Raw genomic sequence first — 170,342 nt, forward strand, 5'->3', positions numbered from 1 at the left:
TCAAATTGGTGCAACCGATTATACCGTGAATGCCAATGAGACATCAGCGACACAAGATCCCTCATTATCAGTAGAGGGTACAACCGTCTTCATACATTCAGGGGTCTTCGACAAGAAACAAACTGTCGACGTCCCCTCATCTCTCCTGTCGACAGAGCCTACCCAATTCAACATCTCCACTTCGGACGGAACAATGAACTGGACTGCCAACTACACAGCTCAAGCAGCACTCACTTCTACCACGGTCGAAGTAGGGGATAAATCGCACGTTTGGCCTGACGATTTCTCAGGATCAGGTACTCTACCCCTACCATCAGATGACTTGCCCGCCCAGGTCAATATCTCCTCACTAACGACCGGAGAACAATCAATTTCGATCCATACAGAGCCAGTAGAAGGCATTGAAACGAAAGCCGAAGCAACACTCGTCTATGACGGAAATACAAAGCAAAGCACAGATCCCGAGGTCACAATAATCAAACCAGACGGCTCATCTAACACGATGAAACTTCCAGATTCAGCCCTTGATGATGGCGAATTGATGTCCCAATTCGATACAACGATTCCACCAAATTGGCTTGGGACGAGAGAGAACGAAATCATCGTTCGAACAGCAGACGATTCAGTCGTTTCGGCGACAATCACCACAAAAGGCCTCGAGTACCAGAACAAATCACTTGATTACGGTAGCTGATAACTACTCTTCTTATTCGTCCCAAGTCCCTGAGTTTTAAGTCAAGGTCCAATTTACATATAGGGTACAGGGTGTTACGTAATACTCACCCGGGTCATCGTTCCAAGCGAGGCCCCTAGAGTAACACTCCGGAACAGACACCAGGTGCTATAGGCGTGAGCAAGACAGGAAACGAAGACCAAAACGGAGAGAGCACCACTCTCGGTCAGAAGGATGGGCTCCCCATGGTTCGGACTACATCAACCGTCGAACCGTGGCAGATGGCCTATGTCCCCCTCAAGAGCGACGTAAACGGTTCAGCTCTCCTTCGGGATGCAATCTCCGAACAGTTTGAAGAACCATCCGGATACAACAAACAAGAAATCACCAACGCGCTCGAGAAAATCCACGAACACGGCATTTCCCCAAAAGACGCTATCAAGATGAGTAGCTCGCTAACTGACCTCCTCAACAAACCTCAAACACTCTCCAATGAGTGACAAGACAATCTCGATCGGCTTCGGCAGACCGACTCGTATCGCACTGATCACCTTCATCCTCTTCGGAGGATTACTCACCGCAACGACCGGCACCGCAATGGCCCAAGACTACGACGAAGATGACCCCGGATACGCTCTCTGTACAACGCCTTTCATTGGAGAGATCTTTAACTTCCTGATCAACTTCATCGTCTACGGAGGGATCGTCCTCGGGATTATCGGCTTCGCTGGTGCAAACCTGATCAGTGCAATCCCATACGTCGGCACATTCATGGGCGAACAAGTGAAGGCGTGGCAAGGTAATGCAATCCTCAGCCTCGGAAAGCTTCTGGTCATTCCTGCAATAATCATCGCAATGCTCTCTGTCGCAGGTATTGGCCTTCCAGTCTGTGTTGATCTCGCGATCTGGACAGGATAATGCGACCATCCACCACCACACTCCTCATAGTGCTGGTTGGTGGACTCCTCCTAGCGAGTGCTCACCCGATCGCAGCCGCAGATAGCGATACCAAGAACGGGATTCCGACGAACGAGACGGATATCTATTTCTCAGAAGACCCAGACAACTACACGTCTACTGCCGATTACTACGACCTTACAGGCTCAAACCGAACTGCGATTGCGGCGCTCGCAAACGGGACAGATATCTACTTCAAACAGCCACCAGACCAAGTAGAAACTTGGAATTCGAACGATTTCGATGATCTACAGCCAGAGTTTTCAACTGATACCGACACTTCGATCCACCCAGAAGGTGCCACAACGAAGGATGGTAGCAGGTTCATTGACGACGCCCATGTCTCCCTCTACAGTATTACACCATCTACAGAGTTACACCGCACCAATGAGCAATCTAAGTACTATGTCGGACGATCTGGGACTGTAAGAGCCCTCGTCGATTACCGTATCGACCACCCGCTCGATGACGTCGATCCAGGAGACGGAAAATTAGTCGAATGGGAGTTGCTCGATGCAAGCATCGAAAAAACCTACCTGATAGAAGGCACCCAAATCCCGGACGATGGATATCGTGGCAACACGCTTGGCACGGAAAACGGAGATACCCATACACCGGAATTCAATTACACGATTCGCGGGAAGGGGAAGAAAGACACGAGCCTCACAGTCGTTTCCGAGATCGACGTTGAATTCCTGAAAACCACACAGCTCGAGAAGACCAAAATCGAGCAAGTGTGTGAGCAGGTGACGACGGAGAACGGAACTTATCTCGAATGTACAGAAGAAGAGGCGACGTATTGGGACGAAATCACCGAGACGCTTGATGAATCAGTCGTCGTTTCGCAAACCCTAGATCCGGTCAATACCCGCCAGTCGCAACAAATGGTCCAGAAAATCATTCACCCAACTGGACAGCGGGACTACGCAATCACCATCGAGGGACGACCTTGGGGGCAGGTCAATACGGGCGATAACGTTTCTGTAACCTCCCGATGGCGGTATTTCTCTCGGGGTAGTGCAGAGTGGGTATCAATAGTATCCGAAACCGACTCGGGGACAAGCGAAATCGATCTGGGGGCGACCCCTCTCCAAACGCATGGATTCCCCCATCAACACAACGATATCGGTGGGCAAACATCGATCGGTGAACCTGAAATCAAATCACTTTCAGAGACAAATATCTCCAACCCGCCTGAATTTTCGGATGCGATTAATCTGCCCGTTACGAATGAATCATACACCTATTCCCATAAATTCGCAATCCTCGATCCTGGGTCAGCCCCCGATATACAGACTAAAACAGTCGTGAACGGGGATGAAGCAATCAGCGTCGAAGGACCGACTACCCGCATACGGGAAACCAATCTGGACCTCAGAATCCTCGAGCAAAACGCTTCCCACGTTTTAGTGCAAGCCCACCTCACAGAAAACGAAACGGGCTCGCCAATTTTGCTTCAAAATCGGAAAGGGAATATCACAGTTCAGGGGCAAAGCAAGAAGACGAATTCGAGTGGATATGCAGAACTCATCGTTGGTCAAGATTCACTCATCACAGCAGAGTACGACGCCACGCCTTGGTATGAAACGGACAACCCAACCGTGTACGCGAGCTCCTCAGCCAGCGTGACACCGGCAAATACAGACCTCTACTACAACTCGGCAGGATATCTATTTAAATTAGGACTACAAGGAATTCCAATTATCCTCCTCACCACATATCTTGTTGATCACATTCCAATGGTCGATATTTGGCCGCCATGGAGGCATTTACTATGAGGGGGAAGGTTTTTTGTTTCCTTGTCGAGAATCGGAGAGTAATTCAGCTAGTTCCATCCATCAGCAGACCATGAGCCAGCAAATCACCCGTAGGTCAGTTCTCGGTAGCATCGCAGCAGTGGGTATCGCCTCGATCGCAGGGTGTTCTAGTTCCACGCCAGACGAAAACCAAACCGAATCACCCGATCAAAACAGCGCCATCAAAAATTTCTCAGCTCAAGGGATGTCCATCGAAATCGAACTTTCCAACGAAGACATCGATGCCGTTCAATTGAATCATGATGGCGAGCGAGTGAAAGGCCCAGAACCCATTCCCAATTCGACTACTGTCACGTTCGACATGGGATACGACTACGATCCCGGAGAATACACGGTGAAGGGCCTCTCTAACGAAGACGAAGTTCTCGACGACACTATCACGATTCAGCCGGATCACGAGATCGTCAACATGGGACTCGGAATGAATAACCCTGAGAAAATCAGGGATCACCCATACATTACCGACCTTGAAGACTACATCTACTTCGAGATCGAGAACCAAGGCACAGCCGCAGACAAAATCACCGGATTCAGAAGTCCAGACACGCCCCATCCTGCAACGGACAACGAAGTGAAAAAGTCGGGTCTGTTAAACCCAGACGAGAAGGAGGTTACCTATTCTCCGATCTCACTACCCGTGGGCGAAAAAACTCTGATCGTCACCGAACCAGTATTTCTCACACTTGATGACGGTAGAAAATGGTACTGCGGAGAAACGCACACCTTTGACGTCACCCTCGTCTTTGCGAATGCAGATAACCTCAACCGCACACTCTCCTTTGAGACAACAACCACTACAAGCGAGTATGACAGTGAAGACCCCCTCGAAATAACAGATAGTGCATGTGAAGCCAGCAAACTAACAACAACCGAATAACAATGGTCAGCATAGGCGAAGCCGTTGGAAATGCGATTCAAGCTGCAATTAATTGGTTCGCAACCAAATTATCTGAGGGATTCAAACCCCTTGTTGAGCCGATCATCGAGATGATTTTGAACACTCCCGTCCCCAAGCGGGAGATCGACGGAACGGTTACTCCGGCGATATTCAACGAACCAACAAACAATCTTTTCCCAGAAGTCTATAGTTCGTATTACGAAGCGATCGTTGCCGTTCTTTTCTTAGGAATGGTCGCTTTCATGGCCCACTCATTGTTCTCAATGATAGGCCTCGTAGGTGACAATACAGGCCTCAAAAGTAAATCGAACTGGTTCAAACTTCTCTTCGCTGTGCTTCTGGGGTACCCCTTCCTCATGGTGGGGTTACATGGGTTCAATATCCTCACACACCTTTTCGCCTCAGGTGAGACAATAGACACCATTTCTTCGATAGTTGGAACTGCCTTCGTTGCTGGGGTTGGTTTCTCTGCAATGGGGGGTGCGCCGATAGCAGCTATTGCAGGTGCAGTCTCAACTTTTGCCGTAGTGGCGGCCCTAGCATTCCTCGTGTTCCATTCGATGTACCTCATGTTCTTCCCGATGTTTGCCCCCTATTTCATGCTCTTCTACTATGGAGAAATCCCCGTCTTGAAAAAAGTCTCAAAGGTTGCATTCACGCTCTGGGTGATTCTTGGAGTAAGCAAACCGCTGATGGCAGGCCTTCTCTCAATAACAACCACATTTATCGATGGTGCAGGAAGTGCGATATTCTCAGGCCAAATTGCTGAAGGGCTCCTAGCCTTGCTGGTCGCACTATCTATACCATTGATACCGATAGTTGTCCCAACAGCCCTCATCTGGGGTGTGGTATCAATGGCAAGCGGCGGAGGAGCTCAAGGAGCAATGATGGGGGCCCGACTTGGGTCGAGATCACCGCCTGCAATGGCCTCTAAAGGGGGTTCAGGAGGGGGCTTTGCTACAGGCGCATTGGGAGCAGGTCCCGCAGCAACAAGTAGTGGTCCCCGGCCCGGTTCAATCGGAGTTACCCGACCCGGACATACCCTTCGGTCGGGGGCCGCAACCGTCAAAGAAGCAGCCGGAAAAGCACCGGGGGCAATTAAAAACAAAAATCCAGGTTTCACAAGTGGAGGCCGGTCCCAGATTGCAGGCCAACAAGTGAGTCTGCCAGATTTCAATATGCCCTCTCGAGAACAGATGTCCATCTCAAGTGAGGCTAAAGGAAGTCTCAAACAAACAATACCCTATGGAGAGGCCGCTACAACAGCAGCAGCGAAAGGGAAAGGAGTCGCTTCAAGCGCCACAGAACGAGCCCTCAACACGGCTCCAGACGCCAAATGGAGCTTGCAGAACCGTTCGAAGTTCCAAGACTCTCTCGATACTATCAATGAGCACGGAATTGATTCTGACACTGGGCAAGAAGCCCTCGGTAAGGTCACCGAAATCATGGAGGAGTTGCCTGAAGGTGGCAAAACAAAATTCGCCCCAGATGAGGACGAAATGCTAGCCCAAATCTCGACTGGAGGGGCGAAATCAACTATGGTCAATTGGGAAAATGATACCCAAAACACGATGACAAAAGTCATGGATGAACTAGAATCACGATCTGAAAAAATCAGCTTCAACAATTCGAAGTATAACTCGGTCAGAGAAGGAGAAAACGATCTGGGGTTGACCAATGGCGACTAACGAAATCCAAGGCGAACGGCCAGAAGGACGGCTCGTAATCGACTCACTCAAAGAACCATCCGTCATTCCTATGTTGGGATGGAGCGAGGTAGATACCTTCTTCGGGTTGGGAGCTCTCTCAATAGGAGGGATCATTGGAGTGATTCTAAACCTTCAATGGTATTTTGTCCTCGGATTAGGGCTTCTCACAGGCGGGATCGGAATGGCATTAGTCAACGCAGCACCGCCATATGGGAATGTTATTGAGTTCTTCAAAACGGTAAGCTACTACACCAAGCACCACAATAAGGTAAAGAATCAAGCCGAAGCGGCTATCGAAGCAAATGATTCCCTTATCGCACAATTTCAGACGCCCGAAACTACTCGAGAACGCACGAATATCAAACGATTCATTCCCAAATATGGCCTGATTGAACGCACAACTGGCGAATTCCAGGTTATGATGAAATATTACCCTGCGAACCAAGATTTCGTCGAACCGCAGGAACTAATCGATCTGATCAACACTATCGAGCAATGGGCCATCACCGATGGGAATTTCGACTGGGATTGGTGGGTCACAACCAAATCAGTTGAAACAGAAGAATACATCGTAAACCTACAAGCCAAACGATATGACACCTCCAACGACCGAACAGTGATCGAACAAGAACTTCTCCGATCAATGGCCACAGAGGAGGCCGAAACCATCCGACGCAGCTCCGAAGTGCCAGAATACTACTTCCTTATCGATGTCACAATCAAGGAGGCCTCAGATGACTACGTGGGCGATAAATCTACTCTCCAACGGGCAGCTGAAACGCCCGTTATTGGGACACTATTTAAGGGATTCGTTGAATCACAAGAAGAATTGACTGAGGAAGAGAAATATGATCAAATGCTCTCTGTCATCCAGCGCCGAGTCAACAAGATATCACGACTGGCGGAGAACCTTTCTGGCGCACGGATGGAAACCGTCCCAATAGAGGATTACATCAAACTCCAATTCGAGTACTGGAACGGTTACTCAACCGATCTAACCACACCCAGACAATCACCGATCGTCAAACCCGAAGAACCTCAAGGTGAAGCATAATGATGCCAGCAATCGCCTCAGAACTTCAAGAACCGATTTTCTACATACCAAGGGAGCTATGGAATTACGTCGTGAAGCCCCTCCCTTCCGTTGATGGCGCCTGTTCGACACCTGAATGTGCCGTCCCTCTCAGTGTTATTCTGATGTACGGTGCTCTACTCATCGGAATAGCTCTTCTCTTCTCAATCATCAGAGATTGGCGATCCAATGTAAAATCAAGCAGTGGTTCAGATTCGGACGATGGTGATTCTGACGGCCCAGACACATCAATACCCGAAGATTCTCTCATTCAACGGCTCCCAGGCCCAATTGCCAAACTAGCAGTCAAATTCATAGGAGGCAGTTCAACAACCGGATCCGACTCAGATTCCGAAGGGAACGATCAGACAAGCACAAAACCCGGTACAATTGAAAGCGATGAGGATCAAGAAGATCCCTTAGATACCAACGTTCCCACAGTTGAAGAACTCCACCAGCAACAAATTGCCTCGAGTGGGATCAATGACAGTTGGAGAAGCACCCAAACCGGCCAGTATCATCGGCGGGTTATGGTTGCCGATCCTGGAAAAATGGACGACGAGATAACCGTGGGAGGCCTACTGAAATTCTTCTCAGATCCCACCAATCAATTCGACATGAATGTCAGGGTCAAGCCAATTGATCCTGAGAAGGCCAAAAAAGAAGCCCAAGAGCGAACCGAAGGGCTCCAGGACTCAGCGAGTATCTTCAGCCAGGAAGGCCAAGATCAATTCATGGCGGGTGATTTCATCGAAGAAGCACAGAAAACAGCTGCGCTCGAAGAGGATTTCGACAATTCCCGCCCATTCAAAGTGGCAATTTACGTCTCAGCCAGAGCGAAATCAAAAGAAGAACTCGAGAACATCGTCGAGAATATCCGCCGACAATTCCGTCGAGACGCAAACATCGAGCTTGTTACCCTTGAGGGTGAACAGAATCGGGGAAGCGTGGCAACGTCTCCGATTGCCGACGATCCATTTTCAAACATGGAAACGTGGCACAACTTCTGGTTCGTGACCACAGCACGGGGCGTTGCGACCCTCCTCAGTTCATCAACCGAATCAACTGTCGTAGAAAGCGATGGTCAATTCTGGGGAACACACGCACTAAACGGGACGCCTATCATCAAAAACCCGTTCAACTCCCCGAAAAACTACAATATGACGGTTATCGGGGAGTCAGGGACCGGAAAGTCTCTCTACCAAAAATTCCTCGGAGCAAGCGCCGAAGTCCTCTTCGACGACACGAAGCTCATCGTCCTTGACCCACTCGGAGGGTTCACAGGACTCGCAGAAGCGTTTGACATCAATCCTATCACCGTCAGTGGTACACAGACAATTAACCCCCTCGAGATCGAAAAACCGCCAGAGGAAGTCATCAAGAGTGCCGAATGGTCCGATGACAGAGACCCCCTCGGGATGAAAATTAGCGAGGTAAAATCCTTCGCTCAAAACCTTGCAGCGGAAAACAACATCACATTGAATAGAGAACTCCCAATATTCGAGCGAATCATCCTCGAGGTCTACGAAGATGCAGGAATTACAAGAGACGTCCGAACACACGGCAAAAAATCGCCGACCTTCGAGGACGTCTTCGAAAAGATCGATGAGATTGCCGTGGACGTTGAGGACTGGATGGATGGAGTCGCCATGGGAGCAGAAACCGAAACCATCGAGCGACACCTTTCGACTCTCAAAAACGTCTTCCGACCTCTGAAACACGGCAAATATGAGAATCTCGTTGGAGAAACTGATGTCAAGATTTCCGACGAGGATATGGTCTACCTCAGTATGGAACAGCAAGACACCGGATCCGGAGGTGGTGCCGGTGTTATGGGCCAAATCTTGTTCAGCCGGATCTACGAACACGCCAAAACGACGCCAAAGAACGTCATTTTCGTGATCGACGAGGCCCGGTTCCTCTTCCGAGATAGCGACTCCCTCGAATTCCTCACTCAGCGGGTCCGCCAATCACGCCACCACAACATGTCTATTCGGTTCATTACTCAGGAGATTCAAGACTTCTTCTCCTACGACGGTGCCGAGGGGATCGTGAAGAACAGCACGTTCAAAATCATCCACAACATCCCCCGGAGTACAGCCAAGGAATATCAGGATATCCTTGGTCTCAAAGATGCTCATATCGACTTCATCGTCGACATGAACACAGGTGGGACGAACGAAGACTACTCCGAAGCACTCGTCCAAATGCCAATGGAGGGTGGGGAAATTAAATGGATTCCTGTAATGATCAGCCCCAACGAAACACAAATGGCAATCATCGACTTCGATGGCGATGAAGACACCCGAGCCGATCTACCTGGTGTCTCGGATCAAATCAGCCAATCTGCAATCGTCAGAGAACTACGAGCCCGGATGCGAACCGGAGAAACATCGCATGAGGCCGCACTTGACTCAGCCCTTGAAGATTGGCAAAAGCCAATCGTCAAATTCCTCTCGGATGAGGATATCAGCATCACCCTCGATCGGGTAGCAGAAGGGGTCGATATACAAACTGCCCTCAGAGAACAGGGGATTGAACGACTCAAATGGGTCGCAGGAGAAACAGCCGGACCCACAACAGCCAACGAGATAGAAGAGATATTCGAAGAGAACATCCCCCAAATCGAAGAAAACGTCTAACGGTCTTCGCCCAACCACTGTTTATTTGTTTTCCGGCAAGGTGCAGAGGGGTGGGGGTAAACGGTCAGGACGCCGCCGTCGTCTCGTTCTTGCGGCTCTCTGATGATAGGCCGGCTTTCCACCCATTCGCCCGGGATCGAATCCATGTTGCCACTACGAAGGTGGGTGTCAGGCCCCAGAAGGCCCAAACGATAGCCAAGGCATCAACGAACACTACTGCCGTGGACACACCTCCAAATACGAGAAGAGGGAAGGCGATCCATGCCACCGATCCATCTTCTAAATCCCGGATGGTTTCGAAGGCGATGGGGTTTTTCAGATAGTGGTTGAGGCCAGCTCCTATGTCGATCACTCCGAAGCCCAAGATGAGGTAAACCAGTACGACAGTCCCGATCATCGAGTCACCCAATTCCGGACCCATGTAGACCTGAAAGCCCCACGCGATGACGAATACACCAATCAACGATCCCCAGCCGGGAGACATGAAGTGAAGGGCAACAGCCGCGACTCCAAGGCCAAACCCGATCGCGAGGGCGGTACCCGTGGAAGCCGGTCCATAATTGACATACATATTGTAGACCAGATAGGCGGGAATCAAGTGCGAGGCCAAGATCCCCACTCCGGTCAACTGGTAGACCATGAAATCCAGGTCCTCGAACAGCTCCGGGGCCGGGCGCTTCGACCGGACATTGTCGATCAGCAATGCCGTCGCGACCAAGGCCACAATCCCGGCAATCGTGATGGAGATAAGCTGTGAAACGTTGTAAGCCACCTCGAGCAGGTAACCAACGACTGAAACAGCCCCGATAACCATCCCGATTGAGACGGCCATGCTACTCAGGATGCCGTCAGAACTCTCATCAGAATCGGCTTCTGAGGATTCCGTCTCTTCCTCTGTGGAGTGGTTGCTACTGTAGGGCTCACGAGCGGCTGCATTGCTCCGCTGACGGGTTTCTTCTTCCTCCGGGTCCGCATACCCTGTCTGATGCATCCCGTCCCCGCTCTCGCCCTCAAAATGCCTCGCATAGCCATAGATATCAATCAACGCGGCCTCCTCACTCATCCCCTCGACTTCGATATTCAGAGCGACTTCTTTGGCATTCTGAATCCGCTTGAACACATCTTCGACATACTCGGAGTCGTTCTGGTCGGGATGCGTAGCTGCCGCTTTATCGCGGTACGCAGATTTTATCTCCTCCTCGGTGGCTCCTTCCGAAACACCGAGGACCTCATACAATGCCTCGACATCGTGCCTCATCAGTCACCTAATACTAGGCCGTTTTCGGATAAAAAGTCTCGTACCGCTTCTCGATACACTCGGTCCAAATGAATGACCCCTCTTTTGATCTGGCGGTGAAGGCCACCTCGACGCCAGCTTCGACGCGACCCGAAATCCAAGCTGAATTATCTATCCAATGGGCAATGATTTTAGTAGGCTTGGCTTTCATTAATCGGTATGTGGAGCAGAGTTCAGCAGTCAGTACAATCACTATTTGGTGAAGACCCGCCTGATGAAACGTGGGGCGATCTCAATAAACCTCAGCGGGAGGATTTGCCGGATCGGTTGGTAAAACTCCGCCCTCGACGCACTAACCCCGGAGTGAAAAGAGGCCCCGATCTTGCAAAACATCTCCACGGGTACAAATCTGGCAAATGGCCGTTTTCTAATGCGAGTGACGAATCATCGTTCGAGCTCTGGTATGAAGACGGAGAACTCGAGATAATTTTTGCTCCCGGGGGCCAATCCTCGACAGATCGCTTCCAGCGTTCAATTGAAACATTATACTCACGCACAGCCACGCGGCCTTCAAATCGGGTTTGGCCTTCGATCCCGGAAAATTACTATCTCCGGGGGGCAACCACCTCTTTTGAAGAGAAATTCTTCCTTCCGATAGCTCGAGTCCAGGAACTCAAAACTGATCCCTTGGACACGATCGGAAACGCAATTGCAGTTGATGCCCTTGAGGCCACTCACGGAATTATTGACGGCTCTGAAGCCCGGTTTGTCTTTCAATTAATGTTGAAACCAGCATCGGATGTTTGGGCTAAACGTCCGCCTTTCGGGATTGACATGGAGAGCGTAGCTGAGACGTACAAGAACAAGAAGTACAAAGGAGGAGCCTCCCGCCTGTTCGGAGACAAATCGGGGAATATTGACCCGTCAGCTGACGATATCCGGATTGCGCGGGTTCTCAAAGACCAATTCGGCCAACCCGGATTCTATATTAAAATTCGGCTTGTGGCTGCGACACCTGATCCAACAGCCACCTCGAATTATTTCCGGCGTGTCGAAAACGCACTCACAGCCCTCGATAACCCCTATTCCCAACAGTCGATTTCGGCGGAAATTCAAAAGGAATCCAGGTTAGGCAAACTCATTCATAACATGATCGCACGAGATATGGGATTGAGTCTCACCGATCGTATGGGTGAGCGGAAAATGATGGCGACGACTGACGAACTGGCGTCTATTCTACACCTGCCAACTGATGGAAACATTACAGCCATTGACTGGGCTACGATGGACCAGGGTTATGGTGTCCCAGAGGATCTCCCGGGCTTCTGGGATGTCGTAGACGATACCGAGTTTGAGAGCGCAATGAAACAAGACCTACTCGAACTGACCGGAGTGAACCCATGAACTCGTTTAATGATTCAGCAAGCGAAAGTACAGAGTCAGAACCCGACCCTCACAAAGAAGAGAAAGAACTGATCAAAAGCAGACTGGGCGAGTACACAGAGCGATATGCCCTACAGAGCGAGAGTATTGAAACCAAATACGGGCGAAATCTAATCTCCGACGCTAGGACTGTCGATGGCATTGACGGCCAATACGCAAGCCCCGAATTACGGAAACGGATTGAATTTTCGCAGATCAATCGCGAACAACCCATTTGGTTAGGGATCGACACCAATTCTAAGCGAGACGTTGGGATCCCTCGCGAACGTTTCTTTCAACACACGCTCATTCTCGGGTCGACAGGATATGGAAAAACGACTCTTCTAAACAATACCCATCTTCAGCTCATCTTAAGCCAAACCGGGATGGCGATTATCGACGGCAAAGGGGACAACACGCCCCACCTGTTTCAACGGATCCCTCAGGGACGATTGGATGACGTAATCTACCTCGATATCGGCGGGTTCAAAGGCTATGCTTCTGGTTTCAATTACCTCGATACTGGCCTCTCTCCTTCCGATCCTGCCTACGATACTTTGGTCCGTTCGATTGTGACCAATCTCTTGCTCCTACTTGACGTCGATGCCGTGGTCGAAGACAGATTCGAAAACATTCTCGTCGAGGTCGTGGATACGATGATTCGTGTCGATACAGACCTGACTTTGGCCGACCTCTACACATTCCTGGATGAGATCGATTTCAGCGCAACCGGGTCTTCGGAAAATCAGGACCAGGACGTTTCGTGGCCGAGTGAGACCAACTCGGCTGACAAAGAAATCAATCTTGAGGACATTTCCGACCGTTTCATTCAGAGTATCATGGAGACAAATACCGAAATCATCGATGCACTCAATCACCTAACTACTGTCCCAGACGAACAGCTCGAGCATTTCCACAATGCCTTGGGGTCACTCCTTCGAAAGAAACCTCTTCGCCGGCTGATCAACCAACGCACTTCCGACTTGACGATATCAGATGCCGTCGACAATGGCAAGGTCATCATCTTCCGGTTAACAGGCAGTACGAAAGAACGGAAATTGCTCGGTACTGCATTTCTTCGACGGCTATGGGCAGTCCTTCGATCGCGGAGTGAAATGCGTGAAGAGGAACGGAATCCGTTTTTCGTCTCGATCGACGAAGGCCAAAACGTCGTTCGGGACAGCGTAACCGTCTCAGAAATGTTGCGAGAGGCACGAGGGTACAATGTCGGCTTTCTCTTTGCCACTCAAAATTTAGCAGGAATAGACCCCGAGACAACCACTCAACTCTACAGCAACTCAGAGTCAATTCTAACATTCAGTCAAGGCGGCACCCAAGAGGTCGAACAAGTTGCCACTCAGCTGGATGTGGACTCACAAACCCTCATAAACGAATCCAAATACCATGTGTGGCTCCGTATCGACCGACCTGACAAAGGCCAACGCACCGATCCAATCCGGGTCTATACTATGCCACCATACCCACCGCTTCGATCCCGAGAGGCGAGGGATAAAGTACTAGAAGAAAATATCAAGAAATACGGCACTCCAACCGATGAAATGAGCGCCTTCGCGGCCATCTCAGAACTTTCGATGTTCAACTGACCATGTCAACGAAGACAAAACAAATCCACGGAGATGGAAAGTACGTCGACGAATACATCAAAATCGTCCCAACAGAGGAAAACGTCACAGATTCACAAATCGCCCAGCAGATCAAGAGCTTGCGAAATTTCAAAAAAGACATCGAAGGCGGTGTCTTAGCAAAGCGGTTCGGAAAAGAAGAGCCACTAAATATCGCACTTCATGCATACAGCGAAGGAGAAGACGAACCAGTTGAGCTCTATTTCGGTGCCGAAGACGATATGGAAACACTTGATGACCGTCTTCGGGAAATATACCCTTCATCCTGGTCAGTAGAATGGGTGAAAATCGACCCACAAAAATTGATTCACCGGCCAGTTGAACTCGATTTGCAGGAATTCCAGCACCATCTTACTCATGGTAATCTCTTGATTGATGCCGAAGATTTCGCAGCCAATTCTGTAGTCGACAAAGAAAAAGACGAAGAAGGAGATGGAGCGGAAAGCGACGGCTCAAACGGACCTCTTGAAACAAATGACCCTTCTTCCAAACCTGCATCAGATGACGAAACCCAACCCGTCGAAGGAAATTACACCCCCTCACCAGAGGAAGGGGCAGCGGGAGTCCAAGCCTTCGAATCCGAAGCCGAAACTGAACTCCCTAATCTCGCCGATGATGTTGATGTAGAATCAACCATCTATCAATTGGACCCCGCCTCGAATATACCTCAAGATGGAACTCGTTCAAATCTAAACCGACCAACACTGACTGGCGATGGAACCGTCTACGCCCGTCTAGGCAAAGATGCGACGGCTTTCCAAGGGGTGCGATGGTTTGGTATTCCAGACCGCAAAAACGACTGGATGACGACCCTCGGACCAGGGGAATCCCATCTGTCAGATGTTACCGGAGAAAAAGAGACGTCAGAAGATGTCACCGTTCTAAATTCGCTCTTCAACAGAATGACGGATATGGCTGAACCTGTGATGGTTCAGATCATATTTCGGGCCAAAAAAGATTGGTCAAAATCAGCTGAAAAGCGCAAGAATTCGATTCGCAAAGGCGAAGACACGTTTGGACAAAAAATTCTCTCCGATATTGCAGTCGCAAGGGAGAAAAACTCGTCTAGTTCGCCATCGGATGAAGACTCCTCTTCAGAGGATGATTCTGTTGATTATTCAAGTCTCAATATGCAAACGGGCGATTTTGGCGAGGTATCCAAACAACAAAAACAACGGCTGGACCGGATCGATGCGAAAGAGCCGGAGAAAACCTTCTCCGTAAACATTCGAGCGATTTCAGCACGACCGATACTTGGCCCACTTTACGCGAATCGGACGGAAGAAGATCAACAGCATGAGCTCAGACAACTAAGCAACCTCCTCGACCCACTCGAAGGCCGTTTCTACAATATTGAAGGCGAACTGGTCCTCGATGACAGTGGTGCAAAAGCTACAGACGGTGGAATCGTTAGTAGCGTGAAAGGGAAAATCAGCAATCGACAAATAACCCCTCTCGACGTTTACGACCGGATTCTCGATTGGGAATTGCTATCTGAATTTGATAAGGACCCATTCCTCGAGCGCCTCAAACAGGGGAAGAAAAAACAGCCCGAGATCGTGATGAATGCAATCGAATTGTCGAGTGTGTTCATCATCCCCTCCGGAGATAAAATGTCTCGGGAAGCATACCGAATGACCCACTCGACTCAAATGGACTCTCGGCCTTTGACTCCTCCAAAACCCAAATTGCTTAATCAGTTCAAAAACGGGATGGCAATCGGACATCCGGTTGACCAACAGGGTTCACCTCAAGACAAGCCAGTTGAATTGACTGAAGATGTTCTCAACACTCACTACGCCAGATTCGCTGCATCAGGTGCAGGGAAAACCGTCGCGACGATAAACGATATTCTCTCACTTCACAGAAATATCGGTGGGCCCACGATCCTAATCGACCCGAAGGGGGGAGATATGTGTCCCTCCTATCTTCGAGCTCATTTCGCTCAGTTCGGCACGCTCCAAGACGTCCACTACTTCAAAGCACCAGAAAACATCCCGGCGATCCCATTCTTCGACATCCGCCCATTGATAGCTGGGCGAATGGACCGCGAAGACGCGATCCAGCACAAGGTCGATCACTTCCATGAAGTGATGGCGATGATCATGGGAGAAGACTACGAGCGTGCCTATGTCGGTCGGATGATTATCACCTATCTAATCAAGGCACTTTTCGACAGGAAAACCGCCGGGAATAAGGACCAAACTGACGATAACGCAAGTCCAGAGTCGGGCGGGGAAGGAGACAACGAACAAGATGCAGATGGGCAAGCAACCTCCCACTCTCCTGAAGACCCTGATAACGACGAAAAAGGGGCCTACCTTTTCGATGAAGGTCCCGGTGACGAATCTGAAGAGGATCCCGATGGCGAATATATTGACGAAGATTCTGATATGGATGATCTGTTAGACCAATCCAAACTCTACGAAGAACGTGAACGAGGGCCTGATTATTTCGGATTCAACGAACTCTACTCGGCAGCAAAAGCAATGCTTGAGAATGAAGAGATACCTTCTACTTCCACCCCTGACCAACCCGAAATGGCTCTCGAACGCCATACTGAGCAATCTGATCGGGACTTCCAGCAAACGATGAGCGCGGTGATCAACCGCCTCGACAAGATTCGAGAGAACATCCACATTTTCAAGATGTTCCAATTGATGGCTCATTGGGACGAAGAAAACGACAAATACGTCTACGAACACGAAGAGACGGGAGACGAACGACCAGTCTTAGACTTTGCTGAATTCTTCGACGAGGATGCAGTGATTCTCTTTGATATCGGCGATCTCCGAAACGAATCCCAGAGAGCGATGACTGTCACTATCGCCAGTCAACTTTGGGCTCAATTGAAAGCCAACCGAAGACGGGTCCAAGGAGAACTGAAAGAAGATTCACCACAGGTCAACCTGATCATTGAGGAAGCTAAGGACGTCATCGTTTCCGATCTATTCCGGAGTGACATCATCCCAGAAGCCCGTGAATTCGATTTATCTCTCGGTCTCATCATGCAGTACCCCGAACAGGCCAAACACGAAACGGGTGATAAAGGCCTGTATAGCGAGATTATGAATGATATTCAAGCGAAGATGTTTGGGAAAATCATGGTCGAAGACCGAGTGGCGGAGTCGATCACTCACGGTGTTCGAAATGAAACTAGCATCCGGAATAAAATACAAAGCCTTCCAAAGGGCCGGTGGATCGCAGACTTGCCTGCCCCCACATATGGGATGGAACGTCCCTCCCCCTTCTCGATTTCTGGCCTCGAGATCCCATTAGGTCATCCGAAACACGAACGTGAAATGACTAAAGCTGGCTATAATGTCTTCAAAGATCAACGGCGGAAATCCTTCGAGAAGACTCACAAAGAACTCGCCCTAGGGCCAGTCATTGATTTCGACGAGGCTGAACCAGAAGAAGGTGCACCAGGTGTATCGAGACAAACAAAAGCACGCGAGGGAGACAAATATACAAGCGATCTCAAAGCCCAAAGTAGGATTTCTGGCAAACCAAAATCGCCTGACGCAGATATCACAGAACGAAAAGACTTTGACGATACCGGGGAGCATAGCGGGGCCATAGACAACCAACTCACAGAGGATGTGCCTACCAAAGGGGCCGGAACGTCAAATACGAAAGACGAAACTCCATCGGAAAATGCGAGCGGTGCAGCAATTCCAGCCCAAGCTAATGCTAATCAACCGGCCAATCAAGGTCCAGACGTAGATGCCGAGGAAGGTGGCTCATTCGGCAAAGAAGACCGAGAAGAAGTCAATAACCTCCAAGAGGATTATGGAGGTGCTGATCAGCACGAAACAACTGACCCCAACGAAGGACCGAAAACAGGCGGTTCAGATTCCTTCACAGACGACAACTCAAGCGAACCCGAAACACAATCCCAGCCCAAGAGAGAGAAAACGAAAACCCAGCTCGGCATCCCTCGATACGGAGACACATTCAAATTCGACGACGAATCGGTCGCCGAAGAAGACATACTCAAATTCATGAACGAATTCGGAGAAGGTGATCCACACACCACCCTTTCGATGATTTCGAGATTGGAATTCAGTGCAGAGGGGTGGGTTGAACTCATCGGGGTCTACCTCGACCAAGATGATGACCGAACGATCGAGGACCTGAGTGAATTGCCAGAGGGGTATGAACTTGATACAGTTGAAGATGAACTCGATGACAAACGGCTAGGACTCGAGGATCCAGAAGTAGTCACCGCAGAAGAATTCCCGATTCAAGCAATAAATCTGGAAGGGAATGATCTGTCCGGCTCACAAGCGAAATTCCTCATTATGATTGGCCGTGCCGTCAAAGGCAATCTGGATGATTATGACCTCCTTGATTCGATGAAAGACCTCCCCGAACGGGCCGGAGGTCCCGACCTCGACGACCTTGAGGATCGAGATTTCATCCAAAGGGAAAAACTACAGAGCAAGTACTTCACTCTACTTCCGAAGGGGTGGAAGGCAATCCCTGTAGACCAACCCACAAATCCAGGTGAGGGTGATTGGGCCGAACATACCCCTCACCGTGTGATCGTAGAAACTCTCAAACGATACTACGATGAAAAAATGGATTTCGATATTGTAATGAAATACTACAGAATTGGCGATTCTGTCTTTGACTTATTTGCAGCCGAATCTCTTGATGATGATGCCAAAAATGTAATTGCGGAAATTGAAATGGACGATAATGACCACAAAGGCACCATGCAAGATTACCATAAAATGGCCGCTCGGAGTGGGGCGAAAAGTCTCTGGGTATTCAAATCCAGTTCGGAGGCGAAGAAAATCGTGAACAGGATCCTCGAGGAATTAGATGAAGAACAATTGAGCACGGAAGATACACGCTCTATCACGAATATGAATGAGGCTTTGGAAGAGCGGTCATTGCCCGGGCTGAATGAGGTAATGACTTTCCACAATCTCAAGCAGGAGGTCAAATCAACATGAATTGGAGACCCTCAAAACCCGGTGAGATGAATTCCTTCTACCAGGAGGAATTCCCAGATTACAAAGACTCAATGCCGCCATTTGTGCAGGATAGACACCCCAAAGAGTACGGGATCGAATTGGAACCCCCCCACCCGATCAAGAAAAACGAAGCATCAAAACGGTCGTTCATCCGGAGGCATACAGCCACAACTAACGGAGAGAGAAGGCAACAACTGATCAGCCCGTTTGAGGGGGTCGGCGATCAAGGGATCCACCCAATCAACTTCATACAAAACCCTGCAAAAAACGATCCAACGAACTCAGGTTATGAATTGACCGACCCCGCAGTGCTGGAAGATGGGACCGATCCAGTCGCTAAATCGGTGTATGCTTCTCTCGATAATTGGGATCGGAATCGGATCACAGCAGTTGATATCGACGCCAAAGATGTCGCCCTCAATCGTCTCCCTCTCGATGAGGACGATCAAAAAGACGACGAGACAGAACAGCAGGCCAAGCTAAGACAATCAAATGTGGTTGAAGCAAGTCCCGAGGGATTCCCATACGAATTCAAGGACATTCGGCGGGCCATACAGATGGCCTTCGAGATCAAGAACATCTTTGAGACTAATTACGAAGCTGAATCCACACTCGTCGTTTACTCTGGTCAGGGAGCCCATGTTTACCTATTAGATAACGACGACTACCACAACTATGACGAACCGAGCCGAAGGGTAATCGCAACGGACTTGATCGAAAATCATGGATACCCAATCGATAAAGCAGTCACCATCCAAGACAACAGACTCTTGCGGGTTCCGTTCACCCTTCACTCGGGGGTGAGTCGGGTAGTGACCCCGATCGAGAGCCCGGATTTCGACTTCAAAACGCAATCAAAGCCGAGGTTCCTACAATGAGCAGTAACCTGGTCGAAAACACAACAGATGCCATTCAGATCGCTGCAAGCCCAGCTGAACAGCCGGAAATGGCATTTGAACAAGTGCTGAGTAAAGCTGTAGGGCGTTTCGGAAAAACCCGCAATCCGAAAGAAAAACTCGCTCAAAAAGTCGATGAATTTGGCGTCGAAGCTCTTTACAATCACACTTCAAAATTGTCGGTGGCTGAATACAGGGACATCGTTGTGAGGGACCCTCTTCAGTTGATGATTAGAGCAGGTTTTGCTACTATTGTGATGGAGAATCACGACCGAGTTTCAGGGATTCCCAACGAGTACATCAAGCTCTCAGATTATGTTGCAAACGAATATGCGAGAAGTATTACTGGGTTAATTGACGCAGACGAATACGAAATTGATGAAGAATGGATCTACGACGTCATTGGAGATCGGCTGTATGCCAGTTCATCGCCAAAGAAGGAAACACACCCGGGAACCGTCATTTCTCGAACGGATGCAACGTTTGAGGATAAAGCCGGGAAATTTGTTGAAATACCACTTATTTCAGCCTCACCAAAAGCACTGATTTACGCCTCGGATAATTCGTGGGAAGGCAAATTCAATCAAGGGAATGGTCAGGTCGAAGGTGAACTACATTCCTTTGTGAGGAACAACAACCTCTACGTTCCATTCCGTCATCTCAAATGGAAACACTACCACACTCTTGCGGATGATTTCGAGGTATTTGTCAACTGGCTCCAGGACAAAATCACAAGTGGCGAATTGCAGCACTTGCTTGAAAACACTCCAAAAATCGATAGTGAGATAGAAGGCTTCTATAGTAGAAACAAGAAAGGGGCTGTCGTTACAGGATGGACTGAAGACGAACAATTGATTCGGGTTCTTACGACTGTATTAGAGGACTCAAACTTAGATGAAAACGCCCCACATTCAGCAAGCAAACTCCACAAACTCACAAATCATTATACCCTCGAGGATTGGCAACAGGCAATAGTCAATCAGATCACGAGCCCAAAACAGCTTGGAAAGAAGCTCACAAGCATCGCCAAAAATAGCGGCTCCTCGAACGTAACCATCCAAGAAAATGAGGAGGGTACAAGGAACGAATATATTATCGGTCAAGTCGGGCGAGACACGCGAAGATTGGCAGTGAATGAACTAGAGGATCTTTTCGAATTGCCCTGTTTCAACAACCTTGATGAGCGCCTGAAAAACAAAGGGCCTACTCGTTGGGAACTGTATTCATTGGTCCGCACCATCTCTTGGCTGCCGGAATACTATGACAATGATTTCGGAGACACTTTAGAGGATATCAAAGATCTCTTTTCGAGATGGTCATGGTATGATCCAGCTGAAACTGAATACCAAGTCCAGTATGAATTGACCGGGAGTAACAACCTTGGTTTGATGGATGCAGATGCGGAAGTGCTTCCGCTAAATTGTAACAACGAGAATTGGGAAGCCAATTATTGCATTGGGGCAGATGAGTGTCCTTACTACACAATGTATTCGGCCCTTCCATTCCATCAAGACCTCTACGATCAACTCGATGATGGCAACGACTAGGTTTTGATATCATCCTTCACAATCTCCGCGCAGTTTTTTTGGCACTATTCTAATAGAAGCCCCCTTGCAAGGTTGATGTGACGGATAAACGGGTTTAGAGAGGCTGAAAACCCCAAACCAGACTATATTCTCGTTTCCTATTGTACACTAATAGAGTGAATAAACCAATTTCTACCTATACAGCCCCTCACACAACCGTTTTCCTGCATATTGCTCGATCTATTCCACTAGTTGTATCAATTTTCCATATTTCAACCGTTTCAAGCCCTCACACAACTGTTTAGCCCAAATTAATGGGTTGAGACGTCGGTTAAAGTGGGCAAAACGCCGAATTATGGGGTTTTGGGGCGTCACACAACCGATTAGATTTCCAGAATACATCAGATGGCACCCTATCGGGCTCAATCGCCCGAATTTATAACTATCAAGCCCTCACACAACCGATTTGGAGACAAAACCCGGATTTTGATTTTTTCACAACCCCGGTTATTTGATTAGAAGCGAGTAAACGATCTATAGGCAAATCTAAGCCAGTTTTCACAACCCCAAATCCTGTTTCTACTTCCGTAAGGGGGGTGGGGAAATAGTAGTAATAGAGAAGGATGTCGGGAGAGGTGTAGAGCAGACGCCGGGACAGGGCTTGGAGGGAGATGGAAATATCAGTTAGGCTGAAATGGGTGTGGGACACCCAGGATTAGATAGAGGGTTGCCCCACCAGGGCTGGCTAAGTGATGGGGTGGGGTTCACGATGGCACAGGAACGTAGTGAGTAACGGACTCGAGCTGTGGTTTGGATATCGCGGAGACGGGAGACGCGGGGAAAGCGAGGTCGGGTAGCGCAGGGTGGCTGGAGTTTTTCTGCGCCGTGAGGAATTGAACTATGAGCAGTAGTACTGCAGGAGTCCAGTCGACCCTGGGGAGTATCGAGCGGTCGCACGGGATCACGCCGGAGGAGCGGAAGCGTCAAGTCGGGTCAGAGAGCCTGCCAGCTCGAGGTCGGATTCGCGATGAACGCGAGTTCATCCCGGAGGGTCGAGGCGCGATGCGTGGGTCGGGGTTCACGCACACGATGGAGGGCGACCGATGATGCAGGAACGAGCCCGGCGGGAGCCGGAGTTCGATGAGGCGGGGTTGGAGAAGGAGCACGAGGCGACAGTTCAGCGGTTGCCGCACATCGACGATCGGGCATCGGGCGAGGAAGGCTGGTATGGGGCGTGGGTCACGGACAGGCCGTGCCCCAGGTGCGAGGTCGGGGTAGTGGTTCGATCAAACTCGACGTCGACGCCGCCGACGATCTCGAGCAAGTCGTGTTCGGCAAATTGTGGGTGGGGAGATTCCGATCTGTAGGCCACGACGTCTTTTTTTGCCGAGTACAAGACGACCCGGTAACCGTACCGGGTCATGGTCTACCGGGTGACCGTACCGGGTCATTGAGAGTCGTTGCGCCGCCGGGGGTAGACGTCGAGGGCGCTGATACGATCTGCGAGGGTTTAAGGGGGTTGAGACCGGAGAATTAGTTGTCGCATGTCGGAGCTAATCGTCAAGGCAGCAGTCAAGGAAGCGGTCGGTGAAAAGAACGTCTCCTCGGAGTTTTACGAGGCGCTGGATGAGGAGGTAGGCGAGCTCCTCGATCGGGCGAGTGAACGAGCGGAGGCGAACGACCGGAAGACGGTGCAGCCGCGAGACCTGTAGGCAAGCCCACCGTCCAGGAAGCCGGTCGCCTCGACCCGCCGTGCCGCCGCTGCGCGACGGTGGTGTGCTTACGGCGTCAGGGCGGGCTCGAGATTGCCCGCTTCCTGAAAGACCTGATTTCAGTTTTCGAGAGAGGCGATGCCCGGAAACCTCACGACCGTGTGAGGTATGCTTGCCCTCTCCGCAGGGCCGGGCCCCTTCTCGCACGGTCCGGGACCTGATCGCCGGGTCACGATCGTCGGGCGAACCTGCCCGCTCTAGACGCCGAGCGGGTCCCTTCACCCGAGATCGACCGCGTCAGGTCTCCGGTTACCGAGCGAGAGAACTTCCCGGCGGTGGACACCCAGGTTCTAGGTCAACCGACCAACAACGTTGGGGGGCAAGTATCCCTCGGGATTCCTGCGCGGTCAGTTTGCCGATCGGCGCGACCGCCCCGCCACGCATCGCGCCGACGTTTACCTGCCCGCGCACCCCGGGTCCCTCCCGCTCTGACCACCGAGCGGGTCCCTCCCGGGGTACGGAACTGCGCGCGAGACTGCTCGCGCCTCAGCGCGAGCTTCCATCGTGCTCGGGTGCGCCATACGGGCCGGCGGCGCACCTCCTTCGACCGCGCGGGGTACGTAGTTCCCTGCTACCATTAATCTGAGTTACCCTATACGCCGCGCTCGACTGCGCTCCTCAACGACCGCTTGCGGTGCTCGCGTAGTCGTGTTCGCGCTTCGCCGTAGGGCTCGCGAACACTGCCGGGCTTGTGGGCCTGACACTATTCCACGACGGACTTGGTTGCGACGTGGAAGCCTTTTCTTGGCCCATTCGCGGGCTGCCGGGCGCGACTCCTTCGCATGCAGATTCGACCGACTCTTGCTTCGGGCAACAACGCTCTCGCGCCGGTCGGACACTTCACCGACACGGCGCTGCGAGCCGCCGACGGACGGCGACTCCATCCCCAACGCCCCGCAACGCGGGGTCGCCGTTGCGACGGTTACAGGAACTTAATCCCCCCCAACAACGCCCCTTCAACCGACCAACACCGCCCCTTCGACGGGGGTTAAGTTCCCGGCGGTCGGCCCGCCCCCGACCGCGTTTGTTGCTCCTCGCGGGCGAGCGGACTTCATCGCATGCAGAATGCGTCGTGCCGGGCGATCCGCCTGACCGCAGGCGGACGAGCCGTATATGGGTAACTCTTCGGCGAGTGAGGGGAGATCGAAGGCTGCGGGCGCTGAGACGGACCGCTTCCGATGAGCAAGCTCATCGGCCGTCTCAGCACTCCTCGCAATACGATCTCTCCCTTCCTTCGCCTCGGTCGTCTTCGACGACCAGATCATAGAATAAATTGGCCCCGTCAGGGGCGTGCGCGACTCCGTCGGCGGTTGTGGCGAGTCGCGAGCGGTCAGTTGCGGTTTTTGCCCAGCTTGGGTGAAATAACAATGTCTGGTACCAACAGCAGTCAGTTTGGCGCACAGTCGGTTGAACAGTCTCAGGCCGAACGGTTCATGGCGATGAGCGGCATGGTGGATTCGCCGTTCTCGGTCCAGTCGGAGTTGTTCGGGAACGCGGAGCAGCAGCAGGTGATCCTGGCGAGTGCAGGTGCGATGGAGAATGACGGGTTCGAAGATGTGACGCCCATGCAGGCGGCAGTGACGAACCGGCAGGGTCGGCATGCTGATCCGGATTGGAAGGTCCGGGCGCGAGAAATCCTCGAGAATCCGGAATCGGTGCCGCTCGCCACGGAGGAGCGGATTCGGGGCGAACTCGAGGAGCGTGAGCGTCATGCCGATACGCGAGCGTCGGCACAGCAGTCCCTCGAACAGCAGTTGGGGGGTCAGGATGTCGAAGCGATTCATAGGTCGAATGTGAGCGAGGCAGCAGCCGAGCGCCGGGCCGAGCGCGATTCGCGGGCTGTGCAGGCTCCGCGTGATTGGAACGATCGTGACCCATTGGCCGATATCGACGCGGAGTTCCGCGAGGTCCTGCAGGAACGCGCTCAGGATCACGCTGCGGAATTTGTCGAGGGTGCCACGGTTGGCGAGTTCATGCGGGATGTCGCGGCTCGCGTGGCATACGTGGGTGACTCCCCCCTCGACGCGCTGGAAGGCACCATCCAGGATTGGCAGGAGGATGGTCGAATGCACAAGCGGCTGGGAGACATCAACCCCTTCGGTGAGTCGGCTGATGAGGATGATGAGGAGTCGGTGGCTGCGGAGATCGGCGCGGAACTGGACGCGGGTGCCACGGTGAGCGAGGCAATCAACCGGGTCACGGACGGCGAGTGGCCGGAGATGGGGTGTCAGGGTTGGAGTGACATCGAAGGTCCGGATCTGGTCCCCCGGTTGGAGTCCCCGCGTGATGTCTCGATCTACGATGGTGATGACAACGTGAATGTGCGAGTCCAGGTGGATCAGTTGTGGGATCCTGCGGGAGACTCGCAGTTCCAGGTTGGTCTGGTGAAGCCGGTCGATGACGCGGAGGAGTCGGGGATCAAGATGAAGTTCACCATCTGGAAGCGGTCGAACGCAGATTGGGACACCCCGGATGGCGAGGAACGCCTGGTTGAGGGCGATGTGCTGCAGATCCGGGGCGCTCGGGTGAATGCGTGGTACAAGGGTGGATGGCGCACCACGCTGGCAGCAGATTCGGACACCCTGATCCGGGTTGAGGAGCGTGGCGAAGGCGGCTCGCCGGATGGAGCGTGGGACGTCGAGGTTAGCTACGAGGGTGACCCCCAGGAGGCTGTCTCGCAGGATTTCTCGGTCGCGACTGGCACCGGCCCGTCAATCGGGCTGTAATCGGGGGCCTTCGGGTCTTCGATTCGGCTTTTCTTTTTTCCGTATGCTACGTAGGGGGCGGTTCCTGACGGAACGCTCCAGTCGTGCCGGGCATACGTCCCGCTCTGGCCGATGCCGGGCGCGATCCACGCTGCCTGGGTGTCGGTTCTGTTTTATTTTCCCCCTGCGAAGGTGGAGGTCCTGGATAGTGACATTGCACCATGGCCCGAATTCCTGAGCTCGTTCGCAATCTCTCCGATCCGTTTGAAATCCGGATGGAGGAGATTCGATTCGAAGACTACTGTTCCAAGGTTGGTACCAGACCAGTAGTTGTTGACGGTCACCTCACCCACCTCCAGAGCCTCCGCTTTCGATACTCCGTTGACGTCCACGCCCCTGACAACCTGAACCCCCACGGGCGGCTCGCGATCTCGCACCCTGTGTACCCTGACGGGGTGCGGGTCGTGATCCACTCTTCTCAAGAGTACCCGGTTTCGCGGTTCGACGTTTCCCGGCTTGCGCCGTCGACGTTGCGGCCTCATGCGGCCCATCTGCCGTTTGAGACCGCGCTTGACGTTGCGGTGGAGGCCGCTACATACTATCGGTTTTACCACTCCCCCGTGTTGCCGCCGCATCCCCGCGTTCGGCGGGCTGCCCGCCGTCTTCGGTCTGTCGTGTGGGGCTGATTACTTCCAGTTATTTTTGCACCTCTTGTTCTGAATTGGAGGTTTCGATTGATGCACGACCCCACTGAGTTCGTCGATGCAGAGTCCGATCACAAACTTCCTGATGGCGCCGAGTCCACCGCTCGGCCTATCCAGCGGTAATGCGTCGTTCCGGGGCACAAGCTCTCCTTCCGTTGGTTTGTGTTCCTCGTCGAAAACTGAGAGGAATGAGCCAGAAGCGCAGCAGTCACCGCAACGCAGGCCTGTCGGGCGTGCCGACACCGAGGCTTCTGGTTTTTATTCCTCCTGAAAAACTGAAGGTGAGTAGCCCAGAGGGGGCGATCCGCCTTCGACACTTCGAAACTCCGAGGTAACCATGAAACGAAATATCTTGGTCTCGACCCACGGTATGTTCCAGAACGAAGAAAAACTCACGGACGAATTCGATGGCCTCGCGGAGGTCCTTGAATACGGTCTCGAAAAAGGCCTCGAGGAGATGATGGGCGTCGGCTCGCTCGAGGGCCGCACGATCCTCTTCGGGCGCGAGTACTCGGTCGGCGAGGCGTTCGAGGAAATCGACGGTATCGAGGAAGTCGTCAACGAGCCCATCTCCGGGAAGAAGCTCGTCAATCACGATTCCTTCGACGTCGGCGAGGATGAAATCGGTCGGGCGATCGGGCAGGCGCAGACGCTCGCCGAAAAGGCGCTCATGCACGACCCCGAGGACTACATCGAAACCGACCTCGATCAGGCCATCGCCATCGCGAAGAACACGCCCCGGCCTGACGGCGTGCTGATCCTCTCGGATGGTTCCACGCCGCAGGGTCTCACTCGCACGGTCCGAAACGCCATCGCCGAGGGCATCCCGGTCGTCGCGCTCGACATCCGCGAGACGGTCGACTGGGAGTCCCACTTCGCCGAGCAGGAGGCCGAGGAGCAGGCCGAGCCGGCTGAAGCCCCGGCAGCGTCCCGCGAGCGCCCGGCGGCTGAGGCGCACGCTGTCGCAGGCGGCGACTGAACGCAGTCGCCGTCGCAACCCCCTTTTTGCTTCCCACGCCTTATGTAACAGAATCCGGATCCCCCAGCACGATTCGTTACATAAGGCATGGCCGAGCACACACACCCGGCTCTGATTTTTCTCTCCTTTGAGCGAATTGAGGGTTTTGACCATGTGCAAACACCCGAGCTACCGGAAATGTGAATGCAGCGAACTGCCAACTGGTCCGACCGATGATGGCCCCCTGCCCGAGGGCGCGTCATCCGCAGCGGCTCCGATCGACACCGGGCGAAAGCAGGTGTTCTGAGTTATGAGCGCCCAGGAAGTAACGATCTACACGATCCTCGAGCAGTACATGAGCCTGTTCGAGGTCCAGGAAGCCGTCGATGACGTCTCCCTGCAACGCGAGGATCTTCGGACGGTGACGGCTATCCAGCTTCGGATCCGGAATACGTTCGTGGAGCCAATCGAGCTGCGTCTTCGCGAAACCAGGTCCGGGCGAGGGTACACGCTCGAGCAGCGAAGCCAAGGTGGCTGGGATCGATGGCACGGCATCGAATCCTTCGAATCGCAGACGGCTGGGGTATTCGGACTCTTCAAGCTGGCTGTCGAGAAATCCGGGTTCGATCCCGACAAACTGCCGAAAGCCGTTGGGGGACCTGAATCCGTGACCCGCTCGACTCAGGGAGGCAAGACCGCCTGACGGATGGCGCTGGAATTCTTTAGTAGACTGATGGCGCGTCACTTCGTTTTTTGGCCTCCCTGAGTCGGTGCGAGGTAATTATCGTGAGAGGTCCCAATCTATGCTCGATTTTCAGGGTTGTCTGCGGGCCACTGACTCAGGGTTTTGCCGGTAGTTCAGCACAAGTTCGCCGGTTTCCGCCGATTCGATTCTGCCAATTTCAACGATGCAAATTGAGAGGGGACTATTATGGGAGAGGGGTGCAGAAGGAGGTGTGGCGGGGGATGGCTCCCGAAGGGGGTCAGTTTGACAGCACTCACCCACACCATGGCCGCCAGACCGCCCGCCCCCGCCCGGCTCCAGGTCTCCAGAGCACCCGCTTTCCCCAAGAGCAGGCTGACATCCTACTATAGTGGGAAAGGGGCCCCAAGAGCAGGCCACCATACCACTAGAGGGAGGTGTCCCAAAAGCAGGCCACCATAGATGTCTAGAGTGGTATACAGAAGCCCCAAGAGCAGGCGGCCATCTATCCGTGTCTCCAGAGCACGCCTCATCTCCTTTTTTTTCGTCCCTGTCAGTGTGAGACATGGTCTCTCATGAACAAGCTGACGCTAGTACGGTAGAAGTCGATAGTGGGGTCATCGCTAACCTTCTCGTCCCGTTTCGAATGGTCGAGACGTTGATTCCCAACGCTCCGGAGGAGTATCTCACCGAAGCGCTCCGGTCTGCCAACGCCCGATACAAGTTGCTCACTGCGTATCACGAGGCGACGTCGATTTCTGAGTCGATGAACGATACCGAACGCGCCCTCCAGGTCCTCCGGAAAGACCCTGTCCTCTCCGAACGCATGGGGTGGCTCGAGTACACCTGGGACGATGTCGGGGATATGCTCGAGGACGATGACTGGTTCTTCGATGAAGACGACCTTTGCGAAGCTGTCGCTCTCGCACTCGAAGTCCAGAGACAGTAGTAAGCGAATCTCGGGTAGGTAGTGACACTAGTCGGCCGAAGGACGACCTCGATCGTTCGTTTTTGTCCCTCGGTGGGAGTGACGTCAGTATCTACGAAGTGATTGAAGAAGCCGAACGGACCCACGGTGTCTCGCCCACGGAAGTCGAACAAGCCCTCGAGGAGGCCTTGAAAAACGGACTCGTGTACCATCGTGGCCCGAGAACCAAAGTGAGTTCCATCGAATGACTCGCAATTCCGATGGCGTCAAAGGCGCTAACAGTCGCTCGCTCACGAACTCCGCCATTCGAGAGCCCGACCAGATTCTCTATGGAGAATCGATCCCGACCTCTGGAAAGGTCCTGATAATCGCTGGCTCCCAATCGGCAACGGACGAGCTCTCCGAGCCCGGCCTGTCGCTCCTGATCGATAGTGCAATCGAATCGCTCCCCTTCAATCCAATCGCCGTCATCTCTGGCGGAGCTGATGGCGTCGATACGTTCGGCGAGAAGTGGGCCGATAAGAACGATCTGCCTATCGCCCGGTTCGAGCCAGAATGGGACGATATCGACCATCCCGATGCAGTCGTTCGAGAAGGACAGTACGGAAAGTACGACGCCGCTGCGGGGCCCCGAAGGAACCGATGGATGGCCGAGTACGCAAAGTTCTACGCCGAGCAAGGCGCCCTTCTCGCGCTTCCGGACCTCCCCAGTAGTGGGACCGAATCGATGATCTAGATTGGTCGCGAAGTCCTCGGCGATGTTGACGTTTTTGTGGTTCCCATTGGTGGAATTGAAGAGCCAACAAAGTACGACCACCTCGATCCCGTGCTTTTCCAATTATGACAAACAGTAAAACCCAGTTCAGTAGCAGAGTTGGAAAGATCCACGAAGATGAAACAGATGTGTACATCGGACGGGGCGAGGGAGGTGATGTACACATACTAAACAGTGAAGTGGGCGAGTACGGATGGCTCGGAAACCCATATCCGCTATCGGATTACGACCGTGAAGAATCGATAGCTCGATTCACTCGGGATTTTCTTGACCGGATTGAAAGCGACAAAGAATTTCGACATGCAGTTGCAGAATTGAAAGGCGAGAATCTCGGATGTTTCTGCCAAAATTTGGTAGATGAAGGACCTGCCTGCCATGGCGAGGTGATTGCTCACGTAGCTGATTTGTTATACAAGTAATTGGCCTCCTTGATCAAAGTATGCCGATAGCGTAGCGTTGGATTAGAACATCTCTATTCGAATGTTTTGATCGTCCCCCATTCGCTAGTTCGTCGGTTGGTCTTCTTTTTCTTGGGCTTGAGGAATTGACCCATGACCGTCAGAAACGGGCAAAATTGCGTGGTTTCGACGTTCAACCAGTTCCGCAACAAGCTCCAAGTCAGCGATCGGGAAATTGCCCAAGCCCTCCCCAACGAGAAACAGCAGGAGATGTTTCATACGTACAACAACCCGCCTGAAGAGTACGGCTCAGAACCCGATCCAGTTGATTCGATTGAAGATCTCCCTGATTGGGCCGTTGTCGAATTCCTTGAGCACGTTCGTCCGATAAACGTCACCCGAACCATTCGCGAGATCCTGACTAATCGAGATCAAGGCTACACCTACGTGTGGAACCGTTTCCACGGCCAGGATTTGCATACGATCGTCGAACTGCGCGAGTGGTAAATTGATTCCATGGCCCGAAGCATCTCCCTCGGAAACCCCGATTCCAACAACGGATCCAACGGTCGCGACATTGCTGATTCGATCACAAAACAACTTCAAGAGCAGAGAAACCAAACTTCGTAATTTCTAAACATACCCCAACAGTATCTAGGATTTAATTATCAAGATATAAAATAGACCCCAAGTTATTAGTTACTAGGACGTTTCACCATATACCAATGCGCCTTGCAACACCGACAGACTTTGGGATACTTGACGCTTTAGCCGATGGGAAGCGAAATCTGGCTGCGAATCTGTCTCCGGAGATCAAAAAAGATCGATCCTATATCAACACTCGTCTTCCAGCCCTCGAAGATTATGGTCTTTTAAATAAAATAGGTCCAGCTCCGAATAGCGGTCTATACGAAATCACAGATAAAGGAAAGCGAGTCCTCGAAATACACCAAGAACACCAGCCTGATAGTGCAGCATCATTTGACTACGAAACAGAACTCGAAAATTTAACAGCAGACTAAAACGGGGTTTTTAGGCCTCATTTTGCAGGCAGAGTCCGGTTTAAACAGGTGTTCCTCAATGGTTCACAAGCCACCACTCCCAAATAATTATGAAATCCCGACTGTCGTCAACGACTGGATCTTCAATCCAGATTCGAACAAGAACGGTCACGTCTGGGAAGGGCAGCACACCGATCGGTCTGTGGGCGTGTTCTCAAAAATCGGCGCACAAGGAGTGAGTGTGCGGGTCTTAGATGACCGAGTGAGCGGATTCGCTCGAAGCATTACACCCTACGAACGAGACGCCGATCCCGACGAAGACCACGAAAACGTCATCCAGTGGGGAATCGAACGAGCTGTTCGGTGGATGGAACGCCACTCCTCAGAGTCCTGGTCGCACTCAGCTGTGAAGAAGCCGCTTTGAATCCACCACCAGGACACACCCTCGGGTACTACTTCCTCGAAGAACGCGAACACATCATCTATTATGGCCGCGAGAATGCCGAATCTGAAAGTTCGTTGAATCCACATAGAGACTACGACGAAATCGAGCCCACGATCGATAACTGGGGCTATCTGACTGTTCAAACATACCGAGGGAGCGGGAATTCGACAATCGGTCTGGCACCGTGGGTTCGAGCTCACGACCACAAAAATCACGAAGTGGTTGATCCACCCGAAGAATGCGGGCTCGATGTCGCTCTAAAGCTGGCTCGAGAATACGTGATCGAAGAAACAGGCCTCGAACCTTCGGGCCCAGTATCCGGCCAAACTGGGCTTAACTCGTGGGCCTGAATGTTTTTTCCTCCGTTTGAATGCAATAGAGGCGTCCAACAATGCAAAAATGCCCGAACTGTCAAGCTGAAACGTTAGTGACGATCGTAACTGCGGTTGAAAAAGTGAGCGTTGATGATATCGGTGGGAACAATTCCCCTTCGCTGGTAGGACACAGCCACGATTTCTTCACTCGAGCGATTTTCAATGATTCAGACCGTCCACTCGTCAAGTGCCCCGAATGTGAGACGGTCTACTCCTTCGATTACGACAAGGGACTACTCCCCAACGATATCGACGATCTTCCGGACCCCGAACAGACTATTTCTACAAGCACTCCCGCTGGGAAATAGACGGTTTGGTGGCCCAATTTTTGCCACCCATATCACCAGTGAGGTAGTAAATCAATGGACCAGTCAGCCATCACCATCGAAGATGGGTCCGTATTCGTCGATCGGTCACCAGAAGCCGATGAACAACACGCCTGTCAAACGATGTCAGGAGAGGTATTCGAAGAGGGGGGCGTCATCAATCTCCGAAACGCCTTCCCCGCCCGATTTCTCGATTGGATGCCCGAGTATCCACCCGATGACCTTCCAGAAGAGGTGTACGAAGATCTCGACGATGACTATCCACACAGCATTGACGTGACCGAATCGCACCTCGTCGTTCCCGTGCGAGTCGAAAAACGGGGGTTCAAAGACCAGAGAAGTGCCCGAGAGGCCGCTGAACGACAAAACGAAGACGAACCCGGGGGAGAGAACTACCCCTACCAGGCTGTTCTACTGTCTGATACGCGGGGTCTGTAAAATATGACTGGGAGCAAACTCACCCGGTCACAGAAGTCAGCCCTCCTCGAACGAGCGAAAACGGTCGCACGACTGTGCTTCGAGCAGTTTGAAGACTGGGGGATGGAAGCATCGATCCAAGGCGGGATCGATGACACCGCTGACGAAAGGGCCACCAATGCAGATTTCGAGGGGCCAAGGTGGGCCGCTTACGAGTTCCTCAACACCAAACGTGAGGAGATCGCCTGGGAGTTATTCGACAAACCGAGGGTCAGGAGGTGAACGATATCCATGTCAAGACCAACTTTGGACAGTACCACGGATTCCAACGAGCCTCACACTCCCAGGAATGCTTCTGAGGGTCAAGCGATTCTCAGTACCTTTGGAATCTCGAACGATTCTGAGGCGAATCTGAGCCGCTCTGAGCAATCTGATGAGATCGACGAATGGGGGCCGACCATGGACCAGCCCCTCCCCTTCAAAGAAACTGAAGCGATGGCTCTCCCCAACGGGATCGACAAGCGTCGACTCGTCGATACTGGCCTTACTCCAAGGGACTTCAACCCCGATATCGGGCGATTTGACCCCGATTGCCACCCCGCAGACGCCGTCGATCCCGACGCGATCGAAGCGGAAACCGACCTCTTCCATGAAATCATGACCGAAACCACTCCATCAACCGACGAATCAGGCGAACAGATTCCCCATCCCTCGAGTGTTCACACGGAATTTCCAGACCTTGCAGAAATTCCAGAAAACGTCCCGACCGATGCGGAGAAAGCCGAAATCGAGCTCGCACAACGCTTCATCCGGGGCGTAATCCGAGAAATCGGGCATCACGACTCCGCTCGACGTGAATTGACCGACTGGGCTTCCAGTATCACTCGAGGCGACGAGACTGCATACCCCGAACCCCGGGTCAGCGACCCCCGAAAAGCCGCTTTCAGTATCGGTGTAGCGGAATTCGCCCGCTCTCAAGTCAAAGACGCCGAGAAAGTGAGCATTCTCCTCACATGGGGCAAAAACGAATACCCGGACGTGCTTCGCGACGTCAAAAAGCAATTCAACGAGCATCTTCGTGAGAAATGCGAAGCCCAGCTCGAGGAAGAAGAAAAGCATCGTGAAGCACGTCTATTCGAGGAGAGCCCACCCGACCAAATCGGCAACTGGGAACAATTCGAGCCCGACAAGCCCGACGCCGAAGTCGCCTACCGAGGCGTGGTTGGAGACGTGACCTACATCATCGTCCTCTACGAGACCGAAGACGGCGATATCGATGGCCACGGAACCATCCAAGAATGGTGGGTCGAAGCCGATCTCGCCCGGGAAACCGACGTGAACGCCCACCTCGTTCGCGTCACTCGAGACCCGATCGATCCATGGCGTGACCTCCTCAACCACCTCCAACACCGTGATTGCGAGCCGGTCTAATCCAAATTGAAGCCGGAAGCTGGTTTTTGTCCCTTTTGTCGTTGGTGGAGGTTCTTACCATGAGTCAATCCATCAGTTCTGAGCAAACTCATCCGCACGGAACAACAATTGGAGACGGGATTCTTGCCCAAACCGGCGAATCCCTCTTTGCCATCTCCGTCGAGGGCTTCATCGAACATGCTGGGGTCCCGATCGCTGTCGTTTCGGTCGTGCCCGTGTTCGAACTTGCCGATGTCCCTGGGCGATACCATGCTCAATCCCCACCTGACCACTCTCAGTACTTCCCCATGGCCGTTGCTGAGGTCCAGCAGATGTTCCAAGATACCACTGGGCCACAAACGGTGAATCCCATCTACAAGATTCAGCGTATCGGGCACACAGAAAATCGACCACGGTACGAAATCGAACGGTGATCTGGGATGGAATTCATCTCCCGGACACCTTCTTGGGGGATCGATCTCCCCGAACTCTATTTCGACGCCGGAACTACGTTGGGTGAAAATATCGGAACATATGGGTGGGTTATTCGCGACGAAGGTGAGGTCATTCGGCGCGGATATGGAGCCATCCGCCGATCGCAAGGAAACTTGACATCACATTACGCTGAATTCGTCGGCGCTATCAAAGGCCTCCAAACAATGCTGGACCTCGGCTATGACCGAGTGCGGGTGAAAGGTGACAATATCCACGTTCTCGGTTCATTGGAGCGCCCTTCGAATTGGGACGATCCGCAAATTCAACAAGGAGCAGACCTTGCTCGGCGGTTATTCCATTCGTTCTCCTCCATCAAAGAGGTCCAGAAGATCCATCGATCCGAGAATTCCGAAGCAGACGCACTTGCTCGCGATGCGTTTGCCATCTATCAGGACTCCTCAGAAGGTGCAGAAGTCGATCCCATCCTCAATCATTCAGAGCCGACTCCCTCGAAGCGCCGACGACTACATAATCCAGTCAAATCAATCGTGTAGGCCGTTTTCCCCCGGGTTGTTTGTTTTTTCTTCCCGTCAAAAAGTTGGAGAATCGGTCATAAACCGCAGCCGATAATCAGCCATGTCAGACAACAACACATCCGATCTGGTCGAAGACGTCGTTGAACTGTTCGATGAAGACGTTTCAATCGACCCAGAAGCAGTCGAACAGGCAATCGAAAAATTCCGAGGCGAGTACAAGATCCCACAGGACGAACTCCGGCCACTCCTGGTCAGTCAGTTCCAGGACAAACACGACATCGCCGATGAAGAGCTGTTCGGCGATTCAGATCCCGACGAGTTCGACCCCATCTCACTCAGCGAGATGGAGGAAATCTACGAAACAGCCCAAGCGAACGGCCAAAACGCCTGGGTTGACGTCATCGTGAAGTTCACTCAGGCCTGGGAGCCGAACACTGATTCCATCCAGAACGTCGGACTGGTCGCCGATGGAACAGGCCAGACGAAGCTCACGGTCTGGTCGAACAAGGAATTCCCAGTCCTCGAAGAGGGCGAAACCTATCGCCTCGAAAACGTGGTGATCGAGGAATACCAGGGAGATCTGTCACTCAGTTCCACCCCGAATTCCACGATCGAAGTCGCCGAGGAATCCATCGAGGATACCAACACGTTCGAAGGGGTCATTCTCGAACTGAACGATACGAGTGGCCTCATCAAGCGGTGTCCCGAAGACGAGTGCTCTCGTGTCGTCACCGATGGGCGGTGCAGCGTGCACGGAAACGTCGAAGGCGAATTCGACCTTCGGGTGAAAGCCATCCTCGACAACGGATTCGATTCCCGGACAGTCTACCTCGACGCAGATCTCACTGAAGAAGTGACGGGAATCGACCTCGAGACTGCCGAGCAGAAAGCACAGGACGCACTCGATGTGTCCGTCGTTCGCAACGAGATGGAAGAAATGCTCGTCGGGCGATACCTCGAGGTCACAGGATCGATGTACGACAACAACATCTTCGTCGACGAAGCCGAGTTCCAGATCGGTCCACGCGAGGAAGACGTCGACGCTATCGAGCAGTTGGCCTAATCGGGTAAATTAGGCCTGGAATTGGTTTTTTACCCCCCTTCGAAAACTGAGGTTTCCCAAAATGACACAGTACCAGCGCGAACCGGCAGTCCGAGTCCTTGCATCGAGCTTCAACCAAGCCACCTACACCTTCAAAGAAGGTGACGACGAACGCTCACCAAAGTTCGCCGTCCTCCCAACTGGCGTGGTCGCGAACCGTGTCCTGTTCATGGGCACACTCACAGAGGTCGAAGACGTCGGAAACGACCAAACCTACCTTCGGGCCCGGGTGACTGACCCCACAGGCGTCGTGAACGTCTTCGCAGGGCAGTATCAGCCAGAAGCGATGGCAACACTCGAGTCCCTCGAAGCGCCCACGTTCGTGGCCGTCATCGGAAAGGTCAACACCTACGAGACAGACGACGGTTCGACCTTCGTCTCGATTCGGCCTGAAAAAGTGACCACGATCTCTCAGGCCGTTCGCGACCGATGGCAGGCTCAGGCAACGGCCCGGACCCTGCGTCGGATCGACGCGGTCGAAAACGGCGAACATCCAAATCAGGGGATCGTCGATGACTACGACATGAGCATGGACGAGCTCCGAGCGGAAGTCGACAAGGCGGTCGTCGAATTCGAAAACAGGGCTGAACAGCAGGCCGGTGCGACCGGATCAGAAACGACAGCGCACAGCTGAGGCGGCAGAGCAACTTTGGCTCCTCTTTAACTTCATGGAATATCCGCTACGGCGTGTTGAGTCAGTCGTATCGAATCCAGCCTATGTTGGCATCGGAGAGTGCCCCCAATACATCCCCCTCAATGATTGGGTTGAAGCTGCCCTGATCAGAGTCGAAGTCCACGGCCTCGAATACAGTATCGATCAAACTGTCGAACAAGTCAAGCAGACAGATGGGCTTCCAGAACCAGCTTCGACCAATCTCTACATCGAGATCGCAAGAGAACGGGGAGCAAAGTGGGCCTTCCTGTACCTGATCCACGATCTCATCGAAAGAACAGACTCGCCCGACCCCTGATCATTTCCAACTCCACACTTTTTGACGTTTTGAACGAGGCCGAAGAAGATGATCGACTCCGGTTTTTCGGCTTTCGAACAGCCAATTTAGATGACTACATCTCTGTCGAGCTTTACGTGAATGAACGAACCACCGATTTTGGTTCAGGTTCAGGCCACATGGTCTCCCGAGAATTGATCGATGACTCGGTCACAGCCGCGATCGTAGAGGCCGAAAATTCGACGGTCATCCTTAGAGAGCAAGGAGTTGATAACGGTCTCGAGATGCGAGTTGATTACGTCGATAATCGGCACAGGAGAAACTAATGGTCAATTATTTTGGCTATTATTTTTGAACACCTTGGGTAGAATGTGGTCTACCAATGAGTGAAGTTATTCCCAAAGACGTCCATACTGTAGGATCAGTCCCGGAGCTTCTCGATGCCTTCGACGCCGAGGACCTGCAAGACGAACTCGCTAAAGAAGTCGATGACATGTCGATGCTGACCGAGCCGGTCATCAAAGAGGCCCTCAAACAAGCCCCTGAAAAATACGTCTGGGATTATATCCCGCCCGAATACCCGCCTACTGAAGTGAAGATCTTCGAGCTCCCGGTTACAACGTGGTCCGATATCTCAGGGGTCACCGCCAACGAACTCCCGGATATCTGCCCAGCCTGTGAGGACTCCCACCATTTCGACGTGCTGGAAAACCGAAAAGACGGAGTTAGCTACAACGGCAAGAACGATACGTTCCACCACGACCAAACGGTCGAAGTGAGATACAGCCAAGTCGAATGCGCCGAATGCGGCACATTGCTCATCGAAGACGGCGAACTACAATTATAGACCCATGGCCGCCGCAGTGAATCCAACTCCGGATATAGACGAAGACGCCAATCCGGACAAGTGGCTTGAGTCCGGAAATCGTCAAGTGATCAAAGCTCGAATCGGTGGCCTTGAGTCACTCGAGAAAGTCCGGGCCTACGTGTCATACGAAGTGCGTCACAAAGACCGGAAAGGGATCCTCGAGCTCCTCCAAGATCAGGCCAACCAACTCAGAAACGAATAACCAATTCGCCAATGTCCAGGACCATCGCAATCGTTGGATGCGGCAACCAAAAGCGGGACCTGGATGATGGCGGACTGATCCCTCTCGCAGAACTCTACACCTCGAATTATTTTCAACTCAAAAGAGATTTTGCGGAGGAGTTCTGTGACGATTACCACATCCTTTCAGCCAAATTTGGTCTCGAAGATCCATACCGTCCGATCAGCGAGAGCTACGACAAATCGATTACCGAATTGAGTACAACGGAGCTCATCAATCTGCGCCGATCTGTCGGTGAAACCCTTGATGAATACGAGGGTTCGACACGATTTGTCGTCTTAGCCGGTCAGAAGTACATCGACGCGATTGAACCAATTCTCCAAACCCATCAAGGGACATTCGCCTTCCCTTTCGAGAATACATCAGGAATCGGTGACCAAATGGAATGGCTTTCCGACCACCTCGATAATCGCGAAGAGCACGAAGACTGTTCATTCCTTTTTGAATCACAATCAGTCCCTAGGCAAACATCCCGACAAGGATCTCTCACTGATTACTAACTCAGATCATTCTCAAATTCAACCTATTTTCAGGGCTACTTTTTTGGGTCGTGTATTTGAGATAGGACCATGTCATCTTCTCAGACGCTTCAGTCTCCTCCTCAAGAAAATGCTTGCCCTGAATGTGGCAATGAAGTCTCGTTCGACGAAAAACGAGGTGAAACTACCTGTTCGAGTTGCGGTTTAGTAGTCGAAGAAAACAAACTCGATCAAGGTCCTGAATGGCGCAGATTTCAAACAGACAACGATGAATCCCTTGTTCGGACAGGGGCTCCAAACACTGAACTGCGCCACGACAAAGGTATTGGATTCACCAAAATCTCGAAAGGGGAAACAGACGCAAACGGACACCAAATCGATTTGAAGAAGCGCCGGAAGTTTTCCAGACTACGACGCTACCATAAACAGTCACAAACCCGTAATACGAAAGAAAGGAACCTCCGAAACGGGATTACAGAAAACCTCCGAATGGGGTCTGCCCTCGGTTTAAGCGAAGACGTGAAAGAAACGGCGAGCATGATTTTCCGACGAGCAAGCCAAAAAGACATGATTGCAGGGCGGTCAGTCGAAGCTATTGCCAGTAGTGCCCTTTACGCATCAATTCGGCTGACCGGACTTCCAATACGAATTCCAGAAGTTGCACAAGTTTCACGAGTCGAAAAGCAACGGATCAAGCATGGATATAGTATATTGAACAAAGAATTGAAGCTCGGCGTCTCTCCTCGATCTCCTGAAGATTATCTCCCCAAAATCATTTCAGAACTCAATGACCCAGATATGGAACAAACCAACGGAAAGGCCAGCTATGCTGATGAATCAAAACTTGAGCTCAAGGCCCGGGAACTAATCGATATCGCCCGCAAGAAAAACCTATTCAGTGGGAAACGCCCCATCGGCATTGCAGGGGCAGCAGTCTACGCAGCTGATCAATTGCTATTGGACGATCCAGAGGCTGGTGAGAGTGTTACACTGAACCAACACGCTATCGGTGAAATAACCGACAAATCACGCGTTACAATCCGAACCCGATACCAGGAATTGATAAACGCCTACAATGAGCATGCCGAATGAATCCCATCACTCCTTCCTTGGAGTCACTCTCGTTTCAGATCATTTGAAAAACTACTGGCTATCACGGATCCGTACTGGCCGAGTTTGGTAAATGCGACCTCACTCAAACGTTCTAATATGCCGGACTGCATGACAATCCTTACACAGCGTTCGTAGATTCTCTCGGTTGTGATCCCCACCCCACTGACGGGGGATGATATGATCCGCATGAACTGAAACCCCCTCATTGGGCCCACCACGCTCACAGACTTGACACTGATAATTATCCAAACGATAGATTTTCCGACGTCTAGCCGACCAATCCGGTGGGAGATCATTCGACGCACGAAACCGCCCCATAATGGCTAACATGAACGTCATTGGGTCATACAGCCTACTCGCAAGGAAGAACCGCAACCGACGCTTTTGGACATCCTTTGACCCTGCCTGTAAGTGACGTATGAACTGAACAATCGAATCCACAAGTCGCCACGGGCGGGCCGGCAAATACCTCGATCGGCTTGCAACGAAACGCACAAACTGAACTGGAAGAACAAGAATGCCATAAAATAGCCACCAAATGGCCATAATCGGCCAAGGAATCGAAGGGCCTAATCGGTCAACCTTCGCCATCTAATTGAATCTCAGTCGTATTCGGTTATAAGGTCGGGGGTCCTGTTTTTTGCTATCGTGCAGAGGGTGGTAGTAATCCATGTCGGGTCCAGGTCCACTCAGAGTCTTAGACTTGTTCGCCGGGGCAGGCGGACTGTCCCAGGCCATCCGAGAAGTAGCGATCGAGGAAGGTCTCCTCGTTCAGCACGTCGCAATCAACCATTGGGAAGAAGCAGTCGAAACACACAGGAGAAACCACCCTTTCGCCGATCAGTACCACGCGAAAGTTGAGGAGATTCCACCAAGCAAAGTCTTCCCGAACGCAGATACGATCGATCTTCTCACGGCTGGGCCCGAGTGTACGCATTTCTCGTCAGCTCGAGGCGGGAAGCCGATCAACGAGCAGGCCAGGACCTCGCCTTGGCACGTCCTCGATTGGGTCGAAAAACTCCGCCCAGACCAATTCCTGATGGAGAACGTTCCCGAAATCCAGAGTTGGTCTAAAGTCGATGAGGACGGCAAATCCGATCGCGACGGATCCCTTTGGGATGTCTGGACCAACGCTCTCCATGCGCTGGGGTACTCGGTCGATTGGAAGGTCCTCAATGCAGCCGACTACGGGGACCCTACTTCCCGACGACGACTATTCGTCATCGGTCGCCGGAACGAACAGCCCGTCTTCCCCGATCCGACGCATAGCGAAAACGGATCCGAGCCCGGAACCGAAGAGTGGCGTCCAGCGAAGGAAGTGATCGACTGGTCGGACCCCGTCGAAAGCATCTGGTCGCGAGACATTTCGCACAAACGAGTCCATTCCCCGCCGAAAAACACCACCATGCAACGAATCGCAGAGGGGCTTCGGCGCTATGGCGACGATACGCCATCCAATTTCGCGGAGGTGCTCGACGATATCGGTCGCGACGAAATCTACGCCATGCGTGACGACCCAGTATCGATCGACGAACTTCTCGAAGCCTTAGAGGACAACGGCGGGCCCGTGAAGCTATGTACAGAGTGCTTCGCGTTCAACCTCACCGAATACGATCCCGAGGATCCGGGGCCATCCGTAGTTCCGCCAGAATCCGAGATGGGCGACATACTGACTCCCGAGGAAGAGGAAGCTCGAGAGATCAACCAGCAACTCTCGAAATTCCTGTGAGAGCCATTAGCCCAATCATTTACGGAGATGGGCGATTAAAATCCACATGCAGTCCTGTGGGATAGTGGCCAATTCCGCCGGCCTTTGGAGCCGAAGATCGCTGGTTCAAATCCAGCCAGGACTACTTACAAGTCGTGCCGGCAGAGCTGGGCCCGGTTCAGCACCTCCCTTGTAAGGAGGGATTTCCGAGTTCAAATCTCGGTGCCGGCTTTTCAATTGTTTTTGTCTCCCGTATTGGCGGTGAGGTAATAGACAAATGGAACAGTTCAGGTTTTCCCGTGAAACCCGGGAGATATTTAGACGTCTCGCCGAGGCAGCCGAAGTCATCGCCCGCGAATTGGAACGGTACAACGACCGGCAAGAAGAGTCGGACAGAGACGAGTGAATCTCATGCCTGTAATTGCCGCAATCACCCAGCATCGATACCAGTAAGCGCCCATGACCAGAGCCGATCAGCCCCTCGATCAGACCGAACCACGCTGCCCGATGTGTGGGTCTGTCGTCGAGGATCCCCACGTGGAAGGAGTGAACGCCAAAATATGCGTGCCCTGCGGCCATAATCTACACATCCATAACCCAGACGTCCTCCATGTGATCGGCGCTGAAAACACGTTCCAAATCTGGGTCTACTATCCACCCATCAACACCTGGGGTCACGATTCCTATCCCGTCTTCATCGACGCGAAATACGATGCAACGGGAAGCATCCCCCACGGAAAAAACATCGATTTTCAGGACCTATCCCGGGTCGAAAAGGATGTCGTAAAAGCAAAAGCCAACGGAGAAGATATCGGATCCCTCGAGGGTTTCTCTTCAATTGAAAACGGCGCCATCAGAGAAGACCTGGCTAATGCAGTCACACCATTCAAACGCCCGATCTCGACTCCCGATGAGTCTGCAATCGCTCACGTAGCCAGCAGAATCCCCGAACCAACCGTGTTTACTGCCGAATCCATCTATACCAAAGACGAATCCGAAATTAGGGATATCTTCAGAGAATCGACTTCCGGATCAACATCACAATCAACCCTGGTCTAACCATGAGCTCACAATCCTCGCTAGCCACCAGTTCGCCAGCGGATAAACAAGACGTCGACGACATCATGCTCGTTCGGCTGTGGCGAGTATTCAATGATCCCGTCATCTATCACGGACGGAGTGGGGGATACGAGGGATACTTGCCTGACTGGATTTACGACGCTATCATCGTTGCTCGGATCCAGCGGGCATTCGAAACACCACCCTCAGAAAAGATTACACATGCTACGTGGCCCGAACTCGCCGCCCACCTCGGAAGCGCAACAGGCGATGCCGGAGCGATCAACGGGAAGTTTGTCGCCGCGTATGGCCACAGCATCTCTCAGGCTGCAAGCGTGATCGGCGTGTCTCTCGATGGGGACGCTCTCACCGAAATTGCAGAGAAAGGAGGTCCCTCCTGGAGGCAACAGAACGTGAGTGACTTCATCGATACGCTCCGCCAAAATATCCAGAAGTCGCTCGATAAACGCTTCCTGAAAGCCGCACCAGACATCCTCGATGACGTCTCCATCCCACGATCGAGATGGAACGGTGGGTTCGTCCTCGAGAATAACACAGAAGACAAGGACACCAAACATGAAGAAAAGCCAGCCAACGAAATTATTCAATCGGCCTCCTTGGAAGTTTTTGCCTAACCCCAGCCCCTTGAAATTGGGTGTTTTTTGCTACCCATGAATGGGTGAGGCAGTTAAAACCGCCTTCGTCGATTACTCAACCATGAGCACCAGTAACAACGCCTCCGATACAAATAGCATCGTTCCATTACTGCAACGACCTGGCACCCTCTTCGAAGTCAAGGGAGCCCAATTTGTGACGACCGGTTTCAACTCAGGTGAAGAAATCGGGACTCGGCGTATAGATTCACTTAGCCGAGACTTGCTTCCCAAAGAAGGACTTGAACAAGCCTGGATCAATGGTAATTTAGAACTACTCCGAACCTACAACAAGTCCGCAGACGTCCCCGTCAACCGAATCACACTCGCCAATCTGATAGACTACATCGAGCAGGTCAGCGATGATACTAACGTCCCTCTTCCAGATGATATACAAGAAGCTCTCACCGACGCAAAGGCTAGCCTTGAAGACTGAACCCGTAACCTGAAAATAGAATTAGACAACAATGACTGACAACATTCCAAATTGGGAACCAGCGCCCGATCTAGCAAAAGGCTTCGGGGATACAGAAGAACTCTCCCGGGGATGGACCAACACCGTTACTGAGGAAGTAATCGTCCGGCAACCGCTTACCGACGACAAGCATTCTGGCCTCCCGGAAATTGGAGTCTATCACTACCTAGGTATCTCCGAAGATTACTACATAGGGACCAACAGACGCTTGCTTTTCAGAGGCGACGACATCGATACTCTCGACGAACGGGTCGAATCCATCATCAGAGAAGCTGACACGCCCAACAACCCAGACTCATTCGACACAGCAGTTGACCCTGTGAAGGTACGACGGAAACACCTGGAAACGATCGCCAATATTGAAGACTGGGCCCACGTCGTCGGAGCCGATTTCTACATTGGGGAGAAAATCGGAAACCGGAAAGAATCAAGCGGCTCCGTGGCAATTTTCGAGGGGAGTACCCGGCGTGGAGAGGGGGCATATGTCGCCCTCGCCTCGGAAAACGGCCCTCGAGGCCGACCATTCGCGTCAGTCGGGTACAAATCGGGAGGCTACTACACTACAGCCCCATCGATTAGAAGAAACGCCTGGGAAGTCGAACAGCCAGCTGTCAAATTTGACGACACCACAATCACGATCTCATCGCCGAATAGTGACCGCTCGATTACGATCGAACCGCAAACAGGCAACCCCTCTGAATGTGTCCGTGAACAGCCGACCAATCCACATTCCAAGTGAGCAGTACACCAATAGAGAACTCCCCAATCGATTCAATCGAAGAAGGTCCTGACAAAGTGATTGTCAAAAGCGAAATGAGCGGTACAGAGCACGTCTGGAAATTTAACAGAACGGGGAAGGGAGATGTGTATCCCACCTACCTCATACAGGGCGAAGAAAGCTATCGACTCCACAATGTAGGTGTACCGGGTTTTGTCAGGGAAGCTCTCGAAACAGATCGGGGAATCGAGATTGTGGATCGGTAACCAGCCCTTCTAAATCTCTCTACGATTGGTAAGTGAAGACTGATTACCACCCCGCTTGAATGGGCGATTACACCCGGATTTGCCGATTAGCCCAACGCCGATTGAGCAAGTCGATGAAACCGCTGATCGGGTGACCGTTGAGGTCACACTTTCCAATATCGAGCACGAATTGTACTTCACCAAAGTCGCAGATGGGATTGCTTTCCCTACATCTATGCTCCAAGATGGAGAATCAAACTCTCTAATGAAACAAGATATCCCCCCGTTTGTCCTTGACGTCCTCGAATCTGAATTCGGGATCGAAATTATCAGACGATAACTGCAATCGAAAATTCAAGTCCCAAAAACTTATACGAAATTATAGAGTACTTTGATCTGGGTGCTGTTGGTACCAGACACCCCAAAAATCCCCATCTCGGGGATTTAGGTCTGCCCGGTAGCGTGCCAAAGGACCTGTCCAGCATCGCCATGCCACCTCACTGTAGGCAGCCCCCATTGCCATCAGACGAACTGGGCGGACCGCACCTTTCCCAACCGTTGTGAATCAACCAGTCCCAAGTGGGGTGTGTATGGAGTTTTTCGTTCCCCTGTAAACGGTGACGCATGACGGTATATTCCAGCGTTAGTGTATCAAACTACGCCGAAGTAACCGACGAAGAAACCGCCCGCGAAATACTTCAAGCACTCCGGGAGTCGTTCCCTGACGCCTACTTCCAGACAGCATGGCACGAAGGGCACCTCAAAATCTACGCCGACAACGGAACCATCGCTCTCCCGCCAGAGCCCGAACAGTTCCTCGAAGAGCTCGCCGAGATCCTCGAAGAGCCGATGATGATCCGGTCGGTCGGGTTCGAAGGATGCCGATACAAACCGGACGCCTGGCAGGTGACGGTGTTCCCAGACGGCGAGATCACGAGGAACACCATGCCCGACGACCCAGAACAGACTCATCAAGAGGAAGAGGAAACGTTCCAGATCGAATCAATCGATGGACGCGAAGACGGCTATTACTACGGAGTTGATAGTGATAGCCTCGAAGGCGTCACCATCAACGAGCTCGAAGGAAAAGTCAAGATCCACAACTGAATCCTCACCCGTCTCAGAACCATGGTCAACACTTACAAAATCGCACTCGAAGTACCGCCATCCAAGAAACCGATCGCCATCGCAAAAGCGGCTCTCGAACTGTCCGATCGGGAGTTCGATATCCTCGATGTGTGGGTAAGGACTGAGACCAAAAGCGCCACGACCGTGATTTTCGAGGTCGATACGCTCGAAGACAAAGCTCGCTTCGAGGAAAAGGAAATGGTCCAGTCCGTCGAAGAGATGGAAAACTGACCCTCAATCAACTCATTTGAAAATGGAATACTGGACTGAAGCCGATCAAGCCGTTCCTGCCGAAGAGGTCCGAGGCGTCCCAGATAACGCCGATATATGGCGTTGCTGGATAGCCGAAAACAGCTTGAAACACATTACAGTCTACAAAGACGGAAACGATTTCTACATCACCGCTTTGGGTCGATGCCGTCGAGAACACCTAGCCGGCCTCAGCCAAGAAGAAGCAGAAGCCAAAGTGGAAAAACTCCGTAACCAGATCCACGCGAACGCTACGAATCAAGGCCAACCGGCCTGAGCAATCTTTTCGCCGCATCTGTTTTTCCTTCCCGTGAGGCGTTGAGGCATGTGTCAATCCCAGCCCCAGAACGCCCAGTTTTTCGTGATTCACAACGAAGGAGCCGCCCGTGGTATCCACGGCCCCTTCGATGACGAAGACAAAGCCGAGAATATCGCAGACAAACTCGGCCCCTATCACGTCGATTCAAGTGATGAACAGTACCCGACCTGCGAACTCTGCGACGAACCAGCCGTGATTAGGGGCTATCTCCAACTCAACACTCGGGTGCATCCGAATGTGCCCCTCTGTGCCGGCTGTTACGTGCCCCTCGACGAAATCGAAGCCAAATTCCCCTACGGGATGGATCGCGCTGATTTTGCCGAAGAACACCCGCCAGAAGTCATTACGACACCTGCCGACCACGTAATGACCCAAGGCGAAGAAGTGATCATCAAGCACGGACCTGGGGAGGAATCTCGGCTGCGAATCCCCTCGTTCTAACCCGAGTCACAACCATGGCCGAACCCACATACACCGTCAGATCGCCGTACCGCCCGTTCACTCGAAATGCATACGCCGGCCTCAAAGAGCACAACATCCTCGAAGAAGTTGAGACAGAGGATTGCATCAGCAAGGAAATCACGGTCACAGAACGGCCAGCCGACAAATTCCTCGAAAAACACGAGTTGCAAATCCAAAACGAGCCCAGCGTGATATTCGAAAACGATCAAGGCAGCAAAATCCAGATATATACCGATCCAAATCAGGTCATTGCAGAAGGCGAGAAAACTGTTCTCCACCCATGGGTAGCAGCTGATGAACTCACCGAATCCCCCGAATGGGAGCCAACAAAAGGGAATCCAGGAGAGGTCTACGACCCACCACTGCCAAACAAAGTATTAAAGAACAAATTCTTACCCGGGAGTTTTGAATTTGATTCGGTGATCGATCGGGTCCACACCACCGAAAATGGTCCTGATCCTTCTGGGCCTTGTTACGTGTGGAACCGCAGAGAAAGCAACAGTGACACGAGCAAAATCGGATTCTACCAGTCCGAAGAGTACGTCGACGACGGGTTTCCCTTCATCGTCGCCAAGCTGATCGATCCTCTCGATGACTCCCCGCCGGCCTGGAAACCAGTCGGGATCGCCGAAACAGAAGAATTCGCCATCGGCATGCTCCATCGACAAGCCGATTTCCGGACGTTCATCGAGGAAAGCCAGTCAGGTGAACTCTATCCTGAATGGCTGAACCGAACAGGTGGTACTGAATACGAACAGCCCGAAGCCCCGTGATTCGAAAACTCCCGGAAATGGGTGAGGTCGAGGGCAAGATCACACACCCACGTTCCCTTGGGGAAGGCAGGGCCGGCCCGAGAGCAAGACCAGCCATCTCTTCCCCAGTCCACGCTCCGTCGTGCTGACCGCTATCTTAACGGTCGCACGACAATTGGGTTTGAACCACCAGAATTATTTAAACGTTCGGCGTTGCGATTCGCAATAAGGCTGCATGAATATCGACTCACCTGCCACCCAAATCGAAGGGCCTGATATCGTCTCTTGCTCCGGGTGTTCAGAGCTTGTGGAATCCAGAACTCGGATCGTGAACGGTACAGGGCCGGAAAGCGCAGACGTCCTATTTGTCGGAGAAGCCCCCGGCGCCAATGAAGACGAACAAGGTGAACCATTCGTCGGGCGGAGTGGCAAAATCCTCGATGAGACTCTTGAATCAGTCGGAATGCCTCGGAATGAGGTTCGGATCACGAATATCGTTCGCTGCCGACCACCTGAAAACCGAGATCCGCACAAAGCAGAGATTAAAAATTGCCTTCCACACCTCGATAACGAAATCGATCATATCGATCCGAACGTCATCGTCCCCTTAGGTGCGATTCCTGCAAAGACGATCATCGCCGATGAGATCGACAAAATCACGGAAGCCGCTGGGATGAAATATCGAACTGAGTTTGGTCGCGACCAGACTATCGCCATCGCGAGCGTCCACCCAGCAGCAACGATTTACAACCGCGATTTGCGCCCCAAATTCGAGAAAACACTTGAGGAAGTCGCGAATTACACCGACTGACCTCAGTATCCCTTGGTTCTGTTTTTGGTTGGCGTGATTTGGGTAGACCATGACCGTACTGACCGGCGAAAAGGTAGTCGTAGAGGGCTTCAATCGATTCCGGGACATTCTCGACGTCGAGAACGAAGAAATTCTACAAGCAGTCCCAGAATCGGAACATGACGCCATCGTGGAGTCATACAACAACTTACATGGGAGTAAGTTGAGATCGGCCAAAGGCCCAATCGATAAGGTGACTGAACTCCCCGCATGGGCAATCGATGATTACGTCATCGGGGGGTTGTGCCAACCCGACAAGGTGGAGGTAGCAAAATGACGGGGATTCAAATCGACTCACTCAGCGATTTCTTCGAACAAATCACAGTTCTCACGGAAGGCTACGAGTTCGAATACCAAGGATACACCCTCCGAAAAGCCGAGACGAAAAGCCTCTCACCCGCCCACTCGACGGTGGAGGTCCTCAACACAGACGGGAATCACGTCGAAACACTGAATCTCGGAGCGTATGGCTCAGTAGAGTCGCTGAAAACGTTCCTCGACAGGGTTCTCGAGTACGATCCCGATTCGGTAGAAGACTGGTTGAACAGGTGATCCAAAATGGGAGCATTCTCTGACATCAATTGGGAAGGCGGAACCGTGTTTGGAGTCCTAGACCAGTTCTCATTCTTCCCCTACTCCGGTAGTGATGGCGACCTGTTCAGGAAAAACGGGCTTGCTGGCTGGCGAGTCTCAGTTTACGGAAACTGGATGATCAAAATCCAGAAAAAACGGCGGCCAGAAATCGGGGGTTGGGCAACAAAACGTAGGTGGGAAGTAGGACTTGACGAAGAACTGCCAAAAGAGTACATCGAAGATTTCGAATCGGTCCTCGAAACGCTCGTAGAAACCGGGGAACTCCCCAAAGACGACTGATTTTTTGTCACCCTGTAGTCGGTGGGCTAACCATGCAAGCAGAAACAACTCCACACACCAACGATATCGACGAACTCGCAGACATCGGACTAGCCAAACTCGGTCAAGGGAATCTCGATCAGGTCGAGTCCATCCTTCGGGAAATCCGAGACCTGAGCAAGCCACCGCAAAGCAAACGCACTTTCCTTCGGGTTGATGGATTCAACCCCGATGAATTCGAGCACGACGACGAAAGCGACCAAGCAGGCTATCTCGCCGACCAAGTTTTCAGCATCATGCAGGAGGACCTCGGCATGGATCCCAAAGGGGTCGTTCCGATCGTAAACCCTGAGACTGTCGTCATCGAAGTGCCGAAAAATCGGGACTGAACCAATGGCTACTTCCTCGAGGTCACCCGGGCCAACTTGGTTCGACGAGTCAAATCGGAAAACGTGTGACCACGACCGCGATCAATACCCCCCAGAACGAGTCCGGAAATACATCGGATACTCCGATTTCGGTTATTTCAGAAGCGAGTGCGGCCATCCCGAGTGTGATGAAAATTGGGACTGGTACATAGAGGGCTAACCAAATTACGGTTGGTTTGCTCTTTTTTGTACTCCCCGTGCAGAGGGTGGGGATGAATTCAGACCGTCCGCTTCATCGTTTCGATGATATCCACCTCTGGCACGGTTCTTTTGCTGCGTATATTGAAGATTCCTTGCCCGAGAATACTGTTCTCCTAACACCGTCTGGGAAGATCGCGACCCAGCTCCTCGAAGAGTTGCCTGAGGTCCAGGACTCGGTGGAGATCCATTCTGGCCCTCTTGATTCGCTCCCATTCGATGCGGATGAATTTGAGGCCTGTATTCTCTATACCGAAAAACGGGGCATTCACCAGCGCCATCAACCGTTTTACGAAGCGACTCGCGTGACCGAGAAGGGTGGAGAGATCCTATTCCGAGCATCCAATTACCTTCCTCATAGCAGGGCAGCCACGATCGAAGAAGTCCGAATCGGTGAGTGGGAAGGCCACGCCGATCCCACACTATTTGCATCATTCCAGATTACCGAATCCGGCGACCCATCAACAGGAGCGGAGAGCGTTTCACACGTTACCTTGGGCGACTTTCAAGACCAGATCAGAGCATGAAACCGAACAATCCAAACCACGATTTCCGAGCCTCTTGGCGGTGGCCTGCCGATTTCGAGGAGTGGGTGGCCAGTCAATGCGAAGGGGCGACCATCAATGTCTTCGCCGGCCTTTCGCCGATTGGGGACGTAAGATTGGACCTCCGAACACCTCAGGAGCTCAATGACGCTATGGAGGGAGCCGGCCAGTACGTTTCCAATGGTACAACGATCCGAGCAAACGGATTCGATGCACTTCCAATCTCAGAGGACACCTTCGATACTACGGTAGCTGATCCGCCCTGGAAGGATATTACTGAACAGATGCGGCGCCGTCTTTTCGATGAGCTGGTCCGGATCACGAAACCCACAGGTCGGATAATCTTCAACGCTTGGTGGATCCCGGACCATCAACTGGTCTCATTAGATGAGATCCGGGTCAGGCAAGACACCGATCGGTATAGTCAGGGGACCCCCTCGACGAGTTACGCCGGCATATACACCGTCCACAACACTCGAATCGAATCGGAGTCGGAGATTTTCTCCGTCCCTCGAGGTGAATTTGCGCCTGAGCTTTCGCCTACTCAGTACCATTACGAGGCAACGATCGAGAGTAAAGATGGGCTCCATGAGGCAGTAGATAACTACGACAATCGCCTCTTGAATCCCGATCAAGAGGGAGAGTGTCCAAAATGTGGCAATGGAGCCCTCTTGCCTGTAGGGCCAGATGTCTCCCCGCCAACCTACAGCGACAGCGAGTTATACGAGTGTCCCAACTGTCGGTTTCGAACCGAATACGGGGAAATATTCCCGGAACCAAAATCCACTCAACAGCAATTGTGTAGTTAGGCCTTCCCGGGGTTTTTGTCCACCGTGTGGAAATAAGATGAGTCAGGCAACCCTTAGTGGCGGTTCCATCGATTTCGGGGTTGACAACCCGCTTGCCTACTACACCACTCGAATCAATCGGTGGACCTTCGAGAACAAGAAAATACGCCGATACGTCGAAGACAAGCTCGAAGGACGGGTCCTTAATGCGACAGCCGGGAAGACCCATCTCAAGCACGATCAAGACGTCATCCGGAATGATATCGACCCCGAGAAGGACGCCGACGTCCACGTCGACGTTCGAGACCTCCTCGACGAATTCGAGCCCGAGTCTTTCGACACGGTCGTATACGATCCCCCATTCACGAAATCGCAAGCTGACACGACTTACAACACCGATCATCCGGGATATGGGCAAGCCGTCAAGTCTGTGTTCGACGATCTCCTACGGCCCGGCGGGCAGCTAATTCAAGTCGGATACACCTCGAATGGGATGCCACTCGATTGGGGCTATGAACGGACGCATATCGGCCTGATGAACACGTTCGGACGGCAGTACGATATTCTCATCACCGTCGATCTTAATTCTCGGACGTCTACTGACCTCCCGGTGACGCTCGAGCGAACGGTCGCGATGAACGGGTCGCCGAAAGCCGGCGGACAAAACGAGCCGTTCCCAGTCCACTATCAATTCAGTCGCGACGAAACTGAGCAACAAGACGCACTCAGGTCCTTCCTGGAAGAGTACACCCACGGATGGGTGGTCGATTTGTATGCGGATTCGCCGTCGATCGAAGCCGGCCCGCTTTTCGAAAACGACCCCAACAACCCAAGCAGTCACACGGATTTCGACCCCTTGGAGACTGCATCCGAACTCCCGTATCGATTCAACACCATCATCTTCGATCCAGGAGAGCAAACGTTTCTCGAACAAACCGAGTACGACGGTTCGACTACAGGCAAAGATACGGCCATCAAACGAGAGATCAATCAGGTCCTCACTCAGCGAGGGCGAATTATCCAAGTCGGTCGGACCAGTTCGGTCATGCCCAGCTCAGTTATGGACGACGGCTTCGATTATGCACGAATCGGTGTGGGAATTTTCAGTCACCCCGGCGCCGGCCACGATCTGATTGCGACCGTCGACGAACGCCGATCGGAACCGGATACCAATGACTCAGAACCGATTCCATCAGGGCCAACCCGATTCGAGTGTTTTCATTGTGAGGAAGAGTGGTACGTTGCCGACTATCCGGCCATGCAAACCGACTGTCCCGAATGTGGTGCCCTGCCGGGGTCGATGTGTACAGAAGAAGTAGACGGCAAGTTGATACCTGCAAACCCACGAACTCCTCGCGAGGGGTTGCATCAGGCGCGAGAAGAATTCGCTCGCTCACTCGAGAAATTGGAGTGCCCCAACCACGAAAATGGGCACGTAGTGATGGAGACCTCCCAATATCTCCCCTTCCAAATAGGGTAGCCGTTACTGTTCGAGAGTGCTGTTCTTGACGTCCGAATATTCATCAGACGTAACAAGCGATCTCACATCCTCGCGTTCCAGAAGGTCCGTCAGTTGATCCTCCGGGCCTTCGACTAAAATCAAGCCCTTATCTTGGATTTCTGAGTCCGCCACCTCGAAGTCCTCCATCTCATTGATGCCTGAAATTGCCTCCTCAGTCTGGCTTGAAATGATCTCAGCCTCCTTTTCCTCGAAAGCATCCCAGTCCTCTTCCGAAGGTTGGGTCTTGTTCCCGATCATTTCATTGTATACCTCACGAATCTCAGAATCATCGATCGAAACACCGACGCCAACTTCTGTCGTTTCGATTTGTTGCTCCTCGCTAGATCCTCCAAGGCATCCAGTTGTAGCCACAACAGCACCAGCACCAATCGCTCCGATCAACTGACGGCGTGAAAGCTCGCGAACCATAAGTGGCGGTATTGCCCCCTCTGAATTATATCTTTGCCATTTGTACCAATATCCTTCCCCGTTTTTCTTGCTGTCTGTGAAAGTGAAGCAGTCATGTCCAATTTCCCACTCGACGGTGCTGGCCATCTCTCCGAATGGTCAGAGCCCATGTTGAACGACGTTCGCGACGTTCTCTATCAGTTGAGAACTGCAACAGCCAACCCCGAAGTGGCCCAACGACTCGACTGGCTCTTCGAAGCCCTTGGAGAAGAATTGGCCACTCGTCACGGATCTCACAACCCGGAGTTGGTCGGCACACCGCCACTCGAGGTCACAATCCATCAAGACGAAATCTACATCGAAGACGCAAACGGCCTCGATGTGGTGTCCTGGACGAAAGAAGAATGGGCCATGAATCCTCAAACCACTCTGGCTATCGCGAACGCCATCCAGCTGGCGCATACCGACCCAACCCGGCTTCTGATCGAGCAGCACAATCACATGCAAGCACAGATCCAGTAATCCAACAATGGCACTACTTGAAAACGGTCTAATCGACCGAGAGATCGTCAACGCCGAATTCGATTCGGGGTCCTTGATCCTGCATTTCGAAGAGGGGAATCCGCTAATCATCAACGATCGCGGCGGCGGAGGCCTTGGGTTCGGGGTCAAATCGGATGGAGACAATCTCCCACCTTATGAAGAAGTCATGCGGATTGCTCCGGAAAAGGCTCCATTAGAAGAAGGTGAGCCCTGCCCGGAGTGTGGATACCCCTTCGACGTCGACGAATGGGAAGAATGGTACTCCGGGAAGGGGATCGAAATGGGAGAAGAGACGTGGATATACACCTGCCCGAACTGCCTTCAAGAAACCTGCGAAGTGGGGACATAAGCAATGAGCTCGACAGCAAAAACGGGGTCTAATTCTCCGACCCACTTTCACCATCGTTCCTCGAGTACGGCAAGCGAATGCCAATGCCCAATCCATCGCGAGCGAATTCATGAGCCGTTCACAGCCCCACTTGGCCTCTCTTTCGCCTCACAGGTTTCGGTCCAGGAGATCAGCCGAGAGGAGGCCCTTCAAATCTATCGCGAGCATCACTCATACAAAAACGACCTGCCCCAGATGAACATTACCCACCACGGCCTCTACTATCAGGACGAACTCCTAGGGGCGATCACGTATCGATATCCTCGATTCAGTTCTAAGAATGTGTTCTTCGACGAAGATGGCCAGATAACGACTCAATCTATCTCCAAGCGAAAGCTGGATAACCTGCCTGAGGAAGTTCGGCCAGCTGTAGCCGAGAAGTTTCCCCGGCCCAAAAACAGCAGCGTGGCGTACAAGGAGAAATTCTCCGGTGATGCGTTCGTGACTGCCTCTCGGATCTGTATCGGTGTTTCCATGCCAAATTTCGCGAGTGCCTCACTCGCCCGATCGTAAGAGAAATTTGTCGATGACTACAGAGACTGTCGTCTTCGACCCACTCCGAGAGGTCCTTCGGAAGGAGATGCTGCTGATTTTGATCGTATCGGATGAAGTTGTAGGTCACGGCTGTAATCGTACAATGTAAAGGGCTTCCCGTTAGTTAATATTTGGGAGAGGTTTCAGGTGGAGACGGGATCTAAGTGGGTTGTTGTGTCGATGTTTTTTGGACAGGCTCTACAGCGATGAATTCCCGAATCTGCAATACCTGGGAACCTTCGTCAAATCCAATTTCGAAGGGAGCATGATCAAAGCCCTTCGAGACAAGGGATGGACTCTCGCTACACTTAGCGAGCCGTCTACCCCCTCGAATCGGGAGGAACAGGAGATCAACAGCGACTTCAAGTGGGTCTTCCTCAACCCGGTCGAACGGATCCGCAAACAGTCCATGCTGAACGACTTTCAGTGATCTACAATGGGAACAACAACCGATTCCACGACTAGTAACAACGCCGCTCAAGTCACCGAGAGAACCGATCAACTCCCCCGAACAGTCGCAGGCTGGGCCCGCGTCGAGCCAGAACGTGATGAAACAATCGTCGAATATTGGAAGAGGGGGAGCAACCACGTCAACGGCCAGTACGAACAACTCAGGATACGGCGGTTCCGTGATGGGGAATTCCGGCTCATCAAAAGTTCCTTCGACCAGTTTCGGCACCTACTGAGCAGCCAAACCATCAACACCTGGGATGATTTCGATTGGCTGTGGGAAACCGCTCAAAAAGAGATGAATCGATTCCCCGCCAACGAACAATTCGATTCAAAGCCCGAACTCCCCAAGCAAGTCGGTAACTGGGAGTTGATGGACCTGTCCGGGGCCGAATCCCTCGACAAAACTCAGTGGGAATTGAACTGGGGGAGCGCCGAATTGTCGATCGAGGAAACGGAATTCGAATCCCATTACAGTCACACCAAGCGCCTCGAGAAGATTACCTACTCGGAGCCGGCCTTCAAGATAACCGTCGCGACCGACGTGCCCCGAACGATGGCATACGAAATCGGTATTCATACACTCGAGACTGTGCAACAGCCTCTTTCCGAACTACAGCAGGAACAAAATCGGCTTCAAGAAATCACAGGCATCGGGCCAAAAAAGGCCCAGCAGTTGATCCTTCTCGGGTTCACTACCCCCAACGACCTCGAGAGTTTCATCAAACACGGTTCGGAAATCAATCATCACCACGGAGACGCCGTCGACAAACTTCTCACCGAGACAGTTCGCGAAGATCTCAGGAACCTGTAGATGTGTGTTTTTGTGCCCGTGTATCAGGTGAGGCATGAAAGCAGTTGCAGTAATCGACACCGACACCGTTCCCGGAGAATCGCCTGAAACCGCAATCGAGCCGGACGAAATTCTCAAAATCAAAGAGATCAACGTCCACGAAAATTGGGAGAAGGGAGAGCCCTGTCCCGAATGCGGCAGCGAAGAAATTTCCGTAATGTCGCTCGACGAAGATCGGTATCATAGTGCCGATGGGAAATACGAATTCATACGAAAGGGCGATGCTATCGGCCCCGGCGTCTCATTCATTTGTGGAGACTGTTTGGAAACTCTCCAACACATCCCCGTCGAATCGATCCTCAACGAACTCTGAGATCGCTCCCAAGTTCCGAACTTTTCACATCACCATGAAGACCATCAAAGAAATCCTCGACAGCCTCGAAGCCGAATCGCCAGAAGAACTGGAATTGGGAGAAGGGTATACGATCAAAGCAGACGGATCCATGGACCTGACTATCGAAAAGATAGCCGAACACCGCCTGTCCGTTGCTCATTACTTCAAGCAACGGGGCGACCTTATGAGGGATCCAGAAATCGTCTTCGACGTCAGCGATGAAGACTGGACCCCCATCGAGTTCCGAACTGACCCCCACACCCACGATTACGACGAAAACGGCCTTGGAATCAATGACTTCCTCAATCTGTGGAATCGGAACCTCCGAAACCAAAGATTCGTCAAAAACGCCGAAGACGAGTCGATGGTAGAACACCTCGGGGATTCCTGATTATATATCTCTGTTTTTTGTAACCTTGTGAGGAGTGAGTTATGGAGTTAGTACTAAACCGACTGCCCGAAGAAGTCACAGACTACGTCTTCGATCAGCTGGAAGACCGGCTCACGAGCGATGGGCTTGCGGTGGCAATGCAAGACATCGAGATGTCAGTTGATTACGAAGGCCAGGAGATCACTACCGAGGCGTCCGTGATCGGACGGGTCGTGATCAACACCGCCCTCGAAAAGATCCGAGATATCGAATGGGAGATCGAACACAACGAACGAGACGACTTCACTCTCGAAGAGATGCAGCAGGCCCGAGATACGCTGCGTCTTGCTGAAAGAGGCATTCGAGATCGCGAGACCTACACGAAGATCGACGTCCGATGCCCAGTCTGTGGTTCCACAGACGTTGATCACACAGAAGAAACCATTCCAAATGGCTTCAGCAGGCACTACGTTCACCCAACCTGCGGGAACTGCAAAACCACATATACTGTCGAGATGGTGGCCATCGACGTCTCCTTCCAAGACGCCGGCCACGAAGCTCACAGTGGTGTCTCGCAGATGGGCGTAACGACGAACGAGCACGAATACGCAACCGCTGAAGAATACGCCAAGGTCCCGGAAGTCGATCTTCAAAGCCTTAACTGGCCCCTCGAATGCGACGAATGTGGAGAAGTTCTCAGAGGAAACAACCTTCTTTCGCCCGAATACGAGTCCGACCAGATATCCGAAGAAGCACTTGAAACGAAGGCCGTTTTTGAGTGCCCGAACTGCGAAAACCACCAAGTCGAGGAACCCGAACAATGAGCACAAGCGACACCGAATCGGCATTCCTAGGCTGCCCAAGCTGTGAACAAAAAGCATCGTTCACCATCGAAATAACCGGCGAACAACGAGACGTCGTATTCCAACAGACCAGCCGGGGCCGGGGCGTCCACTCAGCCGGCTCTGTCCACGTCCACGATTACGACGAAACCAAACTCCGATGCGGCGAATGTGACGAAATCGTAGCCCTAAAGGATCTTATCCCGGTCGAATGAAGTATCCAACATACAGAATTAACTGAAAACTGCAAATTCAGCATTATTTTGGACTGATTTGGTTTTTGTCCCTCTTTTCGACGGTGGCAGATCATCCATGGCAATCTCTCAAACTCCCCAACAAACTGCCCGTTTGACAGCTCCAACAATCCAAGAGGCGGTCCCATACGGAGTCGAACGGCTCTATCTCAATCATCCACGAAGCTATATCGCCGTCCCCATCGCGACGGCCCACGATCTCGATACGGCCAGCCTGATCCAGAAGCACACAGCCGGGTCAGGAAGTCAGGCCAAAACCGGCGCGGAGGTCCTCGGGCTTATCGACGGAAACGGAAACACAACTGCCCGGGGCGAACAGGTCGTGCAGACGGCTCTGGGCAATTACGAGACACTCGGGGCCGCTCTTGGCGACCTGAGTAATCTCGAAGGTTCCTCGGGCCGGTTCGTCGACAAACGGCCACAGTGGGCGGATGCGGTCCGAGAAATCGGTCTACAATACGAGCCAGCGCGATTCATCACCGAAGCAATTGCAAACAACGGCCCCACCACTCTCCCCGAGCTCGTCGTACTCGTTGGCGAACGTGCATCACAACCCTTCGCCCGCGAACTGTTCATCGATGATTCCATCGATATCCCATTTCCCCGGTTGAAAGCGACCGGCGCACTAGAGTCTCCTTCTGCCTACCGGGGAACAACCGTCTATCAACTGCATACCTGCCTCTTTCACTGTGGAGTGCTTCGCTCTCGAGGCTCCGATACATCGAACCTTCAACCCAAGGAATCGGTCTGGGAGCTAACTGACGCCGCTCAGAGCATCCTGCAATCGGGGGGTCGGCAGTGACTGACTCCGACAACCTCATGAGCCTTCTGAGCGGCCTCATCGATGGCCAATACGAGGTCCAAGATATCTACGCTCGAAACAACCGCCTGACTATCTACTCGGCCTCCTCTACTGGGGTTGGATCCAACTACGACTACCCTTACAAGCTCGAGAAATACCCCGGGTCTGAAACCATTCGAGACACCTGTGTGGAATACATCCTCGACTCAAACATCAATGACCCGAGCGTAACGAACCAGGAAATCCTCGATATGGCCTTCGAGCGGCGAGCCGATTACGTCGTGCCGAAAGACACACCCGGGAACGCAAAAGAAACGGTCGCCTCCCTCCGAGAATTTCGCAACCTGATGGACAAGCATCGCGACCTATACGGGCATCTCACTCCGATCGCCCCACTCCAACCGCCTCACAAGGAAACGTACCTGAAATACGAATCGCTCTACGAGAAATTCCCCATCATTGGGATCGGTGGCCTTCGCAATGCCAATCCATCGCGGCAACTGGCTGCGGTGAAAAACGTTCGCGAAGTCGTAGGCCAAAAGCCCATCCACGGATTCGGAATGGGTGGTCAACTGGATTTCATCAAAACTGTTCGCGATAATCCGGGATTGATTCAATCGGTCGATCTATCCACACCCGAACAGGCGCCGATGAACGGCCATCAAATATCAGCCACACTCAATCAAGTGGCGGGGCGAGCTCCCCACGGCGAAAAATCCAGCCAATTGCGTGGACTCTCTGCCGAACGCAATCTCTTAATCCTCAATTACCTCTATTCGAACCTCCTCGATGACCACGAAATCGAATCGACGTGGAAATCAGTCTTCCAGGACCGGACTCTCGGTGAGTTTCGGCAATCGACACTGGCCTAACCCGTTGTTTTTTGACTGCCTGTAAAGCTGGACAGTTTCAACCATGTCACAAGCAGAAATCACCTCTTACACCGTCGTAAAAGGCGGTCACGTCGAACCCGGGGCGGAAAACGTGATCGTCGGAACCGACAAGGAAGGCGACCTATTACCGCCCGAATCTGTCGGAAACTTCACCCTGATTGACGGGAAACGCTTCAAAGCTGGATGGGCCGTGCCGATCAGCGTGGTCGAAGAGACCGTTGGAGGCATCCCCACGAAGAAGCCGAAATTCTGCGTCGTCGAGCTGGATGGATTCCGTGACTACGACGTCATCGTCAGAACGACAACGAAGCCACGGGGACGTCCCTCGAAGACGGATGAAGCAACCACTCTCGGAGCCGATCTAGACGAAAAAGAAGCTGCAAGCAAAGCCGTCGAATGGATGCTCGAACATCCGATAGAGCCACAAGTCTCGATTCCAACCCGTGATATCTCTGCCGAGTCCTCGTTTGACGATCTGCACGCTCAGTTCGAACGAATGCGAGCCGGTTCCCATCTCGCAATTCAACATTACGAGGGGCATTTCGAGGTTCTACACGAGCTGAAAATCCAACACCCATGGGACGAGGGTTACTTGCTCGAGCATTCTTCCGGAGTTCTCTTTCGGCTTCTGAAGAACAGCGGCACTCTCGATAAAGCAACGCTCTATCTACAGCCGCTTCACGGCCACGCAACCGCTATCTCGAGTGTGACAGTTTCGAACGAACACAATTTGCGCGATTCTGTCGACAAGTCCACCTACAATACGGTAAAGGAGGCTGTCGGGGAAATGATCGCACGACTCACTCCCGGTGAGCTGCCGAAATTCGAGGCAATCGAAGTCGAAACGGTCGAAGACGGATTCGTCAATCCATCAGAAACAGACGACCTCGACCCGAATCAACGGAACTCCGCAACTTTCATCGACGATTCTGAAGCAGGAAAATGGGAACCTTTGCCCGAGGAGGTCCAGGCTCCACTCGAAGATGGCGAGTACTATATCGCCACCAAAAACGGTCTCTACAAGGCCTCTGACAACTACCTTCTCTCGCAGGTAGTGGACCAAAAGACGTGGGAAGGCACCCTCCCAGAATTGGAAGCCGAAGCAATCCCAACGGGTGAATTCGAGCTCAAGACCCCGATCGAAACACCGGAAGATCCCCCTGGATTGGACGATCCCGTAACCGAGATTCCCTATGTCGGTGAGGCTCGCGCAGAGAACATTCCTGCAAACACAGTTGGCGAAGCCCTCGATCGGGGACTCCCCTTCTTCGACGTTCCCGCCAACGGGATGCGAAAAATCTTGGATGCTGTTCACGGAATGGACCACAGCAAGCGATTCGGGACAATCGCGAAATTCAGCATCCTCGGAATGCTCGGCGGTGTTGGTCACGATATCAACGGCGAACAAATTGGAACGATCGCAAGTCTGATCCTCGATGACCTGGACGAACGGGTCATCGAATGGGCATGGTTCGGAGCCGGCTACGGAATCAAAAACGAATACCGTGCCAATATCGATGAGACACCCATTCACGACGGATTTGCGGTGGGAGTAGGGACCCCTGAAACGGGAGATATCAGACCGTATCTCGAGTCCAAAGAGGGTGAGGTAACCGAAGTCCCCATCGAAGACCTGCGCTCGCCGACGACCAACGTTAATTCGGTTGCTATTGGGAATGAAAACGAAAACGTCTGGACGGATCTGCCAAGCAACCTCTTCGAATTCCTGATTCACACGCTTCAAACTGATTTCAGCGATCCCGATATCCTCGAAGAACACGCCAGTATCTACCTTCTCCAAACAGAGAAGAAAGAGAAACGATTCATCGAGCTTCGGCATCCTGAGACGAATACCGTTGCAGTAGTCCAACCCGAACGAACAGCAGGGCCTACTGGAAGAATCAACTTCGAAGAGTGGGCCCCGTGGGCTGGGGAGTAACAATACGACTAGTTTTTGCTGATCGTGTTGAAATAGATCATGACCAGGAAATTAGAAGCCGGCCATGAAGAAGTTGGGCGAATTGAACCAACAGGGAACACCCGGCCCCATCAATCCGGTACCTTCGGAGTTATCAAAGGAGAGGTCGCAAATTCGAATGGCCAAATGGAGTGGAGTCATTTCTGCGAAGGCGCACTCTACAAGTCGAAATGGTTCGCCTATCGGCACGGCCCGAAACGAGATACAGGCGGAGTAACGTCGAGTCCCGATCTGACGACAGAACTCCTCAAACGATTCGACACCAGAAAGGGAGCAATCGATTACCTCAAGAGAAGGAAAACCTTCGACGAAGAATTCTAGTCATGGAGAAATACAAGCAGTTTCACCTTACCCGAGTCTTTCTCTCGATCCGTGATTATCTCGTCGAAAATTACGATATCACTGAATCGGATTTCTCGCAGTTTGACGCCCTCGATTATGCTCCCCTCTATCTTACCGGCAACAAGACAGAAGAAGTAGCTGAAGCACTCTGGGCGATAGTGAAGGACCTGAGTGAGGCTCTAGATGAGATCGACCAGCAAGATCAATCACACCCAGAACCACAACAGCCTCATTCGAGCTCAGACCAAGAACGCATCAGAACTTGATCGATGCCGGCCTATTTCTATAAATAGAGCAGCGCGAGTCCCACGGACCATCGTGCCCGTGGGTGAAGCGCGTCAAAACACGAGCATTTAACAGCTATCAAACCATATAGGAATACAGTGCAGTCGTCTGAACTCACCCACACATTATCCTTCAGTTTGAACATTACCACGGGGAGTGCCGACGACCTGCAAAACGGGTGTCGCGAAGCCCGCCGCATTCGTAACGAGACAAACCGTCTCGACCGACAAGGTTGGAAGTGGAGCGACATCAAATCAGTTATCGTCGACAACGCCAACCACATCAAAAACACCAGTCAACTCATCGTTGATAAGGCGCTCGGTGAAATCGAAACCTACCTCGACAACAAGGATGACGGTTGGGGACGACCATATCCGTACATCGACCGGATGTACCCGATAGTGATGAACCATGAAGAAGGCTACCGCCTGTTCCTCGAAGACGATGGAACGGTTCGATTCCGTGTCACGGCCACGAGAGGAACACACGTCAAAGGCGAACTTCGTGGGAGTCCCGACCATTTCGACCGTCTTCGAATCGCGTTCAACGACGAGGAATGGCGTGTTGGGACTGCTGAAGTCGTTCACAAACACGACGAGTGGCGACTTCATGTTACCGTTACACATGAGCAACACAGAGTTGCCACCAAGGCCGATGCAGACCCGATCGTTGGCGTTGACGTGAACGAGGACTGCATTGCTCTCGTTGCAATGGATCGAAAAGGGGCGGTAAGAGACTCTGTAGTACTTGAGTATCCGTCGGTCAAAGAACAGCGCCATGAGTTTTTTACCAAGCGCAAGCGGATGCAGAAAGCGGGACAAACTGCGTTCGAGACAGTCGTGCAAGCTGAAGAACGTAACTACGTTCACGACTGCTTACACAAAGTGTCGCGTCGAGTAGTCGAATGGGTCTCGCAGTTTTCGGACCCGGTCATCGTCTTTGAAGACCTCAAAGACATGCGAAACAGTATCGACTACGGGACGCGGATGAACCGTCGGCTGCACTCAATACCGTTCGCCGCACTCCAAGAGATGGTATCGTACAAGGCTGCCTGGAACGGGATTCCCTCAGACGAGGTTGACCCGAAGTACACGAGCCAACGGTGTCCCCGAACGGAGTGCCAGCACACAGAACGGGCGAACCGTCACAAAAAACGGTTCAAGTGCAATCAGTGTGGGTTCCAAGACCATGCCGATCGGAAAGCGGCAGTGTGCGTGGTGCAGAATTGGTTCGACAAGCAGGATGAGAATGTGCCGTCTCTCGAAACCCTTCCTCGTATGGTAAAGGTGAGACGGGCGGCATCGGGGGCTGGTGGAGGCCCCGACTCTCACGGAGCGGGTTTCGCTTCGGGTGTTGACCGACACGGAACGTCGGCGCGACCAGAGGTGGAAGCGCGAGAGGAATTAAAGCCCATTGCCTCAGCAGTGCCAGAGTAAACACGGACGCCCCGCGCCACTGTGTGCGGGGTACTTCACGACGGCACCATTACAATTTAATTCAGTGAACAACCATATGCCATAGTGTGAGCCAACTCGATCGCTGGATTGACGATCCCCAAGCAATCCCTGGTTCGCCCCGAAAAATCACCTCAAAACAGGGCCGTGAACCAGATTTTTCGCCTTTGGAGCTTTCAAACCCGATTCAAGAGACATTGAAGAATAACGGAATCACACAGCCATATTCACATCAAACCAAAGGGGTCCAGTCAATCCGAAATGGGAAAAACGTCGTCGTAGCAACCCCCACAGCAAGCGGGAAAAGCCTTGTTTACACACTTACTGCCTTCGAACGGGCATTACAATCTAACTCTCGGGCGCTATATATTGGCCCACAAGTCGCCTTGATCAACGACCAAACAAAGACGCTCAAAAATTTTGCCAGCGAAATATCATCCCGTGCAGAGGAGGGGGTGCAAGTCGAATCCTATTCTGGGCAAACCGATACAGAAGAACGGCATCGGATTCGGGAGGAGAAACCCGATATCATCACAACAACGCCGGACATGGTCCACTACTCTTTCCTCCCCTATGCGAGCGACAAATGGCGATGGCTATTCCATAGTCTAGATACGGTCATCATTGACGAGATCCATGAATACAGAGGTGTCTTCGGCGGCCATGTTTCTCAAATTCTGCGCCGATTAAACAGGATCGCAGAGGACTACGATTCACACCCTCAATACATTACGACATCTGCCACAATCGGCAATCCGATCAAACACGCAAGTCGGGTTACTGGGCTGCCTGCCGATTCATTCGATCTGATCGAAAACGACGCGAGCAAAAGTGGACCTCAAGAATGGGTGTTCTGGGAACCAGATGAAGAATACACCCCATCAGATGAAGAAGATGACGAAACCTACGCAACCTCCTCCCACACCATTTCGAAGGAAGTCCTGAAACAACTGATCAAAAACGACTATCAAACAGTCGTTTTCACACGAGCTCGACAAGCAGCCGAACGATACGCAACTCAGACTAAAGAGGATTTCTTCGAAAACGATGACCACCACCTTGCCGATTCAGTCACCGCTTATCACGGAGCCCTCGGTGCTAAGAAACGGACTGAAATCGAGTCTGGGTTGAAATCGGGAGAGCTGAAAGGCGTATGGAGTACAAACGCTCTCGAACTCGGTGTTGATATCGGCTCTCTCGATGCCGTGATTCTTGATGGGTATCCGGGAACAACGATGGCTGCCCACCAACAAGCCGGACGGGCTGGGCGCGGTGATGATACCTCACTCGTTCTTTACGTGCCGAACAGAGACCAACTCGATCATTACATGCTAGATAATCCAATGGAAGTCCTGGACGGTGAGCCCGAATCGGCCACGGTAGATCCGTTCAACTCTCAGATTTATCACCCTCACCTCGTTGCCGCAGCATCGGAAAACCCAGTTACAACCGACGAGTCAAATCGCTACAAGGACCTCCAAGAAGTCGCGAATTATCTCGTTAACAAAAATCGGTTGAAGCCCCTGAAATTCAATCCCGGCTGGGCAGCGGACGTGAATAACCCACAATATGGGATGTCAATCCGCTCTATCGACTCCAAACAAATCGATCTGATCGATAAAAGTTCAATGCCAAGCTCACCATCGGGCGATAATCTACCAACTCCCGACCCAACTGATGAAATATCGGAAGATGAATCAAGAAATGCCATCGGATCGCTTCAATACCGATCAGCCCTCAGAGACGCCCATCCTGGAGCCATCTATTACCATCAAGGGCAGAAATACGAGGTCCAGACCCTCGATATCGACGACGAATTTGCCGCTCTCGAAAAAACCGACGCAGATCACTACACTCAGCCATTATTCAAAAAGGAAGTCTCGACTAACGAAATCGAGAAGACGGAATCGCTTACGGGTGATGATCGGATCATTGTCGGCCTCGCCGATGTGACTGTGACAGAACACCTACTCGGGTACAGAGTTACCTACTCGGACGGGAGTGAGCAGCAAGAATACCGACTCAAACTCCCACCAAGCAAGTTGAATACGCGATCTATCTTTCTCGCAATCCGCGATGGAAACATCACAGAGCCGATTGAAGAAAAGGGCTACCGACACGGAGTTGATTCACCGCTTCGGAGCGCACTTCACGCGATTGAACACACAATGATCGGCCTTCTCCCGCTCGAGATTTTAGTTGATCGGAATGACGTCGGGGGTCTCTCGAGTGCTGCCCATTCCGAAACGGGTCTGCCCACCATTTTCATCTACGATGCCCATCCAGGAGGGGTTGGAATTGCCCCCTCGGCATTCAATCGAGTGCGAAAGCTCCTCGAAAACACACACAATCGAATATCAGCCTGTGATTGTGACGATGGATGCCCGAAATGTATCATCGACTCCAACTGCGGGAATGCAAATGATTTCCTGAACAAACACCTCGCGGTCGATCTCCTCGACTCGATCACAGAACTTCTCTGAGTGTCTCAACCAGCGGCACCATACGCTCTTCATCGCCCCATCGATACTTGATTCCCATCGTAGACGTATTTCCGTAGGCATCCTTCCGGCCAAGAATCCACATGACGGGCCCGGTGGCCGGCTTTGCAAGCGAGAGCCAACCTGAAACACCCCTCCCACCTGACAGACTGGTTGTACCGACCGTTCGCCAGTAATCTGCGGTGTCAAAAATGTCATCGCCATCCGTTTGATCAACTTGCTCGAGAAGAGACTGCAACCGCTCGATATCCTCTTTCAAAACTGCGATTGTATGAAACCGACCATCGCCATTTGCTTCCTCCGATTCCTGCCATAACTCGAGTCTCACAACATTATTCGGATGGTGCCAGACATCCCACCACGCATGTTCTTCCCCCTTCGTTTGGAACGGAACGGCTTCGACATGGTTCCATTCAGTCCCTTCGATAAACCGAGGTGTGACTTCCTCAGTCTTTCTGAACCGATAATACTGACCTGGTAACGGGACCTCTATTTCTAAGCTGGTTGGATCAGAATCCGAAAACCATTCCTCAAATGGCTCTTCAAGCCCGCTCCACCTCGATTTCGACGGAACTGCCGCTGGCCAAACTGTATGGAACCGATTGGAAGCAATTTTCAGCTCACTCCCATGAACATCGCCCAAATATGCCACATAGACCGAGTATCCTTCATTGCCGTATTCTTTGAATACTGAACTGAAGTTTTTGTCCTTATGTTTCACCTGTGCCTCGATTATGATTCCATTCCCATACGGGAACCGAGGTTCATCAAATTCCACAAGGACGTCAGCGACACGATCACCAACCCCTTTCTCTAAATGAACCACCGAGTCAGGAAACCGTCGATCGAACGTCGATTTCGCGATGGTCTTCAGTTTGATATGGGCGTTCGACTCACCAGAACAATTGGTGTCCGAATGATGGAAAAAGTGCCTCGAAACGATACTTCCACCTTGGCGATGAGTCGATCGAACCCCCATGGATCCACCGCATTCTGGGCATTCTACACTCTCCCCATCATCGATATCGTAGGGGCCGACATATTCTCCATCGACCATGCCCACGAATGGCATACATTGACTTTCTTACCGCTTTATTAAGAGGTTTTCTAAATTCGAAAGCAAGGCCCCTTCCTCAAAGAGCAACCAACGGGAGCGTGTAGGGGGGGGGGAGTTCACTAAGAGGTTTTCGCCCGAGTCGGTTGTTAGTAATTGGTTTTTAGTGCCTTGTTTGCAACGGAGCGTTTTGGTAACTCTTCAACCATGTCAGCTAGCGCAGAAACCAGTGACACCAGCACAGTATCGCCCTTTGAAATCATCACAACGATCGGGGTGCTCAAGCCGTTCATCGAAGAAGCACTCACGCTCGTCGACGAAGCCAAGATGTTCGTCGAAGAAAACTCCCTCCAAATCCGCGAGGCAGATGCCGCCAACGTCGGTATGGTAGATGCCTCACTCGACACAAGCGTTTTCGAATCATACAATGGTGAGTCCCATCAAGACCTCGTCCTTGGTATTGATCTCGAACAGTTTAGTGACGTCCTTAGTCAGGGCGATCACAACGATACGATTCATCTTGTACTGGATCCGGAAACGAGGAAGCTAACCGCATCGTTCAACGACTCGCTCGAATTCACTATGGCGCTACTGGATCCTGACACCATCCGCTCAAGTCCCGATCTCCCGGATATGGACCTCAATGGCCGAGCTGAGTTGAAAGGACGTCAACTCAACCGTGCAATTCGTGCAGCCGACATGGTATCCGATTACCTTCAAATCGGTTTCCCAGACACCAGTGATGAACTCTACTTCCATGCAGAGGGAGATACTGATGACATGCATCTGGACTTGAGCGAAGACGATGAAGGGATCGAAGAGGTTTCCAGAGACGTCGAAGAGATGTACGCGATTTACAGCCTCGACTATCTCAAGGACCTGAAGGCCAATATGGGACCGAGAGACGACATCACATTACTCCTCGGAGACGACTTCCCCGTCAAATTCCACGTCGACAAACCCGACAACGACGCCCTCGATATCACGTACATGCTCGCCCCGCGAATCGAGGATTCTAACACCTAGAACTGTGTATTTGTTTTTAATATCCGTGCAGAGAGGTGGGTTATGAGTTTCAGTACAACCGCAGCAAGTTCTATATCCGAGTCCTCCCTATCGCGTTCTCACATTCCAGACGAACTGGCCGGCTTTTCCCTCAATAGGGTGTGTCGCCCAGATTGCACCGTTCATTCAAATTGTGATAACGGAGGAAAACGGCCCGTTTCCTCAGTTGATGATATCCAATCCAAAAGCGAAGTATCACAATGGGTCCAGGAAGGAGGAAACGCAGGGATCGTCCCAAAAGCCAACGACGAATTAGCAATCCTCGATATCGACTCCGATCAACTCGCAGCCCTCGCTTCGAGATACTTGCCAGAAACATTCACAGTCGAAACCCAAAGCGGGTTTCACCGATATTATCGCGTTCCGGGTTGGGATAGAAACTTCGGGTGGGGTGAATTGGGCTCAATCCGAGCAAATAATTGGATGGCTGTAATCCCACCCTCTATTCACCCGACAGGGACACGATACACCGTCGATCGGAAATCACCGATCGCGAGGATTTCCCCTCGAGAGTTAGAGTTGGTTGTCGACAAAATCCAAGAATCGCAATCAGAATCAGATTCGCGCCCTCATTCATCCCAAATCCCGACTAAATCAGTTGGGGCCCTCGATTTCATCCAATCAGACTCGATTCGGAACAGGATTGAACGATACCTTCACGAGTCAAACCCCGACCACAGTGATAGGATATGGCTCGTCGGGTGGCTCTATCACGTTCCCGAGAATCCGAATCTGAAAGAGCAAGATATCGTGGACCTGATCATGCAGAAGGCTCAATGGTCAAACCTCAACCGCGACATTGTAGAAGAACAAGTCGACTCCGTGATCAAATCGTCCGGATGACACAACTGACAAATATATTGGCGTATTTGTCGTAATCATGTTCGAACTCACAGGCTTCCAGCGTGATCTGATAATCATTATTTCCGGCCTTGACGAACCAAATGGGCTTGAAATCAAGGAAGAGACCGATGATTACTACGAATCAGAAATCAACCACGGTCGACTCTATCCTAACCTTAATACGCTTATTGACGAGGGATTACTGAACAAAGAGAAAGCAGACGAGCGAACCAACAAATACGAACTCACCAAATCGGGGAGACAAGCCATAAAAGAGCGCCGGGAATGGGAAGAGCAGTACGTCGATATCGACTAAGGTCGCGACTAGTTTTGGTGTTCAGTTTGGGATTTGGTAGGATTTGGTTTTTTGTCCCTTTTGATGCAGTGAAGGACTAATCAGACATTATCCAACCATGAGTAGCAATAACCAGTCCTCAAACAGCGGCAGCACCGGCACTAAATCGCTAACGCCCCACCTCCTCGACAAGGAGGCAACAATCCCCTTCCTCGGCCTGACAGCCGACAGCGTCCTCGAGTATCCTGAAGAGGTGGATACAGAAGGGGAACGATTCAGCGAAGACGCAGCTCCTTTCGAAGACGTCATCGAAGTACTTCCCAAGCCCATGGCCGTCGACGTTTGGGCAGTCAATCCCTTCGTCGACGAATCGGGCGAAGTGGACGTCGAAGCCATTAGAGACGTTCACGGTCTCGATACAGACACGTTGGAAAACGCGATGGGTGAATCGCTCGAAACGGTAGTCGAGGACACCGATCCCACCCCCCTCGAGGAAGACCGACACCGGAAGGCAATCGTCGATCCACGACGGCTCGCACTCAATGCACTTGGGTACGATACTCGGTTCCGGTGGCAGATCGCTTCCAATCGATACACAGCCGGCGATCCACAGGACTTCCTGCGGCCAGCTATCGATGCGTTCCGGCGCCGGGGCATGGACGGATTCGGGTGGCTATCCTTCGACAACTGGGGCGGTCACGTCAAGCTGACCATGATCTGGCCATCGGTCAATACGGATTTCGATACCGGGCCAACAAGTGACCTTACGGCCTACATGGGCTACCGAATCCAGTGGGACGTCCAGGGGACTCAGAAGATCAAAGCCCATGAAGTCGTCTTCCTGCCTGAGCTTCAAGTCTCGATTCCAGACATCGGCCAGGTATACAGCCGAAAACACCTCGGGCAATTCATCGATCCCGAACACGAACGGCAGAACGATCGGCTCCCGCCCCGGAAATGGCACGGTCAAATCGCAAGCACCGCGAACCAGCGGGTCGTGACGGTCCCAGAAAACATCCTCCGACTGCGTGAAACCGATCTCGACCTGACTCAGGTTCCTTACGCCCCGATCGACGATGACGCCGATGAAATGAGCAAGCAAGCGGCTATAAACACCCTCACCACATTCTATCTCCTACACGGTATCCCCGAAACCTACGCAGAGGAGGCAGCTGCGGAGTCGGTTCGCATGGCAGAACCGCATTATCAGCCAACACTCTTTGCGATCGTTCTCAATCTCCAACGGACCCTCCTTGAGGTCTATGAAGATCACTCTCTCGCGAGCGATCAGTACGTCGAATACCAGGAACTCGCGTCCGATATCTACGATCGGCCCTTCCAGATGATCCAACTGGCTGCGAGGGAATACGAGATCCAGCGAACGGACGAAGATGAGGAGTGGATTCCTGAAAATCAGTTGGGGCTCGTCGACGATCCCGAGTCTGCAAACGAGATCCCCGGTGTGAATGTCACGAACGAACGGGCGCTAACAGATGTCGAAGCCACACAACTTGAGAACCGTGTCCAGCAGAAAGTTCAGGAAACTTTGGGCGGTTTTTCGAGTGCTTGAATAAGGTAGCACAATGAGTAGTACATCAACCTCCTCCGCCGTTGAATACTCGGACGAGGACTACGTCGTTCACCTCGCAAACGCTCTCATCAACGAACATGGAGGGACTGTCGATGCGAGTATCGTTGCCAATCTGGCACCAGAATATTTCGAGCTCGATGGTGGAACAACAACGGAGCGGGTTCGAGAAATCATCGACGAGTCCGACCATATCAACGTGAACCGTGACGGAGCACAGGACAGGATCGAAAGCGTCCGAGCCCACGGACAGCCCCCGAGGGAAATCCTCGAGATCAATCCCCGATTAGGGGGCAACGAGGCCACACTTCACGCTCTCGAGATCGTGAACGATACGGTGGCTGAAAAGCTGAACAACGAGGGTTTAGAGACTGTCAAAGACATCGCGAACGCCGATCCCTGCAAGATCGAAGGGATCAGTGCCACTATGACCACCGCGAAGGCGCAAGCCCTCGTTGAGGAAGCCCAGCAGCACGTCAGTTCTGAATCACATCTCTCCAATTCCGGACTCTCTCCCTACGTTCGCGATGATGAATCCCCGGCAGCCACAGTCCAGGAAGTCTCTGAAATCGATACGCCTGTCGGGGAACCTCTCGTCATCACACAAGGCCTCGACCCGGACGATCCCAAAGCTCACTACCACGGCCTTCTGGTCCACCAAGATATCGGCCATCCGAAGGTGCCCAAAAAGGAGTCCAACGCTCGCGACGGCGAAGTAAAACTCTTCGAGGACGAAAACGGCGACGTCATCGAGCCCGCAATCCCGACTGAGCCAACGTTGCAAATGCCAATCGACGAAATAGTCGCGAAAACCCTCTCGAGAAACGAAACGCCGGTCATGCTCAAAGGCCCCCACGGGTCGGGGAAAAACACGGTCATCAAGTGGCTGGCTTACCAGACGAACCGGCCCTACATCTCGATCGACGCCCACGAGGATATGCTGGCTCAAGACCTCTTTGGATCCATGTCGCTCGACGAAGATCGGAAAGTCGTGCGGCGTGATACGGCGCTCACAGCCGGGATGAAGATGGGGGCGCTCATCGTCATCAACGAACTCCCAGCGGCGCAGGCGGGCATCCTCATGTCCCTCCACCGATTCCTCCAGGAGGGTAAGTTGCTCATCAAAGAAACGGGCGAACTGATCGAGCCCCACAGCGCGACTCGGATTCTCGCGACTCAGAACCCGGCTACGGTCGACTACGGAGGGAACAGCGAACTCAACATGGCGACTGACGATCGATGGGCTACGTACCAGCACAACTACCCTCCGAAGGATGAGGAGGTCCGTGTGCTGCACGAGATGGCAAACCGTGATACGCAAGTGGCAGATCGGGCCACAATCCGGAAGATGGTCGAAATCGCTTACATGACGAGGAATGAACGAACGATGCCGACCGTAAGTACCCGGCACCTCAAAATCTCCCTCAACCGGATCGATGACGGCGCTTCGCCAAAGGCCGCGATGAAGTGGGCACTCCAATCGATGAGCCGGGAAACGCATAACCCGAAGGACCTCTACGGAGAAATTGACGACCGGCTATGAGCGATAGAGAAGTCCAGACAAACGACCAAGAAGATACAGAAGTTGGTCAGCCAGTTTCCCTCAATCTGACGTACAGAGAGGCTTCGATACTCGATGCCTATGTTCGCACAATGTTCGAAGCTGATGACAATTACGACGATTACAGCAAGCCCATGGGATCAGTTCTCGATAAGTTGGAGGCTCAATTATGAACGATAGAGACGCCCGCGAAGACGAGAATAAAAAAAAGGGTACAGTTGGCCTAAAGATGGCTGTCGTGCAAGTCGATGCTCGGGGGACGACCAAAGGGATTTGCGTCGTGTGGTGTGGAGACGGAAAAGCCAATCTGGGTGCGGGAACACTCCTGTCCCACGTGCGGATTCGAGACGGACAGGGACGCGAACGCAGCGATGAACATCCTCAAGCGCGGTTTTCAAAAGCTAGGGCTGGGATGGCCCGAATCAACACCTGTAGAGACTGTGACCGCTACGGACACTGATGACTTCCGAGAGGTGTCTGCACGTCACGTCATCGAAACAGGAAGCCTACCCTCGTGAGAGCAGGATTCCCCGCGCCACCGTGCGCGGGAAACATTCAAATCATTTGCTTGTGACACGATGCTTATGGTCCGAGAAGACGGGAAACGAAATTTCGTATTGCGTGAAGACGGCGAGGAATCCAGCGTATTTTCCGGGAATACCCCCCGCCAAGCGGCAATGAAAGCGGCCCGTCGCCTCGATGATCAAGGTGATTCAGAAAGCGAAGCCCCTCGAGAAGAACTCATCCTTCGAGAGAAGGGATCCGACAAACTCCACAAATACGAAGCCTGGGCCTGGACTGAACCAGCACCGGAGGACTCCCCCGATTGGCTTGAAGGAGAAGTATCCAAAGCCAACGTCTCAAAGCAAGGAATCGAGCACCTCGACTAATACTCTGGTTGGTTTTTGGGCCTCTTGATGGGGTGAAGGGTCATGTCTTCAGCAGCCACTCGTAACACCTTCTCTCAATCGGCGGCCTACTTTCGTTCATCTCCTGACCGCCAAGAACGACTGCGAAACTACGTTCAGCGGCACACCGGAGAGCACGTCGACGTCAGGCTTACGCCCAGTGTTGAGACGGCAGCTGTTATGCCGGCCTCGGAAGACGCTCTCCTCGAAGCCGAAGAAACAGATTTCGATAACCAAGAAGCCGAGCGACTGATCGATGCAACTGACGGCGATTATTTGGCCCTGATCACTACCCAGCCCACCGATCTCGACAAACTCGGTGGCATCACCCGTCAAGTTCACGCCGATCGGAACTTCCAGATGGGTGCTGCCCTCCACGAACTCCTCCACATCCTCCATACCAACAGCAGCTATATCAGAAAGCAACTCAGCGAGAGAGTTGACGAGCAGTACCAAGACCTCGTTCACGAGCTCATTAATCTGGTCGAGGATGCGGCGATCGAGAAATCAGTCTTCGACTCGGATAAATGGACCAAGCGGGCCGAAAACCGGCTCATAACAAGTCGAAAAGCAGTCGCGACTACTGTCGAAGATATCCCCACCCCGGTCGAATTTGGCCTTTGGGATGCGATTTCCGGAATTATCTATGAGCGAGGGATATTCGACAGCGGAAAAACCGATATCCTACTCAATCATGATGACGACCGAATCAGGTTCCAGAACGAAGGAGTCCGACAAGTTGTCGAAAGCCTGCAACCCCGTCTTGAAGAATGGGTTTACGAAACTCGATCCAAACCCGACTCAAAAGATCGAACGGACGCAATAATCGATTTCTGGGAGAATGTACTGAAACCCATTTTCGATCAAGCAAACTCCCAGCAGCAGTCTTCCGGTCAGTCTGACGGCGAATCCGATGAAGGTGAAGAAAGCCGATCAGGGCCATCCCCACAAAGTCCGAACCAACCGTCAGTAAACGAGCAAGACCAGGAGAACGGGCAGGGATCAGACTCGGGTTCTGAAACGCCACAACAGGACCAGTCAAATGCCGATTCAGAAGAGACAGAACAAGGTGGCGAAAACAAGAACCCGGTTCCAGACGATCTGGGTACAGATGATATCGATCCTGATATCGATACGAGTGATTTCAACCCATCAATCGGTCGCGACGTAGGCGAAATGCCCAATGTGGGCGAAAACCAGCCAACTCCGACAAACGAAGAGGAAAATGATTCGAGTAACGAGGCCGATGGGTCTCAAACTGGTAAGGATACGAACGGCTCGTCACAAAATGAGCCAGAAGAAGCCGGTTCCGGAGATGAAAAGCAGGGAACAAATGACTCAGAAGGGGCCGATAACGCCAACTCGGGCGAAGACGTCGACGATCACACCCACAGCCCTGATTCAGATTCCAGTTCGGATAATGGAGCCACCGACCAAACGACTCTTGGCGCATTTGACCAATCCGGTGGCGACCCAGAAGACGAAACAGATGCTGGGGAAGAATCGAATCAAGAAGGCGGAGAAGACGTCGAAGATCAAGACGCGACACCCGGCCAAGAACTAGACGAGCAAGATACAACTCCCCACGAAGACGGGAAAGAAGATCCGGGCAGTGGCCATGATTCGGAACCAGCAGTACCGAATGAGCTCAACAATGACATCTCCGAAGAGATCGAGGACGAAACCTCGGCAGAAATGGACCAAGTAGGCCCCGATGCAGACCAGATCGACCAAGAACTCGATGAACTCGAAAGAGCCCTCTCCGAAAGTGCTGGCGAAGAAACTCTAGATCAACTCCGAGTCACAGACAACCGAGCTGACGAAATACCGCCCCATCTCTGGGAGGAAATCAAAGCCGAAGCCAAATTCGTCGGACGTACCCTTCGCAAGACGCTCGAGAAAAGCCGTAACGACTCGAGACGATCGGGCCTTACCAGCGGTCGTTTAGACCGCAGGCAACTCGGCAAGGTCGGCCTGGGTGATCCTCACGGGTTCTCTGTCGACCTGAGTGGCGACGATAAGAAGTACGATCTCGTCTTCGTCCTGGACGGTTCTGGATCTATGCGAGGAAGCAAGATGCAGACGGCGACCGAAGCGATTGCTCGGCTAACTGTCGCAGCCGAAGATATCGGCATCAACGTGGCAGTCACAGGGTTCCGGAATGGGGCCGCCGAGTTGATCAAACCGTTCAGCGTCGACTCGGATTTCGCACGAGACAAGCTCCTAAATTCGGAGACGGGTGGAGGCACCCCACTTGCACAGGCACTCTCCCTCGCACGAAACCTCCTCGAAACCGAAAGCCACCGGGGTCACAAGCCCATGATCGTAACCATGACGGACGGGATCCCCGCAGATGTTGACGCCGTTCGCGAAGAGCTACAGCAGACCCAAGCACCAGTCCAGAGTCTCACGATCGCGACCGACACGACAGCGAACAACCCACCTGATCGGGCTGACGAACTGACGGGATACTACGACGGCCACACCTACATCTTCGACCCAGACCGACTCGACGATCGCTTAGACGATTTGATCGCTCAATTTGCGGGCTATTAGGCTCACTCACCAACTCAAAGTCCAAGGTATGAAACGATATCCTGTTCGCGCCCATACAGCGTTTTTCGCTCAATAGAGACGATATCCCGCTCGATTAATTCCCCCATAGCTTCATCGACCGCTTGGGGTGGCCTATCAATTTCGCGGTCCACACGAGTAATCGGGACCTCACCCCGTTTCTGCAACAACGACACAATAGATGTCGCCAGCGGAGACGCCTCTTGCAATTCGGGCGGAAGTTCAGATTCATTGAATTCCACAGATGATGAGTTGTCTTGCTCGGGGATCACTAATTCGTAGGTTTTACGCCCGTTATGTGTTGTTTCTTTCCGATTTACAATTCCGGAATCTGCAAGCGATTTTGCTATGCGAGAGCCAGTCCGGCTCGAAGTGTCCAACTCTTTCCACAGTTCACTCTGATGGATGCCATCATTGTCTTGAATCAATTGGAGTGCCTCTTCTTCCGATTTGGAAAGGTCACCTTCAAATAATTCGGCTTGAAATCCAGACACCATAACAAGACACACTTCTTATTTCTACTATTATCAATTTGATGTTTTTGTCAGTCGTGATTCAAGTGACTGTCCATGTCTAGTGCTGATGATCCTAACCCATATCTCGATAACCCGGCTTCTGAACTCCCCCTCAACTTCCCCAAACCAAGCCTCTCGAGAAAGAACCCGCTATACGAGTACGATCCCACCATTCACGCACCTGAAATCGAGCCGATCGAGCACCGGATTCGATACGATTTCGCAAAAGCCGGCCTCACGATGAAAATGAGTCTCCTCGAAAGCTATTCCCCGTACAACAATGACTCGAGCAGCGAAGATCCGTGGGCCAATAGTGGAGATTTGAATCCCAAGCCAGAAGCTCTAAAGAACGCTGAATTCTCGATACAGGACCGGCTTGAATACGAAGAGCATCTCTTCGAAAACTGGGATGACGACTCCGTAATCGAGAAGGCGCCCGGATACCTCGCCCATCGATTCCGGGAAATCCGAGACTCAGACAACCCCGAAGAAGGTGTCCAAAACGAGCGAGCCAATCGAACCTACTGGTACGAGCAAATGCCATGGTCGAATCTCTATGCCCTCTTCACGAAGGACAGCTCGCTTGGAGACCTCTATCCTTCGTCTCATCGGCAATATTCAGATACGGGAAAGCCAGTAGACGAAGCCCACAACAAACATACCAATTACTTCGAGGGTGCAATCCTCGTTGATAACAACTCGGATCCAGAAAAGGTTGCAGAAGACTTCGATGTGGACCCAGACCACGTCTATCGCGAAGAGGAATTCAATTACACCCACAAGGGGGATGCCCTCGTTCGACCCGACGAGTATATCGAAGCGTTTCCAGCACCAGTTGTGATCGGTCACTACGCAAACGACTCCGAATACGTCCTATTGCCCTGGACGGGCGGTTTGACTTGCCAATGTCACTACAAGCACGAGAAGCCCTTCCGAGTAATGTGCAAACACGAGGCCATGGCGTCGATGCTTGCAGGCGAACACGGAAGCGAGTATTTGCCCCTTACTGAAGGGATCGATGTTCCCGATCGGGTACGACGTCTCTACGACCCTCTCGCCATCGATTGGACGTCCTAACAGGTTTCAAACGCGCTTTCAATCGATTCGGGTCTTCTTGGTTTTTTCTCGGGCGTGAGGAAACGGCCCATGTCCACAGAAGCACCATCCGAAAGCCAACCTTCCGAGACAGACCCCTCAGAAGAGCACACAAGCCTCTCAATCGCCGAGGAGCACCGGATCGCCCAACAGACCGGCGCAATCTTCGGACCCAGACACGAGGAACTATGACCCAAGAAGGCCTGCCTGAAACACTATACCTCGTCCCGGACTGGGAGTATCACGAAGCACACGATACCTGGCGAGCTCACGGCACCATCATCAACGGCACGCCCATCGTCATCGAAGAACTCGTTACAACTCGATACGACGGAAAAGCACCCACCTGCGAAGTGTGCAGAGAACGGCGTGAAGATGCTTACCGGCTTGCAGACGAAGATGATATCGCTGGGATACCTCTATGCCGGGACTGCCTCGAGGAACAAGGCTGGATCAAAGAGATCGTCGAAGACAAAACTGAGTTGGACAACAACGTCGATGTACCAAGCTCTCATATACCCCTTCCTGATCAAAACAGGGAGAGAAAAGAGACCTCACCTTTGCCTGCAATCGGGGAAGCCCCTGAACGACTATACATCGTCCCCGATCTGAATTCTGAGGGTTTCGACATCTGGGAGTTTCACGGGCAAACGATCCACGGGACACCCGTTGTGATCGAAGACCGGGTCCACACAGATTACGATCAGGAGGCATTATGCGAGGTGTGCGGCGAGCCTCGAGAAAACGTGTACCAATTAGCAGACGAGCACGCACCCGGCGTGACGGTCTGTCTCGACCATCTCAACGAATCTGTCTGGGTTAATACGATCCATACGACGTGGCGCACGGTCATGTTCGATGAAACACCGGTTCCTGAATATACTGAACCGGGTGCGGATCGCGCACTGTCTGAAATCTGAACAAATTTTAAAATTTGTAGAACTTGTGCGAAGTCTGGAAATTTAGTAATGTAGGACAGTTTCAAACATGGTACCAGCCAGCTCCAGCTTTAGCGAGGTCTAAACCTCGCCAACGTTCCATAAGGCCTGAACATTTTCAAAAGTCCAGACTTCCAAAGATTCGCACAACCTTTTAAAATTACACAGTATGTATACATTTTACAAAGTTTTCCACTTCCACACAGTGTATGATTTCCACACTTCTAAAAACGTGTACAACTTATACAACTTAAACAAATTCCAGAAATTGTTAAGATTTCGGGCGTTTCAGACGGTCAATAAGGCGTGAAACGTCCTCGGGTTTTACAACCTCTCCAACGTATACAATTCGTTAGAAACCATCCAACACAAACCATGGAAGAAAAAACACCACGAGCCGTGAGCGTTTCAGTCCTCAAAGGCGGCGTCGGTAAATCAACAATAGCAGGAAACCTTGCAGAAACACTCGCACACAGAGGAAACACAGTCCTGTTTATGGATCTCGATAGTAACGGACACGCCTCAGCAGGACTCGGATTTGAAGACCACTACGAAAATTACGAAACGCACCTTGGAGACGTGCTTTTTAATACGGCAAATCCAAGCGACGTGATTTTTGATACAGGATTCGGTTTCGATATCCTCCCGGCAACGGACAACCACAGCTCGATTGAGAATCAAATCAAAGAAACCGAAATGCCAAGCCTTCAATTGAAAAATAATCTTATAGATCCACTCCTGAACAATGAATACGACTACATTATCGTCGACAATTCTGGAGACAAATCAACACTCCTGAACAATACCCTCGTTGCCGCTCAAAACATCATAATGCCCCTAACACCGGGGGAGGAATCGCTTCACGGTCTCCAAAGGACCAAAGAAGACCTCCTTAAGCCATTGAGAGAGTACATCGATCTGAATATTCTCGCGATCGTTCCCAATAGGCTTTCCCGAAGAATCGACTACCACTACGGTGACCGTAAATTAGTCGAAGCAATCAATCGAGGGAGCCCATCGAAAGTGCCCAACTTCGCTCGAATACCCGCAGAAGATTGGAATAAAATGGATAACGGCGATTGGCAAGGCAAACTTCCAAAACCAGGAATTCGAGAAAATAACGAATTCACCGAAGCATACGGAAGAGAAAAGCCCCTCCGGGAGTATAATCCAAACAATCCAGAACTTGAGAACCTCGAAGAACTTGCACAAATTGTAGAACGTGGAGGTGTCAACCATGACGGATAACCCATTCGAAGACCTCGAGGAACTGGACGAGGAAACAGAAGAATCAGAAGACCAGGTTGCCGAGGATGTCCAAATTCAAGAGGAAAGAGACCAATCTGCGGAAGTCAAAGATCGGGAACAGTCATGGGAAAATACGCCAGGATTCCCCTTTGAAGAGTGCGATAACCGAACCTTCTATGCACGTAAAGACATCATGGAAACCCTCGATGACACAATATTCGACGTCGAAGTTATACTCCGGCAAGAACACAATCTAAAAGATTTCAAAACGCGAGAGTTCTATGACGCACTAATTAGAAGTGCTGACGAAAACAAAATTGCTGATTTAATCAAGCAGCAACGAAAACCTGATTAATTCCATAAATTTCGAAATACACAGTTGATCCCTTTGCAATGGTCGATGATTTACGCACTATCACTAACTGCCTTCGCAATGGCGTTTACAACCGAGTCGTTAGTCCGGTAAGTCTGATCATCGCCGGAATTTCAATTTTACTCTTTGTATCTAACATCGGTAAAGACGGCATAAACGGTTACCTAATCCTCCCCTTTCTACATGGGTCATGGATCCATCTAACTGATAACTTGTTTTTTCTTCTAGTTCTTGGGAGTTGGGTGGAATTCAGAATTGGTAGCGTGAATTTCTTGAAGCGAATCATTCCAATAGCCTACATTTCGTTGTATGCACCATTGTTTCTAAGATACGGGGAATTGGCTTGGGGGCTAAGTGGTCTTACAAAAGCATTAACAGCATATGCAATCCCTGTTCTATTTATTCGACTCAATTATCACTTTGACAATCTCGAGTTTGGATTCTATAGAATTGCAACCTTACTAATACATTTCACTTTGATGGTCTATTTATTTGCAAGCGTTACACTTACTGCCAAGAGGTTGATGGGTTTATCTCCAATACCATCTGGACTAGCACTATCAGTTCATGTGACTGGAATCTGTTTAGGGATCATATGGTTTTGTTGGCGACTCCGAAACTATGCAGCCTACGATATTTAATTGAATGAGTTAATTCGAAATATAGAACCAAGGTTGGAAACCCATACCCGATGAAAGTATTCTGTCCGAATTGGCACATAGAGGTCTTGAAAGTGCAAATTTGATCATACGATTTCCAGGTCCGGAAGGGTCGGAAGGGTCCATACCTCGATTATCAACTAGGAGCCCCTTCCTCCGAATATGCATCAGCCCGGATCGATCCCGGAACTCCCCCAACTCGAATCAGGCGTCCAGCTTCTCGAAACGCCCGATCGGGCGGTCGGCCCACTCCAAACACTCGTCCTGGACCATCTCCTCCTAGACGGTGGCACAGCCGTCTGGATCGACGCCCTCGAGTACGGCACCTCAGTTTATCTCGCCGAAGTTGCCCCCTCACAACGAATCCTCGACCGGATCAAGATCGCCCGAGGGCAAACAGCCTACCGGCATTTTAGTCTCGTTCAAAGCGCGGTCGAGCAGCTGACCGAGGATACAAACCTGATCGTCGCCCCCGCCATCGACGGGCTTTATCGAAACGACGACGTCCGAGGCCTCGAGCCAAAGGAATTGATGCTACGAAGCCTCTCTCGGCTAGCTCAATATGCGCGTGAAGCAAATACCCCGGTCTTAACGACCCGCACCCGTGCAGATGGATTCAGCGCCCCGATCGAATCGCTCGCGACCAACACTATCGAAGTCCACCAAACCGAATTCGGAGCCCGGTTCGAGAGTGACGATTTCGAGACGTTAGTGTACACAAACGGCCAGACGATGCAGACTACCCTGGCCTACTGGAAACGGATCCTCAAAGCCAGGCAACCTATCTACGGGCGTGAAGGTGTCCAACAGACCACAACCACGGTGAAATCCTAACGATGGGGCGTGCAATCCCCGCCTATCGCGATCATCTCACAACCCTCGAACAGAATTGGAGTGGCTATCGGCATAGCCTACAACCCGAGGAACGAAACCACTATGACGCGCTCTGGGCCGCTGCTCGAGCTCATGCCGAACCAAGCGGTTGCCAGAACCCCAGGAATCCCATGAACGCGGTCCTCATGTCGATCTGTCTTGAACAGGTAAAGAAAATAGGCAAATTGACGGATCGGCTCAATTTTCTCGAAGAAAATGGGCCGTGAAGCCCTATTATGCCACCACAAGGGTAACCCGCTCAAGGGGTAGTCAGAAGATAGTTCTATGATGCACTAATCAGAAGTACCAACACAGAAAACATGACAGAGCTGATCAAAGAACAACGACAATCGAGCAATCAAGAGTAGCTCCCTGCGGAAGATGAAGCCATGACCAAAGACGGCCCAGTTGACGAGACAATCGGTTTGAAGGCGCCAGACTGCCGTGGCTGCGGTCGTCGGATGGCTGTCGAGGCCTACAATTACGGAATCAATAAACAAACTAGAGAGGTATCCAAATACGTGGGGTTGGCAAAATGCGAATGCTGCCCTATCTATTGGTCACCCGAACGGGGATGGCAATACGATCCCAACGAAAATGGATGCGAGCACATTGATTTCGAATGCTTAGACGAACCCTGCCCAAATTGCGAAGCACCACAGCTATGGTCATTTGCAGGGATACGGACCTGCCCAGCCTGTAGTTGGGAAGATGCTCACGATTAACCAACAATCGGCATTCCTAAAATCGGCTAATTGGATTTATTCTGGGCGTGGCGAAGGTGTCCTTTCATGCTATCTCAATCAACATTAGGAGCTAATGAAGGGCCACCGATTATCGGCTACCACTTCGAGTCCAGACCCCTCTTTGGACCCAACAACGATCGACCAGTCGGGGATTAGGGAGAACTATACACTACGTGGCATCCAGACGAACTCCAGGAGAGCGAGGTTCGGGACGTCACCAAGCTCGTTCCAAAAAAAGGAGACCAACCAGTTGTCGCCTTCTACTTCGATCGACGAATCAACGGTGAAGTGGAAGGAAAAACCGTCGAGTTTCACCCCATAAAACTCAGAAGACGACCGGGGGTTGGCCTTCATGGCTAAACGGATGATCATAGAGAATGGAACAAAGAAGGTAAAAGAATACAATATTGGTTCCCTCGAGGATGAACCCCTGTTGTTGACAGGCTATTACCTCCCCGAATCCGATAATGGTCAATCTTGGCGATGGTTTGGTGTTCCCTCGGCAAAAGTTGAGATTTACTTCACTGACGATCTACAGGACACAGATTCAGGACGACTCATTGGAAACCCCATCAAATTTGGAGAAATATCAGCAGATGTCTTCTTTGATGGAAAGGCAACCGACCATTTTGAGTTTGGCGATCAAAATTAGCTATCGATAGATTTGATTTTCACGAAGTTCCGATGTTTATGTGCTGTATTCGCGCTTTATTTTGCACGCAGCAATCGTTGACATTCCGTTACTTCTGGAGAAGACGGCCGGGAAAGGCTCTTTGAAATTACGACGGCGGTTCCGATGGCATGTCGAACAAGCACTCGGAACAGTCCAGTTGGGCAGATCGTCATCGAAAAGACCTGACCACCAGACACACTCACGAAGATGTTTTGACCGACCGCGAATTTGAATTGCTACTGGAAGCTTGCGCTAGCCTCCCTGAACCGCAGGACCTTCAAGCTCGATTCATCTGTTTGGCGGCTGGCCGACTCGGACTTCGAGGAGGAGAGATCTCGCATTTTCAAACGAACTGGCTCAATTGGGACCGAGGCATTCTCCGGGTCCCGAAGCATGAGCCTTGCACTTGTGGCTACTGCCGTCGTCAGGCTTCTCAGGAGGCCAACCATCATGACAAATTAACAACTGAGGAGGCATTGAAAGATCGCTGGCACCCGAAAACTGTTACTTCGGCCCGAGCTGTACCATTCGATCTTTCCCTAAGAGTAGAGCTATGTATCGAACGGTTCGCCGAACGCTATGATGAATTTCCAGTATCACGCTCCACAGTTAATCGACGAGTGCAGACTGTCGCCGAAAAAGCAGACATCAGTGGCCGAGTTTACCCACATAGCCTTCGAGCGACTGCTGCCAGCTATCACGCATACCAGGGGGTTGCACCAGTCCCCTTACAAGCATTGATGGGCTGGAGTGATCTGGCGACTGCCCAAAAGTATATCCGCATTTCGGGGACTGTGACTGCTAACGCTCTCCGGCAAGTCCACGATAGTTAGCCGACTTCTTTGAGTGCTGTCAGTTACCAATTGCCGATTTGAGATAAGCCATTACCCCATTCTTCGCCCCTACCGACCTGCAGGAACGCATAACGCAGTCTTTCAAGTGAAAGTGAAAACAGAAACGGACTTCTCACTCATTCCAAAATTCGCTCTAAATACTGGCGGGAAACGCCCTCCAATGTGTATCTACCCACACTTTGCACCTCTTCAATTGCCTCTTCCAATGAATACCCTCGCGCATGCGCCAGCCAAAGCACCATAACATGGCCAGTCCGTCCCTGGCCAGCTGAACAGTGAACTACAATGGGTGTATTTTCCCGATCTGCGCGTTGAAAAAACGGAACGAGTGACTCCAAGAACGTCGCTTCGTCGATACCTCCTTGGTCTTGGATGGGTTCGTGGCAAACCCACTCTTCGCCAAAAGTCTCTTGATAGGTATCGATTAAACCTGAATACTTATTGAGTTCGGACGGGGTTAGAAGTGTGCAGACCCCTCCAATACCACGTGAAACCATAAAATCGGTCCACCCAGTGACAGCTTCTTTCCCTGGTGAATCCGCATAATAGCCTGGCCGATGGGCTCCATGCACGATAGATTCATCCCGTGCCGCCGGACCAAAATTAAATGAACCCATCTTTGGATACTTCTCACGTAGACACTTGCCGTCAATGAACGTAGTGATTCGGACTCACTCTTCTGTATGACATCGAATTTTGGTGGGAAAACCGCCAAACGATAGTTGGATTGACGAAAACTGACTGCTGAATATAGACCATCTATTCAGCAGTTCCCAGTTGGGTAGATGGTTTCTTTCTCACCGGCCCATAATTCTTGTCAGATCCAAGGCGACCAAGACCTTCACCGGCTTGCATAAAAAGGGTTCAGAGCCCTTCTACACCCCGGTTCGTTTACTTCCACGAATATCAGGCTAATCGAGGGTTGTTGTTATTGTAGACATACACCCCTGGTGTGGGGCCCAATGGCCGAGTGATAGGGTGTTCACCTTACTCAGTTTCGACGAATATTGCATAGGAGGCAGTACCCCCGGTGAAAACTATAACCCGAAAATCACCGCCTTGGTCAGCTTGGTGGGTAAATGTCGCCTCGTCGTCGACGTTCTCCTCGAAAATTTGCTCGTTATCGGGGTCGTATAACCGGACGAGCGTCCCACCGGCCCCGCTCTTTTCTTCTTCGGTGACTTCAATCCGAACCGTCTCCCCTTGTTTTACCTCCACAAAGTTATCGGCCGAATTTGAAGTTACCTCGCCCGATTCTATTGGTTCGGGGGTTGGTTCCGCGGTTGTCGGTTCCGGGGTTTTGGTTCGGTCTTGTCCCCCCTCTTGCGAAGAACACCCGGCCAGGGGGATTATTGTCACACCTATTCCCACCGTCAAAAACTGCCTCCGGTTCATAGGTTTGCTACTCTCGGCCACGCCTTAACCTTTCACACGGTCGAATAACTCCCGCACCCGGCGGTCACTCCTCGATACCGGGCCACTCGGCGTACATATACTCTGCGTACCTACCTGCAGCGCCGCGATTAGGCACTGCTTCAGATCCATTCAACCGTGCCGAAATGACTTGTCCAACTGCGTTACTGTCCCTAAAAGTACATCTCGCAAATTCGCCGTTATCGGATATGATCGCTTCTTCAGCCAAAGGATAGTCATCAACATTTGTTGCTAATGATTCCTGCCGAGAAAATTCATCTTTTGCACCTTCAGTTTTATCGTAGATATTCACCCACATGAAAACACTCAGATCTGAGGTTCTCCAAACCCGGTCATAATCTTCGTATTCTTCGTGTCTGGGCTCCAAATCCTGATCGGGCCAGTCTTCCCCCACCTCATCGGGGAGTAACGTCTCTTTTTCCCCTGGTTCGTATTTCGGCCCGCCCGAGAAGCCACTACACCCCGCCAGCGCCGATATAGCGACGGCCGCACCCGCCAGGTACTCACGTCTTTTCATTAAGCTCACATTCACATACCAGTACCAAATATCCCCTGATTGACCGTTAATACCTACAATAATGGCCATTAGTAGCCAACATTTTGGGCGAATTGAGGATTAATATGAAAATCGACATTGCAAAATGTCGTTGCTGAATATAGAGCAGGCATTCAGCAATTTCCCATCGCATATCTCGTCATTTATGCGATATGTATTTAAATAAACAGCCGTACTGACTATTTAAAAGAGGTATCAAATGACTACGCCAGAATCACCGGATGGATATACCCCGTACAAGAAATACTCTCCCCATAGGTTAGTTCTGCTCCTTATAATAGCAATTCTACTCACAGTTGCTGGTTTGGTCATCTTCTTAGAAGATGTCGTTCTCTACCCGCAGAACAATGTCAAACTGATCGTTGGTGCAGGTATAGCAATTGTGGCCACGATCTACGTCCACGAATCGCTCCACTACCTCGCCAACTCTGCTATAGGCTACGACCCAGTTTTCGTATGGCCAAATGCTGTCTACGTTCCAGAGGTGTCCCTTGACCTGTGGGAGATTACGGTTGTGCTGTTAGCTCCACAGTTCCTTTCGGTCACCTACACGGTGCTTCTAATAACAGGTGCAGTCAATGACCTAGCGATAGTCGTCGGTTGGGGATTAATCCTCAATCTCGGCGGAGCTGCATCTGACGTGTTCTGGATTGTGCGACGGCTGACCTGGCCTGCTGAAACGAAAGTGGTTGTCGGGGACGACAAAAAGAACTACGTAGCATTTCCTAAAGACTCGCTGTAATCCGGCTGAGGGTTACACTATTGAACTGATCTCACAGACCAACCTTCGTGCTGAATTCGCGCCATAGATCGGTCAATGGAAAGGTAGTACTTTGGGCCCTCGTCTCGCTTTTTTCCATATGTATTGGAGCGAGGAAGAGGTTGAGGACTACATTCGATACCCGAGTGAGGGAAGTGCAGAGGAACTTGGTTCTCCCATTTATTTCATTGGCCAGAATGAACTTGAGCAAGATGGGTTGATGGAGGATTTAACCAATGATCTTGAGGAAAAGGGATACGATTACGCACCGATCAGACCTTACAATTCAGGGGAGTACTATGAGTTGGAGACCGGAGAAGTCCACTCTACCGATGAGGGTCAGTACGTCGGGTACAACGAGATAATGCTGTACTGTATTAATATCTTGACCGAGTATCCTTTTGCGTTGGCTACGCATCCTGATCGAGATTCTTGGCAAATTGTGACGCCTGCTGATTTGAATACGAGGACAGCAAAGGAGTTCTTGTTCACCTATTATGCAGAGATGGCGAAGGCAGTATCCGATCTGATCAAGGAGAACTATACTATTGATGAGCTCCAGGAGATCTACGAGGATGCACGTCCAGGAGGAGGGGCGATAGGTAGATGGAGTGACGCCGTCGACGAGAATGTGAATCTTCACCCAGTTGAGTTCATGTCCATAGCGGACCTGAAAGAAGTAGTTCGGGATAACGAAGATCTCCTTGATGAACTGGATTTCCGCTCGAAGACTCAATGTAAGCAGGCGTTCGACACGGTTGAGAAGTACCGGAACAAGGTGATGCACGGGAACCGTAGCGTAATCTCCAGCGAAGAGGATGTTGGGGCTCTAGTCGAGTCGATTGAGATATCCTGTGATATCGCGATCAACGTTGGCGGTGACGGTCCCGGATTAGACATCCCGCCCTGAATCTCGATTCTCCGCCAGATGACGACTGGCAAGATGCTGGATTCGAGCGTTCTATTCAGCAACGATCATTTGATGGTGAAATAGCATGTCCGAGAATTCAGGGGGAAGTCGGACATTTTGCTTACAGTTTCGAAATGGAATGCTGAATACAGACCATGGGCCTTGTTTAGACGCTCGAAAACGGGCGGTTGAAGGCTTCTCTTTTGATTGGCCGTTAAGTGGGATCGCAAACTGCAGTGAGAAAAACTTCGAAAACGTCACAAACCGACATCAGTAAATGAATAAACGGCTTGAATTAAGTGAATTATCTCACCATGATCCCGATTGGAAGCCCAGGGAGCGCGTCAGAAGCTCTGCAACCTCCGAAATTTGGCGTCTAAACAAGGCCCAGACCATGTATTCATCACGACGGCTAAAACCTATCACTGGCCGAGGATCACAACATAGCCAAGGGGGAATCAACGACCTGTCTTCCTCAGAATCATCAGTCAATGTCGAACTCGGACAGATCGACTTCCCGTCGAACCCACTCCTCAAAGGCAACATCAATCAGGTTCTCTAATGAGTCGTACTCAGAATTGTTGGTGACCGTCTCATCGACCTCTTCAGGTAGCTCATCAACATCGGTCATTTCTTCAAGCAAAACTGAAAGCGCCTGCTCTAACTCGGCCCGGGAGTCAAAATCGGTATGGCCACGTACAACCTCGTCGGTGAACAATGCTGGCGCGCCGATGTAATTCAAGGCAATATCGATGATATCTTGGTCAGCCCACTCTTCCAATGAGTCTCGCTCGTCCTGCTCCAGTTCCACCGAAACCTCAGCAAAAGACTCAGTGATGTCGTCCACAAGCCGTTGCATCCCCTTCATTTCCGCAACGTGGACTGTCGAGGACTGGTAGTTGATGAAGGCGAACGTTATCTGGGCCAAGGACAGCGCTGTCAGTTGACCGGGGCGACTTAATCCTGCGTTCGACGGCCCAGCTAAGAGAAGGTCAGGTTGTTCCATATCCGGGATATTGAGAAGTCCCAGCCGGTCGAGCGTGCCCTTAGATCCGCCGTGGACGGATTCGCTGGCCAACCGGTAATACGGTTGGTAGTGGCCTAGATCCACGGCGTCCTGCAAATCTCTGATTGACGGTCCGCCGCTACCATCGTATGCTTCTGCAGCCCATCCGGTGCCATATCCGTTGTCGTCGAAGTCTGAACCAAATCGATCCACGAGCTCATCCTTCCCTTCCTTCAGCGATTCTATTATTTCATCTTCAACTTCATCGTCTCCGAGTTCCTCGGCGTGATCCTGATACGTCTGTGCGAAGTAGTATTCCCACAGATACCGATAGTGTAGGAATCGTTTCGCGGTGTCTGTCCCTGCCTGTTTGATGAAGGAGGCGGTGATCGAGATTTCGTGGAGTGACCGCCACCGGGCGAATGCACCGTCGGCAAAACCGCCCTTGAGCAGATTGTGGATCTCCATTGAAACTTGGACGGCTCGTGCGTGGAGGCGTGTCAGGGCGTCAAAGGCAAAATCTTGCTTTTCTGCAGCCTGGAGGCGGTGTTCGGAGTTGATTGCCTCGCCTGTTTCTTGGGACCAAACGATGAATCGTTCGAGCAACTCTAGGGGTACGCCCCAGCGTTGTTCGATGCCGCTTTCAAATTCGGCCTTGGTTTCATGGAGCCGTCGCAGACCTTCATCGTTGTCTCGCACCTGATGGTACATGTCCTCTCCGAGGCTATTGATGACTTCGCTGGTGGCATCCGCGATATCGTCTTGTGTGATGTCTTCTTCTACGTCTTCTTCCTGTATGGTTTGGCGAAACTGGTCTTTGATCGCTTTGAGGAAGGGGTCACTGTCGTTAGGAGGCATACTGGTCTGGTCTTACGTGAATTTCTGCGGAGAGGATTGATGGAACTTTGGGAGTAGACGATCAGAGCTACATAATCCAATAAGCCTATCTGGCTCAACTTTCCTGGGATAGGGATTTATTTTGTGCCGGAAACTTTCCCAATTTATGGGAGACCTGAAAGCGACTATTGATGACCCAGAAGGCGGAATCATAGCCAGATTCTATGAAACACCAAATGAGAAGCATGACTTCGAAATACAGCTTGTGAGCGAGAATGATAGAATTCACCAAGTCAATGTGAGAAGGCCTATTACGCCATCAAAAATCGAGAATGAAGTTATGGAATTTTTGGAATCCATTGATAGCCCCTATGCTGATGGAGATTGGACAGTCGAAATGAGTTAATTTTGTAGCTTTCATCTAAATGTTTTCTTCAGCAAATGCATCAGGTATTTATCAGCGGTCGATTGTACCCAATTTCGATAATAGCTATAATATAGCAATGAAATCCAGAGCCGGCATTTTTTGGCAATAAATCCTTACTGCCGACCCCGTGATGTGTGGCTGCTACGGAATCCATTTAAGCCCCTATAGAGACTAGATTTTGTCATTTACTACTTACCAGGAGTATCCCATTAGATATCTATTGGTTTATTCTCTTCCAGAGTCTTTAGCACATCTTGGGTGCGACGAACGCGATCAACGTGATCCTCAAGATCCTGTTTGTCATGTACTAATGCCCGTGTGGGATGCATTACTTTGTGCCGAAGATCATTCAGACCTCCCAAATGCTCATCAAATTGGCTGCGCGACGAAAATCCGAAACTCCCCCGTATCTCCTCATTCTTTCCTCCCACTTTCAACAACGAGGATAGATTCATGTGTTCTGTGATGTGAATCTCCAACTCGTCAATTTTCGCTCTATACCAACGTTCTATCTCTGTTTCCTTCACCCCTGGAATAATTGAATTCGGGTAATGTGATTTAATCAGGTTGGAAAGTTCAATTTCAAATTCAGAAAGGACATGATAGAACAACTCTCGTGAACGTCGTTTGTTTACATCTGCCAAAGTTAGAATGTGGTATCTTTCTTCATTAAACCATAATATATCATTGACTTGCTTCTCGGCATAGCTTTCCTTATCAGAGAGCTCGTCCAGTAGGGAGTCTGATTCCTCAACAACTTCACTTGCAGTATATGTTTCACCCATAATATCGTAATTTGATTCACCAGACGGCACAAAATCTTGATCTCCTTCGTCGGGATATTCAAAATCCATGAATAGGTCAACAAGCAGAAAAGGATGCTTTTCAAGTCGCTCAAAGGCAGCCATCATTGAGAGCTCAGGCGGAATATACTGATCCTCGTCAATATCCCGTAACTCCTCATCAGTTACATGATAGTATTTATCCGAAGACGGAATAGGAATATATGTGAAGTTATTTTCCCGATAGTGGCTGCGGTTCGATTCGTATGATTCTATTGTCTCTGTATCTGCTTCTGAGATAATACCTTGAGCACGAAATTGGTCAAGGGACAGCATAGTTTACGACACTGGTTGAACGATATTATTGTTTGGTGTAGAATCACAAGGAAATCTAAGCCGCTTTTTGACAAAATAATTTTCAGACTCTATGATTTGTTACACCGATATTACCTTAAGCATACCTCGCCACCAAATGGCCAAAATGGGCAATAGATACGAACAACTGTGGGGAAAATCCCAACCCTAGAACGCCCCTTCATGCTGGAGAATTAATAACTTATAGTCAATGCCCAGTTTTCATAGATCTCTCGAGATATCCCCGGCGAATTTTCCAAATGGGATGCGATGAACGCTTCGTAGCGGATTAACCGTCAGTTTTTGTTAGTGCCCTGATGCTCCCTTCTGACAAGTTCTGCATACAGAGAGTAGAATACAGCATGACGACTTCGCTTGTTTCCTCTTTGAACCCGTTTACATCTTTGCTACATGAAACCATGTAACTCAATTATAAGTATCTCGCAGTCCGTCATTTGATAACGAGATTCACCGATGACATCGTACCGCATCGTGTGCACGGAACAGGATCCGCCTAGTGAACCGCACGACCAGGCCCACATCGTTGCTGTCGGTACGGGGAATGACCCCGACAAGGCGAGTCGACGCTGGGAACTCAACGAAGTATTAGTCGCGATGGATGGCAATGACGAGTTTTACACCAAAAGCGAGTCTACCAGCCAGACGGCCGAAGTCCATAAATACGAGTGCGGAACCTGCGGCCAAACCACACTTCGTTCCACCGCCGACGAAACTGAAGATAACAACCTCAATAACCTCCGCGAATGCCGAGGCTGGGGCTAACATGGTCTCGGTGGGCATTCCTTGACACCGGCTTGTATCTTCGACTGAGTACCAATCTCTATAATGTTAAATAACGGCGTGATTAATTATGTCGGGTAAAATTCCGGATGACATTCCTGACGATATTGATAAAGAGGAATATCTTGATTTTGTCATGGAGAAGGTCGAGGAGGATCCGCTTCTTCGCGACCTGATGAATGCGGTACACAAGCGTTTCTGGATCGAACATGAGCTATTTGATGACGATCTGTCAGTGGCACTCGACTTGGTCCAGGTCATCATGCTGACGTCCTATGTGAGCAAGGTGGAACTGGATCATTATCTCTCGACTAAGGAAGGACGCCAGGTATTGGACCAAGTAAAAGTAGATTTTGAGCGGGGAGCGGTCTCTAACGATTTGGAAAAACGGTATCAGCGGAACGCTACGCCGGTGCTTGACGAAATTGATGAGTATATCGAGGAGACGCGTCGGGATCTGTTTGGCGACAGTTACGAGGAGATCGTGGAGATAGAAGAATCGGACCGAGACGATAAGAATGAGATCCTTGAACGGTTACGCGACCCGATTCTTGAGGATCCAGAGAACAAAGAATTGGTTGATAGACTCTCCATCCTGAGAAATACGAGAAGCAGGGTGGAGAGTTTTCCATACGACAAGTCCGATCTCCAATCTGAGATAGCGACGATTGACGGAGATGAGTATCGCATTCATAAACATTATGCCCTCCAAATTCTCAAACCGAGGCTCTATACCCAGCTTTACAGGTTTGAAGAGGAGTATGAAGGTTTCCCGCTACGGTGGTTAACGGATCTCACGATCCCACAGGCACGGGCAGTATATCAGAAGTACAAACAGGGCGACTTCGATGAGTCATTCGTCGTTGACGAGGTTGAACGCGAGGGGTACTTCGATGATTTGCTGGAGGAGGTTGCGAAGCTCCCATCGTTTCGCGAACGCGAGGACCTCATGCAGGAAGTGGTCGATAATTATCGCGATGAGCGGTACGCCTCAGTTATCAATCTCATCTTGCCCCAGACCGAGTTTCTCCTCTGGATCTATGGAGCCTACCTAAACCAGCAAGCGGGAGAGACCATTTATCTCAATACTGACTACGACAATTTTTGGCAGTTCAATCCCCGCGATCACAACGACCTTTCCCTGCAAAGTGTCAACGGGAACGAGATCCAAAAACCTCGCATCCGCGATCTTGTCCAAAACACCGCAGTGCAGGACTATTTGAACGAAGCAATTTCTGAATACTTTGTTGATGAGTTATACGAGGAACGTAATCCGATCCTCCATGGGAACGTGGCTGATTACCATTCCGATTTGGAGGCCGCAAAGAAACTCATCTTTTTCAAAACCATTATTGAACGTGTCACCGACCAACTTCGTGACGACATCGTTGACCAAATCTATGATGACCTTCCCGACGACTTTCTACCCGACGACCAGTAGTTCACCAAACATCATGTGATAAGATAAACGAGTCTTGGTTCAGACAGTGGTATCTCTATATTTTCTATCAAGTCACTATGTATGGATGTGCTGGTGGAGGTCGTCCATCGATTCGGTTAACACACCTTGTAACTCTTCATTTGGTCGGTGTGCCTGGTTGGATCCATCCCGTTGTCTACTACCGCGACCTCATTGGCGTCCCTGACTTCAGTTTTGACCTACACAATCGGGTCATGCAGTTAGGCTGAACCGTATTTAGCCCGGACCACGCTGGCGATCTGCCGCTCGATCTACTGTGGTAACCATATGACTGATACGCTCCTTCTATTCATCTCGGAGATGTTGTCGAAGACTAAGTAGTTTCAGCTAAATGTGGACATATCATGGGTGGAAAAGACCCGTTGCAGGATCTATATGCTGATGAGGAGCCATACGACAAACAGAATCTGAGCCAGGTGTTAGAACCTTACATTAATATTGATCCTGACAGTGGCGAGCCCGTTTTTTCTTTGGAATTCGAATCACTTGAGGCGGAGGAGAAGGTAATTCTGTTCTTGGTTTACAAACGTGTTGCAGCCGATTTAGAGGAAATATCCGGAGATAAAGTCCCCCAGAGTGTAGTTGCAATCTCGGAAGAAACGAATGTTGATGAGGGAGAGGTAGATGAAACAATCTTCACATATAATTTCATTGTTGAAGAGGATTCCTCGCAAGACGTTTTGATTCCCAAACACCGAGTGGCTCCCGCTATAGATTACGTGAGTTAATATGTCTGAGATTCAAGAATTAGTTCGCGAGCTCCAGGTGATGGGTGATGAGGAATTTGAATACTTCGTGGCGGACCTTTGGGCCGCTCATGGGTGGCAAACGGAAGTCACGGATGTGAGTAGAGATGCAGGCGTGGATGTCATCGCTCGAAAAGACCTGCCTGTGGATCAGGAAATCGTAATCCAAGCCAAACGTTATGGTAATAATTCAACAGTTTCAGGACCAGATATCCAGCAATATCATAGTCTTAAGCGTCAGGAAGATGCGGATTCAGTGGCGGTAATAACAACGGGTGAGTTCACTTCGGACGCAGAAGAGCGGGCAGATGATCTTGATGTGAAATTGGTGGACGGTCCCCAACTCGCACGTCTGGTTAAAGAATCCGGGGGAAAAGATGTTATTGCGGATTACAGACGATCAAATACAGGACCAAGAGAGGTGGCCCAAACTGTCTCGGAATCTGTTTATTCGCTACCCCACCTGATTTTCGGGACTCGGGCTGACGAAGGAAACCGCTTCTTTGGGATCACTCCGTTTGGATATCTCATACCTGTTAGTGTCGTCGTGTTATTGAGCTGGCTAGGGATGATTTATCCTTCATTACCATTGGCTTCTGAAACTTGGTCCACACTCGGTTGGTTATTTGTTCCGGCAGGAATGGCCCTCCTCATTGCTGATAATAGGGGAGTAGCGATCCCGTTTACGTCTAAAAAGCTGAAAAGGGGGGCGTGGGTGGTACTATCGCTATTGACTCTTGGGTGGGCGTTAATTGCGTATGTATTGTTCGTAATTGAAGACGTGACAATAGAATAGCCTTCAAATAATGATCTGACCCTCCTTTGGTTATGGGACTTCTTACTGATTTAGACCACAAACCCACAATGACACACTATTGGAGTTGTTGTAGGGATTTTCGGACCGGAGTGATGCGGGCTCGATATTGCAGGATCTAAGCAGGCTGTATCGACAACACTCCGATGCTGAATTATCGCTATCTAATCAGCAGGGAATTATTGACGGTAGCTACGTAGGTTGGGATTCGATCGTAATCTCGACTGAGAAGAAAATCTCTATAGGATGGGGTCTACTTCGAGTAAAGAGGAGTTTGGAGACCACGAGAAGTCACCACCCAGAAATGGAATGGAAATTTGTTGGCTGCCTAATGGGACCCGAGTTCAGGGCATAGATGAGAATAGACCCAATTCATCTGCATTCAGATTCGACCCGCGATGAACGATTCATCACGGAATAACCGTTAGAATTTAAAGTGATAACCAGCCCAGCTGGAACTCGGCACTTCGTATGTTTTCCGTGTGAGTCTTCGGTTGAAGAGTTACGCGGATCACCATGCCGACCAATTCGGTATTTACTCGTGAGCCAGCCTACGAATTTCTCGATCACTTCCTTCTCATGGAGATATTTCTCGCTCTATTTTCTTTTCGATCAACTCGGGGCGAAGTTTCCGCTCATCATTCACGGGGATGGTCACTTCGGGATGTCTCTGATGTTGTCGTCCCAGCTCTGGCCGCGGGCATCGTAAACTGGTTCGCCGCGGTCCAGGTTGTCAATCTGATCAGGGTCCTCCGGGTCGAGTTTCCAGTCGAACAGCCCTAGGTTCTTGTGGTTGTGCTTCACGGAAGTAGACTTCAGGACGGTGACCACATCCTTCTCGTAGGCCCAGCGGAGGATGGCTTGGGCCGGCGTTCGGTCACGTTTTATCGTCAATCTCCAGAATCGTATCGTCATTGAGGAATTCGGAGCGGGCCAGCGGTGAGGCGGATAGCTGGTACCATCAAAGGGATGACACGTCTATATTGCGGACCAGCGTCCGTTCGAGGAGGTCTGCGGATTCCCGATATTGTTGATCTCGGTTCGAATATTTCGACCTTCACACTGCGTTTGAGAGGTAGGAAAAATCCGATTAGAAAGTGAACGATTTTCGGCCCAAATTACAGATATAATGCTCAGCTGTTGGGGAGATCGAAGATACCATCTGGTACTGCCTTGTCGACGATAATCGAGTTCGGACGAGTACAAATTGCCTTGATCCGACCGTATTGACGGGTCGACAGTATCTCTGTTTCATTACTACATGCTGAGCGGTAGTTATCGTAGGCGTCCTGATCGTCTTTCTCCCCGACACTCACGATCACATAATCGGGATCCATAGCCTCCACGGCCTCTCTATGGAAGCCATCCTTGCGTCCGTGATGGGCCGCTTTTAGCACATGGACGTCTTTGAGAACTTCAGGTCCCCAGTATTCTAAGATTTCATCCCACACTTCTTCTTCGGCGTCTCCAGGGAGCAAGATTGAGCGTGACCCATGTTGAATTTTTAGAACGTAGCTGTAGTCGTTATATTCTGGCTCTTTCCGATTGCCATTTTGTTCATTAAGTTCCCGAACAAACTCAGGGGATGGATGAAGGATCTCGATATTGTCGTGCTCCCAGTATTTCTTTTGTTGCCCTCGAGTCGGCTGGATATTGTCGTGGTCCGTTTTTCCCTCTCGAATGTCTTTATAGAGTTCCCAATCGGCCCACTCATAGACTTCATACCAGTCGTCTCCATCACGTTCGCGGTTGTGATCGGTATCCCAAAACACACTGAATCCAATTTCTTCATCAAGTCGATTCAACCCCGATAGATGATCCATATCTGGATGAGTTGCGATGAAGCGCCAGACCTTGTGCCTCACCTCGTCAAAATTCTCGTTGTAATACCCGATTGGATCATTGAGATACTCCTGAGCGTACTCTTTTGGGCTAATTTGACTTTTTTGCCGAATTCCTGTTGAGCGGCTTTGTTGCCTGTCCTTCACAGGAAATTGAAGATAGTATTCTAGACTGTCGATGTCGTCTTCTTCGACATAGTCCTTCTGCTCTGGCCAATCGTTGATATCGATAACAGATATTCGTCCTTCGTCCCGATGCTGATCTCCAGGGTGCCGAACGATAGTACAATCACCGTGGTCGACGTTCAAAAAATGAACCTGGAGATGATTATAGAGCATTAGATGTGAAAACGCACCAATCCCGTATGTTTCTTTTGCGGTGACAGTTCTTTTTTCGCTTTATCCGAACCTCCTAAGCGGCCGGTTAATCTAATGAATGTATGGCTGCTGTTGAAATCTATATTTGGGACGTCGAGCGGGGGGATGCCATTTTCATAAAAGGGCCAGAACGTAACGCGATTATCGATCTCGGTCAGCACGCGAACGGCTTTTCGCCCAGTCGCCATATTCATACACAGCACGGTGTTGACTCGGTTGATTATCTGGTACTCACGCATCCGGATGAGGACCACATCGAAGATCTCCCCGAATTTCAATCGTACTTTTCACCTGAAGTAGTCGCTAGACGTGACGAAGCAGACAAGTACATCAGAAGGCGGAAAAACGACCTCTATCCCGACCGTTCACACTATCAGGCTGTGACGGAGGCCTATCTGACACTCACTGACACTTACGATCAACGAGCGACCTTTTCACCGAGTAAGCCTTCCTGGAATGGCGGTTTGACCTTTTCTCATCACATCCTTTCATTAGAAGAGGCTGGAACGGCACCGATCGAGGGCTTAACGGATAATGAGACGGTGAACCTCAACAATCTGAGTATCTTGACGGTCCTTGAATTTGGATCGTTCAAACTTGTCACTGCTGGCGACCTTGAAAAGGAGGCCATCGAAACTCTTCTGCAAAAGTCCTCGGTACAGGATGACTTACGTGGTACGGATGTTCTCATCGCACCTCACCACGGTCGTGAGAGCAGCTACACTCCGAAATTATTCAAGTATACGACGCCAGATTTAGTCGCGATCTCGGACGCGAAAGCCGGGTCAACGAATGCAAGCCAGAAATACAGTGCGCAAGCAACTGGTGCTACCGTTTTTCGACGGTCAGGATCAACCACTAGTCGGAGTGTTGTCACGACTAGACAGGATGGTGTCATCGATCTCGGAATTGACGACGATGGGTACCGTGTACGAATCGACTGATCAACTTTTACACTCGTCAATTTCTACCAAGTATTTATAAATCGTCACACGCTAATGACAGTCAATGACATCTACGTTTGATTCCGTACAGAAAGGTGGTCTCGGTGACGGCACTGAGGTCCAGAATGTAGTTCCCACTGCCAAGACGTCATCAATGGGACTTTTCGACGACATTCAGGAACCTGCAGCGACTATGGCTACGTCGAAGCAGCAGTCTAAGCAACCCTCGTTGGGTGAGGCTATTGCGGGCGCAATCGTCCTGGTCGGGGGAGCGTGGCTCGCTGGTGAGATCCTCAGGGAGATTTTTGGGTCCGGGGCAGATTTGACTGCCGTCGAACAACAGATTCTCGCGTCGGCATAATCCCATTTTCAATCAAGTGTGTATCTCAATAGACCCTTCTGTGCTGCATATGAGATGATATATAGGTTATCGGACTATCCGTTGTAACAAGCTATGGCTCTTGAGCGAAGCTTCCGAGCACTGGGATTCTATGATGTCATCACAAATCTCGTTCCTGGCGCGCTCTGGGTCGGTGCTCTCATTATTCTACTCCAGGTTGATCAGCTGATACAGGGCCTTCCCAATGGTGTGATTGTCGGCGGATTTCTTGCACTAGCATATGTAACCGGCCATTTACTGCAGGCGCTGGGCAGTTGGACTGATTCACCCACAACCTTCGGTGATACACTCGCCGCGATTCAAAATGAGACGCCAGCTACGGCGCCGATCTCAATTACTCACGTTGAAGAATCATTTTTGACGTTATGCGAACAACGGTTTTCGCTACCATCTGATTTTGACCATCACGGAAAGCTATTGAAGATGGTTCTGAGTTATCTTGCGACGACTTCCTATACGCGAGCCCTGCGGTTTCAGGCACTCTATTCCTTTCATCGGAGTATGTGGGCGGCATCATGGTCCCTACTCGTAGTGATCGCTATTTTTGGTCTCCTTAGCATTCTTGGACATGTAATTCTCCCTTCACTTACCGTAACTGGTGGTATTACCATCGCTGCACTTGTTGGCGTCGCAGTCTTTTGGAATCGGAAAAATAAGTTTGATAAAACCTTTGTGAATTACCTGTTCATCGATTTTTATAATGCCCAGCAATCGACTGTATCGGAAAATCTGACACCGGGAACTGAGGCTTGATTATTGATTAGACAGTAGTTTAACTGCTCTGACGTCAAAAATTCGGGATATCACTTGAGGACGTGACTTGCTAATCTATTACGCGGAAGTCTTTGAGCCGGTATTTTCCTCCATGTGCTCTATGAAGTCGAATATTATATCTCTCGTAAGTAGGAGCATTTCCTTCCTTGTTTGGCCTGGCAGTTCAACATAATCTCCGTGGCGACGTGGGTCGGCAAATTCCTTTATGTCGCGAATTGCATCCTCATCAACCGACAGCGTCTCTCTCAATGCTTCCCAGGAATCAGACTTACTTTGTTCATCAGTATGAAAATACTGCCTGATAGATTCGATTGCCCTGTAGCAATAGAATCCGGTTTCATGATGCGATTTCATTGCTAGAATATAATCAGCGAGACTCAACCGTAGAAGCGTCCCTGATTCCCCATCGTAGAGTGTCATTATTCTGCGCATATTGTCAAGAATCTTTCCGTCAGGTTCGACATCTGCAAGCTCGGGAATGTTCGATTCAAATGTGACGGCTTTGCCGTCTGGTAACTCTACCTGAGATATTTCAGCGTCAAGAACTCTCCCGGTAATAAAACAGATGGGGTCTATAATACTTTGGAGCAAATTTTCTATTAGATTTTTGAATGAGTGTAAATCTGCCAGTGAGACATTCAGTTGATAAACAACAGCAACTTCCGAATCCTCGATAAAAACCTTAGCTTGACCTGGATGCTTACCTTTGCTGACGGTTGTTTCCAGTTCTGTGGGAATGTCTAGGTTTGCTTGATGAGGCCGGATCTCGCCATAAAAAATATACTCTTCTCCCATATGTCTCCATAATAGGTTATTAGCCTTAGAATTGGTCCTCAATTGGTTTTTTGGGAGTTCGTAATTTACTCCGATTTGATTGGATATCTGGTCGAGATATTTCAAAAGTTGCTTTATGCCCTATGTGGTCTGCGTTAACCTCCTGTATATTGATGTTTTGAATAGAATATTGGTAGAGTCTGATGCTAAATATGCGCGATCTATTCAGCAAATTCAGTTTGTACTCATTCAGATAATATCAAAACCGGACTGCTGTATATAGACCATCTATTCAGCAACAACTTCGATATCCCTAAACTCGAACCGGGCCCCTCCATCTGCTCCTTCAGTCACGTGCACTTCCCACCCATGGGCTTCGGCGATTCGCCTGACAATCGCCAACCCGAAGCCTGTTCCGTCGGGCGTATTCGAATGGCCAGGTTCGAACACCGATTCGCGTTCGTCTTCTGGAATGCCAGGGCCGTCATCCTCCACGTAGAACCCATCAGGGAGTGCTCCCACTCGCACGACCACGTCGTCCCCACCATGCTCAACCGCGTTGCGGATGAGATTCTCCAATAGTTGCCGAAGGCGGCTTCTGTCGGCTTGTATCGTTTGATCGAGATCAACAGCAACTGTCGCGTTGGCTGTATCGAAATCCTTCCAGCACGTTTCGATAAGACTGCCAACATCAACAGGTTGCATTTCGCTTACTTGTTGGCCATCTTGGGCAAGTGTCAGCGTATCCTCAATCAGGTCGAAACTTCGCTCAATACTTCTCGCTGCAGTATCCAATTGATCGCTATCATACTCTTCTTGAGCAATGGCTATCCGTCCTTTGGCGACATTCAACGGATTGCGAAGGTCATGGGAGACAACACTAGCAAACTCGTTGAGACGCTCATTTTGTCGCTGCAATTTTTCCTCTCGCTTTTGCTGTTTTGTCATCTCCATAGAAGTGATTTTCCGACTGATGATGAGATGTTGTCCAGGGACGATATCGGTTTTCGCCGTATATTCGACTGGATTCACTCCCCCGTCCGCACTGACAATCTTCATTTCATCACGTTTCATTTTGGCTGCCTGGATCTCGCCCCATTCGGCTTCGAAATCGAAATCGTCCGGCAGGAAATCCTTCATCGACCGACCGACCAACTTCTGTTTCTCCACTCCGTATATTTGGGTGGCTTCTTCATTCACATCCAGAATGCGTGCCTCGTCATCGGTAATCGTCATGCCATCCCCGGCTTTCTTGAAGGCAGCTTCGTACTGAACCAACTCCTCCTCCCACTTTTTCCGGTCTGTGATATCAGTAATGATACCGGTCATCCGCCTGTTCCCGTTGGCACTCTCATGCACCTGACCACGGGCTTCGACCCAGACCTGATTGCCGTCCTCTGGTCGGATGCGGAACTCCGTCTCTACCCGTCCGTCAGACTCGATAGCCGCTTGGAAGTCTCTCACTACTTTCTCCCAATCTTCAGGATGGACATACTCGGCGAAGGCTTCGATGCTCTCCTCAAACGTCTCAGGATAAAACCCGAACAGTTGTTCCATCGTGTCGGACCAGTGTACCGTATTGTTCTCCAAATCCCACCCCCAGACAGCCGAATCTGTTCCAGCAAGGACGATGTTGAGCCGTTTGGTGAGTTCTTTGACCTCTGACAGGTCCCTAATAACACCGATGAAACCCGCGATTTCGCCCGCAGGATTCCGCAGATAGAAGATATTGGTTTCTCCTGGGAACGTCTGGCCTGACTTCGTCTCATAGGTTACCGTGTACGTAAACTCGGGATCCCCTATATGTCCCTCAATCGCCTCCCCCATGGCCTCATATTCTTCCTCGCTTTCATACACGTATTTCGTGTGTTTGCCTTCGATTTCTTCGAGTTCATACCCGAACAGATCTTCGAATGCCGGATTGCAATTGATGATTTCACGGTCGGTATTAGCGACCAGAATCGCATCCTGTATGCTATTGAAAAGCGACTCATAGCGCTGTTTCTCTGTGTGGAGTTGCTGGTTCAGATCGCGTATCTTCTGCTCGCGCTCTTTGACTTCCGTTATATCCTGGCCTGCCGCGATTATCCCAGTGACGGAGTCCGAGGCGTCCCGAAGCGGTGCCGCCGAAATGCTCAAGTGTACTGGAGTCCCGTCTTTTCGCTCTCGTTCTACTTCCAAGCCGGTTATCGTTTCACCGGTTACCACCCGCTCGAACCGCTCTTGGAATCGTGAAGATTGCTCGTCGGTGAAAAGAGCCAGGGATTGTAGTTGCGCTCCGATAGTCTCCTCCGCTGGGTATCCGAATGCGTCTTCGGCAGCTTCGTTCCACAGAATGACAGTCCCCGAGGTATCTAACACCCAGATTGGTTCGGGGGACAGTTTGATGATGCCTTCGAGGCGCTGCTTGGTTTCCTGGAGTTTCCGCTCCCGTGCTTTGCGCTCGGAGATATCAAACTGGATTCCCACGAAACGAAGCGGGTCCCCTTCATCGTCTCGGTCCACGATTTTTCCCAAACTCTGTAGCCACATCCAATCGCCCTCGGCCGTTTGCAATCGGTACTCAGTTTCAAAGTATTCCGTCTCGCCTGCAGTGTGAACGTCCAATCTAGCCTCCATCTGTTCACGGTCGTCGGGGTGAATACGCGTTTTCCAATCATCGACGTGGTGCCCGAATTCCTCCTTGGTGTAGCCGAGCATCTCGACATACTGTTCGTTGAGCTCGACTTCGCCAGTGGTCATGTCCCAGTCCCAGACTCCCAGTTCAGCAGCCTCGACCGCCAGTTCGAAGCGTTCCCTGAGATTACGAAGGTTACGTTCGCGCTCCTTCTGCTCCGTAATATCTCTGCTCTCTGCGATAAACCGGTCTTTCCCGTCGAGTTCTAAATGAAGCAAGTGGACTTCAACGGGTACCGTAGACCCATCCCGACGTTCATACCTCCCTTCGAATTGCCGCCGTTCACCATGATCGAAATCCGAAAGCAGTGTTTTCACATCCTCCGCCTCAACCTGCTGATCAAGCTCCCAGATGGGTGTCCCAAGCAACTCGTCTTTATTATAGTTTAAATCCTCACAAAGCCGCCGGTTTACATCAAGAATGGTACCCTCCGGGTCAAGCACATCGATCATATCCGGCGAATTTTCGAAGAGCACTTCGAGACGAGCAGATTTTTTCCGGAGGCTGGTTTCGCGTTTTTTCCGCTCGGTAATATCCCGGCTAACAATGAGATGCTGACCGGGGACGATATGGCTTTTCGCAGTATATTCGATGGGGCATATCCCGCCGTCACCCGTAACGATTTCCACCTCATCGCGTTTCATTTCAGCGGCTTTGATTTCACCCCATTCGGCTTCGAAGTCGAAATCCTCGGGGAGGAATTCCCGTATCGGCCGACCAATCATTTCCTGTTGGTCGACTCCAAAAATTCGAGCCGCTTCGTTATTCAGATCCAGAATGTGGCCTTCATCATCGGTGATTGTCATACCGTCGCCGGCCTCTTCAAAGGCTGATTTGTACTGATCACGGGCTCTGACCAAATCGTTCAGTTGCTTTTGAGCCCCTTCTGATGGGGTTTTCGGGACTAAAACCGACAGTGTCGTCCCTTCTTCTGTGGCGGTGGCATCGATGAGGCCCCCTTGGCTGGTCACGATCCAGTTCGTCAGCCACAGTCCCAACCCACTGCCATGCAACAGGGGGGTCTCCGATCCTGACCGAAAAACTGAGGCGTCCTGCTCTTCGATACCCGGTCCATTGTCGGCGATTCGGATCTGTATATCGTCGGGATTCGCCTCGATTGTTATGTCGACGCGGGGGTTATCACCGCTGTGCTTAATGGCATTTTCGACGACTTCCTCAATGGCACGTTTGAAACTCGGAAGCACTTCGGCCGTGACCCCTTCATCTGGCGTCTCGACTGATATTGTCGCAGCGGAATTCTCCTGTCTCATCTGCGTGGCGATCTCCTCAACAAGGGCCGGGATATCGGCTGGTTCGGGGTTGGCGTCGCTGGAGATTAATTGGTCTAGTACACGGGCTTTCTCGCTGAGTTCGATGAGACTGTCAATGGTTTTCAGGGCTTTCTCCCCATAGTTGGTATCATCCAGCTTTTCAGCCATCATTTGAGTATAGCCCCGAACCACGGAGATGTCGTTACGCAAATTGTGTCGCAAGACTCGATTGAGGACGATGCTGAGGTTTGTCTGGCGTTTGAGAGCCTCTTCTTGGTTTTTCTTTTCGGTGATGTCAATGACCGCGCCCCTGTATCCCTCGAAACCACCCTGATCATCTCTGAGAACTTTCACACTGTCGGAAACCCATCGGGTCTCACCCTCTGCTGTGCGCACCTGATATTCGAATTGGTTGATTTCTCCGACGGCGTCCAGCGTATCAGCGTACCGCTTATATTTGTCAGAATCCACAAAAACATCGTCTTCGATGCTGTCGACGGCCTCGCATAACGCCTCCCCACTTTCGTATCCAAGCAGATCCGCAAATGCCGGATTCGCGAGGTCGTACTCGTCAAGACTCTCGGTCGCCGTGTAAATCCCTTCGTGGGCACTTTTGAAGAGCCGCTGATACCGTTCCTCCATCTCGGACGCCAATTCGAGCGTGCCCTTGGTCGTTTCCTTCAGTTCGGTTTGGAGGGATTCTTTTGCTTCACGCAGTTGTTCGTTTTCGGCCTGAAGATCGTCTATCTCCTGTGAGAGCGTTTCCAGTTCTTGGTGTAGTTCTGGGCTGCTCCGTGCTTTCACGCTCTTCAGGATTTGTTCAATCTGGTCGGTCATTGGTTTGGGTGACGACGAGGGCCGTGGCATCATCGTCGGATTTGCCATACTCTTCGAGCAATCGGTTCGCCAACGTGGCGGCCGATTCCGGTTCCCCGTTTCGGATATCCTGCCACTTCCACCGGGTCGAGATCCCGTCGGAGAACAAGGCAAGGGTAAACGATGGCTGCCAGTCCCGAGTGACAACAGAAACTTCCGGATTGTTTCCCCCGAGGACGCCACGTCGAACGATGAATCCGGTCCACTCGGGCCCGGCTACTCTCACGTTGATATTTCCAACGTTGGCAAACGTGATCGTCCCAGCCGTCCAATCGAATTTTGCGAGGGCCATCACGACACCGCGAGTTCCGATGCAGGCCCTGTCAACTCCTCGAAAAATCGAATCTAATGACCTCTCCACATGGGACTCGACGTACTCACGAGCAGCAGTTGACGCTTTGTGGGCGCGAGGCCCATGGCCGAGGCCATCAATGACACCTACAAGGGTCGATTCGTTCCACGACTTGGAGACAAACGAATCTCCGTTTGGTTCGCCCTCCGATATTGGCCTCGTTGCGGCTCCAATCGAGACTGGAATTTGGTTTGCTGCTTCTTGGCCGTCAACGTTGTCTGGTTCTTCCTCGGTGGTGAAGTCAGCGCCCATCATTCCCACTTCCTGATCCGAATAGTGGTCCCCTCACCTGGTTCGGTCTCGATCTCCATATCGTCCATAAGCGTCTGGGTCCCGGACAATCCCCGTCCCATGCCATTCGAGGTGGAATATTCCCCATCGAGGGCAGCCTCGGGATCGGCAATTCCCGGCCCCTCGTCCTCGAAAACGAACGTGAGGCCGTTCCGATTCTGTTCGGGAATCCGCTCCCATTCCATCGACCCTTCCCCGGCATACAGATAGATATTCCTGGCGAGTTCGGAAACGGCCGTCACGATCCGGGTGGTATCGGTCGTCCCAAGGCCGATTTCTTCTGCTACTTCACGGGCTGTCTGACGGGCTTTGAGGATATCGTCCTCGGAATCGATTTCGATACGCCCAGTGTGATTGCTCATTCTGGGTCCCGGTTAACACCTAATATTTCCAGTGCCTGGTCAGTTGAGCGGGCTGTTTCCACGTTACCGAGACCATAGCCAAGTTCAGCAGCGGTGATCGCAACTTCGGGTCGCATCCCGGCAATGACGGTCGTTCCCCCCATGAGGTCGATTAATTGTGCTGTCTCGGATATGTGGCGAGCAAAAAACGAGTCCATCAACTCGACTCCTGAAACGTCGAGGATAACGCCCTCCGGCTGTGACGTATCCATCGCCTCCAGGATCGTTTCTTGTAACTCGTCGATGATTTCGTCCTTGGGATTGTTGGGGAAGGTCCCCAACAGAATGTCGTGAATCCGAACAACATTGGCACTGTTTTGCAACATCAGTCGATAGATACCTCCTGGAGTTCGAGTGCCGTTTTGAGACCGTCCTGCAGTGACGACCGCGTTTCGACATCGAACGCGACCCCGAGTTTTACGAGTGTCTGGGAGATGTCCGGATTAAGCCCCGTGATGATGGTTTGGCCGCCCATCAGCTTGACCGCGTGAATCGTGTCGATAAGGTGCTGGGCTGTTTGCGTATCGACCGAATCAGCTCCGGTAATATCGATGATTGCAATCGAAGCCCCTTTTTCGGCAATTCGGTCCAGCAGTGCTTCTGTGAACGTTTCTGCCTCAGCGGAGCTCAACTTGCCGATGACCGTCGAAAGCAAGATCCCATCCCAGATTTCAACAATGGGCACAGAGAGTTCCTGGGATTTGTACGATTTCTTTTGACCTTCTGCCTCTTGGTGGGGTTCAGCGATCTCCCGACCAATGCTTGCCACTGCACCGTCGTTTCGTTCCGGAGTATCGATTTGGGCCCATTGGAATTCGTACGGGACACGATTCCCAGTCTTGGTTTCGAGTTCCGTAGAAAATGTGACCCTTGCCGAATCCTGGGTCACGGTATCTATAGCTTCGTTCAACCGTTCTCGCTCGGTCTCGGGGACGAGAGCGGGTACATTCAGCTCCGAAATCTCTTCATCGGAGTATCCGGTGACGTTTGTGAATTGAGTGTTCCAATCGGTGATCCTGCCTTCTGGTGTAAATACGTAGAAGAGGTCCCCAAGGGAGTTGATTGATTCTTCGAGTAATTCGGGGGGAATATTTTCTCTCATATATTTCATAACTGTCTTTAGTCAGATAAATACTGTCACCATTATAGCATATTTGCATGGTATGCCATGGAATGAAACCCTCTCGTTGAAAACTACCCACCGGCGAGAATTGTCCTGTTAACCGATTACTGAGTAGAAAACTATCCTCGCTGGTTGCTGAATTCGCGCTATGTATTCAGCACGGTCGAAATAATTCATATATATTTTGAAGTTTTTAATCTTAAACTTCGACTTCGAACCACGAATGCATCAAACTAAAACCCCAAATTGGGAAATTAACCAAGCAGGAATTTTCTGAATCGATCTTTTCGTTTGATCACGTTTCCAAAGGCCACGTTCTCTTTTGCTTCAGCCATTTCGACAGAAACTCGATCTCTCACCTTCGTATCAGGAACGATTACAACATAGCCAGGTCCGACTCGGGTAACGAAAAGAAGACGAGCCGATCATCGCCTTCTATTTCGAGCAAGAAATCAACGGCAACCTGGAGGGGAAGATCGTTTCCTTCCATCCAGAGAACCTCGACTCGAATCCCACGAGCGTGACTCCGCTCTCCAGCCTCGAGGACTCTCGGTTCAAAACGGACGTGTGACCTACCTATGCTTATCTCCCGAACTGTTCACTATCCGACTTCCTGACATCATTTGCTGTATCAAACGATAAATCTGAATCGTCGATTTCCTCGGCAATGTCGTCAGGGATGTACTCGGATTGGTCAGCTGGATCAACCTCATACCCATCGTATAGTTCGATACCACGAACTGAGCCAACATCCGCTGGCTCGATACCACCTTCATCGAGAGCAGCTCGAATCAACCTTGGCGAGAGTGGGATACGATACTCTTCTTCGACTTCCATTGAAAACGGGTTATAGGCGGTGATCTTCGTCATATGACCTTCTTCCCATTCAGAGAAAGCATACGAAACCGCTGCCTGTGGATCGCCCTCTTGTGGATACCGAATCACAGAAATCAGGTTTTCGCGATTGGTTTTGAATGTGCTCATTGTCTTCCTCTAACTGTATAATGAGACAAATCAAAAAGGTAGGTAAATCATATTCGATCCAATCCATCGTCGTCGTCGTTCTCTTGCTGGTTTTTGGCCTCCATGAATCGGTGCGAGTCTATCATGTCCGACCGTTACGAAACCAGTACCACCGAAGCCCAAATCACAGTCACCGACACGAAAACTGGTGTCGAGCACAAATTCGCAGAAAGAACCACCACCCTCGTCTACGACGGCCCGCTCCCTTCGGCACCTGATGCAGTCAGGGACATAGCTCGAGATTTCTCCGGCAAACCCGTCCAGGAGAAAACCCCGGCGCGTCTCTAAATCCCATCCTAAATCGTTTCCTCAGTTATGTCTGCGACGACGAGCTCGGACCAGTACAAATCCGTGACGTCCAAGAACCGGATATTCATAGGCACAGACGGGAAGGATTCGACCACCACTTCATCAAATCGGAAAGCACAATCATCGTCATCGACTCAAACGGTCACCGAGTCAATCGGGTCGAGCAAGTGAGCGCAAATTCCTAGATCAAAGCAATCAAAGTGCGTTACGGATAGCAGAACCGCGAGTTGTATACAAATTTTATGGGAACGCTCGAAAACACTATGCTCGAGTCCACACCTTGACCCTATTTCAGTGATGAATACTCTCCATTGAGCCCCCTAATTGGGGTGGGGGACCCTACGTTTCCGTCGTAAATCGGTTATTTTTGATTTAGTAGACTCGGTTTCCTGAAAATACGAGCCAACCACCCCATTCCACCCCACGTTTCCGTCGTAAATTCCGCCGGGAAGTAACACCCCACGTTTCCGTCGTTTCCTGGTTGGATTGCCCACGGAGGAATCCTCGCGCTTTAGCGCAGGGAGGAAGCCAAACCACCCCGGGTTTCCGTCGTAAATTTCGCCGGAAGGTAACACCCCGGATTTCCGTCGTTAATCGTGTATTTTCCTTTTGCCAAATTCTTCACCTGAAATTGTAGTCAAAACAGCACACCCCAGGTTTCCGTCGTAAATCTCGTTTGGGGAACACCCCAGGTTTCCGTCGTTAACCGTCTATCCAACGATCCATCCGAGTGTCTTCGAGAATGGTTTCTCGAACAACTTCTGAATCTTCAATCAAACGATTTTGTAAATGGATACCGCCTTTTTTGCCCATGTTCACCCGTTCTATCTCAAGAATATCCAAGAAAGCCTGTTCTTTGAGGATGTCTCTTACTCGACGAACAGAAAGTTTGTCAATGTCTAATTCTTTGCAAATTGCTTCATACTGTGAATACACTTCGCTAGTCATGAACGCATCTTTATTGGAATTTATATCAAGCTCTGTCAATGCCAGCAACGACGCTTTAGCTTGAGTCGGAGCCCCATCAATCAATTCTCGAAATCGCCCTTTTTCAGCATGTTGCTTGGCCTGCCGAACATGCTCCTCGAGGACCTTATTTGATTCTTCCTCATAGGCAACCTCACCCGCATGACGCAATATGTCAATTGCTTTCCGGGCATCACCATGTTCCTGGGCGCTTAATGCAGCTGCGAGAGGAATAACATCCTCAGTTAAAACTCCATCATGGAACGCATCCTCTCGATTGTACATAATCTCACGAAGTTGATTGGCATCATATGGTTTGAAAAATAGCTCCTTGTGTTGGAAACTACTCTTTACCCGCTCGTTGAGATTTTCTACATATTGAATTTTGTTGCTGATAGCAACAACACCAATGCTAGTATCGATCTTCCCCGCTTCTTCCGCTCGAGACAATTTCATTAACACATTATCATCTTGCATCATATCGATCTCGTCAAGAATTATGATTGTAGAATTATATTGTGAATCCATAATATCCCAAAGCAATTTGTAATATTTCGATGTGCTTAACCCAGTATACGGAACTTCTATTCCTGTTTGATTCTCATCATTCAGAGATTCTGAAAGCGAAGAAATAACCTGGGTCTCCGTTTTGTCTTCGGCACAATCGATATACGCGGTTCCTACCTCAACCCCATCTTCAGCTGCGTTTCGAGCTCGAGAAGAAACGTGTTTAGATACAAGGGATTTTCCAGTCCCGGTTTTTCCATAGATAACAACATTATCAGGTGAATATCCATGGACAGCACCATTTAATCGGGTAGCCAATTTAGATATCTCAGTATCTCGCCCCACAATACGATCGGCTTTGGGAACGTGCCCAATCTTTAGAAGATCCTTGTTCCGAAAAATCGGATCCTCTGAATTAAACAAAGAATCGCTAACGGTGTTTTGATCGGAGGTCATTATGATATTTCTAGGGTTGGAAGCCGAATTCCTATAAAAGTATAGGGTTAACCCACCCCAGGTTTCCGTCGTAAACTAGCCGATTTCAAGGAATAGAGAGTTTATAACGGCTAACTCGGGTGTTTGATATGTTAACCCTGTTTCCGACGTTAACGCTTGTTTAGTTAATACTCACCCACCCCAGGTTTCCGTCGTTAGCTAAGATACAGTAGAAGCGAAGGTCAAAATTTAAAAACTGTCTTATTACAGGTTGTATTGCAGAATCTTAGGCAGATTAAGTTTGAACCACGGTCCTGTATTTCAACGGACGAAACGAAATTCTTCGTTTCGTCAATGAAACGAAGTTAGCTTAATGAGCGATTCTCGTGTAGCCACCTTAAAGTTATGGGTAAGTTACACCTAATGGTAAAAAACCACTTTGCATGATCACAGATTGTTTTTCTTTAACGACGGAAACGTGGGGTGTCTGTCAACATATTTGAACCGCCTTAGAGCAAATGTGATACTCAGCCTATCTCGTCTACAGATTCAAACCTTGGATGGCTACGTTCCTCGAGAATACTAAAACTCTTCAAAAACCACCAAAAACCGAACCGGTTCAGAGGTGGGTGTAGGCAAAGTGAACTACCCCACCCTACTCGGTCACGGCTGACTCCGTTCGCTACTTGAGGACGGGGACTTAGCCTGTGAGAGTTAAATCAATCCAGTAGGTCAACTTGTGTAGATAGATACTCTTGGAGGGCTGTGACTGTCTCCGTTGAAACAGCTGACGCCCCGAAATCACTCCGATACCCGTGCTTGAGTTCCTCACTTTCCAATATCTCTAATCCACGTTCGAGTTGTGCTCGCAGTGCAGCCTTATCCCCTCGTCGCAGGTGGGGTGTGACAGCTTCGAGGTCGGTTTCTTCTGCAACCGCCAGGACGTCTCGAAGGTCTGTTTCGCGACCGCTGTGGAGCTTTGCCGCTACGAGGACCGCACCGTCGATAACTCTCGCCGTGGTCGTTACCGTTCCACCGCTGATTTTTTGTTGGTGACTGTTCTCGTACAAATGACATCCTCCCCGTCGTGAACGACGGGGTTTCCTCCGTGGGAGTCACACCCAGTCTAAGACTCGCCGGAGGCAACATTCCCGTCACGGTGGACAGTACTCGGGTCTGTGCGCTGTTCTTTGGGACTTTCGTGAGAGTGTGGTGACTCCGACCATTCGTGGTCGTCCCACTCGAACCGCACGGGCCGTGCCATCGGCCTGACTGGGTTCTCTGTGTGCCGTCTCAGGAACGTTTCTGACGCCGTGAGGTCAGCGTGGCCCTCGAAGCCACAGGGACAAGTGAGCGTGTCCTGATGCCGTATCGTTCGGTCTGTCGAACCGCATTGCGGGCACTCTTGGCTGGTCCACGCTTCCGACCGGACTTCCACCGAAATACCGTATTCCTCGGCGGTACACGCCAGTCGTTCGGTGAATTGCTTGAACGCCCAGAAGTTGTGGGTCTTGGCGTTGGTTTCGACCGACCAGTGCGTTTCGAGTACGTCGGTCAACCCACCGATATACACCGTGTCCACGCCCTCGGCGTACAGTTGTTCCATCATGTCACGGCACAATGCTTCTTGGGCGTGGTCGCGGCGACGGGTTCGCTTGCGGTACAGCCGCCGGATACGCTCGCTACTGTATCGGCCTTCTTCGAGTTTCGACTGTAACCGGGCGATTTCTCGCGTCGTCTCGCGGAACCGCTGGAACAACTCGCGGCCCTCGTACAGGTATTGCTCGCCGGTCGTCGTGGTACAGGCGACGAGATTGTTCGCACCAATATCCAGAGCGGCCTTCTCGTCGGCCAGTGGAGTGTCCCGTGCATCAGAAACAGTCACGGGTTGCGAAGCTCTGAAGGTGCTGTCTGTCTCGTCGTACCACAGGTCCAATCGGCCCTGTTTCTCGTAGTCGGGCCAATTCGGGTCGCCAGCGATCTCCAGCCGGAGACGCCCGGTGTGGTCGTATCGGTCTTTCAAATCGCTCCCGACCAGTATCTCAAGTCGGGACCACTCGCCCCATTCGACGGTGTATGCGTCTTTTCGGATGACGCCTTTGAGAACGCGGCCATCGTCTTCGTTGCCACGGAATCCCGGCGGCTCCGGGTGTTCCGTGACCGACGTATTTTCGGGGTCGTGGTACTGGTCTTTCAACCGGAAGAACGCCCGCCAGGCTTCGCTGTTTTTGCGAATGACCTGTTGGGCGGTGGACGCGCCGAGAACTCCTTTATATTTGCCATCGAGAGCGCCGGTATTAGCATCCCACACGTCCTCGCCCTCGAAGCCGTCCTCGTCGTTGTACCGCATGAGGCGCTGATAGTTGACTTCGTTCCAGAGAGCGGCGGAAGCGTCCAACAGGTCCCGGAGCAGTTGCTCTCCATCGTCAGAGAGCGGTCGCACGGCGAACGTGTTGGTACGCTTCATGCCACAATTTTTACGTCTCCACGTCAAATAAGTCTTATGAGACATGGCGACTGAAACGCCACTAACCTGCTACATCTGTGGGCAGACCAACGACGACTGGATGACAGTTGAATGATTGGATTGTTTGAGGACCAAGAGGAGGCCCACGAACGCTTCAAAGAAAAGCACGGCACGGAACCGGAAAGTTACCTGTTCGTCTGCCCGAAGTGTGAAGATGAGAATCCCCACCACGCCGAGAACTCTTACGAGAAATACGGGAAATACCAATGAGGCCAGCAATCGACATTTCGTACGGCTTGCACGGACGGCTCAAAGACTACGCAGAAGCGAACGATGTGGACCTTTCGGAAGCCTATGGCGAGGTGTTAGAAGCCGGTCTTGAAGCGTTGGAGACTCAAGACCAGCAGTAACGTGGCGGTACTGTAACCGAGTTTACGCGATTCACGCCCGTCCCCAGAAATCGTAGATTTCTGGTGTGCGAACGAGACGCGAAGCGTCTCGTCAAGGCCGTGAACGGCGGGACTCTCTCTGTTGAAAGGTAGCCGCCGACAAGGACGTACTCGTGCCTCTCTTGAGTGAGTTCCTCGAGCAATTCGATGAGCGCGTCACTTCGGTTGTGGAAACTCATGTTTGTGCCCGTTCCGTCTCCTGGTAAGTGACATCGAGTTCCAGGTCGTCGTACATCCGGTCGAGCATCGCGAGCGCCGATTGGAATTGGGCGTAGTTTTCGCGCATATATTCAATCGTTTCCGATCTCGGGATCACCGGATAGCCTTCGACGTGCTCGATTTCAAGTGATGGTTGTGGATCGATGACAATCTGCAACGGACCTCCGAGTTCGTCTTGGGGCTGCCGCTCGAATCCAGTAGGAAGTTCAAACGACTCGAAAAACGCCTCCCAAGTGTCGACGTCCTGCTCACGAACGGCCAGGAACAGCGGATAGTCGGTGGGGTCGCGACCGACTTGGTAGCCCCCCTGTGTCCACACGTAGACAGCGTCGATGCGGGTGAATGCGAATGGCCAGTCACCGAACTGTGGAAGGACGTAAGCCTCCTCAATGGTTGGTGGACTAACGCTGGCGCTGGCAGCGACGAGCTCGCGAGCTGCATCTCTTACGCGGTCGTCGATGACAGAGAGCCCGTCATCATAGTGAACGTATCCAGCGTCTTCGAGGCGGTTGACGGCCTGTCTTACCGTCTCGTAGGGTGTGTGGAGGTGGTGGGCGACTCGACGGATGGAGTCACCCCTCTCGATAGCGAGGATGACCTGTGCCGCCGTATCGTTGAGAACTTCATACATCTTATAATTACCAATAATCCGGTAACAGTTAAAAGTCTAACTCGAATGGGTCTTAGGCGATTTTATCCGTTTGGGGAGGAAAAAGCCGCCCCGTTCTGCCGACCCTTATGTAACTCCAAAACCAATATACCCCTCTGTCGGTTACATAAGGCTATGGAACACCCGTCAGCGCCCGCCTCTCTGCCGAAATATCTGGCCGAAGGGCTACCCAAGCAAGACGACTCGACGCTTCGCGACACCCAAGCGTACATCGAAGACCTCCTCGAGGCCAGGAATGAACCAATCAAGGAAACCGAACTGCCTGATACCGCAGAAGTCGTAGAGACTGACTCTAAGGGGAAAGGATCGGTTGTCAAGGAAAAAGTGAAATGCGGCGACGAATCCTGTCATTGTGCAGACGGGGAACAGCATGGCCCGTATCTCTACAGATATTGGAAAGAGAACGGCAAAACACGATCTGAATACGTAGGAAAGCCTTGAATCGGCTCTGTTGAAATCCTTTGCAAATGATATATTTCAGTGGCCGTGCTGAATATAGACCTTAGGTTCAGCAAACCGGTATGGAGTAAACTCGGGCAGAACTTCCGTCATCATGTAATTACTGTCGAAAACTGAATAATGAGCGATTCGACGTTTTGAGAACGAACTACCGATTGCCAAAATTGCGTTTGCTCTGTCACCGATTATTGGCCAGGATCGAAAGGTTCGGGTAGTCTTTCCTGCCATAGCAAAACTCCCGTTGGTTGGTATGGACCGAGGCCGGCGTTCGGTCGGCGGTAGATGAATGGCTACAAGAGCTAAATTGACGGAGTCACCGGATATGGTGCGGGTTCCCCGTCATTACCACTCGCTTGAAGCAGTTTCTTCCCATCTATAGTGATTACATACTGCGACGGCCCATCTTGTGGAACCGGGCAGCCCTTGGACATCGGACAAGTATCACACGCAGAACCGGCACAATCGAGATCTTGTAGGTGACCTGCACGAACCTGTGATTCGATAATTGCCTTCACAGCGTCTGGCCGCATTGCTAACTGCTCGGCGATGTCTCTAATCTCGATGCCGCGGTTAACGAATCCGAGTACCTCCTCGTAAACGCTCATTTCCCCTCACCTGCTGCAGTAGGTTCAAACGCTTGCATGCGATATTTAACCACGACAAGTGCGAACAGTCCGAAGATGATCGAGGGGCTATACGGCGGGGCAAATGCGAGGGCGATCTGATCCAATTCTGCAACCCAAACATCGTGGCCACCTGGAATCGCTCCAAGGAACCGACCGAGAAGATCAGTTACGGCAACGATCCAGAGCATCGTCCCCGCAAGCACTGTTACCACCTGATTTCGGCGAGATCCGAGGCCATGCGTTGAACCGTAAAGGAAAAACGCCCCGGCCGATGCGACGATGACGCCACGCCAGAGCAGGTACGTTCCGCTAACACTCAAGACGGAAATCGAAACGGAATTCCCGGAAACGCCGGCCAACAACTGGAGGCTACCGATCAACACCGAGATAATCCCTAATGCCCCGAAGTAAATCTCATCCCAGGATGGCATTTTTAAGCCACCCCCATGATCATCCCAATCAGTCGAAGCAGTCCACCCCAGAGGAACAACGTGACTCCGAGGATTGCAACGGCTCCAACCAGGGTTTTGACGATTCCGAAGCTCGATTTGCCCTCTTTAATCAACATCGCAAAGGTTGCGGCACATGGGAAGTAGATGCTAATCATGACGACTGACATGACTGTCTGGAAGGGTGACAGTCCGACCCCGGTCAATTGCGCCACGGCCAGGTCTTTGCGTATGAACCCTGCAACAAGTCCCGGCACGGTCTCCTTTGGCACCCCAAACCACCCCGTCAGCAACGGCTCGAGCGTCGTTGACAGCCAGTCGATCGCGCCACCCATCCAGAGGACGTTAATCAAACCGACGCCCAGCAACACGAACGGAATAGCCGAGACGAAAAAGCCCCGCATTCGAAGCCACAGTTTTGTCGACACATTCCCAATAGTGGGTTTCCTCATTGGAGGGACGTCCGTAATCAGCTTGGGTGTCTTGCCCGGGAGGAGTTTGTCAAGCACGGCTCCGACGGTGAAAAATCCAATGAGCAGGTAAAGAAGAATGTAGCCGGTGTATTGCGGAATGAGTGAGAGCATGATACCGAGTTGTGCGCCACATGGGATGAACACCGAGAGCAGTGTCATCATCATGAAGCGCTGTTTTTTGGACTCGAGATTCCGAGTCGCTGCAACCCCCGGAACGTTACACCCAAACGAGAGGACCATGGGGATGACCGAGTAACCCTGTAATCCAATTTTCTCGAACACTGTGTCCAGCAAAACGGCGAGACGAGACATATAGCCGGAGTCCTCTAAGATGACGAGGACGAGGTAAAGAGCGAAGATCGCTGGCAAAACGACGCCAATTGCGACGAAAAGTCCGCTGGTGAGCATCCCCCAGGAAACGACGGCTCGCTGAGCTGCTGGATCACCAATGAGTATGAAGTATACCCAACTGCCTTCCCAGGGGAAGACACTCTGAAGCCAGGGTAACCAGTACTCATCGAACAGGGGGACGAAGTAGCCGTCGGTAAAGAATCCCGCAACAGCACCGAAAAAGGCCCAGGCCCCGTACAGTACCGTGACCGCAAATGGAATTCCAAACCACGGGTCGACAAGCAAATCGCCCATAATGTCCGTGAACGAGTCTCTCTGTTCTCTGTACTCTACCGTGTTCGAAACGATTTGATCGACGAGCTCCCACCGTTCGGCCGACCCAAGACCTGAACTCATCCTTCAATCGCCTCCTTTGTGCCCTCCGTGCGTTCTTGTATTGCTGTTAGCGAGGGGGAATGGGCCGCTTCAATACTTTCAACGAGGTCTTTGAGTCCTTCACCAGTTGTTGCGACTGTAGGCACAACTGGCACATCCAAGATGTGTTCAAGGTGCGCGACGTCAATCTGGATGTTCTGTTTGCGAGCCTCGTCGATCATATTTGCTGCGACGGTGACGTCGTACCCGTCATCGATAATTTCGAGGAGCAAATTGAGTCCCCGTTCGATCCGAGTCGCGTCGAGGACACAAACAACAACGGCGTCCGAGTGCTCCTCCAAAATCTCGACAGCCACCTCTTCGGAGGCGTTCTTGGGTGAGAGGGAGAACGTTCCTGGAACGTCAATAACGTCGATCGACTCGCCCTGATATTGAAGCTCACCGTGGGTGTAATCGACCGTCGTTCCGGGATAATTCGATTCAGTGACATTCGATTCACCAAAATTTGGCCAGAATCCCTGTTGCGACCATTTATTTGACCCTACGTTGGAGTCGATATTTCCGGACCCAGTTAATTGGTTGAATAGAGCGCTTTTGCCGACGTTCGGATGACCAACGAGTAATATTGACGGCCTATCACTCATCATCTGTAGCGACATAGATGCGGCGGGCGTGATCCTGACTCAACGATGTCGTACTGTGACCGATCGTTATGGTGATCGGCCCATTGAACGGCTGTTTTGATTGAACGACAAGCTCTTTGCCCGATCGGATCCCCATCTCTCCGAGTTCTTCCCGAAGAGCGTCATCGATGTCTTTGATTCTGCCTCGCTTTTTCCTACCCAATTCATTGAGGCGGCGTCGCTTCCGCTTCCGCTTTCTTCGTCGAGTTTCGCCGTTTTCCTTGCCTGTTATGTTTTTCCGATTCATTTAGTCTCACCTAACTTAGGCAGGCCTAATGTTTTGGAGAGGGCATGATAAACCCAGATGTGTATTCCCATTAATTGGAAATTGTTCTCATGGATCTCCCAAGATAGTGCCATGCAAATCCCGGAAAATACTCAGAGGAGTCGAAAATCCGAGAAACCGATTTTTCTTAATTCAGTATTAAATTTCACAATTTGTGCTCATTCTTATTTGATATATTGGGTGATGTGTCCAACAATTAAGTGTTAATTTTTACAATCATTCGCTGCTGAATTCGCGCCTTGAGTTCAGCACGAGCTTATTGTTAGAACCTGGATGGGATTTTGAGTTGACTGATGAATTTAGAGGATCAAGTCAGCACAGCGGTTTTGATATCAAAGACGCCACCCTCACCACTCGCACAGGTTTCTTGTATATGGACGTGTCGCTGACGACGACTGAGACCGATGGACAGACGAGGTCTTCTCTTAGCCAAGGAATGAAAACAAAGCATAGGACCCCACGAGCGACATCACCGGCGTGATCACCCAGAGTGTCACGACGCGAGCTGCCGCCTCTTGGTGGAACAGGCCTTCGGCGGATAGTTTTTCCGGGTCTTTTTCGCCGATATTAGACACTCTATCCCCGGATGCGTGCTGCCTGTCCGGGTCAGGAGTCTCGCCTTCAGCGAGTTCGCCCACAGTCGGGCCCGCAGCGACCTCCTTTTTACCTTCAACTGGGTGAAGTTTCAGGGCACCAGTCGTGAACTTTGGAGCGGATTCATCGGCAGGGGACTGTGTGACTAATTCTGCGAGCGTCCGCGCTCGGCTTGCACGGCCCCACCCGAGCCCAATGATACAACTGGTCGTGCTTACGGCGAGACTGGCTGGAATTCCGAGCCACGAGAGGACGGTGATAATCGTCGCACCCACGGTCGAAACAATGAGCGCTGCCAGAATCGGCATCTCCGTAATATCGTTGCCAACGGTTGCCAGCGTCCGCCGCGCAATTGTGAAGCCGCCCACACTGATGGCCCCGACTGCAAGGAGAATCGCCGGGCTGGAGTCAATGGAACCGTTGCCGACAAGCGGGGCGACTGCGTTCGCCGCGTTCGAGGCTCCGGCGCTGAACCCCATATAGCAGGCAATTGCCACTACAAGCGCCGACCCGAACAGATCCCGAGGTGCCACGTTATCGTTGATCGATAGCCGTGGGAGGCTCCCCTGGGTATCGATTGCGATCAACGGGTTCGTGAGGCGACCAAATTCGAATATGGCGTCGAGGTGCGGGTACAGATATCTGCCGATAAACACACCTGTGAAGACAGCGATCAGTGGGGAGACGATCCATGCCGACAGGATGGTAAACATCAGGGCAGTGTTGAGCGTCGCCGTTGCTAATCCGAGTCCGACGATTGCTGCGACGGCTGTCATCGAGGTTGACGCCGGAACACCGTAGACGTTCGAGATCAGGAGTGCGAGACCGGTAAAAAAGAGGACGCCAACGCTCGCTTCGGGGGTAAAGGCGGTTGCATCGACGATTTCGGTACTCATCGTCGTGATGACCTTCCGCCCAATCGTCCACGCTCCGAGGAACGCGAATACGGTAAACAGGGCTCCGGCGGTGACTTTTCTGACGGCCCGGCTACCGACTGCCGGACCGAAGGCAACAGCGGTTGATGACCCCCCGATATTGTACCCGACGAACACCGCCACCAGCAATCCCACGAGAATTAGTAATTCTGCCACGTCCGTGTGCTCAGTTCGCACGCGAAAAAATAGTGACGTTTCGCTGCTGAACTATTGGCTACGAGCGATAGACGCACTAACACGAAAATTTCGCACTTGACAACTGAAGTCCCACTGATCTCTACCGATTCGTCTTCACACGGGTTGCTCAAAGATCAGTGACCGATATGCGCTATCTATTCAGCAAGCTTTGTTTGTACCTATTCAGATAGTAAACGAAAACAATTGCTGGTAAGAGGGCCTGTACCGCCAGAAAGTCGGTATCAAATCCCTAAGAATCCCTTTTTCTTGCGCCTTTAAACCATACATTCAGCAGTCCACCGAGGAACTCTTCGATAGCTACCACAAGAGTAGATGTGTACAGAGTGAGATTCTGTGGGCGTCCGAATTCTGATGGAAAACAGTTCGAGGGGATCGTTATTCTGTTTCGAGGGCGTCGTAGATGTCGCGGTTGGCATCGCGGTCTGCGGCAGCGACCCGGCGGACGAGTTCCTGGCGGATGTCCGCCATAACCTCGTCCAGTGGGGATGTCGGTTCCGTTCCTTCCTCCGTCGCCATATCTCTTGATTGGTCGTGAATGTGGTTAATCATTTGGGTCCTCCCGGTTGGTTAGTTCGTCAAGTCCATACTGGATGAGGTCCGCTCGCCAGGTCTCTATTGCCCCGGGCAGGTCGATCGATTCAGTGTGGGATTTCAGATACTGGATGACGGTGTCTTGTTCGACAGTTCTCTGATCGGTGCCGAACTGCTTGAGGATGGTCCGAATCTCGTCGTCGTACGTGAAGCGGTATCCGTTCAAGAAGTAGAATGCGGCAGTGGTGTTGAGTGCGGTACGCTTGTTGGCATCAACGAATGGGTGGTTCGCCACGAGGAGGCGGAGAAGATGGTACGCTTTCACGTGAATTGTCTCAGGTGTTGTGTCGAAACTCCCCTCCTCGATGTATTGGAGTGCAAACTCGATATCCCCACGCCGCTGTACCCCCGGGTTTGTCTCGGTGTACTCCGAGACGATCTCCGCATGGATGTTGAGGACATCCTCGACTGACGGATACCAGAAGTCAGTCATTACCAAAGCGTCATTCGAAACGGGTGTAATCTTTTCCATACTCCGCGGGTCTGCTCCAATACTCGCTGCTGCATTCGCGCCTTCAATTCACGTATGGGAAAATCTGCTATGTAGAATTATCCAGCCCGGTTGCAAGATTCTTTCGCCCAACTCGATAATTCGTCAAACAAATGTGCCAATCACTAGAGGGCGGTTTGATTTGTTAGCCTACGACTGACCAGTGGCGGCTTCGTGAATTCCAGAGCTATTGCTCCCGCTCCCTCCAACCGGCCGCTCTGCAACCGCTCAGATACCGCTATGCCGAGACGCCTGGTGGGTTGTACACCTCTCCCCGATCCAACATGTGATAGATCGACACCAGCAGCTTCCGGGCAGTCGCTACCGCGGCAGTCTGGCTGTTCTTTCGCCGTTCGATTCGGTGATAGAACCGGCTCAGATACGGGTCTTCGACCGTGTGGACCGCACTATGGACGGCCTGCACGAGCAGCCATCTGACTTTTCCTGGCCCTTTCTTCGAGATGCCACCCTCAAACTGGGAATCGCCTGACTCCCGGACTACCGGGTTCAGCCCCACATACCGCACTACCTCCTTGGCTTTGTCAGATCGGTCAATGTCTCCGAGTTCCGCATAGATCACCAGCGACGTGTAGTGGCTCACACCAGGAATCGTCATGAGGAGCCGCGTCGCTCGAAGTCCTTCCGCTCGTTCCTCGATTCGTTTGTCGAGATCGTCGATCTCCTCGGTGAGTGTCTCGATGACCGACAGATACGACGACAATAACTCGTCCCACGGTTCAGGGAGTGACAGCCCTTCGAGGTACTCACGGCCCTGTTGGGTCAGCGGCTTCACCTCCTGGGTGATGCCGTTGTCCAGAAGCAACGAGTGGATCTTGTTGGCGTACTTGGTTCGTTCCTGGAGCAGGCTGATCCGAGCAGCGGGTCGCAATCACACGAGCGACAGCTGTAGCGGTTCACGCCTTTCCGCAAGGGCGGCGAGAGAGTAGCCGGAGTCGGCTGCTTGCTAAGGATTAGTGACACCATTGGAAAAACGCATACGGTGACCAGAGGAATTATGACAAAACCTCCCATATATTCAGACGGCGGGATTCTCAGCAATGGACCAGTCAGCAGCGCGCGGTCTAAGCCGCTGAATAGAACTCGGTCTCTTGTGCCCCATGCTTGGCCTTTCACCCAGCTACGGGAGCAGATTTTCCCATCGAGTCAGCAAAAGCCCATTGTATCTTTTTAGATAATAACCAAAACGGACTGCAAGATAGAGACCTTCTATTCAGCAGCAAACTCGACATCAGTAATCTCGAATCGTGCGCCGCCATCGGCTCCTTCCGTCACATGGAGGTTCCAGTCGTGTGCATCAACGATTTGTTTTACAATACTTAATCCGAAGCCAGTGCCGTCTTCGGTCGTCGAGTAACCGGTTTCGAATATGTCCTCCCATGCTTCCGGAGGGATACCAGGGCCATCATCTTCGACGTAGAAACCTTCCGCCAACGCTCCGACTGTCACAGTAACGTCCTCGCCACCGTGATCTATCGCGTTTCGAATCAAGTTTTCGAAGACCTGTTCCAAGCGGCTTTCATCAGCCTGCACGGTTCGCTCAATATCGGCGACCAGCGTGTTGCCAGCCGTCTCGACGTTTGCCCAGCAGCCTTCCACCACTGAATCAAGGTCAACTGGGTTAGTGTCAGCGATAACTTCTCCCTCGCGGGCCAGTGTGAGGAGATCCTCAATCAACATCGCCATCCGGTCGTGGGCACGTTCGATGGCGTCGAGGTGTTCGCTGTCACAGTCCTCAGCAGCGAGATCCAGGCGGCCGCTAGCGACGTTAAGCGGATTCCGAAGGTCATGGGAAACAATATTGGCGAATTTTTCTAGTTGCCGCTCGCGATTTTTCTGCTCGGTGACGTCGGTGGCGATACCACAGGTGGCGTATACGGAGCCATTTTCAAACAGCGGGACGATGCGGGTGAGGAAGTGTATCGGGCCGTCGTCCGTCTCGACGGTTTCTTCGATCTCGACCGGTTCCTCCGTTTCATAGACTCGTTGATCATTTTCTTGAAATTTTCCAGCCACTTCTGCCGGAAGCAAATCTGCGAACCGCTTCCCGGCGACCTTGACATCGTCAGGAATGTCGAACAGGTCTCGATGGTATTGATTCATATACATATACTCGCCATCTTCATTTCGAATCCACATCGCCCCCTCAACGCTGTCGATGACATTCTGTATCTGTTCCGTGCGATTCTGCAGTTCCTGCTCTCGTTCCTTTCGCTCACCGATATCCGTAGTCGTCACGAAGACACGTGAGTAATCATCGTTCGCGGATTCGGGAACATAGACATTGAGAAGTTCATCTCGTCGATCGCCTTGCAATGTCTTGGACACCGTTTCTGCGCGAAACCGTGTCTCACCGTTGGCTATAGCGGCGAATTCCGCGGCGATGATCTCGTATGCAGTCTCGGTTAATGTTTCCTCAAAATTCGCCATCAGTTCTTCTTTCGAGTTGGCCGCAAAGTAATCTACAGCTGTTTGATTCACACCAATAATTTCAGCGGTTCTCAACAAATCTTTGAGTATAGATGGATTCTCCCGAAGGTATTGCTCGACTGAATCGGTTTCTGCGCTTAGCTCGTCTAAACGTTGCTTCGTAGTCGACAAATCTTCTTCCCAGATCACCAGCGGATTTTCTTCAAATAATGACTCGTATCGTTCTTTGAGTTTCTTTAGTTCCTTTTCCTGTTCCTTTCGCTCGGTAATATCCTGAATCGTTCCCCGTATTCTAACGATCTCGCCATTCATATATTGCGGTTCGCCACGAGTCCGGACCCACCTTTTAGCTCTAACTTCGTCAACCACTCGCAACTCTAAATCGTAACCCTTCCCCTCCTCTATTGCTTTTTGGAACGCAGTACGGATAGTTGGCCGATCTTCTGGGTGATAATATTCGAATGATTTCGCCGCACTCATGTTCTCCTCTGGAGAGAGACCATGGATTTTCAGCACTTCCTCAGAATTATAGAATGTCTCGGTCTCGATATCGTACTCCCAGGCACCAACTGTGGCGATATCCTGGGCCTTTCTGAACAGGTCGTTCTGGCGTTCAATGTGCTGAGTTGCCCGGTACCTTTCGACAGCGTTCACCACACGGTTTGCCAGGATGCCGTACTGTTCAGTCCCACTCTCTTTTTGGAGGTAATCAGTCACGCCTGAACTGATCGCGTCACTGGCAACCTCTTCGGAACCCTTCCCTGTATAGAGAATAAACGGGAGATCTGGCCGATCTTCGCGAACGGTTTCGAGAAACTCAATCCCACTCTGGCCAGGCATATCATAGTCAGAAATAATGCAGTCAACGTCCGTGTCAGAGAGTGATTCGAGACCAGCGCTGGCACTGGTCGCGGTCTGGACAGAAATCCGGTCGTCTTCTCGTTCCAAAAAGTCGGCCACAAGCTCAGTCAAATTCAGCTCATCATCGACATGAAGAACGTGGATTTTCTCAGTCGTGGTGCTCATCAACCCCCCTCTCATATTTATTTGTTACGAGACCGAGTCTTAAACAGTGCCGGTCTTGAGTGGTTTCTTTTGCTGAATTCGCGCCGTCTATTCACCACTAATCGATTGTACCTATTCAGATAGTAACGAAAACGGACTGCAAAATAGAGACCCTCTATTCAGCAGTGAACTCAACGCCAGTAATCTCGAAGCGTGCCTCACTCTCGGAACCTTCGGTAAGACGAATATCCCAATCGTGGGCTTCCATGATCTGTTTTCGATGGATAATCCGAGTCCGGTCCCTTCTTCGCTTCCTGAAAATCCAGATTCCCATACGTCCTCGCTCTCTTTCAGGGGGATTGCAGGGCCGTAATCTTCCACGCAAACCCACCAGGCAATAAACTAACCCTGTATGAACCCGGTTGTCTCAAAAAGAGAAGAGGCTAACTATTTCAGCACTTCCTCTGTTCGGATGGGAGGGGTCTCTTTATCCTGATGGAGCAATGGGTACATTCAGTCTTTCTACCAATTACCTTCGTTGAGAAGTGACAGCCATCAAAAAGAATACAGGGTCATGTATAGTTACAGCAATAATTCAAACTAAGTCAAAATGATATAGTAGAAACGGCCCAATTATTCTATTTCGACTTCCGAAGTTAATATCACCTGGTCATCAAGGACAATCCGGACCGTGTAATCCCCCAGTGGACCAGTGTTCGAGAACCAATTCCCATCACTTTGTTTTAATTCTTCGTTATTGATTGGGACAGTTTGTCCCGCGGAAATAGAACTGGTAGTATAGTTATACTCATTGGTTCCGTCTAAAATGACCTCAGCCCCTGACGGGATATCATCGCCTCCGTTGTGGGAGATGACAATCACGTTAGTAGCCGTATCACTTGTTGGATCCTCAGCGGGAGCATCACTGACCTCTAAACTAGCCTGCGGTGCCTGTTCAATATCCCCACCAATTCCAAGCACGAAGGAGCCGATCACGGCGGCCAAAATGACAGTAATTGCAACCATCAGTATGACCCCTATGACAGGCGATACGCCCCGATCATCGAGTTGTTGTTTTATGGATTCGATCATTGTTAGACCTCCAGTTCGGCGATTATTTTATCAGACGGATTATGAACTATTTTTAACGGGTCATCTACAGGAGTAGTTAAATCCCAAGAACCGCCAGGATCTAAACTTTCACCCGAGTGGCTAGTGACGAAAATGGCATCCGCATTTTTAATGTTATCATAAGCAATGGAATCTCCCCCCTGATGCACGAGTTCAAGACCTGAATCGGTGCTATCAATAGTCAAACTAGCCTGCGGTGCCTGTTCAATATCCCCACCAATTCCAAGCACGAAGGAGCCGATCACGGCGGCCAAAATGACAGTAATTGCAACCATCAGTATGACCCCTATGACTGGTGATACACCTCGTTCGCTTTGTAGTGAATCTGGAAGTTTCATGTTTTGTGTTTCGACGGACTTTGTGTGGACGACTTCCATCCCACTTTGACCTTAACGATTATTAACGGATGCAGAGTTATAAATGTACGTCAGACGTACGGGAACATCCAACATGGCATGTAATATATGAATTTGAAAAACCCTGTTCAACTTGCGACCCCGAAGGAATTCGCCCGTACCTATGAAGCCCATGAAAGACCATGGACGGTAGTAAAGCAATACAATAGGCATCTTGAACTCACCGCAGCAAACCCGAACCTGGGGAGTACGGCTATTGCCCGAAAATTAGCTGACGAGTTTGACTATCAGTGCCCTCGGGGCCGAGTCCGCACATGGATGGAGGGTGGAGCGCCTGATGCAGTCCATGGGATTCAGGCAGCGGATTCCAGAGGCTGGCTTTCGCTCACCTATGACTCACCCGTTTTTGAACAGGGACTCAACAATTTGGTGGCGTGGATACTAAGTGGCGGTTCTATAGCAAGAAATTTCGAACCACATTTTGCCGTCGGCCGAGCAGAAGACGCTGATCTGCTTTCCGATTTCTTCTCCGAGATAAGTAATGAATATCAGATATCGGACCGACCAATGAAAAGAGCTGATGAGGCTGTGCCCTCTGAGAACGGTGCCGTTTTAGGCCGTGTCCTACACATATTGGGAGTACCCACAGGTGAGAAAGCACAGCAAACCCTATCTCTACCATCTTATCTTCATCAAGCACCGAAACCTATTATTAAAAAATTTGCGGGTGTGTATATTAACAACAGAGGAACTAAAGGCCGTTCTCAAAATATTTTGAAAATGCGCGAAAAGCGTAATGATGAGTATTTAGATGAATTGATTATGTTATTTCGTTCTGTTTTGAACTCCAAATCGATAACCCGATCGGGGAAAAATATAATTTTCTCAAATGAAGCCAAATCAATAGTCGAAACTCAACTACCTTATACAAAATCCGATTTGTGAAATTGGTATTCTCGGCTTGATGGTTTCGGAAATTGTATTGCAACCGTAATTTGGGAACGTGCGATGATATACCTCGATTTTCGAAATGGTTTTGGTGGGCCTTGTTTAGACGATCAAATTCGAGCAGACTAGAGGCTGTACTACTGTTATCAGGATTCTAGTAGCTCCGGAGAAATACCAAATTTACTAGGAAGTGAAGCGAGACGGCTTTGGTGTGCTAACAAAGACCGCTCGCTTCACAAAGAAGGTAGTATCGCTTGCACAAAAATCCGTCGTTGGTCAGCCAGATCCAGCTTATCGACCGGGAAAATATGGCTACGCTGACTGGGTAATTCTCGCCATTCAGGGCTTGAAGGAGTATCTAGGCCATCAATACAGGAAACTGATGGATGTTCTCAGGGAGATGCCGAGAATAACGAATATGCTCGGTTTAACGCCTGAAACCGTTCCCCATTTTTCAACAGTTTGTACTAGAAAACAAGACATTCCGATGAAACGCTGGAGAGCGATTCTCGATTATTCAATCAAGCCGTACGATCTTGGAGAGGTCCAGGCTATCGACGCAACGGGTGTTGATCGGATCCAAGCTAGTCAACATTACGCGAAACGAACCGATTACACATTTGAAGCAGTCAAAACTTCCGTACTTATCGATTGCAAGACAAGTGCAATCCTAGATATACATTGTTCAATGAAACAACCGCACGATACGCAGGTTGGTTTACAAGTTCTTGTGCGGAATTTGGACGATCTGAGTGCTGTCGCAGCTGATAAAGGATATGACTGGGATGTTTTACGGACGAGGCTTCGAGCAGAAGGTATCAAACCGCTAATTCCGACACGAGTGAAAGATCTGATGGGATATGCACAAAATCTGTTGATTGAGGATCGCGAGTATCATCTTCGTTCAAACGCTGAATCGGTGTTTTTCGGTTTACGTCGTCGGTACGGTGATACGTTGTGGTCGAGAACTTGGTTCGGCCAATTCCGCGAACTTGTCATGAAATGTGCGGTCCGAAACATCGAACGTACCATTGAGGGTTCTAACCGGTGAAATCAGTCGTCTAAACACCTATGAAAGGCTGCTATTTCGACAGACCAACCCATTGAGGTTAATTCTTCGGGTGGAGCGAAAATCACTGGGTCATCAATACGGGAAGTCAACAGAATGCGGTGGATTCTGCTACTTGAGAAGCCGACAGGCGGAGGGATATCTTTGCCGGAGCTGTTGCTCACGAAACGCCTTCCATCGGGTTCTTTGAGACGGTCACCTCAGGCGGTCACGCCAGGTGGGTCGTACACCTCCTTTCGGTCGAGCATGTGGTATATCGAAACGAGTAGTTTACGAGCAGTAGCGACAATCGCGACCTGATGGTTCTTCTTCCGCTTCAAGCGGGCATAGAATCGACCAAGATACGGATCATTCACCTGATTCACTGCGACATTTGCACACTGGACGAGGATCCAGCGCAGTGGCTTGCTCCCTTCCTTCGAAATCCCGCCTTCGGTTCGACTGTCTCCTGATTCCCTCACAACCGGATCTAACCCTGCATAGCTCACGAGTTCGGCCGACCGGTCGAAACGATCAATCTCACCAATTTCTCCCACGATCAAGACTGATGAGTAGAAACTCACACCTGGAATCGTCATCAAGCGTTGTGTCTCTTCGAGCGAGACAGCGGTCTCTTCGATGATCGACTCTAACTCCTTGATCTGTTCGGAGAGTGTTTCGATCACTGCCAAGAACGAATCCAGAAGTGTTCGGCCAACCGGCGAGAGATCAAGATTGTCAGATTGGAGTTTTTCTCGCCCTTTGACACTGAAAGGGTCCCAGTCGTACTTGATACCGTATTTGTCGAGAAGTGAGTGGACTTCGTTCTTGAAGTCGGTCCGTTTCTCGACAAGCCGTTTACGGCCACGAGCGAGCGAACGGAGTTCACGAATATCCTTTGGCGGGACGTAGCTTTCTGCCACCATTCCGGCTCGGCAGAGTTGGGCGAGAAGTTTCGCGTCCAGCCGGTCGTTTTTCACCTCGGCAGTCCCAATCGCCTTCGTTTGGCGGGGATCAGCTACGTGAACATCCAACTGCTCGCTGAGTGTGTCGTAGATTGAGTAGTAATTACCCGTGGCTTCAAAGGCTGCTTTCGACCCGGCGTAGGCCTCGGCTAAGTCGTCGAACTGGTCGTTTTCAAGCCGCTGTTCCGCGACTAACTCGCCGCTCTCATCCAAGACAGCGATCTGCGAGTCACGTTTATGGACATCGATACCCAGGTAGTACATGGCTGCCTCTGGAGTGGAAGTGCGTGGAGGGAGCCACACCTATTCGGGCTGAGCGACCGGGTCCTTCCAGGGGACGGTCGCTTTCCCACGATGGAGCTTCCTTGGCACCACGGCCAATCAAGGCCACGCGCTGTAGTGCGCCGTTTAGACATCGGCCTTTGCCACCCCGTTCGTTCCTCCACGCGCCGGGGATTTGCAGTCTTTCATTCCATCAAGGCCGTTTTGGTGAATTCGCGCCTTCTATTCAGCACGAGACATCTATCAACTACTGAGGATTTCAACAAAGCTTCTGAATCTTCTTTTCCAGTGACGAATATTTTTTGTAACACCTACTCAATCAGAGATGTATGTAAGACCTGACAGGGTTTCAGCGGGACCTACTGTACACGATATCGGGATTAGATATGCCACGAGGCCTCGAGATCAAGGATGAATTAGAGAAAGTCTACGAAGGTGAGATCCATCACGGACGACTCTATCCCAACCTTGACACACTCGTTACAAAGGGGCTCGTCGACAAAGGGACGATCGACAAACGGACGAACTCTTACGAATTAACCCGGCGAGGACGTCGAGAAATCGAAGCCAGACGGGAATGGGAAAACGAATATCTCTGAAACCCCACTTAGTCGATATATTCATATATTAAGATAGCCAATAATTGACACAGGAAATGGAATACACGGTCAACGGGACGCCTGTAACACCTGTTCGTCGACGTAACACACTCAAGTCCCGGATCCGTGAGAACGTCATTCCCAATATTCCAGCTGACAACTGGCAAGAAACCTCAGATCCGCTTCCTTTCCAGCGCGACACCTCGATCCAAACGATCGTTGCGAATCTTTTCGAGTTTACAACGGGGAGCTCCAGGACGAACGCAGTCTACGTCCTCGAGTGCATCCATACGAAAAACCATCAACAGACGGCAGCCGTCGATCTCGGCAAGCCCAAAAAGCAATGGCGTGGGAAAGTCGACGGCGCCGACAGACTCCTCTACGTCGGTGTCACGGCGAACTTGCTTCGACGTATGGATCAGCACTTCAACGACGCTCGAGGCGAAGCAGCGCACTTCACAACCGTTTTCCCTCCGATCAGGATCCTCGACGTCGAATGGTATTCCTCCTACCATCGTGCCGAAAAGGCAGAGATCCTCACGGCCAAACTCCTTCGCGAGGAATTCCCGAAGGATTTCATAGCTCAACCAGGATGACATCAGTTTTCGAATTTCGATGCCGCCCTAAGAGCCCATTCTGTCTGAAACCTGCCTAAATTGTGATGCAATCAGCCTTCAAGATGGCCCGTTTTGATTAGAAAACGCGCAAGAGCGTCTTCATCAACTTCTTGTAAGTCTTCAGGCGTTCCAGTGATCTTCTGATCTGATACCGGAGTCCAACCACTATCATAGAATCTAAAAGCATAATTTTCTGTTTCACCTCCTATAGTCACAATAATTGGGTCGCCTCCATGCAACTGATCTGGTAGTTTTCCCTTGTAGAAGCATCGTACAGCATCTCCTTCTGTTTTCTCCATATATGTGAAACCAAGTGCATTCAGAATATTCTCCACCGGATCCACTATATCATCGCCATCCAGGGCTTTATGGACCTCAACGACTAGGAACGGGTCATGACGATTCACGACAAAACCAAGTCCTTCGCCTTCTCCGTTTTCCACAGATTGTTTTGCTTCTTCAAATGAGTTCAGCGCCCCTGAATCGATATTCCGAGAATCTGTAGGATCATGCCCGAACTGAGGGTTCTTTTTGTTCATATGTATTATTCCGTATCAAGATATTTGTGCTGTCATTACCTATATTTCAGGGTTTTCAAATTGGGGTATTGATTTTACAGGTTTGAACGCCTATCAATTATTCCCGGAACTTCAATCATAAGAAGAGATCAAATACTCTCTCATTCGATTGGTGGACGAAGATCCCTCCATCGCAAGTCTACTTCCTGACCAGAATCTAACTCGACTCGATAAATTTTCGAATCCCGTCCATCACCTGTGGTTTCTCCAGCACTATCTCTAATAATCGCGATGATTTCCCCATGTTCTCCATGCAGTCGATCGTGGTCAGGATCACGTTCATCAGGGATATCAACCCGAACCCGGTCGCCGATCCCGAACTGGCTCATAAATAGACCATCTCCCTTCTTTCACATTTAGATACGGGATCAAATCTCATCTAAACATGATACCAATAGTACCGTACATTCATACCCGATTCTAAACAATTAGCAATCAATGACTGGCGCACCTCACGCAAGGCAATCGAATTCGTCTCTGCAGAATTCGATATCCATGTCTCTGAAGATGACATCGACGAAATTCTCGCAGTCTTAGATTCCTCCATTGACCGATTTATGGGCCAAATTGATGATAAAACATTAGACGAAATGCTTCGTGCAGACGCGGGGGATTACCAACTTGGGAATCCTTCACTCGAGATAATCTTCAACCTGAACCATATACACAGGATGCGCTGATCGGCCCGCTTCTCAGCTCTCTCGGGCTTCCGGACCGGCTTCCGACCTCGTCGGATTAAATTTCGAACGAATCAACTTATCTGGTAAGAAACCAAGTACTGAATAATTACTGAAAAGATTGTAGGTAATTCTGAAGAGAGCCGAGTCGATGTTCCCAGAAGACCTCGATGTCGTCACCGCGAAGTGTTTCTATCTGACTAGCTGGAATCCAACCAGCTAACGCAGCACCAACCCGGGCGTTCGGGAATCCAGATCTCCAGTCAGATTCCTTATTACGAATCTCTTTGATGCGTTTGTAGGAGTCAATTTTGACGCCTATTGCTTTCGCCTCAAGAAATAACATTTCCTCTTTTGCTGGTCGAGCTACGAAGTCGGCTTTTTGGTCGTCTCCCGGACCAGCGACTTTAGTTTCGCTGACGAACGAACTAGCGGGGATGTCATCGATATCAGAAATGGTACTACTTCGAGAAACACGCTGAAGTCCTGCTTCTTTCATTGCCTCAGCGACCTTTTCTTCCTGAATATCTTTTCGCCAGTTTCTATATCGCGTTTTAGCCTCGCTCTGAGCGATAATGTCGCAGGTCCAGTCTCGCGAGTAATCGATCCAGTCATCCACGTCAACATCGCGGTAGATCCAAGGGACCTTTCGTTCATCCATATTTGTCTGCATAAAGTCGGCCATCTGCTGTGCGATGTCTTTGTTAGGTGTCGATGGATCTTCGCCTTCGTAGTTAGTCGTTGATCCGACGCCGTTGAATTGCCCAAACTTCATCTGGCTAATCGGAGGCTTGACCAGATAGCGTAGAATTTTCACAACACGTGGCTCTTTGCGTATAATTTCGGCGTCGAAGTCTCGAAAGTTGTTGGTTTGGTCGGCTACGAAGTCATATAATTCCTTGTGCCTTTCAAGTTCGGTGTCGTAGAACTCACGAATTTGGTTCAGGAATATTTCTTCTTCGAGTTGCTGACTCTTCGTGACGAGATCTTCTATTGTTTCATCATCGGCTAGATCCATATCAACGCCAAAACTCCAAACTTAGGAAAACCTTTAGTAGAAGGAGTGTTCTTAGTATTCTATGAATATAGAGCACACAAATAGTGCTATGCACACGATGAACACAAATGATGAGGAAGATACATTGTGTGCCTTCCTCAAACTAATCGATAAAGAACTAATGCCGGACTACAAAAATATCAAAATCCGCGAAAATACCCACGAGCGGCTAAAAAGCCATGGAAACATGGGTGAGTCCTTCGACGACTTAATCAATCGTATTCTCGACGATTGGGAGGAACAGAAAGAAATGGAGGGGCACACCGAATGAGCGCGCCCACCATGCTGGAAGGAACCATCCAATCAGCTGGTGACGAAATCTATCAGCAGTTGACTCAGATTGTGGATTCGAGCATAGAAGATCGCGTCGAAGAATGGTGTAAATCACACGGTCTTTTGCGCCTTGACAATCCACTTCAGATTGTCGCTCGCCAAGCCGTTTTCAATGTACTTCTCAAAGCCACGTTACACGAACACTACCACCAACGTGGCCATCTACCAGAACTCGGATCTGATGCACGGCAGGCGTTAAATGATGCCGAGGAACTAACGGGCGACCCTGCATTCAAAGAATACATTCTTGACGAGGTGGCTTGGCTAAAAAAGGACGCACTCAACGATGTCCTCGCCGCTCGCAACCAATTGCAATTAACCGATGACCCCGCCGAGGAGATCGGTCGGATATTTGAGGGGATCACTCCACAAAAATCTCGACGTAAGTTGGGGCAATTCCGAACCCCAAAGACGATTGCTGACTTGATGGCCGATTGGCTAATCAAAAACGGTTCCGAAACTGTGTTAGACCCAGGGATGGGCGCATGTGCATTATCCGCGGCAGTATACCGAGAGAAACAGGAGAAAAAAGACGAACCGTCACTTTCCGACATTCACGGTATTGATCTGGATGAACTGGCGTTGGTTATGGGTGCGACAACGCTGACGTTGATGGACCACGGCAACCCGCACAGTCTCTGCGTCGGTGACTTTCTCGAACTCGAAGTAAATGATTTGGATGGTGAAGTAGATGCGGTAATTTCGAATCCACCGTATTCGCGGCACCACGAACTTTCAGAGGAATATAAGTCTCGGGTGAATTCCCAAGCGGAGCATGAACTCGGAAGGGACGTTAGCGCACTGTCACCGATGTACGCGTACTTCTACTACCACGCTGCACAGTTCCTCAAGCCGGGCGGGCGGATGTCGTTTATCACCCCTTCGGAATACCTTGAAACCAGCTATGGCGAGTCGCTAAAGCAGTTCCTTCTTGACGAATTCGATATTAATGCGTTGGTGCTGTTCGACCGCAACGACGATTCAAAGTTCGAGGAGGCAATGACGACCAGCCTCGTCAGCTTCTTGGAAAAAACGAAAGGGACCGACGACAACGAGTTGACACGAATCGTACGTGTCGATGGAAATCCAAGTGAAGAAGAATTGCTCGCTGCCGTAACTGGTGATGTAGAGGGCGAAACAGAATGGGGGTTCGTGAACGCCGTCCGACAGTCCGAACTTGAGTCAGAGGAGAAGTGGACAGTGTTATTCGATCCGGTAGACATCGACACCAGCGAGTTGACGCCACTGTCAGAACTTGCCACGGTGAATCGCGGGATAGCTACCGGGAAGAATGAATATTTTTGTCTTACTCAGAGCGAGGTTGATGAATGGGGTATTGACGAACAATATCTCTCGAAAATCATTCGCAATTCGCGGAGTGTTCCGGGCTACGATTACACCGACGAGGATTGGCAGGAAGAACGTGATGCTGGCCGTGAAGTCTGGTTGCTGTATCATATCACCGAACTCAATGCCAACACAATCAGTCAATCGATACCGGATGCAGCGTCAGGGAATGAAACACTAACTGCATATTCTAGTGATGAGTCTGAAAATGTGGAAGTGAAAAATCCAGGTTTAGTAGAGTACCTCCAGTTTGGTATGTCCGATGAGATAGAGGCTCACGATGGTTATCTTGCACGCAACCGAAATCCATGGTTTGTCGTTGATCGGCGCGATCCCCCACCGATTGTTCTGACCTACATGAGTCGGAATGGTACTAGGTTCATCCGAAACGAGACAAATGCGAGAAACCTGTCGAATCTCCACGGAATGTATATTGATGTCGAAATGGATGAAACACAGCTGAAGGCGTTGTTGGCATATCTGAACAGTGAATTCGCCAGTAAGGTGGTCAGGAGGTCTGGACGGACATATTCTTCGGGAATGGACAAGATTGAACCTAACGAGATGGAAGGCGTACCGGTTCTGGATCCTCGCGGCCTGAATAACGAGACGGTTGGAGAACTCGCGGCGCTTTTTGATGAGTTACGAGAGGCTGCACGCGATGATGCATTGAGCACTGCTGAGGTAGTTTTAGAAATAGATAAACTCCTCCAGGAGGTATTCGATAAATGACTGACGCAGTGCAAGGGACCATTGAACGGCCTAAGATAGATGGACCGGGCGATACGCAAGGTGCTTTGTTCCCAACGCAGCCAAATGGAATTGAATTTCTCCGCGAAAATAATGCATGGGGGTTTGTGACAATAGCACAGGAACCAGAATTCGTAGCGATGTACGTTTCCGGGTCCGAAAACGCGGTCCAGTATTTCGCTCGTGTGAAGGACATCGTGGAAGCGGAAGACGCCGAGTTGGCGCGCCCTATAGAGGATTACCAAAAGTTCGAACCCGGAAAGAAAGTCATCAGGTTTCAGCCACGAAGTCTATTTGAACTTGAGGACCCCATCCCTTACCGTAACCGAACGCCGTACTCGCTGCGATACATCAAACTCGGTGATTTCCGGAAAGCGAGTGGAACTGACGACCTCTTCTAATGTAGGGCGTTTACTTGATCTTTGCCACCCAATCGTTCAAGTAACACAGGCATAATGTCCATATTATCGGGTTAACCACGCAAGTGGTCCCATCTCCAGAAAGCATTACAACGAACAGGCTATCGACCGCGGCTACGGGATGTTTCACTGGGACAATATCGCGTCACTCAACCCTGACGATTACAGCGAGGAGACCTCGAAGGCGCAACGAGAAATTAGGAAGTTAAGCGAGATAGTGAAAACGGCCAGACTGCGGTGACCTTTTACAACCCACTCAGTCGAATCACTATCGGCAAGGCAGAGGGTGTCTTCATCATTCCTGCGACCGACTCGGCACTACAGAGATCCAATAGAGGTAGAGCCGTACGGAACAGCCGACGTTGATACAGACGAATACAAGTGGATATTCAAAGGCGTCAAATTCGACGAAGAGACAACTGTCTAGGTCTCTCCAACTGATGCACCACCTTTGTTCGACACAGACCTGCACCCACCACATTGGTCGGCTTGTGACTGGAACCAAATTGACGAGGAGATAGTCGAAGCCGCGTATCGAGGTGAACCCATCCCATACGTTGCTTCCAGTTTGACGCCCACTCAGGTTGAGGTCTGTGCAGAAGAGTACCTCCGGTCAATGTTCCCGTCGTTCCGACGAACTTCGACTCTCGGGGACGAACAAAAGGACGTAGACGTTATTGGTCACATAGGCCCAAATCATGGCCCAGTATTAATTGCCGAAATGACTGGAGGTAGTACTTCCAACGCAATAGACCGGGTTGAGAGGTTGAATAAGTACCGCGACCGTGCTAACCATCTGTATCTGTTTGCGCCTACCGACAGCCGCCCGGATTCAGTGCCCGAAACTATAGACTTCGTATCGCTTGAAGACGTATTCGACCATCTCGACGGAATCAGCGAACGGAATCGATGCTAGTGAGATGCTGATGCATTCTTCAGACAAAGTAGAGCAGTACCTATTCTCTCCAGCAGGAGCCAGTAGACTTCGTCGTTTGAGGTCGTGATGCAGTAGTGCGCATCATAAAAGTACAGAAACCGCCTGTGTCCGTATTGCGCTGGGAAACGGTTGTCAGGTCGAAAATGGTCTACTCGAAACTAAGCGTAAGGCCGAAGACACCTAACTCACGATTGATGGCAAAATGAAGTCCCATCTTGACGAGGACGGGGACGATTATGGGTACTGCCTGTTCCGGTTTACCAGTGAGAGATAGCATAATCCTAACAGGGAGAGCCTACTGTCCGAAGTGGATACCAGAGCTACCGATGCCTATCAGCGTTATTTACCCATGCGAGGCGTGCATGATTAACCCCTTCTGACAGCAGTCCGGAGCAGTGGATATAAATCCAGAACAGAAGCCTTCGCGCAATTTGCTATTGTGAACGCCGTATCAATCTCTTAGTTCGAGCTTTCAACCCAAGCGAATTACTCGATAACAGTCTTTCTTGTAAGTGAATAGCAAATCGGCGGACGTTTTTTGGCAACTCCTTATCTACATAGCACTAAGATTTCCGGAATGAAACAAGAACACCTCGTCGATGAAGATATCGACCCCGTCTACTTCTACTACAAAGAGATTCAATCAGATGGGCTCAATAGTTGGACACTTGAAAGCACAGAACGTGTCCGCAATATATACGATGTCATCGAAGGTCTCGACCGCCAGACATCTGTCCATACACTTGAAGAACTTGAAATTGATGAAAACCCACAGATGTTTGTGGATAAACTTCTGGACGCCTATCCCGATCACGACGATGCTTTCTGCACATCACTTATTAACGATTTCAGTGACAGTATGAATACCCGTGCTCGTGAACCAGGGAAATATGCAGTCCTCATACTCTACGATGATTCACTCGCTCTTTGTCACACCGACTCGGAAGAAATGACAATTACCAAGGATGCCGAAGTCCTCGAAAGATTACTTGACTCCGATAATGTCGATAAATACGCTCGATTCCGTCAGATAAATAGCGGTATAGAAGTTTTACAGTTCGAGCGTAGCGTTTCAAAATCTTTTTCAGAGTTCCTTGGACTCAATCCTGAAGAGATTGCCTATGAAGAAGCAGGAGACATCAAAATTTTCACCGAGATAGACGACTCGACGGTTCGCTTCGAGTTCGGCCGAAAGGAGTTCGAGCAGAAGTTTATCTTCAACGAGAATTACGATCTGTTTACAGAAATTCTTGAAACCCCCAACGATCAGTACCGGATAAATCACATAAAGATGGGGCGCCGACTCTATAATACGGTAGACGAGTTTCTACAACAGTTCTACGCACTTTATTATGATCTTAACACACTGAAAAATCAATACTCAACACTTGCCGAGTCGATGACGCCGCACACAACTAAAGTGGTTGACCACGAGGATAAGGTAACCACTGGCGGTCCAAATGGACCAACAAAGTTAGTGAAGGGTAGCGACTCTAAATTCAAGATTATTTTTGCAGACAAGAATATTGTACTTTCAGCAGGGTGGCGACTACAACTTTCGAAGAAGTTGCGCTCGGGTGAAACGGTCCGATTGCACCACGTGGGGAATGACTTCGTCGAAGAGCCTCTACAAATCGGGTCTTTCGAGGTCTACAATCCCCTTGATATTGACGAGGAGAGTTTAAATAAACTCTATCGCGTTACCCAGGAAGCTCGGACTGGGGAACACCTTTCTAACATTATCTACTCTGTGATGTTCCACACGCTATCTGAGTGGAGTCCAAGTCCGATAAGCCACTTCTTCGACCAGATGACGAAACGTTTCGAAGATGAACTCTCTGCTGAAGGAATGATCCTCCGGGATGAGGATGGGCTTATGGAGTTGAAATCACGAGACTGGCTGGCAAGTATCGATAACGACGAAGAAGCAGCTGAAAAGATATCTGAAGAGTTGCAGTCGGACTCAAAGCTCTTACTTATTGGTGTGGATGAAGAGGAGCAACGAATCCGTCCATTAAGTCGTAGTAGGTGGGATTCGGAGAGGAACAAACGGATTAGTGACTCCTTGCAGGAAATGAATGGAAATCATGACTCGATTCAATTGTCTTCGTTGCAAATGGGAGGTGGTAATTGTTTACTGTTTGTATATTCAGTTCGGGGTAACCAAACATTTGACCTGGATATGGTTGGTCCGTGATAAGGTCCATCGAAGAAGGTTGGCAGTTCGCATGTTTTTCCTACCTATTTCTAAGAACACACTATTAAAAATCCCTTTTAGAGCCCGACCAAATTGATGACAGTTGAAATTAATTCCTATGGGGGGCCAAAGGTGATATATTCCAGGAAAACGGCTTTGAAACCCGGCCTATTGTCCTTGAGCAATATCGATTCGGCTGAATATTTCACCAATCATACAGTCTTGTGAGAATGAGAAGAAAGCGATAGGTGGACTAAAGGGATACCGCCTTCACTACCATATTAGTTAGATGCGTATCGTAAGTACAATGGGTAGCGGATCATTGGGAAGAGAGCTAGATCTTTCCGCGGTAGTCGAGGCCTTATCCAGCGAATTTGATGTTGATGCAGATTTTCATCGTAATTCTATGGCGACGATTCGTTTTGAGGAAGATGGTCCAGCTCTTACGATATACCGGACAGGATCCTTCCAGATTAGAGGTACCCAAACGCGGGAGGACTTGTTTGAATCCAAAGACCGCCTTCTTGACGCGTTCCAGGAAATTGAGTTAGATATGGAAGATGTCTCATTTCGGCAGAACAATGCTGTCTACTTGGACGATTTTGAAACCACTATTCAGTTAGGGTCCTTGGCTATCCACCTTGGCCTTGAGAAGGTAGAGTATGAACCAGAACAATTCCCAGGAGTGATTTACAGGCCTCCAGATATTGGAACGGTTATGCTGGTGTTCAATAGTGGGAAAACCATAATCAGTGGCACTACCAACAAGGGGATCGCTCAGAAATCTTCCGATCACCTAAGACATGAAATCCAAAGCCTGAGTTAAAGCCGATAGACCAACACAACAATTATCAAATCATCGCCCACACTACAGTGTATGGCTATCGCGGGAAATTCTAACGAAGAACTTGAAAAAAAACTCTGGGAAACCGCAGAAAAATTACGAGGACCGGTCGATCCCTCCGAATACAAAGACTTCGCTCTCGGCCTACTTTTCCTCAAGAGTATGTCAGAGTCCTTCGAGGCCCGTAAAAAGAAACTCAAAGAGAAAACTCGTGATCCCGATTCCCGATACTACACCGAAGACGAACATGAACGAAAATATATTCTCACAGATAAGGACGAATACAAAAGCCAGAACGTCTTCTACCTCCCTAAAGAGGCCCGGTGGCAGTACTTTGTCGACAATGCTACCGACCCCCAAATCGGAAAGAAAATCGATGACGCAATGCGAGCAATCGAAAAAGAGAATCCTCGCCTGAAGGGAATTCTACCCAAAGGATACTCTCGATCTTCACTTGCTAGTAACGGTTCTGACGCATTAGAAGGTCTGATCAACCTCTTTGCCGATATTGAGGTGGAGAACGGGGACCAGGACGAGGATATCTTCGGCCGCATCTACGAATACTTCATTAAGCAGTTCGCAATGGAAGGCGGCCAAAAAGGAGGAGAGTTCTACACTCCAAAGAGCGTCGTCGAACTAATGGTTGAAATCCTGGAACCGTATGAAGGCCGGATTTTCGACCCATTTAGCGGGTCAGGAGGAATGTTCGTCCAAAGCCAGAAATTTATCGAAAGCCACGGCGGAGACACCGACAAGATCTCAATCTACGGCCAGGAGATCAAGGAAAGCACTCTCCAGATCTCCAAGATGAACCTCTATCTTAGAGGCCTCGACGGAAATATTAAACAAGGAGATAGCATTCTCAATGACCAGCACAAAGGGCTCAAAGCAGATTACATTCTCACCAATCCACCATTCAATATGAGCGAATGGGGTTCAGATCAAATAGCGGACGACGATCCCCGCTTCAAATACGGGATGCCTCCATCCAATGACGCCAACTACGCCTTCATCCAGCATATGATTCACCATCTTGACGATACAGGGATGGCAGCTACAGTTATGGCAAATGGGGCAATGTCTGTTCAAAACAAAGCAGGAGCGATTCGGGAAGGTATCATTGAAGATGACTTATTAGATATGGTCATCGGCCTCCCAAAAGAACTGTTCTACACTACAAGTATTCCAGCCTGTATATTTGTATTCAGCAATGGCAAAACCAATGATAAGTATCGCGATAGAAGCGAAGAAACCCTGTTTATTGATGCCAGGGAGGAGTATGAGAGTCTCAACCGTACACAGAATACCCTCTCAGAAGAAAATATTAACAATATTGTTGAAAAAGTTAGGGCCTATAGAGGCGAAGATGGATACGGTGAATACGAGGACGAGAGAGGGTTCTGCAAAGTAGCCAACATTGAAGATATCGAAGAAAATCGGCACATTATCACGCCAGGTCGATATGTGGGTGTCAAAAAACAGAAGGGTGAGGATGAACCTTACGAAGTAAAGATGGAAAGCCTATCTGCTGAACTCAGAGAGAACTTCCAAAAATCAAACGAATTACAGAAACAGATTAAGAAGAACTTGGAGGTGCTGGGATTTTGACCACCGAGCAAAGCAAATTAAATGGTGATGAAAAAGTTATTAGTGAGCCCCCAGAATGGTCAAAAAAGAAACTTGATGAGGTTGCATCCATCAATCTTGGGCAATCGCCTAAAGGAGAGTACTACAATAAAGATGGGAATGGTCCACATTTCATTCAGGGGAGTAAAAACTTCGGAAATAAATACCCAAAATTGGATCGGTTTTGTTCGAAGCCAAAGAGACAGGCAGATGAAGGGGATGTTTTGATTAGCGTTCGAGCTCCTGTGGGGCCTGTAAATATAGCTCCGGAAAAGATTTGTATCGGAAGGGGAGTGACCGCCCTCAAAATGTATGAGGGTCCAAATGATTATCTATATTACTTCTTAAAGTACTTCGAGGATATGTGGTCACAGTATGCTGATGGAACGACTTTTAATTCCATAACTAAGTCCGATCTTCAAAATTTAGAGATTCCATATCCGCCGTTAAAAGAGAGAAACAATATCGCATATATATTAAACAGGATTGATGACAAGATAGAAGTCAACAATCAAATCAATGATATTATTGAGGAGATGGCTCAAATTTTGTTTAGGTCATGGTTTGTTGAATTTGAACCCTACGCGAATTTCAAGGATTCTGAAATTGGTAAGGTCCCCGACAGTTTTGAGGTGAATTTACTAGAGGATGTTCTATCTTTCCAGAGAGGCTATTCGTATAGTGGTGACGAACTTATTGACGAAGAATCTGATAAGGATGTTTTAGAGGGTTATCCAATGGTAAATCTGGGTAATATAAGCCCAGGTGGCGGATATCGTCCAGAAAAAATCAAGTATTGTGAGGGTGTGCCTAAAGATCGATATTTAGTGGAGCCAGGGGACTTAGTGATTTCACATACCGACATGACACAGGATCAAGACATTCTAGGCTCACCAGTGATTGTTCCAAATTTAGATCAGGAACCACTCCTGTTTTCACATCACTTGTATGCAATTAGGGAAGTGGATTTACCTAAGGAATACCTCTACTACTATTTCTTATCCCGTTATTTCAAACCTAAAGCCGAAAGCTTCGCTTCTGGCACTACAGTTCTCAGCTTTTCGTCTAAGATTGGTTTAGATGTGTATATTCCAATCCCCCCAGAAGAGGATTTAAAAAGGTTTGTTGATGTAGCACGACCGATATTCGAGGTAAAGGAAAACATTCGACAAGAAAACGACAATCTCACCGACCTCAGAAATACTTTGCTTCCACAACTACTGACGGGAGAAGTCAGGGTTAATGACATTAGTCTTGATGGTTTAGAGGTTGATAGTGGGGTTTGATTGGTTATGTCATTGAATGAGATGGAGTTGTCGGAAAAACCGGCAATACAAGCTTTCCAGAACCTCGGATATGAATACAAGCCTGGTACTGAATTGGGGCCAAACAGCGAAAATCCGGAACGAGATTCTCCATCTGATGTAGTGCTTCGAGACCGTCTTGAGGAGAAACTCCGCGAGTTCAATCCATCTCTACCGGACGAAACTATCGAAGATGCCATCTCCCAACTGCTCGGCTACAACTCTACTCGCCTCCTAAAGAATAATAAGAACTTCCACGAAAACTTGACCAACGGCATTCAGGTCGAATACAAAGTGGATGGTGAGCGGAGAGGCGACTTCGTAGACGTAATTGACTTTGAGAATCCGGAGAATAACGATTTCTTGGTTTCAAACCAAGTTACCATCCAATTCGGTGATAAACCTAAGAGGCGTCCTGATATCATCGTCTTCATCAACGGGTTGCCTATCGGCGTTCTGGAGATGAAGAATCCGACCGACCCGAACGCTACAATCGGGAAGGCGTACAAGCAGGTTACAGACCGTTACATCAACGATATTCCCGACCTCTTCCATTACAACGAGCTAATCGGGATAATGGATCTGAGTAACGCCAGACTCGGTTGTCTTAGTGCTGGCTGGGAGTGGTTCTCCCCGTGGAGATACATCGATAACGAAGAGGATATGACGGGGGAGTATCCTCCGTCAGAGGTTTTGATTAGAGGTGCTTTCCATCCGGAGAGAGTTCTAGATCTTATCAGAAATTTTGTTTTGTACTCGGATGAAGGCGGTGATTTGAGTAAGAAGCTAGCTGCTTACCACCAGTTTTACGCAGTTAACAACGCTGTAGAGAATAGCAAGGTAACCGTTCCAAACCCGGATGATAATCGGATCGGTGTTGTTTGGCATACTCAGGGCTCTGGTAAATCCTTGTCAATGGTTTTCTATGCGCATAAGATCCGGCAGACAAAGGAAGCACGGAATCCGACTCTTGTTTTCCTGACTGACCGCAACGATCTTGACGAGCAGCTATTCAAGGAGTTCCAGAAGCATGGTTTGCCGGCGGAGTGGGCGGATGATGATAACCGGATTGAGTTACGGGAACGTCTAGATCGGGAGTCAGGAGGTATCGTCTTTGCTACAGTTCAGAAATTCCAAACCACAGATAATGAAGCGATCTATCCTGAAGTGAATGATCGTCAGAACATGATTGTCGTTGCGGATGAGGCACACCGAACCCAGTACAAAGAGTTGGCAGCTAACGTTCGGAGAGCTTTACCTAACGCCTCTTACCTGGGATTTACGGCTACGCCTATCGAAAAAGAGGACCGTTCAACGACAAACACATTTGGGGGCTACATCAGCCAGTATACTATTGATCAGTCGCAAAAAGACGGTTCAACAGTTCCAATATATTACGAAAGCCGACTTGCTAAACTTCAAATCAACGATCCTCGGATCGGTGAGCATTTTCAGGAGTTGATGGAGTCGAAGTCGGATGACTTGAAGGACGAGATGACTAAGAGGTGGACCAGTCTCCGCAGAATCATCGAGAACAGTGATGAACGTACCCGGCAGATCGCGGAAGACATTGTTGAACACTTTAACAATAGGGAGCTTGAGGGTAAAGGGATGGTCGTCACTATTAGCCGAGAGGCAGCGGTAAATTACAAAGAGGCCATCGAGGAAATTCCCAAAGCCCCGGAAGTAGAAGTCGTTATCTCTGGTTCGGAAGACTACATCGACGATCCTGAGGACAATGAGAAGTTGAAGCGCAGGTTCAAAGATGAGGATGATCCGCTCAAACTGGCTGTTGTCTGCGATAAATGGTTGACCGGCTTCGATGTCCCTCATCTTCATACAATGTATATGGATAAGCCGATGAAGAATCATAATCTGCTTCAGGCAATCGGCAGGGTCAACCGGGTTTACAAGGACAAGCCCGGCGGCCTGATCGTTGACTACATGGGTATTGCTGAGAACTTGAAGCAGGCTCTGGACAAGTACACGACCGAGATCCAGGAGACCGCGATGCTAGACCTTGATGAAGCGGTTGAGGTTATGCATCAGAAGCACGAAAAAGTGGCCAGTTTCTTCGGCCAAGTCGACTACAGTGACTGGCCTAGCCTAGAACAATTAGAACGCCAACGCTTGATTCACAAGGCCCAGAATGAGGTTTTAGTTACTGAGGAGCGTGAGCAGAAGTTCAAGGAAGCGATGAAGGAGTTGAAGAAGGCGTTCTCGCTTGTTTCTCCGCATCCAGCCTCTAATGAAATCCGGCAGGATATGGTGTTCTTCGAGGGTGTTCTTGATAGTATCAAAAAAATGGAGGGCCCTGTGGGCGACGAAGACGTGGAAGAGCTTGATTCTGCAATGAAGGAACTAGTTGCAGACGGTGTCGGTATTGAGGATATGGTTGAACTTTCTGGGTTTGATACATGGGAAGAGGAAAAGCCAATACTCGGGGACAAGTTTATGTCCAATGTTGAGGAGGTTCAGTTTGAGAATTTGCAGGTGAAGATGCTTGAGCAATTGATTCGGAACGAAATTTCTACGCGGAAGAAAGGCAACTTGGCTAAGTACGAATCGTTCGAGGAGGAATTAGAGGAAACCATCGAGGATTACAATAACGATTTCCTTTCTACGCAAGATGTCATCGAGGAGCTCAAGGGATACGCTGAAGAAATACAGGAAACGGATGATCGACAAGATCACCTGAACCTGACCGATGAAGAATTAGCCTTCTACGATGCCATCTCTGCAAATACGGATGTCGAAATTAAAGAAGAGACCCTGAAGAACGTTGCCAGGGAACTAAAGCAGAATCTGAAGGATAGCACCGAGGTTGACTGGACCAACCGAGAAAAAATCCGAGCCGAGATCAAGACAGAAGTAAAGGCTGTTCTCCGGAATAACGGTCTCAGTCTATACAAGCATGAAGAATTGGTTGATCCTATTGTGGCCCAAGCCGAAGCTTTCTATGGAGGAGCCGCAGCATAAAGTCCTGAATAAATAGGGCACTGAACTTAATTTCTGAATTAAAACTAGTTTAGTAAAATCCGGCTCGGTTTAATTTTTAAAAATTTTTCACATTATATAAACCCATGAATTTGATTAAAAACTTAAGTTTTCACTCACTTACAGGGCGTAGATCACGCCACCGAAAGTGATTACTTTCCCCTTTCTCCAACTTAATTTCGTACAAGTAACCGTCTCGTTCGTCACCCGTTTCTAGGTCGGCGTCGTCTTCGATGATTTCAGTTACTTTCCCAAAACGGCCATGGTATCTATCGAAATCTGGATCTCGCTGATCGGGTATATCAATCCGTACTTTGTCACCTGGTTCGAACACTTTCATATATGAACCCTTTTTCAATTGACTAGTTCTCTATCTCGTCCGTTGGATACCAAGAACGGTTTTCCAAACGGACTTTCTCCTGACTCCGGAGATTCTGAAGCGCGGATTGGACATTCTCTCGTTCATCACCCCATTCATCGATCCAACCGATTGCAGTCCCCTCATTTTGCCCGACTGCCCGATGAATCGCCCGCAAGGAACTTCCTGGGTTTTCCTTTACTGCTTTCATAACTATCTCCTCATCGACGGTCGGTTCCGGAGTGGATGAACTATCGAATAGATCGTCGGTTGTTTCGGCCTGTTTCAGTTTGCCAAGCGTGGTATAACGTAAACTCTGTGGATACTTTGACTCGTAGGGAATTGGATCTTCAAGTTCGTAAAGTGAACCTGGTTCAAAGGTGACGACCATTTTGTCTTCTGCTATACTCGACCGGTCAACATATTCCAATGGATCGCGTTGTAAGTCCGCTTCGTGAGGGTCAACGACATCCTCAACCTTGGCGAAGTATTTGACCTGTTTTTCTTCTCGGGTAACGTACATTGCGACGTAATCAAACCGGCTGCCAACTCGCACATATCCCCATGCATTATTCTCTTTCAGAAAGGTCAAGCCTGACTTCTTCACCGGGAACACCGCTACCTTTGCATTTTCATCTCCAGCAATTTCGGACCGAGTAATTTTTCCTGCAATCTTGTTTTCGCGAGCTGGAACATCGGTCTTGACCTCATCATCCGGTCGATGCTCACCCTCCCGACCCGAATCAATTTCATTGTCAATATCTTCAATGAGTCGGTCAATCATTTCTTTGGCCTGTGGTTCTGCCATGGAAGAGATTGCTTCAGAAACCCAGTCCGTCAACAATTCATTGATTGATACAGATATTTCGTCTTTTTCGGTTTCAAGCGTATAACGGGCTTCACGCAGTTTGTTAATCTTCTCCAGGTAATCTTTGGAGTCGCCGGATTCGATGGCTTCTTTTGTGAACGCCCGAAGGACTGGCAGTTTTTTAGGTAGCTCTTCTAACTGCGTTTTCCCAACCCTCGATACAGAAACGTCTGAGGAATTCACTCGTCGTTGGAAGAATCTGTATTCTTTCCCGTTGGTGAGGATTCCATAATTCACGTTAGCATTCGTCATGTAGGAATCGATCTGGTTTTCATGACTTTCTGTAAGGGTTGTATCGGCTCCTTTTGCTTCCATAAATGCAACCGGGGCTGCATCCAATACGAGAGCATAATCGACTTTGTAAGTTTGTCTGAATGCATCGATAGAAAACTCCAATTGAGTATTCATTGGGATGTCCCAGCCGAGCAGTTCAAGGAAATTACGTAGAATAGCGGCCTTTGTATTGGCCTCATCCATTTGCGGTGACGAGTCAAGTATAGTCTCCGACTGGTCTACAAAATCTTGAACGGCCTCGATATCCATGTTATCTGGTAAGGTGACCTCGAAATCATATTAATCCATGGGGACGACGCAATCGGTTACTATACCCTTTGTATTGTACATGAGAGTGCTAGGAAACTACATGGACCCCAACCAACCCGCCGGGGATTGGTTCATCAGCTAATTCGACTGAATATAATTTGATTGTGAACTTTAACAAAACAAATAAGTTGAACCCATATACCGATACCTGCTTTCCTAATCTGAACCAGTCATTATAGTCACGGACATAGATAATTCGAGATTTCGGGAGGAGATATGGTCTGAAAGGAGGCTTTCAACATCTCTTTGAGTTCGTCAAGGCTTTTGATGAGGCGGTAGTTGAACCACGAATTGAGTTGATTCCAGCACCCTTCAACTGGATTCAAATCCGGCTCCTGCGAGGTATTCACGTATTTTCATTGGTTAGACTTCTACATACCAGCATCATATATCCCCGCCTTGGCCGTTAAGGTCAGCTATCGTAGGTTCCCTAAGGACCGGCGTTCTCATTCCCGAGCCGCGTCCGTAGTCCCGAGGTCGAGCGTCGCCGCACGGTGGGATACGAACGGGAGAACCTAGTCGTAGTCCGGGAGCATGGAAAGGGCCAGCGCGAGGATCACGGCGCCGGCGCCCGTCGATTCAAACCCGAGGCCGACGACGGTCAAGATTGGGGCGTAGCCGACGAGTGCACCGCCGAGGTGTCCCTTCCGGTTATGGTTCTACTCCTCAATGCCGATCCGATAGCCTCGAGCGCTTTTGTCGTACTCGGCCGCCTCGTTGAGGACCGGCCGGACGTTCTTGCGATACCATGTTCTTGGGTTTTGGTTCTTGACCGGGTACTTGGGGTATAGCTCCTTTTTGGCTTCTTGTTTCGACACCGTCCCGTGCTTCTCGGCGTACTCCAGAACCGCCCGAGCCGCCGCCTTTCGGTCCTCAAGGCGATCGGGGGGGTCGTCCCACCCTTCGGCGACCTTTTCGACGACGTCGGCGATCTTCTCGGGAGCGTCCCGATTGTCCGGCGTGCTGTCGCGAGGTGTCTCTGCCGTTGGTTCCGGGTCCGATCGGCTGGGCGTTCGGTCGACCGGCTCCTCGCGCCGCTCTCGGCTGCTGTCGTCGACGTCAATTGGGACCCACCAAACCCGGCCCCTTGCCCCAACCTTGCGGGTTTCGAGCTCCTCGCGTTCGACGAGGATGTTTAGCTTATTGTGTGCCGTTCGCCTCGCGATCCCGAGCTCGTCGACGATGTCGCCAGCCGTGAGGGGGCGGGCCCGGTCCTCGCGATCGGTGAACGCCTGGAGAATCTCCTCCGCCGGGATCCGGTCACTATACCGGCCTTGACCGTTTCGGTTGCGTCCCATGCATACAACCTGAACACACAAGGGCAAAACCTTTGCCGTTGAAAGGTCGCCTTGTGTGTAAACTCCGGTATTAAACCTTATTGCCCGGCTTATCACCTTTGCCTTTGTATATATAGGCAAGAACAACGGGCTCCTCGGGGCGTGTTGAAATGCCCGCGTGTTTGGAACACCCGAGCCGGTCTTTCGGGAGCGAAAGACCATGCAAACCCACGAAACCGAAACCTAAGAAGGAACCGAACCGAACGGGATCATTGAAGCCACCGACGAGGGCGAGGTCCTCGACGAGGGGGAGAGCGGGTACTCATACCACTACGAGCCACCGAGCCAGGGCGGCACCCTATACGTCCGCTGTGAGTACTGTGGCGTCGAAGGTGTCCCCACGAAACCCGAGCGCCTCTCCCACCGAGCCGGGTGTCCGAACGCCCACGAATAGGCCGGGGTCGCCGTCCAGTTCTCCCCCGTTTTTCTAAACCTGCGCCCTATTATCGCCTATTTTTTCGTCGAATAACCTCGGGTGTAACCGATTGAAAGCCACCCGATCGGCCGCCTTCTTGCGGTTCGTTGGGGTGGCATATATTCCCGGTTAGGTCGTTAAACTAAGGTTTGGTAGTGTTCCACCTCCCAAACCTGTGTTACCTCACTTCCCCCAATTGTGTATAGCGATATATGGTTTATTACTTCAGAACATTATATACTCCCAAACCACTCAAATTACGGAGTCCCTACATGGACTCCATAGTTTTAAATAATCTCAATGTCTCAATAGGAAACGCCTATCCAATGAAAACCACCATCTTAGAACCACTCACCCCCACAGTTTTCGCTTTGTCAGCGGAGAATCGCCATGCCAATCGTTCAGACCCAATTCTCAGGACTCACACCCACCCGCAGAGCCACCATGCCACGTAACGAAATCAGATGGGCAGCTCAAGACCTCGGTTCACTCGAGGATCTGTATTGGGATCACATCGCTCCGGGCCTCAGAGCCGAAGATATCGACGTTCATAAACCACATGCCACTATACTAACTCAGCGGTATCCCGGTCTGGATTATGCCCTTCGCGAAAAGCACGATCTGACGGTTGGAGAGTTCCTCAAAACCGTGGTCGGTCTTGAGGAAGAACCACCCGAAGACCCGATCCCTGAGAAGGTACGCACGGCCCTCGAGAATTATTTGGACCGGCCCAAATTAACCCATAGACGCTCCGACGCGACAGTAGAAACGATTCGCTCCCGGTTAGAACGCTATCTCAGAACCTACGTCGACGTGAACGACGACAATATTCTGGATAACCTTTCTGACCCCAGTGCAGAGGGTGGGGAGCAGGACCGGGTTATGGCCGTTTTCTATCGCCTCGAAGACGAGCTCGGGAGCGATCGGACGAAACGCAAGTATCTCAGCCGGGTTCAGCAGTTCTACAGCTGGCTTGAACGGAGAGGAAAAGCAGAATTCGACCCGACAACTGCGGTTCTGGACGAATTTGGCTGGGAATCTTCGCCATCAGATCCGATTCCCCTACAACCCGATCAGGTGGCCGGCCTTTACGGCGCTGCGTCTACGTCTTCCGAACGGGTGATGGTTGCCGCTCTCGCTGCGTGGGGCCTCCGAACAGGGGAAGTGGCACGCCTCAAATCCAATCAGATCATCCTCGATGAAGATCCACGAATCGAATTCGAATCCAGGAAGAACGGGCCGGGGTCGGTTTCCCTGATTTACGGGCTCGATCCGTTGGCCGATCGACTCGATCAACTAGTAGAGAACGGGGATAAGGATTGGAACGGCTTTTTGTTCCCAAGCAGTAGTTCCTCCTCGGGCCATGTGAGCCCCGACACGATTCGTAATCGATTCACGCGCCTCGCGAACGCCGCAGACGTCGATATGGACGGCGAGACGCCCACGCCCAAGATGGCCCGTCGATACTGGTACGAGGCCTACACGAGCGCCCAAGGCCGGCTCCTCGAGATCGTCGACGAATTCAAAGAGGACCAGGGGAGCACGAGTACCGACGTGATCACGTCCCACTACTTGAGCGAGGAGCGGAAACGCAAACTCAGACGGCAAGCGATGCGATCCGAACTGAAAGCGGCATTCGAAAGAGGATGACTAATTCCCCCTCAACACCTTTCAGCGGTCCGAAATAGCGGCCATGATATTCTCGAAACTCGGCTTTTCAACGTAGGTCCAGTCGGATCCCACCATTACCATTGGTGTCCCTTCGACTCCGTGATCTTCCCCGGTAGCAATCTCTTGATCGATCTCTTCGCAATATGACCTTTCCTCAAGCACGCTCCTCACATCCGATTCTGATGCAGACCCCAGCACGTCGAGAGCGGTATCGATCACCGCCTGTTCGGAATAGTCGCCCTGGTAATCGTATACGTCTGATTCAAACTTGGAAAACGCGACAGGGCCCGCCATTTCATACACATACCGACCAACGTTTGGAATCGCTCGCGACCAACGATCATCGACAGGTAATGGGAAATCGAAGTGCCGATAGAAGATATCTCCGTTCTCAGCTGCCGATTTGAGTGAAGGGCCTACTTCTTTTACAAAACTCTTGCAATGAGGGCAGGCATAGTCTGAAAACACACGCACGGTAGGCGCGTCCTCCTGCCCGATCGTAATCGGACCTGACTCCCTGGAATCATCGCAAGGAGCGTCGTTATTGAATAAACTATACCCAATCCCACCAGTTACGACAATGCCGCTCCCCAACGCAATTAGCTGTCGCCGACTTAGATCCATATCTGAACATTGCCCGTTTTATCATTTAAACCAACGGAAGAAATGGTCCCCCGGAGTGTTACGATCCCCGAACCTTGATTACACCCCTCTACATTGATGCAAATTGATGGCATGAGTCCATCCCCAGTTAACCGTGTGCTTATCGTCGACGACGAACCAGGGCTCGTTGATTTGTTCGACTTGTGGCTTACAGACGATTATAACACCGTTACTGCAACCACAGGAAAAACCGCCCTTGAAAAAATATCACCGTCAATCGATGCGGCTTTGCTCGACCGGGATTTGGTCACCATGAATGGGTCCGATCTAGCCACAGAGATCAGGGCTCTCGATCCGTATATCCCGATTGCATTTGTTTCAGGTGGGGAACCTGATGGCGATATCCTTGAAACGGGATTTGACGATTATCTCGTTAAGCCGATCGGGAAAAGCGACCTCCTCACGACCCTCAAGTTTTTTTTTAAAACACTGGTCTCTCTCGACGATCCATATCGAGACTACGCAAAAGTTCTCCGGCAGCAAGCCGTCATCAACGAAACCACAAATACAATCTCGAAATCCGAGACAACTGAACTGCGCTCAACCCTCCAGACATATCGTAAGGGGATCGACCAACTCCCACAGGAAGTAGGAATATTGCAACAAATCGGCGTTGTCTGACAATCGTAGAAACTGCAAGTTAAGTAGGACAACTACAGAATCCAAACCATGAATCCCCCCAACGACGGCGGCGATAACGATCCAACGCAAGGCTCGGAACCATCAACCAACGATTCTTCGCGATCGAGTTTCTGGGAAGACCCACCCGAATGGGCTGAAAAACTGAATGAAGAGGGTGCAGAGGTGGTGCCGGTGGGTGGGTCCCAGTCGGAAGCCCTGGCCTATATTACCCTCCGAAAGAACAACGAGATTGGCATTTCTCAGCGGGCAATGTACGAACACTTTGACGGTGTAAATACAGTCGCGATCGGCGTTCAGTCACCTTCTGGTGGCGGTGCAAAGAAACTCTACCTAATCCCGATTGATGACGACGAGGACGTCCCATTCGCAGCTGACGTTCGTGTATCTGATTCGGGGAGTGGCGCAATCCGTGTAGGGAAGCCCTACGAGCATTTCGACTTGCAACCGGAAGAAGCAGAACGGTATTCAGTCAAAAGGGACGAGGATCTCAATGCCGTTGTCGCAAATTTGAATACTTCTCCACTCAATAATTAAATTATTATCATAACTTAAATGGGATGTGCTAAACATCGGTTCCTAGCCCCCTAACCAAATTAACCTTGGTTGATACTGTCTCTTCTAACACCAATCTTTTACTTATCCAGATCAATTTATATCGATATGGTCGAAAACAACAACTCTCTGCTTTCCGTCTCTGTCACTAATTTAGGCGGGATTAATTCCTTGGAGACATCAATTCCGCCGGGGGTGACTGTGTTGAGTGGAAATAACGCCACCAACCGAACATCATTCCTCAGTGCGATTGCAACAGCACTTGGCGCTGAGGAAGCCGCAGCCACTCTCAAAACGGATGCCGACGAGGGCGAAGTCACAGTCACGTTCGATGATCAGACGGCGTCAAGAACGTTTACGCGCTCAAATGGCACCGTCAGTATAGGCGGCGACCCCCTTTCTGAGGAATCTGAGGTTGTGGATACCTTCGTCTCGGTCTTTTCGACGAACCCGGCTCGCAAAGCAATCCGAGATGGTGGCGAAAACCTTCGCGAGGTCTTGATGCGAAATGTCGATACAGCCAGCATCAAACAGGAGGTCCGCTCGCTAAAGCAGCAGAAGAAAACTCTCGAATCCCAACTCGAAGATATTGAACGGGCCCAGGAAAAGCTCTCTCGCGAAGAGCAAAACCGGCAGGACCTCACAACCCAACTTGAGGAGGTGAACGGCGAAATCGAGGACGTCAAACAGGAGATCGAGAACTTCAAGGCGACCTCCGAAGAGATCGAGGCCGCCGAAGAACACATCGCTAACCTCGAGGACAAACGCGAAGACCTACGCCGTGTCAAAGACGATATCGACAACACCGAGGACACAATCGACTCACTCGAAGAAGAGCGCAAATCGATCAAACAGCAATTGGATAGCCTATCTGTCCCAGAGAATCGCGAAGAAGAACTCAAGGACGAACGGGAATCTCTCAAGTCCCAGATCAACACGATTCAAAACGCGATTGCAGAACTCAGCGACATCATCACTCACAACAGGTCCGTCCTTGACGAAGGCCAGATGTCTGTCTGGATGGATTCTGGAACCGTCACAGAGTCCCTAGATCCAAGCGGTGAGACGGTCGAATGTTGGACGTGTGGGAGTGAAGTGGACCGATCCGCCATCGATTCCCGGATCGATACGCTCGTTGAACTTCGGAAGCAGAAGAATGCCGAGCTCCAGGAACTACAAAGCACCTTAGAACAAGTCGAGGACGAATCGGCTGAAATCCGCGAAAAACGGAACAAACGGGATCGGCTTCAAAACGAACTAGACGATACAGAAGCCGCAATTGAATCCGAGAAGCGGTCCCTTGAAGACCTTGAATCGAAAGCCGATACGCTCCGGGATGAGGTTGATGAGCTACAAACCAAAGTTGCCGAAACAGAAGAACTGCGAGACAGCGACCTTCCAGATGCCTATGAGCGACTTAGTGAATTAGAACACGACAGGGGCCGAATTGAAACAAAACTCGAACGTACTGAATCGACGATCGAGGCCCTTGAAGAACAAATCAGTCAGAAAGAAGACGTCGAAGCCCAGATTACTGAAACGAAAGAGCGGCTTGAGGAAGCCCGTGGCCGGATCGATCGGATTGAACGGGATATTATCGAGAAGTTCAATTCCCAAATGGACGAACTACTCGGCCTCCTCGAGTACGAGAACATCACCCGCGTATGGCTCGAACGGCTTGTTCCGGAGACGTCAGAGGACTCCGAATTCGAACTCCACATCGTTCGCGAAGCAGAGGATGGATCGGCTTACGAAGACACCGTCGACACGCTTTCAGAATCCGAGCGTGAAGTGATCGGCATCACAACGGCCCTTTCAGGCTACCTTGTTCACGACGTGGCTGAGGAAATCCCGATCATCCTTTTCGATTCCGTCGAGGCGATTGACGCCGAACGGTTAGAGAAAGCCTTAGACCATATCGGTGATTTCGCCACGTATCTCGTAGTGGCCCTTCTCCCCGAGGATGCAGAATCGATCCGCCATCAAACTATAGGGGCCCCAGCGTTTAGTTAAAAACAATGCCCCAACTCAAATTGCAACGGTTGAAGGAAAAATATCAGATCCCGGGTCTTGATGCAGAGCTTCGGGAAGCCTACGTTATCGAGGACGATTCTCTACGTGATGTGGCCGATTACATCAATATTGAGATCACCCGCCAGTTCCTCGAAGGTGAGCCCTTCGAGAGTGAAATCGTCTATCGGGTGTATAACCACCCCGAGGATGTAGCCAAGCAGACTGAGGTCGGACTGAAAAAACGCATCCAGAATCACGGCATCGACATCGACGTACTGAAAGACAATTGGGTTGGCCACCTTGCAGTCAAATCTTATCTCAACAAGGTCCTCGATATCGACACCTCCCGGAATGTCGAGGACAAAGAGCCCGAAGAAGCCCTTTCCAAAATCAACGGCTTGGTTGATTACCAGGAATCGCTCATGAACCGCCACCTGGCCAAGGTTCGAGGATTCGATTACGATCAATGGGAATTGCATACTGACGTCCGCTTGATTAACTCGAATACGGGCGAATCGGTACGCCTTCAGGACCACTTCGCCGATCTGCAGGAGGAATTAGAAGAGGAATAACCCTCGCCGGGGGGTTGGGGTTTTTATTCGATGGCGCCGTATTTTCTATTACATGCACCGGAGTGGTCACGTAGGGATAGCCTTGCTTTTTGTGACACCGCTTGCCTTCATCGTCGCGACGGTCTATGGAATTGAAATCGGAATCGGGACGCTTGCCCTCGGAGTGAGTGCCAGTGATCTTCCCGATCGCGATCAACAGATTCCAGGACTTTCCCATCGCGGTTTCTCCCATACTGTCTGGGCCGCTTTGGTTGTGGCCGGCCTTGGTGGAATCGGCGGGTTCTTCCTTTCGACGAAGATGGCCTCGAGTCCACCGATCCCGATTCCAGGAATAGACACGCTTGTCAGTATCGGCCCTATTCTATTTGCAGGTTTGACGGCTCTGGCCATCCTTTTCGGGTATCTGAGCCATATCGTCGGAGACATTCTCACCGTGGGCTCGGCCTATTTTGGCATGGATATCAAGCCACTCTTCCCTCTCACAGAAGCATCGGTCCAGCTCGGTATCGCGAAGGCCGATTCGATGATGTGGAACTCCATCTTCTTCGTACTCGGGGTAGTCGCCACTGCGGGTGTCTTCGTTTTCAATTGAAACTCCCTTTTGATCGTAACTGCCATTCACAACCAGTCAATCCTTATGTGCCATTTGAGGCGATACCTCACCGGCTTTAGTTACATAAGGCCAACGCAACCCCTCAATTCTCACCCATCCCGTCCGACGGTTTTTAACTGAAGACGCTCAAGGTTTAGATGTAGCAATGGTCGACCGGAATCTCGATGAATTTGGATCTGATGCTCGCGGGCCCGAGGACCGCGTCACCGATGACGACTACCAGACGATCACTTGTCCCACTTGCGGGGAGACGTTCCCTCGCGTGCGTGAGGCCTGCCCCTACTGCGGTCACGAGCCCAGCAACGCCTCCTCGAGTGACAGCAATGCTTCCAGCTCGAGCCGCACTCACCCTGATGTAACGGTCTCGAATCCGGATTACTGGGGCGTGGGGGTCCTCGTTGACGCCCCTGTCAGGGATCTCGCGAGAAGGTTTGCTCAGATTGCGGTGAACAATGTCAAATCCGTCTCCGAGTCCAGGACCTCCAAGATTGGATATCGGAAGCCGAAAATTGACCTTTTCGATGACGTTACCGCCCCTCCGGTGGACCCTATCGGGAACGCAGATAACACGACGACCGCAATCCCGATCGGCGAAGGCGATAACGAGGTCCTCGACCTTCTCATCGATGCGACCGATTGGGGAACTCGAGAGTCGAGGCCTCACCTATTCACCGAATACGGCAACCCGATCGTCGATCGCGACCGGCTCGAAACCTATCTGGCCGAGGAAAACCCTCAATGGCTCATCTTGGGCTCCGCTCACGCCGGCCTCTATGAGCAGGATGGGAAGGTCTACGAGCGCGTCCAGGAGTGTGGCTACTGTGAGGAATCTACCCCTCACCAGTTCGTCGGTTGCGACGGTTCTCCCGACGTCGACAAGGGTAACGATCTCGAACCGGCTCCCGTTTGGGAGTGTGCAGAGTGTGGGAACTATCAGTTGGGCCCGGATCCGGAGCACCAGAATGCCGGCCCCACGAACGGCCCGCCGGGTGCCGCCCGCGAGGAGAAGCCTCCTCGCGAGCACGACCGTCCCGAAGAATCGTCCACACTAACGTGAAGACGTGGCCGGCTTAGTGAAGCACAAAAAACTAAGTACGTCTCTTCCAATTCTCGGGTAATAAGCGGTAATTCGCCCCATGCCCAACGACAATTCCGGCATTCCGAGCGGAACAGCGACCAGTAGATCGGAATGCCGGTGCCCGGATTGTCTGAGCTACGAAGGCCTCAAGGAGATACCAAAGACCGCCCAACTCTACGACAACCCTGTAGACGCGATTCTACACGCCTCTCAATGTGCAAACGATGCATGTTCCACGGGCAAAGTGGACCCCAAAATTATCGGAAAACAGATCGACAAAGACGAGCTCAAAGAATCCGAGCCACTCATTGATTTTGAAGAAATCTCTCTTACTGACCACCTCAAGGCTCCGCGTAAATTCATCCGCTCGACGTCCTGGAAGGTGATCGGAATCGTCTTTTTGTTCGTCATTTCGGCAATCTTTGGTACGCTAGGCGGGCTTGGAGGGGGTAGCGGAATCGTCGAGGCCGGCGATTCATACGACGGAATCGAATCAACCGATGGCACCGCCCCGGAAGCAGTATATGAAGATGGGAATTGGACCATCTATAGATCAGGAGACTCCTACATTGTTTCAGGCTCGATTGATGGCTCGGTGGTTTTCCTCACTCACGCCGGAGAGGTCACCGATTCGCCCTACAGATTCAATAATTCAACAGCGGCTAAGGAAGCGATTGCACTCTGGCGAGCCCGGAATGACAAACTCCCGTCTGAGTATCTAATGCCCGAAGCTACAGACGCTCTCACCAATCAAACCAATTGGAAGGTATTCTCATATAATGGATCAAACATTGTCGCCGGGAAAATCGATGGCAAACCAGTCTTCTTACATCCCAATGGGGAATTTTCAGCCGAGCCGTATTTTTATAACATCAGGGGAGTAGCTGAACAATCCATCCTCTATTGGGTTGCTCTCTCCCAGACAAACAACCTCCCTCTGGTTGAGGAGATAACCAAGTCCGAACTCCAAAACATCCTTTCGAATTGGGACTCAGACGGCGAGAAATACGATATTTGGAACTCTACGGATATAGGCAACTGGACGGTGTATACGAACGGTTCTGCATATGTCGCAGCTGCCTCGATCGATAATGAAACCGTCTTCCTCCAACATACTGGAACGATACCCACGTCAGTCAACTATTTCGACTCTCCTACTGCCCTCTTAGAGGCTCTTAACACGTGGAGAAGCAACAATTCCGATCTCAATCCTGCCCCCATCTCTCACGATCCGGGTCTAGGAAAAGAATGGGAGTTAATCGACAATCAAGATGCGATTGAAGACGATTTGACGAGCGATAAGCTCACGACCATCGATAATGATTCACTTGGCTCCGGATCCGGAACAACAATTGCTGGCACGGTAAAGAACACGAACGATCAACCCGTCCCTGATGCCACGGTCACCCTCCATAGCAATCCTCAAATCACGATAACAGATTCGAACGGGGGATTTGTTTTCACAGATGTCCCAGAAGGCGACCACATGATACATGTGGCACCGCCGGATGGCACCGATCTTGCCGCCCCTCGAAATACGAGTGTCTCTGTGAGTGCAGAAGGTGAGGTAATTCCTCAAAACGACCCAGATAACGTCCTCTATTTCGAGAATGACGATGGATCGATCTCACAAAACCGGCTGACATTCCTCGCCCAAAAGAAGCAACCAATTGAGGTTCGTGGCGGTGGTAGCGAAGTTTCATCCACCATCCAAGTAGCAAATCCCAGCAATATTGATGACCTCGAAGTTTCTCTGATTCCTGAATACATGGCAACGCAGCAGTCGACTACGTTCTCCGGCAGTGACGTGATCGAGACTCTTGAAATAAATGGCTCGACAGTTCCCGAAGACCAATCGATACAGCTCCTCGGTGAGATTACTAGTGAGCAGGAGACCGTTCGGGGAACCTATACTGGATGGCCTAATCCGAATTTTGAGGCCAATGGGAACCTGAATGTCTCCGATGCAACCGCGACGATTACTCCCCAAGCCTACACCGAAAACAAATCTTGGACCGGCACTACACAAGGAACGACAATCTCAGTAGATCCAAACTCAATTCTTCAACCCTCTGGTGGCTCGCTTAACCTTGAACCCCAAATTACCACACAGGATCGCTCGAATGAAGGATATCTTAGTGGGAACGGAATCCGGGTATATAACCCTGGAAACGCCCAAACAGAAGCGGAAATAACGATAACTGGGAAAGAAGGTTTGTACACCGTCGAATCTGGAGGTGTGTATGAATCTTATGACTCGTCAGGTAGCCAATACCAATATGCTAGTCATTCGGGATACTTCAAATTCTCAGTATGGGGTAAAGTCCATAAATACGGTTATGGCTCCGCAAAATCTGAAATCATACAGGGGCCATTGGGGAGATTGACAGCCTATACTAGGGATAATGGTTATGCCTCATTTTCAGACTCGAAATGGATGTCAATTTCTAATGGCCAATATCTTGGAAAAAATTATGTACACTTGAACGCAATCGGATATGGCGACGACCCCCCACATTGGGTAGACTTCTGGGGGTACTCAAGATATAAATTAGAAGACAATGGCGAAACAGGCAGAGTAACACTAAACTATAACGGCAAGTCCGCTAAAACATCTTATCTCCGTGGAGGGGATACAGATACCGTCTCAATCAAACTAGACCCCGGCTGGAATGAAATTCCAGTATCGTACTCCGGGGATTATCACGATATATCTGTATCAGCTGACTTCACAGCAAAATCCTACCCCGAAGATGTCTCTGCATCTATAGACGGAACGCAATTATTCAGCCACTCCGGACCTCTGAAAAACCCGCAACCTATCGACATCTCCGACTCGGCGATCGGAACTGATGAAGCGAACCTGGGTCTTCAAACGGGGACGGAAAAAATCGACTACAAACTGGATATTACCGCTCGGAACACGACAATGGACCCATCTTTAGCGGTCGGGAATCAAACGGTATTTTTGCATTCGGGACCGCTCATGCAGTCACAAAAAGTCGATCTCCCTACCAATGATCTCACACTTGGGACGAACGAATTGGATTTCACCTCGAGTGCCGGGTCACTCAATTACACAATTAATTACACTGCCCGGACGGTCCCGGAGAACGTAACGGTCCAGGTGGGATCACAGACTTACACCTATCCCAGGGACTTTTCCGATTCTGGACCGCTTCCGCATCATCCAAATGGGGAACCAAACCAGATCAATATCTCCGCTCTCTCACTTGGCGGGCAAACGGTTTCGGTTTCGAGCAATCCAATCGACGGGATCAACACATCTGTCGACGCAACGTTAATCTACGACAGCGAGACGAAGCAGTCCTACCAGCCTGAGATAATCGTCGAAAAACCGGATGGCACCCGATACTCGAAAGAGATTCCCGATTCAGCCCTCGAGAACGGGAAACTAATTTCACCTCACAACATGACAATCCCAGCCCACTGGCTCGGGACAGGAGAGAACAAAATCATCGTTCGAACAGCCGATGCCTCGGTCGTTTCAGCGAAAGTCACCACCGCAGGCCTCAAGTACCAGAATAAATCACTCACCTACGGTGGATAATCTACCCTTGCAATCTTAGACCTTTGACGGTCTCTCAAACACTATAGTGAGACAGCCAATTGGCCAAAAACTAAATAGCGCCCTCGTATTTCTCACAGTATAGAAGGGATTCGCACCCATGCCTAACGATAATTCCGGCCTCCCTAGAGGGACAGCCACAAGCCGATCAGAGTGCCGGTGTCCGGATTGTTTGAGTTACGAAGGTCTTGAGAAAATTCCCGAAGCCAGCCAGCTCTATGACGATCCTGTAGACGAGATCATTCATGCGTCTAAATGTGCAAATGATTCTTGTTCTACTGGGAAAATCAAATCAAAAACCGTCCGAAAACAGGTCGACAAGACTGCGATCGAAGAGCCCGATTCAGGATCCAGCTTCAAAAACTTCTCACTCTCCGGTTCCATTATCCCTCCTCGGGAGGTCCTTCGATCGTCGTCCTGGAAAATAGGGGGTGTGATCCTACTGTTCGTACTCTCAGCAACGTTCGGGACATTTGGAGGATTTGGCGGTGGCGGGGTCGCAGAGGCCGGAGCATATGATGACGTCCAGTTAGAAGGGGACACTTCCCCCGAAGCAGTCTACCAATCGGCAAATTGGACCGTTTACCAATCAGGTGATAGCTATATAGTCTCCGGAGTAATCGATGGATCAGTCGTTTATCTCACGGATGAAGGTGAAGTAACTGACTCTCCATATAAATTCGACAACGCTACAGCAGCTCAAGATTCTATAACCCTCTGGCAAACTCGGAATGACCAATTGCCTACTGAATATCCAGCGCCCGATAATACAACTCCTCAAACTGACGAATCTGGCTGGCAAGTTTTCTCAAACAATGGGACGCATGTTGTAGCCGGTGAGATCGATGGCGAGGTCGTCTTCCTCCACCCGAATGCAGATTACCACACCGAACCATATTTCTACGATTTGAGTGGAGCCGCAGAGCAGTCGATTCTCTATTGGACTTCATTAGCACAAACCAATGATCTACCTGAAGTGTACCCAGTAACCGAATCCGAGGTCCGAAACGTGCTGTCAGAGTGGGATTCTGACGAAACAAAAGCGGACATCTGGGACTCGACCGATCTTGGCAACTGGACGATCTATACGAACGGGTCTGCATATGTGGCTACCTCAGTACTTGATGGGGAAACAGTCTACCTTCAACCCAATGCAACGGCCACCTCGAGTGTAGCATACTTTGATTCGCCCACTAACCTGTTATCAGCACTCAGCGAATGGCGCGAGAACAATCCAAATATCTACCCACACCGGATTTCAGAAGCGCCCGATCTTGGGTCCGGTTGGGAATTAATCGATGAACAAGAGACTGACTCAGGAGATGAGTTCACGACAACCGATGACGACTCGCTTTCCTCACCAAACGAGACCAACTCAACAAACACCTCAAGTGGGACTATCTCCGGAACTGTAAGAGACGCCAACGACGATCCTGTATCGGGAGCCACGGTTACACTTCATAGCGACCCGATAACAAATACAACTGACTCGAATGGGGAGTTTACGTTCACAGATGTTCCTGAGGGCGATCACACGATCCACGTCGAACCGCCAGAAGGAACTGATCTCGCCGCCCCCCAAAACACCAGTATCTATGTGAGCGAAGAAGGTGAAGTGACTCCGCAAAACGACCCTGATAACGTCCTCTACCTAGAGAACGCAGATGGAACCATATCCCAAAATCGGCTAACCTTCGTCGCCCAAGAGAAACAACCAATCGAAATCCAAGGGACCGGAAGCAACGTCGCCTCCACCATTGAGGTAGCGAATCCCAGTAATATCGATGATGTCGACGTTACGCTCGAACCAGAGTATACAGCCGTTCAACGCTCTAAAGTCCTCAAAGGGAGTAGTGTATCCGAAACTCTCTCTTTGGAGGGGAATACTGAGCCTCGGAATCAAACTCTCTACATCCAGGGTGATCTAGCGACCCAGCAGGTTACTGAACAAGGGGTCGCAAATGGGACGACTCAATTCGACATCAAAGGCAACGTGCCTCCAAGAAACACTCTCCTCTCTCTCACTTCCGACGTCAACGAAACCCAGCGTTCAAAAAGTGATACAACAGGTAGGGGCTCGGTTTCGTTCTCCAATGACGGAAACACGGAAGCGGCCGCCTCACTTCAACTCAAAGGGATCCGAGACAAAATCGCAGGCGTATCCGTCTCAGGGAGTGTGAGCTACTGGGGTCCCTGGGAAAAAGGCGATTGGAGTGGGACCGTATACGAGAACACAGGCTCAAGCCCGCAACGGGTTAAAGTGATTGCTGAGGCCTATGCCGGAGATTGGAGTTACTACGATAGTGATACAGTATACGCCTATGCCGAAGGGAGCGTGAATGGGCCAGGGATAAGTTGGCACCTCAGCGTTTCCGCTTCTGAGGATGATACACACGTCTCCCAATCCAAAAGCAAATGGATCACTCTACAACCCGGCGAAACCATTACTGCATCCGGTGAAACGGATTACGCAGTAAGTGGATTTTCAGTCGACGTTAAAATGGACACAGGCGATGTCTCAGTTTCAACACCGAATGGCAACCATCAAAAGACACTCGATAAAGGCGATACCACCACCCTCGACCTCGGGAAGCTTGAGCCCGGGAGCCATTCTATCTCGCTCAATCCCGATGGCAACGTGGACTACGATCTCACATGGACTGAACGGTTCGGTGCGAAGGACGTCCACGTCGAACTGGGCGACAGGCTATTCTACAAGACCTCGGGAGTCCTCGATGGTGAAAAGAAAATCACCGATTTCCCAATGTCCACAGGATCTACTGCTCTCGAAATCTCTGCAAGTGGCCGACCAGTAGAATATAACCTCCAATATGAGAAAGTTGCAACGCCAGAACAGATGGCTCTCCAAATCGGGTCTGAAACCTACTCCTACCCAGCCGATTTCACAGGAAGCGGCCCCCTCCCGCACGCAGCAGACGATCAACCACTAAAAGTCGATATCTCTTCGTTATCCATTGGCGATAACCCGGCTTCAATCCAGACCGAACCAGTCGATGGCATCGACACAAAGGCCGAAGCAACGATCGTCTACGACGGCGAGGCCGAACAGACTCGAGACCCCAAAATCATCATCGAAAAGCCAGATGGGACGACCAACGAAAAGTCCATTCCCGACTCGGCCTTAGATAACGGTAAATTAGCTTCCCCGATCGATACATCGATCCCGCCCAGCTGGCTTGGGGCAGGTACGAACAAAGTCACCGTTCAGACAGCGGATGACTCGGTCGTTACTGCGGAGATCAAGACCGAAGGACTCGAATACCAGAATAAATCCCTCAGCTACGGCGGGTAAGCCCTCACCCACAAAACCAACAGAAAATGGAAATCGGCGAATCTGGACTTCCCGAAGGGACGGCCACCACTCGATCGGAGTGCACATGCCCGGATTGTCTCAGTTATGACGGCCTCGAGGCGATCCCTGGCGCCGACCAACTATACGATGATCCAATAGACAAAATCGTTCAAGCATCTCAGTGTGCGAACGATGCATGTCCAACTGATCAAGTCGAACCAACAACGATTAAGAAACAAATAGATAAAGACGAGCTCAAAGAATCTGAACCCTTCATTGATTTTGAAGATTTCTCAATACACGACTACATTATTCTCCCACGTAATCTCATTCGCTCGACGTCCTGGAGAGTGATTGGGGTTATTCTCCTGTTCGTCATTTCAGCAATCTTCGCAACGTTAGGCGGGTTTGGAGGCGGTGGCGGAATCGTCGAGGCCGAGGATTCTTACGATGGGATCGAAGTAGCCGATAGCACAGTTCCGGAAGCAGTATATGAAGATAGCAATTGGACCGTCTACCGATCAGGTGACTCCTATATCGTCTCTGGGGTAATCCAAGGGTCAATCGTATTTCTCACGGAAAACGGAGAAGTGACTGATTCACCATATCGGTTCGATAATTCGACAGCTGCAAAGGAAGCAATCGCGCTCTGGCGGGCCCGAAACAATCAATTCCCTTCTGAATATTCAATACCCAACGCAACGGAATCGCTAATCGACCAAGTGAACTGGCAAGTCTTCTCCTATAATGGGTCCCATATCGTTGCCGGGAAAATCAACGATCGGCCCGTCTTTTTGCAACCAAATGGCGAATACACATTTGAACCCTATTTCTACGAAATTAGAGGGATAGCTGAACAATCCATCCTCTACTGGGTTGCCCTTTCACAGACAAACGACTTACCCGCAGTCGAGCGAATTACTGCATCCGAACTCCAAAACATCCTTTCGGATTGGGACGTGAACGAGGAAAAATTCGACGTCTGGAACTCAACTGATCTGGGCAATTGGACCGTGTATACGAACGGTTCTGCATATGTCGCAGTTGCTTCGATCGATAATGAAACCGTTTTCCTCCAACAGAATGGAACGATACCCACGTCAATCAACTATTTCGACTCTCCCACTGCCCTCTTAGAGGCTCTTAGCACATGGAGAAACAACAATCCCAATCTCGATCCTGCCCCCATCACTAAAACTCCAGATTTGGGATCCGGGTGGGAGCTAATCGACGATCAAGATGCAATAGAAGATGGCTTGAGAAGCGACGAGCTCACAACCACTCTCAATGATTCAATTTCTTCTGGCACCGGGACCACAATTGCTGGAACCGTGAAAGACGTGAATGACCAACCAGTCCCCGATGCAACAGTAACTCTCCATAGCGATCCTCAGACTACTACGACCGATTCGAGCGGTGAATTCGTCTTTACGGGCGTTCCAGAGGGTGACCACACGATCCATGTTGCACCGCCGGATGGGACTGATTTCGCAGCCCCTCAGAACACCAGCATCTATGTGAGCGAAAACGGAGAAATATCAGCCCAAAATGACCCGGACAATGTCCTCTTTTTCGAGAACGACGATGGAACCATCTCACAGAACCGGCTGACATTCCTCGCTCAGAAGAAACAACCGATCAAAATCAGTGGCAAAGGCAGTGAAGCAACTTCCACTCTTAATGTGGCAAACCCAAGCAATATAGATAATTTAACAGTCTCCTTCATGCCCGAATACACGGCGACACAAGTGTCAAAAACCCTCAGCGGGAGCAACATAAGCGACAATTTAACAGTAAACGGAACAACCAACCCAAAAAATTCCCAACTGTACCTACAGGGACGCTCAACAACTGTTAACACCCAAATCACAGGGACCGCACTAAACGGAGATGAAATCCAGGAAAACATCTCGAAAACCCCATCATCGAATGCAACTCTCGAATTAACCGGACTGGGAAGCCGAGAAAAATTCACACAATCATATCTTGACGTCAGTAATGGATATTCAAATTCGATATCGGTAGGTGGAACAAAAGTTGAGGATTCTACAGTCACTTTCAACGGTCGGTCTTATATAAATAACAACCGAGTAACTGGGAGCACCTCAACTGGTGGCAAAATCGAATTCCCGATGGAAGGGAACCTCGACCCCATCGGTTATTATGGAGATGCAAATCCTCAAATCACTGTTTCACGGAGTGCTGGAAGCTCAAGCTCAAAAAACCTCGATGGTCGTGGTTGGGATAGAGCAAATGGCGATTACGTAATGACCGATCATACGATCTCAATGGACGTTTCTGATCTCGATTCAATTCAAAAAGTCCGCTTTAAAGCAGGACCAGATGATGTTGGAACCGCAAAGATTGAGGTTTCCGTAGATGGGCAAACGTTCGGAACTTCCAGTGTATCCAGCAATGACTATTATGACTATTACGCAACCTGGTTAACTAACTGGGGAGGCCCAGTCGATGTTTCAAGCAAGGACACGGTTCAAATCTCATTCCGACAAGTCGGTGGTGATGCAAGCAGCGCAAAATTATATTCCGCAAAGGTCACCGAATATCCATACGATATCACCGTTTCAGATGCCAATTATTCACCTCATTGGAGCACAACTGAATCCATTGTAGAATCATTTTACAAAGACCTCGACGGGAATGCTTGGAGTAGAGAGTATGGAACTGCAATTACTGATTCTACCGACCTCACATGGACCGTTGATGTATCAAACATGGACTCAATAGATGATGCTAAAATCAATGCAAGGAACCACTATGGATGGGAAAATGACCCCTCCTATTATTTAATGGTGGATGGGAACATTATGAGTGAGCGAACAATCAAGCACAATAATGATGTTCCTTATTGGGTTTCGTTCGACGAAAATTCAGTCGATGTTTCAAATCAAAACACAGCCACAATTTCACTCCAAAAAACGGGTGGAGAAGGTGATCTTTGGGTTTTTGATTCAAAAGGAGACCAAATAGAACGAACAACATCTACTGGGAAACCCGAATCAGCATACCTAGGAACTGGCGATACAAAACCGATCTCACTATCAAATGGGCAAGACACACTCTATGTTCACGCCAACGGAGGTGGAAGCATTAATTTCGATCTCCGATATCAAGATCGAGGAGAAACAGCCGATCCCTCCCTGACTATTGGTTCAAATACTGTAAAACACGATGGACGGTTGCCAGCAGGGAAGAACGTGACAAAAGAAATTTCGCTTGAACCCGGAGAAAATCAATTTGAGGTATCGACCAAACATAATGTAGATTTGGAATTGAATTATATGGAAGTTACTGAAACCGAAGATCCCACAGTTCAAATTAACGATACCATGATTACCCACACAGGCACGCTTGGAATCGGAGAAACCATCACAAAGCAAATCGATTCATCAATACTAGAAAAAGGCCCAAAAGCAATCGGATTCCAGACCAGCTCCGGAAAATTCAACTACTCAATAGATTATACAAATCGTTTCACACCCACTCAGGCAAAAATCCAAATCGGATCTGAAACTTACAAATATCCCGAAGATTTCCCTGGTTTGGGTGAACTTCCCTCACCTCCGAATAACGACCCGGTTATGATCAATATCTCCTCGCTAACCACAGGCGAACAGTCGGTTTCACTCCAAACCGATCCGATCGGCGAGATTGAGACGATAGCTGAGGCGACCCTAGTCTACGACGGCGAAACGAAACAATCCTACCGACCAGAGATCATCGTCGAAGCTCCAGACGGCACTCGCCATTCGAAAGAAATACCCGACTCAGCCCTCGAGAACGGGAAGCTGGTCTCTCCTAAAAACATGACCATCCCAGCCCACTGGCTCGGGACAGGAGAGAACAAAATAATCGTCCGAACCAATGATAATTCGGTTGTCTCAGCAACGATCTCAACTGCCGGGCTCAAATATCAGAACAAAACCCTCTCACACGGTGGATGATATTTCCCCCAGTCAGGAAGCAAATTGACTTTCATCTATCGAATCAAGTTGGCCAAGAATTAAATACTGATCTCGTAATTTCTCACAATAGACAGCGGTTCCAGTATGCCAAAAGAAAAATCCGGGCTTCCGAGAGGAACGGCCACCAAACGGTCCGAGTGCAGATGCCTGGCTTGTTTGAGCTTTGAAGGGCTTGAAGAGATTCCAGAAGCCGTCAAACTCTACGACGACCCTATAGACGAGATTCTACACGCCTCGAAATGTGCGAACGGTGCATGTCCAACGGGGAAAATCAAGCCGGAGGAAATCAACAAGCAGATCGACAAATCTGAGCTCGAGGAATCCGAACCTCTCTTCGATTTAGAGGATTTCTCCTTCACCGACTATATTACTCCCCCTCGCGATCTCATTCGATCGACGTCCTGGAAAGTAATCGGAGTCATTTTCTTGTTCGTCCTTTCAGCCACCTTCGCTACGTTAGGCGGATTTGGAGGCGGTGGTGGAATCGTCGAGGCCGGCGATTCTTACGAAGGGATTGAGACCACAAATGGAACGACTCCCGAAGCGGTGTACGAAGATGGCAACTGGACGGTTTACCGATCAGGTGACTCCTATATCGTCTCTGGGGTAATCCAAGGGTCAATCGTATTTCTCACGAAAAACGGGGAAGTGACTGACTCGCCATATCGGTTCGATAACTCGACAGCTGCCAAGGAGGCAATCGCACTTTGGCGGGCTCGGAATGACAAACTCCCGTCTGAATATCCCATGCCCGATGCTACGAAATCACTAATCGGCCAAGTCAACTGGCAGGTCTTCTCCTATAATGGGTCCCATATCGTTGCCGGGAAAATTGACGATCGGCCTGTCTTTTTGCAACCAAATGGCGAGTACACACCTGATCCGTACTTCTACGACATCAGAGGGGTTGCTGAACAATCTATCCTCTATTGGGCAGCTCTCTCCCAGACAAACGACTTACCCGCAGTCGAGCCGATTACTAAATCCGAGCTCCAAAACATCCTTTCGGATTGGGACACGAACGAAGAAAAATTCGACGTCTGGAACTCAACTGATCTTGGCAACTGGACTGTGTATACGAACGGATCCGCATACGTTGCAACTGCCTCAATCGACAATGAGACCGTCTTCCTTCAACCCGATTCAACAGTATCTACCTCAACCGCCTATTTTGACTCCCCTACTTCCCTCTTGCAGCCTCTCAATACGTGGCGAGACAATAACCCTGGAATCAGCCTTGAACCCATCTCTAAAACTCCAGATTTAGGGTCTGAGTGGGAGCCAATCGACAACCAGGATGCAATAGAAGATGACTTGAGAAGCGACGAGCTCACAACGACTCTCAATGATTCAATTTCTTCCAACACCGGAGCTACAATTGCTGGAACTGTGAAAGATGTGAATGACCAACCAGTTCCCGATGCAACAGTAACTTTTCATAGTGATCCTCAGACCACCACGACTGATTCAAGCGGTGAATTCGTCTTTACAGGCGTTCCAGAGAGTGACCACACGATCCATGTTGCACCGCCTGATGGGACCGATCTCGCAGCCCCTCGAAACACGAGCATCCAAGTGAACGAAGATGGAGAGATATCTACCCAAAACGACCCGGAAAACGTCCTCTACTTCGAGAATGAAGATGGGACGATCTCTCAAAATCGGCTGATATTCCTCGCTCAAGAAAAACAGCCGATCGAGGTTAGCGGCGGTGGCAGCGAGGTTTCTTCCACAATCCAGGTGGCAAATCCCAGCAATATCAATGACCTCGAGGTCACTTTGATTCCAGAATATTCGGCCACAGAGAAAACAAAGACCCTGAATGGTACTGATACCTCCGATCAACTTTCCATTAATGGATCCTCAAATCCTCAAGACCAAACAATATTTTTGCAGAGTGAGATCGCACAAAAACAACAAACAGTCCAGGGCAAATATACCGGGAGTTCACCGACTATTGATCCAATTGGCAATATCGATCCAACCAATTTCAAATTCGAATTAGAAGGCAACAAGAGAGAAGAATCAACGGAAAAATCCGGGACTGCCACCCCGTCTGATCCAAATGCCTATACTTACGATGGCAATCTTGAGGGGTCAGCCACTATTACAGTCGAAGATCACGTACAAGAGATAGGGCAGAGTTCAGACTCAGGCACTTGGAGTGGAGGATCAATCAATCTCCCTGTAGAGGGAAACGCCCCAGCAAAAGATGTTCAAATCACCCTCACCGGCCAAAAAGGCTGGACTACAACCTATTCAATCCGCGAAAGGCAGGGTGGGACTGGATGGGACCTCCACTATGACACCTCCTCTACCGGGCATGTCGACGTAGGAGATACTTACAAAGTCTATATGTCCGTATCCACCTCTGACCGAGGAGATGCAGAAGCGGAAGCGAGGGCAAGCACTCCTCAAGAGTATTTGAGGGCCGATTCGGGTTCATATTATACACCAGATAGCGAATCGACTTCCTACACCGGGTATATCTCACCAAGTGATGATCTATATGTTCAAGCAGCGGTTGACGTGTGGGGCGATGAGAATGACTGGTATGACAGTGCCAGTGCAACTGCGAAAATCACCTTACAACGTGAACTACCGACTCAAACAGTAACTTTGCAAGGAAAAGACAAAACATACGAGGTCGGTCCACTCAGTAATGGAGAAACAAGAACAATCACGATTGATGAGGTCCCCGCAGATGGACAAATCGGTGTATCTACGAGTGGGTATCCTGGATTCGATTACTCTGCCAGCTGGACTGAACAACAGGCTCCAGAAGACATTTCGATCCAGAAAAATGGCAACACGATCTGGTCACAAAACGGTGTCTTCTACGATTCTACTCAAACCATATCAGTTTCCAGTCTCAGTCCAGAAGACGAAATCAACATCACACC

At 50.6% G+C, this 170,342-nt stretch carries 158 protein-coding genes, 2 tRNA genes and 4 pseudogenes; 121 read left to right on the forward strand and 43 right to left on the reverse strand.

The genetic code is table 11. The features are described from left to right. The 8 genes from RH831_RS10505 to RH831_RS10540 form a co-directional block, all read left to right on the forward strand. A partial coding sequence (locus tag RH831_RS10505; RefSeq protein ID WP_310554149.1) for a hypothetical protein occupies positions 1-694 on the forward strand: 694 nt, incomplete at its 5' end. Between the two features lie 155 nt (positions 695-849). Beyond that, positions 850-1,173 (forward strand): hypothetical protein, encoded by a 324-nt coding sequence (locus tag RH831_RS10510; RefSeq protein ID WP_310554150.1) that lies wholly within the window; start codon positions 850-852, stop codon positions 1,171-1,173. Then, positions 1,166-1,591 carry a hypothetical protein gene (locus RH831_RS10515; protein WP_310554151.1) on the forward strand — a complete coding sequence of 142 codons (426 nt, stop codon included), beginning with the start codon at positions 1,166-1,168 and terminating at the stop codon, positions 1,589-1,591. Before RH831_RS10510 ends, RH831_RS10515 begins: the two co-directional genes overlap by 8 nt. Continuing rightward, a complete protein-coding gene (locus RH831_RS10520) occupies positions 1,591-3,408 on the forward strand; it encodes a hypothetical protein (RefSeq protein WP_310554152.1) in 1,818 nt (605 codons plus the stop codon). Before RH831_RS10515 ends, RH831_RS10520 begins: the two co-directional genes overlap by 1 nt. A 70-nt stretch (positions 3,409-3,478) precedes the next feature. Further along, positions 3,479-4,324 (forward strand): hypothetical protein, encoded by an 846-nt coding sequence (locus RH831_RS10525; RefSeq protein ID WP_310554153.1) that lies wholly within the window; start codon positions 3,479-3,481, stop codon positions 4,322-4,324. Positions 4,325-4,326: 2 nt separating this feature from the next. After that, the gene (locus RH831_RS10530; protein ID WP_310554154.1) at positions 4,327-6,033 is read left to right on the forward strand and encodes a hypothetical protein; all 1,707 of its coding nucleotides are present in this window, start codon (positions 4,327-4,329) and stop codon (positions 6,031-6,033) included. Continuing rightward, positions 6,023-7,108: a hypothetical protein gene (locus RH831_RS10535; RefSeq protein WP_310554155.1), complete on the forward strand. Its 1,086-nt coding sequence runs from the start codon at positions 6,023-6,025 to the stop codon at positions 7,106-7,108. The genes RH831_RS10530 and RH831_RS10535 overlap by 11 nt, the downstream gene beginning before the upstream one ends. Continuing rightward, entirely contained in the window at positions 7,108-9,768 is a 2,661-nt protein-coding gene (locus RH831_RS10540) for a hypothetical protein (RefSeq protein WP_310554156.1), read from the forward strand. The genes RH831_RS10535 and RH831_RS10540 overlap by 1 nt, the downstream gene beginning before the upstream one ends. Before the next feature lie 64 nt (positions 9,769-9,832). On the opposite strand, the gene RH831_RS10545 is transcribed toward RH831_RS10540, so the two are convergent. Beyond that, positions 9,833-11,026, reverse strand: coding sequence for a J domain-containing protein (locus RH831_RS10545; protein ID WP_310554157.1), 1,194 nt, complete (start codon positions 11,024-11,026; stop codon positions 9,833-9,835). A 198-nt stretch (positions 11,027-11,224) separates the two neighbouring features. On the opposite strand from RH831_RS10545, the gene RH831_RS10550 reads away from it, so the two are divergent. From RH831_RS10550 to RH831_RS10585, 8 genes are all read left to right on the forward strand, one after another. Then, on the forward strand, positions 11,225-12,409 hold the full coding sequence (locus RH831_RS10550) for a hypothetical protein (protein ID WP_310554158.1): 1,185 nt from the start codon (positions 11,225-11,227) through the stop codon (positions 12,407-12,409). Next, on the forward strand, positions 12,406-14,031 hold the full coding sequence (locus RH831_RS10555; protein ID WP_310554159.1) for a type IV secretion system DNA-binding domain-containing protein: 1,626 nt from the start codon (positions 12,406-12,408) through the stop codon (positions 14,029-14,031). Before RH831_RS10550 ends, RH831_RS10555 begins: the two co-directional genes overlap by 4 nt. A 2-nt stretch (positions 14,032-14,033) precedes the next feature. Further along, entirely contained in the window at positions 14,034-19,034 is a 5,001-nt protein-coding gene (locus tag RH831_RS10560) for a hypothetical protein (protein ID WP_310554160.1), read from the forward strand. Continuing rightward, entirely contained in the window at positions 19,031-19,933 is a 903-nt protein-coding gene (locus tag RH831_RS10565) for a DNA primase (protein WP_310554161.1), read from the forward strand. The genes RH831_RS10560 and RH831_RS10565 overlap by 4 nt, the downstream gene beginning before the upstream one ends. Beyond that, complete coding sequence (locus tag RH831_RS10570; RefSeq protein ID WP_310554162.1) at positions 19,930-21,498, forward strand: primase-associated protein; 1,569 nt, start codon at positions 19,930-19,932, stop codon at positions 21,496-21,498. The genes RH831_RS10565 and RH831_RS10570 overlap by 4 nt, the downstream gene beginning before the upstream one ends. An 879-nt stretch (positions 21,499-22,377) precedes the next feature. Then, positions 22,378-22,584, forward strand: a complete 207-nt coding sequence (locus RH831_RS10575; protein WP_310554163.1) for a hypothetical protein — start codon at positions 22,378-22,380, stop codon at positions 22,582-22,584. A gap of 437 nt (positions 22,585-23,021) precedes the next feature. Further along, a complete protein-coding gene (locus RH831_RS10580) occupies positions 23,022-23,189 on the forward strand; it encodes a DUF1931 domain-containing protein (RefSeq protein WP_310554164.1) in 168 nt (55 codons plus the stop codon). Positions 23,190-24,616: 1,427 nt separating this feature from the next. After that, entirely contained in the window at positions 24,617-25,975 is a 1,359-nt protein-coding gene (locus RH831_RS10585; RefSeq protein ID WP_310554165.1) for a hypothetical protein, read from the forward strand. A gap of 152 nt (positions 25,976-26,127) precedes the next feature. On the opposite strand, the gene RH831_RS10590 is transcribed toward RH831_RS10585, so the two are convergent. Beyond that, positions 26,128-26,427: a hypothetical protein gene (locus RH831_RS10590; protein ID WP_310554166.1), complete on the reverse strand. Its 300-nt coding sequence runs from the start codon at positions 26,425-26,427 to the stop codon at positions 26,128-26,130. 568 nt (positions 26,428-26,995) lie between these two features. Here RH831_RS10590 and RH831_RS10595 point away from each other — a divergent pair. The 20 genes from RH831_RS10595 to RH831_RS10690 all read left to right on the forward strand — a co-directional run bounded on the left by RH831_RS10595 (position 26,996) and on the right by RH831_RS10690 (position 40,096). Then, positions 26,996-27,637, forward strand: a complete 642-nt coding sequence (locus tag RH831_RS10595) for a hypothetical protein (protein WP_310554167.1) — start codon at positions 26,996-26,998, stop codon at positions 27,635-27,637. Positions 27,638-27,926: 289 nt separating this feature from the next. After that, a complete protein-coding gene (locus RH831_RS10600) occupies positions 27,927-28,319 on the forward strand; it encodes a hypothetical protein (RefSeq protein WP_310554168.1) in 393 nt (130 codons plus the stop codon). Between the two features lie 646 nt (positions 28,320-28,965). Then, complete coding sequence (locus RH831_RS10605; protein WP_310554169.1) at positions 28,966-29,268, forward strand: hypothetical protein; 303 nt, start codon at positions 28,966-28,968, stop codon at positions 29,266-29,268. Positions 29,269-29,491: 223 nt separating this feature from the next. Further along, a complete protein-coding gene (locus RH831_RS10610) occupies positions 29,492-29,983 on the forward strand; it encodes an SLOG family protein (protein WP_310554170.1) in 492 nt (163 codons plus the stop codon). 104 nt (positions 29,984-30,087) lie between these two features. Continuing rightward, positions 30,088-30,441, forward strand: a complete 354-nt coding sequence (locus RH831_RS10615; RefSeq protein ID WP_310554171.1) for a DUF4326 domain-containing protein — start codon at positions 30,088-30,090, stop codon at positions 30,439-30,441. Between the two features lie 132 nt (positions 30,442-30,573). Further along, the gene (locus RH831_RS10620) at positions 30,574-30,927 is read left to right on the forward strand and encodes a hypothetical protein (protein ID WP_310554172.1); all 354 of its coding nucleotides are present in this window, start codon (positions 30,574-30,576) and stop codon (positions 30,925-30,927) included. A 218-nt stretch (positions 30,928-31,145) separates the two neighbouring features. Continuing rightward, a complete protein-coding gene (locus RH831_RS10625; protein ID WP_310554173.1) occupies positions 31,146-31,442 on the forward strand; it encodes an ArsR family transcriptional regulator in 297 nt (98 codons plus the stop codon). A gap of 342 nt (positions 31,443-31,784) precedes the next feature. After that, on the forward strand, positions 31,785-32,216 hold the full coding sequence (locus tag RH831_RS10630; protein ID WP_310554174.1) for a hypothetical protein: 432 nt from the start codon (positions 31,785-31,787) through the stop codon (positions 32,214-32,216). A gap of 386 nt (positions 32,217-32,602) precedes the next feature. Then, positions 32,603-33,004 carry a hypothetical protein gene (locus RH831_RS10635; protein WP_310554175.1) on the forward strand — a complete coding sequence of 134 codons (402 nt, stop codon included), beginning with the start codon at positions 32,603-32,605 and terminating at the stop codon, positions 33,002-33,004. Positions 33,005-33,007: 3 nt separating this feature from the next. Beyond that, positions 33,008-33,265, forward strand: a complete 258-nt coding sequence (locus tag RH831_RS10640) for a hypothetical protein (protein WP_310554176.1) — start codon at positions 33,008-33,010, stop codon at positions 33,263-33,265. A gap of 177 nt (positions 33,266-33,442) precedes the next feature. Further along, positions 33,443-34,414 carry a hypothetical protein gene (locus tag RH831_RS10645; RefSeq protein ID WP_310554177.1) on the forward strand — a complete coding sequence of 324 codons (972 nt, stop codon included), beginning with the start codon at positions 33,443-33,445 and terminating at the stop codon, positions 34,412-34,414. Between the two features lie 59 nt (positions 34,415-34,473). Next, complete coding sequence (locus tag RH831_RS10650; RefSeq protein WP_310554178.1) at positions 34,474-34,827, forward strand: hypothetical protein; 354 nt, start codon at positions 34,474-34,476, stop codon at positions 34,825-34,827. Positions 34,828-34,833: 6 nt separating this feature from the next. Further along, complete coding sequence (locus RH831_RS10655) at positions 34,834-35,382, forward strand: reverse transcriptase-like protein (protein WP_310554179.1); 549 nt, start codon at positions 34,834-34,836, stop codon at positions 35,380-35,382. Positions 35,383-35,464: 82 nt separating this feature from the next. Then, positions 35,465-36,427: a replication factor A gene (locus RH831_RS10660; RefSeq protein ID WP_310554180.1), complete on the forward strand. Its 963-nt coding sequence runs from the start codon at positions 35,465-35,467 to the stop codon at positions 36,425-36,427. A gap of 61 nt (positions 36,428-36,488) precedes the next feature. Beyond that, positions 36,489-37,100: a DNA-binding protein gene (locus tag RH831_RS10665; RefSeq protein WP_310554181.1), complete on the forward strand. Its 612-nt coding sequence runs from the start codon at positions 36,489-36,491 to the stop codon at positions 37,098-37,100. A gap of 34 nt (positions 37,101-37,134) precedes the next feature. Further along, the gene (locus tag RH831_RS10670; RefSeq protein WP_310554182.1) at positions 37,135-37,437 is read left to right on the forward strand and encodes a hypothetical protein; all 303 of its coding nucleotides are present in this window, start codon (positions 37,135-37,137) and stop codon (positions 37,435-37,437) included. A gap of 29 nt (positions 37,438-37,466) precedes the next feature. Then, positions 37,467-37,742 (forward strand): hypothetical protein, encoded by a 276-nt coding sequence (locus RH831_RS10675; RefSeq protein WP_310554184.1) that lies wholly within the window; start codon positions 37,467-37,469, stop codon positions 37,740-37,742. Positions 37,743-37,798: 56 nt separating this feature from the next. Then, positions 37,799-38,263 carry a hypothetical protein gene (locus tag RH831_RS10680; protein ID WP_310554185.1) on the forward strand — a complete coding sequence of 155 codons (465 nt, stop codon included), beginning with the start codon at positions 37,799-37,801 and terminating at the stop codon, positions 38,261-38,263. Between the two features lie 234 nt (positions 38,264-38,497). Further along, a complete protein-coding gene (locus RH831_RS10685) occupies positions 38,498-39,025 on the forward strand; it encodes a DUF6884 domain-containing protein (protein WP_310554186.1) in 528 nt (175 codons plus the stop codon). Positions 39,026-39,094: 69 nt separating this feature from the next. Further along, positions 39,095-40,096 (forward strand): TFIIB-type zinc ribbon-containing protein, encoded by a 1,002-nt coding sequence (locus RH831_RS10690; protein ID WP_310554187.1) that lies wholly within the window; start codon positions 39,095-39,097, stop codon positions 40,094-40,096. A gap of 99 nt (positions 40,097-40,195) precedes the next feature. Here the strand turns inward: RH831_RS10690 and RH831_RS11880 are convergent, their stop codons facing one another. Further along, a complete protein-coding gene (locus RH831_RS11880) occupies positions 40,196-40,708 on the reverse strand; it encodes an HNH endonuclease (RefSeq protein WP_396275470.1) in 513 nt (170 codons plus the stop codon). A 160-nt stretch (positions 40,709-40,868) separates the two neighbouring features. Here RH831_RS11880 and RH831_RS11885 point away from each other — a divergent pair. From RH831_RS11885 to RH831_RS10785, 20 genes and pseudogenes are all read left to right on the forward strand, one after another. Next, positions 40,869-41,342: pseudogene (locus tag RH831_RS11885) on the forward strand (DNA cytosine methyltransferase); the annotation flags it as partial. Between the two features lie 180 nt (positions 41,343-41,522). After that, positions 41,523-41,846, forward strand: a complete 324-nt coding sequence (locus RH831_RS10695; protein WP_310554188.1) for a hypothetical protein — start codon at positions 41,523-41,525, stop codon at positions 41,844-41,846. A 50-nt stretch (positions 41,847-41,896) separates the two neighbouring features. After that, positions 41,897-41,970: transfer RNA gene (locus RH831_RS10700), tRNA-Gln, on the forward strand. 12 nt (positions 41,971-41,982) lie between these two features. Beyond that, positions 41,983-42,056, forward strand: a tRNA-Thr gene (locus RH831_RS10705). A 46-nt stretch (positions 42,057-42,102) separates the two neighbouring features. After that, positions 42,103-42,231 carry a hypothetical protein gene (locus RH831_RS10710; RefSeq protein ID WP_310554189.1) on the forward strand — a complete coding sequence of 43 codons (129 nt, stop codon included), beginning with the start codon at positions 42,103-42,105 and terminating at the stop codon, positions 42,229-42,231. A 131-nt stretch (positions 42,232-42,362) separates the two neighbouring features. Then, a complete protein-coding gene (locus RH831_RS10715; RefSeq protein WP_310554190.1) occupies positions 42,363-42,884 on the forward strand; it encodes a hypothetical protein in 522 nt (173 codons plus the stop codon). A gap of 2 nt (positions 42,885-42,886) precedes the next feature. Further along, positions 42,887-43,519: a hypothetical protein gene (locus tag RH831_RS10720; RefSeq protein WP_310554191.1), complete on the forward strand. Its 633-nt coding sequence runs from the start codon at positions 42,887-42,889 to the stop codon at positions 43,517-43,519. A 40-nt stretch (positions 43,520-43,559) separates the two neighbouring features. Further along, on the forward strand, positions 43,560-43,973 hold the full coding sequence (locus tag RH831_RS10725) for a hypothetical protein (protein ID WP_310554192.1): 414 nt from the start codon (positions 43,560-43,562) through the stop codon (positions 43,971-43,973). 31 nt (positions 43,974-44,004) lie between these two features. Continuing rightward, positions 44,005-44,751: a hypothetical protein gene (locus RH831_RS10730; RefSeq protein WP_310554193.1), complete on the forward strand. Its 747-nt coding sequence runs from the start codon at positions 44,005-44,007 to the stop codon at positions 44,749-44,751. A gap of 848 nt (positions 44,752-45,599) precedes the next feature. Beyond that, positions 45,600-46,082, forward strand: coding sequence for a hypothetical protein (locus RH831_RS10735; protein ID WP_310554195.1), 483 nt, complete (start codon positions 45,600-45,602; stop codon positions 46,080-46,082). Positions 46,083-46,103: 21 nt separating this feature from the next. Continuing rightward, a complete protein-coding gene (locus RH831_RS10740) occupies positions 46,104-46,334 on the forward strand; it encodes a hypothetical protein (RefSeq protein ID WP_310554197.1) in 231 nt (76 codons plus the stop codon). A 379-nt stretch (positions 46,335-46,713) separates the two neighbouring features. Then, positions 46,714-47,112, forward strand: coding sequence for a hypothetical protein (locus tag RH831_RS10745; protein ID WP_310554198.1), 399 nt, complete (start codon positions 46,714-46,716; stop codon positions 47,110-47,112). Positions 47,113-47,126: 14 nt separating this feature from the next. Then, the gene (locus RH831_RS10750; protein WP_310554199.1) at positions 47,127-47,906 is read left to right on the forward strand and encodes a hypothetical protein; all 780 of its coding nucleotides are present in this window, start codon (positions 47,127-47,129) and stop codon (positions 47,904-47,906) included. A gap of 214 nt (positions 47,907-48,120) precedes the next feature. Then, a complete protein-coding gene (locus RH831_RS10755; RefSeq protein ID WP_310554200.1) occupies positions 48,121-48,696 on the forward strand; it encodes a uracil-DNA glycosylase in 576 nt (191 codons plus the stop codon). 49 nt (positions 48,697-48,745) lie between these two features. Continuing rightward, on the forward strand, positions 48,746-49,012 hold the full coding sequence (locus RH831_RS10760) for a hypothetical protein (RefSeq protein ID WP_310554201.1): 267 nt from the start codon (positions 48,746-48,748) through the stop codon (positions 49,010-49,012). Next, positions 49,009-49,287 carry a hypothetical protein gene (locus tag RH831_RS10765; RefSeq protein ID WP_310554202.1) on the forward strand — a complete coding sequence of 93 codons (279 nt, stop codon included), beginning with the start codon at positions 49,009-49,011 and terminating at the stop codon, positions 49,285-49,287. Before RH831_RS10760 ends, RH831_RS10765 begins: the two co-directional genes overlap by 4 nt. A gap of 6 nt (positions 49,288-49,293) precedes the next feature. Continuing rightward, positions 49,294-49,608: a hypothetical protein gene (locus RH831_RS10770; RefSeq protein WP_310554203.1), complete on the forward strand. Its 315-nt coding sequence runs from the start codon at positions 49,294-49,296 to the stop codon at positions 49,606-49,608. 32 nt (positions 49,609-49,640) lie between these two features. Further along, positions 49,641-49,976 (forward strand): hypothetical protein, encoded by a 336-nt coding sequence (locus RH831_RS10775; RefSeq protein ID WP_310554204.1) that lies wholly within the window; start codon positions 49,641-49,643, stop codon positions 49,974-49,976. A gap of 251 nt (positions 49,977-50,227) precedes the next feature. Continuing rightward, a complete protein-coding gene (locus tag RH831_RS10780; RefSeq protein ID WP_310554205.1) occupies positions 50,228-50,740 on the forward strand; it encodes a hypothetical protein in 513 nt (170 codons plus the stop codon). 864 nt (positions 50,741-51,604) lie between these two features. Further along, entirely contained in the window at positions 51,605-53,026 is a 1,422-nt protein-coding gene (locus RH831_RS10785) for a hypothetical protein (RefSeq protein WP_310554206.1), read from the forward strand. Between the two features lie 3 nt (positions 53,027-53,029). Here the strand turns inward: RH831_RS10785 and RH831_RS10790 are convergent, their stop codons facing one another. Beyond that, positions 53,030-53,602 (reverse strand): hypothetical protein, encoded by a 573-nt coding sequence (locus RH831_RS10790; RefSeq protein WP_310554207.1) that lies wholly within the window; start codon positions 53,600-53,602, stop codon positions 53,030-53,032. A gap of 21 nt (positions 53,603-53,623) precedes the next feature. On the opposite strand from RH831_RS10790, the gene RH831_RS10795 reads away from it, so the two are divergent. The 14 genes from RH831_RS10795 to RH831_RS10860 all read left to right on the forward strand — a co-directional run bounded on the left by RH831_RS10795 (position 53,624) and on the right by RH831_RS10860 (position 66,260). Further along, positions 53,624-53,977, forward strand: coding sequence for a hypothetical protein (locus RH831_RS10795; RefSeq protein ID WP_310554208.1), 354 nt, complete (start codon positions 53,624-53,626; stop codon positions 53,975-53,977). Between the two features lie 7 nt (positions 53,978-53,984). Beyond that, positions 53,985-54,347 (forward strand): hypothetical protein, encoded by a 363-nt coding sequence (locus RH831_RS10800; protein WP_310554209.1) that lies wholly within the window; start codon positions 53,985-53,987, stop codon positions 54,345-54,347. Between the two features lie 760 nt (positions 54,348-55,107). Continuing rightward, positions 55,108-55,350, forward strand: coding sequence for a hypothetical protein (locus RH831_RS10805; RefSeq protein WP_310554210.1), 243 nt, complete (start codon positions 55,108-55,110; stop codon positions 55,348-55,350). 318 nt (positions 55,351-55,668) lie between these two features. After that, positions 55,669-56,184 carry a hypothetical protein gene (locus RH831_RS10810; RefSeq protein WP_310554211.1) on the forward strand — a complete coding sequence of 172 codons (516 nt, stop codon included), beginning with the start codon at positions 55,669-55,671 and terminating at the stop codon, positions 56,182-56,184. A gap of 34 nt (positions 56,185-56,218) precedes the next feature. Continuing rightward, positions 56,219-56,536, forward strand: a complete 318-nt coding sequence (locus tag RH831_RS10815) for a hypothetical protein (protein ID WP_310554212.1) — start codon at positions 56,219-56,221, stop codon at positions 56,534-56,536. 34 nt (positions 56,537-56,570) lie between these two features. Then, positions 56,571-56,948 (forward strand): DUF6908 domain-containing protein, encoded by a 378-nt coding sequence (locus RH831_RS10820; protein ID WP_310554213.1) that lies wholly within the window; start codon positions 56,571-56,573, stop codon positions 56,946-56,948. A 41-nt stretch (positions 56,949-56,989) separates the two neighbouring features. Continuing rightward, positions 56,990-57,751 carry a hypothetical protein gene (locus RH831_RS10825; RefSeq protein ID WP_310554214.1) on the forward strand — a complete coding sequence of 254 codons (762 nt, stop codon included), beginning with the start codon at positions 56,990-56,992 and terminating at the stop codon, positions 57,749-57,751. Further along, a complete protein-coding gene (locus tag RH831_RS10830; protein ID WP_310554215.1) occupies positions 57,748-57,984 on the forward strand; it encodes a hypothetical protein in 237 nt (78 codons plus the stop codon). The genes RH831_RS10825 and RH831_RS10830 overlap by 4 nt, the downstream gene beginning before the upstream one ends. 133 nt (positions 57,985-58,117) lie before the next feature. Next, positions 58,118-58,825 carry a hypothetical protein gene (locus RH831_RS10835; protein WP_310554216.1) on the forward strand — a complete coding sequence of 236 codons (708 nt, stop codon included), beginning with the start codon at positions 58,118-58,120 and terminating at the stop codon, positions 58,823-58,825. After that, the gene (locus RH831_RS10840; protein WP_310554217.1) at positions 58,822-59,697 is read left to right on the forward strand and encodes a hypothetical protein; all 876 of its coding nucleotides are present in this window, start codon (positions 58,822-58,824) and stop codon (positions 59,695-59,697) included. Before RH831_RS10835 ends, RH831_RS10840 begins: the two co-directional genes overlap by 4 nt. 43 nt (positions 59,698-59,740) lie before the next feature. Continuing rightward, entirely contained in the window at positions 59,741-61,657 is a 1,917-nt protein-coding gene (locus tag RH831_RS10845) for a hypothetical protein (RefSeq protein ID WP_310554218.1), read from the forward strand. A gap of 362 nt (positions 61,658-62,019) precedes the next feature. Continuing rightward, on the forward strand, positions 62,020-62,304 hold the full coding sequence (locus tag RH831_RS10850) for a hypothetical protein (protein WP_310554219.1): 285 nt from the start codon (positions 62,020-62,022) through the stop codon (positions 62,302-62,304). A gap of 117 nt (positions 62,305-62,421) precedes the next feature. Then, entirely contained in the window at positions 62,422-63,759 is a 1,338-nt protein-coding gene (locus RH831_RS10855) for a transposase (RefSeq protein WP_310554220.1), read from the forward strand. A gap of 86 nt (positions 63,760-63,845) precedes the next feature. Then, the gene (locus RH831_RS10860; protein ID WP_310554221.1) at positions 63,846-66,260 is read left to right on the forward strand and encodes a DEAD/DEAH box helicase; all 2,415 of its coding nucleotides are present in this window, start codon (positions 63,846-63,848) and stop codon (positions 66,258-66,260) included. On the opposite strand, the gene RH831_RS10865 is transcribed toward RH831_RS10860, so the two are convergent. Beyond that, complete coding sequence (locus tag RH831_RS10865) at positions 66,244-67,350, reverse strand: hypothetical protein (RefSeq protein ID WP_310554223.1); 1,107 nt, start codon at positions 67,348-67,350, stop codon at positions 66,244-66,246. The two genes, RH831_RS10860 and RH831_RS10865, sit on opposite strands and share 17 nt — an antisense overlap. A 189-nt stretch (positions 67,351-67,539) precedes the next feature. Between RH831_RS10865 and RH831_RS10870 the strand changes: the two genes are divergently transcribed. From RH831_RS10870 to RH831_RS10905, 9 genes and pseudogenes are all read left to right on the forward strand, one after another. Further along, entirely contained in the window at positions 67,540-68,358 is an 819-nt protein-coding gene (locus tag RH831_RS10870; protein WP_310554224.1) for a DNA polymerase sliding clamp, read from the forward strand. 42 nt (positions 68,359-68,400) lie between these two features. Beyond that, the gene (locus tag RH831_RS11890; protein WP_396275474.1) at positions 68,401-69,240 is read left to right on the forward strand and encodes a bifunctional DNA primase/polymerase; all 840 of its coding nucleotides are present in this window, start codon (positions 68,401-68,403) and stop codon (positions 69,238-69,240) included. 37 nt (positions 69,241-69,277) lie between these two features. Further along, positions 69,278-69,556 carry a helix-turn-helix transcriptional regulator gene (locus tag RH831_RS10875; protein WP_310554225.1) on the forward strand — a complete coding sequence of 93 codons (279 nt, stop codon included), beginning with the start codon at positions 69,278-69,280 and terminating at the stop codon, positions 69,554-69,556. 97 nt (positions 69,557-69,653) lie between these two features. After that, entirely contained in the window at positions 69,654-71,105 is a 1,452-nt protein-coding gene (locus RH831_RS10880) for a hypothetical protein (RefSeq protein ID WP_310554226.1), read from the forward strand. Positions 71,106-71,118: 13 nt separating this feature from the next. Further along, the gene (locus tag RH831_RS10885; protein WP_310554227.1) at positions 71,119-72,666 is read left to right on the forward strand and encodes an AAA family ATPase; all 1,548 of its coding nucleotides are present in this window, start codon (positions 71,119-71,121) and stop codon (positions 72,664-72,666) included. Further along, positions 72,663-72,857 carry a hypothetical protein gene (locus RH831_RS10890; RefSeq protein ID WP_310554228.1) on the forward strand — a complete coding sequence of 65 codons (195 nt, stop codon included), beginning with the start codon at positions 72,663-72,665 and terminating at the stop codon, positions 72,855-72,857. The genes RH831_RS10885 and RH831_RS10890 overlap by 4 nt, the downstream gene beginning before the upstream one ends. 62 nt (positions 72,858-72,919) lie before the next feature. Continuing rightward, positions 72,920-73,202: pseudogene (locus RH831_RS10895) on the forward strand (zinc ribbon domain-containing protein); the annotation flags it as partial. Between the two features lie 66 nt (positions 73,203-73,268). Then, the gene (locus RH831_RS10900) at positions 73,269-73,574 is read left to right on the forward strand and encodes a non-histone chromosomal MC1 family protein (RefSeq protein WP_310554230.1); all 306 of its coding nucleotides are present in this window, start codon (positions 73,269-73,271) and stop codon (positions 73,572-73,574) included. 42 nt (positions 73,575-73,616) lie between these two features. Next, complete coding sequence (locus tag RH831_RS10905; RefSeq protein ID WP_310554231.1) at positions 73,617-76,148, forward strand: VWA domain-containing protein; 2,532 nt, start codon at positions 73,617-73,619, stop codon at positions 76,146-76,148. Between the two features lie 14 nt (positions 76,149-76,162). Here the strand turns inward: RH831_RS10905 and RH831_RS10910 are convergent, their stop codons facing one another. Then, the gene (locus tag RH831_RS10910) at positions 76,163-76,663 is read right to left on the reverse strand and encodes a MarR family transcriptional regulator (RefSeq protein WP_310554232.1); all 501 of its coding nucleotides are present in this window, start codon (positions 76,661-76,663) and stop codon (positions 76,163-76,165) included. A gap of 72 nt (positions 76,664-76,735) precedes the next feature. Between RH831_RS10910 and RH831_RS10915 the strand changes: the two genes are divergently transcribed. The 8 genes from RH831_RS10915 to RH831_RS10945 all read left to right on the forward strand — a co-directional run bounded on the left by RH831_RS10915 (position 76,736) and on the right by RH831_RS10945 (position 84,119). Then, positions 76,736-77,758, forward strand: a complete 1,023-nt coding sequence (locus tag RH831_RS10915; protein ID WP_310554234.1) for a hypothetical protein — start codon at positions 76,736-76,738, stop codon at positions 77,756-77,758. Positions 77,759-77,964: 206 nt separating this feature from the next. Beyond that, positions 77,965-78,696, forward strand: coding sequence for a hypothetical protein (locus RH831_RS10920; RefSeq protein ID WP_310554235.1), 732 nt, complete (start codon positions 77,965-77,967; stop codon positions 78,694-78,696). A gap of 393 nt (positions 78,697-79,089) precedes the next feature. Further along, on the forward strand, positions 79,090-79,962 hold the full coding sequence (locus RH831_RS10925; RefSeq protein ID WP_310554236.1) for a ParA family protein: 873 nt from the start codon (positions 79,090-79,092) through the stop codon (positions 79,960-79,962). After that, complete coding sequence (locus RH831_RS10930) at positions 79,952-80,317, forward strand: hypothetical protein (protein ID WP_310554237.1); 366 nt, start codon at positions 79,952-79,954, stop codon at positions 80,315-80,317. Before RH831_RS10925 ends, RH831_RS10930 begins: the two co-directional genes overlap by 11 nt. Positions 80,318-80,355: 38 nt before the next feature. Beyond that, positions 80,356-80,976 carry a rhomboid family intramembrane serine protease gene (locus RH831_RS11895; protein ID WP_396275475.1) on the forward strand — a complete coding sequence of 207 codons (621 nt, stop codon included), beginning with the start codon at positions 80,356-80,358 and terminating at the stop codon, positions 80,974-80,976. A 180-nt stretch (positions 80,977-81,156) separates the two neighbouring features. After that, positions 81,157-81,828, forward strand: a complete 672-nt coding sequence (locus tag RH831_RS10935; RefSeq protein ID WP_310554238.1) for a hypothetical protein — start codon at positions 81,157-81,159, stop codon at positions 81,826-81,828. A gap of 1,137 nt (positions 81,829-82,965) precedes the next feature. Then, a complete protein-coding gene (locus tag RH831_RS10940) occupies positions 82,966-83,265 on the forward strand; it encodes a hypothetical protein (RefSeq protein WP_310554239.1) in 300 nt (99 codons plus the stop codon). Positions 83,266-83,414: 149 nt separating this feature from the next. Next, on the forward strand, positions 83,415-84,119 hold the full coding sequence (locus tag RH831_RS10945) for a site-specific integrase (protein WP_310554240.1): 705 nt from the start codon (positions 83,415-83,417) through the stop codon (positions 84,117-84,119). Positions 84,120-84,256: 137 nt separating this feature from the next. Here RH831_RS10945 and RH831_RS10950 read toward each other — a convergent pair whose 3' ends face one another. The 3 genes from RH831_RS10950 to RH831_RS10960 all read right to left on the reverse strand — a co-directional run bounded on the left by RH831_RS10950 (position 84,257) and on the right by RH831_RS10960 (position 86,160). Next, positions 84,257-84,757 (reverse strand): dual specificity protein phosphatase family protein, encoded by a 501-nt coding sequence (locus tag RH831_RS10950; RefSeq protein WP_310554241.1) that lies wholly within the window; start codon positions 84,755-84,757, stop codon positions 84,257-84,259. Positions 84,758-85,127: 370 nt separating this feature from the next. Continuing rightward, the gene (locus tag RH831_RS10955; RefSeq protein ID WP_310554242.1) at positions 85,128-85,535 is read right to left on the reverse strand and encodes a hypothetical protein; all 408 of its coding nucleotides are present in this window, start codon (positions 85,533-85,535) and stop codon (positions 85,128-85,130) included. 64 nt (positions 85,536-85,599) lie between these two features. Beyond that, complete coding sequence (locus tag RH831_RS10960; protein WP_310554244.1) at positions 85,600-86,160, reverse strand: hypothetical protein; 561 nt, start codon at positions 86,158-86,160, stop codon at positions 85,600-85,602. Positions 86,161-86,329: 169 nt separating this feature from the next. Here RH831_RS10960 and RH831_RS10965 point away from each other — a divergent pair, with 169 nt between their 5' ends. Next, positions 86,330-86,872 carry a metalloprotease family protein gene (locus RH831_RS10965; protein ID WP_310554245.1) on the forward strand — a complete coding sequence of 181 codons (543 nt, stop codon included), beginning with the start codon at positions 86,330-86,332 and terminating at the stop codon, positions 86,870-86,872. A 118-nt stretch (positions 86,873-86,990) separates the two neighbouring features. Beyond that, positions 86,991-87,800, forward strand: coding sequence for a hypothetical protein (locus tag RH831_RS10970; RefSeq protein WP_310554246.1), 810 nt, complete (start codon positions 86,991-86,993; stop codon positions 87,798-87,800). A gap of 484 nt (positions 87,801-88,284) precedes the next feature. Here the strand turns inward: RH831_RS10970 and RH831_RS10975 are convergent, their stop codons facing one another. Further along, entirely contained in the window at positions 88,285-89,664 is a 1,380-nt protein-coding gene (locus RH831_RS10975) for a DUF5677 domain-containing protein (RefSeq protein WP_310554247.1), read from the reverse strand. A 145-nt stretch (positions 89,665-89,809) separates the two neighbouring features. On the opposite strand from RH831_RS10975, the gene RH831_RS10980 reads away from it, so the two are divergent. Next, positions 89,810-90,049, forward strand: coding sequence for a hypothetical protein (locus RH831_RS10980; protein ID WP_310554248.1), 240 nt, complete (start codon positions 89,810-89,812; stop codon positions 90,047-90,049). A 230-nt stretch (positions 90,050-90,279) separates the two neighbouring features. Here the strand turns inward: RH831_RS10980 and RH831_RS10985 are convergent, their stop codons facing one another. Next, positions 90,280-91,188 (reverse strand): hypothetical protein, encoded by a 909-nt coding sequence (locus RH831_RS10985; protein ID WP_310554249.1) that lies wholly within the window; start codon positions 91,186-91,188, stop codon positions 90,280-90,282. Positions 91,189-91,680: 492 nt separating this feature from the next. Between RH831_RS10985 and RH831_RS10990 the strand changes: the two genes are divergently transcribed. The 4 genes from RH831_RS10990 to RH831_RS11005 all read left to right on the forward strand — a co-directional run bounded on the left by RH831_RS10990 (position 91,681) and on the right by RH831_RS11005 (position 95,029). Beyond that, positions 91,681-91,989, forward strand: coding sequence for a DUF3892 domain-containing protein (locus RH831_RS10990; RefSeq protein ID WP_310554250.1), 309 nt, complete (start codon positions 91,681-91,683; stop codon positions 91,987-91,989). A gap of 88 nt (positions 91,990-92,077) precedes the next feature. Then, entirely contained in the window at positions 92,078-93,448 is a 1,371-nt protein-coding gene (locus RH831_RS10995) for a hypothetical protein (protein WP_310554251.1), read from the forward strand. Positions 93,449-93,831: 383 nt separating this feature from the next. Continuing rightward, positions 93,832-94,215: a hypothetical protein gene (locus RH831_RS11000; protein WP_310554252.1), complete on the forward strand. Its 384-nt coding sequence runs from the start codon at positions 93,832-93,834 to the stop codon at positions 94,213-94,215. 40 nt (positions 94,216-94,255) lie between these two features. After that, complete coding sequence (locus RH831_RS11005) at positions 94,256-95,029, forward strand: restriction endonuclease (protein WP_310554253.1); 774 nt, start codon at positions 94,256-94,258, stop codon at positions 95,027-95,029. 672 nt (positions 95,030-95,701) lie between these two features. On the opposite strand, the gene RH831_RS11010 is transcribed toward RH831_RS11005, so the two are convergent. Together RH831_RS11010 and RH831_RS11015 are read right to left on the reverse strand one after the other, a co-directional pair. Next, positions 95,702-95,962: an aldo/keto reductase gene (locus RH831_RS11010; RefSeq protein WP_310554254.1), complete on the reverse strand. Its 261-nt coding sequence runs from the start codon at positions 95,960-95,962 to the stop codon at positions 95,702-95,704. A gap of 218 nt (positions 95,963-96,180) precedes the next feature. Further along, on the reverse strand, positions 96,181-97,227 hold the full coding sequence (locus RH831_RS11015; RefSeq protein WP_310554255.1) for a hydrolase: 1,047 nt from the start codon (positions 97,225-97,227) through the stop codon (positions 96,181-96,183). Between the two features lie 101 nt (positions 97,228-97,328). Between RH831_RS11015 and RH831_RS11020 the strand changes: the two genes are divergently transcribed. The 3 genes from RH831_RS11020 (at position 97,329) to RH831_RS11030 (ending at position 99,363) form a co-directional block, all read left to right on the forward strand. Continuing rightward, entirely contained in the window at positions 97,329-98,210 is an 882-nt protein-coding gene (locus tag RH831_RS11020) for an MBL fold metallo-hydrolase (protein WP_310554256.1), read from the forward strand. A gap of 64 nt (positions 98,211-98,274) precedes the next feature. After that, positions 98,275-98,571 (forward strand): hypothetical protein, encoded by a 297-nt coding sequence (locus tag RH831_RS11025; protein ID WP_310554257.1) that lies wholly within the window; start codon positions 98,275-98,277, stop codon positions 98,569-98,571. Between the two features lie 93 nt (positions 98,572-98,664). Next, on the forward strand, positions 98,665-99,363 hold the full coding sequence (locus tag RH831_RS11030) for a hypothetical protein (RefSeq protein WP_310554258.1): 699 nt from the start codon (positions 98,665-98,667) through the stop codon (positions 99,361-99,363). A gap of 78 nt (positions 99,364-99,441) precedes the next feature. Here the strand turns inward: RH831_RS11030 and RH831_RS11035 are convergent, their stop codons facing one another. From RH831_RS11035 to RH831_RS11085, 11 genes and pseudogenes are all read right to left on the reverse strand, one after another. Continuing rightward, on the reverse strand, positions 99,442-100,179 hold the full coding sequence (locus tag RH831_RS11035) for a hypothetical protein (protein WP_310554259.1): 738 nt from the start codon (positions 100,177-100,179) through the stop codon (positions 99,442-99,444). 267 nt (positions 100,180-100,446) lie between these two features. Further along, positions 100,447-104,943, reverse strand: coding sequence for a PAS domain S-box protein (locus RH831_RS11040; protein WP_310554260.1), 4,497 nt, complete (start codon positions 104,941-104,943; stop codon positions 100,447-100,449). Continuing rightward, positions 104,927-105,586 carry a SpoIIE family protein phosphatase gene (locus RH831_RS11045; protein WP_310554261.1) on the reverse strand — a complete coding sequence of 220 codons (660 nt, stop codon included), beginning with the start codon at positions 105,584-105,586 and terminating at the stop codon, positions 104,927-104,929. The genes RH831_RS11040 and RH831_RS11045 overlap by 17 nt, the downstream gene beginning before the upstream one ends. Beyond that, positions 105,586-105,987, reverse strand: coding sequence for an anti-sigma regulatory factor (locus RH831_RS11050; RefSeq protein WP_310554262.1), 402 nt, complete (start codon positions 105,985-105,987; stop codon positions 105,586-105,588). The genes RH831_RS11045 and RH831_RS11050 overlap by 1 nt, the downstream gene beginning before the upstream one ends. After that, positions 105,984-106,352: an STAS domain-containing protein gene (locus RH831_RS11055; protein ID WP_310554263.1), complete on the reverse strand. Its 369-nt coding sequence runs from the start codon at positions 106,350-106,352 to the stop codon at positions 105,984-105,986. Before RH831_RS11055 ends, RH831_RS11050 begins: the two co-directional genes overlap by 4 nt. Then, positions 106,352-107,128, reverse strand: coding sequence for an STAS domain-containing protein (locus RH831_RS11060; protein ID WP_310554264.1), 777 nt, complete (start codon positions 107,126-107,128; stop codon positions 106,352-106,354). The genes RH831_RS11055 and RH831_RS11060 overlap by 1 nt, the downstream gene beginning before the upstream one ends. 603 nt (positions 107,129-107,731) lie before the next feature. Further along, a complete protein-coding gene (locus RH831_RS11065; protein ID WP_310554265.1) occupies positions 107,732-108,133 on the reverse strand; it encodes a hypothetical protein in 402 nt (133 codons plus the stop codon). 1,050 nt (positions 108,134-109,183) lie between these two features. Further along, positions 109,184-110,410, reverse strand: coding sequence for an orc1/cdc6 family replication initiation protein (locus tag RH831_RS11070; protein WP_310554266.1), 1,227 nt, complete (start codon positions 110,408-110,410; stop codon positions 109,184-109,186). Positions 110,411-111,108: 698 nt separating this feature from the next. After that, positions 111,109-111,462, reverse strand: a pseudogene (locus tag RH831_RS11075) (hypothetical protein); the annotation flags it as partial. 53 nt (positions 111,463-111,515) lie between these two features. Further along, positions 111,516-112,856 carry a transposase gene (locus RH831_RS11080; RefSeq protein WP_310554267.1) on the reverse strand — a complete coding sequence of 447 codons (1,341 nt, stop codon included), beginning with the start codon at positions 112,854-112,856 and terminating at the stop codon, positions 111,516-111,518. Positions 112,857-113,480: 624 nt separating this feature from the next. After that, the gene (locus tag RH831_RS11085; RefSeq protein ID WP_310554268.1) at positions 113,481-114,155 is read right to left on the reverse strand and encodes a helix-turn-helix domain-containing protein; all 675 of its coding nucleotides are present in this window, start codon (positions 114,153-114,155) and stop codon (positions 113,481-113,483) included. Positions 114,156-114,308: 153 nt separating this feature from the next. Between RH831_RS11085 and RH831_RS11090 the strand changes: the two genes are divergently transcribed. Then, positions 114,309-114,635 (forward strand): DUF6788 family protein, encoded by a 327-nt coding sequence (locus RH831_RS11090; RefSeq protein ID WP_310554269.1) that lies wholly within the window; start codon positions 114,309-114,311, stop codon positions 114,633-114,635. 317 nt (positions 114,636-114,952) lie between these two features. On the opposite strand, the gene RH831_RS11900 is transcribed toward RH831_RS11090, so the two are convergent. The 12 genes and pseudogenes from RH831_RS11900 to RH831_RS11145 all read right to left on the reverse strand — a co-directional run bounded on the left by RH831_RS11900 (position 114,953) and on the right by RH831_RS11145 (position 125,665). Then, positions 114,953-115,258: a FeoC-like transcriptional regulator gene (locus tag RH831_RS11900; protein WP_396275476.1), complete on the reverse strand. Its 306-nt coding sequence runs from the start codon at positions 115,256-115,258 to the stop codon at positions 114,953-114,955. Then, positions 115,255-115,710 (reverse strand): hypothetical protein, encoded by a 456-nt coding sequence (locus RH831_RS11095; protein WP_071933115.1) that lies wholly within the window; start codon positions 115,708-115,710, stop codon positions 115,255-115,257. Before RH831_RS11095 ends, RH831_RS11900 begins: the two co-directional genes overlap by 4 nt. A gap of 2 nt (positions 115,711-115,712) precedes the next feature. Next, positions 115,713-116,948: a nucleoside recognition domain-containing protein gene (locus RH831_RS11100; protein WP_310554270.1), complete on the reverse strand. Its 1,236-nt coding sequence runs from the start codon at positions 116,946-116,948 to the stop codon at positions 115,713-115,715. Continuing rightward, positions 116,945-117,586 carry a FeoB small GTPase domain-containing protein gene (locus tag RH831_RS11105; RefSeq protein ID WP_310554271.1) on the reverse strand — a complete coding sequence of 214 codons (642 nt, stop codon included), beginning with the start codon at positions 117,584-117,586 and terminating at the stop codon, positions 116,945-116,947. The genes RH831_RS11100 and RH831_RS11105 overlap by 4 nt, the downstream gene beginning before the upstream one ends. Beyond that, the gene (locus RH831_RS11110; protein ID WP_310554272.1) at positions 117,564-117,857 is read right to left on the reverse strand and encodes a FeoA family protein; all 294 of its coding nucleotides are present in this window, start codon (positions 117,855-117,857) and stop codon (positions 117,564-117,566) included. Before RH831_RS11110 ends, RH831_RS11105 begins: the two co-directional genes overlap by 23 nt. 464 nt (positions 117,858-118,321) lie before the next feature. Next, the gene (locus RH831_RS11115) at positions 118,322-119,581 is read right to left on the reverse strand and encodes an anion permease (RefSeq protein ID WP_310554273.1); all 1,260 of its coding nucleotides are present in this window, start codon (positions 119,579-119,581) and stop codon (positions 118,322-118,324) included. Positions 119,582-119,998: 417 nt separating this feature from the next. Further along, positions 119,999-120,139 (reverse strand): hypothetical protein, encoded by a 141-nt coding sequence (locus RH831_RS11120; protein WP_310554274.1) that lies wholly within the window; start codon positions 120,137-120,139, stop codon positions 119,999-120,001. Positions 120,140-120,164: 25 nt separating this feature from the next. Further along, positions 120,165-120,647 (reverse strand): type II toxin-antitoxin system death-on-curing family toxin, encoded by a 483-nt coding sequence (locus RH831_RS11125; protein WP_310554275.1) that lies wholly within the window; start codon positions 120,645-120,647, stop codon positions 120,165-120,167. A gap of 295 nt (positions 120,648-120,942) precedes the next feature. Continuing rightward, positions 120,943-121,578 (reverse strand): annotated as a pseudogene (locus tag RH831_RS11130) (IS110 family transposase); the annotation flags it as partial. A 353-nt stretch (positions 121,579-121,931) separates the two neighbouring features. Continuing rightward, on the reverse strand, positions 121,932-124,178 hold the full coding sequence (locus RH831_RS11135) for a PAS domain-containing protein (protein WP_310554276.1): 2,247 nt from the start codon (positions 124,176-124,178) through the stop codon (positions 121,932-121,934). Between the two features lie 612 nt (positions 124,179-124,790). Beyond that, a complete protein-coding gene (locus tag RH831_RS11140; protein ID WP_310554277.1) occupies positions 124,791-125,249 on the reverse strand; it encodes a type IV pilin N-terminal domain-containing protein in 459 nt (152 codons plus the stop codon). 2 nt (positions 125,250-125,251) lie between these two features. Next, complete coding sequence (locus RH831_RS11145) at positions 125,252-125,665, reverse strand: type IV pilin (protein ID WP_396275477.1); 414 nt, start codon at positions 125,663-125,665, stop codon at positions 125,252-125,254. A gap of 297 nt (positions 125,666-125,962) precedes the next feature. Between RH831_RS11145 and RH831_RS11150 the strand changes: the two genes are divergently transcribed. Both RH831_RS11150 and RH831_RS11155 read left to right on the forward strand, forming a co-directional pair. After that, complete coding sequence (locus tag RH831_RS11150) at positions 125,963-126,589, forward strand: hypothetical protein (protein ID WP_310554278.1); 627 nt, start codon at positions 125,963-125,965, stop codon at positions 126,587-126,589. A 193-nt stretch (positions 126,590-126,782) separates the two neighbouring features. Then, on the forward strand, positions 126,783-127,643 hold the full coding sequence (locus tag RH831_RS11155; RefSeq protein ID WP_310554279.1) for an IS5 family transposase: 861 nt from the start codon (positions 126,783-126,785) through the stop codon (positions 127,641-127,643). A 218-nt stretch (positions 127,644-127,861) separates the two neighbouring features. Here the strand turns inward: RH831_RS11155 and RH831_RS11160 are convergent, their stop codons facing one another. Further along, positions 127,862-128,869, reverse strand: coding sequence for an IS110 family transposase (locus RH831_RS11160; protein ID WP_310554280.1), 1,008 nt, complete (start codon positions 128,867-128,869; stop codon positions 127,862-127,864). Positions 128,870-129,273: 404 nt separating this feature from the next. On the opposite strand from RH831_RS11160, the gene RH831_RS11165 reads away from it, so the two are divergent. Beyond that, positions 129,274-129,486 (forward strand): helix-turn-helix transcriptional regulator, encoded by a 213-nt coding sequence (locus RH831_RS11165; RefSeq protein ID WP_310554281.1) that lies wholly within the window; start codon positions 129,274-129,276, stop codon positions 129,484-129,486. Positions 129,487-129,542: 56 nt separating this feature from the next. Then, positions 129,543-130,082 (forward strand): GIY-YIG nuclease family protein, encoded by a 540-nt coding sequence (locus tag RH831_RS11170; RefSeq protein ID WP_310554282.1) that lies wholly within the window; start codon positions 129,543-129,545, stop codon positions 130,080-130,082. Between the two features lie 71 nt (positions 130,083-130,153). Here RH831_RS11170 and RH831_RS11175 read toward each other — a convergent pair whose 3' ends face one another. From RH831_RS11175 to RH831_RS11180, 3 genes are all read right to left on the reverse strand, one after another. Next, positions 130,154-130,642: a hypothetical protein gene (locus RH831_RS11175; protein ID WP_310554283.1), complete on the reverse strand. Its 489-nt coding sequence runs from the start codon at positions 130,640-130,642 to the stop codon at positions 130,154-130,156. Between the two features lie 140 nt (positions 130,643-130,782). Then, a complete protein-coding gene (locus RH831_RS11905) occupies positions 130,783-130,971 on the reverse strand; it encodes a hypothetical protein (RefSeq protein WP_396275478.1) in 189 nt (62 codons plus the stop codon). A 496-nt stretch (positions 130,972-131,467) separates the two neighbouring features. Further along, entirely contained in the window at positions 131,468-132,376 is a 909-nt protein-coding gene (locus RH831_RS11180) for a XamI family restriction endonuclease (RefSeq protein ID WP_310554284.1), read from the reverse strand. A 61-nt stretch (positions 132,377-132,437) separates the two neighbouring features. On the opposite strand from RH831_RS11180, the gene RH831_RS11185 reads away from it, so the two are divergent. The 8 genes from RH831_RS11185 to RH831_RS11220 all read left to right on the forward strand — a co-directional run bounded on the left by RH831_RS11185 (position 132,438) and on the right by RH831_RS11220 (position 145,151). Beyond that, the gene (locus RH831_RS11185; RefSeq protein ID WP_310554285.1) at positions 132,438-132,686 is read left to right on the forward strand and encodes a hypothetical protein; all 249 of its coding nucleotides are present in this window, start codon (positions 132,438-132,440) and stop codon (positions 132,684-132,686) included. Continuing rightward, a complete protein-coding gene (locus RH831_RS11190; protein WP_310554286.1) occupies positions 132,683-134,827 on the forward strand; it encodes an Eco57I restriction-modification methylase domain-containing protein in 2,145 nt (714 codons plus the stop codon). The genes RH831_RS11185 and RH831_RS11190 overlap by 4 nt, the downstream gene beginning before the upstream one ends. Continuing rightward, complete coding sequence (locus RH831_RS11195) at positions 134,824-135,246, forward strand: hypothetical protein (RefSeq protein ID WP_310554287.1); 423 nt, start codon at positions 134,824-134,826, stop codon at positions 135,244-135,246. Before RH831_RS11190 ends, RH831_RS11195 begins: the two co-directional genes overlap by 4 nt. 1,532 nt (positions 135,247-136,778) lie before the next feature. After that, the gene (locus tag RH831_RS11200) at positions 136,779-138,398 is read left to right on the forward strand and encodes a hypothetical protein (RefSeq protein ID WP_310554288.1); all 1,620 of its coding nucleotides are present in this window, start codon (positions 136,779-136,781) and stop codon (positions 138,396-138,398) included. Between the two features lie 289 nt (positions 138,399-138,687). Continuing rightward, positions 138,688-139,224: a hypothetical protein gene (locus RH831_RS11205; protein ID WP_310554289.1), complete on the forward strand. Its 537-nt coding sequence runs from the start codon at positions 138,688-138,690 to the stop codon at positions 139,222-139,224. Positions 139,225-139,275: 51 nt separating this feature from the next. Further along, positions 139,276-140,850 carry a class I SAM-dependent DNA methyltransferase gene (locus tag RH831_RS11210; protein WP_310554290.1) on the forward strand — a complete coding sequence of 525 codons (1,575 nt, stop codon included), beginning with the start codon at positions 139,276-139,278 and terminating at the stop codon, positions 140,848-140,850. Beyond that, positions 140,847-142,154, forward strand: a complete 1,308-nt coding sequence (locus RH831_RS11215) for a restriction endonuclease subunit S (protein ID WP_310554291.1) — start codon at positions 140,847-140,849, stop codon at positions 142,152-142,154. The genes RH831_RS11210 and RH831_RS11215 overlap by 4 nt, the downstream gene beginning before the upstream one ends. Before the next feature lie 6 nt (positions 142,155-142,160). Beyond that, a complete protein-coding gene (locus RH831_RS11220; protein ID WP_310554292.1) occupies positions 142,161-145,151 on the forward strand; it encodes a type I restriction endonuclease subunit R in 2,991 nt (996 codons plus the stop codon). Positions 145,152-145,531: 380 nt separating this feature from the next. Here the strand turns inward: RH831_RS11220 and RH831_RS11225 are convergent, their stop codons facing one another. After that, positions 145,532-146,938: a type I restriction enzyme HsdR N-terminal domain-containing protein gene (locus tag RH831_RS11225; protein ID WP_310554293.1), complete on the reverse strand. Its 1,407-nt coding sequence runs from the start codon at positions 146,936-146,938 to the stop codon at positions 145,532-145,534. A gap of 719 nt (positions 146,939-147,657) precedes the next feature. After that, positions 147,658-148,296, reverse strand: coding sequence for a hypothetical protein (locus RH831_RS11230; RefSeq protein WP_310554294.1), 639 nt, complete (start codon positions 148,294-148,296; stop codon positions 147,658-147,660). An 844-nt stretch (positions 148,297-149,140) separates the two neighbouring features. Here RH831_RS11230 and RH831_RS11235 point away from each other — a divergent pair. Beyond that, entirely contained in the window at positions 149,141-150,400 is a 1,260-nt protein-coding gene (locus RH831_RS11235; protein WP_310554295.1) for a tyrosine-type recombinase/integrase, read from the forward strand. A 21-nt stretch (positions 150,401-150,421) separates the two neighbouring features. Here the strand turns inward: RH831_RS11235 and RH831_RS11240 are convergent, their stop codons facing one another. Further along, the gene (locus RH831_RS11240; RefSeq protein WP_310554296.1) at positions 150,422-151,045 is read right to left on the reverse strand and encodes a thioredoxin domain-containing protein; all 624 of its coding nucleotides are present in this window, start codon (positions 151,043-151,045) and stop codon (positions 150,422-150,424) included. Positions 151,046-151,180: 135 nt separating this feature from the next. Between RH831_RS11240 and RH831_RS11245 the strand changes: the two genes are divergently transcribed. From RH831_RS11245 to RH831_RS11290, 10 genes are all read left to right on the forward strand, one after another. After that, a complete protein-coding gene (locus tag RH831_RS11245) occupies positions 151,181-151,705 on the forward strand; it encodes a response regulator (protein WP_310554297.1) in 525 nt (174 codons plus the stop codon). Positions 151,706-151,753: 48 nt separating this feature from the next. Then, complete coding sequence (locus RH831_RS11250; protein WP_310554298.1) at positions 151,754-152,260, forward strand: hypothetical protein; 507 nt, start codon at positions 151,754-151,756, stop codon at positions 152,258-152,260. A gap of 126 nt (positions 152,261-152,386) precedes the next feature. Further along, positions 152,387-154,291, forward strand: coding sequence for an archaea-specific SMC-related protein (locus RH831_RS11255; protein WP_310554299.1), 1,905 nt, complete (start codon positions 152,387-152,389; stop codon positions 154,289-154,291). 5 nt (positions 154,292-154,296) lie between these two features. Further along, complete coding sequence (rdfA, locus tag RH831_RS11260) at positions 154,297-154,863, forward strand: rod-determining factor RdfA (protein WP_310554300.1); 567 nt, start codon at positions 154,297-154,299, stop codon at positions 154,861-154,863. A 52-nt stretch (positions 154,864-154,915) separates the two neighbouring features. Then, positions 154,916-155,455 (forward strand): metal-dependent hydrolase, encoded by a 540-nt coding sequence (locus RH831_RS11265; RefSeq protein WP_310554301.1) that lies wholly within the window; start codon positions 154,916-154,918, stop codon positions 155,453-155,455. Positions 155,456-155,621: 166 nt separating this feature from the next. Continuing rightward, positions 155,622-156,533: a hypothetical protein gene (locus RH831_RS11270; protein WP_310554302.1), complete on the forward strand. Its 912-nt coding sequence runs from the start codon at positions 155,622-155,624 to the stop codon at positions 156,531-156,533. Between the two features lie 79 nt (positions 156,534-156,612). Further along, positions 156,613-160,125 carry a carboxypeptidase regulatory-like domain-containing protein gene (locus RH831_RS11275; protein WP_310554303.1) on the forward strand — a complete coding sequence of 1,171 codons (3,513 nt, stop codon included), beginning with the start codon at positions 156,613-156,615 and terminating at the stop codon, positions 160,123-160,125. Between the two features lie 190 nt (positions 160,126-160,315). Then, positions 160,316-163,456, forward strand: coding sequence for a carboxypeptidase-like regulatory domain-containing protein (locus RH831_RS11280; protein WP_310554304.1), 3,141 nt, complete (start codon positions 160,316-160,318; stop codon positions 163,454-163,456). Positions 163,457-163,482: 26 nt separating this feature from the next. Then, positions 163,483-167,418, forward strand: a complete 3,936-nt coding sequence (locus tag RH831_RS11285; protein WP_310554305.1) for a carboxypeptidase-like regulatory domain-containing protein — start codon at positions 163,483-163,485, stop codon at positions 167,416-167,418. Between the two features lie 177 nt (positions 167,419-167,595). Then, positions 167,596-170,342: carboxypeptidase-like regulatory domain-containing protein (locus tag RH831_RS11290; RefSeq protein ID WP_310554306.1), on the forward strand; the 2,747-nt coding region annotated here is incomplete at its 3' end.

The sequence above is a fragment of the Halodesulfurarchaeum sp. HSR-GB genome (assembly GCF_031432215.1).
Taxonomy (GTDB): domain Archaea; phylum Halobacteriota; class Halobacteria; order Halobacteriales; family Halobacteriaceae; genus Halodesulfurarchaeum.

What these genes read in the sequence shown, in the direction of transcription:
- RH831_RS10515 (WP_310554151.1), top strand. Translation starts at nt 1,166, where the DNA reads ATGAGTGACAAGACAATCTCGATCGGCTTCGGCAGACCGACTCGTATC.
- RH831_RS10520 (WP_310554152.1), top strand. Translation starts at nt 1,591, where the DNA reads ATGCGACCATCCACCACCACACTCCTCATAGTGCTGGTTGGTGGACTC.
- RH831_RS10525 (WP_310554153.1), top strand. Translation starts at nt 3,479, where the DNA reads ATGAGCCAGCAAATCACCCGTAGGTCAGTTCTCGGTAGCATCGCAGCA.
- RH831_RS10530 (WP_310554154.1), top strand. Translation starts at nt 4,327, where the DNA reads ATGGTCAGCATAGGCGAAGCCGTTGGAAATGCGATTCAAGCTGCAATT.
- RH831_RS10535 (WP_310554155.1), top strand. Translation starts at nt 6,023, where the DNA reads ATGGCGACTAACGAAATCCAAGGCGAACGGCCAGAAGGACGGCTCGTA.
- RH831_RS10540 (WP_310554156.1), top strand. Translation starts at nt 7,108, where the DNA reads ATGATGCCAGCAATCGCCTCAGAACTTCAAGAACCGATTTTCTACATA.
- RH831_RS10545 (WP_310554157.1), bottom strand. Translation starts at nt 11,026, where the DNA reads ATGAGGCACGATGTCGAGGCATTGTATGAGGTCCTCGGTGTTTCGGAA.
- RH831_RS10550 (WP_310554158.1), top strand. Translation starts at nt 11,225, where the DNA reads ATGTGGAGCAGAGTTCAGCAGTCAGTACAATCACTATTTGGTGAAGAC.
- RH831_RS10555 (WP_310554159.1), top strand. Translation starts at nt 12,406, where the DNA reads ATGAACTCGTTTAATGATTCAGCAAGCGAAAGTACAGAGTCAGAACCC.
- RH831_RS10560 (WP_310554160.1), top strand. Translation starts at nt 14,034, where the DNA reads ATGTCAACGAAGACAAAACAAATCCACGGAGATGGAAAGTACGTCGAC.
- RH831_RS10565 (WP_310554161.1), top strand. Translation starts at nt 19,031, where the DNA reads ATGAATTGGAGACCCTCAAAACCCGGTGAGATGAATTCCTTCTACCAG.
- RH831_RS10570 (WP_310554162.1), top strand. Translation starts at nt 19,930, where the DNA reads ATGAGCAGTAACCTGGTCGAAAACACAACAGATGCCATTCAGATCGCT.
- RH831_RS10575 (WP_310554163.1), top strand. Translation starts at nt 22,378, where the DNA reads ATGAGCAGTAGTACTGCAGGAGTCCAGTCGACCCTGGGGAGTATCGAG.
- RH831_RS10580 (WP_310554164.1), top strand. Translation starts at nt 23,022, where the DNA reads ATGTCGGAGCTAATCGTCAAGGCAGCAGTCAAGGAAGCGGTCGGTGAA.
- RH831_RS10585 (WP_310554165.1), top strand. Translation starts at nt 24,617, where the DNA reads ATGTCTGGTACCAACAGCAGTCAGTTTGGCGCACAGTCGGTTGAACAG.
- RH831_RS10595 (WP_310554167.1), top strand. Translation starts at nt 26,996, where the DNA reads ATGAAACGAAATATCTTGGTCTCGACCCACGGTATGTTCCAGAACGAA.
- RH831_RS10600 (WP_310554168.1), top strand. Translation starts at nt 27,927, where the DNA reads ATGAGCGCCCAGGAAGTAACGATCTACACGATCCTCGAGCAGTACATG.
- RH831_RS10605 (WP_310554169.1), top strand. Translation starts at nt 28,966, where the DNA reads ATGGTCGAGACGTTGATTCCCAACGCTCCGGAGGAGTATCTCACCGAA.
- RH831_RS10610 (WP_310554170.1), top strand. Translation starts at nt 29,492, where the DNA reads ATGACTCGCAATTCCGATGGCGTCAAAGGCGCTAACAGTCGCTCGCTC.
- RH831_RS10615 (WP_310554171.1), top strand. Translation starts at nt 30,088, where the DNA reads ATGACAAACAGTAAAACCCAGTTCAGTAGCAGAGTTGGAAAGATCCAC.
- RH831_RS10620 (WP_310554172.1), top strand. Translation starts at nt 30,574, where the DNA reads ATGACCGTCAGAAACGGGCAAAATTGCGTGGTTTCGACGTTCAACCAG.
- RH831_RS10625 (WP_310554173.1), top strand. Translation starts at nt 31,146, where the DNA reads ATGCGCCTTGCAACACCGACAGACTTTGGGATACTTGACGCTTTAGCC.
- RH831_RS10635 (WP_310554175.1), top strand. Translation starts at nt 32,603, where the DNA reads ATGGACCAGTCAGCCATCACCATCGAAGATGGGTCCGTATTCGTCGAT.
- RH831_RS10640 (WP_310554176.1), top strand. Translation starts at nt 33,008, where the DNA reads ATGACTGGGAGCAAACTCACCCGGTCACAGAAGTCAGCCCTCCTCGAA.
- RH831_RS10645 (WP_310554177.1), top strand. Translation starts at nt 33,443, where the DNA reads ATGGACCAGCCCCTCCCCTTCAAAGAAACTGAAGCGATGGCTCTCCCC.
- RH831_RS10650 (WP_310554178.1), top strand. Translation starts at nt 34,474, where the DNA reads ATGAGTCAATCCATCAGTTCTGAGCAAACTCATCCGCACGGAACAACA.
- RH831_RS10655 (WP_310554179.1), top strand. Translation starts at nt 34,834, where the DNA reads ATGGAATTCATCTCCCGGACACCTTCTTGGGGGATCGATCTCCCCGAA.
- RH831_RS10660 (WP_310554180.1), top strand. Translation starts at nt 35,465, where the DNA reads ATGTCAGACAACAACACATCCGATCTGGTCGAAGACGTCGTTGAACTG.
- RH831_RS10665 (WP_310554181.1), top strand. Translation starts at nt 36,489, where the DNA reads ATGACACAGTACCAGCGCGAACCGGCAGTCCGAGTCCTTGCATCGAGC.
- RH831_RS10670 (WP_310554182.1), top strand. Translation starts at nt 37,135, where the DNA reads ATGGAATATCCGCTACGGCGTGTTGAGTCAGTCGTATCGAATCCAGCC.
- RH831_RS10680 (WP_310554185.1), top strand. Translation starts at nt 37,799, where the DNA reads ATGAGTGAAGTTATTCCCAAAGACGTCCATACTGTAGGATCAGTCCCG.
- RH831_RS10685 (WP_310554186.1), top strand. Translation starts at nt 38,498, where the DNA reads ATGTCCAGGACCATCGCAATCGTTGGATGCGGCAACCAAAAGCGGGAC.
- RH831_RS10690 (WP_310554187.1), top strand. Translation starts at nt 39,095, where the DNA reads ATGTCATCTTCTCAGACGCTTCAGTCTCCTCCTCAAGAAAATGCTTGC.
- RH831_RS11880 (WP_396275470.1), bottom strand. Translation starts at nt 40,708, where the DNA reads ATGGCGAAGGTTGACCGATTAGGCCCTTCGATTCCTTGGCCGATTATG.
- RH831_RS10695 (WP_310554188.1), top strand. Translation starts at nt 41,523, where the DNA reads ATGCAACGAATCGCAGAGGGGCTTCGGCGCTATGGCGACGATACGCCA.
- RH831_RS10710 (WP_310554189.1), top strand. Translation starts at nt 42,103, where the DNA reads ATGGAACAGTTCAGGTTTTCCCGTGAAACCCGGGAGATATTTAGACGT.
- RH831_RS10720 (WP_310554191.1), top strand. Translation starts at nt 42,887, where the DNA reads ATGAGCTCACAATCCTCGCTAGCCACCAGTTCGCCAGCGGATAAACAA.
- RH831_RS10725 (WP_310554192.1), top strand. Translation starts at nt 43,560, where the DNA reads ATGGGTGAGGCAGTTAAAACCGCCTTCGTCGATTACTCAACCATGAGC.
- RH831_RS10730 (WP_310554193.1), top strand. Translation starts at nt 44,005, where the DNA reads ATGACTGACAACATTCCAAATTGGGAACCAGCGCCCGATCTAGCAAAA.
- RH831_RS10735 (WP_310554195.1), top strand. Translation starts at nt 45,600, where the DNA reads ATGACGGTATATTCCAGCGTTAGTGTATCAAACTACGCCGAAGTAACC.
- RH831_RS10740 (WP_310554197.1), top strand. Translation starts at nt 46,104, where the DNA reads ATGGTCAACACTTACAAAATCGCACTCGAAGTACCGCCATCCAAGAAA.
- RH831_RS10750 (WP_310554199.1), top strand. Translation starts at nt 47,127, where the DNA reads ATGGCCGAACCCACATACACCGTCAGATCGCCGTACCGCCCGTTCACT.
- RH831_RS10755 (WP_310554200.1), top strand. Translation starts at nt 48,121, where the DNA reads ATGAATATCGACTCACCTGCCACCCAAATCGAAGGGCCTGATATCGTC.
- RH831_RS10760 (WP_310554201.1), top strand. Translation starts at nt 48,746, where the DNA reads ATGACCGTACTGACCGGCGAAAAGGTAGTCGTAGAGGGCTTCAATCGA.
- RH831_RS10765 (WP_310554202.1), top strand. Translation starts at nt 49,009, where the DNA reads ATGACGGGGATTCAAATCGACTCACTCAGCGATTTCTTCGAACAAATC.
- RH831_RS10770 (WP_310554203.1), top strand. Translation starts at nt 49,294, where the DNA reads ATGGGAGCATTCTCTGACATCAATTGGGAAGGCGGAACCGTGTTTGGA.
- RH831_RS10775 (WP_310554204.1), top strand. Translation starts at nt 49,641, where the DNA reads ATGCAAGCAGAAACAACTCCACACACCAACGATATCGACGAACTCGCA.
- RH831_RS10780 (WP_310554205.1), top strand. Translation starts at nt 50,228, where the DNA reads ATGAATTCAGACCGTCCGCTTCATCGTTTCGATGATATCCACCTCTGG.
- RH831_RS10785 (WP_310554206.1), top strand. Translation starts at nt 51,605, where the DNA reads ATGAGTCAGGCAACCCTTAGTGGCGGTTCCATCGATTTCGGGGTTGAC.
- RH831_RS10790 (WP_310554207.1), bottom strand. Translation starts at nt 53,602, where the DNA reads ATGGCCAGCACCGTCGAGTGGGAAATTGGACATGACTGCTTCACTTTC.
- RH831_RS10795 (WP_310554208.1), top strand. Translation starts at nt 53,624, where the DNA reads ATGTTGAACGACGTTCGCGACGTTCTCTATCAGTTGAGAACTGCAACA.
- RH831_RS10800 (WP_310554209.1), top strand. Translation starts at nt 53,985, where the DNA reads ATGGCACTACTTGAAAACGGTCTAATCGACCGAGAGATCGTCAACGCC.
- RH831_RS10810 (WP_310554211.1), top strand. Translation starts at nt 55,669, where the DNA reads ATGAATCGATTCCCCGCCAACGAACAATTCGATTCAAAGCCCGAACTC.
- RH831_RS10815 (WP_310554212.1), top strand. Translation starts at nt 56,219, where the DNA reads ATGAAAGCAGTTGCAGTAATCGACACCGACACCGTTCCCGGAGAATCG.
- RH831_RS10820 (WP_310554213.1), top strand. Translation starts at nt 56,571, where the DNA reads ATGAAGACCATCAAAGAAATCCTCGACAGCCTCGAAGCCGAATCGCCA.
- RH831_RS10825 (WP_310554214.1), top strand. Translation starts at nt 56,990, where the DNA reads ATGGAGTTAGTACTAAACCGACTGCCCGAAGAAGTCACAGACTACGTC.
- RH831_RS10830 (WP_310554215.1), top strand. Translation starts at nt 57,748, where the DNA reads ATGAGCACAAGCGACACCGAATCGGCATTCCTAGGCTGCCCAAGCTGT.
- RH831_RS10845 (WP_310554218.1), top strand. Translation starts at nt 59,741, where the DNA reads ATGTCACAAGCAGAAATCACCTCTTACACCGTCGTAAAAGGCGGTCAC.
- RH831_RS10850 (WP_310554219.1), top strand. Translation starts at nt 62,020, where the DNA reads ATGGAGAAATACAAGCAGTTTCACCTTACCCGAGTCTTTCTCTCGATC.
- RH831_RS10865 (WP_310554223.1), bottom strand. Translation starts at nt 67,350, where the DNA reads ATGCCATTCGTGGGCATGGTCGATGGAGAATATGTCGGCCCCTACGAT.
- RH831_RS10870 (WP_310554224.1), top strand. Translation starts at nt 67,540, where the DNA reads ATGTCAGCTAGCGCAGAAACCAGTGACACCAGCACAGTATCGCCCTTT.
- RH831_RS11890 (WP_396275474.1), top strand. Translation starts at nt 68,401, where the DNA reads ATGAGTTTCAGTACAACCGCAGCAAGTTCTATATCCGAGTCCTCCCTA.
- RH831_RS10875 (WP_310554225.1), top strand. Translation starts at nt 69,278, where the DNA reads ATGTTCGAACTCACAGGCTTCCAGCGTGATCTGATAATCATTATTTCC.
- RH831_RS10880 (WP_310554226.1), top strand. Translation starts at nt 69,654, where the DNA reads ATGAGTAGCAATAACCAGTCCTCAAACAGCGGCAGCACCGGCACTAAA.
- RH831_RS10885 (WP_310554227.1), top strand. Translation starts at nt 71,119, where the DNA reads ATGAGTAGTACATCAACCTCCTCCGCCGTTGAATACTCGGACGAGGAC.
- RH831_RS10890 (WP_310554228.1), top strand. Translation starts at nt 72,663, where the DNA reads ATGAGCGATAGAGAAGTCCAGACAAACGACCAAGAAGATACAGAAGTT.
- RH831_RS10900 (WP_310554230.1), top strand. Translation starts at nt 73,269, where the DNA reads ATGGTCCGAGAAGACGGGAAACGAAATTTCGTATTGCGTGAAGACGGC.
- RH831_RS10905 (WP_310554231.1), top strand. Translation starts at nt 73,617, where the DNA reads ATGTCTTCAGCAGCCACTCGTAACACCTTCTCTCAATCGGCGGCCTAC.
- RH831_RS10910 (WP_310554232.1), bottom strand. Translation starts at nt 76,663, where the DNA reads ATGGTGTCTGGATTTCAAGCCGAATTATTTGAAGGTGACCTTTCCAAA.
- RH831_RS10915 (WP_310554234.1), top strand. Translation starts at nt 76,736, where the DNA reads ATGTCTAGTGCTGATGATCCTAACCCATATCTCGATAACCCGGCTTCT.
- RH831_RS10920 (WP_310554235.1), top strand. Translation starts at nt 77,965, where the DNA reads ATGACCCAAGAAGGCCTGCCTGAAACACTATACCTCGTCCCGGACTGG.
- RH831_RS10925 (WP_310554236.1), top strand. Translation starts at nt 79,090, where the DNA reads ATGGAAGAAAAAACACCACGAGCCGTGAGCGTTTCAGTCCTCAAAGGC.
- RH831_RS10930 (WP_310554237.1), top strand. Translation starts at nt 79,952, where the DNA reads ATGACGGATAACCCATTCGAAGACCTCGAGGAACTGGACGAGGAAACA.
- RH831_RS11895 (WP_396275475.1), top strand. Translation starts at nt 80,356, where the DNA reads ATGGTCGATGATTTACGCACTATCACTAACTGCCTTCGCAATGGCGTT.
- RH831_RS10935 (WP_310554238.1), top strand. Translation starts at nt 81,157, where the DNA reads ATGCATCAGCCCGGATCGATCCCGGAACTCCCCCAACTCGAATCAGGC.
- RH831_RS10940 (WP_310554239.1), top strand. Translation starts at nt 82,966, where the DNA reads ATGGCTAAACGGATGATCATAGAGAATGGAACAAAGAAGGTAAAAGAA.
- RH831_RS10945 (WP_310554240.1), top strand. Translation starts at nt 83,415, where the DNA reads ATGTCGAACAAGCACTCGGAACAGTCCAGTTGGGCAGATCGTCATCGA.
- RH831_RS10950 (WP_310554241.1), bottom strand. Translation starts at nt 84,757, where the DNA reads ATGGGTTCATTTAATTTTGGTCCGGCGGCACGGGATGAATCTATCGTG.
- RH831_RS10955 (WP_310554242.1), bottom strand. Translation starts at nt 85,535, where the DNA reads ATGAACCGGAGGCAGTTTTTGACGGTGGGAATAGGTGTGACAATAATC.
- RH831_RS10960 (WP_310554244.1), bottom strand. Translation starts at nt 86,160, where the DNA reads ATGGCCATTATTGTAGGTATTAACGGTCAATCAGGGGATATTTGGTAC.
- RH831_RS10965 (WP_310554245.1), top strand. Translation starts at nt 86,330, where the DNA reads ATGACTACGCCAGAATCACCGGATGGATATACCCCGTACAAGAAATAC.
- RH831_RS10970 (WP_310554246.1), top strand. Translation starts at nt 86,991, where the DNA reads ATGTATTGGAGCGAGGAAGAGGTTGAGGACTACATTCGATACCCGAGT.
- RH831_RS10975 (WP_310554247.1), bottom strand. Translation starts at nt 89,664, where the DNA reads ATGCCTCCTAACGACAGTGACCCCTTCCTCAAAGCGATCAAAGACCAG.
- RH831_RS10980 (WP_310554248.1), top strand. Translation starts at nt 89,810, where the DNA reads ATGGGAGACCTGAAAGCGACTATTGATGACCCAGAAGGCGGAATCATA.
- RH831_RS10985 (WP_310554249.1), bottom strand. Translation starts at nt 91,188, where the DNA reads ATGCTGTCCCTTGACCAATTTCGTGCTCAAGGTATTATCTCAGAAGCA.
- RH831_RS10990 (WP_310554250.1), top strand. Translation starts at nt 91,681, where the DNA reads ATGACATCGTACCGCATCGTGTGCACGGAACAGGATCCGCCTAGTGAA.
- RH831_RS10995 (WP_310554251.1), top strand. Translation starts at nt 92,078, where the DNA reads ATGTCGGGTAAAATTCCGGATGACATTCCTGACGATATTGATAAAGAG.
- RH831_RS11000 (WP_310554252.1), top strand. Translation starts at nt 93,832, where the DNA reads ATGGGTGGAAAAGACCCGTTGCAGGATCTATATGCTGATGAGGAGCCA.
- RH831_RS11005 (WP_310554253.1), top strand. Translation starts at nt 94,256, where the DNA reads ATGGGTGATGAGGAATTTGAATACTTCGTGGCGGACCTTTGGGCCGCT.
- RH831_RS11010 (WP_310554254.1), bottom strand. Translation starts at nt 95,962, where the DNA reads ATGACGATACGATTCTGGAGATTGACGATAAAACGTGACCGAACGCCG.
- RH831_RS11015 (WP_310554255.1), bottom strand. Translation starts at nt 97,227, where the DNA reads ATGCTCTATAATCATCTCCAGGTTCATTTTTTGAACGTCGACCACGGT.
- RH831_RS11020 (WP_310554256.1), top strand. Translation starts at nt 97,329, where the DNA reads ATGGCTGCTGTTGAAATCTATATTTGGGACGTCGAGCGGGGGGATGCC.
- RH831_RS11025 (WP_310554257.1), top strand. Translation starts at nt 98,275, where the DNA reads ATGACATCTACGTTTGATTCCGTACAGAAAGGTGGTCTCGGTGACGGC.
- RH831_RS11030 (WP_310554258.1), top strand. Translation starts at nt 98,665, where the DNA reads ATGGCTCTTGAGCGAAGCTTCCGAGCACTGGGATTCTATGATGTCATC.
- RH831_RS11035 (WP_310554259.1), bottom strand. Translation starts at nt 100,179, where the DNA reads ATGGGAGAAGAGTATATTTTTTATGGCGAGATCCGGCCTCATCAAGCA.
- RH831_RS11040 (WP_310554260.1), bottom strand. Translation starts at nt 104,943, where the DNA reads ATGACCGACCAGATTGAACAAATCCTGAAGAGCGTGAAAGCACGGAGC.
- RH831_RS11045 (WP_310554261.1), bottom strand. Translation starts at nt 105,586, where the DNA reads ATGGGCGCTGACTTCACCACCGAGGAAGAACCAGACAACGTTGACGGC.
- RH831_RS11050 (WP_310554262.1), bottom strand. Translation starts at nt 105,987, where the DNA reads ATGAGCAATCACACTGGGCGTATCGAAATCGATTCCGAGGACGATATC.
- RH831_RS11055 (WP_310554263.1), bottom strand. Translation starts at nt 106,352, where the DNA reads ATGTTGCAAAACAGTGCCAATGTTGTTCGGATTCACGACATTCTGTTG.
- RH831_RS11060 (WP_310554264.1), bottom strand. Translation starts at nt 107,128, where the DNA reads ATGAGAGAAAATATTCCCCCCGAATTACTCGAAGAATCAATCAACTCC.
- RH831_RS11065 (WP_310554265.1), bottom strand. Translation starts at nt 108,133, where the DNA reads ATGAGCACATTCAAAACCAATCGCGAAAACCTGATTTCTGTGATTCGG.
- RH831_RS11070 (WP_310554266.1), bottom strand. Translation starts at nt 110,410, where the DNA reads ATGACCTCCGATCAAAACACCGTTAGCGATTCTTTGTTTAATTCAGAG.
- RH831_RS11080 (WP_310554267.1), bottom strand. Translation starts at nt 112,856, where the DNA reads ATGAAGCGTACCAACACGTTCGCCGTGCGACCGCTCTCTGACGATGGA.
- RH831_RS11085 (WP_310554268.1), bottom strand. Translation starts at nt 114,155, where the DNA reads ATGTATGAAGTTCTCAACGATACGGCGGCACAGGTCATCCTCGCTATC.
- RH831_RS11090 (WP_310554269.1), top strand. Translation starts at nt 114,309, where the DNA reads ATGGAACACCCGTCAGCGCCCGCCTCTCTGCCGAAATATCTGGCCGAA.
- RH831_RS11900 (WP_396275476.1), bottom strand. Translation starts at nt 115,258, where the DNA reads ATGAGCGTTTACGAGGAGGTACTCGGATTCGTTAACCGCGGCATCGAG.
- RH831_RS11095 (WP_071933115.1), bottom strand. Translation starts at nt 115,710, where the DNA reads ATGCCATCCTGGGATGAGATTTACTTCGGGGCATTAGGGATTATCTCG.
- RH831_RS11100 (WP_310554270.1), bottom strand. Translation starts at nt 116,948, where the DNA reads ATGAGTTCAGGTCTTGGGTCGGCCGAACGGTGGGAGCTCGTCGATCAA.
- RH831_RS11105 (WP_310554271.1), bottom strand. Translation starts at nt 117,586, where the DNA reads ATGTCGCTACAGATGATGAGTGATAGGCCGTCAATATTACTCGTTGGT.
- RH831_RS11110 (WP_310554272.1), bottom strand. Translation starts at nt 117,857, where the DNA reads ATGAATCGGAAAAACATAACAGGCAAGGAAAACGGCGAAACTCGACGA.
- RH831_RS11120 (WP_310554274.1), bottom strand. Translation starts at nt 120,139, where the DNA reads ATGGCGACGGAGGAAGGAACGGAACCGACATCCCCACTGGACGAGGTT.
- RH831_RS11125 (WP_310554275.1), bottom strand. Translation starts at nt 120,647, where the DNA reads ATGACTGACTTCTGGTATCCGTCAGTCGAGGATGTCCTCAACATCCAT.
- RH831_RS11135 (WP_310554276.1), bottom strand. Translation starts at nt 124,178, where the DNA reads ATGAGCACCACGACTGAGAAAATCCACGTTCTTCATGTCGATGATGAG.
- RH831_RS11140 (WP_310554277.1), bottom strand. Translation starts at nt 125,249, where the DNA reads ATGATCGAATCCATAAAACAACAACTCGATGATCGGGGCGTATCGCCT.
- RH831_RS11145 (WP_396275477.1), bottom strand. Translation starts at nt 125,665, where the DNA reads ATGGAAGTCGTCCACACAAAGTCCGTCGAAACACAAAACATGAAACTT.
- RH831_RS11150 (WP_310554278.1), top strand. Translation starts at nt 125,963, where the DNA reads ATGGAGGGTGGAGCGCCTGATGCAGTCCATGGGATTCAGGCAGCGGAT.
- RH831_RS11160 (WP_310554280.1), bottom strand. Translation starts at nt 128,869, where the DNA reads ATGTACTACCTGGGTATCGATGTCCATAAACGTGACTCGCAGATCGCT.
- RH831_RS11165 (WP_310554281.1), top strand. Translation starts at nt 129,274, where the DNA reads ATGCCACGAGGCCTCGAGATCAAGGATGAATTAGAGAAAGTCTACGAA.
- RH831_RS11170 (WP_310554282.1), top strand. Translation starts at nt 129,543, where the DNA reads ATGGAATACACGGTCAACGGGACGCCTGTAACACCTGTTCGTCGACGT.
- RH831_RS11175 (WP_310554283.1), bottom strand. Translation starts at nt 130,642, where the DNA reads ATGAACAAAAAGAACCCTCAGTTCGGGCATGATCCTACAGATTCTCGG.
- RH831_RS11180 (WP_310554284.1), bottom strand. Translation starts at nt 132,376, where the DNA reads ATGGATCTAGCCGATGATGAAACAATAGAAGATCTCGTCACGAAGAGT.
- RH831_RS11185 (WP_310554285.1), top strand. Translation starts at nt 132,438, where the DNA reads ATGAATATAGAGCACACAAATAGTGCTATGCACACGATGAACACAAAT.
- RH831_RS11190 (WP_310554286.1), top strand. Translation starts at nt 132,683, where the DNA reads ATGAGCGCGCCCACCATGCTGGAAGGAACCATCCAATCAGCTGGTGAC.
- RH831_RS11195 (WP_310554287.1), top strand. Translation starts at nt 134,824, where the DNA reads ATGACTGACGCAGTGCAAGGGACCATTGAACGGCCTAAGATAGATGGA.
- RH831_RS11200 (WP_310554288.1), top strand. Translation starts at nt 136,779, where the DNA reads ATGAAACAAGAACACCTCGTCGATGAAGATATCGACCCCGTCTACTTC.
- RH831_RS11205 (WP_310554289.1), top strand. Translation starts at nt 138,688, where the DNA reads ATGCGTATCGTAAGTACAATGGGTAGCGGATCATTGGGAAGAGAGCTA.
- RH831_RS11210 (WP_310554290.1), top strand. Translation starts at nt 139,276, where the DNA reads ATGGCTATCGCGGGAAATTCTAACGAAGAACTTGAAAAAAAACTCTGG.
- RH831_RS11220 (WP_310554292.1), top strand. Translation starts at nt 142,161, where the DNA reads ATGTCATTGAATGAGATGGAGTTGTCGGAAAAACCGGCAATACAAGCT.
- RH831_RS11225 (WP_310554293.1), bottom strand. Translation starts at nt 146,938, where the DNA reads ATGGATATCGAGGCCGTTCAAGATTTTGTAGACCAGTCGGAGACTATA.
- RH831_RS11230 (WP_310554294.1), bottom strand. Translation starts at nt 148,296, where the DNA reads ATGGGACGCAACCGAAACGGTCAAGGCCGGTATAGTGACCGGATCCCG.
- RH831_RS11235 (WP_310554295.1), top strand. Translation starts at nt 149,141, where the DNA reads ATGCCAATCGTTCAGACCCAATTCTCAGGACTCACACCCACCCGCAGA.
- RH831_RS11240 (WP_310554296.1), bottom strand. Translation starts at nt 151,045, where the DNA reads ATGGATCTAAGTCGGCGACAGCTAATTGCGTTGGGGAGCGGCATTGTC.
- RH831_RS11250 (WP_310554298.1), top strand. Translation starts at nt 151,754, where the DNA reads ATGAATCCCCCCAACGACGGCGGCGATAACGATCCAACGCAAGGCTCG.
- RH831_RS11255 (WP_310554299.1), top strand. Translation starts at nt 152,387, where the DNA reads ATGGTCGAAAACAACAACTCTCTGCTTTCCGTCTCTGTCACTAATTTA.
- rdfA (WP_310554300.1), top strand. Translation starts at nt 154,297, where the DNA reads ATGCCCCAACTCAAATTGCAACGGTTGAAGGAAAAATATCAGATCCCG.
- RH831_RS11265 (WP_310554301.1), top strand. Translation starts at nt 154,916, where the DNA reads ATGCACCGGAGTGGTCACGTAGGGATAGCCTTGCTTTTTGTGACACCG.
- RH831_RS11270 (WP_310554302.1), top strand. Translation starts at nt 155,622, where the DNA reads ATGGTCGACCGGAATCTCGATGAATTTGGATCTGATGCTCGCGGGCCC.
- RH831_RS11275 (WP_310554303.1), top strand. Translation starts at nt 156,613, where the DNA reads ATGCCCAACGACAATTCCGGCATTCCGAGCGGAACAGCGACCAGTAGA.
- RH831_RS11285 (WP_310554305.1), top strand. Translation starts at nt 163,483, where the DNA reads ATGGAAATCGGCGAATCTGGACTTCCCGAAGGGACGGCCACCACTCGA.